Origin of the sequence: Streptomyces ziwulingensis (assembly GCF_039542605.1) — a bacterium.
GTDB lineage: Bacteria > Actinomycetota > Actinomycetes > Streptomycetales > Streptomycetaceae > Streptomyces > Streptomyces ziwulingensis.
Window position 1 is genome coordinate 1 of the sequence record NZ_BAABIG010000054.1, and the last position, 180717, is coordinate 180717.

Consider the following 180717-nt stretch of genomic DNA (forward strand, 5'->3'; position numbering starts at 1 on the left):
CATCCCCACCCACTGCGCACCCTGACCCGGAAACACGAACACCGACTTGCCGTGCACATCCGCCACCCCGGAGACCACCTGAGGGGTGGTGCCGGAGGTGTCTCCGGCCGGTGTCAGGGTCCGGAGTTCGGCCTCGCCGCCGAGGACCACGGCCCGGTGTTCCAGGGCGGCGCGGGAGGTGGCGAGGGTGTGGGCGATGGCGGGGGCCTCGGCGCCGGGGCGGGAGGCGACGAACTCGGCGGTCCGCTCCGCCTGTTCGCGCAGGGCCTGCGCCGTGCGTGCGGAGAGCGGCCAGGGCACGGCGACCGGCGGGGCGGGATCCTCCGCGGCCGGGGTGTCGTCGGCCGGTGCCTGTTCCAGGATGACGTGGGCGTTGGTACCGCTCACCCCGAACGAGGACACCCCCGCACGACGCGGCCGGTCCACCTCCGGCCACACCCGACGCTCCCGCAACACCTCCACCGCACCCGACGACCAGTCCACCTTCGACGACACCGCACCCACATGCAACGACGCCGGCAACACCCCGTACCGCAACGCCTGCACCATCTTGATCACACCCGCCACACCCGCGGCCGCCTGCGCGTGACCGATGTTCGACTTCAACGAACCCAGCCACAACGGACCCACGCCACCCTCACGCCGCCCGTACGTCGCCAGCAACGCCTGCGCCTCGATCGGATCACCCAACGCCGTACCCGTCCCGTGCGCCTCCACCGCGTCCACCTCACCCACCCCCAGCCCCGCGTCCGCCAGCGCCGAACGGATCACCCGCTCCTGCGACGGACCGTTCGGCGCCGTCAACCCGTTCGACGCACCGTCCTGGTTCACCGCCGAACCCCGCACCACCGCCAGCACCTCATGCCCCAGCCGCCGCGCGTCCGACAACCGCTCCAGCACCAGCACACCCACACCCTCGGCCCAGGCGGTGCCGTCCGCGGTGTCGGCGAACGGCTTGCAGCGGCCGTCGGCGGCGAGGGCGCGCTGGCGGGAGAACTCGGTGAACGACGTGGGCCGGGCCATCACGGCGACGCCGCCGGCCAGGGCCATGGAGCACTCGCCGTCCCGCAGCGCCCGCGCCGCCAGGTGCAGCGCGACCAGCGACGACGAGCACGCCGTGTCCACGGTCAGGGACGGACCCTCCAGCCCCAGGGTGTACGACACCCGGCCCGAGGCCACCGAGCCCGCGTTGCCGGTGCCGAGGTAGCCCTCCAGGCCGTCGGGGACCTCGCCGAGGTCGGTGGCGTAGTCGTGGTGCATCAGGCCGGTGTAGACGCCGACCTGCTGCCCCTTCAGGCTGGTCGGGGCGATGCCGGCCCGCTCCAGGGCCTCCCAGGAGGTCTCCAGGAGCAGCCGCTGCTGCGGGTCCGTCGCGAGGGCCTCGCGCGGGGAGATGCCGAAGAAGACGGCGTCGAAGTCGGCGGCTTCGGTGAGGAATCCGCCGTGCCGGGTGTAGGAGGTGCCGGGGACGGTGGGGTCGGGGTCGTAGAGGGCGTCGAGGTCCCAGCCGCGGTCGCGGGGGAAGGGGGTGATGGCGTCGACGCCGTCGTCGACCAGGCGCCACAGGTCGTCCGGGGAGGCGACCCCGCCGGGCAGCCGGCAGGCCATGCCGACGATCGCGACGGGTTCGTCGGCGCGGGCGGCGGCTCGGGGCTCGGTCCGGGGCGGGGTGGCGGGCCGGTCGAAGAGGCGGGCGCGCAGGTGGGTGGCGATCGCCTCGGGGCTGGGATGGTCGAAGGCGAGGGTGGCCGCCAGCCGCAGCCCGGTCGCCTCGGTGAGGCGGGCGCGCAGGGCGACGGCGGTGGCTGAGGTGAAGCCCAGTTCCTTGAACGGGCGGTCGGCGCGTATCTCGTCCGGGGTGAGCGAGGCGAGGCGGGCGGCTTCCCCGAGGACCAGGTCCAGCAGGGCGCGCTGCCGGTCGGTGTCGGTGGCGCCGGCCAGTTCCCGCCGCAGGGCCGCGGCGGTGTCGCCGTCCGGGGCGGCCTGGGTGGCCGGGCCCGCCGTGGTGTCGATGAGGTCCCGCAGGGGCGCCGGGACGGTCCGCGGGGCGGGCGCGTCGAGCCCTTCGGCGTCGAGGCGCAGTACGAGCAGCGAGGCGTGGCCGACGAGTTGCGCGGCGTCGGACATGGCCGCGGTCTCCTGGGCGGTGAGCCGGCCGAGGCCCGCCGGGGCGGGGCGTCCGTCGTCGTCGGCGGGTCCGGTGTGCAGGATCTGGGCGGGCAGGCCGAGGCCGGTGCGGTGCTGGACGAGGGCGTCGAGGAAGAGGGCGACGGCCGCCTCCTCCGCCGTACCCGGGGCGCCGAGCAGGCCGGTCGCGGGGGTGTGCACGACGAACGCCGGGAGGTCGTCCCGGTCGTCGCCGGAGGTCACGGCGTGCAGGTTGATCGCGGCGGACAGGGCGTCGGCCAGTCCGGGGAAGACGGCCCCCGGGGTGTGCACGACGGTGGTGAAGCGGACGCCGGGGGTGGCGAGCCAGGTGTCGAACGCGGCGCGGTCGGCCAGGTCGACGGCGTGCAGGGTGACCTCGGCGCCCAGGGCGGTGAGGTCGGCCGCGAGGACGGCGGCGGACCGGTCGGCGGGGCCGTGGACGCTGGTCAGCAGGACACGCCGGACACCGCGGCCGGCCACCAGGTGGTGGGCGGCCGTGGCGGCGGCGGGCCCGTCGGCGCCGGTGATCAGGACGGCCCGGTGCGGGTCGAAGCGGGCAGGCGGTTCGCTGTGGGCGACGGCGGCCGAGACGCGGGCGGCGCGGGGCCGCAGCGGTACGCCGTGCCGTACGGCGAGTTCGGGTTCGCCGGAGGCGACGGCGTCCAGGAGGGCGGCCGGCGCGTTCTCGTCGGTGTCGAGGTCGACGAGGACGAACCGTCCGGGGTGGGCGGCCTGGGCGCTGCGGACCACACCCCAGAGCGGGGCCTGCACCGGGTCGGGGGCCTGGCCGTCGCCGACGGCGCCGCGGGTGACGACGGCCAGCCGGGTCCCGGCGAGGCGTTCCTCGGCGAGCCAGGCCGTCAGCCGGTCCTGGAGGTCGCGCACCGCGGCCGCGACGTCGGCGCCGAACGGACCGGAGGTGCGCAGTCCGGTGCCGGGGCTGAGGAGTGCGATGTCGGGCAGGTCCCCGGCGGCGGCCAGGGCGGCCGGGTCGGGGTGGACGGTGGCCGCGCCCACCGCGGTGGCCAGGCCGAACGGGTCCGAACCGAGCACGGCGAAGGTGCCGGCGCCGGTACGGGTACCCGGTACGGAGGACAGCGGCAGCCAGTCGACGCGGAAGAGGTGCTCGTAGTGGCTGCCGCCGGCGGCGCGCAGCCGGGCGGGGGTGTCGAGCAGCACGTGCCGGGTGATCTTGCCGGAGGCGGTGCGCGGGATGCGGTCGGTCTCGTACAGCTCCTCGGGCACCTTGAAGTACGACAGGCGGGCGCGGCAGGCGGCGAGCAGCGCCTCGGGGTCGAAGCCCTCCTCGTCGGGGACGAGGAAGGCGACGGGCACCTCGCCGAGCACCTCGTGGGGTTTGCCGACCACGGCGGCGTCGGCGACACCCGGTACGGACCGCAGGACCTCGTCCACCTCGGCGGGGTGGATGTTCTCCCCGCCGCGGATGATGAGTTCCTTGATGCGGCCGGTGATGGTCAGGTAGCCGGTCCCGTCGCGGCGGGCCAGGTCGCCGGTGTGGAACCAGCCGTCGCGCAGCGCCTCCTCGGTGGCCTCGGGCTGGTTGTGATAGCCGAGCATGACGTTGGGTCCGCGGACCCACACCTCGCCCTCCTCCCCGTCGGTGACGTCCCGGCCGGTCTCCGGGTCGACCAGCCGCACGGACAGGCCGGGCACCGGCAGACCGCAGGAGCCCTCCACCCGGGCGCCGGTGGGCCAGTTGACGGTGATGGAGCCGCAGGTCTCGGTGGAGCCGTAGGCGTCGATGAGGGGGGCGCCGAAGGCGTCCTCGAAGGAGCGGCGCAGTGCGGCGGTGGTCATGGCGCCGCCCACCAGACACACCCGCAGGGCGGGGGCGCGGAAGCCGTCCTCGCGGGCGGCGCGGACGAGCTGCTGGTACAGGGTGGGCACGCCGGCCAGGAAGGTCGCGGACTCCTCGCGCACGGCCTCCAGCACGTCCTGCGGGGCGAATCCGTCGAGGATGCGCGCGGTGGCGCCGACGGCGGTGACGGCGTGGACGCAGGCGATGTGGGAGAGGCTGTGGAACAGCGGCAGCGGCCACACCACGCGGTCGTCCGGGCCGAGCCCGGGGACGGGCACGTAGCAGGCGGCGACCGACCACAGGCAGTTGCGCTGGGTGGACAGCACGCCCTTGGGGCGGCCGGTGGTGCCGGAGGTGTAGAGCATCCAGGCGGGGTCGTCCAGGCCGAGGTCGTCGCGGGCGGGGACGGCGGGTTCGGTGCGGGCGAGCTGCTCGAACGACAGGGCCCCGGCCGGCGCGGGTGCGTCGCCGGTCACCACGAGCCGCAGGTCGGGCCGGTCGCGCAGCAGCGGTGCGAAGGCGGCGGCGTGCGCGGCGTCGGTGATGAGCAGCCGGGCTCCGCTGTCGTCGAGCAGGTGGGTCAGTTCGGCCGCGGTGACGTGGGGGTTGAGCGGTACGGAGATGCCGCCGGCGCGCAGGATGCCGAAGTAGCTCTCGATGACGTCGACGCCGTTGCCGAGGAGGATCGCGGCGCGGTCACCGGGCTGGAGGCGCTGGGCGGCGAGGTGTCCGGCGATGTTTCCGGTGCGGGTGTGCAGTTCGGCATAGGTGACGCCGCGGGCCGCGTCGCGGAACGCGGTTTTGTCCGCGCTGTCACGGGCGTGCCCGGCCAGCAGTTCGGGCAGCGGCCGGATCAGCTCGGTGCGCAGCATGCCGTCACTCACTTCCTCACGTCTTGAAAATGGTCGACCGGTCGCCCCGCCGTGGCGCGGGATATTTTTCGGTACGGGGCCCGGATTCGGCCCCACGGCCGTCTCGCGGCCGTCTCACGGCCGTCCCGCGGTCGAATGGGGTCGGTGGTCCGGAAAGCAATAGGGGGCGCGGGCAGCGGAATGGGGATTTCGTTCCAGTGTGCTGCGGGTCCGGTGCGCCGACCCCCCTGACCGGACCCCTAGGGGGGCCCTGTTCCCGCCGCCGGCCCGGAAGGCCGGCGGCGGGGAGGCGGTTTTCCGGCGGCAGGCGTGCGCGAGGGCCCCGGCGGTCGCCGGGGCCCTCGGACAGGCGGTGGTGCGAGGCGGTGGTTCAGCGCGGGGACACGGGCGCGGGGAGCAGCGCGAGCAGGTCGTCGGGGTGGCGCAGTACGGCGTCGGGCCGCTCGGCGAGGAGCGGTCCCTCCTCGCTCTCGCCCCACAGGGCCGCGACGGCGCGGACGCCGGCGCCCCGGGCGCTGGCCAGGTCGGTCACCGCGTCACCGATCATGACGGCCCGTCCGGCCGGGACGCGCAGCAGTTCCAGGGCCCGCAGCACGATGTCCGGGGCCGGTTTGGCGCGGGGCACCTCGTCGGAGCCGAGGACGTGGTCGAAGTGACCGAGCAGGCCGAGCCGGTCGAGGAGGGAACGGGCGCGCGGGCCGGACTTGCCGGTGGCGATCGCCAGCCGGGTGCCGCGCGCGGTGAGCGCGGTGAGCAGTTCGCGTACCCCGGGGAAGACGGTGACCTGGCCGGCGAGCCGGTAGCTCTCGCGGACGAAGGGCTCCTCCAGTTCCAGGGGCAGCCCCATGATGCGCATGATGTCGGGGAAGTAGCGGCCCAGATGACGGCAGTACTCCTCGAAGGGCGGTTCTCCGCCGCCCACGACCTCGGCGTAGGCGGTGAGGAACGCCTGCCGCATCACGCCGAAGCTGTCGACGACGACACCGTCGAGGTCGAAGATGACGGCGTCGGCTGGAGCCAGGACGGCGAGCGCGGAGTCGTCCGTTCCGGTTGGCTGGTGGCTGGACATGGTCTCTCCCTGTGGGTGAGGGCGCCGCGCGCGGACGCGGGTGCCGGCCTCCGGGGCCGCGGCCGGCGCCCGGAGCGCGCCGCGTCAGGCGACGGACGCGGTCTCGGCGGTGTGCGGGCGCGGGACGCGGGCCGAGGCGTAGAGGCGCTCGACGACCGAGACGGTACGCCGGGACCGGGCGGCGGCGACGCCGCGGGCGGCGGGGTCGGCGAGCTGCGCGGGCAGCAGGTCCAACTGCCGCTCGTACTCGGCGCCGATCGGTTCCCCGGGCAGCGGCACCTCGGTGGTCACGCCGTCGCGGGTACGGGTCAGACACACCGGCAGACGATTCGGACTGAAGCCGAAGGTGCAGGTCAGGGTGGCTGTCCCGGCGGCGCCTTCGACGGTGATCCGGGTGGTGTCGACCGGTTCGTGGGAGGCCCAGCCGGCCCGCAGGGCGACCGAGACGCCGGTCTCGGTGACCAGGAAGCCGCGCGCGGTGTCCTCGACGTCCCCGGTGCCGGCCGGCCGGTCGCCGCCGCGCCAGCCGGCGGTTCTGCCGCGGTCGTTGACGAAGTCGGCGGAGACCGTGCCGAGCACGTCCCGGAAGACCGGGTCACCGCCGATGACGGCGGTGGCCGCGTCGAGCAGGTGCCAGCCGAGGTCCACCAGGGCGCCGCCCCCGGCCCGCCTGCGGTCGGTGAACCAGCCCCCGCCGTCGGGCACGCCGCCCGCCCGTACCCAGGACAGGCCGACGTGTCGCAGCGGGCCCAGGGCGGCGGCCGTCTCGGCCAGCGCCCGTACGTCCTGGCGGTGTGCCGCGGCGCTGCCCGCCAGCAGCACGGCGCCGCCCGTCCGTTCGGCGGCCGCGAGCCGGTCCGCCTCGTCGACGTCCAGGCAGACGGGCTTCTCCAGGAACACCGGAATGCCGCGGGCCAGCAGTTGTTCGGCCACCGGGGCGTGCAGGTGGTTGGGCACCGCGACGACGGCGAGGTCCACCGCTTCCGGCCGCAGCGACCCGGCGTCGGTGAGGAGGTCGGCGCCCTCGGGCACCGCGTCCTCGGCCACCGGGCCCGGTTCGACGACGGCGGTGACCCGGTAGGCGGGGTGGCGGGCCAGCCGCGGCAGCCAGATGGTGCGGCCCGCCCAGCCCAGTCCGACGACCGCGACCCGCACCGGCGCCGAGGGCTCCTTCGACCCGACGCTCACCGGGCGGCCAGGGCGTCGGAGAGGATCTCGGCGATGTCGTACATGTTCCGCTCGGTGCCGAGCAGCGTGCGGTGGTGCAGCCAGATCCCGTCCTCGGTCAGCGCCTCGGTGTTCGGGCAGGCCGCGGCCAGCCGGTCCACGGTGGTGTCGGGCGCGCCGGTCTCCCAGAAGCCGTCGGAGCGGTAGATGGCGCGGAACACCACGAAGGCGGGCAGCCCGCGGGCGATGAGGTCGTCCACGAGGGCGTTGCGCCGCTCCTCGCCGAGGCCGGGGACGCGGAACATCGCCATGTAGTGCGGGACGCGGTCGGCGCGCTCCTCGCGGCCCTGCGGCACCACGCCCGGGATCTGCTCCAGCAGGCTCCGCAGCAGGCCGGCCCGTTCCTCGCGCAGGGTGATCTGGCCGTCCAGACGGGCCAGTTGGGCGCGCAGTACGCTCGCGGAGAACTCGTTGAGCCGGAAGTTGGAACCGGACGTCCGGTGGAAGTACCTGCGGTCCGTGGGCGGCCGGCCGCAACTGTGCCGCAGGAACGCCTCCTCGTGGAGGAAGGCGTCCGGGAAGGTGACCGCGCCGCCCTCGCCGGCCGTCATCAGTTTGCCGTTCTGGAAGCTGAACGCGGCGACCGAGCCGAGTTCGCCGACCCGCTGCCCGCGCCACTGGGCGCCGTGCGCGTGGGCCGCGTCCTGCACGACGGGAACGCCGGTCTCCGCGGACAGTTTGGCCAGCGCGTCCATGTCGGCGAAGTGCCCGGCCATGTGGACCGGCATGATCGCCCGGGTGCGCGGGGTGACGGCGGCGGCCGTCGCCTCGATGTCCAGGCAGTACGTGTTCAGGTCGACGTCCACGGGTACGGCGGTGGCGCCGAGCCGCTGGGCGGCCTGGGAGGAGGAGATGAAGGTGAACGCCGGCACGATCACCTCGGTGCCGGGGCCGACACCCAGGACCTGAAGGGCGAGTTCCAGGGCGTGGGTGCCGTTGGTGACGGCCAGGGCGTGTTCGGCACCGTGGTAGGCGGCGAATTCCCGTTCGAAGGAATTCACCTCGTCGCCGCCCATGCGCCACCACTGCCCTTGGTCCAGGGCGCGGATCAGAGCGGCCCGCTCGGTGTCGTCGTACTGGGGCCACGCGGGGAAATCGGGTACGGGGCGTTCGCTGGTGCTCATCGTGGTGAGCCACCTTTCCGACTGGGGTCCGTGGAAAGGCAAGCTAACCCAGAGAAATAAGGGCCGTCACCTCCCCTACCCACCCCCCTGAAAGACCCTTGTCCGCAAACTCCCGGAAGAACTCGGAACAGTGGCCGAATCGGCGCTGATATAACCGGTGCATGAGCGAGCTGCTATTGCTGAACGGCCCGAATCTCGGAATATTGGGCCGCCGTGAGCCGGAGATATACGGGACCGACACCCTCGCCGATGTCGAGGCGGCGGTGGCCGAGGAGGTGGCCGGCCGCGGCTGGAAGGTCGTCTCCGTACAGCGGGAGTCCGAGGGGCAGTTGATCGAGGCGGTGCAGGACGCGTACGACACGGTCGGCGCGATCGTGAACCCGGGGGCGCTGATGATCGCCGGCTGGAGTCTGCGGGACGCGCTCGCGTCCTATCCGCGGCCCTTCGTGGAGGTCCACCTGTCGAACGTGTGGGCGCGCGAGTCGTTCCGCCACGAGTCGGTACTGGCGCCGCTGGCGTCGGGGGTGATCGTGGGCCTGGGCGCCCTCGGCTACCGGCTGGCGGCGCGGGCGCTGCTGGCCTCGGTGCCCGCGGCCCGATGACGACCGCGCGAGCCGCGTCCGGACTGCTCGGCATCGACGTGGGCGGTACGAAGGTGGCCCTGCGCGCCGAGCCGGCCGGGCCGCCGCACCCGCCCGGCGCGCCCCGGACCGCCGGGCCGGCCGAGCGCTCCGCGGACGCCCTGCTGCACTGGCCCGCCGCACGGGGCGCCCGGTCGGACTGGGCGGCCCTGGAGGCGGAGGTGACCGGCCTGCGCGAGCGGTGGGGCGCGGACTTCCGGGCGATCGGCGTGGCGATCCCGGCCGCCGTGGACGGCGAGGGCCGGGTGACCGCGTGGCCGGGCCGGCCCGGCTGGGAGGGGTTCGCGCTCGGGGGCGCGCTGCGCCGCCTGTTCCCCGGCGCGACGGTGCGGTGGGCCGACGACGGGGACCTGGCGGCGCTCGCGGAGGCCCGGTACGCCGGGTGCGACCACGTGGTCTACCTGGGGGTCGGTACGGGCGTCGGCGGGGGTGTCGTGCACGGCGGCGCGCCGTTGCCGGGTCCGGGCCGCGGCTCGTGCGAGGCCGGCCATCTGGTCGTGGACCGGCGGGGACCGCGCTGCGACTGCGGGCGCCGCGGCTGTCTGCAGGCGACGGCGTCCGGCCCGGCCACCCTGCGGCGGGCGGCCCGACTGCGGGGCGCGCCGGCCGACTTCGCCGCGCTGCGCGCCGGACTCGCCGAGTCGGCCGGGTGGGCCGAGGAGGCCGTGGCGGAGACCTGCGCGGCGCTGGCGGCCGGGTTCGTGTCGCTCCACGAGCTGTTCCGTCCCGAACTGGCCGTGCTGGGCGGTGGTTTCGCCGAGGGGCTGCCCGGCTTCACCGATCGGGTCCGGGCCGCCACGGCGGAGCTGGCCCGCCCCGGTTTCCCCGCTCCGCCGCTGCGCCCCGCCGCGCTCGGCGGGCTCTCCTCGCTCCACGGCGCGCTGGCACTGGCCCGTCGACACCTTGAGGGAGACACACGTTGACGACACACCCGACCACCCGGTCACCGCACCCGGGCGGGAACGACAGGAACACCGGGAACGACGGGAACGATGTCCTGGACGAGCACGCCGGGAGCACCGGAAACGACGGGAACGACGAGCACGCCGGACAGCGCGGCGGCGCGGCGCGGGACGGCCGCCCGCCGGTCCCGTCCGGGGCCGCGGTCGACGACGGCGGTCTGCGCCGCGTGGACGTGGCCCTGGGCGAACGCGCCTACCCGGTGCTCATCGGGCCCGGCGCCCGGCACCGGCTCGCCGGGGTGCTCGCCGGCCTCGGCGCCCGCAAGGTGGCGGTGGTGACCGCCCGCCCGCGCGCGTCGCTGCCGTCCACGGGGCTGGAGACGCTGGTCGTGGAGGCGGAGGACGGCGAGGAGGGCAAGTCGCTGGCGCGGGTGGAGGAGTGGTGCCGCAGGTTCGCCGCCTGGGGACTGAGCCGGGCGGACGTCGTGGTCTCCTGCGGTGGCGGCACCACCACGGACGCGGTGGGACTGGCCGCGGCCCTGTACCACCGGGGTGTTCCGGTGGTCCACCTGCCCACCTCCCTGCTCGCCCAGGTCGACGCCAGTGTGGGCGGCAAGACCGCGGTCAACCTGCCCGAGGGCAAGAACCTGGTGGGCACCTACTGGCAGCCCCGGGCCGTGCTGTGCGACACCGACCATCTCGCGACGCTGCCGCCGCGCGAGCGCGTCAACGGCTACGGGGAGATCGCCCGCTGCCACTTCATCGGCGCGGGCGACCTGCGGGGGCTGCCGCCGGCGGAGCAGATCGCGGCGAGCGTGGCCCTGAAGGCGTCGGTGGTCGCCGCCGACGAACGCGACTCGGGACTCCGGCACATCCTCAACTACGGCCACACCCTGGGCCACGCGCTGGAACGCGCCTCGGACTTCCGGCTGCGGCACGGCGAGGCGGTCGCGGTCGGCACGGTCTTCGCCGGACGACTGGCCGGTGCCCTCGGCCGGATCGGCCCGGACCGGGTCGCCGAGCACCACGAGGTGGTCGCCCACTACGGGCTGGCCACCGCCCTGCCGCCGGACGTCTCCTCGACCGCGCTGCTCGCCCTGATGCGGCTGGACAAGAAGGCCACCACCGGCCTCTCCTTCGTCCTGGACGGCGCCCGCGGCGCCGAACTCGTCCGGGACGTCCCCGAGGACATCGTGGCGCACACCCTGGACGCCATGCCCCGGGGCGCCGCGCGCGGCGACTGACGACTGACCGCGGTCAAGGAGACGGCCGGCCAGGGAGTCTCCCTGGGGCCCGAGAAGGGCCGATGACCCTGCGCTCGTCCGCGGCCTCCGGGTTCGCGGGACGAGAAGGCCCCCGCGGGGTCGGCAGTCCCGGGCAGGGAACTTGACGGCCCCGGGCCTGCGCAGGCCGCCCCAGCTCGGCGGACGGGCCGGCCGGGCAGCGGGCTGCGGAGGGGGAACTCCGCGAAAACCGTTTGGCGGAGCAGGGCCGGCCACTGCTACCTTTCCGGAGGCCGTGCGAGGAAGCGAGGAGGTGGTACCCGTGATCACAGTATCGACGTGGGTGCTCTCCTCCGGGGTCACGGTCGGGCGGTAGGTCGTCCGGGAGCGCCGTTCCGGTGCACTCCCGAAAGGCACGACCATGCATGTCACTTCCGAGCGACGCCTCGACGACGGCATCCTCGAACGTCACTTCACCCTCGGTGAGATCCCCGGCATCCTGTGGACGCCCGAAACCGCGTCCGCCTCCGCACCGGTGCCGCTCGTCCTGCTCGGCCATCCCCCGCTCGGGCTGCGCACGATGTACCCCCGGCTGGTGGCCCGGGCCCGGCAGGCCGCGGCGGCGGGCTTCGCCGCGGCCACCATCGAGCTGCCCGGGAGCGGCGAGCGGCCCCGTTGGCCCGCCCTCGACCGGGCCCGCGCCGATCTGCGCCAGGCCATGCTGACCGGCGAGCCGGTCGGCGAAGAGATCATCGACGCCCTCGTCCTCCCGCTGGTCGACAAGGCGGTCCCGGAATGGCAGGCGGCGCTGGACGCCTTCCTGACGCTGCTGCCCGAGATCGGCGGTCCGGTCGCTTACTCGGGGGGAGTGATCTCCCTCGGCATCCGGCTGGCGGTGGTCGAGCCGCGCATCGTGGCCGCCGGTCTGTTCGCGGGGAGTCTGGTGCCTCGCGTCATGTTCGAGGAAGCCCGGCAGGTCACTGTTCCGCTGCACGTCCTCCTGCAGTGGGACGACGAAGGCAACGACCGGCAGGCGGCCCTGGACCTGTTCGACGCCTTCGGCTCCGAGGAGAAGACGCTGAACGCCAATATGGGCGGTCACACCGGCGTCCCGCGGTCGGCGGGGGACGCCGTAGCGGCCTTCTTCGCCCGGCACCTGCTGCCCGGCCGATCGTCGTGACCCGCTGACCCCGACCCCGAATCCGACCCCGACCCCGACCCCGACCCCGGTCAAGGGCTCCGGTCCCCCACTGGTCCCAAGTGGTCCCCAGCAATGATCAAAGGCCGGTTTCGGACACCTCCGAAACCGGCCCTGACCTGCGACTGTCTCCAGTCGGGACGACAGGATGTGAACCTGCGACCCCTTGACCCCCAGGAGTATGGGTGATCCCTTTTGTGACCACAAACGATGGGCGCTGGGCGCCCTGCCCGCTCGGCGACGGCGTCCCGCCCGTGGCAGCGGGCTACCTCAGCGATGAGGTCGGGCTCGGCACGGGAACCACGGTGTTCGGAGTAGTGATGATCGCAGTGGCACTCGACCTGGCGAAGCGGCACAGGAGCAGTGTCCGCGAGCGACCTCTACGACGGACAGCGCATCGACGCACGTCTGGCCGACGACGCCTGGACGCTCCCCGACTTCGATGACAGCGGCGATCCCGCTCGCCCGTGGGAGTCGAAAGCCGACAACGGCGTCGTCGCGACGGCGAGTGCCTACCGAAGCGCCGTCATCGCCTCCGACACCGCGGCGATCCTGGGACGAGCAGCCGACCAGGGAGAGTTCACGGAAATGGCCGCGGGTCTCCGCCGGCTGGGATTCCATGCCCCCGACGGAACCGAGCCGAAGCCACCTTCGGGCCAGGAGACCACACGGTGGTGGCGGACACCGACGAAGCAACGGGCGCACACATCCCGTGGCAGCGAGGATGAAACATCTCCCGTTGGCAAGTCAGGCGGAGTCTGTTTCCTGAGTGAGCCGGCCACCAGCCGCACCAAGGTGGCACGGCCGTCCACCGATGACCGGCTACCAGTTCCCGGCTGCCGGGGAGAGGATACGGTCGGCGTCCCCTCCGGCGGGCGAACCCGTGGCCAGGACGGGAAGTCCGAGGGCACCGCCGAGAACAGCCGGTCACAGTCCCCGCGACGACACGGCCTGCTCGGGCCGGTGAACGCCGCGTGGCCGGTACCCGAGAGCGTCGGAGACGCCTGCGAGGTCGGAGAGTTACCAGATGATCGCCAGCCACATCTCGGTGCCTTGCAGGGTCGGCTGGGTCTCCGGAGCGCTCCTGGTCGTCGGATGGGGGGCCTTGAAGGAGAAGCCCTCGCCGTCGACCCATCGGCCGAGCGCGTCGGTCAGCAGGCGCCCGGCCAGGGTCATGGTCTCGTCGGTGCGGTGACCGGTGGTGCGGGTCAGCCACAACGGGTGGGCGATGTCGAGGATGTTGCAGGCGGTCTGCCGCTCCGGGCGTGTGTAGCGGATGTCGCGCGCGTGCTGGAGAACGGTGTCGACGACTCGTTCGGGACGGGGCACGGGGAGACCGAACTGGGCGAAGGTGCCGCGGCTGGCACGGTAGAAGCCGTTGACCGGGAGGAGCAGACCGTCGGCCGCGCTCTCCTTCCCTCACAGGCCGGTGCGGGGGAAGGTCCAGCGCATACCCCACGCACAGGATGTGGTACTCCGTATGTGGTACTCCGTGTCGTCCGCGAAGGGCCCGTCAGCGGACCCGAGTGGCAGCGGACGGCCGTCGGGTCCCAGCGGGGCGACACCGTTCCTGTCGCGCCAGATGTAGCCGCCTGCCTCCATCTGGGACGCCCAACTGATGTCGGCGCCCTTGACGAAGGCGGCGGCATGGGCCGGCCCGGTGCCGAGGCGGCTGCCGAGGGTGACGGCCGCGGCGGTCGCCGCCGTGCCGGTCAGGAGGGTGCGGCGGGACAGGCTGGAAGCGGGCCGGCCATCGATCCGACTCATGTTCTGCCTCCTCGAAGAACAGGGACGATTCCAGACGGCAGGGCAGGGCAGGACAGGGCGGGGCAGGGCGGCGGCCGTAGGGTTCACCGCGTGTCGCACAGGACGCGGCCGCACGCGAAGCCTGCCGAGCGTGCCCATGGGTTCAGCTTCGATCGGTACTTCGGTACTCAGGAAGGGGACGGGCCGGTACCGGCGACGTCACCGCACCGCGCGAGGCACCGCGCGAGGCTTCTTCGCGGGCATGACCCACGTGCCGTTTCCACTCGGTGTCACCCGAGTCACAGCCGGTACGGTGCTCGCCCTGGGGAGGCGCGTCAACCCTCCCCGCACCACTGAATATTAATTATGCATACATCTTGACGCGCGTGAGGGTCAGGCCGACGATGTGCACGACTCGTCGAGCCCCCAGAAGGGACCGCCCACCATGGACAGTTGCCGGTCAGCGGTGCCGGTGCACGACCCCATGGAAGAGGAACGACGCCGGCGGGCCCGGTCTCGGGACCGGGCCCGCCGGCAGGTGTCCGGCCCGTCAGTACGTCAGCGCGGGGCTACGGCGTCGAGGCAGGGGTCCCCACCCCGTCGGCGTGCTGAAGCACCTCGACGACGTCGGCGTCGAACGGCGCGAGGGTGAAGCCGCTCTCGGCGTGGGTGCGCTCGTGCAGGACGCTGCGTGTAGGGCCGGGTGTGCTGATCGGCTTGCTCTCGCCGTCGAGATTCACGTAGAGCAGATGCGTCGCGTCGAGGGCTCGTGCCAGGACACCCCGCGGCACCGGGAGGTCGGGGCGGATCTCCCGCAGCTCGGTCTCGGTGTCGAGGACGAGGTCGATGAGCGGACGCCGGGCCGGTGTGCCGACGTAGACGGCGCGGCCCTTTCCGTAGTCGTTGACGGTGACCACCGGGTAGTCGCGGTCGAGCCCGGTGCTGCGGGCCGTGACGCGTGCCGTGCCGGGGTGGATCTCGTCGATGCGCGGTGCCTCGACGCGAAGGCGCCTGTCGCCGTAGACGATGTCCAGCTCGTCTCCCTGTGGTTCGCCGGCGGTCAGCTCATGGAGAAGGCGTGGTTCCTGGTAGGCCCCGAGGCGGACGCCGAAGACGTCGGCGAGGAGGCCCGGCCGGATCGTGGTGAAGACCTGGCCGTCCTCGGTGACCAGGGCGGAGTAGGAGGTCATGACGACTGTCCCGCCGTCGGCGACGAAGCGCCGGACGCGTTCCGCGGTGTCCTCGTCCAGGAGGGCGACGCCTGGCAGGACCAGGATCCGGTAGGGCAGGGCACTGCGGCTCACGTCGACCACCCGCTGGTCGAGGTTGCGTTCGAGGACCGCGTCGAAGCACGTCTGGAGCTGGACGTCGTGCTTTTCCGGCAGCGAGGCGCTCGCGAGCTGGCTGGGGAAGGAGAAGGCGAGCGCGATCTCGGCCCGTGACCGGTAGGGGAAACCGCAGTGCTGGATGCGGGCGAACTCAGCCGCGATCTGCCGGTACTCGTCGTACTTCCGGTTGGGTTCGCCGTCCCAGTCCACCATTCCCTGCAGGTACTGCTCCTCCCCGCCGTGCATCGTCTGCCAGGTCCAGCCGCAGACCATCTGATTGCCCATGAGCAGCGAGGCGTAGGCGCTTCTGCGCACCGAGCCGGGCACCGCGGTCATGGTCGTGAACTCGGTGCACCAGAACGGAGTGTCGCTCTCGAAGCGAATGCGGGCGATCCCCATGAGGGCCTCGCTGAGACCGGTGTCGTCCGTGAGCGACAGGCCCGGATAGAAGCCCATGCCGTCCCGGCTCATCCGTCCCGAGTAGGCGATCTCCGCGTAGTCGAAGTAGCGTCCGCGGTCGGCTTCGGTGTAGTACCAGGAGTTTCCGGTGACGAACACGCCCGGGGCGTTGGCCTCGACGCGGCCGATGACGGACAGCAGGAACTCGGTGATCTCGCCGGAGACGAAGCGGCGGAAGTCCAGCACCCGCTCGGGGGCGCCCTGGACGGTCCCGGACACCGGCAGTCCGACCTCGTCGAAGTCGCCGATGCGGCGGGACCAGCGCTGGCTCGCCCAGGCGCGGTTGAGGCTCTCGATGGTCGCGTGGCGCTCGCGCAGCCAGGAGACGAAGCGGCGGCGGACCGTCTCGGAGTACGAGTAGGGGCCGTCGCCCGGCTCGTTGTCGACGCCGAAGGCCACAAGGGCCGGATGGCCGGCGTAGCGGCGGGTCAGGGCGTCGGCGAAACGGAGCGCGTGTGCGCGGTACTCGGGGTCGCCGGCGTCGACCATGTACCGGGTGTTGGGGTACAGCGCGTTCCCGGACGGGTCCGTGATGCCGATGCTCGGATGTTTTCGGTGCAGCCAGATCGGGGCCGGCCGTACGGCGATGTCGAGTATCACTCCGATGCCCGCGTCCCGCATGAGGTCCATGACCTCGTCGAACCAGGCGAACTCGAAGCGGGCGTCGGTGGGTTCGAAGCTGTCCCAGGCCAGGTGACCGAGACGGGCGACGGTGAACCCGGCCTCCTTCATCATGCGGATGTCGCGTTCCCACTGCCGCGGGTCCGAGTCGTGCGGATGATAGTTGGCCCCGACGTACAGTCTCGCGGCGCAGTGTTCGGGGCGTTCGGTCATCGAGACACTCCCGTCGGCCCGTCGCCGGCTCCGGACGCCTGTCGACCGGGGTGATGCGGGGTTTCACTGGTGTGGTTCGAGTGCAATGTCCGCGTTTCCTGTTCGTCTGGTGTCGCGTGCGGTGCCGGCCGGCCGGTGGTGGCCGCCCGCCGGCCACTGGTGCTCAGCGCCGCCGGCCGGGGATCGGGGCCCGGGCCCGGTCCATGGCGGCGACCAGGGCCGGGTGCTTCCCGTCGACGGTCATCGCGCCTGGGCGGCCGGCACGGGTGGCGCCCTGCCCGTTCACGAGGGTGGTCACGGTGCAGGTGATGTCGAGGGCCCCGCCCTCGACGGACACCCCGGTCATCACCGGGGCACCGGCCGGCCCACAGGCCGCGCCCCGCCGTCGTCCGCTCCCGCTCGGACCCGTGCTTCTCTACGGCCGACGCCGTCCATGGTGGTTGCCTCTCGTCGGTGCGATCGGAGACGTATTCCCGTCGGCACGCGGCCTCGCCGCGGCTTCGCGCTGTGGCCTCCGGCACTGTTCCGGGCTACGTGCCCGGCCCTCCCGTGAAGATTTCCGTGAGCGCTCCCGTGAACGCTCACGGAAAGGTCCACGCAGACGCTACGACGGCGTCACCGGTCCGTCAAGGCTTGCGGTGCGAGGCCGATACGGACAGGGAGAGCCTCGGACGGGAACCCGCTGACGCACCGCGCTCAGCGGGCCGGTCCCTCTTCCGGGCGGCGCGCCACCACACCGGGGCGGCGGGAACGATGCCCGCCCGCACCTCGATCAGGCCCGCCGGCACCACCCGATCAGGCCCGCCGAGCCGACCGGGGATGTCGGCACCGACACGTTGTGGTGGGCCGTTCCGGAATCACCGGCCGGCGCCGACCGCGGGACTCGGCCGAGGCCGTGCTGCGGCCGACCCCGCACCCGATCCGATCGAAACCACACTCGCGCGCGGCCCCTGTCCGCCCTGTCCCCGACCGGCACCGCCCGCATCCGGCTCCGTCGGCACGCCCCGCCCCGCCCCGCTCACCCGCGACGACCTCGGTGATCCGCAGGAGCGCCGGGCCGCCCCACGGGGCCGCCGGACACCACGGCATGCGGTGATCCGGTCACGCGGATTCCCGCCACAGCGGCTGTGGGGTGACGGTGCGGACGATCGATTCGCGCGGACCGGCGTCGGATGCCTCCAGCAGTGTGTCCACGATGTCCGCCGCGGTGTTCGCGACGGCGGACCGGTCGATGGACAGGGTGGACAGCGCCGGGGTGGTGACGCTGCCGAGCGAGAGTCCGTCGATCCCCACGACGCGGACGTCGTCCGGGATGGACACGCCCAGGGTGTGGGCGCCATGGACGGCACCCATCGCCATCAGGTCGTTGAAGACGAGCACGGCGTCGAGTCCGGGTGAGGTGTTCCAGAGCCGCTGGAAACCGTCGGCGCCGCCGCGCATCGACTCCTCCGCCACCACGACCGAGCCGAGGGAGCCGGGACCCGCGAGCTTCTCGTAGGCACGTCGGCGCTGAGTCGGCTGGTAGGGGTTGGGGTCGGTGGCGGCGTCGGACTCGATGAGGCCGAAGCGGGAGGCGCCGCGGGCCCTCAGCTCGGTGAGCAGGGTCTCGATGCCATGCTCGAAGTCGAGGTCGACGGAGTGCAGGCCGGGCACGGCGGCCGTGCGCTCGAACATGACCACGGGAACGCCTCGGGCGGCGGCGGCGAGCGACGCCTGGTCGGCGGCGACGAAGTAGCCGAGGATGGCGTCGACCTGGCCGGCCAGAGTGGAGATCAGTTCCTGGTCGGTGCCCTGTTCACGTGAGCACACGACCACTTGCCAGCCGCGGGCGGTGGCGACGTCCAGGACCTCGGCGGCCAGTTCGGTGTAGTAGGGGTTGCGGAAAGAGGCGATCACGAGGCCGATCGCGTGGCTCTTCCGCCGCGAGGCGAGGTTGCTGGCGAACCGGCTCGGGCGGTAGCCGAGTGCCTCCGCCGCCGCCAGTACACGCTGCCGCGTCGTGGGGCTGATCTCCGCCATGCCGTTCATGGCCCGCGTGACCGTCTGCCGGGAGACTCCGGCCTCCCGGGCGACGTCCTCGATGGTGATCCGCTGTTTGGCCACTGCTTCTCCCCGCTGCTGGACGACGTTCATTATGCAGGCGCCCGGTCGGCCGAACGACCTCCTCGGAACCGGCTATTGACGCTGCCGAAGCACGGACGTAACGTCTCCGCCAATCTACCGTGAGCGTTCACGTGATCGCTCACGGGGTGGGGCCCGTACATGAGCTGGGGCGAGTCACACCCACGGATCGAGCCGATTCACCGTCGAATCGAAGGGACTCCCATGAGAGGTCGCACAGTCCGCCGGGGCCGCTTGAGCGTGCTGGCCGCAGCCGCCTTCACCCTGGCAGGAACACTCACCGCGTGCTCGTCGTCGCCGAACGACGTGGGCAGCGACGCCAAGCAGACGATCCGCTTCGTCTGGTGGGGAAACGAGGACCGCGCGAAGGCCACCGAGAAGGCGGTGGCACTGTTCGAGAAGCAGCACCCGAACATCGAGGTCCAGGCCGAGTTCAGCGGCTACCCCTCGTACGTGCAGAAGCTGACCACGCAGATCGCCGGCGGAGCCGCGCCCGACCTGCTGCAGCTCGACCGGCCCACCTTCGGTGAGTACCAGCAGAAACACCAGCTTGCCGACCTGTCGCCGTACCTGGGCAAGTCACTGAAGACCGACAGGATCCCGGCGAGCCTGCTCGCCGGCGGCAAGGCCGACGGCGGCCAGTACGCGATGCCCGCCGGGCTCACCACCGAACTGATCGTCTACGACAAGGAGCTGTTCGCCAAGGCGGGCGTCACCGTGCCGGAGAACGGCTGGGACTGGAAGCAGTTCGCCGCGGACATGGTGAAGGTGCAGAAGAAGACCGGCCGGGCCGGCACGTCCGACTTCGGCTGGTCCGTCGACCTGTTCGAGACGTGGCTGCACCAGCGCGGCAAGGCCCTCTACGCCAGCGACTCCACGCTGGGCTTCACCGAGGACGACCTCGCCGAGTACTGGAACATGCTGGGGTCGCTGCGGGAGAAGAAGGCCATCACCGCACCGCAGATCACCACCAAGTCGGACGGCTCGGTGCAGAACTCGCCCCTGGTCGCCAAGGAGTCGGCGTCCGAGACCTCGTACGACTCCGGTGTGAGCAGCTATGTCACCAGCTACCAGGGCGGCACGCTCGCACTGGCGCCGCTTCCGACCGACAGCGCGACCGCGTCCGGCATGCCCGCGCTGCCGCCGGTCTACTACGGGGTCAGCCGTCGCTCGTCCCACAAGGAAGCCGCGGCTCTCCTGATGGACTTCCTCGTCAACGACCCGAAGGCCGGCGCGGTCCTGGGCACGACCCGCGGCACGCCGCCCAACTCCGACAACAAGGACACGGTCTGCGCCAAGGCCACCGGCCCCGAGAAGCAGACGTGCGACTTCCAGACGGCGATGGCCGGCCGGCTCATGCCGTCGGACTCCTGGTTCTGGCCCAGCGGCAGCGCGGCTCTCAAGTCCGACTTCCAGCGGGTCTTCGACGAGGTGATCTTCGGCGAGACCGGCGTGGCCGAGGGCGCGGCGAAGGTCGTACAGAACGCCGAGCAGAGTCTGAGCCAGTAAGGCACGTCTTCCGCGGCCCGTCGTGGCCGCGGGAGCAGAAAGGATGACGCGATGCCGACCATCGCACAGGCCCGCCCGGCGGGAGAGCGGGCGGAGAAGGCGCGACCCGAGGTGACGAAGGAGCCGCCCCCGCGCCGCTGGAAGCGGACCGGCGCCGCCTATGTGTTCCTGTCTCCCTGGGTCATCGGCGCCTCGCTGCTGACCATCGGCCCCATGCTGGCCTCGCTGTACCTGGCCTTCACCGACTACGACCTCTTCAACTCGCCCAAGTGGGTCGGGCTGCGGAACTTCGAGCGGATGTTCACCCAGGACGACCGCTTCTGGAACTCGGTGGCGGTGACGCTGAAGTTCGCCCTGATCTCCGTCCCGCTCAAGCTCGCCGTGGCGCTCGGCGTCGCGCTCCTGCTCAACAAGGAGCGACGCGGCACCGGTTTCTACCGCTCCGCCTTCTACGCGCCGTCGCTGCTGGGCGCCAGTGTCAGCGTGGCCCTGGTGTGGCGCTCCCTGTTCGGTTCCCACGGCTTCGTCGATCACTTCCTGGGCTTCTTCGGCCTCCACGTCGGCAGCATGGTCGACCAGCCCCGCTACGCCCTGCTCACCGTGATCGCGTTGGCCGTCTGGCAGTTCGGGGCACCGATGGTGATCTTCCTGGCGGGTCTGAAGCAGGTGCCCAAGGATCTGTACGAGGCGGCGGCCCTGGACGGAGCCGGACCGGTCCGGCGCTTCTTCGCCGTCACCCTGCCCATGATCACCCCGGTGGTGCTGTTCAACCTCGTCCTCGAAGTCATCCAGGCGTTCCAGTCGTTCACCGGCGCCTTCGTCATCGGCAGCGGCCGCGGCGGTCCCAGCGACTCCACGCTGCTCTACACCCTGTACCTCTACCAGCGCGGCTTCAACAACTTCGAGATGGGCTACGCCTCGGCCATGGCCTGGGTCCTGCTCCTGACCATCTCGATCATCACCGTCCTGCTCTTCCGCAGCTCGCGGAAGTGGGTCTTCTACACCGGGGAGGGCAACCGATGAGCGCCCAGGCGGCAACGCCCACCCACCTGACCGTGTCCGGCGGCGAGCCGAAGCGAGCGGGTGCCGCGCGCGGCGTGCTGTGGCACGTGGTCGTCATCGCCCTGGTCGTGGTGCTGATGTACCCCGTCGTGTGGCTGGTGTCGAGTTCCTTCAAGCCCGCCGGCGAGATCCTGTCCAACCTCTCGGTGCTGCCCGAGCACGCCACGACTTCCCACTACGGCGACGTCTTCGGCGGGGTCGCCGGCTACAGCATCTGGCAGTACTTCGGTAACTCGCTGGCCGTCTCGCTGCTGTCCGTGATCGGCAACGTGCTGTCCTGCGCCCTGGCCGGTTACGCCTTCGGCAGGCTGCGCTTCCGCGGCCGGGGGCCGCTGTTCGCGTTCATGCTCTCCACGATCATGCTGCCGCACCACGTCGTGCTGATCCCGCAGTACATCATCTTCCAGCAACTCGACATGGTGAACACCCTCTGGCCGCTGGTGCTGCCGAAGTTCTTCGCCACCGAGGCGTTCTTCGTCTTCCTCATGGTGCAGTTCGTGCGCGGCCTGCCCCGGGAGCTGGACGAGAGCGCGACCATCGACGGCTGTGGTCCGTTCCGCACCTTCTGGTACGTGATCCTGCCGTTGCTGCGGCCGGCCGTCATCACCACCGCGATCTTCACGTTCATCTGGACCTGGAACGACTTCTTCAGCCAGTTGATCTACCTCAACGACCCGTCGAAGTTCACCCTGCCGCTGGCGCTGCAGATGTTCGTCGACCAGGGCAGCGACTCCGCGTTCGGACCGATGTTCGCCATGTCGGTGCTGGCCCTCGTCCCGATCGGGCTCTTCTTCGTCGCCTTCCAGCGCTTCCTCGTCGACGGCGTGTCCACCTCGGGGCTGAAAGGATGACCGCGACCGTGCGGACCACCGTCCCCCGGGCCGCCGGCCGCGAGCCGCGCACGGGCCTGATGCGTCACCTGGAGCTGCCCGCCGAGGTCCTGTTCATCGGCGTGCTGGTCACCGTCGCCTCCCTGCCGCTGGTCACCTCGCTGGCCGCGGCCGGAGCCGGTGCCGTCCTGCTGCGGGAGAAGGCCGCGACCGAGCGGACGCCCACCGTGCGGCGCTTCGTCTCGCTGCTCGCCGCGTCCCTCCGGCAGCCGGTCGCCCTGCTCGCTCCCGCGGCCGCCTTCGCGGTGGCGGCCGCGGACCTGCTGGCGCTGGCCGCCGGTGTGCCCGGAGGACGGCCGGTCGGCCTGCTGATCGCCCTGGCCCTGACCCTCGTCGTGCTCGTCGGCCTCCGCGGCGCCGCCCGCTGGCGGCCCGGCGTGCCATGGCGTACCGCCCTGGTGGAGGCCGCCGCTGTCGTGCCGCGCGACTGGGGGGGCAGCCTGATGCTGGCCGGCGGGCTCGTGGTGCTGGCCGTCGTGGCCTTCGAGGTCCCCGCGTTCATCCCGGTCCTGCCCGGTCTGCTCGTCATGGCCGCCGTCGCGGTGGAAGGCAGGAGGACCCGATGACCCGCACCGTCGTGCTGGCCGGCACCTCCGGGTACGGCGCCACGTACCTGCGGGAGATCGCCGGGCTGGAGAAGGAGGGCGTCCTGCGCCTGGCGGGGTTGTGCGACGTGCGGCCTCTGGTCAGCAGCGCGCAGCCGCAGTTCGGGGACCGACTGTTCGACAGCCGCCTCGACCGCCTCCTCGACCTCACCCGCCCGGACGTGGCGATCGTCTCCACTCCCATCCACACCCATCTGCCGCTGGGCAGGGCGGCCCTGGAGGCCGGCTGCCACCTGATGCTGGAGAAGCCGCCCGCGCCCAGTGCCGCCGAATGGCGGGAGCTGGACGCGCTCTCCCGCCAAGCCGGTGTGAGCTGCCAGGTCGGCTTCCAGAGCCTCGGCTCCGGGGCCTTCGCCCGGCTCGCCGAACTGATGGCCGCCGGCACCCTGGGCAGGATCCAGGGCATCGGCTGCTACGGAGCCTGGACGCGCGATGCCGCCTACTATCAGCGCGCGGCCTGGGCCGGCCGACGTGAACTCGACGGCCGGCCCGTGGCGGACGGCGCCCTGACCAACCCGTTCGCCCACGCCACGGCCACCGCCCTGGCCCTGGACGGAAGCACCGGCTGGGACGACATCGCCACCCTGGAGACCGAGCTCTTCCGCGTCCGTGACATCGCCACCGACGACACCTCGTGCCTACGGCTGACCACCCGGCGCGGCACCGTCATCACCGTCGCGGTGACCCTGGCCGCGCGGGTCCCCGCCGAACCGGTCCTCATCGTCCACGGCAGCCGGCTCCGCGCGGAACTGCGCTATACCGAGGACGTCCTGGTGGTGGACGGCCGGCCCACCCGGTACGGCCGTACCTCCCCCCTGCGCAATCTCCTCGACCACCTCGGCGACCCCCCGGTCGCGCTGCAGAGCAGCATCGCCGCGTGCGGTGCCTTCACCCGGGTGCTGGAGACCGTCAACACCTCGCCCTCACCCCGGCTGCTCGACGACCGGTGGCTCGCGCGCGACGGAGAGGGACTGAAGACCCGCACCTATGTGCGCGGCGTCGAGGAGGCCGTGCGTGCCTCGGCCGAACGGCTGGCGACGTTCACCGAACTCGGTGAACCCTGGGCGGCCTGACCCCGCCCCCACCGAACCGGCGCAGTGCTGCACGCCGCCGCTCCCGACACCCCGCGGGCGGTCCACCACCACCCCCGGCACACCCGTACCCGTGCGTGCGCGCGCCCCTGGGTCACCGCCCGGCTCCAGGGCCGGAGCACCCGCGGCCCCACTGACACCTCTCTCCCAGGCGACAACGAAGTTCGAAGGGAAACCCACCATGCCCACCCCCCTCGCCCGACGCAGTGCCCTCGGTCTCCTCGGCGCGGCGGCCGGCGCAGCCGCCCTCCCCCTCTCCGCGCCGGTGGCGTCCGCCGCGACCTCGCCGGCCGCCACCGCCCCCGCGGTGACCCTCGTCGACAACGGCAGCACCGTCACCCTCGCCAACGGCATCATCCAGTTCACCGTCGTCAAGGCGAGCGCCAAGATCACCGACCTGCGGCTGCTCGCCAGCAGCCACGGCAACGGCGACACCAACCTGCTCTCCGGCCGCAGCGGCAACGGCTACACGACGATCAACTACTCCGGGGCGAGCGTCGCCGTCGGCCTGAAGAACGCCACCTTCACCGTCGTCACCGAGACCGCCGACCGGGTCGAGATCTCCCTGCTCGACAACGACCCGGCGCTGCTCGGCTTCTACCTCGACATCCGCCTGGTCCTGGAGCGCGGCCGGTCCGGCCTGTACAACTACTGGATCGTCAAGTATCCCGAGACCATGCCCGACGGCCTCTCGCTCGGGCAGTTGCGGTACGCCTACTCCGCCGACGACCCGGCCTTCCGCTGGTTCGTCGTCGACGACGCCCGCGGGGTCCAGCGCCGCCCGACGGCGGAGGAACTGGCCGCCGGAGTCACCCTCCAGGACTCCGTCTACGCCCTGCCCGACGGCACCATTTACTCCAAGTACCAGAACAAGACCAACCTCGAAGGCGACAGTCACGTCTTCCTGATGTCCAACGGCCGGGTGGGTCTCTCCCTCATCCAGGCCGACAAGGACTGGTTCGGCGGGCCGACCCGGCAGGAGCTGACCACCCACGACTACTACAGCGGCATGATCCTGCTGTGGCACCCGGTGTCGAGCCACTACGGCATCGACGTCCAGCCGCCCAAGGGCTGGGAGAAGGTCTACGGCCCCTCCTACCTGCACGTCGGCGAGGTCGCCGCCGGCGACGAGGAGACCAACGTCGCCGCCCTGTGGCAGGACGCCAAGCAGGAGGCCGCACGGGAGCGGCAGTCCTGGCCGTACCAGTGGCTCACCGACCCGGCCTACGCCGCCACCACCCGCTCCACCGTCAGCGGGAGGCTCGTCGTCTCCGGCCGGGGCGCCGCCGACAACGGCTGGGCCCTGCTCTACCAGCCCGAACCCGACCGCGAGTTCCAGACCGCCACCCTCGACGGCGACGACTGGCAGCACAACGGGAACGGCTACGTCTACTCCGCGAAGATCGGCGCGGACGGCCGCTTCACCCTCCCCGCCGTGCGTCCCGGCACCTACACCCTCGCCGCCTTCTGCGCGGGCGTCCTCGGCGAGTACCGCCGCCCCGGCATCAAGGTGCCGGCCGCCTCGAAGGTCGGCACCGGCACCCATGTCTGGTCCCCGGTCAGCCACGGCACCACGCTCTGGCAGATCGGCACCCCCGACCGCTCCGCCCAGGAGTTCCACATCTCCGGCGGCCCCACCGGCTACAGCGACACCCTGACCTGGCTGGAGTATCCGTACGACTTCCCCGAGGGCGTCGACTTCAAGGTGGGCACCGACGATCCCGCCACCGACTTCAGCTACTTCCACCCGGCCGTCAGGACCCCGGGCACACCCGCCCAACTGGCCTGGCGCGGCACCACGGCCGACCACACCCTGGAGACCTGGAAGATCCGCTTCGACTCCAACGGCTACCGCCGCGGCACCGGCTACCTCGACATCCATCTGGCCGGTTCCACCTTCGGCACCCTCGCCGTCGGCCTCAACGGCACCGGGATCGCCTCCCTGGACCCGGTGCCGGGCGTGAACCGGGACGCCTCCAGCTACCGGCTGGCCGTGCGCGCCATGCACCGCCGGCTGAAGACCATCGCCTTCCCCGCCAACCTCATCCAGCGCGGCGAGAACGTCCTCACCCTCGCCCCCGCCGCCCCGGCGAAGGCACCGACGTCCGACAACTGGATGCAGCCCATGGCCGGTGTGCTGTACGACACCATCCGCCTCCAGGTGCACCGCTGACTTCCGCGGGGGGAGCGGCAGTTCATGACCGACACATCCAAGGAGCAAGGGAATGTACGACTCCATCCGTCCGGGCCAGACCTGGCTGGACACCAACGGCAACCGCATCCACGCCCACGCGGGCTCCCTGCTCCATGAGGACGGCACCTACTACTGGTACGGGGAGAACAAGGAACGCACCAAGCCGGGCAGCGGCATCTGGACGTGGGGGATCCGCTGCTACTCCTCCACCGACCTCTACAACTGGACGGACCTCGGGCTCATCATCCCCCCGGTCCTCGACGACCCGACCTCGCCCCTGCACCCGTCGCAGCTCATCGACCGCCCGCACATCGTCCGCAACCCCCGCACCGGCAAGTACGTCTGCTGGCTCAAGATCATGGGCGCGGGCGAGGAACAGCTCTGCACCGTCCTCACCGCCGACTCGCTGACCGGACCCTACGAGATCGTCCGCACCGGCTTCAGCCCGCTGGGCATGTACGCCGGGGACTTCGACCTCGTGGTCGACCCCGTCGACGGCAAGGGCTACTACTACTTCGAACGCGTCCACAGCGAGTTGATCTGCGCCGACCTCACCGCCGACTTCACCGACGTCACCGGCTACTACTCCACCCACTTCCCCCGCCGTCACCCTCCCCTGGTCCGCGAGGCACCCGCCCACTTCCGGCGCGACGGCAAGCACTACCTGATCACCTCCGGCACGACCTGGTACTACCCCAATCCCTCGGAGGTGGCCGTGGCGGACACCTACCACGGCCCCTTCACCGTGCTCGGCGATCCTCATCCGCCGACCGCGACCCGTACCTCGTTCCGGTCCCAGATCACCTCGGTCTTCCAGCACCCGACGCAACCGGATCTCTACATAGCGCTCGCGGACCGGTGGCTGCCGCGTCTGTCGGAGGAGGAGTCGGACCACCACGACGCGTTCCACGCGCACTACTCCGCCAAGGCCGCCGGCCTGCGCCCCGAGCCCATGCCCCTGCCGGACGCGGACACCTCGATCGCCGACTACGTCTGGCTGCCCATCCGCTTCGACGGGGACACGCCGGTGATCGAGTGGCATGACGAATGGCGGATCGAGGACGTCACCACCCACCGCCCCGCCGAGGCGGACGCCGCCGTCGCGGTCCCTCGCTGAGACGCGCCGCCCATCCGACGACGCGGCGCTCGCCGGCCTGCCCGTCCCCCGGGCGGCCATCCCACCGGCGCCGCACACGGCCCGACGGGCCCGGCCTTCCTCCCCGGCCGGGCCCGTCGTCGTGCGTGGGTGCCTCGCCGCCGCCCCCCGGTCGGCGACGGCGAGCGCAGCGGGTGGTGAGGGGACGGATGACCGCACGGCGAGACCGTCCAGGTCGTTCCCTTCTTGACGACTTCCGCCTGGTAGCCACCGGTACCGCACTCCTGCGTCTGGGTGACGGCCGGAGATGCTTCGGTCTCGGTGCCGAAGGCGTTGCTCTGCACCACCACGGCGGTGCCCGCGACGAGCGCCGACGCGGTGACGCCCGCCGCCGTGAGGGTGACGGTCCTGCGCCGGTTCCGGTGCCGGTTCGAGCCGTGCCGCATCGATCAGGTTCCCTGCAGTCGGGGAGTGGGGGTGGGACGGGGCCCGTCCTGGACGTCTGCGGCACCATCAACGCGACCGGCGCCGTCGCCACCGACACCGCGCCCGTCTACTCCCGGGGCACCACCGACGTCGAAGTGCAGCACGTGAAGATCACCGGTGCGCCGATGTACGGGATGTTCTTCCGCAGCGTCGACAACCTCACCCTGGGGCAGATCGACATGCGCCTCAGCGGCGGCCTGGGCATCCGGATCGACAGCGGCGGCAGCGCCACCCCGGCGACCAACACCCGCATCGACCAGCGTGGACATCGCGGACACCGGCAACAACGCCATCCTGGTGGAAGACTGCCACAACGTCACCATCGGCAAGGAGGGCGGCACCGTGGAAGGCGCGGGCGGCATCCGCATCGCGGCCAGGGAGGAGTTCGCCAACACCAGCGACATCACCCTGGAGAACCTGACCGTGACCGACTCCTCCCTCAACGAGAGCCCGTGCGGGGAGGGCACCGTCATCGAGAACCTCAAGCTGCTGAACACGACGAAGAAGACCTGCTGACCGCGGGAAAGACCTGGAGGTGGTCGGTGGGCCGCGGGCCCGGTCCATGGACCGGGCCCGCGGCGTTTGTCCGGGCATCCGTCCGCCCCACCCCCTCACTGTGATCCTCGACACCGTTGTAGGCATCGATTAATTCATATTTAATGGCTGCGCTTGCCACTTCCAGCCACATCCCCGGCCTGCCCGGGCCCCAGGAAGGAACTCCGATGAGCACAGCCCCCGGCGCGCCGACGGTGTCGCGCGGCGCGCTGCCCCGGGTCGAGCGCATGGGCATCCCCCGGCCCCTGATGTGGGGATACGTCGCGGTCCTGATCTTCATGATCGGCGACGGCGTCGAGTCCAACTATCTCGAGCCCTATCTGCGCGACAACGGCTTCACCTCCTCCGGCGCGGGCCTCGTCATCAGCGTCTACGGTGCCTTCGTCGCGATCGGCTCCTGGCTCTCCGGCGCCCTGTCGAACGTGTGGGGGCCGCGCCGCGTGATGCGGATCGGCGCGGTGCTCTGGATCGTCTTCGAGGTCCTGTTCCTCACGGTGGCCCTCCCCAGCGGGAACCAGGCGCTCGTGTACGTCTTCTACGGGCTGCGCGGCATCGCCTATCCCCTGTTCGCCTACGCGTTCCTGCTGTGGATCCAGCTCACCGCCCGCAAGGAGCTGCGCGGGTCCGCCGCCGGCTGGTTCTGGTTCGCCTACAGCGCGGGTCTGCCCACCATCGGCTCCGCCATCGCCGCCGTCAGCATCCCGCTGCTCGGCGCCTACGCCACCTTCTGGCTCTCGCTGGCGCTGGTCACGGTGGGCGCGGCCATAGGTTCGTTCGCCGTGAAGGAGGCCCGCGGCACCCGGCCGATGGTGGACACCACCGCCCCGGACTTCTCCTTCCGGGCGGAACTGCTGCGCGGCGTCAGCGTGCTCAAGCGCCATCCGCGCATCGGGATCGCGGCGGTGGTCCGCATGATCAACACGACGCCGTACTTCGGGTTCTTCGTGTTCCTGCCGTCGTTCTTCACCGACGACATCGGCATCAGCGAGTCGAAGTATCTGGCACTGGTCACGTTCATGGGTGTCATCGGCATCCTCGCCGACCCGTTCTTCGGCCGGCTCAGCGACCGCTTCGGCTGGCGCGACACCATCGCCTGGGCCGGCGGCGTCGGCTGCGCGCTCGGTGTCGCCCTCGTCTACTGGATCCCCCAGCTCGCGCCGGGCAACTACGCCATCGCCCTGCTGGCCACGGTCGTCTACGGCATCATGCTCGCCGGATACATCCCCCTGTCCGCGCTGCTGCCGTCGCTGGTGCCCGAGGAGGACAAGGGCAACGCCATGGGCATCTACAGTCTCGCCGCCGGTCTCTCCACCTTCGTCGGTCCGCTGACGTACGCGCTGGTCGACCCGCTCGTGGGACACACCGGCGTCGTCATCGTCTACATCGGCATGTACCTGGCCGGCGCCCTGCTCACCTGGCGCTGCCTGGACGTGCCCGAGGACCCGGGTACGCGGCACACCGGCGGTGCCGTACCGGCGGCGCCCTCCGCGTCCAAGGACCTCCTGTCGTCCTGAACGCCGGCACCCCCCCCGCACGCAGTACCCGAGGCAACGAGGAACAGCATGAGCACAGCAACCACCCCCACCACCATGACCGGCGCCTTCCTGCCCGGTGACGGCACCGTGGACCTGCGGGAGACACCACGGCCCCGCGCGGGCCACGGACAGGTCGTCCTGCGCACCCGCGCCTCCGGGATCTGCGGCAGCGACATCCACTACATCTACAACGGCCACATCGGCGAGGGCGGCGCCCGCTACGACAACGTGGTGGCCGGCCACGAACCGGCCGGCGAGGTGGTCGAGGTCGGCCCCGGCTGCGAGCGGCTCAAGCCCGGCGACCGGGTGGCCGTCTACCACATCTCCGGCTGCGGCCAGTGCGACGAGTGCGCGCGCGGTTACTTCATCGGCTGTACGTCCGCCTCCCGCGCCGCCTACGGATGGCAGCGCGACGGCGGCCACGCCCCCTACCTCCTCGCCGACGAGAACACCTGCGTCCCGCTCCCCGAGCCGCTCACCTACGTCGACGGCGCGTTCATCGCCTGCGGCATCGGCACGGTGTACGAGGCGCTCACCAGGATCGCGCTGAGCGGCGCGGACCGTCTGCTGGTGACCGGGCTCGGTCCGGTCGGCGGCGCCGCCGCCCTGGTCGCGCGCGCCCTCGGGGTGACGACCGTGTACGGCGCCGAGGTCGTCCCCGAGCGCATGGAGTGGGCCCGCTCGCTCGGCCTCTTCGACGAGGTCCTCGACTCCGCCGCCGAGCCGCTGGAGCGGATCCGGGAACTGACCGGCTCCACCGGCGTCGAGGCCGCGGTCGACTGCTCCGGACACCCCGCGGCCCGCTCCCTCGCCCTGAAGTCCCTGCGGGTGCGCGGCCGGCTCGCACTCGTCGGCGAGGGCGGACAGATGACCCTGGACGTCTCGGACGACGTCCTGCACAAGCAGGTGCTGATCTCCGGCTCCTGGGTCACCTCCGTCCAGGGCATGACCCGGCTGGCCGAACTGCTCGCCCGGCAGGGACTGCACCCCGAGCGGCTGGTCAGCGACCGCTTCCCGCTCACCGAGGCGGCTCGCGCCTACGAGGCCGCGGCCGGCCGCGCCGCCGGCAAGGTCTGCCTCGTCTTCGAGGACTGAGCACGCCGCGTCCGAGTACTGAGCACGCCGGAACAGGAGTACGTCTGTGAACAGCACACCCGCGCCCGCACACCGCACGGACGGAGGCCGGGTGCGTGCCGTCCGCCGGGCCCGCGCCGGACACGAGGTGGTGGAGGTCGGCAACGGGCTGATCCGGCTGGTGATCGCCCCCGCCCTGGGCGGCCGCGTCCTGTCGGCGGTCCGCGACGGGCGGGAGTTCCTGCACCGGGACCCCGGCCTCCTGGACGACGAGCTGAACGCCCGGGACCCGCACACCGTGGGCCCGCACGACGGACCGATGTCCGCCTGGCACAACTGGGGCGGCGACAAGACCTGGCCGGCCCCGCAGGGCTGGTCGGGGTCCCGGGAGTGGGCGGGGCCCCCGGACCCGGTACTGGACTCGGGGGCGTACGCCTGCACCGTGGAGGCGGCGGGCGACGGCTCACGCGTGGACCTCACCCTCACCAGCGGCGACGACCCCCGTACCGGACTCCGCCTGACCCGCCGGATCGGCCTCGTGGCCGGCCGGTGCGACTTCACGCTGCGGCTGGCCGCGACCAACGTCTCCACGCGGCGCGTGCGCTGGGCGCTGTGGAACGTCACGCAGTTGCCGGGCCACCCTCCCCGGCGGCCCGGCGAAGGGGTGTGGCTGGCCACGGCCGGATCGGGCGCGCCGCAGACCGTGGACCTGGTCGCGGGCACCGGACGGCCCCGCGTCGAACGCCGCGGCGACGTCCTGCACGTACCCGCCCAGGACGTCGTCGGCAAGGTCGGTTTCCCCGACGCGGCCGGCTGGATCGCCCATGTGGGCCCGGCCGGGACCTGGACCTACCGCTTCCCGGTCGACCCCACCGCCCCCTACACCGACGGCGGTTCACGGGCCGAGGTGTGGCTGGAGCACCCGCTGGACGCGCCGCTGGAGCACCTCGGCGGCCTGCGGCCACGTCACCGGGTCGTGGAGTGCGAGGCGCTCGGCCCCTACGAGGAGCTGGCCCCCGGGGAGACGACCCGACTGGACGGGACCGTGTCGCTCGGACCGTACCTCGGGGCGGTGACCGCGGTGGGCGAGCACGCCTGGTGGAGCGCGCCGCTCGCCCACGCGGGAGGGGCGGTGACCGGTACGTGTGTGCCGGCGGGACGGGGCCCCGTCGAGGTGCTGCTTCGGGACGCGGGGGGCCGTGTGCTCCGGTCGCGCGGCCTCGGCACCCGCGAGGCGGGCGTACCGCTGGTCCTGGACCACCGGCTGCCGGACGAGCCGGACGCCGTGCTCCTGGAGGTGCGCCGCGGGCGGCACCTGCTGGGTTCGGTCCCGGTGACCCGGTGACGCGGCGCGGTCAGGCGGCCGTCGTACGGTAGGCGGCCGTCGGCAGCCCGGGAACGCGGACCCGGGCCCGGAAGACGGCGCCGAGCCCGGAGTCGACCCAGCGGATGCCCTCGCCCAGCTCCAGGCGGTCCGGGTGGTCCAGGGGAGTCATGGTGGTCATGGTGCGGCGCTCCGGGCGGGGTCGAGGGCGGGTTCCACGGCCGGTCGGCGGTGGGCCGGCCGTGGACGGGCGGGTCAGCGGATCGTGCTGCCCGGCGCGGTGGCGAGCAGGTGCAGTTCGTCGCGGCGGGGCAAGCCCTCCCAGTCGCCGTCCGAGGCGACCGCGAAGGCTCCGAGGGTGTTGGCGCGGGCGAGCCGTCCGTCCGGGGCCAGACCGTCGAGCAGGCCGGAGAGATACCCGGCGCAGAACGCGTCACCGGCGCCGACCGTGTCCCGTACGGGCACCTGGAGGGCGGGCAGCGCGTGCCGGGTGCCGTCCCGGTCGCGGAAGGCGGCTCCCTCTCCCCCGCGCTTGACCACCACTTCGCGCACCCCGGCGTCCAGCAGCGCGGCGACGGCCCGTTCCTCGCCCCCGGGCCGCTCGGCGAGGGCATGGGCCACCACGGGGAGTTCGTCGTCGGAGGCGATGAGGACGGTGACGTGCGGCAGCAGCGGGAGCAGTGCCGCGCCCGCCTCCTCGGCCGACCAGAGCCGCTGCCGGTGGTTGACGTCCAGCGCGACGGTCCAGCCGCGGGCGTGGGCGTGGGCGGCGGCCTCGCGCACCGCCGCCAGCGGACCGGGGCCGAGGGCGCAGGTGATGCCGGTCAGGTGCAGGATCCGGGCGCCGTCGCCGAGGGCGGGCGCGAGGGCGTCGGGGGTGAGCAGGGAGGCGGCGGAGTGGCGGCGCCAGTAGTGGACGCGCATCAGGTCGGCGACGCGCCGCTCGCGGAGCATGCCGCCGGTGGGGGCGGTGGGGTGCGTGCCGGCCCGTGCGGTGTCCACGCCCTCGCCGCGCAGGGTGCGCAGGACCAGCCGGCCGGGTTCGTCGTCGCCGACCAGGCCCGCCCAGGCGGCCCGGTGGCCGAGCCGGGACAGGCCGACGGCGACGTTGGACTCGGCGCCGGCGATCGTGGTCCGGGCCGGTGCCCCGACAGCCAGGGGGCCGGGCAGTTGGGTGGCGAGCATGGTCTCGCCGAAGGTCAGCACGTCGACGGGCACGGAGCCGGGCGCGGTGCTCACGCCCGCGCCTCGGTGTCGCGGGCGCAGAGCGCGACGAAGCGGCGGGCGCGTGCGCGCAGGGCGTCCAGGTCCCCGCCGTGCGCGGCGTCGCCGACCAGCGGCGAGCCGACGCCGACCGCGACCGCGCCGTGGGCGAGGTACTGCTCGGCGCTGGTGAGGTCCACGCCGCCGACCGGTACGAAGGGCAGGTCGGGGAAGGGGTTGCGGAGCGCCTTGAGATAGGCGGGTCCGCCGATCGAGGCGGGGAAGAGTTTGACGGCGTCGGCTCCCGCGCGGTGGGCGGCGACGGCCTCGGTCGGGGTGAGGGCGCCGGCCAGGACCGGCAGTCCGGCCCGGACCGAGGCGGCGACGGACTCGCTGAGCGCGGGGGTCACGATCCAGCTCGCCCCGGCCTCGCGTACGCGGGCGACGTCGTCCTCGGTCAGCACGGTGCCGGCTCCGACGGCGGTGGTGGGGGCCGCCTCGGCGGTGGCCCGGCGTATGACGCCGAGGGCGTCGGTGGTGTTGAGGGAGACTTCGACCAGCGCGACGCCTTCCTCGGCGAGGGTGAGGACCGTGCGCAGGGCGGCGTCGGGGTCCGTGCCGCGCACGATGGCGGCGAGGCGGGTGCGGCGGAGCACGGTCGCGAAGGCGTCGTTCTTCGCACGGGCCGGGGGGTTCACGTCGGTCATGTCATTCACGTCCAGGGGGTGGGGGCGGGGAGCGGGCCGGCGGACGCGGTCACCATTCGGCGAAGGAGCCGTCGGTGTGGCGCCACAGCGGGTTGCGCCAGTCGGCGACGGTGTTGTCGGCGGCGCGGACCGCCTTCTCGTCCACCTCGACGCCGAGGCCGGGGGCGGCCGTCCGGAGCAGATGGCCGTCGTGGAAGCGCAGGGGCACGGTGTCGACCAGGTAGTCCAGCGGTCCGGCGCCGACGTTGTAGTGGATGCCTATGCTCTGCTCCTGGATGAGGAAGTTCGGGGTGCTGAAGGCGATCTGGAGGCTGGCGGCGAGCGAGACGGGGCCCAGCGGGCAGTGCGGTGCGAGGAGCACGTCGAAGGTCTCGGCCAGCGCGGCGATCCGGCGGACCTCGGAGATGCCGCCCGCGTGGGACAGGTCGGGCTGGACGACGGCCACGCCCGCCGTGAGGGCGGGGAGCACCTCGGCGCGCGAGTAGAGCCGCTCCCCCGTGGCCAGCGGCACCGGCGATCGGGCCACCAGGTCGCCGAGCCGGTGGGTGTACTCGGGGAGCACGGGCTCCTCGACGAAGAGCGGGTTGTACGGGGCGAGGTACGGGAGCACCTTGGCGGCGTTGGCGGCCGTGAACCGGCCGTGGAAGTCGACGGCGAAGTCCCGGTCGGCACCGAGCGCCTCGCGGGCGGCGGCGGCCCGGGAGACGACCTCGTCGATGTCCCGGGTGGTCGCCAGCCGGTTCATCCGCCCGGAGGCGTTCATCTTGACCGCGGTGAAACCGGCCTCCGTCTGCTCCGTCACGGCCTCGGCGATCTGGGTGGGCTCGTCGCCGCCGACCCAGGTGTAGGCCCGGACGCGGTCGCGGACCGGGCCGCCGAGGAGCTGGTGGACGGGTGCGCCGTAGACCTTGCCCGCGATGTCCCACAGGGCCTGGTCGAGTCCGGCGACCGCGCTGGAGAGGACCGGTCCGCCGCGGTAGAAGGAACCCTTGGTCATGGTCTGCCAGTGGTCCTCGATGCGCAGCGGGTCCTGTCCGAGGAGGAGTTCGGACAGCTCGTGCACGGCCGTGCGGACGGTGGCGGCGCGGCCCTCGACCACCGGTTCCCCCCAGCCGACGACACCGTCGTCCGTCTCGATCCGGCACAGCAGCCAGCGGGGCGGCACCGCGAAGGTCTCGACACGGGTGATCTTCATGCTTCTCCTTGGGACGGCCGGTGTCCCGGTGCCGGGCGGGCTGCGCACCGGACGCGGGTGCCCCCGACGGGTGAGGCGGGCGCGGGTCGGGCGGGTTCAGGCGGAGGTCTTGTACGCGCTCCAGCCGCCGTCGACGACCAGTGAGGCGCCGGTGACGAAGGAGGCGTCGTCGCTCAGCAGGAAGGCGGTCGCGCCGGCGATCTCCTCCGGGCGGCCGAGCCGCCCCGCCACGGTCTGTTCCGCGCTGGCCCGCCGGTCCTCCTCTGCGATGCCGTCCCAGGCGCGGGTGAGCACGGGGCCCGGCAGCAGCGCGTTGACGCGGATTTCGGGACCGTACTCGACCGCCAACTGGCGTGCCAGGCCGGTGAGTCCGGCTTTGGCGGAGGCGTAGGCGGGGCGGCCGGGCAGTCCGACCAGGGCGTGCACGGAGGAGATCAGCACGGCGCTGCCGCGGGTGGCGCGCAGGTCGTCCAGGCAGCCGCGGAAGCCGAGGAAGGCGCCGGTGAGGGTGACGCCGAGCTGCTGGTTCCACTGGTCGAGGGTCGTGTCGTGGGCGGGGGCGACGCGCACGGCGTAGGCGTTGGACACCAGAGCGGAGACGGGGCCGTACGCGCCGCGCGCGGTCTCCAGCGCCGAGGCCCAGGACTCTTCGTCACTGACGTCGGTGTGGTGGAAGAGGGCTTCCCCGCCGGTTTCCCGCAGGGCGCGGGCGGTGCGTTCGCCCTCGGTCGTGTCGATGTCCGCGACGACGACGCGGGCCCCCTCGTCCGCGAGGCGCCGCGCGACGGCGGCACCGATCCCGCCGGCGGCTCCCGTGACCAGGGCGACCCGTCCGGCGAAACGGCGTCCCGGGACGGGCGGTTGCGGATCTGTGGACGGCATGAGGCGGCTCCGGGGCGGCTGCGCGGTCGGGAGGCGAAGGGCCGGTGGCGCCGCGAGGAGCACCACCGGAATTATTAAATATGAATTAATGCGGATGTGCCAAGAGGCACCGCCTGAGGCGCCGCTCACAGTCGGACCCCCGGCGGGGATCGTCCGGACGCTCAGCCGGCCGTTCGCCGGGGGGAGCGGGCCGGCGAGGGGTCGTCGGCGGCCGCGCCGAGCCGGTCGAGGTCGCGGGCGGCCTTCGCCAGCAGGTCGAGCATGGCGAGTTCGGCGCGGGCGGCGTCGCCGTCGCGCACGGCGTCGAGGACCGCGCGGTGACTGGGTACGGGATCGTCGACCGAGGCGTGGGAGTGGACCAGGCGATCGCGTTCGCGCAGCCCCGGCGTCAGCAGCAGGTCCATGCGGGCGAGCATCTCGTTGCCGGTGGCCGCGAGCAGTGCCCGATGGAAGGCGGCGTCGGCGTCGGCCGCGTCGGCCGACGCCGACCGCGCCCGCCCCATGGCCGCCAGTGCCGCTTCCAGCGCGTCGAGATCGGCGTCGCTCCGGTGCAGCGCGGCGCGGTGCGCGGCGGCGGGCTCGACGATCGACCGGACGTCGGCCAGATCGCGCATGAGCTGCTCCCCGGCGCCGCCCTCCACGCGCCAGCGGATGACGTCCGCGTCGAGCAGGTTCCAGTACCTGCGCTCCCGGACGAAGGTGCCGCGCTTCTGCCGTGCGTCGATCAGGCCCTTGCCGGCCAGCACCTTGAGGGACTCACGCATGACGGTGAGGCTGACGTCGAGTTCCTCCCCGAGGGCCCGCACGTCCAGGATGTCCCCCTCGGACATGCCGCCGCCGACGATGCGCGCACCGAGCGACTGGACCACTTGCCCATGGACACCCCGGGCACTGTAGGCCGCCATGTCGCCATCTCCTCGCGTCCGGGCGCACCCAGGGGTGCGCGCACCAGGGCGCCACCGGCGCGCAACGGTCGGCACCCATCATAGCGCCCACCATTAAATATGAATACATCTTGACACCCCTCAGGGCCGCCCTGACGATGAACCCACTTCACCGAGCCGCCGACACGGGAGCCGCCCGTCATGTTGCTGTTGCGTGCCCAGAAGCCCTCCCCGCCCCTGGCGGGCCATCTGCCGATGGGCGGTCCCGAGGGGACGCCCGGGGCCGTGTCGGTGAACAGCCGTCATGTGAGCAGGGACGGGAAGCCCTGGATACCCGTCATGGGAGAGTTCCACTTCAGCCGCTACCCGGCCGGCGAATGGCGCGAGGAGTTGCTGAAGATCCGCGCCGGCGGAATCGACGTCGTGGCCACCTACCTCTTCTGGAACCAGCACGAGGAACAGCGGGGCGTCCTGCGCTTCGACGGGGACCTCGATGTGCGGCGCTTCGTGGCACTCTGCGCCGAACTCGGCCTCTTGGTGGCGGTGCGGATCGGTCCGTGGTCCCACGGCGAGTGCCGAGGCGGCGGCTTCCCCGACTGGCTGGAGGAGGCGGGATGCGTCCCCCGGACCGACGATCCCGCCTACCTCGCACTGGTCGGGCCGTACTACGCCCGCATCGCCCGGGAACTGCGCGGGCTCTCCCACGGCGAGGGCGGCCCGATCGTCGCCGTCCAGGTGGAGAACGAACTGTACGACCAGCCCGCCCACCTCGCGACCCTGCGCCGTACGGCGGAGGGCGCCGGCCTGCGGGCACCCCTGTGGACCGCCACCGGCTGGGGCGCCGCCGACATCCCCGAGGACGTCCTGCTGCCGCTGTACGGCGGCTACCCGGAGGCGTTCTGGGAGGACGCGCACGAGGGCTGGGCCCGGGACATGCGCCGTCACTACTTCTTCACCCCGATCCGCGACGACCACGCCATCGGCGCCGACCTCAGGTCCCACGCCCCCACCGGCACCGGCCCCGACGACCGCCGCTACCCGTACGCCACCTGCGAGGTGGGCGGCGGCATGGCCATCGCCTACCACCGCAGGCCGCTGGTGCCCGCCGCCGACCTCACGTCGCTGGCGCTGGCCAAGCTGGGCAGCGGCTCGGTGTGGCAGGGCTACTACCTGTACCACGGCTGTTCCCAGCGCCTGGACCACGCGGTGCCCAACCAGGAGTCCCACGACACCGGTTACCCCAACGACCTCCCGGCGGTCACCTACGACTTCCAGGCGCCGCTCGGCGAGTACGGCCAGGTGCGCCCCTCCTTCCACGGGCTGCGCCTGCAGCACCTGTTCCTGCGCGACTCGGGCGCGGACCTGGCCCGCATGCCGCTCGTGCTGCCGGAGACGGAGCCCGCGGGGCTCGACGACCGCACCACCCTGCGCTGGGCCGTCCGCTCCGACGGTGACCGCGGCTTCCTCTTCGTCAACAACCACCAGCCGCACGAGCCGCTCCCCCGGCACGACCGGGTCCGCTTCCGGGTGCGGCTGGACGACGGCCGTACCGTCACCCTGCCCGAGCAGCCGGTGACCGTGCCGTCCGGAGCCCACTTCGTGTGGCCGATCGGCCACGACCTCGGCCGCGGGATCGTCCTCGACTGGGCCTCGGCCCAGCCCGTCACCCGGCTCGACGTGGACGGCGTCCCGACGACCGTGCTGGCCGCGACCGCCGGTATCCCCGTGACGTTCTCCCTGCCGGCCGCAGTGGGCGTGGAAGGCCCGGCCCAAGTGGACCGCGGGCCGGACCGGACGCTGGTGTCCGTCCCGGCGCCCGGCACGGACGCCGCGCTCACCCTGCGGACACCCGCCGGCCGCGTACGGCTGCTCGTCCTCGACGAGGAGCAGGCGCGGGCCGTCGACAAGGTCCGGATCTGGGGCGAGGACCGTCTGGTCCTCAGCCGTCGGCTCGTCGTCGCCGACGGGGCCGAACTCCACGTGCACACCACGGAACCCCACACCTGCCTCGCCCTGTTGCCGGCACCGCACGGCCTGACGGGGGACGGCGTGGGCGGCCCGCGGCCCGACGGTGTCTTCACCCGGTGGACCCTGCGCACCGACCGCGAGCTGCCGGAGCCGGTGGTGACCTGCTCACGGGCCGAGGCCGCCGTCCCGCCCGCGCGGACGGGCGGTTCCCAGGGCCGCGCCTCGGCACCCCGCGACGAGGACTTCGACGCCGCGGCCGGGTACCGGGTCGCCGTGCCCCCCGAGGCCCTGTCGGGCGAGGGCGAGGTGCTGCTGCGACTGGCCTACACCGGTGACGTGGCCAGGGCGTACGTCGGTGGACGGCTCGTCGCCGACCACTTCTGGTACGGGCCGGACTGGGAGATCGGTCTGCGCCGCCTGGGCGAGGAGGCCGTCGAGCACGGGGTCGAGATCCGGATCCTGCCCCTGGCGCGTGACAGCAAGGTGTACGTCGACGCCTCCGTCCGCGACGGCCTCGCGGCGGCTCATGACACCGCCGTCCTCCACACGGCCCGGCTGGTCCCCGTGCACCGTTTCGCCGTACGCGCGGGAGCAGCCGGCCATGCCTGACCTCGCCCGCAGGGCGCTCCTGCGCGGAGCCGGCGGAGCGGCGGCCGGACTGCTCACGGCGCCGGCCCTGTCCGCGTGCGGCACCTCCTCGGCACCGCCCGTGACCTCCGGACGCGTGGCCGTCAGCCTCTGGACACACGACCCCGGCTACGTCACGACGTACCGGACGGCGGTCGAGGACGCCTCGCTGATGCGGGGCTCCCGCTTCGACTACCGCATGCGGATCACCAGCGCGGCGCCGCCCGACATCGTCACCCGGATGATGACGCAGGCGGTCGCCGACGGGAACACGCCGGACCTCGCGGGCATCGTCCTCGACCAGTACCCCCGGGTGATGGGCTCCGGCATCGCCCGGAACCTGTTCGTGGACCTGTCCGAGACCGTCCGGCCGTTCGGCGACCGCCTCCTCAAACTCGCCCCTTACACGGTCGACGGCGTCCCCTACGGCCTGGACTCCGACAACTCCGTCACCGTCCTCTACTACCGGCACGACCTCTTCGACACGTACGGCATCCCCGAGGACACCGGCACCTGGGAGGAACTGGCCGAGCACGGCGAGCGCCTGCACACCGACCGCGGGATCAGCCTGGGCATGGTCTCCACCGGCGACAACGCCGCCATCGTCAACGGCTTCCTGCAACTCCTGCTCCAGCGGGGCGGCGGCTTCTTCGACGCCTCCGGCGAACTGACCCTGGACTCACCCGAAGCCGTGGAAGTACTGGAGTTCATGGCCCGCGGGGTGCGCTCCGGTGTCCTGCTGGCCCTGCCCGACCCGTACGGCAGCGCGTGTGCCGCCGCGCTCAAGTCGGGCCGGCTCGCGGCCACCGCCATGCCCAACTGGTACAACGCCTACGGCCTCCAGGCCAACGTGCCCGAGCAGACGGGCAGGTGGCGGATGCGGACCCTGCCGCGCTTCGCGGGCGGCGGGCACCTCGCCTCGACCCTCGGCGGCACCGCTTTCACCGTCCTCAAGGACAAGCCGCACACCGACGCCGCGCTCGAACTGCTCCGCCGCGTCTACCTCACCCGCGAGGGCCAGATCCTGCGCTACAGGTCGGGCGGCTTCCTGCCGACGCTGAAGGCGCTGTACGAGGACCCCGAACTGCTCGGCACCGAGGACGAGTACCTCGGTGGCCAGCGGGTCTTCAACGTCTACCGCCGCGCCGCCGCCGACCTGCCCCTCCTCCACCAGGCACCCGGCACGCAGATCCTCTCCGACGTCCTCGGAGGGCCGGTCCTGGACGCCCTGAAGGGCCGCACCTCGCCCGCCGCCGCGCTCAAAGCCGGCCTGACCGCCTACCGGCAGCAGGTGAAACGATGACCGTCCCCGCCACCACCAGGTCCCGGGCACTCCCCCGCGCCGGGCAGGACCGTACCGGGCCGGCCCGCCGCACTTGGTGGTCCCGCAACCAACGGGACCTCGCGCCATACGTGTTCATCTCGCCGTTCTACGTCCTCTACGGCGTCTTCCTGCTCGTCCCGCTCCTCATCGGCCTGTACCTCAGCGGCACCGAGTGGGCCGGACTCGGCACTCCCCGCTGGGTCGGGCTGCGCAACTACCGCGACCTGCTCGGGGACCGCGGCTTCTGGACCTCGGTCGGCAACACCGGCTTCTACGTCGTCTTCACGCTGTGCGTCGTGGTCCCGGCGGCCCTGCTCATCGCCCAGGCGCTGAACACCCGCGGCCTGCGCGGCCGGGACCTGTTCCGGCTGACGTACTTCATGCCCGTGGTCATCTCCCCCATCGTCATCACCCTTGTCTTCGGGCTCTTCTTCGACAACGAGTTCGGGCTGGTCAACGCCGTCGGACAGGCCCTGTTCGGCTTCGGTGGCATCGACTGGCTCACCACACCCGGCTGGGCCCGGATCTCCGTCGCCGTCCTCGTCCTGTGGCGCTGGACCGGCTACCTCACCGTCTTCTTCCTCGCGGGCCTGCAGAACGTCCCCCGGGAGCTGTACGAGGCAGCCGCCCTCGACGGCGCGGGGCCGGTGCGCCGGTTCTGGAACGTCACCCTGCCCGCGCTGCGGCCGGTGACGGCGTTCGTCGCCGTGACCGTCCTGGTCAGCACGGCGCAGATCTTCGACGAGCCGTACCTGCTCACCCAGGGCGGCCCCGGCGAATCCACCCTCTCCGTCGCCATGTTCATCTTCCGGGCCGGATTCCAGCGCCAGCAGCTCGGCTACGCGGCGGCCGCCGGCGTCCTCCTCTTCCTCGCCGTGTTCCTCCTCGGACAGCTCGCGATGCGGGCCCTGGGCGTAGGAAGGAACGACCGATGACCACCGCCTCCCGCTTCTCCCGTGTGCCGCTGTACGCCTTCCTGATCGCACTGCTGCTGGTCTTCGCCCTGCCGCTGCTGTGGGCGCTGTCCTCCTCCTTCAAGAGCCGCGGCGACATCTTCGGCTATCCGCCACGGCCGCTGCCCTCCCCCGCCACCCTGGACAACTACCGCGGCCTGCTCGACGGCCAGCCCTTCTGGAGCTGGCTGCTGATCAGCACCGTGGTGGCGATCCTGTCCACCGCGGCCGCCGTGGGGCTGTGCTCCCTGGCGGGGTTCGCCTTCGCCAAGTACCGCTTCCGCGGCAAGAACGTGCTCTTCAACATCATGTTCAGCTCGCTCGCGGTACCGTTCGCCGTGATCGTCGTGCCCCTGTTCGTCATGGTCGCCAAGGCACACCTGACCACGCCCTACTTCGCCTTGGTCGTGCCGTGGGTGGCTCCGGCGTTCGGCATCTTCATGATGCGGCAGTTCACCGAGCAGTCCGTCCCGGACGCCCTGCTGGACGCCGCGCGGGTCGACGGCTGCACCGAGTTCGGGCTGTTCCGCCGGGTCGTACTGCCGCTGCTGCGGCCGGCACTCGGCGCGCTGGGCGTGTGGTCCTTCCTCAACAGCTACAACAGCCTCATCTGGCCCCTCATCGTCGTCAGCGACCCCGGGGACTACACCCTGCCCCTCGGGATCCAGGCCCTCTTCGGCGCGACCGGCCGCCAGTACGACCTGGTACTCGCCGGGGCCGTCCTCGCGGCCGTACCGAGCCTGCTCGTCTTCTTCCTGCTGCGCAGACAACTCCTCGAAGGGCTCACCGCGGGCGCCGTGAAGAGCTGACGGTCGTCCTCGCCCGCCCCGCCCGTGACGAAAGGCGTGCCCCACCGTGCCCACCGCGCTGCCCAGCCACCTGCCCGGCACCCTCACCATCTCCCTGTGGGACTTCACCTGGTACACCCGCACCGCCCCCGGCGAGCCCTTCGCCGACCTCGACCGTGCCTTCGCCGAGGCGGTCGAACGCGGGTACAACACCGTCCGCGTCTGCGCCATGCCGCTGCTCCTGTTCGGCACCGGCCTCGACACCACCCGGCTGCGCCTCGGCCCGCTCGGCGGCGCCTACGGACAGCGCGTGCGCTGGTACGACGTACGCGGCGAGACCGAGATCGACGCCCGAGCCCATCTGCTCGCCCTGTTCGAGGCGGCCAGGCGGCACGACTGCTTCGTCATCCTGTCGAGCTGGGAGTACCAGCAGTCGCCGTCCTTCGCCGGCGACCGGGCCTGGTTCGACACCATCATGGCCATCGAGCCCGAACGCCGTGCGGAAGCGCTCGCGGACGCGCTGGCCGACCTCGTCGACTTCCTGGCCGGCCACGACGGTCTCGACGACCGGATCGCCTTCACCGAGCTGCACAACGAGGTCCAGGCCGGCCGCCTGGCCGAGGGACTGACCGGCGACGACACCGTCGTCGCCCTGCGCCCCCGTCTGCAACGCGGCCTCGCCCGCTTCCGCGAACGCCACCCCGACAGGCCCGTCACGGTCAACTACGCCGAGGTCCCCGTCAACTCCCTGCACGGCATCCCCCGCGGCGTCGACGTCGCCGTCTTCCACCCCTACGTCCACGGCGTCCTCGACGAACTCCTCGACACCTACGCGCTGCGCGACACCTCCCGTCCCTTCCCCCAGGAGCGGGCGGCGCGGGAACTGCTGCGGCCGGGTGCTCCCCGCCTGGCGGACTGGGCGCCGCCCGAGAAGGACCGGTGGCGTCTGGCGGCCACCGTCGTCGGCCCGCGCGAAATCTACCTCCACGACTGGTGCGACCCCGGTCTCTTCGACACCTGGCTCCACGACCGCCGTGTCCCGCACGTCCCGGCGATGGAGGCGACGCTCGATCTGTGGATCGCGGCGGCCGGCGACTGGGCGGACGAGAGGGGAGTGCCCCTGGTGTTCGGGGAGGGATGGATCGGATACACCCCCCTGCACAGCACCTTCGAAGGCGGCGCGTTCGGCGCGGACTTCTGCCGCCGCGCCGTCACCGCCTCGGCCCGCGCCGGGGCACGCGGCGCCGTCGTCTGCTCCAACGCCGCACCGCAGCACCCGATGTGGGCGGACGTCGCGCTGCAACAGGAGTGCAACGCCCTCCTGAGGTCCGGTGGCGTCCTGCGGCCCGGACCTCTCAGGGGGTGACGAACAGGAAGGACGTGCCGGTCCCGTAGCCGGCGTCCGCGCCTTCCCGCGGTTCGAGCCACACGCTGCCGTCGTCGCGCCGACGCAGGTGCGACAGCGGGCTGTTGAAGGCGAACAGGGCCTTGGACCCCCGCTCCTCCCCCTCGCGGAGGCAGTAGGTGGCGTCGGCGCGGAACCGTGCGCTTCCATCGTTGGCGCCCAGTTCCAGCGCTCCCTCGTGGTAACCCGTGTGGCGCAGGTAAGAGCCACCGGTGTGCCGGAAGGAGTAGCAACCGCTGCCCATCAGGCCCGGGACGACGGTGAAGACCAGTTGCTGTGCGGCGAGCGACGTCCCGTCCAGCGCACTCGTCATCACCGCCCGCCCGTCGCGTACGCCCACGTACTGGCCGGGCAGAGCCGCAGCGCGCAGCGCGTGCGGGCCCAGGATGCCCGACGCGGGCGTCGAGCGGGGGGTGGGGGACGCACCGGCGGGTGTCGTGGCGCGGTCCGTGGACGGCGCCACGGTCTCCGGGGCCGGGGCGGCACTCGGAGGCGGTGCGGACGACGCCGAGGGGGAGACCGAGAGACCGGGCGACGAAGCCGGCGCCGACTGCTGCCGGGCCTCGGGGCGGGCGCCGGTGTCCGACGGCCCGGCGAGTCCGTACCACAGGCCCGCACCGGCCAGCACGAGAGCGCCCGACGCCACCGCCGCGACCGGCCCGTTGGCCAGCCGCCCGGCGGTTCGCCCGGCCCGGCCCGCGCTCCGGACAGCCGTGGCGGCATCCGGCCACGCGCCCGCACCGGCGCCCGCCGCACCGCCCTTCGTTCCCCCCAGGACGCCCATGATCAGGTGAGCGGAGAGGCCCAGTGGCAGTGGTACGAGGGCCAGACCGCCCAGCAGGCCCTCGGCGGGAATGAGGGCACCCCGGACGCTTCCGCAGGAGGGGCAGTCGCGGACGTGCCGGCTCAGCCGCTTGCGCCACCGGGCGCTGGGGCGGCCGTCCCAGGACGCCAGACACCGCGTCAGTTCGGGGCATCGGGGTGAGGCGGCCAGTGCGCGCAGCACGGAGCGGGCCGCCTCCAGGCGTTCCTTTACGCGCGCCACGCGTACGGCCGCCTGATGCGGGTCGAGTCCGCCGGCGGCCGCCCAGTCGCCCCGGCGCAGTTGCCCGGCGGTCTCCATCCACCACAGGGACAGGGTCTCGCGATCGGACTCCTCCAGCCATCGGGTGGCCTCCACCGCCTCCCGGCGCTGTCCGGACAGATCCAGCCGGAGGATCGTGAGGTCGGCGAAGTCGGCCCGCGGATCCGCCTGCGCGACGGTGTCCTCGGGCAGTCCCGGCTGCGGCCGGGCCCGCCGGGCCTGCTCCCAGTCGCGCACCTGCCGCACCGCGATGGCGACCAGCCAGGAGCGGAACCGTTCCGGCTCTCGCAGCGCGGAGAGGTGGTTCACCGCGCGCAGCATGGTCTCCTGCACGATGTCGTCGACGTCGGGGTGGCCGTCCATGGCCCTGCCGATGATGTTGTAGATCAGCGGCAGATAGTCGGTCACCAGCGCATCGAGGGCCTGCCGGTCTCCTTCGGCGGCAGCCGCCACCCTGGCCGCGTCCGAACGCGGCCCAGCTTCGCGCGAGCGCACGCGACACCGTCCTTCCCCATTGCCTCGTGAATGCGGTGACGTGGGCGGCCCTCGGCGCCCGGGCTCGACGGCCACCGTCACGCAGCGACAGTGTGCCACCGTCGGCGACAGCGACAAGCCGGGGAGATCCCCCGGACCGGCGGCCGCGCCGGCGCCCCCGGGCGGCGAGACGGGCGAATACGGCCGGTTCACCCACATCGGCACACCAAACCTCAACGTGACAGCCGTCACACTCATAAGTTCTCGCGTTTTCTGAGACATCGGCCCCCCGCACCGGTCTCCCATTCGTAAGGCACCGATCCAAGGCGCCGCGGCGGCCCCCCGTACGACCCGCCGCGCCGTCCACGAGAGAACAACAGGAGACTCCTGTGCACCCCAAGCACCGTCGCCGCAAAGCCGTCTGGTGGTCCGTCGGAGCGGGCTCGGCCGCCGTGGCCGCGTCCCTCGCGCTGCTCACCGACCTCTCCCCGCTGGGCATGGCCTCCACGGACCAGCCCGCCTCGGGGACGGCGGGGACCGCGCGCCCGATGGAGAGGCTCGACCGCGGCGTGGTCGCCGTGCGCAGCAGCGCCACGGCCGTCCTCGTCTCCTGGCGGCTGCTGGGACTCGACCCCGACGGCATCGGCTTCAACGTGTACCGCTCCGCCGGGAAGGACGGCGCCTACACCAAGCTGAACGCGCAGGTGCTGACCAAGGGCACCAACTTCACCGACTCCACGGCCGACCTGACCGCGGACAACAGCTACCAGGTCCGGCCGGTGGTCGACGGTGCGGAGCGGAGCGCGGGGCAGGACGCCGGCGCTCCCTTCACGCTCACGGCGGACCACGCCCAGGAGCCCGTCGTCCGCGTTCCGCTGCGCGACGGCGCCCAGGTCAAGTTCACCTGGGTCGGCGACCTCGACGGCGACGGCGCGTACGACTACCTCGTCGACCGGCAGACCGCCCCGCGCGCCATCGAGGCGTACCGCAGCGACGGCACCTTCCTGTGGTCCATGCACATGGGTCCCAACGGTGTGAACGTCAACAACATCGAGGGCGGCTCGGCGGGCCTGGACACCGGCAACTGGGACGGGATCACCGTCTACGACTTCGACGGTGACGGCAAGGCGGAGGTCGCCGCCCGCATAGCCAACGGCGTCACCTTCGGCGACGGCACCACCTTCGGCGAGGGCGAGACCGCCGACCACCAGTTCATCGCCATGCTCGACGGCATGACCGGCGCCCCCCGCGCCACGGCCCCGGTCCCCGACGACTACCTGGCGGACGGGCCGATGTACGCCCGCTTCGCCGTCGGTTACCTCGACGGCCACACCCCCACCCTGGTCTCCTTCATGAAGAACCGGGTCGGCCGGGGCGGCTTCAACCTCATGTACACCGCCTGGACCTTCGACGGCTCCACCGTGCAGCGCAAGTGGAAGTGGCTGCGCGGGAACCAGGACGCGCCGGACGGGCACAACACCCGCGTCATCGACGTCGACGGCGACGGCAAGGACGAGGTCGCCGAGATCGGGTTCGTGCTCAACGGCGACGGCACCCTGCGCTACAGCCTGGCCGGCCAGGGCGTCATCCACGGCGACCGCTGGTACATCGCCGACATCGATCCCGACCGGCCGGGCCTGGAGGGCTACGGCGTCCAGCAGGACAACGAGAGCGGACTGCGCGAGTACTACTACGACGCCGCCGACGGCACCATGATCTGGAAGCACCACGGCAAGAACGTGGTCGACGTCGGCCGCGGACTGGTCGGCGACATCGACCCCGACGCCCCCGGCATGGAAGCCTGGTCCTTCTCCGGCCTCCACAACGCCGCCTCCGACGAACTGCTCGTCAAGGACACCTCCAAGGCCCCCTGGCCGGGCATGGGCCTGTGGTGGGACGGCGACACCAGCATGGAACTGCTCAACGACGGCAAGATCGAGAAGTGGAACCCCGACTCCCCGACCGGGACCACCGGGGTGCCCCGCGTCCTGACCGCCTGGAAGTACGGCGCCAAGGGCTTCGGCAACGCCAACACCCCCGCACTGGTCGCCGACCTCTTCGGCGACTGGCGCGAGGAGGCCGTGTACACCAATGCCGACAACAACGAACTGCTCGTCTTCACCACGAACCAGGCCACGGACACCCGCCTCTACACGCTGGCGCACAACCCCGCCTACCGCAACGACATGACGGTCAAGGGCTACCTCCAGTCCCACGAGGTCGACTACTACCTCGGCAGCGGCATGTCCCAGCCGCCCCGCCCCGACATCACGTACGTGGGTGACGCGGCGGAGGAGACCGCGACGCCCGGCGCGAGCCCGACCGCGCGCCACAGCCACCGGGGCCGCCCGCACCACGACCACGACCGCGACCGGCACGGCGACGACACGCACGGGCGCCGCGAGGAGTCCTGACCACAGCACGAATCCGCTGCTCCCGTCCCGCCCGAGCGGACGCGGTGCGCCCAAGCGCACGGCGCCCGCTCGGGCGGCTCGGCGGGCCCACGAGGAACGGCGGACCGCGACCGACGACCCACGCAGTACGAGAGGACCAGGTGGTACGGGGATGAACGAGGCGGACAGGGACGAGTGGAGGCTCGTCGCGGCGGCCCGGCGGGGAGACCGGGACGCGCAGGAGACCCTCGTACGGCGTCTGCTGCCGCTGGTCTACAACGTCGTGGGGCGGGCGCTGACCCGGCGGCCCGACGTCGACCGGGTGGCGCACGAGGCCATGCTGCGGGCGATGCGCGACCTGCCCGCCCCCGGCCTCGCGCACGGAGTGCGGACGGAGGTGGTGCGCGGAGCGCTGCGCCTGGCCGCGGAGCCGCCCGCCGCGCGCGGCGGAGCGGAGGAGTCGCCGGTGGAGTTCGATGAACTCGCCTCTGCGCGCACGTCGTCGTCGAGACAGCACCGGGAGCTGATCCAGGCCGGTCGCTGGCTGGACCGGGACAGCCGGATCGTCTGGTCGCTGTGGTGGCTGAAGACGGCGGATGAGATGCCCTGGGCGGACGTGACGAGCGTGCTGGGCGGGTCGGCCGCCGAGGCCGAGGCCCGGGTCCGCGTCATGCTGGGGCAGTTGGAGACCGGCCGTACGGTCGTGGCCGCCCTCGACGTCTCCCGGTGCGACGAACTGGCCTGGTGCGCGGCGGGCTGGGACGGACGGCCCGGCACGGTGTGGCGCGAACGCTTCGCCGGCCATGTCCGGTGCTGCGCGGACTGCTCGGCCCTCACCCTCGGCCGGGTGGCGCCGGAGGTGCTGGTGGCCGACGACGTCCTCGTCCCGGTGCCGGTGTCCCTCCTCGACTCGGTCCTCGCGGCGGTGCGGCACGAGGGGAGGGCCAGGGCGGTCCGCCGGCACCGTGCGGTGCGCGCCGGCCGGAAGGGAACGGCACTGGTGGCCGTCGCCGTCGCGGTGGTGGTCGCCGGCCTCGGGGTCGCGTACCGGGCCGTGCCCGACGACCGGGCCGGCTCCGCCGGGACCGGGCAGGCGGTCGGCGCCCTGGCCGAGTCCTCGGCACCCTCGTCCTCGTCCTCCGCCTCCGCCTCCGCCTCACCCAGCGTGTCCCCGTCGCCTTCCCGGACCTCGGCGAAGCCCGGACCGAGCGGAACGCCGCGGAAGAAGGCGGCCGAGGAGCCGTCCGAGGCATCCGCCCGCACGGCGCCCGCGACCACCCGGGCCGGTTGCGGCACCTCCCTGGCCCCGCGGTGGGCGGACTGGCCGATGCCCGGGGCGGCCGGGCGTCCGGCGCAGTACACGGACCTCGGCGACGGCACCGTGCGGGACGAGGTCACCTGCCTGGTGTGGCAGCGCACGTCCGCGCCCGGCACGTACACCTTCGCCGGGGCCCGCTCGTACTGCGCGCGGCTGGATCTGAACGGGGGCGGCTGGCACCTGCCCAGCCGGATCGAGCTGATGTCCCTGGTGGACACCGCGCGCACCGGTCCCGCCGTCGACACCGCCGCCTTCCCCGGGACCCCGGCCATGTTCTTCTGGACCTCCTCCCCCTGGGCCGTGCCGAAGTCACCCCCGCGCGCCTGGATCGTCAACTTCTACGAGGGCCTCAGCAGCAACGCGGCCTACCGGTCCGCCTCCTACAAGGCGCGGTGCGTCCGGGGCGGCACCGGGGAGGGCCGTCCCGCCTACCGGGCCGCCGCCGGCCGGATCACCGACCCGGCCACGGGTCTGACCTGGCAGCGCGGGACCGCGTCCGGCACCATGACCCCGGCCGGGGCCGACGGCTACTGCGCGGCCCTCACCGACGGCGGGCGCGCCTGGCGCCTGCCGACGGTGAAGGAACTCGCCACCCTCGTCGACGACGGCCGGGTCACCCCGGCCATCGACCGCACCGCCTTCCCCGACACACCCGGCACCGGCGCGTACTGGTCCTCCGACCCCTTCGCGGGGGACTCCTCCCAGCGGTGGTTCCTGAGCTACAACGACGGCATCACCAGCCACCGTGCCCTCGCCGAGGCTCACGTGCGCTGCGTGAGCTGAGGGGCCGGACCGCCCTGCCGGCCCGCGCGGTTCTCCGCGCCGGGGTTCAGCGCAGCAGGCGCTCGGGCAGGAGCCTCTGTTCCCGGAGCGCGTCGCGGACGAGCCGGGCGAAGGTGGTGGCGCCGTACACCGAGGTGTGTGTGTTGTCGCCGGTGACCTTGGTCAGGTACAGGTCCTTGGACGCCTCGACGCCCAGCTCCTCCACGAGCGTTCTGGTCAGGGCGGTGAGGTCGACGACCGGCACGTCGAGCCGGGCGGCGAGCGAGCGCATCTCGACGGGCAGGTTCGCCGCCATGACGTGCTGCGCGACGGCGTCGAGGGTGCCGTCCCGCTGGAAACGGCGGCGTACGAGGGGCGTCACGAAGACCGGCTCCCCGCCGCGGCCACGGACACGTTCGGCCATGGTGGTGAGGTTGGCCCGGTAGATCTCCGCGGTGGTCGTCTTGTCGTTGTGGGCCAACTGGATGAGCACCAGGTCGCCGCGGCGGACCTCGGACTCCAGGGCGTCGAAGAGAAGCGGGTCGGCGAGGAAGCTGACCGTGCTCTCCCCGGAGTCGGCGTAGTTGGCGACGGCGACGCCCCGTCGCAGCATCTGGGGCAGTTCCTGGCCCCACCCGGCGTAGGGCTCCAGCGTCTGGTCGCAGACGGTGGAGTCACCGGCGAGCAGGATCTGCGGGACGTGGCGGGCCGGGGTGACCCGTACCCCCGCGAGCCGGGGTGCGCTGCCGCCGAACCGGAGGTCCAGGCCGGGGCTGCCGACCTCCCCGGTCGGCTGGCTCTCGACCGCGCGCACGTTCACGGTGAAGCTCCGGCGCAGGAGCTGTCCGGGCGCCGTCGCCGTCTCGGCGAGCAGGGCGCGACGCCCTTCCGCCTCGATGGCGGTACGGCCGGCGTCGGAGCCGCCCAGAGCCGCGGTGACGTGGTAGTTGCCCGGCGGCACGTCGAAGTGGCAGACGACGGGTGCGGTGCCCGAGCATTCCTGGGGCAGTGTGCCGCGCGGGCCGCCGTGTGCCTGGGCCGGGGCGGTCAGCAGCCCGGCCAGAGCGGTGGCGGCGGTCAGCAGGGCGAGACCGGTGACGCCTCTGCGGGCAGGGGTGTGCGAACGCATGACGGAGTCCCTTTCCGAACGGGGCGGCGCGACGAGCGGAGACGGCTCGGCGCCTGGGGAGGAGCGGCGGGGAGGGCCGGCCGCCGGTCGTGCGGTCCCGCGGGCCGGTGCCGGACCGGGGACCGCGCGGAGCCGGTCAGGTACGCACCAGGGCGAGGCCGTCGACGGCCAGCGTGCCGCCGCCGGCCGAGGCCGCTTCGACCGTGACGGTGACCGGTCCTCGCGGCAGTCTGAAGCTCGCGGTCGAGACCGGTGTCCACTCGGACCCGACGTCGAGGAGGTCGTGGACCGTCTCCCGCCCCCGCGAGTCCGTGATCCGGACGCGGGCCGTGTCGAGCCCCGGCGTCGTCGTCGCGGAGAGCGACAGCGTGTAGGTGCCGGCCGGAACCCTGTTCCGCTGGGAGACCCCGCCGGAGAACCCCACCGCGTCGCCGAGCCGCAGGGAATGACGGGTGCCGTTGCGGGCCGGCGTGGGGTTGGACACGAACCGCGTCGAGGGTGACGCCTCGTCGACGGTCGTGGTCCAGCCGGTGACGGTCGACACCGGTATCCGGTCGGCCTCGAAGTCCGGGTTGAGGAGGAAGTTGTTGTCCCTGCCCACGGCCCAGCGGCCGGTGGCGGCGTCGAGCCGCCAGGAGCCGAGCGAGTGGAAGACCGGCTCCTCGCCCTTGAAGGAGAGCGGGACCCACTGGTGGTATCCGGTGCCGTTCCAGGCGAACTCGGACCAGCGGTCGCCCGCGTAGACCACCGTGTCGGCCTTCCTGCCGCGCACGGTGAGGAAGAACCCGGACTGCGACACATGGCTGTAGTCCGCCTCCGTCCCCGCCATGACGGTCTCGGCGCCGTAGGGGCCCTGGGGGTCGTTCCCGACGGACTTGATGACGTGGGTGGCCGAGGAGTTCCAGCCGTGCAGGTCGGAACTGGCGATGTAGTAGTGGCCGTTCGCCTTGAACATCGCGTTGCCCTCGCGGCCGGCCGCGTTGTACGACACCTCGACCGCGGGTTCGGCGCTCAGCGAGTCGGAGGGGTCGAGACGGGCGACGTAGGTGTGGTTGCGGCCGCTCTGGTTGGAGATGACGAGGTAGTCGGTGCCGTCGTCGTCGGTGAACACGGTCTGGTCCCCGGTGCCCTGGTAGCGCACGCCGGGGATCTGCGTCTGGAGATCGGCGTAGGTGAAGTCGCCCGTGGGTGAGTCGCTCTCCAGGAAGAGGACCCCGGCGTTCGTCTTGCCGTCGGTGTCGAAGGTGGTGGACATCTGCGTCATGAGCACGTACTTGTGCGTGACCTCGTTGTACACCACTCCCATGCGGCCGACCCAGCCCGCGTCGTCGAGGGAGGTCATGCGGGAGAAGGCGTCCCCGCTGACGTCCTTGGACGGAGGGATGGCGAGCGGCGTCGACCGGTTGGCGACCTCGTTCTCGAAGTCCCAGTGGACGAGGTCCTTCGAGGAGTAGACCCTGATCGAGGCGAAGGTCGCCTTCGGGTGCTTGCGCGTGGGTGACACCGCGTACAGGTCGGCCTCGCGGTAGTGGACGCCGTACCAGTAGTAGGTGTCGCCGAACCGGAACACACCGCCGCCCTGTGCGGCGATCAGGTTTCCGTCGGTGTCCTTCCAGAACGAGTCGTTGCGCACCGGCTGCGCGCGCGGCGGCCTCTGCTGCCCGTCGTACGCGTCCGCCGAGGCGGACGCCGGGCCGGCGGGGGACACTCCGACGAGTGCCGTCGCCGCCAGCCCCACGACGCATGTTCCGGATATCAGTCTTCGGGTTCTTCGGGTCGAACGCATGGGCTCTGTCCCCTTCGTCAGACGACTCTGTCTGTCCGTCGGTGCTGATGCGGTGTCGCTGCCACTGCCGGGCGGTGCGCCACAGGAACCGGACCTCCGGGTGGGAGGTCCGCCGTGGGAGACAAGGGGGGGTGGAGGGGGGGTGCGGCTGCGGCCTGGCAGGCGGTTCCTGCGGCAGCGGCTCGGCGAAGTGTCTTCATCGTGGGCCGACCCCGACCCACCGTCAAGATGTCTTCCTAATTAATTATCAGTATCGGGGAGGACGTCCGGCAGGAGAGCCGCTCACCGCGCGCCGCAGGACGACCTGACCACCAGGTGCGGCTGCAGGAAGAGCTGGCGGACGGGGACGGCCGCCGGGTCCGCGGCGTCGAGACGGTCCAGGAGGAGCCGGGCGGCCTGCTCGCCCAGGGCGCGCTTGGGCGGAGCCACGGCGGTCAGCGGCACGTCGGCCAGCGAGGCGATCTCGTCGTCGTAGGCGACCAGTGCCATGTCCTCGGGGGTGCGCAGCCCCCGTCCGCGCAGCCGGCGCATCAGCTCGATCGCGTCGTGGTCGGAGAGGACCAGTGCGGCCCGTGTGCCCGTCGACAGGCACTCCTCGATGAACCGGTCGTGGTGCTCGGCCGCCTCGGCGGACCCCATCGTGGGGCGCCCGGTGTCGTGCACCGGCACGTCGGTCCGCAGTCCCAGCCGCTCCACCGCCGCTCCATGTCCTTCGCGCACCAGCGCGGCGGTGGGGCTGGCGTTGGTGAACAGGCCCACCGCGGGGTGTCCGAGCAGAGCGAGGTGCCGCACTGCCGCGAAGGCGCCCTGGCGGTGGTCGGTGGCCGCGAACTCGCAGGCGGCGAAGGGGTCGTGGGGCTGGCGCTCCATGAGTACGTACGGCAGCCCGGTGCCCGCGAGGCGCTCCAGCGTCTGGGCCGGCAGGTCGTGGCCGCCGGGCGAGGCGATGAGCAGCCCGGAGACTCCGGAGGCCCGCAGCTCCTCGACCCGCTCCGACTCGTCCCCGTGGGCGTAGTCGCTGAGGCTGATCACCACCCGGGCCCCCCGCCCGGCCGCCGCGGCCCGCACCCCGGCCACCACGCGGGGGTAGTAGTAGGTGGCCGAGGGGACGAGCAGGCCCAGGGTCCGCTCGACGGCCCCGGGTCCGGGCCCGCCCCCGGACGGTCGTGCGTCCGGAGGCGGGGTTCCGGGGTCGGGCGTGGTCAGGACGGCGCCCCCGCGCACCCGGCTCAGCCGCCCTTCGGCCTCCAGGTCGAGCAGATCGCGGCGGACGGTAGCGCGGGAGACGTTCAGCCGTGCCGCGAGATCGACGACCTTCAGGCCCCCGGACGACTCCAGCTCGCTGAGCAGCCGTTCACGGCGCTGTGCGACGAGCATCTCGGGCATGGCCCCTCCCTGAGCAGATGTTGAGCATCCTAGAGGGACCTGTCCTCCCGCGTGCCGGGGAGGGGCGGGCAGGAGCGGGCGGCCTACCGGATGTGCTCACCGACCAGGGCCAGACACTGGATGGCCGCCAGCCCGAACTGCGCGCTGGCGTTGGCGGACAGGGACGCCTCGTCCACGGGGTTGAGCACCGCGGGCGCCACCACGCGCCGCGGCGTGAAGGAGTGGCCCTCCGGGTAGCCGGCGTGGCCGGTGCGCAGTTCCTGCCAGGCCCGTTTCGCCAGCGCCTCGTCGCCCGACTGCTCGGCGGCGTAGGCACTGGCGCGCGCGTACGCCTGCCTCAGGTTGAGGTTGCCCCAGTCGGAGCCGGTGGCCTCGCGCTGTTCGGCCTTGGTGGAGTTGTAGAGCCGGCAGAAGGCGACCCATCGGGCCTCGACCTCGGGTTCGTCGACGAGGTCGAGGAGTTCGGTCATGACCTCGATCAGGCCGAAGACGGAGCTGAGGGAGCCGACGGAGACGCTCTTCTGCGCGGGGCCGGAGAACCTGCCGTCGGCGAGGTTGTAGGTGATCTTTCCGCCCTGGGCCCAGCCGTTGGGAAGTGCCGCGATCGTCCTGGCGCCGTTGAGCAGTTTGGTGCGGGCGAGGTCCTTGCCGCCCCGCTCCCACTCCGCCAGCCAGGCCATGGCGAGCGCGCCCCAGTCGGTGGTGGTGCTCACCCCCAGCGCCCTGGGGTCCGGTGCGAAGACGCCGCCGCTGCCGTTCACCTTGCGGCCCGGGTCCAGGACGAGGAAGCCGCGGTCGGCGTCGACCAGTTCGCGCAGCAGGTCTCCGGAGCGTTCGTCGCCGGTGAGGAAGTAGTGGAAACGGCGGTAGCCGGCGTTGCTGATCCGGACCTGCTTGGCGCTGTCGCCCCAGTGCATGACGCCGTGCCGGGTGCCCAGGCCCTGGTACTTGCCGAGGTGGTAGACGTCCACCTCGCCGGTGTGCCGGGTCATGGCCTCGGCGAAGCGGAAGGCCTCGGCGTCGCCGGTGCGCAGGTAGTGGTACCAGAGCCACAGGTCCGTGGACAGCTCGGAGTTGTCCCAGGCGAGGCCGCCGATGTCGTAGCACCAGGTGTGCCGGGTCGCGTCGTAGGTGTGCATGATGTCGCCGTAGTCCCAGAGGCGGCGAGGGCCGCGGCTCCGCCGGCGGCCGAGGCCAGGACGGATCGGCGACTGGAGTTGCCCACAGTGGTTCTCCTCTGCCTGGGAGCGTGCGGGGTTCCTGGGAGCGTGCGGAGTGGAAGGCGCTCGGGGTGCGGGAGACGGACCCGGCCGACGGCGCCCCGGAGGACGCGGGGTCCCCTGGGCGTCACGGCGGCTCGGACGGTGAACGGGGTGTGGGGCGAGGGCGGATGCCTCGCTCGCCGCGACGGCCGCGCCCCGGGTCCGGCCGGGTCCGGCGCGGTCACATCTTTACACCAGTCCGTTCACGTGAACCAGACTCTGAACCATTCTGCATCAGATCGAAGCGAACGCGCCGCCGTGATCCGGCCCAGAATCCTCAAGAAGGCACCTATCGGCGGTTGTTCGCACTCCGGGGAGCGTGCAGAATGCGCAAGGCCGTCACTCACCACATCGTTCAACTTGCTTCACAGTCGCTCGCGGTGCTCTCCGCGACCGATCGGCTCGGGCCACGATCGGCGACCGCCCCCCGACCCGCGCGACGGACTCGAACGTCTCGATGGAGGAGAAACCATGTCATCGGCTGCGATGTCGCGGCGCCCGCGGGCAGCCGTGCTGCTCACGCCCGCGCTGCGCGAGGACCTCTTCGGTGGCCCAGGCTGGAAGGAACTCGACGAGGTGGTGGAGATCGTCGTGCACGACGCGGACGCCGACACCCTCCTCGCCCACCCGCGACGCGCTCTCGTGGAGATCCTGATCACCTCCTGGGGCGCGCCCCGGCTGACCGCCGAGGTGCTCGACGCGCTGCCCGCCCTGCACACGGTGGTGCACGCGGCCGGCTCGGTCCGCGCACTGGTCACCGACGCGGTGTGGGAGCGCGGCCTCGTCGTCGTCTCGGCGGCGGACGCGAACAACGAGCCCGTCGCCGAATACGTCTACGCCCAGACCGTGCTCGCCCTGAAGGACGCGCACCGCCGCTCCCGGCACATCGCCGCCACGCGGACGCTGCCCCCGGTGGAGGGGATCCCGGGCATCTACGGGCAGCCCGTCGGGCTGGTGTCGTTCGGCTCGGTCGCCCGCAAGGTGGCCGCCCGGCTGCACCGGCTGGAGACGGACGTGCGCGCGTGGGACCCGTACCAGGACCCGGGCGCGCTGCGCGAGGCGGGGGTGACGGCCGTGGGTGAGCTGGCCGACCTGCTGGCCGGGTGCCGAGTGGTGAGCGTCCACACCCCGCTGATCCCCGGCCGCACGGAGAAACTGATCACGGGTGAGCTGCTGCGGCTCCTTCCCCGGGGCGCGACGCTCGTCAACACCGCCCGGGGCGCGGTGATCGACGAGGAAGCGCTGATCGAGGTGCTGACCGAGCGACCGGACCTCTTCGCGGTACTGGACGTGACCGCCGAGGAACCCCCGGCGCCGGACTCCGCGCTCCACACCCTCCCGAACGTCATCCTCACCGGCCATGTGGCCGGGACGGTGGGAGGCGAACGCCGGGCCATGGGGCGGCTCGTGACCGGCGAACTGCGGCGCCTGGCAGCCGGATCGGCGCCGCTGCACGCGGTGTCCGCGCGGGAGGCGGGTCTTCGCGCGTAGGAACGGCCGCCCCCGGGCCGGCCCGGCCCCGGCCCGCCGCGAACCCTGTCAGAGAACCCTGTCAGAACTGTTGACCGTCCTCTGAAAACGTTTTAACTTCCCTTCACTCCGTTCCGCAGCCGAGGAGGCTTCGTGGCAGCGCTGCTACGCGAGAGCCCCGGAAAATCGACGCCGAATCAGTCTCGTCGTCGTCCGGAAGGCACTCCGTCCGAGCGAAAAGGTTTTCAGAACAGGCGCAGCCGGACGCTTTTCCTGCTGATGGTGCCCGGCATCGCCTACTTCCTGGTGTTCCACTACGGGGCGCTGGTCGGCAACGTCATCGCCTTCAAGGAGTACGTGCCGTTCGACGGCATCTGGCGCAGCCCTTGGGTCGGACTCGGCAACTTCCAGCGCATGTTCCAGGACGGGGCGTTCTGGGACGCCGTCCTGAACACGCTGTGGATCGCGCTGCTGCAGATCCTGTTCTACTTCCCCGTCCCGCTGGCGCTGGCCCTGCTGCTGCACAGCCTCACCTGGTCCTCGGTGCGCCGCTTCGTGCAGTCGGTGGCGTATCTGCCGCACTTCATCTCGTGGGTCATCGTCGTCGCGCTCTTCCAGCAGGTGCTGGGCGACACCGGCATGGTGAACAGTTACCTCGGTGACGCCGGACTGAGCACCGTCGACATCATCGGCAACCCCGACGCCTTCAAGCCTCTGGTGGTGGCCCAGGTCGTCTGGAAGGACGCGGGCTGGGGCACGATCATCTTCCTGGCGGCACTGGCCCAGGTCGACGAGCAGCAGTACGAGGCCGCCGCCATCGACGGGGCCGGCCCCTGGCGCCGCTTCTGGCACGTCACCCTGCCCGCCATCCGGCCGGTGGTCGTCCTGCTGCTCATCATGCGGCTCGGCGAGATCCTCTCGGTGGGGTTCGAGCAGATGCTGCTCCAGCGCGACGCCGTCGGCCCGGAGGCCGCGGAGATCATCGACACCTTCGTCTACTACCAGGGCATCGTCGGCGGCGACTACGGCTTCGCCGCCGCGGCCGGGCTGTTCAAGGGCCTGGTCGGCGCGGTGCTCGTCCACGCGGCCAACAAGGTCGCCCACCGCCTCGGCGAACAGGGGGTCTACAGGTGAGCGCGCAGATCCGGCCGGGCTGGATGGAGAAGCCGAAACCCCTCACGCAGGCGGGCAAGGCGGTGGCCCTCGTCACGGTCGTGGCGCTGGTCTGCGTCCCGTTCCTCGTCATCGTGTCGACCTCCCTGGCCTCGCAGCGCGAGGTGGTCGCGAACGGCGGCTGGGTGCTGTGGCCGACCGAGCCGACCCTGGACGCCTACCGCGACATCCTCGACGGCGGCATCGTCACCCACGCGCTCGCCGTCAGCGCGGGTGTCACGATCGCCGGCACCCTGCTCAGCCTCGCCTGCACCGTCACCCTCGCCTACGCCCTCTCCCGCCCCGCGGTCTTCGGCGCCAGGCCGGTGCTCCTGCTCATCCTGTTCACCTTCCTCTTCCCACCCGGCATGATCCCGAGCTTCCTGCTGGTCAAGGAACTCGGCATGCTGGACAGCTACTCCTCGATCGTGCTGCCGGTGCTCGTGAACGTCTTCAACCTCGTGGTCCTGCGCGGCTTCTTCCAGGGCATCCCCGAGGAGCTGTACGAGGCGGCCCGCCTCGACGGGGCCGGGGACTGGCGGGTGCTGTGGACGATCGTGCTGCCGCTGTCCAAGGCGGCCCTCGCGGTGGTCGGCCTGTTCTACGCGGTGGCCTACTGGAACTCCTGGTTCTACGCCTCGCTCTACCTGGAGAGCGACCACTGGCCGCTCCAGCAGGTGCTGCGCACCTATGTGATCGCCGGCACCGAGCTGACCGACACGACCACCGGCGAGGGCACCGCCAGCGCCCCGCAGACGATCCAGATGGCGGTGCTGGTCATCGCGACCGTACCCATCCTGCTCGTCTACCCCTTACTGCAGAAGTACTTCACCAAGGGCGTCCTCACCGGCGCCATCAAGAGCTGACCCGGCGCACCCGCACGACAGCACGACAGTCCGACCGCCACGAGCACGAGCCGCTCCTCAGAAAGGTCACCGTCATGCCCCGTATGTCCCGACGCACCCTGCTGCGTTCCATGACCGCGGCGGGCACCGCCGTCGCCGTACCCGGTCTGCTGACCGCCTGCTCCACCGGTTCGTCGGGCGGCGGCACCTCCAACGCGGGCAAGAAACTCGCCGCCTGGCCCGCCTACCGGCCGACCACCGCCGCCAAGCCCGACCTCGCCCCGACCGACGAGGGCGTGCAGCCCGGCTACACCTCCTACCCGGCCGACCTGACGCGGTCGGTGGCCCGCACGCCCGGTGACGGCTCGACCGTCCGGGTCATGTCCGTCACCTTCGGCACCCCGCCCAAGGGCCGGGCCGACAACCGGTACTGGCAGGCCGTGGAGAAGGCACTGGGCGTCAAGATCGAGTTCACCGTGGTGCCCACGGACGACTACCAGAAGAAGATGGCCACGGTCATGGCGGGCGACCCCGAGTCGCTCCCCGACATCATCAACATGTTCTCCGGCTTCGTCCTGCCCCGGGAAGCCCAGTTCGTGCAACGGCGCGCCGAGGACCTGACGCCCTTCCTGTCGGGCGACGCCGTCGAGGACTACCCGAATCTCGCCAACATCCCGACCCACGCCTGGCGTGACATGGGCCGCGTGGGAGGCCGCATCCACGGCATACCCCTGGAACGCCCGCTCCCGGGCTCCACGCTCTGGGTCAACGGGGAACTGTTCGCGGACGCCGGCATGGCGGACGGCTGGAGCTCCGACGACTTCGCCGCCGTCGCGGCCCGGGCCACCGAGGGCAAGCGGTACGCCCTGGGCTCGGCGACCGGATCGCTGTTCGGCAACGCCGTGCACGCCGCCGCCCACGGCGCCCCCGTGAACTGGGCCGCGGACAAGAAGGGCGCCTTCCACGCCAACTACACCGACGAGCGGTTCAAGGCCGCCATCGCCTACCAGGCGGCGCTCCGCAAGAAGGGCGTCTACCACCCCGACTCCGCCTCCATGGGCACCCCGGAGCTGCAGACCCTCTTCCTCAACGGCACCGTCGCCTCCATGCAGAACGGCTTCGGCGCCTACCAGACCCTCTTCCCGGACTCCGAGGGGCTGCTCACCCCGGCACCGGCCCACCCGTACAGCGTGGACGGCACCCCCGGCGGGATCGTCGCCGCCCGCCGCTCCTTCGGCCACACCATCCTGAAGAAGGCCAAGAAGGAGCGGATCGAACTGCTGCTGCGCGTCCTGGACCACCTCGCCGCCCCCTTCGGCAGCGAGGAGTGGGAACTGACCCACTACGGCCTGGAGGGCACCCACTTCACCCGCGGCAAGGACGGCTCCCCGCAGCCGACCAAGCTCGGTGAGGTGGAGAACGTCACCAACCTCCCCTTCCGCTACCTGGCCGAAGGACCGCAGGTGCTCTTCGTGCCCGGCAACGCCGAGGCGGTGCGGGCGGTCCACACCTGGCAGCGAAAGGTCGTCCCGGTGGCGGTCCGGGACGCCTCCTACGGGCTCCAGTCGGAGACCTACACCAAGAGCGGCACCACCCTCAAGGCGGGCGTGGAGGACACGGTCACCTCGGTCATCGCCGGCCGGGCCCCGATGTCCGCCTTCGACGACGCCGTGCAGAAGTGGCGCTCCCAGGGGGGCGACAGAATGGCCGAGGAGTACGCCGAGGAACTCGCCGCCAACGCGTGAGCACGGCACGGGACCCTCGCGGACACACGAACGGGGCGACAGGAACGGGAGGACGCATGGCAGCCAGGGAACGGGTCACGATCCGCGAGGTGGCCGAACGGGCCGGTGTCTCGGTGGCCACCGTCTCCCGGGTGCTGAGCGGCAACTACCCGGTGCCGCCCGCCACCCGCACCCGGGTCCTGCGTGCCGCCAAGGCCCTGGACTACGTCGCCAACGCGCACGCCCGCGCCCTGGTCGGCGGCGGCCGGAAAATGGTCGCTGTGGTCCTGCGCCAGGTCACCAGTCCGTTCTACGCCCAGGTCGCCGAGGGCATCGAGGCGGAGGCCGCCGCCCACGGCTGGCTCTGTCTGGTCGGCGCCACCGGCGGCGACCCGCAGCGCGAGATGGAGTTCGTGCAGCTCATGCGGGAAGAGGGCGCCCGGCTCGTGGTCCTGGTCGGCGGGGTGGTCGAGGACGACTCCTACCGGGAGCGCGTGGCGCGCTACGCCCAGGCACTCGACGCCTCGGGCGCACGCCTCGTGCTGTGCGGCCGTCCGTCGCCGGACCCGGACATCCCGGCCCTCGTCGTCGAGTTCGACAACGAGGCCGGAGCCCTCGCCATCACCTCGCACCTGCTCTCGGCCGGCCACCGCCGCATCGCCTTCCTCGGCGGCCTGCCGGGGAACACCTCTCTCGACGCCCGGGTCCGCGGCTACCGCGCGGCACTGGCCGCACACGGCCTGCCCGCCGGGGCGGCCCACGTCGTCGACTGCGGGCTCGGCCGGGCGGCCGGGCACCGGGCGATGACCGAACTGCTGCGCCGCAATCCGGACTTCACCGCGGTCGTCGCCGGGGACGACATGGTCGCCGCAGGTGTCCTGCGCGCCGCCGGGGAGGCCGGACTGCGGGTGCCGCACGACCTCTCCGTCGTCGGCTACAACGACATCCCGCTGGCCGAGGACTTCAATCCGCCGCTGACCACCGTGCGCACCCCGTCCGAGGAACTCGGACGCGCCGCCGTACGACTGGCGCTGCGCGACCCCGACCGCGCCGCCGGTATCCGTCATCTGCTCGGCACCCACATCGTCGTACGCGACAGCGTCGCCCCGCCGCCCGCGCCGGCCCGCGACCTCTGACCGACAAGGACCCCACCGCCGTATGACCGCGACGTACCCGTCCGCCGGCCCCGGTTCCCCGCCCGCCCCCGATCACGGCCTCTCCCCCGTCACCGGTTACACCCGGGCGCACTGGGAGACGGCCGCCGACACCCTGCTCGCCGCCCTGCGGCCGTACGCCACCGCACACCTCGCCCAGTACCACCTGCCGGGCCGCACCGGCCACTCGGGCCGCTGGTCCGACGGGGTGGAGGGCTACGCCCGCAGCTTCCTGCTCGCCGCCTTCCGCATCGCGGGCGCCCGGGGCACCGACCGACCCGGTGACACCACCGTCCAGGACCTGGTCGAGCGCTACAGCACCGGACTCGCCGCCGGCACCGACCCCGCGCATCCGGAGCACTGGCCGCCCATCACCGACCGCTCCCAGCCGATGGTCGAGGCGGCCTCCGTCGCCATCGGCCTGCACGAGACCCGCCCCTGGATCTGGGACCGGCTGCCCGACCGGGTCCGGCAGAACGCCGCCGCCTGGCTCGGCGGCTTCGTCGGCGCCACCGCCAACGACTCCAACTGGCGGCTCTTCCAGGTCGTCACCGAGGAGTTCCTCGCCTCGGTCGGCGCGCCCCACCGCCGCACCGAGATCGACGCCGGGCTGGCCCGCCTCGACGACTGGTACCGCGGGGAGGGCTGGTACACCGACGGCGACGGGAAGAAGTTCGACTACTACAACGCCTGGGCGCTGCACCTCTATCCGGTGCTGTGGGCCCGGATCGCCGGTCCCCGCGCCGATCCGGCCCTGGTGGCCACCCACCGGTCCCGGCTCCGCCGGTTCCTCGACACCCACCAGTACTTCTTCGGCTCCGACGGCGCGCCCCTCCACCAGGGCCGCTCGCTGACCTACCGCTACGGCGCCGCCGCCCCGCTGTGGGCCGGGGTCCTCGCCGACGCCACCCCGCTCCCGCCGGGCCGCACCCGGCGCCTGGCCTCCGGCGCGCTGCGGCACTTCACCGACCGGGGCGTGCCCGACGCGAACGGGTTGCTGACGCTCGGCTGGTACCGGCCCTTCCTGCCCGTCACCCAGCCGTACTCGGGCCCGGCTTCCCCCTACTGGGCGAGCAAGGCCTTCCTCGGTCTGCTCCTGCCCGCCGGCCATCCGGTGTGGACGGCGCGCGAGGAGCCCGGCCCGGTCGACACCGCCGACCGGCAAGTGGCCCTGCCCGGTCCGGGGTGGCTGCTGCACTCGACGGCCGCGGACGGCGTGGTGCGCCTGGTCAACCACGGCAGCGACCGCTTCCCTCCGGCGCCGGCGGCCGCCGAGGACTCCCCGCACTACCACCGCCTCGCCTACTCCAGCGCCACCGCACCCGAGACACCGCCGGACGGCACGCAGGGTCCCGACAACCACATCGCCCTGCTGGACGGCTCGCGGCCCTCCCGCCGGGGCCGTATCCACCCCCTGTTCACGGCGGCGCACGGAGCGGTGTCCTGGCACACGCCGGTGGCCGAGGCGGGAACCCCCGGGCGGCGCATCGTCACCGCCAGCGTGGTCCGCGGGCCCTGGGAGATCCGCCTGCACCGGGTCCGCACGCCCGTCGGCGGGCCGGTACGCGAAGGCGGCTGGGCCCTCGCCGACGACGACACGCCCCCCGCCGGGCGGACGGGCGGTGACTGGTCCCTCGTCACCCGCCGGGACGGTCTCACCAGCGCACTGATCGCCCTGTCCGGCTGGACGGGTCCGTCCGGGCACCGCGGGGACGTCGTCCGCGCCGAGGGGCACAACGCCTACGGCCACCACTCGGCTACCCCCGTCCTCCTGGCACACCACCCGGGCGGCGAGCGCCTGCTGGCCACCCTCGTGATCCTCACCGCCGACCCGGAGCTGTGCACGGACCTCCCCTCACTCCGCGGGGAAGCCGGGGTGCGGACGGGGGACGACGGCGCGGTGGAGATCCGCTTCCCGGACGGCGCCACCGAGCGGGTGCCGGACGACCGGCTCGCGGCTCCGTCCCCGCCCACCGAGGACGGGCCGCCGCCCCCGCTCGGCAGACCGTGACACGGCGCGGTCGGGGAGGCGGTGTCCCTGGTCAACGAGGAGACACGTCCCCTCGTTGACCAGCGCCCGCACGCCGCCGGGCCGGACCCCGACGCGCCCGCTGGACCTCCCGGTCCCCGAACGGTCCCCAGGACATACGTCGAAGGGCCTGCCGGATTTCTCCGGCAGGCCCTTCGACCCGCGACTTCTACAAGTCGGGACGACAGGATTTGAACCTGCGACCCCTTGACCCCCAGTCAAGTGCGCTACCAAGCTGCGCCACGTCCCGATGCGCTCGCCCGCGGTGAAACGCGCGATCACGCGGTCAGTAGCTTACCGCACACCCCGGGGCGAGCCGAAGCCGGTGGGGGCGGGGGACAATCGGGGCATGGACAGCACACCAGCGAACCGGCAGGTGGACGCGCGGGACCGGGACGGCGAGGGGCGGGCGCGCAACGCCCGGCCGCGGGACGGGCTGGGCCGGCCCCTCCCGTACGGCACGGACGGCGTGGAGCGGCAGCCCGAGGGCGTGGTGCGCGCCCCGGCGGCCACGGTCGCCGAGGCGCAGCGGCTGCTGGCGGCGGGCAAGCCGTTCCACGCGCACGAGGTCTTCGAGGACGCCTGGAAGTCGGGGCCCGAGGAGGAGCGGGAGCTGTGGCGCGGCCTGGCCCAGCTCGCCGTCGGTCTGACGCACGCCGCTCGCGGCAACCGCGCCGGCGGGCCCCGGCTGCTGCGCCGCGGCGCCGGTGCCGTCGAGGCGTGGGCCGCCTCCTCGGGGCGGCCCCGGCCGCACGGCCTGGACCTCGCCGGGCTCGCCGGCTGGGCGCGGGCGCTGGCCCGGGACGCCGAACGGGACGGCTCGGCCGTGGACGCGGCGGTGCGCGCACCGCGGCTGCGGGGCTGACGCGGCGGGCGCGAGGGGGGCGCGGCGGCCCACTCGGGCGGACCGCGCCCGCATGCAGGGCCGGGCGGCCGATGTGATCGTGAGCGTGTGACAGTCGCCGAGAAGCCGCAAGGGACCGCCGCCGCCCAGCCGCCGGTGCTGGACCCCCGGCGCCGCAACGTCGTCTTCGTCACGATCGTGCTGGGGATGCTGCTCGCCGCCCTGGACCAGACCATCGTCGGTACCGCGCTGCCGACGATCGTGTCGGATCTCGGCGGTGCCGAGCACATGTCCTGGGTGGTCACCTCGTACCTGCTCGCCGAGACCGTCGCCACCGTGCTGGTCGGCAAGTTCGGCGACCTGTTCGGGCGCAAGATCGTCTTCCAGGTGTCGGCGATCGTGTTCATCGTCGGCTCGTTCCTGTGCGGGCTGGCGACCAACATGACGCTGCTGATCCTGTGGCGGGCGATGCAGGGCATCGGCGCGGGCGGGCTGATGGTCACCGCGATGGCGCTGATCGCCGATGTGATCCCGCTGCGCGAGCGCGGCAAGTACCAGGGCGCCATCGGTGCCGTCTTCGGCGTCTCCACGGTCATCGGGCCGCTCCTCGGCGGACTGTTCACCGACCATCTGACCTGGCGCTGGGCGTTCTACGTCAACGTGCCCATCGCGATCGTCGTGGTGATCGCCGCGGCCCGCACCATCCCGGTGGTGAAGTCGGCGGCCCGGCCGGTCATCGACTACCTGGGCATCGCGCTGGTGGCGATCGGCGCCAGCGCGCTGATCCTCGCGACGAGCTGGGGCGGCAACCAGTACGCCTGGGGTTCGCCCGTGATCATCGGGCTGTTCGCCGGCGGGGTGATCGCGCTCGGCCTGTTCTGCTGGGCGGAGCGCCGGGCGGCCGAACCGATGCTGCCGATGCGGCTCTTCGGCAATCCCGTCTTCACGGTCTGCTCGATCCTCAGCTTCATCGTCGGTTTCGCGATGCTCGGCGCGATGACGTACCTGCCGAGCTACCTGCAGTACGTCGACGGCGACTCGGCGACGGTCTCGGGGGTGCGCACCCTGCCGATGGTGATCGGGCTGCTCGCCTTCTCGATCCTCAGCGGGACGGTGGTCAGCCGGACCGGGAAGTACCGGCTGTTCCCGATCGCCGGCTCGCTGGTGATGGCGCTCGGCCTGTATCTGATGTCCCGTATGGGCCCGTCCACCGGAGCCGCGCTGGAGTCGCTGTACATGTTCGTGCTCGGCGCCGGCATCGGACTGTGCATGCAGGTGCTGATCATCGCCGTGCAGAACACCGTCGAGTACGCGGACCTGGGCACCGCGACCTCGGGCGTCACCTTCTTCCGTACCCTCGGCAGTTCCTTCGGCACCGCCGTCTTCGGCACCATCTACGCCAACTCGCTCACGCCTCATCTCCGTGACGGCGTGGCGGCGGCCGCCGCGACCGGCGCGGCGGACCCGGCCTCGATCGGCCGGGCGGCCACCAGCCCCGAGGGGGTGCACGGGCTGCCGTCCGCCGCGGCGGCCCCGGTCATCGACGCCTACGCGCAGACCATCCAGACGGTCTTCCTGTGGACGGTGCCGGTCGCCGCGCTGGGCTTCCTCGTGGCGCTCTTCCTCAAGCAGGTGCGGCTGCGCGACAGCGCGCGGGCCGGCTCCACCGACCTGGGCGAGGGGTTCGCCTCGCCGACCGACGCCGACTCGCGCCGGGTCCTCGAAGGGACCGTCGGGAAGATCATCGGGTCGACGGAGCTGGACACCGCGCGCCGGATCATCGCGGACAGCGACACCCGGCTGGACGTGGCCGGCGCCTGGGCGGTGATGCAGGTCGAGCTGTTCACCCGGCTGGTGGGGCATGCCGGTCTCGGGCTGATCGCCGCGCGCCGCAGGCTGCCGCCGGAGGTGCTGCTGCCGGTGTTCGACCGGATGGTCCAGGAGGGGTATCTGACCCGGAACGGCTCGCTGCTCTCGCACACCGAGGCGGGGGCCCGGGAGGCCGCGGTGATCGCGGGCGCCTGGACCGCCTGGCTGGAGGAGCGGGTGGCGCGGGACATCGGCCGTCCCTCGGACGCGGACGTGCGCGCGGCGGTCGACGCGATCGCCAAGCGGCTGCTGGTGGAGGATCTGAGCAGCGGGCTGCCGCGGCGGACGCGGCAGCCGGCCGGCGCGACCGCGGGAGGCTGACCGGCCGGTCCGCGGCGCTCGAACCTCAGCGCAGCAGCAGTTGGAGGCCGCCGGCCACCGTCGCCGCGATCACCAGGCGTTCGAAGAGGCGCTGGTTGATGCGGTTCACGGCCCACTTGCCGAGCAGGGCGCCGGGCACCACGAACAGGACGAGGGCGGCGTCGAGCAGCAGCGAGTGCCCGTCGATCAGCCCGAGGCCCACGCTGAACGGCAGCTTGGAGACGTTGACGATCAGGAAGAAGAAGGCGGAGGTGCCGAGGAAGCCCAGCTTCCGGAAACCGGCGGAGAGCAGGTACAGCGACATCACCGGCCCGCCCGCGTTGGCGACCATGGTGGTGAAGCCGCCGAGGACGCCGTACGAGCGGGCCTTGACCCGGCCCGCGCGCGAGGTGGTCCCCTCCTCCGGCTCCTCCGGCCGGGCCCCGGCGGTCCGCCGGCGCCAGAGCGTCACCCCGGCCATCAGCAGCAGGATCGCGCCGATGGAGGTCCGTACGGCGGTGTCGTCGGCCCGGAGCAGGAACAGGGTGCCGACGACCACGCCGGCGCCGACCGCCGGGAAGAGCCGCCAGAGGGTGGGCCAGTGCGCGTGCCGCCGGTAGGTGAGGACGGCCAGTACGTCACCGGCGATCAGCACCGGCAGCAGGATGCCGGTGGAGGCGCGGGCGGGCAGGACCGCCGCGAAGATCGCGAGGCTGACCGTGTTGGCCCCGCTCACGGCGGTCTTGGAGAAGCCGACGAGCAGAGCCGCGGCGGCCAGCGCCGCGAACTCCCAGCCGGTGAGGTGCCAGATCGTCATCATGTCCATTGCGAGGACCGATGCTAATCGCCCCTGCCCACCGGCGGCGTCACCGGGCTTCGGGGACCCGCTGCGCGTACAGCGCCCGCAGTTCGCGCTTGAGCACCTTCATGCTGGGGCCCAGCGGCAGGGTGTCCGCGAACTCCACGCGGCGCGGGTACTTGTGCCGGCCGAGGTGCTCCTTGGACCACTCGGTGATCTGCCCGGCGTCCGAAGCGGCGCCCGGGGCGGGCACCACCACGGCGCACACCTCCTCGCCGTGCAGTTCGTCCGGCAGGCCGATGACGGCGACCTGGGCGACGCCGGGGTGGCGCGCCAAGACCTCCTCGACCTCTCGCGGGTAGACGTTGAAGCCGCCGCGGATGATGACGTCCTTCTTGCGGTCGACGATGCGCAGGAAGCCCTCGTCGTCCTTGGTGCCGAGGTCCCCGGTGCGGAACCAGCCGTCGACCAGCGCCTCGGCGGTGGCCTCGGGGCGGCCCAGGTAGCCGGAGAAGACGTTGTGGCCGCGGATCACGACCTCGCCCAGTTCGCCGGGCGGCAGCAGTTCGACGTGTCCCTCGGCCTCGGCGCGGGCGATCTCGACGTCGACCCCCCACAGCGGATGGCCGATGGTGCCCGGCCGGGCGCCGAACACCGGCTGGTTCACGGCCGCCGCCGGGGAGGTCTCGGACAGCCCGTAGCCCTCGTAGATCCGGGCGCCGAACGCGGCCTCGAACCGTTCCAGCACGGCGACGGGGAGGGAGGCGCCGCCGGAGACGCACACCCGCAGTCCGGGCAGCGCGTCCGCCTGTCCGGCCGCGGCGGCCAGGGCGACGAACATGGTGGGCACCCCGTGGAAGGTGTTGACCTTCTCCCTCACCATCAGCTCGATGGCGCGGGCCGCGTCGAAGCGGGGCAGCAGCACGAGGGTCGCCCCGGCGCGCCAGGTGGAGTTCAGGGAGACGGTCTGGCCGAAGGCGTGGAAGAGCGGCAGCGCGCCGAGCGCGATGTCCTCGGGCCGGATGTCGTTGGCGTCGAAGGCGTTGACGGTCGCGTTCATCACCAGGTTGAAGTGGCTGAGCACGGCGCCCTTGGGGACGCCGGTGGTGCCGCTGGTGTAGAAGACGACGGCCGGGTCGTCGGCGTCGCGGGTGAGGTACGAGGGCAGTGGTTCGGCGTCCGCCGCGAGCCGGGCGAACTCCTCGCCGAGGGTGATCACCCGCACGCCCGCCGCGCGGGCCGCGGCCGTGCCCGTCTCCGCCTGCGCGGGGTGGACCAGCAGCAGGGTGGCGGCGCTGTCGGTGAGGACGTGCTCGACCTCCTCGGCGGAGAGCAGCAGGTGGACCGGGACCACGACACCGCCCGCGGCGGCGATCGCGAAGTACGCCTGCGGGAACTCCGCGGTGTTGGGGGCCATCAGCGCGATCCGGTCCCCCGGCCGCACCCCGAGGCCGGTGAGGGCACCGGCGCGGGCGAGGGCCCGCTGCCACACCTCGGCGAAGGTCAGCCGCAGGTCGCCTTCGACCAGCGCCTCCTTGTGGGGGCGGCGCCGGGCGTTCTCGGCGAGGATCGCGGCGACGGAAAGGGTTGCCATGGGGTGTTGCTCCGTTTCCTTGCGGCTCTGCAGGGTCGGGAAGGGGCCGTACGGGCGGGATCAGCGCCGTTCGACGAGGACCGCACTGCCCTGTCCGACGCCGACGCACATGGTGGCCAGCCCGCGGGCCGCTCCGGTACGGCGCATGCGGTGGAGCAGGGTGGTGAGGATGCGGGCGCCGGAGCAGCCGAGCGGGTGGCCCAGCGCGATGGCGCCGCCGTAGGGGTTGACCAGGCCGGGGTCGATGCCGAGTTGGTCCACGCAGGCGAGCGCCTGGGCGGCGAACGCCTCGTTGAACTCGGCCTCCTCCAGGTCGGCGACGTTCCATCCGGCGCGGGCCAGGGCCTTGCGGGTGGCGGGAACGGGTCCGATGCCCATGACGTCCGGGTGGACGCCGGCCGAGGCGCCGGCGACGTACCGGCCGAGGGACTCCAGGCCCAGGTCGGCCAGGGCCTCCTCGCTGACCAGGAGGAGGCCGGCGGCGCCGTCGTTCATCGGGGAGGCGTTGCCCGCGGTGACCGTGCCGCCCGCGCGGAACACCGGCTTCAGACGGCCCAGCTTCTCCAGCGAGGTGTCCTCGCGGACGCACTCGTCGGCCGAGACGGTGACGCCGTCGGGGCGTTCGACGGGGAGCAGCTCGGCGTCGAAGCGGCCGTTCTCGCGGGCCTCGGCGGCGAGCCGGTGGCTGCGCAGCGCGAACTCGTCCTGGCGTTCGCGGGGCACGCCGTACCGCTCGGCGACCTCCTCGGCGGTCTCGCCCATGGCCAGCACTCCGTGCAGGTCCTTCATCGCCGGGTTGACCAGCCGCCAGCCGAGGCGGGTGTCGGCGGTCTCCATGCGGTGCGGCAGCGCCTCGTCGGGGCGGGGCAGCACGAAGGGCGCGCGGCTCATCGACTCCGAGCCGCCCGCCAGGACGATGTCCGCCTCGCCGGCGGCGATGGTGCGGGCGGCGGTGGTGACGGCCTCCAGACCGGAGGCGCACAGGCGGTTCACGGTGGCGCCGGGGACCGTCTCGGGCAGACCGGCGAGCAGGGCGGCCATGCGGGCGACGTTGCGGTTGTCCTCACCGGCCTGGTTGGCGGCGCCCCAGTGGACGTCGTCGATCCGGGCCGGGTCGAGCGCGGGGGCGTCGGCGACCAGGCCGCGGATCACGGTGGCGGCGAGGTCGTCGGGGCGCACGGTGGACAGGGCGCCGCGCAGCCTGCCGATCGGGGTGCGGCGGGCGGCCGCGAAGTGGACGGGACGCACGGGAGGTCTCCTGATCGTCGTCGCTCGGCCGCCGTCGGTCGGCCGTCGCCGGGCGGATCGCCACGAGCCTTAATTAGCACTGCTAGTTTTGGACTATAGACCGCCGCGCGGCCCGCTGGGAAGATCCCCCGGAGAGCCCTTCACCGACGCAGCCGGAGGAGTCATGGCCGAGGCCCGCGCGCACACCCTGACCGGGACCCGGGGGCGGCTCGCCGTCCACGAGTGGCCCGCGTCACACCCCCGTTACGTGGCACTGCTGGCGCACGGGTACGGCGAGCACGCCGGCCGCTACGAGGAGGTCGCCGGCGTACTGACGGCGCACGGCGCGGCCGTCTACGCCCCCGATCACCTGGGGCACGGCCGCTCGGACGGCGAGCGGGTGCTGATCGAGGACTTCGAGGAGGTCGTCACCGACCTGCGCGCCGCGGCGGACCTCGCCCGGACCGCCCACCCGGGCCCGCCCCTCGTCCTGGTCGGCCACTCCATGGGCGGACTGATCGCCGCCCGGTACGCCCAGCGCCACCCCGGGACCCTCACCGCGCTGGCGCTGTCCGGGCCGGTGATCGGCGACTGGGAGCTGCCTCGCCGGCTGCTCGCCCTCGACGAGATCCCGGACATCCCGATCAGACCGTCCGCGCTCTCCCGGGACCCGGCGGTCGGGGCGTCGTACGCGGCGGACCCGCTGGTGTGGCACGGGCCGATGAAACGGCCGACGCTCCGGGCGTTCGTCCGGACGCTGGAGACGGTGGCCGGGGGCGGCGACGCCGGGCCGGTCCCCCTGCTGTGGCTGCACGGCGACGACGACCGGCTGGTACCGCTGCCCGGCAGCCGCCCCGGCGTCGAGCGGCTCGCCGGCGCGGAACTGACGACGAGGATCTACCCGGGCGCCCGGCACGAGGTGTTCCTGGAGACCAACCGCGACGAGGTACTGGCCGACCTGACCGGGTTCCTGGACGGCGTCCTGGCACGCTGACCGCACGGGAGCAGGTGCGCCGAGACATACGGGTGGGCGGTACGGGTGGGCGGTACGGGTGTTTGCGCTGGTGCGGCCGGGGCACTCGGGCTGCCATGGAGTGGTTGCGCCGCGCGGCCCGTCCGCGACAGGACCCCCGGGACCCCGACCCGCCCTTCCCGGTGGGGACGGCCCCGGCCCGGTGTGACATCCCCGCCGCACGCGTCCGTGGCCGGCACCCGGTGACCGGCCCGTGTCCGGGAGGGAACCCGCGGGCCGCGGCGCCACGCACCGCTCCGTGTCAACGAGTCGACGCCACAAGGAGTAAGACCTCATGACTGTCGTGAAGAGCACGATCCCCGAATCGGCCCGCCAGGTCACCGGGGACGCGCTGCAGAGCACGCTCGTGGATCTTCTCGGGCTCTCCCTGATCGGGAAGCAGGTGCACTGGAACATCGTCGGGCCGCGGTTCCGCTCGATCCACCTGCAGCTCGACGAAGTCGTCACCAGCGCACGGGACTTCGCGGACACCGTCGCCGAGCGCTCCTCCGCGCTGGGGATTCCCGCGGACGGCCGCCCGGAGACCGTCGCGTCGCAGTTCACGTTGCCCGGCCCGAAGGACGGCTGGGTGCGCGACACCGACGCCGTCAAGCTGATGGTCGAGGCGCTGGAGACCGCGATCACCCGGCTGCGCGAGCGGATCAAGGCGACCGACGAGCCGGACCCGGTCACCCAGGACCTGCTGATCAGCATCACCGCCGAACTCGAGAAGCAGCGCTGGATGTTCGACGCCGAGAACTGGCCGCGCGAGGACTGATCCGGCTCCGGGCGGACCGGGAGGAGCACCCGATGACCGCCGGCCGTGACGCGCGCGTCGTACGGGAACTCGTGGGCACGCACGGTCGTACGTACGCCGAGGAAGCGGGCATCGAGCTGACGGACGCCCCGCAGCCGCTGTACCGGCTGCTGGTGCTGGCCCATCTGCTCAGTGCCCGCATCCGCGGCTCCGTCGCGGTGGCCACCGCCCGCGCCCTGCACGAGGCGGGGCTGCGCGATCCGCGGCGGATGGCCGGCGCCACCTGGCAGGCGCGGGTGGACGCGCTCGGCCGGGGCGGCTACCGGCGCTACGACGAGCGCACCGCCACCCAGCTCGGCGTGGCGGCCGAGACGCTGAACGCGCGCTGGGGCGGTGACCTGCGCCGGTTGCGCGCGGAGGCGGACGGCGCGGTGCCCGGCTTGCGCGGGCTGCTCCAGGAGTTCCCCGGCGTGGGCCCCACCGGGGCCGACATCTTCCTGCGCGAGGTCCAGCGGGTGTGGCCGGAGGCCGCCCCTTACCTGGACCGCAAGGCGCTCCAGGGTGCGGCCCGGCTGGGCCTGCCGGAGGACCCCGACCGGCTGCTGGCCGCGGCCGGCGGAACCGACCCGGCCGTGCTCGCCGCCGCTCTGGTCCGTGCCTCGCTGGACAAGAAGGTCGCCGAGGACGCCCTGCGACGGGCCGGCTGACCACACCCGGCAACGGGCGGCACCGCCCTGCCGCGCACCGCGCGCGGGCTCACCCGAACGCCCCCGTGCGCTGGTGCCGCCCCGGGGGCGGTGATGCGCTGGGCGGACGCATCACGTCCCCAGGAGGCATCGCGACGACCTGCTGGGGAAACCGTCCGGCGGCTCCGCGCTCGCCGGTTTCCAGCAGGGCGGCTCCCGGCTGCTGGAGCAGGTCGCCGGCTACGACCGGGCCGCGCTGGACGACTCCATGGACTGGCTGAAGTCGCTGCCGGTGGCGTGCGACGAGTTCACCGCGACCGACTCCGCGAAGAAGAAGCGCACCGTGCAGGTGATCGAGGAGTCGGTGCCCGAGGTCGGCGACGCGCGCCAGGGACTGCGCCTGACGGTCGACGGCACCGCCGCCGGGGACCCCGCGACCCTCACCCTCGACCTCGCCGCCGTACGGGTCGGGGACAGCGCGCTCACCGTCACCGGCGGCGGACTCGACGGCGGTGCGCGGGACTCGGTCCGGCAGGGGGCGAGCGACGGCACCGAGCGGCTTCAGGACGTACTGGCCGGCCGCACACCCGCGCCCACGCCCGAGACCCTCGACTGAAGCGGCCGCCCGGCCGGACCCGGCGTGGCACAGCTCACAATTGTGCTGTCATGGAGCGGCACATGGGCAGCGAGGGCGACGGAAAGTATGATCAAGCGATGTCTGACATGACCGAAACCACGCCGGGCTGGCTGACGACCGACGAACTCGAATCGGCGCGCGCCCGCATGCCCATCCTGTACGTCGAGGCCGTACCCGTGCGCGTGGACGACAGCGGCGAAGTCATCAGCGTCGGTCTGCTCCTGCGCATCGGACCCGACGGCACGGTCAGCCGGAACCTCGTCTCGGGCCGGGTGCTGCACCACGAGCGGGTCCGCGACGCCCTCCTGCGCCACCTGGAGAAGGACCTCGGCCCGGTGGCGCTGCCCCGCGTGCCGGCCGCGCTCCAGCCGTTCACGGTGGCCGAGTACTTCCCCACGCACGGGGTCACGCCGTACCACGACCCGCGGCAGCACGCGGTCTCCCTCGCCTACGTGGTGCCGGTGACCGGCGACTGCCGGCCCCGGCAGGACGCGCTCGACCTGGTCTGGTTCAGCCCCGAGGAGGCGCTGTCCCCGGAGCTGGCGAGCGAGATGCCCGGCGGCCACGGGGTGCTGCTGAAGCAGGCGCTGGCACATGTGGGCCGCGTGCTCTGACCGCGCGACCGCACCCCGGCCGGCCCGGCCCGAGCGCTCAGCGGCCGGCCGGCCCGGCGCCCTCCGGTTCGCCGTGCCCCTGCCAGGGCCGGGCGAGTCCGGCGAGGACGCAGGCCGCCGCCACCGCGGCGACCAGCATGATCAGCGCCATGGGCAGTGAGCTGTCCTCCCCGAACAGCCCGACGAGCGGCGAGGCGACGGCACCGAAGAGGAACTGCAGTCCGCCGAGGAGCGCGGAGGCGGCGCCCGGGGCGTGCCGGGCCAGCGACTGGGCGAGGCTCATCGTGGCGGGGAAGACCAGGCCCATGCCGAAGCAGGTGACGAACAGCGTCGCCCAGGTGCCGGCCAGCGTCTCCCCCACCGCGACGACGAGCAGTACCTGCGCCAGCGCGCCGAGCAGCACCACGCCGACGCCCGCGGACAGCAGGGTGTTCAGCCGCAGCCGCCCGGTCAGCCGGGAGAAGACCGCGCCTGCGAGCAGGATGCCGATCGCGTTGCCGGCGAAGATCAGCGAGTAGAGCGTCGAGGAGACGCCGTGGATCTCCTCGAAGACGAAGCTGGAGCCGCTGATGTAGGTGAACAGCGCGGCGGAGACACAGGCGAGTACGAGCACGTACCCCATGAAGGTCCGCCGGCCGAGCAGGGCGCCCATCGCCCGGAAGGTGCCGGCCAGGCCGTCGGCGTGGCGCCGCTCGGGCGGGAGGGTCTCGGGGACGGTCCGGACCACCGCGAGCAGCAGCAGGACGCCGATCACGGCGAGGACGGCGAAGACCGCGCGCCAGGTGGAGACCGACAGTACGGCGCCGCCCAGCACCGGCGCGGCGACCGGCGCCACGCCCATGATCTGGGAGAGCACCGCGAAGTGACGCGGCAGGTCGGCGCCTTGGAAGCGGTCGGTGAGCACGGCGCGGGCGAGGACCATGCCGGCCGCGGCGGCCACGCCCTGGAGGAAGCGGGCGACGGTCAGCAGGGTGATGTCGGGGGCCACCGCGCAGGCCACGGAGAAGAGGACGAAGCCGACGGTGCCGCCCAGCAGCAGTCCACGGCGTCCCGTCCGGTCGCTCAGCGGGCCGATCAGGAGCTGGCCGACCACGAGTCCGGCGAGGAAGGCGGTCATCGTGAGCTGCACGGCCGCGCTGCTCGTGCCGAGCGCCTCACCCATGGCGGGGAAGCCGGGCACGTACATGTCGATGGCGAGCGGGGCGACGGCGGTCAGGGACGCCAGCACGGTGACCAGGACGGCGGGGCGTACGGCGGACGGGTCGGCCTTGCCGGACGCGTCGTGACCGGCGGGGCTGCCGGAGCCGGCGGGGCTGCCGGGACTACTGGAGCCGTCGGGGCTGCCGGGTGCGGCGTTCTGATGGGAGGGGGACGGGGACGGGGATATCATGGCGGTAACGGTAACCAATGGTTCACTGGTTAACAAAGTTGCGTGAGAGGCGGTCCGATGTTCCCCTCCCCGGCCGAGACCCGGGCCCGGTGGGCGGCGCGGCTCCCGGATCTCGACACCTCCCCGATGGAGGTGGTGGCCGCGCTCAAGAACGCCGTCGGTCTGCTCAACCACGCCGTCGACCCCCGCTACGCGGGGGCCTGCCTCACCCCCGCCGAGGTCGACGCCCTCGTCCCGCTGCGGCACGCCACCTCGCCGGTCATCGCCCGCCGGCTGGCCGAGCGCCTTGGCCTCTCCCCCGCCGGGGTCAGCAAGACCCTGGCCAAGCTGGAGCGGCGCGGTCTCATCGCGCGGACGCCGAACCCGGCCGACCGGCGCTCGGTCCTGGTCGAGATCACCGACGCGGGAGCGCGGGCCGTGGACGACCTCTTCCCGCGCCAGCTCGCCGCCGAGGTGGAACTGCTGGCCGGGCTCGGCGAAGACCGGGAGTGGGTGCTGAAGGCGCTGCGGCGGCTGGTGGAGGTCATGGAGAGCGTCCCCGGCGGTGCCCCCGGCCGGTGAGTTCCGCTACGTTCCGGGCCGCTCCCCGTCCCCGTCCCCGTCGCTGAGCTGCGGGTCGAGGTCGTCGCGGAGCAGGCCCCGGGAGCCCGTCTGGCCGGTGCGGTAGGCGGAGCGGGCCACCAGGTGGGAGGCGACCGGGCTGGTGAGGAACTGGAAGAAGGCGATCAGCGCGAGGGTGCCCAGGTCGATGCCGTCGCGCAGCCGCAGCGCGACCCCGACGAGGACCAGGAGCATCCCGAGGGTCTGCGGTTTGGTGGCGGCGTGGCTGCGGGAGAGCACGTCGGGGAAGCGGAGCATCCCGATCACGCCGAGCAGGCTCTGCAGGCAGCCCAGGAGGAGCAGGGCCGCCCCGATCAGGTCGGCCGCCTCGGACCAGAGGCTCACCGGTGGTCCTCCTTGCCGTCGGGCCGCCGCGCGGGCCGGTCGCGCACCGCGATGAACCGGGCGATGCCCACCGAGCCGGTGAAGCCGAGGAAGGCGAGGACCAGCATCACGGGGAAGTAGAAGGAGTCGCCGTCGTGGGCGGCCTTGACGCCGATGCCGGCGATGATCAGCGCCGCCGCCACGTCCAGGGCGACCGCGCGGTCCAGCATCGAGGGCCCGTACCAGATGCGGTGGAGCAGCAGGGCGCCCGCGACGAGGATCATCACGACCGCGGCGACCAGCATGGCCTCTTCTACGGTGTGCAGGACGGTCACGGCGAGAGGTCCCCTTCCGGTACGGGCCGGGCGGCGTGGGCGATGTCCTCGGCGGTGCCGAAGGCGCGGGCGACGAGTTCCTCCATGCGCCACACCGACCGCCGGGCGCTCTCGATCTCGCCGGGGTCGTCGGCGTCGAGGACGTGCAGGAACAGGGTGGCCGTCGACCGGCGCACCTCGATGACCGAGCCGCCGGGGACGTTGGAGACGGCGACGGCGGTCGCGGCGAGCATGAGGTCGCTGCGCACCCGCAGCGGAACCGCGACGACCGCCGCGTGGTAGGGGCCCTTGGTGAAGATCTGCCGGGTGACCTCGACGCTGGCGGAGAACATGTCGTAGAGCAGGTGGGTGGCGAGGCGCAGGATGCCCCACGGGCGCAGCCGCAGGCCGAGGTCGACGGCGGGCAGCGGGAAGGCGAGGCAGAGGCAGACCGCGACGATGACGCCGTTGACGAGGTTGCCCCAGGACGGGGTGCCCCACAGCAGCATCCAGATCACGGCGAGCCAGGCGATGAGCGGCAGGTCGAGGATGCGCCGGCCGCGGCCCACGCGGAAGGACCAGCTATAGGGGGAGCGGTCCCGCAGGAGGTTGCTCATCGGCCGAGGACCGCCTCGATGTAGGGGGTGCGGGCGAGGAGTTCGGTGGCGGCGGCCTCGGTGAAGGTGGTGAGCGGGCCGCCGAGCACGGTGTAGAGCAGGCCGAGGGCGACGGCGGCGCCGGTCGCGACCAGCATCGGCCAGGGCAGCCGCTTGGTGGTGGTGATGGACTGGCCGAGGAACCCGGCGGGGACCACGGCGCCCGCCGGCACCGGCAGGCCGCTCCCGGAGCCCGCCGCCCGCACGCTCCCCGCCGCGCCCTCGTCGGCGCCCTCGTCCGTACCCGCCCCCGCGTCGTCACCGCCACCGCCCTCCCCCTCGCGCTCCCGCTCCCCCTCGCCCTCGTCGTCCTCCGGTTCGTCCTCGGCGGATTCCAGCACCACGTCCTCCCCGTCGTACCCGGGCGGGGCGTCCCGCCAGAACGCGAGGTTCCAGACCTTCGCCATCACGTACAGGGTGAGCAGGCTGGTGGTGGCGGACCCGGCGACCAGCAGCCAGGCCCAGCCGCCGCCGTTGTCGACGCCCGCCCGCATCAGGCCGAGTTTGCCGATGAACCCGGAGAGCGGCGGGATGCCCGCGAGGTTCATCGCGGGGACGAAGAACAGCACGGCGAGCAGCGGCGCGGACCTCGCCAGGCCGCCGAGGCGGGTGAGTTCGGTGGTGCCGCCGCGCCGCTCGATGAGCCCGGCGACGAGGAACAGGGTGGTCTGCACGGTGATGTGGTGGGCCACGTAGACGATCGCCCCGCTGATCGAGCCGCGCCCGGCCAGCGCGATCCCGAAGACCATGTAGCCGATGTGGCTGATGAGGGTGAAGGAGAGCAACCGTTTCAGGTCGGTCTGCGCGACCGCGCCGAGGACGCCGATGACCATGGAGGCGAGCGCGGCGAGCATCAGCAGGTCGCCGAGGCGGTGGCCGGGGAAGAGCAGGGTCTGGGTGCGCAGCATCGAGTACACGCCGACCTTGGTGAGCAGACCGGCGAAGACCGCGGTGACCGGCGCGGGCGCGGTCGGGTAGGAGTCGGGCAGCCAGGCCGCGAGCGGGAAGACGGCCGCCTTGATCGCGAAGACGGTCAGCAGCATGGCCTCCAGCAGGGTGCGTACCCCGAGCGGGATCTCCTGCAGGCGCCCCGCGAGCTGGGCGAAGTTGACGGTCCCCGCGACCGCGTAGGCCATGGCGATCGCGACGAGGAACAGCACCGAGGAGAAGAGCGAGATGATCACGTACGTCGATCCGGCCCGGATCCGGGTCGCGGTGCCGCCGATGGTGAGCAGGACGAAACTCGCGACCAGCATGATCTCGAAGCCGACGTAGAGGTTGACGAGGTCTCCGGCGAGGAAGGTGCAGGAGACTCCGGCCACCAGGATCAGGTAGGCGGGGTGGAAGACGCCGACCGGGGTCTGGTCGTCGCGGTCGGCCATGCCCTGGCCCACCGAGTACAGGTTGACGAGCAGGGTGATGGCGCTGGACACGGTGAGCATCAGGCCCGCGAGGCGGTCGGCGACGAGGGTGATGCCGAGCGGCGGGGCGAAGTCGCCGAGGTTGACGCTGAGCGGGCCGTGGCGGTCGGCGGAGACCATGAGGATCACGGAGAGCACGAGGACCGCGCCGAGCACGGCGAGGCTGATGAACCGCTGGAACCGCTGGAGCCGTGGTCCGACGGCCAGTTTCAGGCCCGTCACGCACAGGGGCAGCAGTACGGGGAGGGGGACGAGCGCGTTCACCTGTTTCCTTCCGTGCCGGCGCCCTCGGGGTCGTCGGGCTGGTCGGGACCGTCCTGGCCGGGGCCGTCCTCGCCGGGCGGCGGGTGGCAGGAGTCCTCGCCGGGGTGCGAGTCGGGCTCGCGGCCGCTCTCCTCGGGGTCGTTGGAGGGCCCGGCGGAGCGGGCCGGGGCCGGTGCGGGCCGTCCCGTCGCGTCGGTGGAGCCCCGTTCCCGGCCGGCGCGGTAGTCCTCGGGGTCGGCGCCGAGGATGTCGTTCCAGAGGTTTCCCGAGACGTCGTTGGCGCGGGCCTGGTAGGCGCGTTCCGCACGGACCTTGCGGCGCAGCCGTTTGCGGGCGGCCCGGTAGCGGGCGTCCAGTTCGGGGTCGGTGCCGGGTTCGGCGCGGGCCTCGCGGTAGCGGTCGCGCAGTTCGCCGCGCCGGTGGAGGAACTCGGCGCGCAGGGCGACCAGCCGGTCCTCGGTGTCGTCGCTGATCTCGTCGGACCCGGTGACCTGGTGGCTGCGGTAGGCCATGGAGAGCAGGAACGCGGTGGTGGCCAGCGTGATGACGATCGCGGTGAGCGCGATGGCCTGGGGCAGCGGGTCGGTGACGCGGTTGCGGATGACGTGCGGGTAGAGCAGCGGCGCCTCGCCCGCGCTGCCGGTGGCGGCGAGGACCAGCAGGTTGACGCCGTTGCCGAGGACGACCGCGCCGAGCAGGATGCGGGTCAGGGAGCGGGTGAGCAGCAGGGTGGCGCCGACCGCGCTGAGGACGGCGGCGGTCACCAGGAGGGCGAGGCTCACGGTCATGCGGGGCCCGCCTTTCGGCGCGGGGCGCGCTGGGCGGTGGCCCGTTCGATCTGGCGGTCGATGCGGGCGCCGAGGGCCCGCACGATGTCCAGGACCACGCCGAGGACCAGGAGGTGGACACCGCCGTCGAAGAGGACGGCGCTGGAGAGGTGGGCGTCGCCCCACACGGGGAGGTGGCCGTGCCAGGTCCAGCCGTGCAGCACGGTGCCCTCGGCGAGGCCGCCCAGCGCGACCCCGGTGGACAGGAACAGGCCGAGGCCGGTGAAGAGGCCCGGCTTGAAGCGCACGGCGTCGGCGAGTTCGTGCCGGCCGCCCGCGAGGTAGCGGGCGATGAAGGCCACGCCGGCGGTCATCCCGGCGACGAAGCCGCCGCCCGGCAGGTTCTCCGCGCACATCAGCAGGTAGACGGAGAGGACCAGGATGGGGTGGAAGATGAGCCGGGCGACCACTTCGAGGACGAGGGAGCGGCGCTCGGGCGCGAGGGTGGAACTGGCGGCGAGCCAGGTCCGCTCCGGGGCACCCTCGTCGCCGCTGGGCAGGCCCGCCAGTTCGTACGACGACGCCCGCCAGGCGGTGCGCAGCACGGCGTGCGGATGGTCGCCGGGCAGCGGGCGTACGGGCTGCTCGGCGCTGTCGGTGCGGCGGTGCAGGTAGATGAGGCTGGTGACGCCGATCGCGGCGGCGGCGAGCACGGCGGACTCCCCCATCGTGTCCCAGGCCCGCAGGTCGACGAGGATCGTCGCGACGACGTCCTTCAGGCCGTGGTGGGCGGTCTCCTCGACCATCGCCGCCCCGGCGCTCCCGGCCCGGCGGTGCCCGGCCATGATCCAGACGACGACGGCGACGGCGGCGCCGCCCGCGAGCGCCACCGGCATCCGCAGCACCCGCCGCCACCGGCTGTAGCTCTCCTCGAAGCGGACCGGCATCCGGCGCAGTACGAGCACGAAGACGATCATCGAGACGGTCTCCACGCAGAACTGGGTCAGCGCCAGGTCGGGCGCGCCCTGCACGACGAAGAGCAGCCCGGTGCCGTACCCGGTGAGGCCGGCGAGCACGACGGCCTTCATCCGGCGCCGCACCCCTAGGCAGAGCAGGGCGACGGCGCAGGTCAGCACGGCGACCCCGGCCTGGGCGGGGTGGTCCCACAGGCGCGGGGCGGGTACTCCGGCCCAGGGTTCGTCGGCGACGAGTACCGCGATCTGACCGGCGAGGACCACGCACAGGGTCGTCACGAGGTACACCGACAGCGAGCCGCGCTGCACGAAGCCGGTGCACTGCAGGGCGGTGCGTTCCAGGCCGAGCAGGAACCGGCCGAAGACGCGGTCGGCGGGGCGCCACGCGAAAAGCTGCCCGGCGCGCACGACGGGACCCGCGGCGAGGAAGAGCAGCACACCGCCCGCCCAGGCCGCGCAGGACAGGCCGAGGGCGAGCCCCGCACCGTGCCACCACGCCAGGTGGTACGGGTGGGCGGGCGCCGGGAACTGCCCGGCGTAGGTGCCGAGCAGGCCCTGGAGCCAGGAGACGCCGGGGCCGAGGACGAGACCGGCCAGCGCGAGCACGGCGGGCGGCGCGAGGAAGGCCGGGGAGACGGCGTGCGCGTCCGTGTCCGCGACCCCCGGTTTGCGGGCGAACGCGCCCCACAGGTACCGCAGGGTGTAGGCGGTGGTCAGCGCCGAGCCGACGACGGTCATGGCGAGCGCCCAGCGGTCGGCGGGGGTGCCCTCCAGCAGTGACTGGAACGCCGCCTCCTTGGCGGCGAACCCGAGCAGCGGCGGTACGGCGGCCATGGAGAGCCCGGCGACGACGGCGACCGCGCACACGGCGGGCAGTTGCCGCCCGAGGCCGGACAGGCGGCGCAGGTCACGGGTGCCGGTGGCGTGGTCGATGACTCCGGTGACCAGGAAGAGCGGGGCCTTGAACAGGGCGTGCCCGAGGATCATGGCGGTGGCGGCGAGACCGGTGTCGTGGCGTCCGGCCCCGGTGAGCACGGTGAGGAAGCCGAGCTGGCTGATGGTGCCGTGGGCGAGGACGAGTTTCAGGTCGTTCAGGCGCAGCGCCCGCCAGCCGCCCAGCAGCATGGTGACGGAGCCGAGGACGAGCAGGAGCGGGCGCCAGGGCGTGACCTCGGCGAAGGCGGGGGCGAACCGGGCGATGAGGTAGACGCCGGCCTTGACCATCGCGGCGGCGTGCAGATAGGCGCTGACCGGCGTGGGGGCGGCCATGGCGTTGGGCAGCCAGAGACTGAACGGCCAGATCGCGGACTTGGAGAGGGCGCCGACGAGGATCAGGGTGATCGCCGCGGAGAGCGCCGCCGACGCGGGCGGCGGGTCGGCGAGGATCGCCGAGATCCGGTAGGTGCCCGCCTCGTGGCCGAGGAGCAGGAAGCCGACGAGCATGGTCAGTCCACCGAGCGTGGTGACCGTGAGGGCCTGCAGCGCGCTGCGCCGGTTCCGCTTGTGGTCGCTGGTCTGCCCGATCAGCAGGTAGGAGAAGACGGTCGTCAGCTCCCAGAAGATGTAGAGCAGGACGAGGTCGTCGGCGAGGACCAGACCGAGCATCGCCCCGGCGAAGGCGAGCAGGTTCCCGGCGAACCTGCCCAGGTGCCGCGATCCGTCGTCGAAGTAGGAGGCGCAGTAGACGAGGACCAGGGTGCCCACGCCCGCGGCGAGCAGCACCATCAGCTCGGCGAGGGCGTCCAGGCGCAGCGCCCAGTGCACGCGGTAGGCGGGCAGCCAGGCCCAGTCGAAGGTGTCGGCGCCGCCCGCGGCCGTGGTGCTCCACCGGGTGGCCGCCCAGCCGGCCGCCGCCGCGGGGGGCAGGGCCAGCACGAGGAAGGCACGGGTGCCCCACCACTTCACGAGGGGCGCGGCGCACAGCGCGAGCACGAAGTGGCAGAGGATCAGCGCGGTCATGCGGGTCCGGGGAGGGGCCGCGCGGACGCGGGGACGGCAGGAGGACAGGACACCCGACAGTGATATATCGGGCATCTCGCCGGGTCGCCCCGGCGCGCCGCAGCCGCCCGATACTCCTCGCCGCCGGCTCGCCGGTGGCTTGCCACCGGCTTGCCACCGGCCTTCTACTGGCCCGCCACCGGCTCGCTACTGGCTCTTGCTACTGGCTTGCCGGCAGGCCGGCCTCGGGGGGCCGGCCGTCCCTGTTCCCCCGGTCCCTGGCCGGGAGCACCCAGCTCGGGGTCCAGGTCGCCGGGGCGTCGAGGCGGTCCGGGAGGGCGGCGAGGTGGACGCGGAGGGCGGTCAGCGCCGGGTGGGGGTTGTCGCGGTGCCAGAGCAGCGAGTGCGGATAGACGGGTTCCGGGTCGGTCACCGGGATGCGGCGCAGACCGTGGCCGGCGGGCCAGACGAGGCGGGTGTGCTCGCCCATGAAGGTGGCCAGGGCGGGGGTGCCGGCGACGGTGTCGAGGAGCGCGTCGGAGCCGAAGTTGGGCCCGGTCGCCTCGATGGTGAGGCCGAACTCGGCGACGAGGTCGTCGTAGTAGGCGGCCCACTCGCTGCCGGGGACGATGCCGGGCATCCAGATCCGGTGCCCGGCGAGCCGGGCGAGGGGCACCGACCGGGCGTCCGCCAGCGCGTGGGCGGGACCGGTGAGGAGCTGGAGCGGTTCGTCGAGCACCCGGACGGAGTCGATGTCCTCGGGAAGGGGCCGGCCGGGCACGCCGACGGCGCGGAACGACGCGTCGATCTCCCCGGACCGGACGGCGGCGACGGCCCTCTCCATGTCGAGCAGCCACACCACGTCCAGCTCGGTGCCGGGGTGCGCGTGGTGGAACGCGCGCATCAGGCCGGACGCCGCGCCGCGCGAGGCGAGCACGTCGACACGGAGCGGTCGGCGGCCGACCCGCACGGACGCGACCGCGCGGTCGGCGACCCGCAGCAGCTCGCGCGCGTGCGGCAGGAACGCCTGCCCGTCGATGGTGAGTTCGGCGCCGCGCGCGGTACGGGTGAACAGCCGCACGCCGACGCCGCGTTCCAGTACGGCGATACGCTTGGAGACGGCCTGCTGGGTGACGGCCAGCTCGGCGGCGGCCTCCTGGAACTGTCCCGCGTCGGCCACGGCGACGAAGGTCCGGACGGTGTCGAGGTCCATGCCGACACCTTAGGGTCCGTGCGATCAATCCGGCTGCGGCTGCGGCTGCGGCTGCGGGGCCGCCACGGCAGTGGCGGCCCCGGGGTCCTCAGGGCTTACCGAATCCTCGGGGTTCGCCGGGCCCTCCGGGAGCTTCGCGGGGCGGTCACCGGCGGTCGCCAGTTCCTCCAGGGCCTGGCGCCACCGGGCGGGAAGGCTCTCGGTGCCGGGGAGGGCTTCGTCGAGGCGGAAGCACACACTCGCCTCGCCCGCGTAGACGAGCATGGCGACCGCGAGGGGCGCGCCCGGCGGGCAGCACATCAGGGGATCGATCCGGTCCACCACCGCGTCGCCGTAGCGCAGTCGCTTGCGCATCACCAGGCAGGAGGCGACCAGCGTGAGCCGGCCCGGGGCGGTACTCAGTTCCACGAGGCGCTTCAGGAGCCAGGCGGGGAGACGGGTGAGGGCCGCGCGCAGGACGGCCCGGTGCCCGGGCAGCTTCAGGGCCGAGGTGGCCGCGGGAGTGCCGGCGAGCCGCTGGGCGAGGGGAAGGGGGCCGCCCGGGAGGTCGACGCGGGTCAGGAAGAAACGGTTGCCGGGGGCGGTCGCCTCGTCGGCCGTGCGCAGGTCGACGGGGACCATGACGGGGAGCGGGGCGTCGGCGGCGCGGGTCCAGGCGGTGGCCGCCCACCCGGCGATCGCGTGGCCGAGGGCGGCGAGGTAGACGTCGTTGATGCTGGCCTCTCCGGAACCGGCACGGGCCGCCGCCTTGAGCCACGCCGCGGGGGCCCGGACCCGCAGCGTGCGGCGGCAGTCCGACAGCGGCTGTCCGGGGGAGGTCCACAGATGGTGCTTCCTGGCATGCCGCAGCAGGACCTTGGTGCTCCGCAGCACCTGCCGCAGCGGGGGCCGGGGCGCGGCGGGCAGTGCTCGCGGCGCCGCCGTCGGCCGCTGAGCCGGCGCCCCCGGCCCGAAGAGTGCCCCCAGGACCGTGACGATGGTGCCGCCGTCCTGCACGCTGTGGTGGGCCAGGTAGACCAGCGCGAACCCGTCGGGGACATGCCCGTGCAGCAGGACCACCCGCCAGGCCGGCGCCTGTTCGGGCCAGGACTCACCCAGGAGGCCGCGCACCGCGGTCTCGACGGCTTCGGGGCCGCTCCCCACCCGGAGTACGCCGACGTGACGCGTCACGTCGGGGACGGCCCGCACCCACCGCGCCCTGCGGCCCCGGCCCCGCAGGAGGTGCACCAGGCAGGGAAGGCGGGTCATGCGGGCGGCGACGTGCTCCCGCAGGTCGGTCAGTGCGGGTACCGCCCCGGTCAGGTGCAGCACCGCCCCGATGGTCGAGGCCGCGTCCGGGTGATCGGCTCGCCGCTCGACATCACGCAGGAAGAGATCGGCCGCGCTGGGAGCGAGGAACGTTCGCATGTCCGTCATCTCTGTCGGGGAAGGAGGTCGGCCACCGGACACAACCCGGCCGAGTGTGCGAGTGAACGATTGGGTCCATCAGCACAACGACCCCGAACAGCCCTGGTCACGGCGGTGCAGCGGTCTCGTGGAGCTGGGCCCGGGCCGGCCGTGGTTCAGCCGGCGATGGAGTCCAGTTGCTCCGGCGCCGGGCGCAGTGACCACAGGTCGCCTCCGGGAGGTTCCTCCAGTGAGCGCAGGGCGGCGCGGGCCCGGGGGTCTCCCGCGTCGGCGGCCGCGTGGACGACGTCGGTGGCGGCGTACCGGTGGAATTCGAGTTCCGGATGCGGCCAGGCGGTGGTGCCGGTGGCGGCGGGCAGGAGATGGTCGACGGCTCCGAACAGGCTCTGTCCCTCCGGGCCGCGGTACGCCCACAGGTTCACGCCGACGTGCCGGCCGATCGCGGCGAGCCGGGTGTGCGCGACCAGGGTGAAGGTCGAGTAGTGCCAGCTACGGGTCCTGGCCAGTTCCTGGGGCTGGCTCCCGTCACCGGCGATCTGGGGCGTGAGGCGCCTGGTCGCGGCCCGCCGGACGGTGTCCCGCGCCAGGGTCTTGTCGCCGGTGACGTAGGCGAGGGCGGCGAGCTGCATGTCGTAGAAGGTGCCGTGGTTGTTGGTGGCGGCGTCCTCCTGCCGGCCGAAGTCGCCGTCGCGCAGCCAGGTGAGGAAGTCCTTGTTCCACCGCGTCATGCCGGTGTCGTCGGCCGCCGTCCAGCCGGGGGCGCCGGTGTTCAGGAGGGCGACCGCGTCGAGGACGCTGGTGTACGACTGCGAGAAGTCGATGATGCCGATCGCCCGGCCGTCGTACTTGCAGGGGATGAACTGCGCGTGGTCGAGGTGGGGGTTCATGCGGGTGGCGGGGTCCAGGAACCAGGTGCGCAGGATCTGGCCGGCCTTGCGGGCGTACCGGCCGTCCTCGGTGTAGTACCAGGCGAGGGCGAGGTCGTAGACGGAGTCGACCACCTTCTCCAGGTCCTGGCGGTCGGTGCCGGTGTCGACCTCGGGGTTGCGCCGGCCGTCGCGCTGCACGTACGGGCAGCCCCACTCGTTGCCCGGGCCCGGCGTCTGGGAGGGCCACCAGTAGGGGGCCTGGCTGAGGTAGTCGTGGACGTCGCCGCCGGGCGCGGGGCGGGGTTTGTCGATGACCGTCCAGGGGCCCTGGCCCAGCCACGCGTCGGCGCGGGCCGTCAGCGCCCGAGCCGCGCGGCGCAGCCGGGTGTCGCCGCGGTCCAGAAGGTGTTTCGTCTGTTGCAGGCGGACGCCGTCGAGGACGGCTGTCCGGGGGACGCGGTGTGCGGCGCTCGCCTCGGGCGCCGAGACGGCCGGGGTGGCGCCCGCGGCGAGTGCCACCAGGACGGCAGGCAGCACAGCCAGCCGATGCCTCGCTCTCATCGCCGGTCTCCTTTCGTGTGGGTGCCCAGATCGCGTTTCGTGTGGGTGCCCAGGTCGCGCTGGGCCTCGTAGAGATTGCGCGGGCGCACCACGCCGGTCGTGCCGTACAGCTCCAGCCGGCTGCGGAGGTCGCCGGTGAAGTCGGGGACGTCGGTCTGGTCGAACTCGCGGACCTCGTTGATGCCGACCGTGGCGGAGTTGGGGGCCAGGCCGTCGATCTTCATGAGGCCGGCGCGGCCGTTGGTGACGCGGATGTTCCAGTGGGTGAAGCGGGCGCCGAAGAGCGGACCGGCGCTGGCGTCGCCGCCGTGCCGGCCGTCGTTGTCGACGGTGATGTCGGTGCGCACATTGGCGAACGGCATGCCCCGGTGGCTGTCGAAGGTGCCCATGCGCATGTCCCCGCGGGACCAGACGTTGTGGGAGGACAGGCCCTCGACGTTGATGCCGTGCAACTGGGTGCCGGCCGGGGCCGGGGTGGTGCGGTCCTCGATGGTGAAGTCCTCGACCAGGTTGTCGTGCGAGCCCTCGCGGCAGAAGTACGGGTGGTGGGAGCCGCGCCCCTCGACGCGGGTGCGGCGCAGTGTGCAGGCGGAGGCGGCGACCAGGCCGAAGCCGTTGTCGGCGTGCCGGACCGTCACGTCGTCCACCCAGCAGTCGTACGCGCACTGCAGCACCACGCCGTTGTGGCCCAGGTCCAGGAGATGGGGTTGCTGCGGGGTCTGCACCGCCTCCAGGGTCAGCCCCTCCACGCCCGCGCCGGTCAGCTCCGGTACGTGGGTGGTCAGCCGCGGGTCCCACTCGGGGCGTACGTCGAGGGGGAGCGGGCGCTCCAGAGTGACCTCGTGGCCGTGGACGCGGGTGACGCGGACGGGCCACTCGTAGGGGACGTAGGACAGCAGCTTGGTCTTGTCGGTCCAAACATACTCCCCGGCGCCGGGCCCGTCACCGGCCATGTGTGCCAGCAGGGTGTGCGCGGCGTCGTCGGCGAGGCGCAGCAGGACCAGGGCGCCGGGACGCAGCCGGGCCGGGTCCGTGACCGTCACCGTCCGGTCGCCCCGGCGGGCGGGGGCCACCTCGGTGAGCGTGCGCCACTCGTCGCGGCGGTTGCCGGTCCAGCCCTCGAACGGCCACGCCCCGGTCCTGATCGCCCCGGTCAGGGAGTTCCAGCGGGCCTCCGGGGCCAGCCAGATCAGGCCACCGGCCCAGGACCAGGACGACTTGTCACCGCCGTAGCGGGAGCCGTACGGGCCGATCAGCTCGGTGAGGTTCTTCGTGGCGTACAGCGTCGTGCGGCCGCTGCCGGCGCCGCGCAGCACGACGTGGGAGTGGCCGAGCCGGATCAGGCCGTCGATGCGGAACGTGCCGGGCGGGACGGTGACCGTGCCGCCGCCGGCCTTCCCGGCGGCGGCGATGGCCCGGTTGATCGCGGGAGCGCAGTCCGTCCGCCCGTCCGCCACGGCTCCGAAGTCGCGTACGTCCGCGATGACCGGATGCCGGGGCGGGCGGGCCGCCCCGGCACCGAAGCCCGCCCGGCCGATGTAGGGGATCTGGGCATGCCGGTACGGGTCACGGGTGAACTCCCGCCACAACACCGGCACTTGACCGGGCGCACCCGTGGTGGCGGCAGCGGTCCCGCTTCCCGAGACGACGCCCGTGACGGCGCCCGCGGCCGCGACCGCGGCGCCGCCCAGCAGACCGCGCCTGGTGATACCGGTGGTGTTCCCGCTCTCGTCACCCGTCATATCGGGTTCCTCCCGCTCTCTCATGGGCCGGACCGGACCGGATCGCATGGGTGTCCTCGTCCATGGGTGTCCTCGTCCATCCATGGGTGTCTTCGTCCTCGTCTGCGGCGGGTCAGCGGCTCGACAGGTCGATCGCCCGGTCGACGTCCCCCGGTCGCAGGAGGCGCAGGATGCCTTCCAGCAGGTAGTAGTCGGCGTAGGGGAGCGAGATCTCGACCCCGTCCTCGGCCGGCCGGTTGCGGGTGCAGCGCGCGACGACGGCGTCGGCACGAGAGGACTTGCGGGTCAGGCAGGTCCGGGACAGCGCCGTGAGCAACCGCACGGCGACCTCGCGGTAGGCGCGCTCCCCCGTCACGGCGGCCAGGTCCAGCAACCCGCATGCCATGACCGCGCCGGCCGAGGCGTCCTTGATGTCGTGCGGCTGCTGCGGCGCCCGGTAGTCCCATACGGGTACGTGGTCGGCGCCCAGTGCGCCGATCGCGAAGTCGGCGAGCTTGCGCGCGGTCGCCAGGAACTCCGGGTCGCCGGTGCGGCGGTGCAGGGTGGTGAACCCGTAGATCCCCCAGGACTGCCCACGGGCCCAGCACGAACGGGGGCTGTAGCCCTGCACGGTGCCGGGCCCGATCGGGGTGCCGGTGTCCGGGTCGAAGTCGAAGACGTGGGGGGTGGAGCCGTCCGGCCGGGGGAAGTGCCGCTGTGTGGTCCGGGCGTGTTCGACGGCGATGTCCAGGTACCGGGCGTCCCCCGTCTGACTGCTCGCGAAGGCCAGCAGGTCCAGGTTCATCATCGTGTCGATGATGACGCGGCCCGCGTTGTTCGCCTCGTCCAGCCGGCCCCACGCCCGCAGGAAACGCCCGCGCGGGTTGTACCGCCGGATCAGCGAGTCGGCCGCCCGCAGAGCACCGGACCGCCAGACTTCGTCACCGGTCAGCCGCCAGGCGGTGACCCATGAGGGAGTGAACAGGAAGCCCAGGTCGTGGGTGGTGGTGTCGTACTGGCGGGGAGCCAGACGGCGTGCCCAGTCGAGGGCCAGGGTCCGCAACCCGCTGTCCTCGCTGTGCAGGTACGCCATCCACAGCGTCCCCGGCCAGAATCCGCCGACCCAGTCCCCGTTCGGCGAGTAGACCCATTTCTCGAACTTCGTGCCGACGGGGAACCCCGTCACCTGCGGAGCGACGGCCCGCACCTTCTCGACCGCGTAGTCCGCCGCCGCCCGCAGCGTCCTGCGCACCTCGGCCGACGGCAGCAGGTCGGCGGCTCGCGCCTGTGGCGCGAGTGACGCTCGGGTGACGGCGGTGGCAGCGGTGGCGGTGGCCGTGACCGCCGTGGTGAGGACCGTGCGCCGGGACATGACCATGCGTGTGACACCCCTCAACTCGCATCGAGACGTTGTCATGAGCGTGGCACAAGGGGTCACGGACGTACACCCATGTGCATATTGTTCATGTACGTGACCGAGTGAGCCTCGACCATGACCCGATCGACTTCCGATCGGTCTCCGTCGGCCTCCGTCAGCCTCCGTCGGTCCCTGACCGGTCCCCGATCGGTCCCCGAACGGCTCCAGGAACGGCGAAGGGCCGGTTTCGGATCTCTCCGAAACCGGCCCTCACCTGCGACTGTCTCCAGTCGGGACGACAGGATTTGAACCTGCGACCCCTTGACCCCCAGTCAAGTGCGCTACCAAGCTGCGCCACGTCCCGATGCCCGCCTGACCTGGGGTTTCCCCCAGCAGGACGTGCAGGAAAACCATACCTCACCCAGGGCGGTGGTCGCGCCCGGCTTTCCGGGCGGGGCCGCGGCGCGGGTGCTCAGGCGGTGGGCGGCAGCCCCAGCCGGGGGTACGTCTCCAGCAGGCGGGGCGAGGCGGCCTGGCGCCAGGAGTCGGCGAGGATGTCCCGCAGTTCGCCCTCGCCGTCCAGGGCTGCCAGGCGAGCCCGTACCCACGCGAACTGGGCCTCGTGATCGGCGATCCAGAACTTCTCGGGCTCGGCGAGCACCAGCTCGTCGCGCTCCTCCTTCGGGCAGCGCACGGCGAGGGAGGTCTCGTCCTCGGGCAGCGTGGCGAACATCTTGCCCGCGACCCGGAACGTGGGCATGCTCCACGAGATCTTCTCGGTGGTGTCCGGCAGGGACAGGGCGATCTGGCGTACGTCTTCGGCGACCGGCATGCCAGGCACCGTATCCGCAGCCACTGACACCGGCGCCGGTACTGGCAGTGGCACCGGCACGAGCACCAGTACCGGTGCCGGTGCTCAACCCCCGGCTCGGCCCGGCCGCTTGAGGTGGTCCGGGGCGCCGGGACCGGGTGGGCCGTATGTCAGGTACGGCTCACCGCGGCGCCGCCGCCTCCAGCGCGTCCAGCACCGGGCGGATCAGCGGATGCCCCGCCGCGCCCCGGCGTACCGCGGCGAAGACCCGGCGGGTGGGGGCGACGCCGTCGACCGGGCGGACCACCACGCCGGTGAGATCCGTGCCGCGCAGGGCGGTACGAGGGACGAGGGCCACCCCCGCCCCGGCCGCGGCGAGCGCGACCACCGCGCGGAAGTCGTCGGAGAAGTGCTCCGGGCGGGGCTGGAACCCGGCGCTCTCGCAGGCCAGCACCACCACGTCGTGGCAGGGGTTGCCCGGGTAGGGGCCGATCCACGGGTCCTTGGCCAGCTCCGCGAGCGGTACCTCGTCGGCGCCGGCGAGGCGGTGGGTGACCGGGACGACCGCGTCGAAGGGTTCGGCGTACAGCGCGAGGTGGGTCAGGCGCGGGTCGTCGGCGGCCGGCGCCCCGCGGTACTCGACGGCCACCGCCACGTCGACCTGCCGGTCCAGCACCATCGGCACGCTGGCGTCGCCCTCGGCGTCCTGGACGCGGATGCGGATGCCCGGCGCCGTACCGCCCAGCCGTGCCAGGGCGGGCGCGACGACCAGCGCGATGCCGGTGGCGAAGGCCGCGACGGTGACCGTGCCGGCCCGGCCGGCGTCGTAGGCGGCCAGCTCCGCCTCGGCCCGTTCCAGTCGGGCGAGGACGGCGTGGGTGTGGCCGAGCAGGATCTCGCCGGCGGGGGTCAGCCGTACGCCCTTGGCGCCGCGCTCGACCAGGCGGTGCCCGGTCTCCTGCTCCAGGGCCGTGAGCTGCTGGGAGACGGCGGACGGGGTGAGGTGGAGCGCGGCGGCGGCCGCGGTCACCGTGCGGTGGTCGGCGACCGCCCGGAGGATGTGCAGCCGCCGCGCTTCGATCACGTGGACGATTCTCCCAGGTGGTGGCAGGTGGTGGCAGATGGTGGCGCGTGGTGGCAGGTGCTTGGCGGTGGTCAGGCGTCGAGTTCCGCGCGCGCCGCGACGAAGGCGTTCACCGCGCGGTCGACGTCGTCGGTGGAGTGCGCGGCGGAGAGCTGGACGCGGATCCGGGCCCGGCCCTGCGGCACCACCGGGTAGGAGAAGCCGATCACGTACACGCCGCGTTCCAGCAGCAGCTCGGCCAGGCGCCCGGCCCGCGCCGCGTCGCCGATCATCACCGGCGCGATGGCGTGGTCGCCGGGCAGGACGTCGAACCCCTCCGCGGCCATCCGCCGGCGGAAGAGCGCGGTGTTCTCGGCGAGCCGGACGCGCAGGTCGTCGGCGGACTCCAGCAGGTCGAGGACCTTGAGCGAGGCGGCGGCGATGACCGGGGCGAGGGTGTTGGAGAACAGGTAGGGGCGGGAGCGCTGGCGCAGCAGGGCGACGATCTCGGCGCGCGCGGCGACGTAACCGCCGGAGGCGCCGCCGAGGGCCTTGCCGAGGGTGCCGGTGAGGATGTCGACGCGGTCCATCACCCCGTGCAGCTCGGGGGTACCGCGTCCGCCGGGGCCGACGAAACCGACGGCGTGGGAGTCGTCGACCATGACCATGGCGTCGTAGCGGTCGGCGAGGTCGCAGATCTCCGCGAGCGGTGCGACGTAGCCGTCCATGGAGAAGACGCCGTCGGTGACGATCAGGCGGCGGCGCGCGTCGGAGGCGTCCTTGAGCCGCTGCTCCAGGTCGGCGAGGTCGCGGTTGGCGTAGCGCAGGCGGCGGGCCTTGGACAGGCGGATGCCGTCGATGATGGAGGCGTGGTTGAGAGCGTCGGAGATGACCGCGTCCTCGGGGCCCAGCAACGTCTCGAACACGCCGCCGTTGGCGTCGAAGCAGGAGGAGTAGAGGATCGTGTCCTCCTGGCCGAGGAAGGCCGACAGCCGCGCCTCCAGTTCCTTGTGCACCTCCTGGGTGCCGCAGATGAAGCGGACGGAGGCCATGCCGTAGCCCCAGCGGTCCAGTGCCTCGTGGGCGGCGGCGAGGACCTCGGGGTGGTCGGCGAGGCCGAGGTAGTTGTTGGCGCAGAAGTTGAGCACCTCGCCGGGGCGGCCGCCGGCGGTCACGTTCACGGTCGCCGACTGGGGGCTGCCGAGCACGCGCTCGGGCTTGTGCAGTCCGGCGGCGCGGATCTCGTCGAGGGTGGCACGCAGGTCGTCGCGGACGGAGTCGAACACGGGAGTACTCCTGGGGAGGCGGGGACGGGGTGGGCGGGCTTGCACTGTCGCCGGGGGCTTGCGGTGTCGCCGGGGGCTTGCGGTGTCGCCGGGGGCTTGCACGGTCGTCGGCCCTCAGGGCCGGCCCGGGCCTTACGCGGTCCAGTCCAGGACGACCTTGCCGCCGCGGCCGCTCGCCGCGTCGGCGAACGCCGCCTCGAAGTCGCGGTGCCCGTAGCGGCCGGTGATGACGGGGGCCAGGTCGAGACCGCCCTCCAGCAGCACCGACATCGCGTACCAGGTCTCGAACATCTCCCGGCCGTAGATGCCCTTGATGGTGATCATGGAGGTGACGATCCGGGACCAGTCGACGGCGAACTCCTCGGCGGGCAGGCCCAGCATGGCGATCCGGCCGCCGTGGGTCATGTTGGCGAGCATGTCGCGCATCGCCTCGGGCCGGCCGGACATCTCCAGGCCGATGTCGAAACCCTCGCGCAGGCCCAGTTCCCGCTGCCCGTCGGCGATGGTCGCGGCGGAGACGTTCAGCGCGAGGCTCACGCCGATCTCGCGGGCCAGCACAAGCCGCTCCTCGCTCACGTCGGTGACGACGACGTTGCGGGCCCCGGCGTGCCGGGCGACGGCGGCGGCCATCAGGCCGATCGGTCCGGCGCCGGTGACCAGGACGTCCTCGCCGACCAGCGGGAACGACAGGGCGGTGTGCACGGCGTTGCCGAACGGGTCGAAGATCGCGGCGACGTCGAGGTCGACGGGGACCCGGTGCACCCACACGTTGGCCGCGGGCAGGGCCACGTACTCGGCGAACGCCCCGTCGCGGCCGACGCCGAGGCCGACCGTGGCCCGGCACAGATGCCGGCGCCCGGCCAGGCAGTTGCGGCACTTGCCGCACACCAGGTGGCCCTCGCCGCTCACCAGGTCGCCGGCGGCGACCTCGGTGACGTCGCGGCCGGTCGCGACCACCTCGCCGGCGAACTCGTGCCCGAGGACCAGTGGGGCGCTCACCGCCCCCCGCGCCCAGCCGTCCCAGGCCCGGATGTGCAGATCGGTGCCGCAGATGCCGGTGCGCAGCACCTTGATGAGGACGTCACCGGGTCCGACGGCGGGCTCGGGTACGTCCGCGAGCCACAGACCGGGCTCCGCCTTCTCCTTGACCAGCGCTTTCACCGCTACGGCTCCTGACGGGGTACGGCCCCGGCACCCGGGTACGCCGAAGCGGCCCGCGTCCGGGGCGAGAGGGGGATCACACAGCAATCTGCCCTACGCCGTCACGCGAAGTCCATCGAGGTTTTCTTAACCCGCGCCGCAGCTTTCCTTCACACCGGTCCGAAGGGCGCACCGGTCCGGAGGAACGCACCGGTTCGCATTGGAAGGAGCACACCGGTTCGAGGGAGTGCACCGGTCCGAAGGAGCGCGTCGGTCTCGGGGCACGTGCCGGGCCGGGGGCCTCACAGCGGCAGGCCGTCGTCCGCCGCGCGTTCGATACGGCCGACGAGTTCCGCCGCCGTCGACTTGATCGTCTCCAGCCCGGCCTTCCCCCAGGGTCTGGGCTGTACGTCGGCCGCGCCCACCGTCCCGAGGACGGTGCCCGTGCTGTCGATCAGCGGGGCGCCGAGATAGGAGCGGATGCCGAACTCGTCGACCACCGGGTTGCCCGCGAAGCGGGGGTAGTCGCGGACGTCCTCCAGGACCAGCGCTCTGCGCCGGGCGGCCACATGGGGGCAGAAGCCGTGGTCGCGGGGGTGCACGCGCCCGAACTCGGGACCGGTGCCGTCGGCCCGCACCACCGGGGGGAACAGCGGGATGTGCAGTCCGGCGAAGAACTGCCCGTTCGTCACGAGGAAGTTGACCATGGCGTACGGGGCCCCGGTGACCTCGGCGAGACGGCCGGCGAAGACGTCGAGCGCGGGTTCCACGCGCTCCCCGAGGCCGAGCCGGCGCAGCCGCCGCACCCGGGCGGGGGCCTCGGTGTCCTCGGGCGTGAGCAGCAGCCGTCCGGCGGGGCGCGGCGGGTCGTAACCCGGCGGCGCGGCGTGGTGCGGCGGTGGGGCATGGCTCAGCGGCGAGGCGGCGCTCAGCGGCGGGGGGTCGCTCAGCGGCGGGTCGTGGCTCACGGGCGGGCTCCGGCAGTGTGGGCGTACGTCATGGGCGGCTCCCCAGGGGTGTCGGCGTCGGTCACATGTGGGCGCCGTACCCCGTGGGGGCGGCCGGCGTGTGGGCGATCAGATGGCGTACGAGGGTCAGCAGGGTCTGTACGCCGGAGCTGGAGATCCGGGCGTCGCAGCGCACCACGGGAATCCCCTCGGCCAGGTCCATGGCGGCACGCACCTCCTCGGTGTCGTAGCGGTGGGCGCCGTCGAACTCGTTGACGGCGACGATGAAGGCCAGTCCGCGCTGTTCGAAGAAGTCGATGGCGGCGAAGGACTCCTCCAGGCGTCGGGTGTCGGCGAGGACGACGGCGCCGAGCGCGCCCTCACAGAGTTCGTCCCACATGAACCAGAACCGTTCCTGGCCCGGCGTGCCGAACAGGTAGAGCACGTGTTCGGGGTCGAGGGTGATACGGCCGAAGTCCATGGCCACGGTGGTTTCGAGTTTGTTCTCGATTCCGTCGAGGTTGTCGGTCGCGGCGCTGACGGTGGTGAGCAGTTCCTCCGTGCTCAGCGGCGCGATCTCGCTGACCGCGCCGACGAGGGTCGTCTTGCCCACCCCGAAACCGCCCGCCACCAGGATTTTCAGCGCGGTGGGGAACGGTTCGGCGTCGGCCGCGTCGTAGTCAGAGCTGTCGTCGTAGTCCATCGAGCACTGCCTCCAGAAGGGCCCGGTCCGTGGGGTTGTGGTGGAACGCGGCGGGTGGCCCGGTGGTCAGCGCGCCGCAGTCGACGAGGTCCGACAGCAGCACCTTGGTGACCGCGACCGGGAGCCTCAGATGGGCGGCCACCTCGGCGACCGGGAGAGGAGCACGGCACAGGTCGATCACCTGCGCGTGCTCCGGACCGAGGTAGCCGAGGGGGGCGCCCCCGGTGGCCAGCACCTGCGACATCAGGTCGAGGGCGACGGTGGGCCGGGTCCGGCCGTTGCTGACGGTGAAGGGGCGTACCAGCCGTCCGGCCGCTTCGTCGAGCCAGGGCCCGTCGCCGGCCGTCGTCACGCTCAAGACCTCAACGCCGAGGATTCGACGGCGTGGCGGGGTGCGGTCACCAGGTACGGGCGCACGCTCTTGACCAGCATCGCCATCTCGTAGCCGAGGACCGCCGCGTCGGCCTCGCGGCCGGCGAGCACGGCGAGGCAGGTGCCGGAGCCGGCGGTGGTGACGAACAGCAGGGTCGAGTCGAGTTCGACGACGACCTGGCGTACGTCCCCGCCGTCGCCGAAGCGGATGCCGGCGCTGCGGCCGAGGGAGTACAGGCCGGAGGCGAGCGCGGCCATGTGGTCGGCGCTGTCGGCGTCGAGGCCGTGGACGGACTTCACCAGTCCGTCGCAGGACAGCAGCACCGCGCTGCTCGTGTGCGGCACGCGCTGCACGAGGCCGCTCATCAGCCAGTCGAGATCGGATACATGGCCGGTGGGGGCATCGCTCACCATGGTGGATCGACTCCTTGGGGTACGAAGGTCTGCGGGAGCGCGGGGGGCAGTGGGGGTGGGTGCGCCGGGGTGGGTGGGTGCGGAGGGGTGGGTGGGCAGGGGTGGGTGGGGCTCGGGTCTGGTCATCCCGCCGGTGCGCTCCCGTCGGGCCGGGTGGTGTGGTCGGTGCGGGCCGCGGGCGCGGGCCTCGCCTCGGTCGTACGGGACACGGTGCCCGGGGCGGCCGGGGCGTGCCCCGCCGGTCCCGGCTCGGCCTCCGGCTCCAGGCGCTGCCGGGCCTCCGCGAGACCGATGCCGCGCTGGAAGGCCGCCATGAGGCCGGGGTCGTGACCGGCGAGCTGACCGGTGTCCTGGCGGGGGACGGGCCCTTCGCGCAGTTGGGGCATGAGGTGCTCCTGGGCGCGGCGGCGCGGCAGTTGGGGCTTTCCCATGGTGCCGCGCACGGCGGCGTGCCGCGGTACGGGCGGGGTGCTCGCGTGCTCGGCGAGCAGCCGTCGCTCGTCGGCCCGGACACCGGGCACGGCCTCGGCCGGGTTGGCCCGCCCGGGACGGGCACCGCGCACGGGCAGCGGCGCGGGGCCGGTGCCGGGCGCTGGGGGGTGGGGCGGCGCGGTGGTCGGTACGGTCGCGGGGACCGCCGTACTGGGCGGGGTGGTCGCCGCGGTGGGCCGGGTGCCCTCTGCGGGACCGGGGGTGGGTACGGGTGTGGGTGCGGGTGTGGAGGTGGGTGCGGAGGTGGGCGTGGGGAGGGGCGCGGGCAGCCGCGCCGGTACGCCGGTCCCCGCGCCCCCGGTGGAGTTCGCCGGCACCGTGGGCGTGCCGGGGGCGCCCGGCCGAGCCGCGGGCAGGTCCGGTGCCGTGTCGGGGGGCGCTGCCATGACCTCCGGCGCCGCTCCCAGCAGGGCCTGCGGCACGACGAGGACGGCCTGCACCCCGCCGTAGATGTTGGTCTGCAGACGGACGCCGATGCCGTGCCGTTTGGCGAGCTGGGAGACGACGAACAGCCCGATGCGGCCGTCCGCGAGCAGCCGGCCCACGTTGACCTGGTCGGGGTCGGCGAGCAGGGCGTTCATGCGGTGCTGCTCACGGACGGGCATGCCGAGGCCGCGGTCCTCGACCTCGACGGCGAGCCCGGAGGTGACGAGGTTGGCGCGGAGCAGTACCTGTGTCTGCGGGGCGGAGAACACCGTCGCGTTCTCGACGAGTTCGGCGAGCAGGTGGATGACGTCGGCGACGGCGTGGCCGCGCAGGGTGCCGTCGACGGGCGGCACCAGCCGCACCCGGGAGTACTGCTCGACCTCGGCGATGGCAGAGCGCAGCACCTCGGTCATGGAGACCGGGTTGCTCCACTGGCGCCGGGAGACGGCGCCGCCGAGGACGGCGAGGTTCTCGGCGTGCCGGCGGATGCGGGTGGCGAGGTGGTCGACGTGGAAGAGCCCCTTGAGCAGGTCGGGGTCCTCCATCTCGTTCTCCAGCTCGTCGAGGAGGGTGATCTCCCGGTGCACCAGCGACTGCAGGCGCCGGGCGAGGTTGACGAAGACCTCCAGCTTCTGTTCGCTGCCCGCCTGGCTGGAGAGCTGTGCCGCCTGCACGACGGCGGCGACCGCCCCGTCGTGGGCGCGGGCCAGGTCACCGGCGAGGAGGTCGAAGTCGTCGGCGTCGGCCGGCGGTCCGGCGTGCCGTGTGCGCGGGGAGACGCCCTCGCCGCGGCGCAGGGTGTCGACCAGGGCGCGCAGTTCGGCTTCCTGGCGCGCGGTGCTGCGGCGCAGCGCGCCGACGCGGTCGCGCACGGTGCGGGCGGCCCGCTCGGCGGCGATGGCGGCGACGACCACGGCGGCCAGGGTCACGAATGCCGCGCCGGCCACGACGGCCCAGAGCAGCGGGCCGGGCCGGGAGGCGCTGGACCGGACGGTGAACAGGACGACGGCCGAGGCGCCGAGGGCGACCGCCATCGGCGGCAGCACGGCCAGGCGCAGCAACTGGGAGCGTATGTGCGTCTCGGGCAGGGCGTGCTCGGTGCGGTTGGCCGGCCGCCCGTGCCGCCCGCCCTCACGGCGGTCTGCGCGGGCGGCCGGGGGGCGGAGGTGAGACATCGGTGTCCTCGTACTGGTCCGTGGGGCTGGGTGCTCGCGCGTGGTGCGCCACGCGGGCAGGCGCCATCGCGGTGTCGGCGGTGACCGGCGGTCCGTCCGCGTCACCCGACCGACACTGACAGTAGTCGGCTGCGCCCCGCCTGAGAGGAGCAGTTGGCAAAGTCCCCCGTACGACGTCCCGCTCTGGTATGAGCCTTCGTACGACAGCCCGATAAGCCGATGGGGCAACCGTGGGCGTCAGGCAGGCTTTGACCGTCGGACGGGACGGCCGGGTCGGACGGCCGGGGTGGGGCGACCGGCCCGTGCCGCCAGGGCGGCCAAGGCTGCCAGGGCGGCCGGGGCGGGCGAGCGTGCGACCGTCAGGCGCCCTCGGCGTCCGGCACGGGAATCGGGCGGGCGGCGGCTTCCTTGATCACCATGTCGAGGAGGCCGGGGAAGCGATGGTCCAGTTCCTCTTTGCGCAGGGCGTTGATGCGGCGGGTGCCGACGTCGTGCTGCCGGAGCACGCCGCACTCGCGCAGGACGCGGAAGTGCCGGGTGAGGGCCGACCGGGCCACTTCCTGGTAGAAGCCGCTGCAGGCCAGGCCGGGGCTGGCGGCCAGGGTGGTGACGATGCCCAGTCGGACCGGGTCGGCCAGCGCGCCCATGATCTTGAACAGGTCGAAGTCGGCTTCGTCGGGGTGCGTGAGCGGGGAGGACGTACGGCTGGCCATGGAGGGAGGATACCGCTCGGCCATACTCATGTTCACGATGATGCGTACATGAGTTAGGCTGACAGGACGGGGGCCGCTTGTCCATGTTTCGGTATTTTTGGAAGGTCTGTAAACCTGTGCCTGCTTCACCGCTTTCTTCCGGGTCCTCACTCTTCGAGCCGGTCTCCCTCGGGGACCTCGAACTCGCCAACCGGGTGGTCATGGCTCCGCTGACCCGTTCGCGGTCCGGGTCTTCCGGCGTGCCCGGGGACCTGGTGGTCGAGCACTACCGGCAGCGGGCGAGCGTCGGACTGATCATCGCCGAGGGCACCTACCCCAGCCACGCCTCGCGGGCGTTCGTCGGGCAGCCGGGGATCGTCACCGAGGAGCAGGTGGCCGGCTGGCGGCGGGTCGCCGAGGCGGTGCACGCTCGCGGCGGCCGCATCGTGATGCAGATCATGAACGGCGGTCGCGCCACTCACCCCGACATCAACGGCGGCCGCCGCGTCGTCGCCCCCAGTGCGATCGCGATCGACGCCGAGACGCACACGGAGAAGGGCAAGCAGCCCTACCCGGTGCCGCACGCGCTGACCGTCGAGGAGGCCCGCGAGGCCCTCGACGAGTTCGTCGGCGCCGCTCGCCGGGCGATCGAGGCGGGGGTGGACGGTGTGGAGATCCACGGGGCCAACGGTTACCTCCTGCACGAGTTCCTCTCCCCGGCGTCCAACCGGCGCACCGACGAGTACGGCGGCTCGCCCGAGAACCGGGCCCGCTTCGTCGTCGAGGTGGTCACCGCGGTGGCGAACGCCGTGGGCGCCGGCCGGGTCGGGCTTCGGCTGTCGCCGGAGCACAACATCCAGGACGCCTTCGAGACCGACCGGGACGACGTCCTGGCCACCTACGGCACCCTGCTCGACCGGCTGCGCCCCCTGGGCCTGGCGTACCTCTCCGTACTGCACAAGGAGCCGGCCGGCGACCTGGTCCAGGAACTGCGCCGGCGCTTCGGCGGCAAGCTGATCGCCAACAGCGGCTTCTCCTCGCCGACCACGCGCGAGGAGGCGACACGGCTGATCGAGGCCGCTCACGCCGACGCCGTGGCCGTGGGCCGCGCGGTCATCGCCAACCCGGACCTGGTCGAGCGCTGGCAGGGCGAGCACCCCGAGAACGAGCCGCGGCCCGCGCTGTTCTACACGCCGGGCGCCGAGGGTTACACCGACTACCCGGCTCTGCGCGCGAGTTGACCCTCCCCCTCGCGGCACAGCCGGGGCCCCGCGTGGAAGGCCCCCGAGGCCGACGGCTCGTTCCGCGTGGTGGAGAACATCGGCCTCCATGTCCCGGCCCCCATGTCTCCTCGTCGGGCGCCGACCCGGTCCGGTGCCACCGCCGAAGGCTTCGCCTCAGGTCTCACGGTCCACGGCCCCGCCGCCTTTCCGGACGATGCCCTGGAGCACCACCTGCGGCACTTCGCCGTCGAGTTCCCGCTGTCCGGTGGTGCGGGACCGGTGGTGGCCGTCGGGAGTGGCCTGAGTGCGCGCGGCGAGGAGGAGGTCCTCGTAGGTGTGGTGGCGGCGGTCGGCGATGCGGTGGTGCAGGAGATCGGCCGCGCGTACGTGCTCGCCCGCGTCGACGAGGGCGCGGGCCAGGGTGTCCTGGATGATCTCGCGCTCCACCCGCACCCCGCCGATCCGCTCCGCCTTCTCGCCCAAGGCGCTGAGCAGGTCCACCGCCGCCCGGGGGCGGCCCCCGGTGATCTCCGCCAGCGCCTGGACCACGGGGGCCAGGACATCGCGGAAGTCGGGCCGTGCGTCGGCGGCGGCCCGGCGGGCCAGGGTGTGCAGGTCGTCGGTCGCGGCCTCCACGGCCAAGGCCAGGGCGAGGTTGAAGGTGTGGAAGACCTCCGCCGTCCCGCCCGGTGCGGCCAGCAACTCCCGTACCTGGTCCGGGTCGCTCAGGCCGGCCGGCGCCTGCCCGGCCAGCAGCAGGCGCCAGTTCGTCGCGGACCGCATGCCGACATCCGTGACCGCCAGTGCCGCGTCCGCCCGCCGGCGGGCCTCCGCGAAGTCGCCGCCGGCGATGGACTGCAGCGCGGCATGCCAGTTCAGGTGCCGTACCTGCACCGCCTCCGGATCCGCCCGGAGCCACCCGTCCAGGAACTCGACGGAAGCGCGGCCGGCTCCGAGTTCGTGTTCGGCGTGCGCGAGGGCATGCGCGGCCACGCCCGAGCGGGGGTACCGGGCCAATGCCCGCCCGGCCAGGTCACGCGCCTCCCTGGCCCGCCCCTGCTCCGCCCTGGTCGAGGCCAGCCAGCTCAGCCACGGCCAGTTGTCCGGACCGGCCGACGCCGCCTGCTGCTCCACCAGGGCATCGCCGTGCGCGCGGTAGGCGGCGTCCCCGCAGGAGGAGAACACGCCCAGCATGAGCCCGGCCAGCTCGTCGGCGGGCCACCGGGCGAAGTGCCCCACGAGGTGATCGGCCGCCAGCCGGTACTGCCGGTGGGTGTGGAGGAACACGCCGTACACCAGACTCGTCTGCCGTTCCCCGGCGGCCCGCGCGTCCCGGTGCGCGATCACCAACTGCTCCTTCAGCACGGTATCGCTCAGGCGGTCACCGGTCGCCAGCGTCAGCAGTCCCCGCGCCACCCCGCAGTCCGGAGCCGAGGCCACCCACCTCCGCAGCAGGGGCAGCGTCCGTCCGCTCAGGGACAGCATCGCCTCCACCGCCCGCTCGGCCACCGGCGTATCCGCCGCCGCTCCGCTCACCGGCGCCGGGCCGGACACTCGCCGCTCACCGTGCCCCCTCACACGCTGGAGCGGAACAGGGCGGTGCAGACGATGCCGCTGTTGCCGCAGCGGTTGCGCGGCAGGCTCAACGGCAGACCGGCCGCGTTGCCGGTCCCCAGTCCGCTCCCGGCCACCGTGGCGCCCGCGGCCCCGGCGCTGCCCTGCGTGACGCAGGTGTTGCCGAACACCGCGTTCCCGACCCCGATGACGCTCGCGTGAGCGGCACCGGCCGGAAGCAGGGCCGCCCCGGCCGCCGCGCCCAGTACCGCGACCCGCATACCGGTACGTCCCGCACCACTGCCCGTACCGCGTGTCTCCGTGCCCATGACGTCTCCTTCATCCGGGACCACTCCCGGCGCCCGTACAGTCCGCCCCCGGCCGGACCGGCCCGGACGGCATACCGACCAACGAGCGAACCCGGCTCTCGATACGCGGACAGCACCCGGGCGCCCCTCCGAGACGGGCCGCCGAGGTCGATCGCGGCGAGAGGCCCGGCAGCCCGGCGATGTTCAGCACGGCTTCCGGACGCGACCGCTGCCCGTGCCGGGACGGTTGCGGTCACCCCTGCTTGGTGAAGACCGCCCGCGCGAGGTCGTCCGGGGCGGCGCTCGCCTCGGCGATCAGCTCGCCGGTGGCCGACCAGATGCCCGAACGGCCGGAGGTGCCGTCGAAGCCGCCACCGGTCGGACCCGCGAAGGCCGCCGTCGCGGCCCACACGCCGTGGTCGGCGGCGACCCGGCGGGCCCGCTCGCCGTGCACCTCGGCCTCGTGGTCGGCGTGGACGACGCCCGCGACGTAGCCGTCGATGCCCAGCGCGACCGTCCTCGCGGCATGCTCGGGGATACCGGTGTCGCGGCACACGGCGAGCCCCAGCCGCCACCCGTCGACTTCGAGCACGGCGGGCTCGCCCGGTACGAAGCGGGAGGACTCGCTGCTGTGCAGGCAGACCTTCCCGTAGACCGCGCGAGCGCCGTCCGCGTCCACGGCCAGGATGCCGATGTGCGGGCCCGGGACAGGCGCGCCGACCAGGGCGAGTGTCCCGTTCTCGGCACACGCGGCGACGATGGGCGCCAGTCGTTCGTCGTCCGGGGCCACCGGCGTCGCGTCCAGTTCGTATCCCGTCAGCGACATCTCGGGAAACACCACCAGCCGCGCGTCCGCCGCCCGGACAGCCTCAGCGTGGGCCACCGCGTTGGCCGCCACGTCGCCGGCCACGCACCTCGGCTGCGCCACCGCGATGCTCAACCGCTGCTCCACCCCGGACTCCCCTCGCCAGATCACACGATCACCCCCTCCTGCGCCCGCACCGCCGAAGTATCTCGCAGCGAGGCGGGGGGTCCTTCGCCGACCGCGACGGTCCTCTTCCCCTGCCGGTCCCCCTCTCCCCCCGCCCCTCCTCACGACCCGGCTTGCCGGCGATGGTCGTGCAGCACGTCTATCCGGCGCCGTGGCCGGTGCCGTCCCGGTCCGGACCGGGGGTGCCGGTGCCCCGTCCCAGGCCCCGGCGGATGGCGATCTCCACCGGTGAGTACGCGCCGTCGGCCCGTTCCAGTTCGTACGGCGTGGCCGGCATCAGCGGCGGCTGGGCCATGAGGCGCGGCCGGACCCCATGGTGCGGTTGCGCCGCGTGCACCAGGAACGGATGGCACAGGAAGACGTCGCCCGGGGACCCGGTGGCGAGGGCGAGCGGCCGGTGGTCGGAGGCTGCCACCAGATCGGGGGCGAGGGTCAGACCGCTCGCCCCGTCCTCCCCGTACTTCTCCAGCACCTCCGGCACGTCGAGGTGCGAGCCGACCCGGATCCGGGTCGGGGCGTCCTCCTCACCGACCTCGCTGAACAGGAACAGCATCAGCAGCGCCCGGCCCCGGGAACGCAGGTTCGTGAAGTACCAGCTCTCACCCTCCGGCAGATAGCTGCCCTCGATGTGCCAGCCCGCGTCGTCCGGCTCCTCCTCGTGCGGGAAGCGCAGCGGGAACGTACCCAGCGAGTAGCGCGGCTGCCAGCGTCCCGCGCCGACGAGCAGGTCGTACGCATGATGCAGGCAAGGGGAGTTGGGGGCGGCGGCGAACGGTCCCTGCGCCATGCCGCCCACCCAGTGCACGGGCTGCGTCCACGTCGACGGGTCGTCCGGGGCGCAGCCCGTCTCCCGCCACAGCAGCCGCGCGCAGTCCGCGGCCACGCGCGGGGCGACGGCACCCTCCACCTTCACGAAGCCGTCGCGGAGAAACCGGGATATCAGGGTCGTGTCATCCATGCCCCCATCGTGCGGCGACACCGCCCCCGGCCACCCGACATTCCCCGCACCGCCTTTGTCGGGAGGCGGCGACGCTTCAGCCGACACCGTGCGGTGCGCATGCCGGACGGGTCGTACCGGAGGGGGATCGTGGACCACCTGTCCCGACCCGTTCCGCAAACCGTTCCGCACGGGAAGGCCCGCGGCACCGGACAGGGGCCTTCCCGCACGCGCGAGCCTGCCGCCCGCCGCGACTGCCCGGCGGCGTGGCCGCCCCGGCAACCGGAGTGAACGCCATGTGCGGCCGGCGTCGGCGTCGACGTCGGCCCTTGCCGCGTCGGTCAGGCTTTTCACCCTGTCGCACCGGTCCGGCGTCGCGGCCACCCCCTTCGTGCCTGCGTACGGTCGGGCGCAGGACGGAACACGACAGAAGGAGACATTCCGCGATGAGCACCCTCACCCTGTACGGCGCCACCGGCACCATCGGCTCCCGCGTCCTGGACGAGGCGCTGCGCCGCGGCCACTCGGTCACCGCGGTGGTCCGCGACCCGGCGAAGCTGACCGTCGAGCACCCGGCCCTGACCGTGGTGGACGGCGACGTACTGGACGTGGCCTCGGTGGCCGCGCACGCCCGGGACGCGGACGTGGTGGTCAGCGCGGTCGGCGGCGGTGACGGCCCCGGTCATCAGGCGTTGATCGAGCCGTCCTTCCAGTCGCTGGTGGCCGGTCTGCGCACGCTGGGCCCGGAGGCGCCGCGCCTGATCACGGTGGGCGGAGCCGGGTCGCTGCGCACCCCGGACGGGAAGAGGGTGTGGGACGCCCAGGGCCTGCCGGACGTCGCCCTCCAGATCATGCACGCGCACGGTGACGCGCTGGCCTTCCTGCGTACCGTCACCGACGTGCGGTGGACCAACCTGTCGCCGGCGGGCACCATCGCCCCGGGTGAGCGCACCGGCGCGTACCGCGTGGGCCTGGACGACCTGCTGGTCGACGCGGACGGCGAGAGCCGGATCTCCACCGAGGACTATGCGGTGGCCCTGGTGGACGAGATCGAGGAACCGAAGCACGTCGGTGAGCGTTTCACCGTGGCGTACTGACGGCGCCGCCCCGCGAGCGGTCGCGGACCGGTCCCCGGGAGCCGCGACCGCCGCGTGCCGCGTGCCGCGTTCAGCCGGCCAGCTCGCCGAGGAGTGCCCAGGTACGGCGCCGGTCGGCCTCTCCGGCGATCTCCGTCCCGGAGAACACCACCTCCGTGGCGCCGGCGTCCCGGTACCGGCGTACTTCGTCGGCGACCGTCCGCTCGTCGCCGATGACCGCGACGTCGACGGCCCGCCGGCCGCCCGACAGCCCGATGGCCCGTGCGTAGGAGGGGAACTGCTCGTAGAAGGAGAGCTGTTCGGCGGCCTGCTCCCGCACGGCGTCGACATCGTCGGTGACCACGCCGTACACGAGGGCGACGACGCGGGGCGCGGGACGGCCGGCGGCTCGCGCCGCCGCCGTCACCGCCGGAACGATGTGCTCGCTCAGTGCGCGCGGCCCGGCCAGATAGGGCAGGATGCCGTCCGCCAACTCACCGCTGGCACGCAGCGCCTGGGGACCCATCGCGGCGACGAGCAACGGCACACCGCCCTCGGCGCCGGGTACCCGTGCGGAGAGCGGAGTCTTCGCGGTGAGCAGTTCGCCGTGGAAGTCGGCGGTGCCGGTCTCGGTGAGTTGCCGTAGCGCGGTGAGGAATTCACGGAGGCGGGCGATGGGGCGTTCGTAGGGGATGCCGAAGCCGGTCTCGGTCAGGAGCGCGGTGCCGAGCGCCAGTCCGAGGTGGTAGCGGCCGTGCGTGGCTGCCTGGGCGGTCTGGGCCTGGCTGGAGACCACCAGCGGGTGGCGTCCGAACACGGGGATCGCCGATGTCCCCACATGCAGGCCGGGCACTTCCCGCCCGACGACTGCCGCGAGTTGGGGTGAGTCCGCGCCAAAGGTCTGTCCGAACCAGGCCGACCGCAGCCCGGCGGCCGCGGCTTCGCGTGCGAGACTCACGGAAGCGTCGACCTGGTTGGTGGCGCCGGCCGCGTTGAGGGCTACACCTGTAGTCATGTCTACGAGAACGACCGGCATTCGGGTACTCATTCCGGTTCTTCGATGACGGCCGCGTGTCAGTCGCGTGTACGAGGCGACGTCGCGGAAGAGCACCGCGTCGTCCGGGGAGGTGGCCGGCGTCCGGCGAACACGGCTCCACGGCTGTCACGCACCAGCTCGTTGAGGTCGTTCAAGCAGTAGGTGACGGTACAGGCGACCGACGAACCGGAAGGCCGAGCGGTCGCGCGCGGCGGGCACGCGGCGCTGGTCCAGTTGTTCACGTCCGGCACGACCGGGGCGCCCAGTAGCTCGCCGGTTCCGATCAAGGCGCTGGCTTCGTTCCATGCCGAGCGGCCCTGTACCTCCCCCTCCCCCGGCGCCCGGCCTCCCGCCGGTGCCGGTCGGTGCGGTCCGGCCCCGCCGAGCAGCGGGCACACCTGCCGGCTCAGGCGGCGGCGGTCCGCAGGTGCTCGTGGGCCCACGTCTCGAAGCTGGTCAGGTCGATGCCCAGCGCCCGGGCGAACCGAGGCCGGGCCGGCTGACCGACCACCTCCATGAACTCGTGCGTGGCACCCATGTCGCCCATGCCGGCGGCGCGGGCCTGCTCCTCGGTCATGTCCGGAGCCGTCAGCGGGACGCCCAGGGCGCGGGAGAGGATCCCGGCGATCTCGGTCATCGTCAGGTAGTCACTGCTGAGTTCCAGTTCCACCCGGTGGAACTCGGCGGGGGCGGACAGCGCGGCCGCCGCGGCTCGGCCCACGTCCTCGGCGGCCACCAGCGCCAGGTGCGTGCTCGGTTTGACGACGGTGACGAGGCCCCCTTCGACGCCGCGCGGGAAGTAGAACCGCATGGACGGCTCGAAGTTCTCCATGAAGAACGACGGCTTGAGCAACGTCCAGCGGGGGAAGTCCAGTTCACGCAGCCGGTCCTGGATCGCGGCCTTCGTGCCGAGCGGGGCCTCCATCACCCGCCACCGTCCTTCGGCCCAGCCCGGGGCCTCGACGTGCTGTCCCACGCCGCTGGTGGAGGACTGGACGAACTGCTCCACGCCCGCGGCCCGCGCCGCCGTCATGAGGTTGTCCGCCTGGCGGACCTCACCGGCGAAGTCGAATCCCCGCTCGGTGTACGCCGGCATCTGCACGGAGAAGACGGCCCGCACGCCGTCCACGGCCGCCTCCAGGGTGGCCGGTTCGGTGAGATCGCCCACGCACAGGCGGGCGCCGAGTTCCTCGACGGCCCGGGCGCGCGGCGTGCTCGGATCGCGTACCAGGGCCCGCACCGGTGTTCCCCGCGCGAGCAAGGCGCGGGCGGCGGCGCCACCCTGACGGCCAGTGGCACCGGCGACGAGGACCGGTGGTGCGGCAGTGGTCATGTGCACATCTCCTCGGAAGATCACGCGCACCATAAACGGCGGGGCCCGCCGTTTATGGTTGGCTACCATACGGCGGGGCCCGCCACTTATCAACATCGGGGAGACCATGACCGGCCGACGCTCGGACGCCCGCCGCAACCACACGCACATCCTCGCCGTGGCCGAGGCCGAGGTGGCCGCTCGCGGAGCCCAGGCGTCCCTGGAGCGGATCGCCCGTGTCGCGGGCGTCGGATCAGCCACCGTGCGGCGCCACTTCCCCACCCGCAAAGCCCTGCTCGAAGCCGTCTTCCGACAGCGCGTCCACGCCCTGTGCGAGCAGGCCCGCACGCTGGGCGGCGAGCCCGACAGCCGCTCCGCGCTGGTGCGCTGGCTACGCGAACTGCTCGCTTACTCCCTGGCCGCGCGCGGTCTGGCGGACGTGCTCTCCTACCAGCCCCTCCAGGACGAGGCCACCCAGGACTCGTGCGCGACGGCCATCGGCGAGGCCGGCGCCCCGCTGCTGCGCAGGGCCATCGACGACCGGGCCGTCCGCTCGGACCTCAGCATCGAGGACCTGCTCGTACTGATCGTCGGGATCGCCCTGGCCACCGAGAACCACACCGACCCGAAGACGCAGGCGGACCGCGCCTTCCGGCTCGCCGTCGCGGGCCTCGGGACCGACGGCACCTGAGCGGGTCACCACGCTTGCCCGGTCCTTCGTCCGCTCGGCTTCCCCGAACCTGCGGGCCTCGACGGCCTCGGGGAACATCGGTACAGCGGTTGGCGCTGAGAACGATCATGATCAAGGTGAAATTGTCCTGACCCGGTTCTTGTTACGTGCGGCGGGCCCGCGCTGGGCATGGGCCACCGGGAGGCCCTGGCCGCCGTCGATCCGATGCTCTGAGGGGGAATGCCTGCCGGCTCCGGCTCCGGCTCCGGCTCCGGCTCCGGCTCCACGATGCCCGACGACCGGCGTCCACCGTCGGTCGCCTCGGCCCACTGCCTGAACACCATTTCAGACTGCGTCGAGCCGGGCCAACTGCCACTCGGTTCCGGTCAGTTACTTACGGAGCAGCTCAGCTCGTACTTCCAGCTCAAGCCGTTGCCGGACCGTCCACGTCCGACCAGTACGAGTATCCCGCGGAGACTTCACACCAGCCTTGCTGACCAGCGGGAACCAGGATGGCGGATCTTCACTGAGGCCCGCCGCCCACCGCTGACCTTCGGTCAGCCGCTGGTGTCAACCGCCGCATGCGGACGTGCGGGCTGAGTTACAGGCCCTGAGTTGGGCTACCCGAGCGATCCGTTCCCCTCGGGCGGCGAGATGGACGCGGATCGACAGTCGGGCTCAGGACAAAGGGGGCAGGATCTTGGACTCCGGAGGCTTGGTGACCTTCGGACCGACTCCGTACTCCTCCCAAGTCGTCGTGAAGGAGTGTTTCCCGTCACGGCCCACGGTCCGCAGAGGCACCGGCTCACCTGTGGTGGCGAGGTACACGGTGCTCTCCACGCCGCCCCGCTCAGCCTTCAGGCCAAGACGGGCCGCCCGTTCACCCGGGTCTCGGCGTCGTTCGTGACTGTGAAGTGCTGCTGCGTCAGCTTGCCGGCGACGCCTGGCGAGCCGAGCGCGACCGGCAGGTACAGCCCAGGCTCCACTGGGGCGCCCGTGCGGTCAGCCAGCATCGCACCGCGCTGCTGTGGGGTGATCCAGGTCCGCTCGCCGAGGCTGGTGAAGCGCCAGGCGAACCCCTGTTCGTCGGTGAGCAGGCCCATGCAATCGTCGCCGCCGTGCAGCGCATGGATGTCGCTGACCTGGTGGCCGCCGGACACCTGGACGGTGTGCACCGATGCCGCATCCAGTGCCTTGTCCAGCGGGTGAAGATGCGGGCCACCGACTGCCCTTCGGTTCCGTTGGGCTCGCCGATCGCGCCGTCGCCGTTCGATGAGCAGCCAACTGCCATCGCAAGGGCGGCCAGGCCGGACCACTGAGCCTCCGCCAACGTGAAGTCGCAGGCCAAAAAACTGGTGTGACCGATTCTCGGCATGCTCACTCTGGTCGTGGGCAGGTGTCCGCAGAGGAGATCGTTCGTCAGGAGCCGTTCTCGTGGGAGGAGGCGCCGACAGCGGGAAATGCGGTTCGTTCTGCGGTACCTGTGCTACTACGGTGGCGCGATGGTGCACGTGCAGGAGATGAACGAGGCCGACATCGAGGCCGTTTCGACGATCCGAGTCCGAGGATGGCAGGCGGCGTACGCCGGCATTGTTCCCCAGACGTATCTGGATGCCATGACGGTGGAAGGTGATGCCGGTCAACGGCGGCAGTGGTTTTCTCAACCCGAACGAAAGCCTCAAGACCTTGTGGCGCTCGGTGACCCTGGGCCGGTGGGGTGGATCTGCTTCGGGCCGTATCGAGGTGAGATACCCGGTCCGGAACGGGTCGGTGAGGTCTACGCCCTGTACATCTCGCCGGATCTGATCGGCCAGGGTATCGGCCGGACTCTCCTGGCTGAGGCTCACGCTCAGATGAAGGGTCAGGGCTTCGAGACATCAGCTTTGTGGGTGTTGTGTGACAACCGACGAGCCCGGCGCTTCTACGAGCGGGCCGGCTACCAGGCCGACGGTGCGGCTCAGGACGATGTCTACGACGGGATCACGCTCACTGAGCTCCGCTACCAGCGCGTGCTTTGACAGGGGCCGATCTGTCGGTTCCCGCTCACCGCGACCGGGCGGCCTTCCACCATCCGGTCCATGCTGGATCCCGAGCTGCTGGAACGGATCACCGCGCGTCGCGCGGAACCGGACGAACTCGAAGAAACGCCGGCCAAACAGTTGACGGAAGTGCGGGCCGAGCGGGACGAACTCGCCGTCGCCGAACGTGTCCTCGAGCGGATGACCGGGCAGCTCGCTGAGGAACGCGCCTCGGCCGCGCCCATGCCCGGGCAGGTGGCCGGACGAGCAGTGATGCTGATCCCGCACCGCGAACCGGGCGTGGCGGAGGACTCGCTCCCGTGGGACTACCAGCGCATCATCGCCGCTGTGCGGCAGGCATCTGGACCGGTCATGGCCCGCGAGGTCGGGGAGGTGGTGGGCGTGGACGTCAGCGTGCGGTCCAAGCTGGAACCGCTACGCAGCAAGCTGGTCAGGCTTGTGGATCGCGGCTGGCTCCGCACATTGCCCGACGGCCGGTTCATCACCCGTCTGTGACCAGAGCCCGGCTCACCAGGGCGCGTCTTCGACCGATGAAGTGACGGACGGCGCGGGCCTCGGCTTCAACTGCGCGTATGCCGCTGGTCGTAGCGGGAGCGGGAGGCGTCCACTGTGTCGAGGTGAGTGCCCACCCACCTCAGCAGGGTCTGCAGAGGGTCCTGGAGGGTGCGCCCCAGAGGGGAGATGCGGTACTCGACCGCCACGGGCTCGGTGGACAGGATCACTCGTTCGATCACGCCGTTGCGTTCCAGCCGCCGCAGACATGCCGTCAGGGATTTCGGGGTGACCGCGGGCAGGTGCTGGCGAAGCTCGTTGAAACGCCGGGGGCGATCGCACAAGGCGTCCAGCACCAGTAGCGACCACTTGTCGAAGAGCTGGTCGAGCAGTTGTCGACCGTTGTCACCGAGCTCTATGTGGGTCACGCCGGTCTCCTCGGGGATACCTGATTTCGTTGCAGTATACCGGAACTACTAGATATACATCAGATATCTAGTAGTTCGATCCGCGAGGAAGGCTCCCTATGGCCGACACCTACTCGACCCTGCATGTCTCTGTCACCGACGGTGTGGCGTATGCGATCGTCGACAACCCTCCCGTCAACCTGCTCGATGCCGCCCTCATGACGGACCTGGACCGGTTCACGGGTGCCATGTCCGCCGCCGCCGACGTCCGAGTGATCGTTTTCGACAGCGCGGACCCGGACTTCTTCATCGCGCACGGAGACATGCGCATAGCCGAGGACCCTCAGTCGTTCGCGGCGCTTGATGTCGCCTCGGAGCAGGACCCCTCATTGAATCCGATGATGCGGCTGCACGAACGCATCCGGACCCTGCCGCAGATCACCATCGCCAAGCTGCGCGGGCTGGCACGCGGAGGCGGTGCGGAACTGCTGTCCGCGATGGACATGCGGTTCGCGGCTCGTGAGCATGCCGGCTTGGCTCAGCCGGAAGACACGATGGGCATCATCCCGGGCGCGGGAGGCACCGTCTATCTGCCCGGCCTCGTCGGCCGGGCACGCGCGCTGGAGATCATTCTCAGCGGCCAACTGGTCGATGCGCCGACCGCGGAACGGATGGGCTGGGTGAACCGGGCCGTGCCGGCTGCCGAGCTGGACCACGTCGTCGACACCCTGGCCGCCCGCATCGCCACCCTGGCGCCCGGCGTCGCCCGCGCCACGGTCGAGGCGGTGGACGCCGCAGCGGTGTCCACCGCCGATGGCCTGGCCACGGCGAACGAACTGTTCGGCCAGCTCTTCAGCACTCCCGACGCGAGCCGCCGCGGAGAGGCGGCACTGGCCGCCGGCGCGCAGACCCGGGACGGAGAGCGCCGCTTCGAGGCCCTGATCGACGGCCTCGCCTGAAGCAGCTCAGACCGTCGCCACCGTGCTTCAAGGCGTCGAAGTCGACCGTGCACCGCCGCTTCGCCGCCTGGTCGCGAGCTGGGGTCTCGGGCCGACCGCATCAGAGGGTTCTCCAGCTCCTGGACGAACAGGACCTGGTCGACCTGTCCCGTGTGGTCCTCGAATCAGCGCACGTAAGGGCTAGAAAGGGGCGAACTTGCAGGTCCGAGCCCCGTGGGCCGGGGCAAGCCAAGTTCCAAGACGCACGTCCTGTCCGACGCGAACGGACTGCCCCTACGCGTCGGACTCTCCGCGGCCCACACCCATGACAGCCGCGCCCTGAAGCCCCGGCGTCTGCACGCCGATAAGGCGTACGGCGTCCCCCACCTGCGGCGATGGCTATGGGGTAAACGCATTGGCGTCCGTATCGATCGCAAGGGCATCGACTCCGGCGAACGACTCGGCCGTCGTAGGTGGGGCATCGAACGCACCATGTCCTGGCTGACCGGCCACCGACGCGGCGAAACACGTCCAGTTGAGGGCTGTGGCGAGGGGGCGGCGGGCGGGGGGGCTACGGTAACCGTCGTCATTCCCCGATCGGGGCATTGCCAGCCGCAGGTCCTCCCGGCGTCATCTGCGGCACCGCTGCCGGGGAGGCCACCCGCGCCCCTGAGGAAAGAGGTCCATGATGCCCACGCCCGGCTTCCCGCCGCACACGCTCGACCCCGAAGGAACGCCGATATGGATCACTGATCTGGCCTCCGACGCCCCCAACCACATCCTGCACGTCGTGCGCGGCATCGAACCGGCGGAGGCGCTGGAAAGGCTCGGCGCCAAGACGAGGTTGATGCAGCCCTGCGAACTGCCCGACGCCAGGCCGGACGAGTGGACGTCACTGCCGTGCGCGGCTCTCGGTATGGACCCGGGATCGTCCGCGGCGCTGTTGGCGGGACGCGTCGGCGAGTGGACCTTCGTCTACGACGACTCCGGGTTCACCTTCGACGACGCGGCGAAGGCACTGTCCGCCGATGGACGGATGGCGGCCACGAGCGTGTTCAGCGTCAACGGGGACGCCAGCCTCACCTATGCCGTCGACGGCAAGCAGGTCGCATGGGTCGACGTCGACGGTCTCGCCCTGGAGGAGGATCTTCCCCGTATGCCCGCCGAACTGCGTGCGGCATTCGAAGCCGCCGGCACCGTGGAGGAGGAAGTCCTCGAGCCGGGCGAGGCCGACAGCGCCATCACCATGCGTGCCGTCTGTGCTCTGGCCGGCCTCCCGCTCACCCTGAGCGCCCTGCGTCAGGTTCCGCTGGTGGTCCTGCCGTTCGGCTGACGGTGCTGCCCGTGACGTCGGTCGGGCGAGCGGCACCGTCCGACCGCCGGGGGTGCCTTCGGGGTCTGCTCGTGGCGGCGTGGCGCCGTGTCGTCGAACGCCAACGGGCGGGCGCCGCAGGGGAGATGCGCTGTCTCCCGCCCTCCGCTTCGTTCGGTACGGTGCGCCCATGACGTCTGCGATACGGGACCGGTTCCGTCCCTTCCGCGAAGAAGCCGAGGCCCGAGGCGTGCCGGCCGACGATGTGGAGCGGTGGCTGGCCACAGCCCGTCCCTGTGCCACCCTGGCACTGTCCGACGACGACACCGGACCGGTCGTGGGACGGTTCGGCGGCGCCCTGCTGCTTCCGGCCGACACCCCGGACCCCGGACACCCCTTCGTGGCCTCGGTCGACCTCGCCGCACTGCCGGCCGGCGCGACGGACCTCCCCTTGCCGCCCGATGGCCGGTTGCTGTTCTTCGCCCTGCCCGAGACCGGGGAGTGCACTTCCATGGGCACCGTGATCCACGTGCCAGCCGACGCGGCCGTCATGCGACGGGATCGGCACGCCTGGAACCCGACGAACATCGCCGAGTGCGACAGGATGTTCGCGAGCTATCCGGAGGGGCCGCTCCGGGCGCGGACCGATGTGTCGCTCCCCCACCACCAGTTCGTCGTTCCCCCCGGTGAGGAGGAAGCCGTATACCTTCCCGGGCATCCCTACTGCTCCGAACTCGTCGAGATCTGGGCGGACACCAGGAACCTCATCGCGCCCTCGGCGCAGATGCAGATCGGAGGATACGCGGACGAGGAGATCGTGGAGTTCGACCCGGTCGACGTCGCGGCGTCCGTCGCGGCGCAGGCGGTGGGCGCCGGCCGCTGGGACGGTCCCGTCTCGGCCGACGTGGCCGACTGGGTGCTCCTCGCCGACTGGTACGCCGGCAGGGACGTGGAGAAGCGGGAAGGCGCGACCGTCCACTGGGTGATCCAGCGCGAGGACCTCGCGGCCCGACGCTTCGAGCGCGTGTTCACCACCGTCTTCTGGAACCCCTGAGCAGGCCATGACGGGGGCGAGCCGGAGCCGCAGGCTACCGGTCTTCGACCACGAGGGCGTACATGCGGCGCACGGGACCGCCTAGGAAGTCGTCTGCCCGCGGCGAGCTGGACGGGCGAGCCAGGTTCCGAGGGGCGGGAAGCGGCCGACGCCGGCCAGGTCCCCGTCCGGCCGAGGGGGAGCCGGCCGGCCGGTCCGCACCGCCGGACCGGCCGACCGCCCCCGGGGGCGGCTGCGCGGGCTCCGACGGTCAGGCCGTCACGGTCTCCTCGGCGAGGAACTTCTCCACGTACTCCCGTGCGCGTTGATCGAAGGCCGCGTAGTGCGCCTCTCGCTCGGCGCCCGCGACCGCGTCGCCGACCAGCAGTCTGCCGTCGGCGTCGGAGAGCAGGCCGATGGTGGAGTGCGACAAGCCGCAGTAGTGCGCGATGCCCTCGCTCAGGCTGGTGAGGACGGTCCTCATCCCCTCCGTGACGGGATCGTCGGCGGTGGCGCCGGCCAGCCCCAGCCACAGGATGCGCTTGCCGGCCAGTCGGGGCGTGCTGCGGCCGTAGGCGAACCCGTAGTTCCACACACGGTCGATCCAGCCCTTGAGGATGGCGGGCACGTTCTGCCAGTACACCGGGAAGACGGCGACGACCACATCGGCGTCGAGGAGGCGCCGCATGTGGGCGTGCGTTTCGTCCGAGTACTTCCTGTCCCGGTCGCCCCACTCCGGCTGGTCGGCCACGTTCATACGGGGGTCGAACCCCTCGGCGTGGAGGTCGAGCAGGTCGACGCGGTAGCCGGCGTTTTCGAGCCGGGCGGCGGCGCGGCGGGCCGTGTGCGCGGTGAGGGAATCGGGGCGGTGGTGTGCGATGACGACGAGGGCTGTTCTGGCGTGACTGTCCTGCTGCGGCACGGTGACTCCCGGCTGGTCTCGGTCGGTTGCGATGAGTCCAGTACAGCCGCGACGGTTTAGATGATCCATGGGAGATACGCTGCGAAACATAGGAGATCGTCTACGGTGTCTTCCGTGGATCCTTTGAGTTCGCTGCTGAGCGGCATCCGGGCCGAGGGGTCGGTCTTCAGCCATGCGCTACTGACCGTGCCCGGGACCATCCGCTTCGCCGACGACGCGCCGCTCACCATGATCGGTGTGCTGCGGGGCGGCGGCACCCTGCTGCTGCCCGACGGAACCGAGCAGGTGGTCGGTGCCGGCGTCACCGCCCTCGTGCGCGGCCCCGAACCGTTCCACCTCGCGGACCACCCCGCCACCGTGCACAGTCCCCATGCCACTCATGAGATCGCCTGCTCCACCCCGAACGACGAGTGCTCCGCCCAGGAAGTCGGCGGCATCCAGTGGGGCGCCGACGCGAAGGAGGCGACCGCGCTGATCGTGGGCGCTTACCGCGCCTCGGGCCACCGCCACGAGCGGCTGCTGCGAGCCCTGCCACCCGTGCTGGTGGTCGAGGGGGACGCCGAGGTGTGTGCCTGGCTGGAGACAGCCGCCGCCTACGCCGCCCGTCAGTCGGCCGGTTCACAGGCGCTGATGGACCGGCTCCTCGACTGGGCCCTGGTGTGCACGCTGCGCGCCTGGTTCGACAGGGCGGGTGCTGACGCGCCCTGCTGGTACCGGGGCCTCGCCGACCCGGTCCTCGGCCCCGCCCTGCAGTCCTTCCACGACCAGCCCGCCGGGGCGTGGACGGTGGCCTCCCTGGCCGCCCGGTCCGGTGTCTCCCGGGCGCTGTTCGCCAAGCGCTTCACCCAGTTGATGGGCCGTCCGCCCCTCGCCTACCTCACCGAGTGCCGCTTGGACGAGGCAGCGGCGCTGCTCGCCGACACCGACCTCGGCATCGCCCAGATCGCCAGGTCCGTCGGCTATGCCGACGCTTTCGGTTTCAGCGCCGCGTTCAAACGCCACAAGGGCCTGAGCCCCAGCGTGTTCCGCGCCACGACGGCTGCGGCGGCTCCGGGCGCTCCCCGGCCGAGGTAGCCGGGCACCGTACGGGCTGGGTGAGGCGAGAAGTACTCGCCGGAGGAGGCACTGCTGTGGTCGTTCGATTCGCGGGCGGTCCGCTCGCCGGTCGCGCTCTGGAGACCACCGACGCACCCTGGGCCTGGGCCTGCTCTCGACGAGCGGTCGGCAGGCCGACACCGCCTCCGTCTGCTGCCGGCCAGGCGACCGGCTGCACGCTGGGGGCTGCCCGAAGCACCGGTTCCCGTTCTCCACCTCGAACCACGGGTAGCGGTGCGCCCGCCCAGAAACCGTTGTCCGAACCGCGGTCAGCCCCGGCGACGCAGCCGCCGAAGAGAAGACCTCGCCCGGACATGGGTGACCGCAACGATCGGCGTCGCAGCGGAGGTCCACTACAGCCTGGAGCTGCTGAGGGAGAACCCGGAGCTTCCTCACTTCCGGCTTGTCACCTGGTCGACTCCCTCACCACGTTCCCGAAACTTTCGACGTCACCCTCGGTGGTGTCGAAGGAACACATGAGGCGGACCTCCCGCGTCTCCTCGTCGTTGACGTAAAACGAGTACCGATCGCGTAGTTGAGCCAGAGATTGCGCCGGGAACCGGGCAAAAACCGCGTTCGCGTCGACCGGTCTGGACACCGTTACCCCCTCGACCTGTGAGAGCACGACACTCAAGCGCCTGGCCATCTCATTGGCGCGGGTGGCATTGCGCTTCCAGAGATCTCCTTCGAGCAGTGCCTCGAACTGGACCGACAAGAAGCGCATTTTGGAGGCCAGGTGTGTGGACCGTTTGCGCAGGTAGGGGACGCCGGCGACCGCTGAGGGGTTGAGAACCACCACGCATTCGCCAAAAAGCAGGCCGTTCTTTGTTCCGCCGAAGGACAGGATGTCCACCCCGGCTTTCGTGGTGCAGGCAGCTAGATCAGTTCCCAGGGACACCGCGGCGTTGGCCAGCCTCGCGCCGTCCATGTGCACGGCCAGTCCCTGGGCGTGGGCACGGGAGGTGAGGGCGTGGAGTTCCGTCAGGGTGTAGCAGGTGCCCAGTTCGGTGGACTGGGCGAAGGAGACTGCCTGGGGTTGCGCACTGTGTACGTCCCCGGCCGCCTGGACGGCGTCGTCGATCATGCAGGGAGTGAGTTTCCCGTCCTCCGAGGAAAAGGTGAGCAGTTTCACGCCCGCCATGTGTTCCGGCGCACCACCCTCGTCCCCATGTAGATGGGCTTGCTGGGAGCACACCACCGCACCCCAACGGTGGGTGACGGCTTCCAGCGCGATGATGTTGGCGCCCGTCCCGTTGAAAACGGGGAAGACCTGGGCGTCCGGCCCGAAATGGCGGCGGAACGTCTCCTCCAGGTGCTGGGTGTAGGCGTCCTCCCCATACGCCTTCTGGTGGCCACCGCTGACCAGGCTCAGCGCGGCGAGTACTTCCGGGTGAGCTCCCGCGTGGTTGTCACTCGTCAGTTCCCGCGAAGCGGGGTCGTGGCGCAGTACGGCGTCCGTGCGGACCGACGGCTCCGGCCCGGTGCGTCCCACACCTGCGGTCGACGGAAGGTCGGCGGGCACGGCACCCCTTCAAGTGCCCGCGACATAGGTCCAGTACGGGTCGATGAGAGCGCCCAACTGCCGGGCGGTGTGCAGGAGCCGGTCGGGCTCCTCCCCTTGCGCCAGCCCGTGGTGGAGCACCTCGAGCGTGCCTTCAGCCACCTCGGGTGGCGGCTTGTCTCCCCAGGACTCCATGTAGGTGATCACCGGTTGCGGCACGTCGGGCAGGTGTTGGGTGGAGGCGATGATGCGGGAGAACAGCGTGCACCAGGTGGAGAGGTCCGTGTGGAGGTAGAGGGCGGCCTCGGCCGGCCCTGCGTGCATGCCCATCCACGTGAGGTCCCGCACCACCCGGAACATGCCTTCGTCGGCGGGCACCGGTGGTATGTCGCCGTCGGTGATACCGACCGAGGGGGCGGCCTCGCGCAAGAGGCCGCGCGCGGTGGCGATCGTGTGCAGGATGAAGGAGAAGAGAGCGGCCGGCTTCTCATGACGGTGTCGCGCCACGAGAAGTGCGTAGGTGGAAAGCTCAGCCTCCTGGCACTGGAATTCCGCGAGCAGTAGCCGCTTGAAGTGATCGGTGCCAACGTCCCCTGTACGCGCGAGACTGATCAGCGCGTTCCCGCGTACGAACCGGTCGACGTCCGGCTTCATGGCTTCTATCAGCTGTTCGGGTTTCATGCGCGTTCCTCGGTTCGAAAAGGAGGTGCCCGGCCCGCACGCCGGCGGCCACCTCCATTTTTCCCGGAGCCCACCATGTTAATCTGCTGCTTTCGAGACAGTGACCGACATGCCCGTCTTGCGTGAGGTTCGCATCGCGTCGACTTCTACTTGTTTCCAGCCGCCTTTTCGTCAGGTGTGCGAAAGGACAGCCTGCAGAGACTCCTGAGGCTCTTGAAGACTGCGAATGAGCCAGTGTTTCAGCGCCTGCCACTTTTCGAAAGTGGCCGGTATGTGACACGTCTCCATTCGCGCACTCCCCGGCCCAGTTCCGCGTCGCGGTCCACGGGATTTACAATCTGCGCGATTTAGTCGTGCCGGACCTCGAATCTTCACGGCCGTGCGGCGCAGCCGGACGGTACTTTTCGAAGTTCTCGCAGGTCACGAGGGCAGGATCAGGAAGTTCGCGCCCTTAGGGGCTCGATTCATTTTTTGGGAGTAGCATCGCAATGAGGCACGGCGAGCGAAACCGACGGTGTGGTACCGGACCCGCCCTCTGTCAGCGCGCGCTCACGAAATTTGCTTTTCAAGGCGAATGGAGAAGTGGACCTTCCGTCGTGCATTCCCACAGAGAAGGGTCTCCGCCGTGCATGTCACCGAGTTCGTCGAGTCTGTCGGGGTGAACATTCCTCGGCATGTCAGCGCGAACGAATTCCTGTCCCTGGCCCGGGAAGGCATGATCGAGAAGAAACACTTGAGAACGTACGCGCTCTCGGACTTTCACTCTCAGGAAGCCCAGTGCGCCGCCTACGGGCTGCTGATATCGCGGTACCCGCAGGAGGTGCCCGTGGGATTCTTCTCGTTCGCCGTACAGCGGGTGGCCGTGGCGCGTCGACGTTTGGTGGCCCAGCTCGCCCCGGCACTCGACCTGTCTCTCGACGACCTGCGTAAAACGCCCCCACCGGAGCCGGTGCGCCGCTTCACGGAGTTCGTCTCCTGGGCGGCGCTCCACGCGGGGCCGGGTGAAGCGGCGTTGCTGGTGCGCACCGACGTCGCCCTTTGGTCTCACAGTTGCTCGGTCCTCGTCGATTTCCTGAGCGAGGCGCAGTACGCGCCCGAGGCAGCAGTGGAGTACTTCGGTGCCCATCAGGAGAGCCCGGGCGAGATCGCGGACGGCGCACTGGAGGTCATCGAGTCCGGGCGATCCCTGGGCGAACCGGCCGAGTGGATCGCCCGGAGCGCTCGGAGGGCGGAACCGGTACGGCGTTCCTGGTGGCGGGCGGTGGCCACAGGGGGCTGACGGCGGCGACACGGCGATCGGACGGGGTGCGTCAGACATGGAGGTGAGCATGGGCCGCGCAGTCGCTCAACTGGCTTTCGACGACGAGGACTACGTGCTCTTCCGCGTCCGTCTTCTCCAGCAGCTCCGCACGCTGGCAGACCTCACCGATCGCCCGGGCTTCGGGGCCCGGCCGCCGACACTCGGGGCAGAACTGGAGATGACCCTCGTCGGGGACCACTGTCGTCCGGTCCCGCTGAACGCCGCCGTGCGGGACGCGCTGCGCGACGACCGGCTCACCCTGGAAGTGACCCGGCACAACCTGGAAGTGAACTTGACCCCGGTTGCGTTGGCCGGGCGCCCGTTCACCGCACTGGCTGAGGAAGCGACGCAGATGCTGGCACGGGTCACCGCCCTGGCCCGCGTGAACCACGGGGCCCAGGCGGTGAGCATCGGGACGCTTCCCACCCTGACACCTGCGGACCTGACAGATGACGCGCTCACCCCCTCGCCGCGCTACCACGCGTTGGAGCGCGCAAGGGTGCGGCGCTCTCCCGCGTCCTTCCCCCTGCGCATGCGAGGCCAAGAGTTCTTGCGAGCACAGTCCGTGGCAGTGCAGGGAGCAGTCTGTTCCTGGCAGGTGCACCTCACCGTGCCCCCCGATCGCTTCAACCGCACCTTCAACGCCGCCCAGTTCGCCACCGGCCCCGCCCTGGCAGCCGCGGGCAACTCGCCCCTGCCATTGGGGCGCCACGGCTGGCAGGAGTCCCGTATCGCCTGGTACGAGCAGGGCTTCGGGGACCGCCGTCCCGGCCGGGGCCGGGGAGCGCCCCGGCCCCGGGTCGGCTTCGGCCGCGACTGGCTGCGCGGGAGCCGGTCAGCCGGCTTCGAGGAAGCCGTACGCCGCTACGACGTCCTGCTGCCCGACATCACCCCGGGCGGTGACAACCGCGAGAATACGAGCGGATGTCCGCCACTGGAGGAACTGCGGCTGCACCTGAGCACTGTGTGGTCCTGGAACAGGCCGGTGTACGACCCGGTGGGCCATCTGCGGATCGAATTCCGGGCGCTTGCCGCGGGGCCGACGCCGCTGGACATGGCGGCGAATGCGGCGTTCCTCATCGGCCTCACCCTCTCGTTGACGTCCGAGGGGCACGACGTGGGAGCAACTCTGCCCTTCGCGTACGCCAGGTCGAACTTCTACCGGGCCGCACGCGACGGTCTCAGCTCCTCCCTGTGGTGGCCCTCCTCGACGTCCGGCGCGCCGCGAGAACACAGGGCAGCAGACCTGGTCCGGCAGTTGCTGCCGAAGGCACGGTCCGGCCTCGTGAGCGCCGGAGTGAACGCCGCGGAGGCAGATGGCTTGCTGGACCTGCTGCGCCACCGGGTCACCACCGGCCGCACCGGCGCACAGTGGCAGGAACGGGCTCTTGAGGCGCTGGACGGGCTTGGCACGCCCACCCGCCTCGACCGGCCGGACCGGCGTACATCTGCACTGTGCGAGTTGACCGACCGCTACGCGCAACTCGCCGAACGCCAGGCGCCCGTCCACACCTGGCCCCTGCCACCCCACTCCTCATGGAGCCCTCGATGAGCCCCAACCCGTCCCCGCCCGCCGCCGACCTCCAAGCCGACTTCCCCTTCGACTACGCCGCCCACCTCGCCGGAGGCCGGCGGATGGGACGTCTGCCGGAACGCGCCGAAGGGCCACGCATCGCTGTTGTCGGTGCCGGCGGCAGCGGTCTGGCCGCCGCCTACGAACTACTGCGCGCGGGCGGCCGGCCCGTGGTGTACGAGGCCGAGCACAGTACGGACGGGCCGGGCGGGCGGCGGCTGGGAGGCCGGATGTACAGCCGCCGCCTGGAGGAGAACGACAGTGCGGTGGTGGAACTGGGCTGCATGCGTTTCCCCGATTCAGCCACTCTGCTGCACCACTACGGGGGAACGTTCGGCGTACGGTTCGCCCCGTTCCGGGAGAACTATGCGGCCGCTACTCCCCTGACCGTGCTGGACATCGACGGCCGGCAGTACCCCGCCCGGGAGATCGACGATCTCTACGACCTGAACGACGACTTCCGTGAGGCGCACACACGTTGGCGTGCAGCACTGACCCGCATCGGCCTGTTCCAGCTCCAGAGAGACCTCGCCGCACGGGAAACAGCCGCCGTGCGCCAGCGCTGGCGCGAGGTGGTGACCCGGTTCGAATTATGGACATTCTACCGCTTTTTGCGTGATCCCGAAGGTGCGGGCCTCACCCACGATCAGGCACGGGTGCTGGGCACCGCAGGAGTGGGGCCCGCCGCATGGGACGCCTTCTTCGACCTCAGCATGGTGGAGATCCTGCGCCTGCTCCTGTGCACCGAGGGAGGTGACCAGCTCTTCGCGTGTGACGGCATCAGCCGTCTCGCGGAAGGATTCTGGACCCATCGCACCACCGATCCCCGGGGGCGCAGGTGCAGTCTCGAAGCGGTGAACGAGGGCGTCCTGCGACCCGCTGTCGTCGCGCTGGATGTCGAACCGCAGGCGTCGAGGGGAATCGTGGTGCACAGCGAGGACGGCCGCAGCGAACGCTTCGCCGCGGCCGTCTTCACCCCTCAGTTGCGTCTGCTGGAGACGGGCGTGCGACTGCGCTCCACCGAGGCCACCACTCCGGTGCTCGGACCGCGGCTGTGGCGCGCCGTGCGCCGGCTTCACTACCACCAATCCGCGAAGACCGCGCTCGTGGTCCACCGCCCGTTCTGGGAGGAGTCCTCCATGGACGGGGTCACCCTGACCGATCGTCTGCCCCGTGCGTCGTACACCATCGACTACGGTCCCCCTCGCGGCCCCGGCGGCCGCCAGGGCGTGCTGGACCTCAGCTTCACCTGGGCACAGGACGCAATGAAGATCGGCCCCTCCTCCCTGGAGGAACGGACCGCCTTGTTCGTCGGCGAACTCGCCGCGATCCACCCTGACATGGCAGCCGAACTTCAGGACCAGGTCCGCATGGGCCAGGCAGTCACCGTCTCATGGGAGAACCAGAAGAACTTTCGAGGACTGTGCCGCTTCTCCCGGCCAGGCGACCACGCCTACCAGCGTGATCTGTTCGCGCACTTCATGAAGGACTTCGCGGGGGAACCGGCCGTGCCGGGCGAGCCACCCAACGCGCTCTTCCTCGCCGGGGACGACACTTCCTGGTCCCCCGGCTGGCTCAACCACGCCCTGGCCTCGGGCCTGAACGCCGCCTGGGGGGTATTACGCCAGTTGGGCTCCCACCGCGACCCTGACAATCCGGGCCCCGGGGACCTCTGGCACGAACCCGACTACTCCCCCCTCAGCGCCCCTTGATAGCCGACCGAGGCGTGCGTCCCGCCCGCAAGCTCTCGCCCGCCCGGCTTCGGGGAAAGGCTTTCAGCAAACTCACCGCGCCACGACGATGACAGAGGTATGCCCATGCCCAAGCCCCCTGGCCGAGATCTGCTGCTGCGTCCCGACCGTGTGTGGGACGCGATCGAGAAGGGGCCCGTGGACGGGTTGTCCGTGCTGGTGCGCGAGGGCCGCATAGCAGCCGTCGGACACGACCTCGCCCCTTCCTCGCAAGCGGACGTGCTGGAGATGCCTGGCTGCACCCTCATGCCCGGTTTCATCGACTGCCACGTCCACCTGCTGGACGAAGCCGCGGACCTGAAGCCGTCCGCCTATCAAACCCTCACAGCGATCCCCGCCCTGACGTCTCTCCTGGCCAACGGGTTCACGACCGTCCGCGATCTGGGCAGCGCCCATCTCCCCCTCAACGTCTCCCTGCGGCAAGCCGTGGAGGAGGGCCTCATCGAAGGTCCTCGCATACTCGCCGCCCCCAACATCCTCTCCCCCCGCGGCGGCCACGGAGACAAGCAACCCTCCATGGCCCAGCGGTACGGGCGACCCGTCGGCACCCTCGCCGACGGGCCCGACGAACTGCGCCGCGCGGTACGCGAGCAATCGCGGGCCGGAGCCGACTGGATCAAGTTCGCGGGCGGCGGAGGCTTCTCCTCCGCCGTCGACGGCCCCGCCAGTACCGCCTACTCCCGTATCGAGATGCACACCATCGTCGCCACCGCCGACGATCTCGGGCTGCCCTGCGCGGCGCACGTCTTCACCGACCGCGCGGTCCTCCGCGCCGTCGCCGCGGGCGTACGCAGTGTGGAACACGCCTGCCTGGCGACCGAGACGGCATACCGATCCATGGAAGACGCCGGCACCTACCTGGTGCCCACCCAGTACGTACAGACATATTTCCTCAACCGGCTCGAGGACGACGACTGCTGGGACAGCGATACGACCGTCCTCCGCCAGAGTTACGCAGAGCACGCCGACACGCTGCGCGAGGGGCTGCTGCGGCCCGCCCGCAGTACCGTGAAAGTCGCCTTCGGCACTGACGCGGGCATGTTCCCCCACACGGACAACTGGCGCGAATTCCCCACCATGATCGCCAACGGTTTCACACACTTGCGTGCTCTGCGCGCGGCAACCAGTGTCGCGGCAGAACTGCTGAACCGTCCTGATCTCGGCGTCATCGCCCCCAACGCGACGGCCGACCTGGTCGCAGTGAAGGGCGACCCTTTCCGCGACATCACCGCCACCGGACGGCCCCGCTACGTGCTCCAGCAGGGATGCCCCGTCAGGGGCCTGCCGAAGTGAGCCGGCGTAGGCGGAGCGGGGACCACGCCCGGTCTCTGTCCACCGGCGGTCGTGGACAGAGCGGAAACGGATCCTCCCGGCTCATCCACCACAGCCTCGCCGAAGTCAGACGCCTGATCACCCGCCTCACCGACCGCCGCCCCACCCCGGTCGACCACATCCTGCACTGGTCGACACGGCGACGACGACGGCAATATCAAGCTCGGCTCAGTCACTACAAGCGCCGTGGACACAGCCCCTGAAAACTGCCCAGCACTCAGAACAAGCACCGTCGCGGTACTGAGTCAGATGAAACCGACAACCGAGAATCAAACGCTCCCTCAGTCGAAGGAGATCCGCCACTGCGCCGAGTTCACATCATTGCCCGGGTCCCACACCGCCACCTGGCGGCGGCTGTCGCTGACGAACATGGTGGCGTAGAAGTAGCCCGAGTAATGGTTGTTCCACAGCGAGACGGTGTCGTTGTTGGAGAACACCTTGTAGCCCTTGGCCTTGCTGTCGCCCGTCACGTTCAGATCGCATCCCGAGATCAGCTCGGTGTTGCTGTTGATGGAGAGCTGCTCGCTGTACGGGCCGCGCAGCTCGCGGATCCGGACGTAATGGTCGTTGCTGACGGCGTTGACCTGGCCGTATGCGTTCAGGGTGCCGTTGGCGTTGAGGGTGCTGTTGACCGTGAGGTCGCCGCTGACCTGGGCGGAGCCCTCGGAGTACAGACCGCTCTTGGCGGTCAGGGAGCCGTTCACGGTGAGACTGTTCTGCGTGTAGGTGTTGCCCTGGACCGTCAGGCTGCTGCCGACGTCGGCCGAGCCGTTCACGGCGAGGGAGTTGTTCACGACGAGGGAGTTCCCCACCGCCGCGTTGCCGCTGATCTCCAGTCCGGACTCGCCCGATATCTCTCCCTCGACCGTCAGCGCGTCCAGCGTCGGGTTCTTCACCGTGAGGGTGAGAACGGCGTACTGATGGATCGTCTCGAAGCCGCTGCCGACGTCCTCGGGGGACATGGACGCCTCCAGCGTGAAGGTGGTGTCCATGGCGAGGCAGTCGTCGGGGAGGGTGAAGAACGTGTCGGAGCCCTCGTAGACGATCGCGCCGTCCCCGTTGAACACGCGGTAGTGGGAGCCGTTGCTCTCCCACGAGAGATACGGGTTGTCGTCGCTGGAGAACCTGGTCTTCGGGGCGGTGGCGCTGTCGTCGTCGCGGGCCAGGAAGGCGTTCAGATAGAAGACGGGCTCCGTGACGGAGAGCGGTACGGTCCGGCGGCGCGACGCGAAGTCGTCGGGGTCCGACGAGGTGTCGGAGTGCTCGGTGAGGTGGAGGTCGAGGGCGCCGGTGCTGTCGACCAGTTCACCGCTGACCCCGAGATGCAGCGTGCCGTCGAACGGTTCGCTGTCGTCGCCCTGGTAGTGGAAGATCGCCCGGTAGTACAGGGCGTCACCGGCCAGCCCCAGATGCTGGGCGGACACCTGGACCAGGGATCCCGCGCTCCAGTTGCCGTCCGAGGAGAAGACCGGCTTCGGGTCGTCGGTGAAGTACGCGCCCCCGCTCTTGGCGTCGCCCGGCACGGCTATCTGGATCCAGTCGCAGTACGTGTCCTCCGCTCCCGCGGTGACGGTGATCGTGATTCGGCCCTGGGAGTTGGTCCCCGCGGTACCCGCCTGAAGGGGTGCCGGACTGGTGGCGACACGGTAGGTGAGCAGTGGCTGATCGGACATGCGGTACCTCCTGATACTTCGTATGTACTTACGTCACGGGACCGGGAACGGTGGAACGGGTGGTGCGGTGGCGCCCATGTGCTGCTGTGTGCGCCCTTACTCGTCGGGGTCGGGGAACAGCCGGAGCAGTCCTTCCTCGAGTGTGGGCGGACGGTACGGGAACTGGGCGTCCGCCGGTGCCGCGGTCAGGTCGTACGGCGTCCAGGGGCCGCCCGGCGGCGGGGCCGGGCGCAGCCAGGACCAGGTGCCGTGTCGGGTGCTGGGCCGCGGGAAGGCGACGGCGCCGTCCTCGCCGCTGCCGCCCAGGACCGGCCCGAAGCGGAACAGGGCCTGGAGCCGGCGCAGCGCGCCGTCGACATGCTGCTGCGCGACGGCGACGGAGGCCGTGGGGGTGATGCCGGTGACGGCGTGGATGCTCGCGCGCGGGTCGACCAGCAGCAGCAGCCGGGTGGGCGCGCGGTCGCCGAACGTCAGGTGGAGGTAGTTGGCCGATGAGGGCGGTTCAGGGGTGCCGGGCGGTCCGATCCGGACGATGAGGTCCTGGCCGTCGTCGGGGGCCGTGACACTGTCGAAGCGCTCGAAGTCGTAGCCTCCACCGGGCGCGGCCCGGTAGAAGCCGATCAGACCGTCGTCGCGGGCGGCCTGGTCGCCGAGGCGGACGGCGAACGGGTCGGCGGTGAAGGTGGGTGCGGGCGGGGCGAGGCTGGCCTGCCAGCCGGTGGCGCGCAGCGGCGGGCCGTCCAGGGTCAGCCGCAGCCGGGCCTGGACCAGCGCCAGCGGCCGTCCGACGAGCGCGGACAGTGTCTGGTCGGTACGGCGGCCCAGCGGGTCGGTGGTCCACAGTGTGGAGTCGACGACATCGAGGAAAGCGCTGAGGTTGGCCTCTCCGCTCAGCCGCCGCGAACGCAGCAGAGCGGCGATCACCGGGGCGAGCGCCTCCACCTCGCCGAGGGTGGTGAGGGTGCCGTCGGGCGGGGGTTCCCACTGGCCCCCGCGGGCGCCGGTGCCGTCGGTGAGGGTGCGGTAGCCGCCCAGGAACCGGCCCTCGGGGTCGTACAGCAGCAGACTGCCGTCGAGATGGTTGGGCAGCAGCCAGCCGGTGACGGGGCTGGGGTCAGCGGCGGTCTCCACCCCCCGGGTGCCGGTGGCGGCGTCGAGGAGGTCGAAGTCGAGCCGGGCGGGCTGAAGCGGGCGCGGGGGCAGTTGGGCGACGGCGGCGACGGTCGGGGTGAGGGAGGACTCGGTGGTCAGGGCGGTGTCGATGATCAGCGGGAAGTTGCGGTAGTCGTGCAGTCCGCCCTGCTTGAGGTCGGGGCTGACCACATCGAGGACGCGGCCGAACTTGTCGTAGAGGAAGAGGTCCGCCAGATGGATCTGGCCCTGCCGGGTCGGGTGGAACTGCGCGCTCTCGCCGCCGGGAAGATACGGGACGCTGGTGACCCGGCCTCGGTACCGGGCCGGCAGTCCGTCCTCGGTCGCGGCGTCGGGGAAGCCGGCGAGGCCCGCGATCTCGGAGAAGTGCCGGTCCTGGGCGGTGGGGCGGCGGAAGGCGCGGGTGTCCCGGGCCGCGATCCGGTCGTTGAAGCCGGTCAGTTCCTGGGCGAGGATCCCCCAGTCGCCGATCGCGCCCAGCCAGGCGTCGAGCCGGTCGCGCTGGACGTCGGAGCCGTGCCGGGTGATGAACTCCTTCAGCCGGGCGGCGAACAGGGTGCGCGGATGCGGGCCGAGAGCGGAGATACCCATCACGGCGATCCGCTTCGGGGCGGGTGCCGAGCCGGGGACATAGCGGTAGTCGGTGCCGTCGAACGCCCAGCAGCTCTTCCCGCCGACGGTGTGCGGGATATGGCTGTAGTCGGTCCGCCACTCCATGAACAGCGGCTCCCAGGGCTGGCCCCAGGGGTCCACACCCAGCGCGGGCAGGGTGCCGGTGTAGTCGTCGGGGCGGTGCGCGGCGAGGGCGGCGCCGACATCGGCCGGGGACACCCCGCCGCTGCTCCCGGCGAGGGCGGCGGCGTTGCCAGGGTCCAGCAGGAAGTACTCCGCGAGCAGCCCGGCCACCTCAGATGGAAGCCCGGCGAGGCCCGGAAACGTCGGCATCGGCCCCTGACCGGGGGCCGCGGTGAGGGTTCGGTCCCGGACCGTGAGGGCGCTGACCAGCGTGGCCGGGCCGCCGTCGGCGAGCGGCCGGGTGGGAACGGGCCGGTCGGTGACGACGGCGTCGGACGGGGGCCTGATCCCCGACACGCTCACCACGGGGTTGACGGCGTGCCAGTACGCCGGCCGGGGCACCGCCTTGAGCGTGGCGCCCTCGGGCAGTCCCCTGGCCGCGGCGAAGGCGCTGATCCCGGCGGCCAGCGCGGCCTGGGCGTGGGGGTGCCGGGCTGTGGTGTCCGGCTGGGGCACCCGTGCCGCCAGGGTCCGCGCCTGACCGGTCCTCTCCCGCATGGTGTGCGCGAGGGAGCCCGTGCGGGTGGGGTCCAGTTCGGCCTGGAGGTCCTCCTGGTCCGGCGCTCCCACGGGCGGCGGGTCCAGGATGCCGAGGACACCCTGCTTCAGCCAGAGGGAGTTCAGCCGCCACTGGAGGTCGTACACCTCACCGAGGAGGTCGTCCAGCCGGTTCTGGTCGTCGTTGAGGGTGGACAGCCAGGCGGGCGGGACGAACGGCGGTGGAGGCGGGCCGTCCGGCGTCTGATCGGCCGGTGGTGGGGTTACCGTCCACCGGTATCCCCCCGACGAGGCGCCGAACGACGCTGCGTGGATCGCGCGCCGGACCCGTTCGTCGCCGCCCTTCTCGTCGGCGACGGCCAGTAGATCGTGCAGGAACGCCCGCAGCAGTTGGATGTCCTCGGCGGCGGGGCGGGCGCCGGTGGCCTTCAGGGCGTGACCGGCGAGCGCGGTGAACGCGTCCTCGGTCGTACTGCCGAGGGAGACATGCAGCGCCCCGCTGTCCTTCACGGTGTGTAGTGGGTCGGGGGAAGGCGGGTGGGACGCCGCCGGGTCCCACGCGACGGTCAGCGCCAGGCCCTGGTAGAGGCTGCGGGCGGCCGGGTTGAGGTCGCCGTCCAGTACGGGGTTGCCGGTGAGCCGGGGGTCCTGCCAGCCGAGCCGGGTGAGGAGGCCGGCGTACGAGGTGTCCGGCGGGAGTGTGGCGAGGACATCGGCGCCCGGATCGGAGTACCAGCCGACGACCTGGTACCCGAGGGTGTCCGCCCCGGGGATGTCGGAGAGATCGTCGAGAAAGGAGAACACATTGGTGTTGTGCGGGGTGTAGGTGGTGAAGTACGGGTCGCCCGCGCTCATCGCGGTGAGGAACAGCGGGTCCCGCCCGGCCCGTTCCGACCACGGGGTGTCATCGGTGTGCGGGAAGGCCAGCCCGATCGAGACCTGGACCGACTTGGATGTCCGGGCGCTGCGGTAGGGGTCGGTGCTGGCCCGCCAGGCGTCCAGGGTTTCGGCGCCGACCAGATAGGAGCTGGACTCTTCGAGGACATGCCCCCGCTGGGCGGCGTACGAGGTGTGCGGGCAGTCGCTCTCGATCACCCAGGCCCTGACCCGACGCCGGGCGCCGCCGCTGAACCGGGTGACCAGCCAGCGGTTGGGCAGCAGCGGGTAGGCGACCTCGCCGGTGGCCGGGTCCTCCACACCGTGGCGCAGTCCGCGCGGCAGCGTCCAGTGCAGATGCACCCCGGTGTGCCGGAACAGGGGGCCGTCGCTCTGGCGGTCCCCTTCGTCCGGCTCGGGGCTGAGGTAGTCGCGCAGGGCCAGGTAGTTCTGCCGCCAGGTACGGAATCCGTCCCGGCGCAGCACCGCCTGAGTCACCACGAGCGCGTCGAGACCGATCGGTACGACGAGGGCGGGGCGGGTACTCATACGGGGGCTCCTCCGGTCGCCGGGAACCGGTCCCCGTCCGGACCGTCGAAACGGATTGCCTCGGGCACCTTGACCAGTTGCAGGGCGAGATCGGCCGGGCCGACCGTGCCCACGGAGGTGCCGTGCGCGCGGTCCAGGGCACCGTTCAGCGCGGTGACCAGCGAACCGACGTCCAGGACGCGGACGTCCGGGTCGGCGGACGGCCGCAGATGGCGCAGGACGTCGAAGGTGACGTCCGTGCCGAACTGCTCGCCCAGCGGCAGCCGGGGTCCGGCGTCCGGCAGCAGACTGCGCAGCGGGATCAGTCCGTCGTCCTCGACCCCGAAGCGGAACCCTTCCTGGGGTTCGGCGAGTTCCACGGTCGCGGGCACCCCGTTGAACAGGCACAGCAGCACGGACGACGAGAGACGCTCCATCCGCAGCACCGGCAGCGGCGCGCCCGTCGTGTCCACTGCCCGGACGGCGAGATGGGGCCAGCCGGAGACGAGGGCGGAGCGGAGCAGCAGTCCGGAGACGGTGCCGAGGGGGCCGCCGGGGTCACCGGGACCGCTGGGGGCACCGGGATTTCGGGGACCGCCGGGATCGCCGGGAGCCTTGGGATCGCCGGGCCCGGCGTCACGCAGCGTGTCCCGGTGCCGGGCCGCCGCCCCCGCCACCTCCGCCCGCACCACCGCGGCCACGATCTCGTCCTGGAGGGTGTCCCGGCTCGACTGGGCGCCGATCCCCAGCGCCCCGCCGATCAGCGCGTCCCGCCAGTTCGGGTCGGTGTGGAAGAAGCGCAGCGACTCCGGCGGCAGCATCCGCGCGTCCGGCACCAGCCGGGTGAACGGCACCGGTATGAGCAGCAGCAGCCGGGCCAGCCAGTCCACGACCGGCGTGCGGCGTTCCCTGAGTCCGGGGTCCTCGTCCAGCGCCCGCGTGACGGCCGTACGGGCCGCGTCGGAGCGCAGGAAGACGTCCAGTTCCGCGCTCGGATCGCCCGGCGCGGGCTCGGGCGCGGGCGGTGACCAGGGGTCACGGGGCCGGGCGGGCGTCGCCCCCAGGGTGCTGAGCAGTGGCCCGTCGAGCAGCGTCCCGAACGCGGCCCGTGCGGACCGGGGCGGGCCGGACGAGTCCCCGCCCCCGGAGGGCAGATGGCTGCTGGTCTCCTGGTGGTAGAGGGTGTCGACCAGGTCGTGCGTGGCCCGTTTGAAGGTGATCAGATGCTGGACGTACGCTGCGTCGGCCAGCGCCAGCGACCGGCCCGTCTCGAACGCGGTGGCCAGCGACACGTCGAAACTGCCCCAGGCGGGGTCGTAGGCGAGCAGGGCGTCCGCGGTGGTGGCGGTCGCCACCCGGTCCACGGCCGCGGCCAGTACGGGGGTGAGCGGCCCCCGGTACCAGCCGAAGGTCTGCTCGCCCGACCGGGTGCGGTACGGCAGCGGCACATAGCCGTCGCCGATCCGCCGGGCCACCTGCCGCCGGGCGGCCGGGGTGCCGTCGCTGTCCCGGTACGGGGAGGGCAGCCGCAGCCACATCTCCTCGCGGGTCTCCGGACGTGAGCCATCCGGAGTGCGGGCGAGCCCTTCGGCCAACGCCCGGAAGTGCGCGTCGCCGTCCGGGTGCGCCCAGAACGACCAGCTGCACAGCGACAGCAGCGCCACCGACGTACGGCCCTGGAAGTCCGGAGTGCCGGATCCGAGGAGCCGCTCGTGGCCCACCAGGGAGACCAGATGGACGATGTTCTTGGTGCGGTCTTCCGGGGGCGAACCGGGCGGCGCGGCGGCCGGGAAGCGGTGCGCGACGAGCACCGCGAACAGCCCGTCCTCCTGGATGCCCAGGAGGGGCCGGTCCCCGGTGTTGGCACCCCGACAGTGCGCGAGATACGGCAGATCCGCCAGCCGGGGCGTCACCTCGGGGAACACGGCGGCCGGAATCCGGATGACCTCGCACGGATCGTCCTGCCCGATGTCGGACTCCAGCGGCAGCGCGGGCTTGAGCACCTCCGGGTCGTCGGCGAGAAAGGCGCCCACGGTCGTCGACTCGGCCCGGGTCGGGGCGGTCGTCCCGCCGATCATCTGGTCGTCGGTGAGCACCAGCAGCGCCAGCCAGGGAGTGCCCCGGTCCGTGCCGCGCAGCTCACGCTCCCACGGCAGCATCGGATCACCGAGCACCAGATGCGGCAGCACCTCGGTGAACCGTCCCTCGGAGGAGTCCGGCGGCTGTCGGGCCACCACGGCGGTCGTGTCCAGGGCGACCTGCGGTGCGCGCACGGTGAACCGCTGCACGGCCCGGAACGTACCGCCGACCACATGGGCGTCCGCCGAGGGGTCGGTGCGCAGGGTGTGCGTGGCCTCGATCCGGTAGTCGCCGGCGGGCAGGGCGGGCAGATAATGGTCGTGCAGTTCGATGTCCCCGATCGGGATGGTGTCCCGGGCGGGGTGCTGCGGGCTCGCGCTCACGTCCGGCTCCGTTGCTTGGGTACGGGTACGGGTACGGGTGCTTGGGCGTGGGAGAAGGGGGCGGGCACCGGCCGTTGGGCCGGGGTTCGGCGCCCGTGACTTTCCGCCGGGGTCCTGCGGCGGTGGGCCCGTCGTCCCTCACCCGGGGTTCTGCACCAGCGGCGCCCGGCGGTACAGGTGCGCGGCCCCCGCCGCCAGCGCGGTCAGTCCGTCGCCCGGGTCCTTGAGCAGACCGGCGTCGGCCAGTGCCGCGCACACCTGATCGCGTCCGGTGCGGGCCGGACCTCGGTCGGTCTGCCCGATCCGCGCCACGCACGAGTCGTCGGCCACCGAGACGTAATCGCGGTCGGCGACGGGGGACGAGGACAGCGGGGCGAGGCCCGGCGGGATCTCATCCGCGCTGTAGTCGCTGAGCGGGAAGACCCCGCGTGAGCGGGCCAGTTCGGGCCGGGGCGCCTGGACGTCGTAGCCGACCGGGCGGCCGGTCAGCACCTCGGCGCCGGGCGCCTGCGGGGTGTGGCTGAAGGGGGAGGGTGGGGCGCCCCACAGGGACGCGGGGAGATTGTGGGTGCGGGCGGTGGCGGTCCAGCCGTCCATCGGCGCGGGCGCGTCCTCGACGTACAGCCGGAGCCGGTGCTCGCCGATGAGGCCGGTGCGGTTCATGGGGCGGATGTCGACGCCAGGGGTGTCCTCGGCGGCGAGGGAGGACAACGGGGCGTCGCCGAGCCGCAGATGACTGGCCGGCACTGCGGACTGGGTGAAGAACCGCAGGTCACGGGCGCGCGCGTACCACACCTTGCCGCTGTTTCCGGGGTCGTGGCCGGTGTCCTCGGCGGTCTTGTCGATGCCGTTGACCGGGCCGATGGTGATGACGTCGGCCGGTTTCGGCAGCATACTCGCGAAGCCGTCCCAGCCGAGCGCCTCGGCATCCGCCCCGGACGGACCGGGACCGAAGCTGATGGTCTTGGAGAAGCCCACGAAGTGCGCGGTGACCGAGCCACCGGTCGGCGGCCCCCACAACTCCAGATCGGCGCCCGCGGACGCGCTGAGTGTCTTGTGGATGATCCCGATGTCAAGGGTGTACGAAGCGCCGATGCTCACCGAGATCCGGGCGGTGAAGAAGAACGGCCGCCAGGACAGCAGTACATCCGCCTGGGCCGTGAACCAGGCCCGGAAGTCCCCCGCGTGGAAGACGATGCTCAGCCGCCCCCCGGCCATCGCGCACGACGGCGTCACCGCGAGATACGCCTGCGCGGTGATCGTCAGATTGCTGCTCACCGCCCATCTGATGCCGAGCCGCGGCACGTCCGGGTAGGCGGCGGGCCGCCGGAACGACGGGTGATAGCCACCGAGGGTGACCACGAACTGCCCCGCGTTGGGGTTCGACCCGAACCACATGGCGGCGGCGAACCCACCGGTGAGATGACAGTCGGAAGTCAGCACGTACGACACCGGCGCCAGCTCCGCAGCCAGCTCGAAACTTCCCGCGAGGGGCCGGATCACCGCCTCCAGCCCCAGTTCCGCGTACACATACGTACGGGTCGCGGACTCGGCCGGCATCGGCAACTGAAGCGTCGCGACGCCCAGCACGGCCAGCGCGAGTTCGTCACCGAACTCGGCGGCCAGAAGCACCTTGGAGTTGACCACCTCGGCGACGCTGAACTCGATCCCCAGGGCCAGCCAGTACGCCCCCTGGTGCGGCGCGATCCACTTCCGCGCCGGACCGCCGAGTACGGCGGGCGTCCGCCCCTCCAGTACCTCCAGCATCCCGGACGGCTTCAGATTGGCGTCCGGGCCCTGCTTGTTCAGTGCGAGCAGCGGGAACCCGGACACCTCGCGCGGGGTGGGCAGCGTCAGCTCCCGGTTGAACCCAAACCCCGCCATCAGCCCCGTGATCAGAATCGGCGGCGCGGCCACGATCGGCGCCTCGACCTGAGCGAACACGAACAACGACGGCTGCCCGTCCGTGAGCTGCGCGTACGAGCCGACCGCCGCGAGCGAGAAGTCCGGCACGGCGACGGTGGCGGTCCCGTCGTACTGGAACGCCACGCCCTCGTCCAACTGGTCGTCGGGAAGGCGCAGCAGCGCGCCCTCGATCTCGATCGGCGGCGCGGCATAGCCGATACCGACACCGTCGAGCCGGAACGCGGGCGCGAACTTCTCCAGCGACGACCCGACGGCCAGGCCGTCGAGCGACATGACGAGAGGCCCGACCTGAATCCCGGCGTCGAGGCCGAAGAGCAGCGTGTTGTGCTGGTAGATCACCCCGATGCGGTTGATCTGGACGACACCGATGGTCTTCTGAACGGTGATCCAGACGCCGGCGGAGGAACGGGACGGGGAGCTGCCGGTGGGGGCGTTGGCCTGCGCCGGGGCGCTGGGGGCGCTGGGGGCGCTGCCGTTCGCGGGCAGACCGAGGGCGACGGGTGTGCGCTCCTTCCCGATCCGCAGATCGGCGAGCGCGGCGGGACCTGCCTTCAGTCCGCCCGCCGGTAACTCCACGACCCGCGCCTTGTCGAGCAGCGAATTGACACTGCCGATGGCGGCGGCGTCGATCACCCCGGAGGAGTACAGAACCTGGAGATTGTCGACGGCGAGACTGCCGCCGAGCTCGGCGAGAAACCCTCCGACCAGCGGAAGTTCCGCGAGATCGATCCCGGCGGACAGATCGATGCCTACACAGAACTGCGCGGGGCCGCTCTGCGGCTCGACCCGGACGAACTTCGCGTCCTTCAGCTCGATGTGCAGACTCTCGGGGATGTCGGCGGCGAGATCGGCGGAGAAGTGGGCGACCCAGTCGCGCAAGGTGACTTCGGTGTCCGCGTCCTCGGGGGAATGGTAGGTGGCTATGAGGAGGCCGGTGCCGGTCTTCTCCTCGTCGAGGGTGATGTCGAAGGTGAAGTCGTCGACGGCCAGTCTTCCGCCGTAGCGGGTCGCGGTGTCGTCCCGGGTGACGGTCAGACCGAGTGAGGCGGTGACCCCGTCGGCGATCGTCATCTGCCCCTGACAGAGGAAGTCCACGACCTTGGTGCCGGTGGTGTACGAGAGCCAGAGGCTGGTGAGTTCCAGGGACCGCAGCGGCTGGGGGACATCGGGAAGGCGCAGGGCGCCGATGACGTCACTGATGCCGATCTCCCCGGCGGCGATTCCGCCGCTGAAGGTCCAGCCGCCGGTGGCTGTGCCGTTCTGGGCGGCGGAGACCTTGATGTCTATGCGGTGGCCGAGGGAGATGGTGCCCGAGGCCATGGCCACGAATTTCGAGGCCGGGTCGTAGTACAGGGACAGGGACAGAGCCGTCAGGGTGAACGGACCGATGTCCCAGCCGTCCTTGACCGTCATGGTGACGAAGTACCCGTCGCCGAGCAGGGCGTCGACGCGCAGTTCACTGATGGTCAGCGACTCGGGTATCTCGTCCACGGGTATGCCGAACGAGCCCAGTAGCGAGCGAACGTTGATCGGCTTCCCGTCGTGCGGTGTGCCCTCGACGGTCAGGTCGGGCAGCCATAACGCGATGTCCAGCGCGAGTCCCTTGATGTCGAGCGCGGCGACGACCGCCATGGACGTGACGTCGTAGGCGGCCGGTTCGGCTCCGTCCTTGCGGGACAGCCGGTAGTCGAATCCGGCGACGTCGCGGGCTGCGAAGTCGAAGGTGCGCAGCCCCTCCCGCGCGTTCTGCCATAGGGACGCGTCGCTGAGGAGTTCGCCCAGCTTGTCCAGTTCGCCGGTGAACGCCCCGGGCTTCCGCGGGCGTACTTCGGCGGTGAGGCGTCCGTCCTCGCCTTCGGTCACGGTGGCCACCACGTCGACGACATCGAGGGCGCCGCTCAGGATCAGGCTGACGGTGCCGTCCGCCGTCACGGTCACGGTCACGCCGGTCACCGCGAGGGTGACATGACCGCCGACCGGCCAGGCGGTGGACGAGCAGATGAGGGCGAGCGTCAGTCTGGTGTGCCCGCCGTCGATCTCCGCCAGGCCCGAGCCCGCCGCTCCCTGACAGATGCCGTTCGGGAACGTGGCCAGCAAGTCCGTCAGCGGGGTGGGGAGCGCGGTGTCCGTGGTGCGCAGGGCCGGTGGCTCGCCCAGACCGGTGAGATGTGCCTTGAGAGCGTCGAGATCCATGGAACTCCCCCTGTCGGGTCGCGGTACCGGTGCTGTCCGGCTAAGGGCTGTCCCGCATTTCCTGGTGGATCAGCGTGCGGCGTCAGATGCGGTGCATCGCAAGGCGGAGGGTCGTCCGCATACTGGATGTATGCGGACGATCCGACAACGCGGCGAGGTGCCGTAGCTGTCGTCGCGCGCCCGCCAGGAATCGCGGGACAGCCCTTAGCGGCAAAGGGCGCCATCTCCCATGATCTCCTCGGCTTCTGGTTGGGTCACCTCACGTCCCTTGCATTTCAGGGTGACATCCTCCCTGCGGACTCTCTTTGACAGGCCGTCCCATTCGTTGACCGCCCAGTCGAACGACAGCTCGGTGGTCTTGTTCGCCGGATCGATCACGGTGGACTGGGGCCATGGAAGGGGCCAGGTGGTCATGAAACTCGTGCAGAAACCTCCGAATCTGGCCATCTCCGCGGTCATTCGGACGACCCTGTGGAATGCACTTTGGGCTTCGTCCCAGGGTGGGGGTCGGTTGGTTTTCCCCTGGAGCGGCAGGCCGGTCAGATAAGTGTGGAGTGACAGCAGATCCGTCCGCAGCGTGTCGCCGCTCAATGTGCGAGTCGCAGCGTCTGCCGTGTAGCCGATCTGAATACGTACGTTCGGACCGGCGTCGGCGAGCCCCTGAGGGCACATCCCCTCCGTCTTGTCGACGGCGAGGTAGCGTTCGGCGTTGTTGTGCAGAACCGACCATCCCTGGAGGTACAGACTCTGCTTCAGGAAATAGAGGCGGACCTGCCCGGCTTTCAGCGTGACATCGACACGGAAGAAGCGCGCATCACCCGAGCTGCCCGGGGTGTGTGTTGCGTACCTTTGGCGGAGGAACTTAATCATCTTGCGATAGCGAGCCCCATACGGCTCGTCCAAGTTGTAGGCATGAAGGTCCGCAGGCGCAATCATTCCGCAATCCCCCCACCGGATTGTGCACCGCCCTGGCCCGCCACAGGCTCTCCGCTGATCGACGGAACGCGCAAGCCCCCGACGGGCCGGGGGAGAAGTTTCCGGACATGTGACGGAAGGTGCGGGTCGCGCCGGATGGCACCCCCTGGGCCAGGACGGGCGAAGATCTACTCAGAGCCAGCCGGGCACCACGAGGATCCGCCAGGTCGTCAGCGGAGCGATCACCGCCGTGCTCGACCCCCAGGTCGTCAACCGCCGGGACACCGCGTCCCGTTGTTTCTCGGGCGCGTGCGTCACAGGGACGCCGTCCTGGGACCGTACTGACGACTGAGACCAACAGCAGACGAAGACTCCCGCACAAGGCGAAGGTTGACCACACCCGTGCCGTCGTCGCGGCCTGGGGCTTCCGCGACGGCCGGCTCACCCGCCGGTGGACGTTCGACTCCAACGCCTCGGGAAACTCCCGGGCGGCCGGCCAGGGCAACCACCAACTGTCCATCGCCGACATCGATGCCGACGGCCGCCAAGAGGTCATCTACGGCTCCGCGACCCTCAACGACGACGGCACCCTGATGTACGCCACCGGCTACGGACACGGTGACGCTCTGCACGTCGGGGCGCGAAGAAGTTGTCCGGCGCCACTCCAGCAACAACGCCCTGCGCATCTACGCCACCCCGGCCCCGACCACCACCAAGCTCCACACCCTGGCCCACAACGCCCAGTACCGAGTCGCCCTGGCCTGGCAGAACACCGCCTACAACCAGCCACCCCACCCCAGCTACTTCTTGGGCGCCGACATGACCAGGCCGCCCCAGCCCAACGTCTACGTGCGCTGACCCGCCCGATCACCTCATGCGAAAGGGGAGCGTCTTCGCGGGCAGGCCGCCCCGCGGCCGAGGACCGGCGCACGCTCAGCCGGTTCCGTGCTCGGGTTCCAGGGGTCGTTGCGGCACCGCCTGGTTTCAGTACCGCAACGGTGCTTGTTCTGAGTGCTGGGCAATACCCTCAGCACCCGGGGGACGACGCCACGGATGCGCGATCGGCTGGGACACCGCCCGCCACCACGGCTCCACCGGAACCTTCCCCGCCGGTTCGAACGGCTCGCCCGGCCGCGGGGACGCCACCGCCTGGCCGGCCTCCTCCGCCGCGTCCTTCATCCACTCCCCCGGCTCCGCCCACGCGTGCGGAGCCAGGTTGAAGGTGCCCCAGTGGATCGGCAGCAGCACCCCGCCCGGAGCGCCTCCCTGCAGGTCGAGGTGGGCGCGGACGCCTTCCTCGGGAGTCATGTGGATGTCCGGCCAGAACTCCGAATACGCCCCGACCTGGATCATCGTGGCGTCGAACGGGCCGTGGGCGGCGCCGATCTCCTTGAAGCCCTCGAAGTAGCCGGTGTCGCCGCTGTGGTAGACGCGGTGGGCGTCGCCGGCGACGGCCCAGGAGGCCCAGAGGGTGTGCTGGGTGTTGCGCAGGCCGCGGCCGCAGAAGTGGCGGGCCGGGGTCGCGGTGAGGGTGATGCCGCCGACCTTCGTCGACTCGTGCCAGTCCAGTTCGCGCAGTTGCGCCGCGGGGACCCCCCAGTGCTCCAGGTGGGCGCCGACGCCGAGCGGGACGGCGAAGAGGGTGTCCGTGCCGGCCAGTGCCTTGATCGTGGGCAGGTCGAGGTGGTCGTAGTGGTCGTGGGAGATGACGACCACGTCGACCGGGCCGAGGGCGGCCAGCGGCAGCGGCGCGGGGTGCAGCCGCTTCGGGCCGGCGAAGGGGAACGGGGAGCACCGCTCGCCCCATACGGGATCGAACAGCACCCGGTGCCCGTCGATCTCCACCAGCACGCTGGAGTGTCCCATCCAGGTCACCCGCAGTCCGGTGGCCGGCGGGCGGGCGAGGTCGGCCAGGGTGGTGGCGTGGACCGGGATCGCCCCTTGAGGGGACCGGCGGGAGCGGGACTCGCGGTCGAAGTAGAGCTTGGCCAAGGCCGTCGTCGATCCGGCGGGCCGGGTCCGGGCGGTACCTCCCGGGTTCTGGAACACGCCGTCCGCGAAATGCGGCGATCTGCGGATGCGCGCCATGCGCTCGCCACTCGGATCCACACCGAAGGCCGCGGGGCGCCGGGCGAGGAGCCCGGGACTCGGGGAACGGTCAGCGGCCACGGGTACCTCCAGGTGGAGTAGGTCTGGCTTCCATTATGGTCGCCCGGTGTGACAGTCCCGGCCGGCAACTGCCGTACGGGGCTTCAGGCCACCGTCGCGATCCGGGTCCTGATGTCGGCCGCCGACAGGGTCCCCTTGGCGATCACATGGTCGCCGGAGGACTGGCCGCGCAGCCGGCGCCCGATCCACGGCACCAGGTACTCACGCGCCCACTGGACGTCGTCCCGCCGGATGTCGAGTGCGCCGCGGGGCGGCAGCGGCGGCCATGCCTGGTCCGGGTCGGCCGGCACCGGCAGGCCGAGAACCTGCCCGGCGCGGAGCGCCACCCGCGTGTGCCCCTCGGGCGAGAGGTGCAGCCGGTCGGCGTCCCAGGCCCGGCGGTCCTGGAAGCCGCGCAGCGACCACAGGTCCAGCACCGGGCAGCCGTACCGGTCGGCGACGGCCCGCACATGTCCGTTGTACGTGGCGATCTTGCCGCGCAGGTGCTTGAGGACGGGTACCCCGCGGGTGTCGAAGCCGGTGGTCACCAGCACGGTGCCGGCCACGGCGCTGAGCGCGCGGACGGCCCGCTCGAACCGCTCGGCCAGTTCGTCGGGGTCGGTGCCGGGCCGGATGATGTCGTTGCCGCCCGCGCAGAAGGAGACCAGGTCCGGCGCGAGTCCGACCGCCTGGGGCACCTGGTCCGCCACGATGCGGTCGAGCAGTCTGCCGCGCACCGCGAGGTTGGTGTAGGTGAAGTCGCCCTCGGGCCGCCGGTCGGCGAGCAGGACGGCGAAGCGGTCGGCCCAGCCGACCCATGACCCGTCGGGGCCGCGGTCGCCGACGCCCTCGGTGAAGCTGTCCCCCACCGCCACGTACGACCCGATCACTCTTCCGCTGTCATTCTTCGAATCGTCTGCCACGTCGGCCCATGATTCACCTTTGAATGTGACCTACGCGACCGTAGGGCGGGGTTGACCGGCGGTGAGAAAGGCCACTCGCAAAGTGTTCGCCAATTGCGGAATAAGTGACCCACTGAAAACCGGACATGACCGAAGGCCGGACCCGGGGATCGGGGTCCGGCCTTCGGCGGTGCGGGGGGGTGGCTCAGACGGAGACGCCGTGCGCGCGCAGGTAGGCGAGCGGGTCGATGTCGGAGCCGTAGTCCGGGGTGGTACGGATCTCGAAGTGCAGGTGCGGGCCGGTCACGTTGCCGGTGGCGCCGGAGAGGCCGATCTGCTGCCCCGCGGTCACGGTCTCGCCGCCGGCGACGGAGAGCGAGGACAGGTGGCCGTACTGGGCGTAGTGGCCGTCGCTGAGCTGGATGACGACCTGATTGCCGTACGCGCCGCCCCAGCCGGCGGAGACGACGGTGCCCGCGCCCACGGCCTTCAGGGAGGTGCCGGTCGGGACCACGAAGTCGGTGCCGGTGTGGTAGCCGCTGGACCACATGCTGCCCGACTGGTGGTAGGGGGTGCCGACGGTGCCGTTCGCGACGGGCAGCACGAAGCCGGAGGAGGTCGCCGTGGTGTTACCGGCGGTACCGGCCGACTGGGCCGTGGCGCCCTCGGCGTCGGAGGACTCCGCCGACGACTGCGACGGCTGCGTGGTCTTCGACCCGGCCGTGCCCGACCCGGCCGCCGGCGACTCGCTCGACTTCGACTCCGCGGTCGTGGCCGTCGCGGCCTTGCCGCCCACCGAGAGCTTCAGGCCCGGGTGGATCAGCGAGGGGTCCGAGCCGACGGCCGCGCGGTTGTCCGCGTAGAGCTTCTGCCAGCCGCCGCTGACGTTCTGCTCGTCGGCGATCTTCGCCAGGTAGTCGCCGCCGCGCACGGTGTAGGTGCGCTTCCCGGCGTCGTCGCCGGAGTCCTTCGCGACGGTCCTGGCGGCCGTCGGCAGGGACTGCGCGGCGTGCTCGGTGACGGACTGCGCGGGGGCGGCGTGGGCGCCGGCGGCCCCCAGGAGCGGAAGTGCGAGCGCGGCGCCGCCGGTTCCGGCGATGGCTATGGTGCGGGTCAGGCGCTGGGTCTTGGTACGGCGGTGCTTACCCTTCGCGGGCATGGTGAATTCCTCTCCGGCGCCTACGAGGTGAGCTGTCGGGTGCGGGCTGGAGATGCCCGGCCGCCGCCATGGACGTATGGACGCGGCTTTACCCCTAGCCGTCCCGGGAACCGGAACAGGCAGTTGTACCTGTGGGTCCCCCGCTCCTGCCGATACGGGTGGTGGGTGGGTGCGGAGTCCGGTCGGCGGCAGGATTAGGCGTCCGTCCGGATCGGTGGTGAACGTAAGGGACCGGGACGGGCGGGGACAAGCGCGGGATTCCCGGGGACCGGGTTTCGCTTGATCCTTTCCGGGAACGCCTCGTCACGCTCCGTGGAAATCAGGAACGCGGCGCACGGCAAACTCCCACGAAAAGCACCTGCATTACGTGAGCATGCCCAGCAACGCACCGTCACGGTTATGACGCTGCTCACGCGCTGCCACGCCAGCATCGTTTATTACAGGTGGAGTTGGGGTTTTGTGTTGTATTAGGGATAAAGGGAGCCAGTGGGACATCGGGGGCTTAAGCCTCAGGAGAACTCATTGCCCCAGGCAAGGGATGCCGTATCGTCGGGTGTGCCCGCCGTCGAGCAGCGCCGGCGGACGCAGTGGGAGGAGTCCTCGTGACGCAGCAGGTCCCGTCGACCGAGCCCGAGCTGGCCGGCGTGCGCAACTTCCGTGACGTGGGCGGACTCCCGACCGCCGACGGCCGGCGGGTGCGGTTCGGTGTGCTGTTCCGCAGCGGTCACCTCGCCCATGCCACCGCCGAGGACGCGGCGTTCCTCGCGACGCTGGGCATCCACACGATCTTCGACTTCCGCAACGCCGCCGACCAGCGGCTCGAAGGCCCTGACGTCACCCTGCCGGGCACCCGCAACGTGAACCTGCCGCTCTCCGACCCCGCCGACGGCGCCGAGTTCTGGAGGATGGTCCGCGACGGCGACCTCGACCAGTTGCGCGGGATACTCGCCGACGGCAAGGGCGCGGACCGCATGATCGCCTCGTACCGGTCGATCATCACCGACCGTACGGCGGAGCACTCCCGGGTGGTGCACGCGCTCGCCGAGGACAGCGTCCCCGCCCTCATGCACTGCTCGGCGGGCAAGGACCGCGCGGGCCTGTCGGTGGCCGTGACCCTGCTCGCCGTCGGCGTCGAGCGCGAGGCCCTCCTCGACGACTACCTGAAGTCCAACGCCACGCACCGCCGCTACCAGGTGCGCCGCAGCGGCACCGCCAGGTCGGCCTACTCCCCCGAGGTCATGGAGCTGCTGAGCCCCCTGTTCGACGCGCGCGCCGAGTATCTGGCAGCGGCCCTCGACACCGCCGAGGAGACCTGGGGCTCCCTCGACGCCTACCTGGAGCGGGGACTGCGGCTGACGCCCGCGACCCGGGAGCGGCTGCGCGAGCGCCTGCTCGACTGAGCCGGGCGACGGCTCCCGGAAGCCGGGGGAGCTACTTGGCGCCGACCTCGAAGAGCAGATAGATGAAGGCCGCGAAGACGTGCCCCACCGCGATGTAGATGATCAGGCGCACCCACAGGGCGCGGGGGAACTTCTCCTCCATGTCGGTCATGGCATCTCTCCGGTGGTGGGGCCCAGGCACAGGGTGGCCGTGGGACTCTGCAGCAGGGTGTGGACGAACAGGACCTCGACGCCGTCGTGGTCCTGGGCGGCGAGGCGGTGCGGGGTGAGCGAGTCGAAGTGCGCGCTGTCGCCGGGGCCGAGCAGATGCGCGGTGTCGCCGAGGCGCAGCCGCAGCCGCCCGCTCAGTACGTACAGCCACTCCTCGCCGGGGTGCACGCGCACGATGTCGCCCTGGGAGCCGTACGGCACCTGGACGCGCAGCGCCTGCATGGCGCGGCCGGCGGCGCCGGCCTGCCGGTAGGTCCAGCCGCCCGCCGCGGTCGGTTCCATGTCGGCGGCCACCACCACGGCGTCCCGGTCGGCGGCCGTCTCGCCGAGCAGCTCCGAGACGGTCGTACCGTAGACGCGGGCCAGCGCGAGCAGCATCGGCAGGGACGGCTGGCGCTGTCCGGTCTCCAGCCGGGAGAGGTGGGCCGGTGACAGTCCCGCGGCGCGGGCGGCCACCTCCAGGGTGAGGGAGGCGCGGCGGCGCAGCGCGCGGAGCTGGGGAGCCACGGCGGGCAGGTCCGCCGCGGGCTCGGCTTCCGAGGAACTCATGCTCCCCATTCAGCCGCAGTCTTGCCTCTGCGGCAAATTTATTGCCTTAGAGGCAAATCTCATAGTGGTCACGCGCGGCCCGTGCTAGCGGTTGGCCAGCGCCTGCTTCACCAGTGTCCTGCCGAAGTCCCACATCAGGCCGCCGCCGTTGTGCGCGTCGTCCATCACCTCGGTGAAGGCGTCCACGAACCGGTCCACCTCCCGCTCGCCGATGATCAGCGGCGGGATCAGTTTGATCACCTCCAGGTGGTCGCCGGAGACCTGGGTGAGGATGCGGTGCCGTTGCAGCAGCGGCACGACCACCATCTGGGCGAAGAGCCCCTTGCGGGCGGCCTGGAGCATGGCCCACCGGCCGCGCAGCTTGAGCGACCTCGGCCGGCCGAACTCGATGCCGATCATCAGCCCCCGGCCCCGGACATCGGCGAGCAGTTCGTACTTGTCGATCAGCGCCGCCAGCCGGGACCGCAGCCGTTCGCCCGTCGCCGCGGCGCCCGCCACCAGCCCCTCGTTCTCCAGCACGGAGAGCACCGCGAGGCCGGCCGCCATGGCCTGGGCGTTGGCGCCGAAGCTCGCCGAGTGGACCAGCACGCGGTCCATCGACGAGTACACCTTCCGGAAGATCCACTCCTTGCCGAGGGTGGCGCCGACCGGGACGTATCCGCCGGAGAGCGCCTTGGCCACGCAGACCAGGTCCGGTTCGACGCCCGCCTCGTGCTGGTAGGCGTAGAAGGTGCCGGTGCGGCCGAGGCCCGTCTGCACCTCGTCGGCGATCAGCAGCGCCTTGTGCCGGCGCAGCAGTTCCCGCGCGGCGCGCAGATAGCCGGGCGGGGACTCGTGGACGCCCTTGCCCTGGATCGGCTCCACGATCAGGGCGGCCACGTCGCCCTTGCGCAGCTCCCGTTCCAGGGCGTCGAGGTCCCCGAGCGGCACGGCGGTGTCGGGGAGCAGCGGGGCGAACCCGTCGCGGAAGCCGGACTCGCCGTTGACCGACAGGGCGCCGGTGGTCAGGCCGTGGAAGGAGTGCTCGCAGTGCAGGATGCGGGGCCGGCCGGTGGCGAAGCGGGCGAACTTCAGCGCGGTCTCGACCGCCTCCGTCCCGCTGTTGCCGAAGAAGACCCGGTCCAGGTGCGGGCTGTGGGTCAGGAGCTTCTCGGCCAGCAGTCCGGGCAGCGGCTGGCAGTCGAAGCGGGTGAGGTCGGCGAGGGAGGCGTCGAGGACGTCGTGCAGCGCCTTGCGGACGACCGGGTGGTGGCGGCCGACGCCCATCACCCCGAACCCGGCGAGCATGTCCAGGTAGTCGTTGCCGTCCGCGTCCCAGAAGTAGGCGCCCTCGGCGCGCTCGTAGACCTTGTCGAAGCCGATGGTGCGCAGCATGCGCGGGAGCTGGTGGTTGAGGTGCCTGGTGTGCAGCTCGTACCGCTCGTCCCCGCGCTCGGCCAGTAGCGCGCCGAGGTCGAACTCCTTGGTCATTCAGTTCTCTCCTTGCCCTGACGTGGCGGCCCGGCCGTGCGGCCGCTGCTTCCTGACGGCGAGGCTCGCGGCGATCCGGCCGGCGACGCCGACCGGGGTGAGGCCGAGGCCGGCGAGCACCTCGGCCCGCTCGGCGTACGCGAGGAACTGCTCCGGGATGCCGGACCGCCGTACCGGTACGTCGGTCCCGGCGTCGCCGGCCGCGAGTGCCATCCCCGAACCTACGCCCGCCGCACGGCTGTTGTCCTCCACGACGGCGACGGGGCGGTGGGCGGCGGCTGGTGCGGGAGCAGGGCCGGGTCGTCCCCCGAGGCGCCGTCCGCTCCGTCTGTCAGGCGATCCTCATCGCCTCTCGGACCGGCCGGACCGAGTCTCGGAGGACACCGGGGGGGCGCCGGTCATGCCGTCACTCCCGGTTTCCGGAGACCGTCTCGCGCAGGGCGCGCAGGGACTCCTTCAGCGACCCCATCGTGGCGAGCACGGCGGTCGGCTCGTAGCCGCAGTGCGCCATGCAGTTGTCGCAGCGCGGGTCCTTGCCGCGGCCGTACTTGTCCCAGTCGGTCTCCTCGACCAGCTCCCGGTAGGTGGGCACGTACCCGTCGCTCATCAGGTAGCAGGGCCGCTGCCAGCCGAAGAGCGAGTAGTTCGGGATCGCCCACGCCGTGCACTGGAAGTCGACCTTGCCCTCCAGGAAGTCCAGGAAGAGCGGCGAGTGGTTGAGCCGCCAGCGCAGCCGGTTGCCGCCCGCGAACGCCTTCTTGAACAGCTCGCGGGTCTGGGTGACGCCCAGGAAGTGGTCCTGGTCGGGTGCCTTCTCGTAGGCGTAGGCGGGCGAGATCATCATCTCGTCCACCTTCAGCTCGTCGTTGAGGAAGTCGAGCACCTCGATGATGGTCTGCGGGGTGTCGGTGTTGAAGAAGGTCGAGTTGGTGGTGACCCGGAAGCCGCGCCGCTTGGCCTCCTTGATGGCCGCCACGGCCTCGTCGAAGACGCCCTCCTTCGCCACCGACTCGTCGTGCCGCTCACGCAGCCCGTCGATGTGGACCGCGAAGGCGAAGTAGGGGGAGGGCGTGAACTTGTCCATCTTCTTGCGCATCAGCATGGCGTTGGTGCAGAGGAAGACGTACTTCTTCTTCGCCACCAACTGCCGCACGATCTCGTCGATCTGAGGGTGCATCAGCGGTTCGCCGCCGGCGATGGAGACCATCGGGGCACCGGACTCCAGCACCGCCCCGACGGCCTGGGCTACCGGCATGCGCTGTTTGAGCACGCCGGCCGGGTGCTGGATCTTGCCGCAGCCCTCGCACTTCAGATTGCAGGCGAAGAGCGGTTCCAGCTCGACGATGAGCGGGAATTTGTCCCGCCGCCGGAGCTTCTGTTCGGCCAGGTATGTAGCGACCTTGATGGACTGGCGCAGCGGCATGGCCATCTGGCTCACCTCCGAGGGAGTAACAGAGAACGGTGCCATTCATAGAAAGCGGGAAGTACGGAACGAAGGACGCGGAAAGCCGATATTCCACCGCGCACCGTGCCGATCCGGACGAGTTCGTGTTCTGGAGCGTCCACGACCACCCGGACAGCCGCAACCGGGCGGGCGCGGTCCCGGACGGCGCTCAGCAGCGTGGCCGCGGACTCCATGTCGACCGCGATCGCGCCGGTGGCCCGCAGCGCGGCCCGTTCGGTGCCGCGCACCACGTGGTCGGAGCCGGTCAGCGGACCGGTGTGGACGGTGCGTCCGGGCACCGCCCGGACCAGCGCCTCTACCAGCAGTTCGGTGCTGTCGCAGGGGACCGTGGCGCGCGGGTCCCGGGTCTCCTCGGCGACCACGAGGTCGCCGGGGTGCATGCCGGGGGCCAGTCCCGCGCAGAAGCCCGTGGCCAGCACGGCGGCGTCCGCGAGGGCCGGGTCGGCCAGCATCCGGGTGACCGCGCGTTCGGCCGCCCGGGGCCCCATGCCGGTGCGCACGACGGTGACCGGCCCGTCGGCGCCGGAGCGGTCGCCGCAGCGCAGGGCGAGGTGCTCGATGCCGAGCGCGCAGGCGATCAGCAGCGGCGCCGCGGCGGGGGGCGGGGTCATCAGTTCGCCCGCGCCCCGGTGAGCCGCGCGCCGTCGGCCGGATGGCGGACGAAGGCCGGTTCGCCGTGCAGGTACCGGCCGAGCGCGGTGAGCGGGAAGACCTGCCGGTAGAGGTGGTAGTTGATGGAGAAGTCCCAGGGGAAGCCGGTGCCGGTGAAGTACGGCTCGTCCCAGGAGCCGTCGGCGCGCTGGGTGGCGGCCAGCCAGGCGATGCCGCCCTCGACGGCCCTCGACTCCCGCTCCCCCGCCGCCAGCAGGGCCATCAGTGCCCAGGCGGTCTGTGAGGCGGTCGAATGGCCCCGGCCCGCCCACTCCTCGACGTGCCGGTAGGAGCGCAGGTCCTCGCCCCAGCCGCCGTCGTCGTTCTGGACGGACTCCAGCCAGGTGACCGCGCGGCGGATCGCCGGGTGCGAGCCGGGCAGACCGGCCGCGACCAGCGCGGGGACGACCGACCCGGTGCCGTAGACGTAGTTGACGCCCCAGCGGCCGAACCAGCCCCCGTCCGCCTCCTGTTCGGCCAGCAGCCAGTCGATGCCGCGCCGGGTGCGCGGGTCGTGGGTGAGGCCCTCGACGGCGAGCATCTCCACGACGTGCGCGGTGACGTCGGCCGACGGCGGGTCGATGACCTCGCCGAAGTCGCAGAACGGCAGCCGGTTGGGGAAGGGGCTGGTGTTGTCGACGTCGAAGGCGCCCCAGGCGCCGTTCCTGGACTGCATGCCGAGGTTCCAGCGCACCCCGCGGCCGATGGCCTTCTCCACCCGCTCCGGGTCGTGGTGCCGGACCCGGCGCAGCGCGAGGACCACCTCGGCGGTGTCGTCGATGTCGGGGTAGTTGTCGTTGTGGAACTCGAACGCCCAGCCGCCGGGCGGGAGTCCGGGCCGCTTCACCGACCAGTCGCCGGGCCGCACGACCTGCTCGCCCAGCATCCAGTCGGCGGCCTTCACGAGCTGGGGGTGGTCGGCGGGCACCCCGGCGTCGGCCAGCGCGATGACCGCCAGGCAGGTGTCCCACACCGGGGACTGGCACGCCTCGATCATGCGGGCGCCGTCCTCACGCCACACCGCGAAGCGGTCCAGCGACTCCAGGCCCGCCCGCATCACGGGGTGCTGGAGGTCGTAGCCGAGCAGGTAGAGGGCGATGACCGAGTACACGGCCGGCGGCTGGATGCCGCCCCAGCAGCCGTCGTTCTCCTGTCGCTCGATGATCCAGCGGGCCGCGGCGTTCATCGCGGCGCGGCGCACTCTTCGCGGCGCGATCTTGCGGAAGGCGTGCAGGGCCTTGTCGAGGCGCTGGAAGGCGCCGTCCCAGCTCGCCACCGGGGCGAACGGGCGGGCCGGGTGGGGCGTGGCCGGGTCGGTGTGCAGTTCGTCGAGGCCGAACGGCGCGGGCCGCACCGGCCGCTTCGCCGAGACGATGGTCAGCGGCACGATGGTCTGCCGGGCCCAGCAGCCGAAGTCGTAGATGTTCAGCGGCATCCAGGAGGGGAACCAGATCAGCTCCGGCGGCAGTTCGGGCAGGTCCTCCCACCTCCACCAGCCGAACAGGGCGAGCCAGATGCGGGTGAAGACCCGGGCGGCCGCGATGCCGCCGCGGTCGCGGACCCAGGCGGCCGCCCGGGCCATGTGCGGGGCGTCGGGGGCGTCGCCGGCCAGCCGCAGGGCCACGTACGCCTCGATGGTGGCGGAGAGGTCGCCGGGCCCGCCGTGGAAGGAGGCCCAGGTGCCGTCCGCGCGCTGCTCGCCGCGGACGAAGAGGGCGGCGGCCCGCGCGGTCTCCGCGTCGAGGATGCCGAGGAACTGGCGGAGCATGAGGTCCTCGGCGTCCATGGTGACGTTGGTCTCCAGGTCGCCCTTCCACCAGCCCTCGGCGTCCTGCCGGGAGAGCAGGAAGTCGGTGGCGCGCCGGGTGGCGCGGGCGGCGGCCTCCTGCACCCCGGCCGCCACGGGAACGGTGCTTGCGGTGTCGCTGGCCGCGGCTGCGCGGGGCGGCATGGTGGCCCCGGTGCTTCCGTCGGTCGTCGCTGTCATGGCTTCCCCTTCGTGCAGTGTGCGTGTGCGTCTGCTGTGGGTCCGCCGTCGGCCGGTGCGCGTGGTGACACCGGCCGGCGACTACGCGAGGGCTATTCGACCGATACTGATCATCTCTTCCGTACGACGACGAAGTCGGCGAGCGCCGCGAACCGGTCCCGGACCTCGCCGGGCAGGTCGATGGCGTCGAGGGCTTCGATGGCGATGGTGTGCTGGCGGCGTGCCTCCTCGGTGGTCCACTCCCGCCCGCCCGCCTGCTCGATGAGGGCGGCGCGGGCCGCGAACTCCTCCTCGGAGAAGGTGGCGAAGTCGCTGCTCCCGGCGTCGGCGGCGAGGATCTCGCCGAGCCGCTCGGAGGCGGCGCCGCCGGCCGCGAGCGCGGCGACGACCGGGAGGGACTTCTTGCGCTGGCGCAGGTCGCTCCAGGTCTGCTTGCCGGTGGAGTCCGGGTCGCCCCAGATGCCGAGGAGGTCGTCGACGGCCTGGAAGGCCAGGCCGAGGTGGTAGCCGTACTTCTCCAGCGTGTCCGCGGTGCGCTCGTCGGCGCCGCCGAGGACCGCGCCGATGGAGCTGGCGCAGGCGAGCAGGGCGCCGGTCTTGTTGCCCTCCATCTCCAGGCACTCCTCGACGCTGACCCGGTCGCGGTGCTCGTAGGAGATGTCCTGGGCCTGACCGTCGATCAGCGCCCGGCTCGCGCTGGTCAGGCGGCGGGTGGCCCGGCCCGCCTCGACCGTCCCCAGCTCCAGGAGCACCTCGTTGGCCAGGGCGAAGAGGGCGTCGCCGACCAGGATGGCCTGGGCGGGGCCGTGCACCTTCCAGACGGTGTCGCGGTGGCGGCGCTGTTCGTCGCCGTCCATCAGGTCGTCGTGGAGCAGCGAGAAGTTGTGCACCAGTTCGACGGCGACGGCGCCGGGGACGCCGGTCCGCGGGGCGGCGCCGGTGACCTCGGCGGAGAGCACCGCGAGGGCGGGCCGTACGGCCTTGCCGCCGTCGCCCGCGGCCGGGTTGCCCTGGGCGTCGATCCACCCGAAGTGGTAGGCGGCGACGGTGTCCATGGGAGGCGCCAGACGGCCGACGGCCGCCCGCAGCACCGGCGTGGCCAGGGTCCGGCCGCGCTCAAGGAGCGCGGTCACGTCCACCGTGGTCCGTCGATCGGCCGTCGGGGCCGGGGGCACAGTGGGCACAGTCTCTCCTCCAGTTGCGGTACCGGGGGTGCGGTCGGTCCCGCGCTGCTCGGTCCTCACGCCGCCTCCTCGAAGAAGGCGGGCAGGACGTCACGGGACCGGCCCAGGGCGCCGAGCGCGGCGCCGGCCGCGCCGACCCCGCTACGGACCGCACTCTCCATGGTCGCGGGCCACCCTGTGGCGGTCCACGCTCCGGCCAGGTACAGGCCGGATGCCTTGGTGCGGGCGCCGGGCCTGAGCCGTCCGACGCCGGGGGCGGGGGCGAACGTCGCGGTGCGCTCCCTGGTCACGAAGAAGTCCTTCACCCCGGCGCCCCGGGTGAGCGGCAGCAGCCGCTCCAGCTCGGGCAGGTACCGCTCGCGCAGTACGGCCACCGGCTCGTCGATCTCGTCCCGCGCGGCCGACTGGGAGAGCGCCAGGTACTGTCCCGCGCGCAGACCGGAGGCCTCGGTGCGGTCGAACACCCACTGCACGGGGGTGCCGAGCGCCGCGAGGAAGGGCGTGTCGAGGACCTTGCGGTCGTAGACCACATGGACGTTGAGGATCGGCGCGTCGTCGATCTCCAGCAGCCGCTCGGGGGCGTCGAGCGCGCCCGCGGGCAGCAGGCCGTACGTCTCGCGCTGCGGTACGGCGAGAACGACGGCGTCCGCGTCGAGCCGCTCGCCGGGAACCTGAACGCTCCAGGTCCCGTCGTCGGTGCGGGAGACGGCGGTGACGCGGGTGCGGACCTCGGTGCGGACGCCCGCGGCGTCGAGTGCCTCGCGGGCCAGCCGGTCGTGCAGTTCGCCCAGCGGGACGCGGGCCCACCCGATGTCGGCGGCGCCCGCCTCGGAGAGCAGACCGGTCTTGAACACCATCGCGGCGAGCCCCAGGGAGGAGTCGCCCGCGACCGCGTTGAGGGTGGCGACCCCGACCAGGTCCCACAGCGCCTCGACGGCGCGCGGCGACTGGCCGTGCGCGGCCAGCCAGGTGCCGAAGTCCTGGGCGTCCAGGGCCGGGTCGGCGAGGTCGAGTCCCTTGAGGGCGAGCGCGGCCCGGACCGCCCCGGCCCGGTCGGCGAGCGGGAGGTGCGGATAGGTGGCGAGGCTGCGCCCCAGGTGCAGGGGGACGGGCAGCGGGTCGCGCCGCAGCCTGCCCAGGCGTCGGCCGGCCGGCTTGGCCACGTCGACGACGGGCACGTCGAGACGTTCCTGCAGCGGCGCGAGCGCCGCCGCCCGGATGCGGTCCAGGAACCAGCGGTAGGCGGTGCAGCAGCGCAGGTAGACGTGCTGGCCGTTGTCGACGGTCAGGTCGCCGCGGCGGAAGGAGAAGGCGAGCCCGCCCAGGCGGGGGCGGCCTTCGAGCAGGGTGACGCGCATCCCGGCGTCGGCGAGGGTGAGCGCGGCGGTGATGCCGGCGAGCCCGCCGCCGACCACGACGGCGTGCCGCCGGGCGGCCGAGGGCAGGTCGGGGCCCTGGGTCATCGCGCGTCCTTCCCTCGACGGCCGGTGTGCCGGGCGAGCGGAGTCCGGCCGACCGTCGCAGTCTGGGACGCGGTCCGCCGCCGCGGGGTTGCCCGCTGTTCTTCCCGGGTGCCGTCACCGGGGAGCGCGTCGCCCATCAGGCGCGCCTCCTGACGGCCCGGCGGGTCATGTGCCGGGCGTCCAGGCCGGACAGGCCGCGCACGGCGACGTACGCCTTCTCGCGTCCGGGCAGCGAGACCCGGCCGCGCAGCACGGCCTCGGGGTCGCGTTCGATGCGGTCCAGGAGGCGGCGGTAGATGCCGGCCATGGCGGCGACGCAGGCCCCGCTGCGCCGGTCGAGCAGCGGGAGCAGCCGGTAGCCCTCGGCGAAAAGGGCGCGGGCCCGTCGCACCTCGAAGTGGACGAGACCCGCGAAGTCGGAGTCCGCCGGCGGTCTCGGCCCGTCGAACCCGGCCGAGCAGCCGAATTTCGCCAGGTCGTCGGCGGGCAGGTAGGTCCGCCCGTCCTCGGCGTCCTCGCGGACGTCCCGGAGGATGTTGGTGAGCTGCAGCGCGAGGCCCAGGGTGTCGGCGTACTCGGCGGCGCGTTCGGCGCCGCGTGCTCCCGGTTCGGTGCCGAAGACGCCGAGCGAGAGGCGTCCGATGGCACCGGCCACGCAGCGGCAGTAGACCTTGAGGTCGTCCCAGGTCTCGTAGGTCTCGCCGCGCAGGTCCATCTGGACGCCGTCGATCAGCTCGTCGAGTCCGCCGAGCGGGATCGGGAACGTTTCGGCGGCGTGCGCGAGGGCCACCGCGACCGGGTCGGTGTCGTCCTCCTCGACCGCGTCCCGGTGGATGCGGCCGAGCAGCGTCCGGGTCTCTTCGAGCCGGGCCACCTTGACGTCGGCGGCGAGCGGGCCGTCGCCGATGTCGTCGACGCGGCGCGAGAACGCGTACAGCGCCGACATCGCCCGCCGCTTGGCCGTGGGCAGCAGCCGGATGCCGTACGCGAAGTTGCGCGCCTGCTGTCCGGTGACGGCCTCGCAGTAGCTGTAGGCGGCGAGTACCGGCGCGGACACGGGTGCTTGCGACTCCACCGTCCGGTTCACCCCTCTCCTCGCAGGGTCAGGCCCGCCTCGCGCAGCAACCGGAGCTTGCCGGGCTTGGGCGGGCCGGGAAGTACGTCGAAGTCGGCGGCGGCGATCGCCCGTACGGCCGCCCTCCCTCCTGCCACGAACCCGGCGAGCAGCAGCTTCAGCCTGCCGTGGACGCTACCCACCAGGGGGGCGCCTTCATTCAGCAGATCGCGGGCGCGCCGCGCTTCGTAGGCGATCAGCGCGCGCACCGACGCGCCGGCGGTCTTCGCCGCGAGATCCGCTTCCCGGACGTGGAAGCGGGCCAGGTCCTCGGCGGGCAGGTAGACGCGGCCCTGGGCCAGGTCCTCGGCGACGTCCTGGAGGTGCTCGACGATCTGCAGGGCCGTGCAGATCGCGTCGGAGCGGCGGACCCGCTCGGGCGTCGAGGTGCCGGTGACGGCGAGGACCAGGCGGCCGACCGGGTTGGCGGACAGTTCGCAGTAGGCGAGGAGGTCGTCGTAGGTCTCGTACCGGGTGACGAGCTGGTCCTGGCGGTTGGCGGCGATCAGGGCGAGGAACGGCCCGGGGGTGAGCGCGCGGCGCCGCACGGTCGGCTGCAGGCGCCGCAGCAGCGGGTGGTGCGGGGTGGAGTCGAAGACCCGGCGCAGGTCGGTCTCGAAGGCGTCGAGCAGGGCGAGGCGGTCCTCGGCCCGCTCCGGCGCGACGCCGAGGAGGCGGGCGTCCGCTCCGCCGGGGGCCAGGTCGCCGTCGCCGATGTCGTCCACCAGACGGGCGAAGCCGTAGACGGCCATGAGGTCGGTGCGCCAGTCGCGGGGCAGGAAGAAGGGGGCGACGGGGAAGTTCTCGTCCGCGGCCTTGGCCAGTGTGCCGTGCTCGGGGTGGACGGCGTCGGCCGTGCCGGTGACCGTCACCGCCGACCGCCCGGGGCGGCGACGGCGCAGCCCTCGCGGCGGTCGGGAGTCCTTGTAGCCATTGCCGTCACATCTCCCGTTCTACACTGCCGACCCAATACCCACTATTTCGGACACGCCGCCCGGCTGCCCGCCCGGCGGCGCCGACTGAGGGTGTCGGGCATTATCGCCCCATCTGCCGCGTGTGCCGCGTTTCGGGACCGGTACAGCTTACGTTGTACAGCTCATCGAACCGCGCGCGGGGCGTACACACATCACAACAACACACCGATTGGCTTCAAGATTCCTACGCCCGGCCGGAGTTGACGTTTCCTTTGCGTACGCGAGACCCCGCCGGAACGGTTCCGGCGGGGTCCGGCGCACGGTGGCCGGCGCGCGCGGGTCCGTACGGGGCGCCCGCCCGGGTCACTTTCCGGCGAACTTCTCGTACTCCTTGATGACCTCGTCGGTGGGGCCGTCCATGCGCAGTTCGCCGCGTTCCAGCCAGAGCACACGGTCACAGGTGTCGCGGATGGACTTGTTGTTGTGGCTGACCAGGAAGACCGTGCCGGCCTCCTTGCGCAGTTCGCGGATGCGGGCCTCGGAGCGCTTCTGGAACTTGCGGTCGCCGGTGGCCAGCGCCTCGTCGATCATGAGGACGTCGTGGTCCTTGGCGGCGGCGATGGAGAACCGCAGCCGGGCGGCCATGCCGGAGGAGTACGTACGCATCGGCAGGGTGATGAAGTCGCCCTTCTCGTTGATGCCGGAGAAGTCGACGATCTCCTGGTAGCGCTCCTTGACCTGCTCGCGGGTCATGCCCATGGCGAGTCCGCCGAGGATGACGTTCCGCTCGCCGGTGAGGTCGTTCATCAGGGCCGCGTTGACGCCCAGCAGCGAGGGCTGGCCGTCGGTGTAGACGTGCCCCCGCTCGGCGGGGAGCAGCCCGGCGATGGCCCGCAGCAGGGTGGACTTGCCGGAGCCGTTGGAGCCGATCAGGCCGATGGCCTCGCCCCGGTGGGCGACGAAGGAGACGCCCCGCACGGCGTGCACCTTGCGCACCCCGCGCGCCGCGTCCTCGGAGCCGCGCCTGATCATCCGGCTCAGGGCCGCCGCGGCGCTGCCCTTGCCGGTCTTCGCCCCGTTGACCCGGTAGACGATGTGCAGGTCGTCGGCGATGACGGTGGGGATGTGCCCGCCCTCGTGCGGCTCAGCCACGGCCGTACCTCTCCTCGGCCTTCCAGAAGTACACGAAGCCGACCGCCCCGGCCAGCACCGCCCAGCCCAGCGCGAAGGCCCAGACGTGCGGCGGCAGGTAGGCGGAGCCGTACCCGTCGATCAGCGCGAAGCGGATCAGGTCCATGTAGATCGAGGCGGGGTTCCACTGCAGGACGTCGGAGAGCCAGCCGGGCACGTCCTTGTCGGCGAGCATCACGGGGATGCTGAACATCACGCCGGACGCGTACATCCAGGTGCGCATCACGAACGGCATGAGCTGTGCCAGGTCGGGCGTCTTGCTGCCGAGCCGGGCGAAGATCAGCGCGAGGCCGGTGTTGAAGACGAACTGCAGCACCAGCGCCGGCGGCACCAGCAGCCAGGACAGGCCCGGGTAACTGCCGAACGCCACCATGATCACGACCAGCACGATCATCGAGTAGAGGAGCTGCTGGAGCTGCTGGAGGGCGAAGGAGACCGGCAGCGAGGCGCGCGGGAAGTGCAGCGCGCGCACCAGGCCGAGGTTGCCGGAGATGGCCCGCACCCCGGCCAGCACCGAACTCTGCGTGAAGGTGAACACGAAGACGCCGGTGACCAGGAAGGGCACGTAGATGTCGTGCGGGATGCCGCGGCGGGCCCCGAGCAGCAGACCGAAGATGAAGAAGTAGACGGCCGCGTTCAGCAGTGGCGTGGCCACCTGCCAGAGCTGGCCCAGTTTGGCCTGGCTGTACTGGGCGGTCAGCTTCGCCCGGGAGAAGGCGATGATGAAGTGGCGCCGGTCCCAGAGCTGCCGGACGTACTCGGCGAGGGAGGGCCGGGCCCCGCTCACCGTCAGCCCGTACTTGGCGGCGAGCCGCGCCGCCGTGAGGCCCTCGTCGGGTGACACGGGCCTGGCCGTCGCGACCGTGCCGTCGTGTGTGGTCTCACTCACTTGTGGAAACTTTCGTCTTCGGGATGCGCAGCCTGTACCGGCCTGGCACGAGCAGGCGGTCCGGGTCTGGCCGCCCGGACGCTCTGGGGTACGAGCTTGTCAGATCACCGGGGGCCGGCCCAGCCGGGTCAGCCGCCACACCGTACGCCACTTCATGGGCCGGCGGGGTCCGCACGGGGTGGCCCAGCCTTCCCGGAAGCCGCCGAACCACGCCTTCAGCGCGGGGCGGGAGGGCCGGCGGGCGAGCGTGAGCAGCAGCCAGATGCCGAGGTAGACCGGGACGAGGGGGGCGGGCAGGTTGCGGCGGGCCAGCCAGACCCGGTTGCGGGCGACCATGCGGTGGTAGACCGCGTGCCGCGAGGGCGCGGTCGTCGGGTGGTACAGCACCATGTCGGACCGGTAGTCGATCATCCAGCCCGCGTCGAGAGCCCGCCACGCCAGATCGGTTTCCTCGTGGGCGTAGAAGAATTCGTCCGGCAGGCCGCCGACCTCCCCGAGCACCCGGGTGCGTACGGCGTTGGCGCCGCCGAGGAAGGTGGTGACCCGGGAGGAGCGCATCGGGTCGGCGGCGCGCAGCCGCGGCACGTGGCGGCGCTGGGTGACGCCGGTCTCCGGGTCGGCGATGCGGAAGCTGATGATGCCGAGCCCCGGGTCGGCGGCGAAGGCCGCCCGGCACAGCTCGGCGGTGTCGGCCCGCGCGAGCAGGCCGTCGTCGTCGAGGAAGAGCAGGATGTCGACGTCCCGGCCGCCGGGTCCGAACGCCTCGATGCCGACGTTGCGGCCGCCGGGGATGCCGAGGTTCTCGGGCAGTTCCACGGTCCGTACGACCGACGCGAACTCGGTGATCTCGGGGACGGGCGAGCCGTTGCCGACGACCACGATCTGGACCGGCTCGCCGTCCTGCTTGCCGATCGAGCCGATCAGGGCCCGCAGTTCCTCGGGGCGGTTGCCCATGGTGATGATGACGGCCCCGACCTTCACCGGGCGGCTCACTTCAGCCTGCTGGAGGCCAGGACGGACACCAGGTGCAGGAGGGTCTGGAGGAGGGCGATGCCGGCCAGCACGGCGGTGCCCAGGCGGGTGAGGAACAGGTCGTCCCGGACCGCGTCCACGATCGCGAGGACCAGGATCAGCAGGGTCGCCTCCATACCGAGGATCAGCCGGTGGAACTTGAGCATCGCGGCGGCCCGGCGGGCCAGCGCCAGGCCGGAGGAGCGCATCTCGGCGGCGGACTCCTTGACCGGTTCCTTCCCGGCCTGGTGGCGGGCGACCTGGACCAGGTCGGTCTCGGCCTTGATCAGGATCGCGCCGAGCGCGGCCAGGGTGCCGAGGAAGGCCCACAGCCAGTCGATCCGGCCGGGGCCCCACAGGTCGGCGGCGCGCAGGCCGAGGCCGACCAGGACGGCCGCGTCGGTGAGGTAGGCGCCGACCCGGTCGAGGTAGACGCCGCCGAGGGAGTACTGCTTCTTCCAGCGGGCGACCTCGCCGTCGACGCAGTCCAGCAGCAGGTAGAGCTGGACCGCGACGACGCCGAGCACGGCGCCCCAGATCCCCGGCACCAGCAGGGCCGGGGCGGCGAGCACGCCGCAGACGGTCATCAGGTACGTGAGCTGGTTCGGCGTGACCCTGGTGCCGACCAGGTAGCGGTCGACCCGCAGGGACACCTCGCGCATGTAGAGGCGCCCCATCCAGTGCTCACCGCTGCGCCGGTCCTTCACCCCGGCGGGGTGGACGACCGGACGGAGTTCAGCTACCGATGGCCTTGACATAGTCGGTGTAGACGTCCTTGATCTGGTGGGTTTTCAGGTCGAGATGCTCGAGGATCGTGTAGCGGCCGGGCCGGGTCTCGGGAGCGAACTCCACGACGCGGACGAACTCCTCGGGGGTGAAGCCGATCTCCTCCGGCAGCACCGGCAGTCCGTGCCGGCGCAGGACCCCGGCCATGTGGACGGACTCCTCGTGGGCGCCGCGCAGGTACATCGCGAAGGCCGCGCCCAGGCCGCACTGCTCGCCGTGGGCGGCGGCGCGCCTGGGGAAGAGCAGGTCGAAGGCGTGGTTGATCTCGTGGCACGCCCCGGAGGACGGCCGCGAGTCGCCGGAGACGGACATGGCGATGCCGCTGAGCACCAGTGCCTCGCTCAGCACCTGGAGGAAGTCGTTGTCGCCGATGCCGCCGGGGTGGCGCAGCACGGCCTCGCCGGCCTGGCGGGCCATGGCGGCGGCCAGTCCGTCGATCCGCTCGCCCTTGACCCGGTTGGCCAGCTCCCAGTCCCGGATGGCCGAGATGTTGGAGACGGCGTCGCCGATACCGGCCCGTACGTAGCGCACGGGGGCCTCGCGGATGACGTCGAGGTCGATGACGACGGCGATCGGGTTGGGCACCCCGTAGGAGCCGCGGCCGGCGTCGTTGTCGAGGGTGGCGACCGGCGAGCACAGGCCGTCGTGCGCGAGGTTGGTCGGCACGGCGACCAGGGGCAGCCCGACGCGGGCCGCGGCGAACTTGGCGCAGTCGATGATCTTCCCGCCGCCGAGTCCGACCACGGCGTCGAAGTGGCCGGCCTTTATGTCGCCCGCCAGGCGGACCGCGTCGTCCAGGGTGCCGCCGCCGACCTCGTACCAGGTGGCGCCGGGCAGCGAGGGGGCGATGCGCTCGCGCAGCTTGGCGCCGGAGCCGCCGCTGACGGCGACGGCGAGCCGGCCGGAGTGCGAGATGCGCTCGTCGGCGAGGACGCAGCCGAGGTCGTCGAGGGCACCCGGACGGATGTCGACGACGAGCGGCGAGGGGATCAGCCGGGTCAGTACTGGCATGCGATCTCCCGTCCACGGGCGAGATCGTCGTGGTTGTCGATCTCGACCCAACTGACGTCGCCGATCGGCGCCGCGTCGATCCGGAAGCCGCCGTTGATCAGTTCCTGGTAGCCGTGCTCGTAGAACTGCTGCGGGTCGCTCTCCCAGACCGTCCTCAGCGCCTGCGCCAGTTCCTCGGCGGCGCCGCCCTCGATGAGGGTGACGCCGATGTACTCGCCGGTGGCCTCGGCCGGGTCCATCAGCTTGGTGATCCGCCGGACGCCCAGGCCGGGGTCGACGACGACCTTCATCTCCTCGTCCGCGAGGGACTTCACCGTGTCGACGGCCAGGATGATCCGCCGGACGCCGTCGCGGGCGGCGAGCAGCGTCTTCTCGACCGAGACCGGGTGGACGGTGTCGCCGTTGGCGAGGATCACGCCGTCCTTGAGGGCGTCCCGCCCGCACCACAGGGAGTAGGCGTTGTTCCACTCCTCGGCCTTGTCGTTGTCGATGAGGGTGAGCTTGAGGCCGTACTTCTCCTCCAGCGCGGCCTTGCGCGCGTGGACGGCCTCCTTGCGGTAGCCGACGATGACCGCGGCCTCGGTCAGCCCGATCTCGGCGAAGTTGCCGAGGGTCAGGTCGAGCACCGTGGGCTCGCCCTCTATGCCCGCGGGTCCCACCGGCACCAGCGCCTTGGGCAGGCTGTCGGTGTGGGGACGCAGACGCCGTCCGGCGCCGGCCGCGAGCACGAGGCCGATCATGCGGTTTCTCCTTCATCGTGTACGGCGGGTGAGCCGGCCCGGTGGGCGGACACCCAGTAGCGGATGCTCTCGAAGAGCACCAGCAGGGCCGCGGCCACGGCGAGGGCCGTGAGCGCGACGGTGAACTGTGCGCCGGTGAGCAGCGCGGCCAGCACGGCGACCACCAGCGTGCGGCCCTCGTGCCCCCCGACCGCGCGGACCAGCCAGGCGGGCGGCGCTCCGGCGGCGCCGCGGATGCGGTAGACCGTGTCGTAGTGATGGTAGGCGACCGCCGCCACCAGACCGAAAGCCGCGGGAAGGGCTCCGTTCACCTCCGCCCGGGCCGCCAGGATCAGCACGGTGAGGTACTCGGCGGCGCGGAAGAACGGGGGGACCAGCCAGTCGAGGGCGCCCTTGAGGGGGTGCGCGACGGCCTCGCCGGCCAGCAGGACGTAGGCGGCGGCCAGCAGGACGACCCACCAGCCCGGGCCCCACACCAGGGCCGCGGCGACCACCAGGGCGGCGCCGGCGGCGGCGCTGACGAACGCCGGTGCGCGCCGCCCGGAGCCGGCCGCGGCGACCCGGGCCACCGCTTCGGCGAGCGGGCCGCTGTCGGCGAGGTCCGCCAGCGCCCGCGCCGCCCGGTCGGTCCGGCGGGCCCGGCGGGACAGGGACCGCAGCACCCGGCCGGCCGTGGTGTAGGCCGCGGCGAGGGCGCAGCCGATGAGCAGGACGCAGAAGGTGATCCGGGGGGTGGTGACGGCCGTGAGGACGGCGATCATCGCCCAGCGCTCACCGATCGGCAGCACGATCATGCGGCGGACCCAGACGGTCCAGCCGACGCTGTCGAGCCGGTCGGAGAGGGCGGCGGCGGGGCTGGTGTTGCCGGTGGCGTCGGTGCCTGCGACGTGCGCCTCGTTGAAGGCGAAGTCCACGACGTGCCGGCAGGTCTGGAGGACCATCGCGCCGAGGGCCAGGGCCCAGACGTCGTCGCCGCCGCGGGCGGCGCCGAGGGCGAGTCCGGCGTAGTAGGCGTACTCCTTGGCGCGGTCGAAGGTGGCGTCGAGCCAGGCGCCGAGGGTGGAGTACTGCAGGGAGTAGCGGGCGAGCTGGCCGTCGGTGCAGTCCAGCACGAAGGAGACGAGGAGCAGGACGCCGGCGGCGACGAAGCCGGCCCGGGTGCCGGTGGCCGCGCAGCCGGCCGCTATCAGGGCGGTGAGCAGCGAGGCGGTGGTGACCTGGTTGGGGGTCAGGCCGCGGCGGGCGCACCAGCGGGCGAGGTAGCGGGAGTAGGGGCTGACGCAGAAGGTGGTGAAGAAGCCGTCGCGGGCCTTCACGGCCGACTTGAGGCGTACGGCCTCGTCGTCGACGGCGGCCACCGACTGCCGGGCCTCGTGGCGGGCCTGCGAGTCGGCGGGGACCTCGGCGACCAGGCTGCCCAGCTCGGGGCGGTGCACGGCGGCGCCGTCGTCGTCGAGGGCGGTGACGAGCCGGTCGGGGAGGCTGTCGACCAGGGTGGTGGCGGTGCCGGTGGGGTTCCGGCGGGCCATCGCGCGGGTCAGCGCCCGGCGGCCCTCCGGCTGGGCGGTCACGGCGCCCGGGACCGCGGCGAGCGGGAAGCGGGGGTCGGTGAGGCCGAGGCGCAGGGCGTGCGGGTGGCCGACGAAGCGGGCGTCGACCACGGCGACCCGTTCCCGGCCCGGCACCTGGGCGAGCTGCGTCTCGGCGTCGGCCGCGTCCGCCGCGAGGCGCACGTCGAAGCCCAGCTTCCGCAGTTCGTCCTCGATCGACGAACCGGGGACCGGCTGACCGGTCAGAATGGCGGTCGACAACCGAACTCACTCCCTGGGTACCGGCGCCGTGCGCCGGGCCTGTGCGTCATGGGGGCGCCCGTGTCCGAGGCCCCCGGGCGGCATGTCGGCAGAGGTTATCGGATGACCGGAACACTGTGTTCACCGGCCGTTTCACGGCCGGTCGACACGGCGTGCACTCGCCTTTGCCGCGATCATCATCGGGGATGCGGGGCCCGGCGAACAAACCGCGTGCGCAAGACGGGCATCGCAGACACCGCGTGCGCGATGCTGTCAGGACGGTGGCCGCGCCGTCGGCGCACGCCCCTCCACCACCCTGACCTGCACCCTGTTTGCGCAGGTCAGGGGAGATGACAACGGTGTTCAGTGCCGCGTTGCCGGGTACCCCCCGCCCGTAGTTCACTGTGCTCCGCAACCGACCACGGGAAGGCGGCTCTCATGGGGGCTGGGCACGATCACGGGCACGCGCACGGCCCGCCGGCCGGGGCCACGGCGACCTCCGCGTACCGGGGCAGGCTGCGGGTGGCGCTGGGGATCACGCTCAGCGTCATGGTCGTGGAGATCGTCGGCGGTGTGCTGGCGGACTCGCTGGCGCTGGTCGCCGACGCGGCGCACATGGCGACGGACGCCGTGGGGCTGGGCATGGCCCTGCTGGCGGTCCACTTCGCCGGCCGGCCGGCCAGCGACCGGCGCACCTTCGGCTACGCCCGGGCCGAGATCCTCGCCGCCCTGGCCAACTGTCTGCTGCTGCTGGGCGTGGGCGGGTACGTCCTCTACGAGGCGGTCGAGCGGTTCCTCACGCCGGCCGGGACCGAGGGGGGCCTGACGGTCGTCTTCGGCCTGATCGGTCTGGTGGCGAACTCGGTGTCGCTGTCGCTGCTGATGCGGGGGCGGCGGGAGAGCCTGAACGTGCGCGGCGCGTTCCTGGAGGTGGCCGCGGACGCGCTGGGTTCGCTCGCGGTGATCCTGGCGGCCGTGGTGATCGTGACCACCGGCTGGCAGGCCGCCGACCCGATCGCCTCGCTGGTCATCGGCCTGATGATCGTGCCGCGGACGGTCCGGCTGCTGCGCGAGACGCTGGACGTCCTGCTGGAGGCGGCGCCCAAGGGCGTCGACATCGCCGAGGTACGCGCCCACATACTGGCGCTGGACGGCGTGGAGGACGTCCACGACCTGCACGCCTGGACCATCACCTCCGGGCTGCCGGTGCTCTCCGCGCACGTGGTGGTCGGCTCCGAGACGCTGAGCGCGATCGGGCACGAGAAGATACTGCACGAGTTGCAGGGGTGCCTGGGCGACCACTTCGACGTGGAGCACTGCACGTTCCAGTTGGAGCCGGGCGGGCACGCGCAGCACGAGGCGCGGCTCTGCCACTGAGGGGGCGCGCGCGTGGGGCGCGGGTGTGCGACGACGCGCCGGTGAACGCGGCCGTCCGCCCCTGTGCACGCGTCCTGACCCCGGACGGCCGGTCCCGGACGGTTCCCGGTCCGCGTCACCGGGCACGATCCCGCTTCGGGCCCCCGCTCGGCGGCCGGTCCCGCCCGGGACATGCGGGCGGGCCCGGGAAGTGCCGGGAGTGCCGGATCCGTGCGGCACACTGGGGCGCGAGGACCGATGCGAAGGATAGGTATGCCGATCACTCCTGCCACCGCGACGCACACGCCGTCGAACGGCGCCGCAGACGCCATCTTGCTGGAACTGGTCGACGAGCGCGGCGCGACGATCGGCACGGCGGAGAAGCTGGCCGCGCACCAGCCTCCCGGGATGCTGCACCGTGCCTTCTCCGTCTTCCTCTTCGACGAGCGCGGCCGGCTGCTGCTCCAGCAACGGGCGCTGGGCAAGTACCACTCCCCCGGTGTGTGGTCCAACACCTGCTGCGGCCACCCCTATCCCGGTGAGTCGCCCTTCGCGGCGGCGGCCCGGCGGACCCACGAGGAGCTGGGCGTCTCGCCGTCGCTGCTCGCGGCGGCGGGCACGGTGCGCTACAACCACCCGGACCCGGCCTCGGGCCTGGTGGAGCAGGAGTACAACCACCTCTTCGTGGGTTTGGTGCAGGCGGCGCCGCGGCCCGACGCCGAGGAGGTCGCCGAGACGGCCTTCGTCTCCTCCGGCGAACTGGCCGAGCGGCACGCGCGGGACACCTTCTCGGCGTGGTTCATGACGGTCCTCGACGCCGCGCGTCCCGCCGTGCGCGAACTGACGGGCCCCTCGGCGGGCTGGTGAGCCCGCGGCGCTGAAGGGGCCCCGGCGCCCTCAGGGCAGGGCGTGGCTGAGCGGCAGGGCGGCCCAGATGACCTTGCCGCCGTTGGCGGTGCGCGCGACGTCGCAGGCGCCGCCGGCCTCCCGGGTGATCTCCCGTACCAGCAGCAGCCCCCGGCCGCCGGTCTGCCCGTGGTCGGTCACCAGGGCGGTCGGCCGGTAGGGGTGGTTGTCCTCGACGGAGACCCGGAGCCAGTCGGCGCCGACGGCGACCTCGACGGCGAACGTCGGGGACAGCACCGCCGCGTGCCGGACGGCGTTCGTGACCAGCTCCGAGACGATCAGGAGCATGCCGTCGGCGACGTCCCGCGAGACGGGTACGCCCTGGCGGAGCAGGAGGTCCCGCACGGCGCGCCGCGCCTGCGGGACGGATGCCTCGACGCAGGGGGCGGTGAACCGCCAGACGCCTTCGTACGGCAGCGGGTCCGGGTCCGCGGGCTCCTCGTCGGGAAGGGGCTGGTGCCCCTGGGGGCGTGGGCCCGGCCCGCACCCTTGGTCGTCCATCGTCCGGTCGCCGCCCTTGCGCTCGATAGTCACCACACCGATGAGTGTTGGTAACGCGTCGCTCCGCCTCACGGTTCTGCACACAAGTCAGCGCATATCGAGCATCTCCTGACCGTCTGCGTATGCCGTGGTCGGGTGCGGGACTGTTCCTGGCCCGCTTGTGCCGTCTCGGCGGACTCTTCGGGTTGTACGGCTGCGGCGGTCCCGCGGCCGTCACTCGCGGAGCTCGTCGAAGGTCCCGCGCCACCCGGCGCCGACCGGCCGGTAACATCCGGCGCATGGAGCCCGAGCTGCAGCACCGCGTCACCGGCGCGGTGGCCACCGTCGTCGTCCGGCACCCGGCCAAGCGCAACGCCATGACCGCCGCGATGTGGCGGGAGCTGCCGCCGCTGCTCGACGCCCTGGCCGCCGATCCGGCGGTGCGCGCGCTGGTGCTCACCGGTGCGGGCGGGACCTTCTGCGCCGGGGCCGACATCTCCACGCTGCGCCGCTCGCCCGAGGAGGCGCAGCGGCTGGCCCAGGACGCGGAGGAGGCGCTCGCCGCCTTCCCCAAGCCGACGCTGGCCGCGGTCCGCGGCCACTGCGTGGGCGGCGGGGTGCAGCTCGCGGCCGCCTGCGACCTGCGGTTCGCCGAGGAGGGGGCGCTGTTCGGGGTGACGCCGGCGAAGCTGGGGATCGTCTATCCGGCGTCCACCACCCGGCGCCTCGTGGCACTGGTGGGGCCGGCCACCACGAAGTACCTGCTGTTCTCCGGTGAGCTGATCGGCACCGAGCGGGCGCTGCGCACCGGGCTGGTCGACGAGGTGCTGCCGGTGGGCGGCCTGGCGGCGCGGGTCGAGGAGTTCACCCGCGTGCTGGCCGCGCGCTCGGGGCTGACACAGGCCGCGGCCAAGGAGTTCGCGGACGGGCGCACCGACCGGGACGGGTTCTGGACGGCCCAGGCCCGCGGCAGCGGCGACACCGCGGAGGGCGTCGCCGCGTTCCTGGAGCGCCGGGAGCCGCGCTTCACCTGGAGCGCGGAGCGGACCTTTCCCGCCCTCGGCCGCACGGGTCCGTCCGGACCGTCGCACACATACTGACCGGTTGGTAACGTGCGGGCCATGACAACTGCCGCGATCGACCGGCGCCCGGGGCGGCGCTGCCACAACGCGCTCAACTCGCTGCACTCCACGCACTACTTCTCGCCCGACCTGGGCAGGGAGCTGGGCGCGCTCGGGATCACCGATCCCCGGGCGGTCAACTTCGCGGCCCGGGCCGCCGCCCTGGGGCGGGTGGGGGCCGGCACCGTGACGGCCACGTTCTACAACTACCGGTACGCGCTCGTCGCCCGGCATGTGCCGGCCGTCTGGGAGACGGCTTCGCCCGAGGAGGTCCTGGCGGCACGCGTGCGTGCCGTCGACGCCACCCTGCGCCGCCTGCTCGGCGAAGACGTTCTGGCCGCCGCGGAGATGGCGGAGGCCGCCGGGCTGGCGCTGCGCGCCGCCGAGGGCTGCACGCGCGGCGCCCGGCCGCTCTACTCGGCCCACGCCGATCTGCCCGTCCCCGAGGCACCGCACCTGGCGTACTGGCACGCCGCGACCCTGCTGCGCGAGCACCGCGGCGACGGGCACCTGGCCGTGCTGGCGGCGGCGGACCTGGACGGCCTGGAGGCGGTGGTCACGCACACCGCCACCGGCCGCGGCATGGCACCCCGCTGGGTGCTGACCACCCGTGGCTGGACCGAGGAGGACTGGGACGCGGCGGTCGGCCGGCTGCGCGGGCGCGGGCTCCTCGACGACGCGGGGGAGCTGACCGAGCGGGGCGGGGCGCTGCGCGCGGAGATCGAGCACGAGACGGACCGGCTGGACGCGGGGCCCTACGAGCACCTCGGCCCGGCGGGCGTGGAACGCCTGACCGAGCTGGGGGCGGCGTTCGCCCGAGCGGTCGTCGGCGCGGGGGCCTTCCCGGCCGATCTGATCGGCAAGGGCTGACCGGCGGGAACGACGGATCGGCGGATCGGCGGGGAACGGCAGGGCTGCCGGAGATCGATGGGTGGTCCTACGGAGGCCGATGGGGCCGATGGGGTTGATCGCAAGGGGAAGACCGGCCGCCGGGGGCATATCGCGCCGGACACGAGGTACACGGTTGTCACCCGGCCGGACCGGCCGGGCAGGACAGAAGGAGGCTCTCGTGTTCCGTGCCATCGCAGACGTGCTGCGTCAGATCGGCGGTGCCCTCGCCACGGTGGTCACCCTGCCCTTCCGGGCCGTGGCCCGGCTCTTCGGCGGGGCGTCCAGCTCGACCCGCGGCCGGGCCTGAGCCCGTCCGGCCCGGCCCGCCCGGGTACGGCCCCGACCGCCCTGATCCCCGACTGTCGGTGCGACCTGCCACAATTGCCGCGCAACCTCAGTGAGAAGGCGGTACGGGATCGTGACGACACCCGGGTCCCTCGAAGCAGGGTCCATCGAAGGCAGGATCGCCGAGGAACTCGGCGTGCGGGAGCGGCAGGTGAGGGCCGCGGTCGAACTGCTCGACGGCGGTTCGACGGTGCCCTTCATCGCCCGCTACCGCAAGGAAGCGACCGAGCTGCTCGACGACGCGCAACTGCGCGCGCTCGAGGAGCGGCTCCGCTACCTGCGGGAGCTGGAGGACCGGCGGGCGGCGATCCTCGACTCGGTGCGTGAGCAGGGCAAGCTCACCGCGGAACTGGAGGCGAGCATCCGCGGCGCCGAGACCAAGGCGCGGCTGGAGGACGTCTACCTGCCGTACAAGCCCAAGCGGCGTACGAAGGCGCAGATCGCGCGCGAAGCGGGTCTCGCGCCGCTGGCGGAGGGGCTGCTCGGCGATCCGGCCGTGGAGCCCCTCGCCGCCGCCTCGGCGTTCGTCGACGCCGGCAAGGGCGTCGCCGATCCGCAGGCCGCGCTGGACGGCGCGCGGGCGATCCTCACCGAGAAGTTCTCGGAGGACGCCGACCTGATCGGTGAACTGCGCGAGCGGATGTGGAGCCGCGGCCGGCTCGCCGCCAAGGTCAAGGACGGCAGGCAAGAGGCCGGCGCCAAGTTCGCCGACTACTTCGACTTCACCGAACCGTTCACCGCGCTCCCCTCGCACCGCGTCCTGGCGATGCTCCGCGGCGAGAAGGAGGACGTCCTCGACCTCGTCCTGGAACCCGAGGAGCCCACCGAGGGCCGGTCCTCGTACGAGGCCGTCGTGGCGAGCCGGTTCGGGATCGCAGACCGCGGCAGGCCCGGCGACAAGTGGCTGGTGGACACGGTCCGCTGGGCCTGGCGCACCCGCCTCCTGGTCCACCTCGGCATCGACCTCAGGCTGCGGCTGCGCACGGCCGCCGAGGACGAGGCGGTGAACGTGTTCGCCGCCAACCTGCGCGACCTGCTCCTCGCCGCCCCGGCGGGCACCCGCGCGACGCTGGGCCTGGACCCGGGCTTCCGTACGGGGGTGAAGGTCGCCGTGGTCGACGCCACCGGCAAGGTCGTGGCGACCGACGTGATCCATCCGCACGTCCCCGCCAACAGGTGGGACGAGGCGATCGCGAAGCTGGCGAGGCTGGCCCGGGAGCACGCGGTCGAGCTGGTCGCCATCGGCAACGGCACCGCCTCCCGCGAGACCGACAAGCTGGCCGGCGAGCTGATCGCCAAGCACCCCGAGCTGAACCTGACCAAGGTGATGGTGTCCGAGGCGGGCGCCTCGGTGTACTCGGCCTCCGCCTTCGCCTCGCAGGAACTGCCCGACATGGACGTGTCGTTGCGCGGCGCGGTCTCCATCGCGCGCCGCCTCCAGGACCCGCTGGCCGAGCTGGTGAAGATCGACCCGAAGTCGATCGGGGTCGGCCAGTACCAGCACGACCTGTCCGAGATGAAACTGTCGCGCTCGCTGGACGCGGTGGTCGAGGACTGTGTGAACGGCGTCGGCGTGGACGTCAACACCGCCTCCGCGCCGCTGCTCGCGCGCGTCTCCGGCATCACCTCGGGCCTCGCCGAGAACATCGTGGCGCACCGCGACTCGCACGGACCGTTCGGGTCCCGCGGCGAGCTGAAGAAGGTCCCCCGGCTCGGTCCGAAGGCGTACGAGCAGTGCGCGGGCTTCCTGCGGATCCGGGGCGGCGACCCGCTGGACGCGTCCAGCGTGCACCCCGAGGCGTACCCGGTGGTGCGCCGGATGGTGAAGACCGCCGGGCAGGAGGTGGCCTCCCTGATCGGGAACACCGCGGTGCTGCGGTCGCTGCGGCCGGCGGAGTACGTGGACGAGACGTTCGGCCTGCCGACGGTCACCGACATCCTCAGGGAATTGGAGAAGCCGGGCCGCGACCCGCGTCCCGCCTTCAAAACCGCCACCTTCAAGGAGGGCGTGGAGAAGATCTCCGACCTGGCCTCCGGGATGGTGCTGGAGGGCGTCGTGACGAACGTGGCCGCCTTCGGGGCGTTCATCGACATCGGGGTGCACCAGGACGGGCTCGCGCACGTCTCCGCGTTGTCGAAGACGTTCGTGAAGGACCCGCGGGACGTCGTCAAGCCCGGGGACATCGTCAAGGTGAAGGTGCTGGACGTCGACATCCCGCGCAAGCGGATCTCGCTGACGCTGCGGCTGGACGACGAGGCGGCCGAGCAGGGCGGCAAGCCGGGCGGCGCGGGTGAGCGTCGCCAGGGCGGCGGTGGCGGCGAGCGCCGGCAGCGCGGCGGGCGTCCGCCCCAGCAGCGGCAGGGCGGACAGGGCGGTCAGGGGGGCGGTGCGCGACAGGCGACGCCGCCCGCCGGCGGCGCGATGGCCGACGCCCTGCGCCGGGCCGGGCTGCTCGACGCCAAGAAGGGCAAGCGCTGAGCGAACAGGGCGAGCGCTGAGCGGGCGGTACGGATCTCAGCGTTCCGTCACCTTTCCCGCCGCCACCTCCAGGCGGCGGGTCACCCGCACCGCGTCCAGCATCCGCCGGTCGTGGGTGACCAGCAGGAGCGTGCCCTCGTAGGTGTCGAGGGCCGCTTCCAGTTGTTCGATGGCCGGCAGGTCCAGGTGGTTGGTGGGCTCGTCCAGGACCAGGAGGTTGACGCCTCTGCCCTGGAGCAGGGCCAGCGCCGCCCTGGTGCGTTCGCCCGGTGAGAGGGTGGCCGCCGGGCGCAGCACGTGTTCCGCCTTCAGGCCGAACTTGGCCAGGAGGGTGCGGACCTCGCCCGGTTCGGTGTCCGGCGTCGCCGCCTGGAAGGCGTCGAGCAGCGGCTCGGGGCCGTGGAACGACCGGCGGGCCTGGTCGACCTCGCCGACCAGGACGCCCGAGCCGAGCGAGGCGTGGCCCGCGTCGAGCGGGACCCGGCCGAGCAGGGCGCCCAGCAGGGTGGACTTGCCGGCGCCGTTGGCGCCGGTCACCGCCACCCGGTCGGCCCAGTCGATCTGGAGGGAGACCGGGCCGAGGGTGAAGCCGGCGCGCCGCACCTCGGCGTCGCGCAGGGTGGCGACGACCGAGCCGGAGCGCGGGGCCGCCCCGATCTCCATGTGCAGCTCCCACTCCTTGCGGGGCTCCTCCACGACGTCCAGGCGCTCGATCATGCGCTGGGTCTGGCGGGCCTTCGCGGCCTGCTTCTCGCTGGCCTCGCTGCGGAACTTGCGGCCGATCTTGTCGTTGTCGTTGCTCGCCTTGCGCCGGGCGTTCTTGACCCCCTTGTCCATCCAGGAACGCTGCGTCTGCGCCCGGTCCTGGAGGGCGGAGCGCTTGTCGGCGTACTCCTCGTAGTCGTCGCGGGCGTGCCGGCGGGACACCTCGCGCTCCTCCAGGTAGGCGTCGTAACCGCCGCCGTAGAGGTTGACCCGGTGCTGGGCGAGGTCGAGTTCGAGGACCTTGGTGACGGTGCGGGTGAGGAACTCGCGGTCGTGGCTGACGACGACCGTGCCGGCGCGCAGGCCGCTCACGAACCGCTCCAGGCGTTGCAGGCCGTCCAGGTCGAGGTCGTTGGTGGGCTCGTCGAGCAGGAAGACGTCGTAGCGGGAGAGGAGCAGGGAGGCGAGGCCGGCCCGGGCGGCCTGGCCGCCGGACAGGGAGGTCATGGGCTGGTCGAGGCCGACGGCGAGACCGAGGCCGGCGGCGACCTCCTCGGCGCGCTCGTCGAGGTCGGCGCCGCCGAGGGCGAGCCAGCGCTCCAGGCTCGTGGCGTAGGCGTCGTCGGCGCCGGGCGCGCCGTCGACCAGGGCCTGGGTGGCGTCGTCCATGGTGTGCTGGGCCTCGGCGACGCCGGTGCGCCGGGCCAGGAAGGCGCGGACCGATTCGCCGGGGCGGCGCTCGGGCTCCTGCGGGAGGTGGCCGACGGTGGCGCCGGGCGGGGAGAGGCGCAGTTCGCCCTGTTCGGGGGCGGTGAGTCCGGCGAGCATCCGCAGCAGCGTGGACTTGCCGGCGCCGTTGGCCCCGACCAGTCCGATCACGTCCCCGGGGGCGACGACGAGGTCGAGTCCGGTGAACAGGGAGCGGTCGCCGTGGCCGGCGGCGAGGTTCTTGGCGACGAGGTTGGCAGTCATCAGGGCCTCGATTTTAGCGGCCCGGCGGACACCGGCTGCCGCGGCGGGTCGCCGGTACGGGAGCCGGTGGCCGCGTACTCGGCCGGCGTGTGCGGGTGAGTGTCCCGGGGCCGGACCGAGGGGCGCACGGCAGGTCATGTTCCGCTAGCGTCCGCCTGTGGAAACCGAACCGGAGGGCGAAGTCGTCGTGATCGGCGGCGGCGTGATCGGGCTGACGACGGCGGTCGTCCTGGCGGAGCGCGGCAGCCGGGTGCGGGTGTGGACCCGGGAGCCCGCCGAGCGGACCACCTCGGCGGTCGCGGGCGCGCTCTGGTGGCCGTACCGGATCGCGCCGCCGGCGGCGGCACGCGCGTGGGCGCTGCGCTCGCTGGACGTGTACGAGGAACTGGCGGCGCGCCCCGGGCGGACCGGTGTGCGGATGGCCGAGGGGGTGCTGGGCGAGACCGGGCGGGACGAGGTCGCCGGATGGGCGGCGGGCCGGCTGCCGGGGCTGCGGGCGTCGACCCCCGAGGAGTACGGCGGGTCCGGGCTGTGGGCACGGTTGCCGCTCATCGACATGTCGATTCATCTGCCGTGGCTGCGCGAGCGGTTGCTGGCGGCGGGCGGGACCGTGGAGCGGCGCGCGGTGGCCGGTCTGGCGGAGCCGGTGGCGCCGGTCGTGGTCAACTGCACCGGGCTGGACGCCCGCACGCTGGTGCCGGACCCGTCCGTACGGCCGGTGCGGGGCCAGTTGGTCGTCGTGGCGAACCCCGGCATCCGCACCTGGACGGTCTGCGCCGACCCGGAGTCCGGGGAGACGGCGTACGTCTTCCCGCACGCGGACCGCCTCGTCCTGGGCGGCACGGCGGAGGAGGACGCGTGGTCGCCGGAGCCGGACCCGGCGGTGGCGGCGGCGATCGTACGGCGGTGCGCGGTGCTGCGGCCGGAGATCGCCGGGGCGCGGGTCCTGGCGCACCGGGTCGGTCTGCGGCCCGTGCGGGACGCGGTGCGGCTGGAGCGGGAGCCGCTGCCGGACGGGCGGCTGCTGGTGCACAACTACGGCCACGGCGGGGCGGGCGTCACGGTGGCGTGGGGGTGCGCGGAGGAGGCCGCGGGGCTGGTCCTCGGCTGAGGCGCTGAGGCGGGGCCCCGACGGCGCCGCCGGGGCCAGAGGGGGCGCCTTCGCCGGGCCCCGCCAGGCGGCACGGCGACGTCGCGCCTCGCGGGACAGGGGGCCGGGCGACGAACGGGCGTGCCGGGCGAGCCCGGTGTCAGGTGTGCCTGCCGATCGGATCGCCCTCGATCTCCGTGCCGGGGCCCGGTCCCACCCGGATCTCGAACTCGCCGTCGTACCGGCGGTGCCCCTCGACCACGGCCAGTTCGAGCGCCTCGACGCCGATCTCGCCCCGGACGATGAGCGGGTCCCGGCGCAGATCGCGCAGGAGGGCCACGCACATGAAGATCATCACGATGACGAACGGGGCCGCCGCGAGGATCGTGAGGTTCTGCAGACCGGTCAGCGCGTCGCCCTGGCCGCTGCCGACCAGGAGCATGATGGCGGCCACCGCGCCGGTGAGCACGCCCCAGAAGATGACGACCGGACGGCTCGGTTCCAGCGCGCCCCGCTGCGACAGGGTGCCCATCACGATCGAGGCCGCGTCGGCGCCCGAGACGAAGAAGATGCCGACGAGGATCATCACCAGCAGGCTGGTGACGGTGGCGACGGGGAACTGCTGGAGCACGGCGAAGAGCCGGCCCTCGGAGGTCGTCTCCTCCCCCAGCCTGCCCTGCTCCGCCAGCTTCATCGCCGAGCCGCCGAAGATGGCGAACCAGACGAGGCTGACCGTGCTGGGCACCAGGATGACGCCGCCGACGAACTGCCGGACGGTACGGCCCCGGCTGATGCGGGCGATGAACATGCCGACGAACGGCGTCCAGGAGATCCACCACGCCCAGTAGAAGACGGTCCAGCTCGCCAGCCAGTCGGCCACGCCCTCACCGCCGGCCGCCTCGGTCCGGGCGGCGAGCCGGGGCAGCTCACCGAGGTAGGAGAAGATCGAGGTGGGCAGCAGGTCCAGGACGATGACGGTCGGGCCGGCGACGAACACGAACAGGGCGAGCACCAGCGCCAGCACCATGTTGATGTTGGACAGCCACTGGATGCCCTTCTCCACCCCCGAGACGGCCGAGGCCACGAACGCGACCGTGAGCACGCCGATGATCGTGACGAGCAGCGCGGTGCTCACCTTGTCCAGCCAGTCCAGCTCCTGGAAGCCGGAGCCGATCTGCAGCGCGCCGAGGCCGAGGGAGGCCGCGGAACCGAAGACGGTCGCGACGATGGCGAGGATGTCGATGACCCGGCCCACCCCGCCGTTGGCGTTCTTCTCGCCGATGAGCGGGGTGAACACGGCACTGATGGTCTGGCGGCGGCGCCTGCGGAAGGTGCTGTAGGCGATGGCGAGGCCGACCACCGCGTAGATCGCCCACGGATGGAGCGTCCAGTGGAAGAGGGTGGTGGCCATGGCCGTCTCCATGCGTTCGCCGGAGTCGGCCGGGTCGGTGCCGGGCGGGGGCGTCGAGTAGTGCGAGAGCGGCTCGCTGACGCCGTAGAACATCAGGCCGATGCCCATGCCCGCGCTGAACATCATCGCGACCCAGGAGACCGTGCGGAACTCGGGTTTCTCGCCCTCGGCGCCGAGGTGGATCCGGCCGTAGCGGCTGATCGCGAGCCAGAGGGCGAAGACGACGAAGCCGGAGGCGGCCAGTACGAACGCCCAGCCGCCGTTGTGCATCAGGCCGCCGAGCAGGGTGCTGGAGGCGTCCTCCAGGGAGTCGGTGGCGACGGCGCCCCAGACGACGAAGGCGAGGCTCAGTACCGCCGTGACGCCGAAGACGACGCGATCGGTGCGCGGACGCCCCTCGGGTCCCGGCAGGCCCGCCTCCGATCCCGGCAGCGAGCCCTTCGGATGAAGATCTTTCCCGCTGGGTGGGTCATGCGTCACGGGCGGCACCTTTCGCCGGGCGGATAGGGCGCGGAATGTCCCCTATGTACGCTGCTACCACACCCGGGGCCGCCCCTCGCCCGTTCAGCACTCCGTGTCGGGTTCACCCACCGTGATGTGGTAAGCGGCGCGCGCGTCGAACAGCAACGGCACCAGTGCGCGCGACGGCTGACGCAGCGGTACGAGAACTCCGCCGGCGTCCCGTCGGGCGCGCACGCCGTGCAGGGCGAGTTCGTCCCGCACGTCCCGGTACTGGCCGGGGGTGAGGCGGTAGCCGCAGGGCGGGTCGGCGAGCACCTGCGACGGCTGTGGCGGGTCGTTGTCGGCGCCGCCGAGGTACACCGGGCCGGTGTCGGTCCGTCCCGCCTCGCGGGCCGCGCCGGTGGCCGCCTCGACGCGTCCACGCCGCTCGTCGGAGTAGCCGAACAGTCCCTTGAGCGCGGCCAGTTGCGAGTCCACCCGGCGCCGGTTGTTGAGCGCCCCGTCCTGCCGCTCGGCCGCGGTGAGGGGGTCGAGGCGGCTCTCGACGAGCAGGCCCACCGCGTGCTTGACGCCGGACATGTTCCGCAGGATGCGCTCCTGCCCGTCCCCGGCGGTCTGCCGGATCGGGTCGCCGGTCTCCGGGTCGGTCCAGATGCCGTACGTGCCGGTGGAGTGGCCGGCGCGCCCGGCGGCGGGGCGGACATGGGCGCCGGAGAGGGTCTCGGCCTCGTCGTGGACGGCCGCGTCGGTGTTGAGGTTGCGGGGCCACAGGTCGTACAGGTCCTTGTCGTAGTACGGGGGCGTGGCGCCGTACTCGTGCAGGTCGTGGACGAGGTCGGGGCGGTGGTCGCGGACGACGGCGGCCAGGGCCCGGGCCTCCGCCGTCGCCAGGGCGAGGTGGTCGCGGTTGACGTCGACGCCGTCGCCGTTGCCGCGGGTGCCGGCCGCCCGGCCGTCGGGGTTGGCGGTGGGCACGACCAGGACGGTGGTGCGCTCCAGCAGGCGCCGGGTGCGCCGGTCGGTGGGGTGGGCGAGGTCGCGGACGGTGGTCAGGCAGGCCTCGCGGCCGGCGGGTTCGTCGCCGTGCTGGCCACAGACGAGGAGGATCTTGTGGGCGGCGGCGGGGTTGCCGAGGGTGACCAGCCGGAGCGGGCGGCCCCGCGCCGTGCTGCCGACGCGGTCGACGGTGACGTGGGCGGCGGCCCGGTCGACGGCGGCCAGCAGGGACCGCTCCTCGGCCTGGGTGGTCCAGCGGGCGCCGTGCGCGGACTCGAAGCCGGTGCGCGGCGGGTGGCGGGGTGCGCCCGCGGCGCCGGCCGTGGCGCCGGCCGCGGTGGGAGCGAGCGAGGTGGCCAGGGCGGCGGCCGTGACCGCCGTGGCGAGCGTTCTCCGGACCGTGCACCGCATGCGTCGTGGCATGCGCGGGACCGTACCCCGGACGGCTCCCGCGCAGAAGGGGCCGTTCGAAGCATCTGGTGCGGCGGCCCCGACCGCACGGCGGCGGGGGGACGCTCCCCCCGCCGGGCGGCGGGCCCGGTCCGCCAGGGCGTGTTTCGAAAGTCCCGTCTGCCCTCCGGGCGGACGACGCTACTTTCGAGACACGCCCTGGTTCGCCGGCCCCGGCAGATCCTGGGCGGCGTTCTCGCCGACGCGGCGGCGGACGCCGTACCAGCCGGCCACCAGCATCACCACGATCAGCGGGACGAGCAGCAGGGTCTTGCGGCCGACGTCGGGGTCGTTCCACATCATGCCGAGGCAGGCCAGCAGGAACACGATCGTGGCGATCTCCGTGACCGGGCTGCCGGGGAGACGGAACCGCGGCCGGGTGACCCGGCCCTCCTTCGCCCGCCGGACGAAGACCAGGTGGCAGACCATGATGATCACCCAGGTGCTGATGATGCCGAGCGAGGCGACGTTCAGCACGATCTCGAACGCCTGCGACGGCACCAGGAAGTTCAGGCCGACGCCGAGCACGCACACCCCGCAGGTCAGCAGGATGCCGCCGTAGGGGACCTGGGTGCGGCTCATCACGCCGGTGAACCTGGGCGCGGAGCCCGCCACCGCCATGGAGCGCAGGATGCGGCCGGTGGAGTACAGCCCGGAGTTGAGCGAGGACATGGCGGCGGTGAGGACCACCAGGTTCATCACGTCGCCCGCGGCCGGGACACCGATCTTCGACAGGACGGTGACGAAGGGGCTCTGGTCGCCCGAGTAGAGCGAACCGGGCAGCAGCAGGGCCAGCAGGACGACCGAGCCGACGTAGAACAGGGCGACCCGCCACATGATCGAGTTCACCGCGCGCGGGACGACCTTCTGCGGCTCGGCGGTCTCGCCTGCGGCGACGCCGACCAGTTCCAGCGCGGCGTACGCGAAGATCACGCCCTGCATCACGAGGACGACCGGCATCACCCCGTGCGGCAGCAGCCCGCCGTGCTCGGTGATCATGCCGACGCCGGGGGTGTAGCCGCCCACCTCGTGCTGGGTGACCAGCAGGAAGATGCCGATCAGCATGAAGCCGACCAGGGTGGCGACCTTGACGATGGCGAACCAGAACTCCATCTCGCCGAAGATCTTCACCGAGATCAGGTTCACGGCCAGCACCACGGCCAGGGCGATCAGCGCGAGCACCCACTGCGGGATGCTGGTGAACAGCGACCAGTAGTGCGTGTACAGCGCGATCGCCGTGATGTCGGCGATGCCGGTCGTGGACCAGTTCAGGAAGTACATCCAGCCGGCGACGTACGCGCCCTTCTCGCCGAGGAACTCGCGCGCGTACGACACGAAGGAACCGGACGAGGGCCGGTAGAGCACCAGCTCGCCGAGGGCCCGGACGACGAAGAAGGCGAAGACGCCGCAGACCAGGTAGGCCACGGCGAGCGCCGGGCCGGCGTCGCGCAGCCGGCCGCCGGCGCCGAGGAAGAGACCGGTGCCGATCGCGCCGCCGATGGCGATCATGTTGATGTGGCGGGCCTTGAGGTCCTTGCTGTAACCGGCGTCGCCCGCGTCCGCGGGGGGCGCGGCCGCCCGGGGGTGGCCGGCGGCCTGTGCCGTGTCCACGGCGTCCTTGCTCACGGGTGGATCCACTCTCTGGTGCGTCCGGGTGTTTACACCCGAATCGTCCGTACAGTGACATGGCCCGTGCCACGCTCGCGGCACAGACCAAGTCGGCACCTTCCCACGACCCGCCGTGCCCATGCGGTGGCTCACCTCACAGAGGGTGACTTCTCACATGATCCACCGCCCGTCTCCACGCAGTGCAGATGTGGTGTCACAGCACTGGTGAGACAGCGATACTGCTCCACATGACGACGCCCGAGACCGAGAAGCCGGCGCTCACCATCGACGAGCTGGCCGCGCGGGCCGGCGTCACGGTGCGCACGGTCCGCTTCTACGGGACCAAGGGGCTGCTGCCCCCGCCGCTGATCGGTCCGCGGCGGGTGGGGCGGTACGGCCGGGAGCATCTGGCGCGGCTGGCGCTGATCGAGGAGCTCCAGCGCCAGGGCATGACGCTGGCCGCGATCGAGCGGTATCTGCGGCAACTGCCGCCGGACCTGACCGCCCACGACCTCGCGCTGCACCGCGCGGTGGTGGCCTCCTGGGCGCCGGAGACGGTGGAGAGCGTCACCCGCGAGCAACTGGACCGGCGGGCGGGCCGGCCGCTGAGCGACGAGGACATGGCCCGTCTGGTGGCGATGGACATCGTCACGCCGGACGGGGGCCGGGACGGGGGCGGAGAGGGGGAGGGAAGCGGGGGTGTCTATCGGGTCGACGCCGGACTGCTGCGGATCGGCGTGGAGCTGCTCGCCACCCCGCTGTCGCCCGAGACGGTCCTCGCCGCCCGTACCGCGCTGCTCGCCCACTCCCGCGCCGCCGCGCGCGACCTGTCGCGGCTGCTGCGCGACGCGGTCACCGAGCGCGACGCGCGGGACGTGCGGTCGCTGTCCGCCCACATGCACCCGATCGTGGTGCAGGCGCTGCTGACGACCTTCCAGCGGTCGCTCCGCCAGGAACTGCGGGAGTGGCTCGACGAGGCGGAGTGACCCCGCCTCGTCGAGCCGGTCGCCGGGCCGCTCCGCTGGGGCGTGCCGGACAGTGGACGCCCGCTCAGCGGCCGTCCGTGAAGACCTCACCCCGTTCCGCCTTCTCCACCAGCAGCGCGGGCGGCGTGAAGCGGTCGCCGTAGCGTTCGGCCAGTTCACGCGCGCGGGCCACGAAGCCGGGCAGGCCCCCCTCGTAACCGTTGACGTACTGGAGCACGCCGCCGGTCCAGCCGGGGAAGCCGATGCCGAAGATCGAGCCGATGTTGGCGTCGGCCACCGAGGTCAGCACGCCCTCCTCCAGGAGCCGGACGGTGTCCAGCGCCTCCGCGAAGAGCATCCGCTCCCGCATGTCCCGGAACGGGATCCGGTACCCGGGCTCGGTGAAGTGCTCCCGCAGTCCGGGCCACAGGCCGGTCCGCCGGCCGTCCTCGCCGTACTCGTAGAAGCCGGCGCCGCCGCTGCGGCCGGGGCGCCCGAACTCGTCGACCATGCGGTCGATGACGGCCTCGGCGGGGTGTGCGGCCCAGGTGCCGCCCGCCTCCTCGACGGCCCGCTTCGTCTCCTGGCGGATCTTGCGGGGCAGGGTGAGGGTCAGCTCGTCCATCAGCGAGAGCACCTTGGCCGGGTAGCCGGCCTGGGCCGCCGCCTGCTCCACGGAGGCCGGCTCGACGCCCTCGCCGACCATGGCGACGCCCTCGTCGATGAAACGGCCGATGACGCGGGAGGTGAAGAAGCCGCGGCTGTCGTTGACGACGATCGGCGTCTTCTTGATCTGCCGGACCAGGTCGAAGGCGCGGGCCAGCGCCTCGTCACCGGTCCGCTCCCCCTTGATGATCTCCACCAGCGGCATCTTGTCGACGGGCGAGAAGAAGTGCAGCCCGATGAAGTCGCCCTGGCGTTCGACGCCTTCGGCGAGGGCGGTGATGGGGAGGGTGGAGGTGTTGGAGCAGAGCAGCGCGTCGGGCTCGACGACGTGCTCGATCTCCTGGAAGACCTTGTGCTTGAGGGAGGTGTCCTCGAAGACGGCCTCGATCACCGCGTCGCAGCCCGCGAGGTCGGCGGCCTCGGCGGTGGGCGTGATGCGGGCGAGGAGCGCGTCGGCCTTCTCCTGGGTGGTGCGGCCGCGGGAGACGGCCTTGGCGCACAGCTTCTCGGAGTAGCCCTTGCCCTTGAGCGCGGAGTCGAGGGAGACGTCCTTGAGGACGACGTCGATGCCCGCGCGTGCGCACGAGTAGGCGATCCCGGCGCCCATCATCCCGGCGCCGAGGACGGCGACCCTGCGGACCGGGCGGGGCTCGGTCCCCTGCGGGCGGTTGGCGCCGGAGTTGACGGCCTGGAGGTCGAAGAAGAACGCCTGGATCATGTTCTTCGAGGTCTGTCCGGCGGCCAGCTCCACGAAGTAGCGGGCCTCGATGACCTGGGCGGTCTCGAAGTCGACCTGGGCGCCCTCGACGGCGGCGGCCATGATGCTGCGCGGCGCGGGGTAGGGCGCGCCGCCGGTCTGCTTGCGCAGGTTGGCCGGGAAGGCGGGCAGGTTGGCGGCGAACCTGGGGTTGCTGGGGGTGCCGCCCGGGATGCGGTAGCCGGGGACGTCCCAGGGCTGGGCGGACTCGGGGTGGGCGTCGATGAAGGCGCGGGCCTTGGCGAGCAGGTCGTCCGGGGTGTCGGCGACCTCGTGGACCAGGCCGTTGTCGGCCGCGCGGCGCGGGGCGTACTGGGTGCCCTGGAGCAGCACCTTCAGCAGCGCGTCGGTGATGCCGAGCAGGCGGACGGTGCGGACGACGCCGCCGCCCCCGGGGAGCAGACCGAGGGTGACCTCGGGCAGGCCGATCTTGGAGCCGGGGGCGTCGAGGGCGACGCGGTGGTGGCAGGCGAGGGCGATCTCGTAGCCGCCGCCGAGCGCCGCGCCGTTGATCGCGGCGACGACGGGCTTCCCGAGGGTCTCGATGCGGCGCAGGTCCCGTTTGATGGCCAGACCGCCGTCGAACAGGTCCTGGGCGGTCTCGGGGGTGACGCGGATCAGGTCGCGCAGGTCGCCGCCGGCGAAGAAGGTCTTCTTGGCGGAGGTGATGATGACGCCGCGGAGGGTGTCCTTCTCGGCCTCCAGGCGGTCGGTGACCTTGGCGAGGGAGGCGCGGAACGCGGCGTTCATGGTGTTCGCGGACTGGTCCGGGTCGTCCAGGACGAGGGTGACCACGCCGGTGCGGTCCTGCTCCCAGCGGATGGTGGTGGACTCGGTGCTCATGACGGTG

The 180717-nt window shown here is 72.3% G+C and carries 147 protein-coding genes, 2 tRNA genes, 4 pseudogenes and 1 riboswitch; of the genes and pseudogenes, 61 read left to right on the forward strand and 92 right to left on the reverse strand.

What is annotated here, in order from left to right; genetic code table 11:
• The 4 genes from ABEB00_RS24590 to ABEB00_RS24605 form a co-directional block, all read right to left on the reverse strand.
• A partial coding sequence (locus ABEB00_RS24590) for a beta-ketoacyl synthase N-terminal-like domain-containing protein (protein WP_345622332.1) occupies positions 1-4839 on the reverse strand: 4839 nt, incomplete at its 3' end.
• A gap of 370 nt (positions 4840-5209) precedes the next feature.
• A complete protein-coding gene (locus tag ABEB00_RS24595) occupies positions 5210-5908 on the reverse strand; it encodes an HAD-IA family hydrolase (protein WP_345622333.1) in 699 nt (232 codons plus the stop codon).
• 84 nt (positions 5909-5992) lie between these two features.
• Positions 5993-7063 carry a Gfo/Idh/MocA family protein gene (locus ABEB00_RS24600; RefSeq protein ID WP_345622334.1) on the reverse strand — a complete coding sequence of 357 codons (1071 nt, stop codon included), beginning with the start codon at positions 7061-7063 and terminating at the stop codon, positions 5993-5995.
• Between the two features lie 29 nt (positions 7064-7092).
• On the reverse strand, positions 7093-8259 hold the full coding sequence (locus ABEB00_RS24605) for a DegT/DnrJ/EryC1/StrS family aminotransferase (protein ID WP_345622335.1): 1167 nt from the start codon (positions 8257-8259) through the stop codon (positions 7093-7095).
• 161 nt (positions 8260-8420) lie between these two features.
• Here ABEB00_RS24605 and ABEB00_RS24610 point away from each other — a divergent pair, with 161 nt between their 5' ends.
• The 4 genes from ABEB00_RS24610 (at position 8421) to ABEB00_RS24625 (ending at position 12205) form a co-directional block, all read left to right on the forward strand.
• Positions 8421-8861: a type II 3-dehydroquinate dehydratase gene (locus ABEB00_RS24610; RefSeq protein WP_345622336.1), complete on the forward strand. Its 441-nt coding sequence runs from the start codon at positions 8421-8423 to the stop codon at positions 8859-8861.
• Complete coding sequence (locus tag ABEB00_RS24615; protein ID WP_345622337.1) at positions 8858-9823, forward strand: ROK family protein; 966 nt, start codon at positions 8858-8860, stop codon at positions 9821-9823. Before ABEB00_RS24610 ends, ABEB00_RS24615 begins: the two co-directional genes overlap by 4 nt.
• A gap of 197 nt (positions 9824-10020) precedes the next feature.
• Entirely contained in the window at positions 10021-11046 is a 1026-nt protein-coding gene (locus ABEB00_RS24620; RefSeq protein WP_345622494.1) for a 3-dehydroquinate synthase family protein, read from the forward strand.
• Positions 11047-11446: 400 nt separating this feature from the next.
• The gene (locus ABEB00_RS24625; RefSeq protein ID WP_345622338.1) at positions 11447-12205 is read left to right on the forward strand and encodes an alpha/beta hydrolase; all 759 of its coding nucleotides are present in this window, start codon (positions 11447-11449) and stop codon (positions 12203-12205) included.
• A 1038-nt stretch (positions 12206-13243) separates the two neighbouring features.
• Here ABEB00_RS24625 and ABEB00_RS24630 read toward each other — a convergent pair.
• From ABEB00_RS24630 to ABEB00_RS24650, 5 genes are all read right to left on the reverse strand, one after another.
• Positions 13244-13552, reverse strand: a complete 309-nt coding sequence (locus ABEB00_RS24630; protein ID WP_345622339.1) for a hypothetical protein — start codon at positions 13550-13552, stop codon at positions 13244-13246.
• Between the two features lie 90 nt (positions 13553-13642).
• Positions 13643-13990 carry a twin-arginine translocation signal domain-containing protein gene (locus tag ABEB00_RS24635; protein ID WP_345622340.1) on the reverse strand — a complete coding sequence of 116 codons (348 nt, stop codon included), beginning with the start codon at positions 13988-13990 and terminating at the stop codon, positions 13643-13645.
• Between the two features lie 548 nt (positions 13991-14538).
• Entirely contained in the window at positions 14539-16590 is a 2052-nt protein-coding gene (locus ABEB00_RS24640) for a beta-galactosidase (protein ID WP_345622341.1), read from the reverse strand.
• Between the two features lie 163 nt (positions 16591-16753).
• Positions 16754-16936 carry a hypothetical protein gene (locus ABEB00_RS24645; RefSeq protein ID WP_345622342.1) on the reverse strand — a complete coding sequence of 61 codons (183 nt, stop codon included), beginning with the start codon at positions 16934-16936 and terminating at the stop codon, positions 16754-16756.
• Positions 16937-17691: 755 nt separating this feature from the next.
• Positions 17692-18693 carry a LacI family DNA-binding transcriptional regulator gene (locus ABEB00_RS24650; protein ID WP_345622343.1) on the reverse strand — a complete coding sequence of 334 codons (1002 nt, stop codon included), beginning with the start codon at positions 18691-18693 and terminating at the stop codon, positions 17692-17694.
• A 222-nt stretch (positions 18694-18915) separates the two neighbouring features.
• Between ABEB00_RS24650 and ABEB00_RS24655 the strand changes: the two genes are divergently transcribed.
• From ABEB00_RS24655 to ABEB00_RS24705, 11 genes are all read left to right on the forward strand, one after another.
• On the forward strand, positions 18916-20220 hold the full coding sequence (locus tag ABEB00_RS24655) for an ABC transporter substrate-binding protein (RefSeq protein WP_345622344.1): 1305 nt from the start codon (positions 18916-18918) through the stop codon (positions 20218-20220).
• 51 nt (positions 20221-20271) lie between these two features.
• Complete coding sequence (locus ABEB00_RS24660; RefSeq protein ID WP_345622345.1) at positions 20272-21243, forward strand: carbohydrate ABC transporter permease; 972 nt, start codon at positions 20272-20274, stop codon at positions 21241-21243.
• On the forward strand, positions 21240-22133 hold the full coding sequence (locus ABEB00_RS24665) for a carbohydrate ABC transporter permease (RefSeq protein WP_345622347.1): 894 nt from the start codon (positions 21240-21242) through the stop codon (positions 22131-22133). Before ABEB00_RS24660 ends, ABEB00_RS24665 begins: the two co-directional genes overlap by 4 nt.
• Before the next feature lie 8 nt (positions 22134-22141).
• Positions 22142-22738, forward strand: a complete 597-nt coding sequence (locus ABEB00_RS24670; protein WP_345622348.1) for a hypothetical protein — start codon at positions 22142-22144, stop codon at positions 22736-22738.
• Positions 22735-23850: a Gfo/Idh/MocA family protein gene (locus ABEB00_RS24675; protein ID WP_345622349.1), complete on the forward strand. Its 1116-nt coding sequence runs from the start codon at positions 22735-22737 to the stop codon at positions 23848-23850. The genes ABEB00_RS24670 and ABEB00_RS24675 overlap by 4 nt, the downstream gene beginning before the upstream one ends.
• 199 nt (positions 23851-24049) lie before the next feature.
• Positions 24050-26041, forward strand: coding sequence for a polysaccharide lyase family protein (locus ABEB00_RS24680; protein ID WP_345622350.1), 1992 nt, complete (start codon positions 24050-24052; stop codon positions 26039-26041).
• 52 nt (positions 26042-26093) lie between these two features.
• Positions 26094-27179 carry a family 43 glycosylhydrolase gene (locus ABEB00_RS24685; RefSeq protein WP_345622351.1) on the forward strand — a complete coding sequence of 362 codons (1086 nt, stop codon included), beginning with the start codon at positions 26094-26096 and terminating at the stop codon, positions 27177-27179.
• 726 nt (positions 27180-27905) lie between these two features.
• A complete protein-coding gene (locus ABEB00_RS24690) occupies positions 27906-28160 on the forward strand; it encodes a hypothetical protein (RefSeq protein ID WP_345622352.1) in 255 nt (84 codons plus the stop codon).
• 206 nt (positions 28161-28366) lie between these two features.
• A complete protein-coding gene (locus ABEB00_RS24695) occupies positions 28367-29713 on the forward strand; it encodes an MFS transporter (RefSeq protein ID WP_345622354.1) in 1347 nt (448 codons plus the stop codon).
• A gap of 48 nt (positions 29714-29761) precedes the next feature.
• Positions 29762-30829, forward strand: coding sequence for a zinc-dependent alcohol dehydrogenase family protein (locus ABEB00_RS24700; protein WP_345622355.1), 1068 nt, complete (start codon positions 29762-29764; stop codon positions 30827-30829).
• Between the two features lie 46 nt (positions 30830-30875).
• Complete coding sequence (locus ABEB00_RS24705) at positions 30876-32153, forward strand: DUF4380 domain-containing protein (RefSeq protein WP_345622357.1); 1278 nt, start codon at positions 30876-30878, stop codon at positions 32151-32153.
• 10 nt (positions 32154-32163) lie between these two features.
• Here ABEB00_RS24705 and ABEB00_RS24710 read toward each other — a convergent pair whose 3' ends face one another.
• From ABEB00_RS24710 to ABEB00_RS24735, 6 genes are all read right to left on the reverse strand, one after another.
• A complete protein-coding gene (locus ABEB00_RS24710) occupies positions 32164-32313 on the reverse strand; it encodes a hypothetical protein (RefSeq protein ID WP_345622358.1) in 150 nt (49 codons plus the stop codon).
• 74 nt (positions 32314-32387) lie between these two features.
• Entirely contained in the window at positions 32388-33371 is a 984-nt protein-coding gene (locus ABEB00_RS24715; RefSeq protein WP_345622359.1) for a sugar kinase, read from the reverse strand.
• Positions 33368-34042 carry a bifunctional 4-hydroxy-2-oxoglutarate aldolase/2-dehydro-3-deoxy-phosphogluconate aldolase gene (locus ABEB00_RS24720; RefSeq protein ID WP_345622360.1) on the reverse strand — a complete coding sequence of 225 codons (675 nt, stop codon included), beginning with the start codon at positions 34040-34042 and terminating at the stop codon, positions 33368-33370. Before ABEB00_RS24720 ends, ABEB00_RS24715 begins: the two co-directional genes overlap by 4 nt.
• Before the next feature lie 49 nt (positions 34043-34091).
• Positions 34092-35237 (reverse strand): galactonate dehydratase, encoded by a 1146-nt coding sequence (dgoD, locus tag ABEB00_RS24725; protein ID WP_345622361.1) that lies wholly within the window; start codon positions 35235-35237, stop codon positions 34092-34094.
• 96 nt (positions 35238-35333) lie between these two features.
• Complete coding sequence (locus ABEB00_RS24730) at positions 35334-36119, reverse strand: SDR family NAD(P)-dependent oxidoreductase (protein WP_345622362.1); 786 nt, start codon at positions 36117-36119, stop codon at positions 35334-35336.
• Between the two features lie 161 nt (positions 36120-36280).
• Positions 36281-37024, reverse strand: a complete 744-nt coding sequence (locus ABEB00_RS24735; protein ID WP_345622364.1) for a FadR/GntR family transcriptional regulator — start codon at positions 37022-37024, stop codon at positions 36281-36283.
• A 180-nt stretch (positions 37025-37204) separates the two neighbouring features.
• On the opposite strand from ABEB00_RS24735, the gene ABEB00_RS24740 reads away from it, so the two are divergent.
• From ABEB00_RS24740 to ABEB00_RS24760, 5 genes are read left to right on the forward strand one after another with little or no spacing between them, the layout of a single operon-like run.
• Complete coding sequence (locus ABEB00_RS24740) at positions 37205-39580, forward strand: beta-galactosidase (protein ID WP_345622365.1); 2376 nt, start codon at positions 37205-37207, stop codon at positions 39578-39580.
• Positions 39573-40901, forward strand: coding sequence for an ABC transporter substrate-binding protein (locus ABEB00_RS24745; protein WP_345622367.1), 1329 nt, complete (start codon positions 39573-39575; stop codon positions 40899-40901). Before ABEB00_RS24740 ends, ABEB00_RS24745 begins: the two co-directional genes overlap by 8 nt.
• Positions 40898-41857, forward strand: a complete 960-nt coding sequence (locus ABEB00_RS24750; protein ID WP_345622368.1) for a carbohydrate ABC transporter permease — start codon at positions 40898-40900, stop codon at positions 41855-41857. The genes ABEB00_RS24745 and ABEB00_RS24750 overlap by 4 nt, the downstream gene beginning before the upstream one ends.
• Positions 41854-42684 (forward strand): carbohydrate ABC transporter permease, encoded by an 831-nt coding sequence (locus ABEB00_RS24755; protein ID WP_345622369.1) that lies wholly within the window; start codon positions 41854-41856, stop codon positions 42682-42684. Before ABEB00_RS24750 ends, ABEB00_RS24755 begins: the two co-directional genes overlap by 4 nt.
• A 46-nt stretch (positions 42685-42730) precedes the next feature.
• The gene (locus tag ABEB00_RS24760; RefSeq protein WP_345622370.1) at positions 42731-44029 is read left to right on the forward strand and encodes a cellulase-like family protein; all 1299 of its coding nucleotides are present in this window, start codon (positions 42731-42733) and stop codon (positions 44027-44029) included.
• Here ABEB00_RS24760 and ABEB00_RS24765 read toward each other — a convergent pair.
• Complete coding sequence (locus tag ABEB00_RS24765; protein ID WP_345622371.1) at positions 44019-45647, reverse strand: sigma-70 family RNA polymerase sigma factor; 1629 nt, start codon at positions 45645-45647, stop codon at positions 44019-44021. The genes ABEB00_RS24760 and ABEB00_RS24765 overlap by 11 nt on opposite strands.
• Positions 45648-46015: 368 nt before the next feature.
• Between ABEB00_RS24765 and ABEB00_RS24770 the strand changes: the two genes are divergently transcribed.
• Together ABEB00_RS24770 and ABEB00_RS24775 are read left to right on the forward strand one after the other, a co-directional pair.
• Complete coding sequence (locus ABEB00_RS24770; RefSeq protein ID WP_345622372.1) at positions 46016-48040, forward strand: rhamnogalacturonan lyase family protein; 2025 nt, start codon at positions 46016-46018, stop codon at positions 48038-48040.
• A 151-nt stretch (positions 48041-48191) separates the two neighbouring features.
• Positions 48192-50120, forward strand: coding sequence for an Lcl domain-containing protein (locus tag ABEB00_RS24775; protein ID WP_345622373.1), 1929 nt, complete (start codon positions 48192-48194; stop codon positions 50118-50120).
• Positions 50121-50166: 46 nt separating this feature from the next.
• Here the strand turns inward: ABEB00_RS24775 and ABEB00_RS24780 are convergent, their stop codons facing one another.
• From ABEB00_RS24780 to ABEB00_RS24795, 4 genes are all read right to left on the reverse strand, one after another.
• Positions 50167-51228 carry a rhamnogalacturonan acetylesterase gene (locus ABEB00_RS24780; protein WP_345622374.1) on the reverse strand — a complete coding sequence of 354 codons (1062 nt, stop codon included), beginning with the start codon at positions 51226-51228 and terminating at the stop codon, positions 50167-50169.
• A gap of 136 nt (positions 51229-51364) precedes the next feature.
• The gene (locus tag ABEB00_RS24785) at positions 51365-52966 is read right to left on the reverse strand and encodes a family 43 glycosylhydrolase (RefSeq protein WP_345622375.1); all 1602 of its coding nucleotides are present in this window, start codon (positions 52964-52966) and stop codon (positions 51365-51367) included.
• A 330-nt stretch (positions 52967-53296) separates the two neighbouring features.
• Positions 53297-54400 carry a substrate-binding domain-containing protein gene (locus tag ABEB00_RS24790; protein ID WP_345622376.1) on the reverse strand — a complete coding sequence of 368 codons (1104 nt, stop codon included), beginning with the start codon at positions 54398-54400 and terminating at the stop codon, positions 53297-53299.
• Between the two features lie 83 nt (positions 54401-54483).
• The gene (locus tag ABEB00_RS24795) at positions 54484-55605 is read right to left on the reverse strand and encodes an exo-rhamnogalacturonan lyase family protein (protein WP_345622496.1); all 1122 of its coding nucleotides are present in this window, start codon (positions 55603-55605) and stop codon (positions 54484-54486) included.
• Positions 55606-56133: 528 nt separating this feature from the next.
• Here ABEB00_RS24795 and ABEB00_RS24800 point away from each other — a divergent pair.
• The 6 genes from ABEB00_RS24800 to ABEB00_RS24825 all read left to right on the forward strand — a co-directional run bounded on the left by ABEB00_RS24800 (position 56134) and on the right by ABEB00_RS24825 (position 64018).
• On the forward strand, positions 56134-57153 hold the full coding sequence (locus ABEB00_RS24800) for a hydroxyacid dehydrogenase (RefSeq protein WP_345622377.1): 1020 nt from the start codon (positions 56134-56136) through the stop codon (positions 57151-57153).
• A 258-nt stretch (positions 57154-57411) separates the two neighbouring features.
• The gene (locus ABEB00_RS24805; protein ID WP_345622378.1) at positions 57412-58266 is read left to right on the forward strand and encodes an ABC transporter permease; all 855 of its coding nucleotides are present in this window, start codon (positions 57412-57414) and stop codon (positions 58264-58266) included.
• Positions 58263-59150, forward strand: coding sequence for a carbohydrate ABC transporter permease (locus tag ABEB00_RS24810; protein ID WP_345622380.1), 888 nt, complete (start codon positions 58263-58265; stop codon positions 59148-59150). The genes ABEB00_RS24805 and ABEB00_RS24810 overlap by 4 nt, the downstream gene beginning before the upstream one ends.
• 74 nt (positions 59151-59224) lie before the next feature.
• A complete protein-coding gene (locus ABEB00_RS24815) occupies positions 59225-60874 on the forward strand; it encodes an extracellular solute-binding protein (RefSeq protein WP_345622382.1) in 1650 nt (549 codons plus the stop codon).
• A gap of 56 nt (positions 60875-60930) precedes the next feature.
• Positions 60931-61989, forward strand: a complete 1059-nt coding sequence (locus tag ABEB00_RS24820) for a LacI family DNA-binding transcriptional regulator (protein WP_345622384.1) — start codon at positions 60931-60933, stop codon at positions 61987-61989.
• Between the two features lie 22 nt (positions 61990-62011).
• Positions 62012-64018, forward strand: a complete 2007-nt coding sequence (locus ABEB00_RS24825) for a DUF2264 domain-containing protein (RefSeq protein ID WP_345622385.1) — start codon at positions 62012-62014, stop codon at positions 64016-64018.
• A 194-nt stretch (positions 64019-64212) separates the two neighbouring features.
• Here ABEB00_RS24825 and ABEB00_RS24830 read toward each other — a convergent pair.
• Positions 64213-64286 (reverse strand) — tRNA-Pro (locus tag ABEB00_RS24830).
• Between the two features lie 99 nt (positions 64287-64385).
• Here ABEB00_RS24830 and ABEB00_RS24835 point away from each other — a divergent pair.
• Together ABEB00_RS24835 and ABEB00_RS24840 are read left to right on the forward strand one after the other, a co-directional pair.
• Positions 64386-64901: a DUF309 domain-containing protein gene (locus tag ABEB00_RS24835; protein WP_345622386.1), complete on the forward strand. Its 516-nt coding sequence runs from the start codon at positions 64386-64388 to the stop codon at positions 64899-64901.
• An 87-nt stretch (positions 64902-64988) separates the two neighbouring features.
• On the forward strand, positions 64989-67070 hold the full coding sequence (locus ABEB00_RS24840) for an MDR family MFS transporter (protein WP_345622387.1): 2082 nt from the start codon (positions 64989-64991) through the stop codon (positions 67068-67070).
• Positions 67071-67095: 25 nt separating this feature from the next.
• Here the strand turns inward: ABEB00_RS24840 and ABEB00_RS24845 are convergent, their stop codons facing one another.
• Genes ABEB00_RS24845 through ABEB00_RS24855 form a run of 3 tightly spaced genes read right to left on the reverse strand, consistent with a single transcriptional unit; the run spans position 67096 to position 70690 of the window.
• Complete coding sequence (locus tag ABEB00_RS24845; protein WP_345622388.1) at positions 67096-67875, reverse strand: sulfite exporter TauE/SafE family protein; 780 nt, start codon at positions 67873-67875, stop codon at positions 67096-67098.
• 40 nt (positions 67876-67915) lie between these two features.
• The gene (locus ABEB00_RS24850) at positions 67916-69442 is read right to left on the reverse strand and encodes a long-chain-fatty-acid--CoA ligase (RefSeq protein WP_345622389.1); all 1527 of its coding nucleotides are present in this window, start codon (positions 69440-69442) and stop codon (positions 67916-67918) included.
• Positions 69443-69502: 60 nt separating this feature from the next.
• Positions 69503-70690 (reverse strand): thiolase family protein, encoded by a 1188-nt coding sequence (locus tag ABEB00_RS24855; protein WP_345622390.1) that lies wholly within the window; start codon positions 70688-70690, stop codon positions 69503-69505.
• Positions 70691-70853: 163 nt separating this feature from the next.
• On the opposite strand from ABEB00_RS24855, the gene ABEB00_RS24860 reads away from it, so the two are divergent.
• The 5 genes and pseudogenes from ABEB00_RS24860 to ABEB00_RS24880 all read left to right on the forward strand — a co-directional run bounded on the left by ABEB00_RS24860 (position 70854) and on the right by ABEB00_RS24880 (position 74375).
• Positions 70854-71663, forward strand: a complete 810-nt coding sequence (locus tag ABEB00_RS24860; protein ID WP_345622391.1) for an alpha/beta hydrolase — start codon at positions 70854-70856, stop codon at positions 71661-71663.
• Positions 71664-71976: 313 nt separating this feature from the next.
• Entirely contained in the window at positions 71977-72459 is a 483-nt protein-coding gene (locus ABEB00_RS24865) for a Dps family protein (RefSeq protein ID WP_345622392.1), read from the forward strand.
• A 32-nt stretch (positions 72460-72491) separates the two neighbouring features.
• Positions 72492-73145 carry an HhH-GDP family DNA glycosylase gene (locus tag ABEB00_RS24870; RefSeq protein ID WP_345622393.1) on the forward strand — a complete coding sequence of 218 codons (654 nt, stop codon included), beginning with the start codon at positions 72492-72494 and terminating at the stop codon, positions 73143-73145.
• Positions 73146-73278: 133 nt separating this feature from the next.
• A pseudogene (locus ABEB00_RS24875) lies at positions 73279-73740 on the forward strand (hypothetical protein); the annotation flags it as partial.
• Between the two features lie 107 nt (positions 73741-73847).
• On the forward strand, positions 73848-74375 hold the full coding sequence (locus tag ABEB00_RS24880) for an NUDIX hydrolase family protein (RefSeq protein ID WP_345622497.1): 528 nt from the start codon (positions 73848-73850) through the stop codon (positions 74373-74375).
• Positions 74376-74412: 37 nt separating this feature from the next.
• On the opposite strand, the gene ABEB00_RS24885 is transcribed toward ABEB00_RS24880, so the two are convergent.
• On the reverse strand, positions 74413-75765 hold the full coding sequence (locus ABEB00_RS24885) for a multidrug effflux MFS transporter (RefSeq protein WP_345622394.1): 1353 nt from the start codon (positions 75763-75765) through the stop codon (positions 74413-74415).
• 57 nt (positions 75766-75822) lie between these two features.
• Here ABEB00_RS24885 and ABEB00_RS24890 point away from each other — a divergent pair, with 57 nt between their 5' ends.
• Positions 75823-76326 carry a MarR family winged helix-turn-helix transcriptional regulator gene (locus tag ABEB00_RS24890; protein ID WP_345622395.1) on the forward strand — a complete coding sequence of 168 codons (504 nt, stop codon included), beginning with the start codon at positions 75823-75825 and terminating at the stop codon, positions 76324-76326.
• Between the two features lie 6 nt (positions 76327-76332).
• Here ABEB00_RS24890 and mnhG read toward each other — a convergent pair whose 3' ends face one another.
• From mnhG to ABEB00_RS25000, 22 genes are all read right to left on the reverse strand, one after another.
• On the reverse strand, positions 76333-76710 hold the full coding sequence (gene mnhG / locus ABEB00_RS24895) for a monovalent cation/H(+) antiporter subunit G (protein WP_345622396.1): 378 nt from the start codon (positions 76708-76710) through the stop codon (positions 76333-76335).
• Positions 76707-77024 (reverse strand): MrpF/PhaF family protein, encoded by a 318-nt coding sequence (locus ABEB00_RS24900; RefSeq protein ID WP_345622397.1) that lies wholly within the window; start codon positions 77022-77024, stop codon positions 76707-76709. Before ABEB00_RS24900 ends, mnhG begins: the two co-directional genes overlap by 4 nt.
• Complete coding sequence (locus ABEB00_RS24905; RefSeq protein ID WP_345622398.1) at positions 77021-77620, reverse strand: Na+/H+ antiporter subunit E; 600 nt, start codon at positions 77618-77620, stop codon at positions 77021-77023. Before ABEB00_RS24905 ends, ABEB00_RS24900 begins: the two co-directional genes overlap by 4 nt.
• Positions 77617-79344 (reverse strand): Na+/H+ antiporter subunit D, encoded by a 1728-nt coding sequence (locus ABEB00_RS24910; RefSeq protein ID WP_345622400.1) that lies wholly within the window; start codon positions 79342-79344, stop codon positions 77617-77619. The genes ABEB00_RS24905 and ABEB00_RS24910 overlap by 4 nt, the downstream gene beginning before the upstream one ends.
• Positions 79341-80132: a Na(+)/H(+) antiporter subunit C gene (locus ABEB00_RS24915; RefSeq protein WP_345622401.1), complete on the reverse strand. Its 792-nt coding sequence runs from the start codon at positions 80130-80132 to the stop codon at positions 79341-79343. Before ABEB00_RS24915 ends, ABEB00_RS24910 begins: the two co-directional genes overlap by 4 nt.
• Positions 80129-83044: a Na+/H+ antiporter subunit A gene (locus ABEB00_RS24920; protein WP_345622403.1), complete on the reverse strand. Its 2916-nt coding sequence runs from the start codon at positions 83042-83044 to the stop codon at positions 80129-80131. Before ABEB00_RS24920 ends, ABEB00_RS24915 begins: the two co-directional genes overlap by 4 nt.
• 199 nt (positions 83045-83243) lie before the next feature.
• Entirely contained in the window at positions 83244-84236 is a 993-nt protein-coding gene (locus ABEB00_RS24925) for a LysR family transcriptional regulator (RefSeq protein ID WP_345622404.1), read from the reverse strand.
• Between the two features lie 24 nt (positions 84237-84260).
• The gene (locus ABEB00_RS24930; RefSeq protein ID WP_345622405.1) at positions 84261-85643 is read right to left on the reverse strand and encodes a hypothetical protein; all 1383 of its coding nucleotides are present in this window, start codon (positions 85641-85643) and stop codon (positions 84261-84263) included.
• Between the two features lie 155 nt (positions 85644-85798).
• Positions 85799-87073: an alginate lyase family protein gene (locus tag ABEB00_RS24935; protein ID WP_345622407.1), complete on the reverse strand. Its 1275-nt coding sequence runs from the start codon at positions 87071-87073 to the stop codon at positions 85799-85801.
• Positions 87070-88815 (reverse strand): glycosyl hydrolase family 28-related protein, encoded by a 1746-nt coding sequence (locus ABEB00_RS24940; protein ID WP_345622409.1) that lies wholly within the window; start codon positions 88813-88815, stop codon positions 87070-87072. The genes ABEB00_RS24935 and ABEB00_RS24940 overlap by 4 nt, the downstream gene beginning before the upstream one ends.
• A 112-nt stretch (positions 88816-88927) precedes the next feature.
• Positions 88928-90172 carry a glycoside hydrolase family 88 protein gene (locus ABEB00_RS24945; RefSeq protein WP_345622410.1) on the reverse strand — a complete coding sequence of 415 codons (1245 nt, stop codon included), beginning with the start codon at positions 90170-90172 and terminating at the stop codon, positions 88928-88930.
• A gap of 269 nt (positions 90173-90441) precedes the next feature.
• Positions 90442-90515, reverse strand: a tRNA-Pro gene (locus tag ABEB00_RS24950).
• Positions 90516-90623: 108 nt separating this feature from the next.
• Positions 90624-90983 (reverse strand): MmcQ/YjbR family DNA-binding protein, encoded by a 360-nt coding sequence (locus tag ABEB00_RS24955; protein ID WP_345622411.1) that lies wholly within the window; start codon positions 90981-90983, stop codon positions 90624-90626.
• A gap of 160 nt (positions 90984-91143) precedes the next feature.
• The gene (locus ABEB00_RS24960; RefSeq protein WP_345622413.1) at positions 91144-92046 is read right to left on the reverse strand and encodes a LysR family transcriptional regulator; all 903 of its coding nucleotides are present in this window, start codon (positions 92044-92046) and stop codon (positions 91144-91146) included.
• 71 nt (positions 92047-92117) lie between these two features.
• Entirely contained in the window at positions 92118-93311 is a 1194-nt protein-coding gene (locus ABEB00_RS24965; protein ID WP_345622414.1) for a glycine C-acetyltransferase, read from the reverse strand.
• Positions 93312-93443: 132 nt separating this feature from the next.
• A complete protein-coding gene (gene tdh, locus ABEB00_RS24970) occupies positions 93444-94472 on the reverse strand; it encodes an L-threonine 3-dehydrogenase (protein WP_345622415.1) in 1029 nt (342 codons plus the stop codon).
• A 281-nt stretch (positions 94473-94753) separates the two neighbouring features.
• Positions 94754-95365, reverse strand: coding sequence for a GAF domain-containing protein (locus ABEB00_RS24975; RefSeq protein ID WP_345622499.1), 612 nt, complete (start codon positions 95363-95365; stop codon positions 94754-94756).
• A gap of 115 nt (positions 95366-95480) precedes the next feature.
• The gene (locus tag ABEB00_RS24980) at positions 95481-96101 is read right to left on the reverse strand and encodes a GTP-binding protein (RefSeq protein ID WP_345622417.1); all 621 of its coding nucleotides are present in this window, start codon (positions 96099-96101) and stop codon (positions 95481-95483) included.
• The gene (locus ABEB00_RS24985; RefSeq protein ID WP_345622419.1) at positions 96079-96453 is read right to left on the reverse strand and encodes a DUF742 domain-containing protein; all 375 of its coding nucleotides are present in this window, start codon (positions 96451-96453) and stop codon (positions 96079-96081) included. Before ABEB00_RS24985 ends, ABEB00_RS24980 begins: the two co-directional genes overlap by 23 nt.
• 2 nt (positions 96454-96455) lie before the next feature.
• The gene (locus tag ABEB00_RS24990; RefSeq protein WP_345622421.1) at positions 96456-96887 is read right to left on the reverse strand and encodes a roadblock/LC7 domain-containing protein; all 432 of its coding nucleotides are present in this window, start codon (positions 96885-96887) and stop codon (positions 96456-96458) included.
• A 122-nt stretch (positions 96888-97009) separates the two neighbouring features.
• Complete coding sequence (locus tag ABEB00_RS24995; RefSeq protein ID WP_345622422.1) at positions 97010-98980, reverse strand: ATP-binding protein; 1971 nt, start codon at positions 98978-98980, stop codon at positions 97010-97012.
• A 359-nt stretch (positions 98981-99339) separates the two neighbouring features.
• On the reverse strand, positions 99340-99693 hold the full coding sequence (locus tag ABEB00_RS25000; RefSeq protein ID WP_345622423.1) for an ArsR/SmtB family transcription factor: 354 nt from the start codon (positions 99691-99693) through the stop codon (positions 99340-99342).
• Positions 99694-99809: 116 nt separating this feature from the next.
• On the opposite strand from ABEB00_RS25000, the gene ABEB00_RS25005 reads away from it, so the two are divergent.
• Positions 99810-100913, forward strand: coding sequence for an alkene reductase (locus tag ABEB00_RS25005; protein ID WP_345622425.1), 1104 nt, complete (start codon positions 99810-99812; stop codon positions 100911-100913).
• A 156-nt stretch (positions 100914-101069) separates the two neighbouring features.
• On the opposite strand, the gene ABEB00_RS25010 is transcribed toward ABEB00_RS25005, so the two are convergent.
• The 4 genes from ABEB00_RS25010 to ABEB00_RS25025 all read right to left on the reverse strand — a co-directional run bounded on the left by ABEB00_RS25010 (position 101070) and on the right by ABEB00_RS25025 (position 104706).
• Positions 101070-102404, reverse strand: coding sequence for a tetratricopeptide repeat protein (locus ABEB00_RS25010; RefSeq protein ID WP_345622426.1), 1335 nt, complete (start codon positions 102402-102404; stop codon positions 101070-101072).
• A 65-nt stretch (positions 102405-102469) separates the two neighbouring features.
• On the reverse strand, positions 102470-102778 hold the full coding sequence (locus ABEB00_RS25015; protein ID WP_345622427.1) for a chaplin family protein: 309 nt from the start codon (positions 102776-102778) through the stop codon (positions 102470-102472).
• A 232-nt stretch (positions 102779-103010) separates the two neighbouring features.
• A complete protein-coding gene (locus tag ABEB00_RS25020) occupies positions 103011-103733 on the reverse strand; it encodes a carbon-nitrogen hydrolase family protein (protein ID WP_345622428.1) in 723 nt (240 codons plus the stop codon).
• A gap of 154 nt (positions 103734-103887) precedes the next feature.
• Positions 103888-104706 carry a phytanoyl-CoA dioxygenase family protein gene (locus ABEB00_RS25025; RefSeq protein WP_345622430.1) on the reverse strand — a complete coding sequence of 273 codons (819 nt, stop codon included), beginning with the start codon at positions 104704-104706 and terminating at the stop codon, positions 103888-103890.
• Positions 104707-105131: 425 nt separating this feature from the next.
• Here ABEB00_RS25025 and ABEB00_RS25030 point away from each other — a divergent pair, with 425 nt between their 5' ends.
• Positions 105132-105782, forward strand: coding sequence for an NAD(P)-dependent oxidoreductase (locus tag ABEB00_RS25030; RefSeq protein WP_345622431.1), 651 nt, complete (start codon positions 105132-105134; stop codon positions 105780-105782).
• Between the two features lie 70 nt (positions 105783-105852).
• On the opposite strand, the gene ABEB00_RS25035 is transcribed toward ABEB00_RS25030, so the two are convergent.
• Positions 105853-106776, reverse strand: coding sequence for a TIGR03564 family F420-dependent LLM class oxidoreductase (locus ABEB00_RS25035; protein WP_345622432.1), 924 nt, complete (start codon positions 106774-106776; stop codon positions 105853-105855).
• 427 nt (positions 106777-107203) lie between these two features.
• Positions 107204-108130, reverse strand: a complete 927-nt coding sequence (locus ABEB00_RS25040; protein ID WP_345622433.1) for an NmrA family NAD(P)-binding protein — start codon at positions 108128-108130, stop codon at positions 107204-107206.
• Positions 108131-108236: 106 nt separating this feature from the next.
• On the opposite strand from ABEB00_RS25040, the gene ABEB00_RS25045 reads away from it, so the two are divergent.
• Positions 108237-108800 carry a TetR/AcrR family transcriptional regulator gene (locus ABEB00_RS25045; RefSeq protein ID WP_345622434.1) on the forward strand — a complete coding sequence of 188 codons (564 nt, stop codon included), beginning with the start codon at positions 108237-108239 and terminating at the stop codon, positions 108798-108800.
• Between the two features lie 836 nt (positions 108801-109636).
• Here ABEB00_RS25045 and ABEB00_RS25050 read toward each other — a convergent pair.
• Positions 109637-109954, reverse strand: a complete 318-nt coding sequence (locus ABEB00_RS25050) for a hypothetical protein (protein WP_345622435.1) — start codon at positions 109952-109954, stop codon at positions 109637-109639.
• Positions 109955-110281: 327 nt separating this feature from the next.
• On the opposite strand from ABEB00_RS25050, the gene ABEB00_RS25055 reads away from it, so the two are divergent.
• Complete coding sequence (locus ABEB00_RS25055; RefSeq protein WP_345622436.1) at positions 110282-110797, forward strand: GNAT family N-acetyltransferase; 516 nt, start codon at positions 110282-110284, stop codon at positions 110795-110797.
• A gap of 60 nt (positions 110798-110857) precedes the next feature.
• A complete protein-coding gene (locus tag ABEB00_RS25060; RefSeq protein ID WP_345622437.1) occupies positions 110858-111313 on the forward strand; it encodes a hypothetical protein in 456 nt (151 codons plus the stop codon).
• A gap of 65 nt (positions 111314-111378) precedes the next feature.
• Here the strand turns inward: ABEB00_RS25060 and ABEB00_RS25065 are convergent, their stop codons facing one another.
• Entirely contained in the window at positions 111379-111738 is a 360-nt protein-coding gene (locus tag ABEB00_RS25065) for a winged helix-turn-helix transcriptional regulator (protein ID WP_345622438.1), read from the reverse strand.
• 98 nt (positions 111739-111836) lie between these two features.
• Between ABEB00_RS25065 and ABEB00_RS25070 the strand changes: the two genes are divergently transcribed.
• From ABEB00_RS25070 to ABEB00_RS25085, 4 genes and pseudogenes are all read left to right on the forward strand, one after another.
• Positions 111837-112676, forward strand: a complete 840-nt coding sequence (locus tag ABEB00_RS25070; RefSeq protein WP_345622439.1) for an enoyl-CoA hydratase/isomerase family protein — start codon at positions 111837-111839, stop codon at positions 112674-112676.
• A gap of 8 nt (positions 112677-112684) precedes the next feature.
• A pseudogene (locus ABEB00_RS25075) lies at positions 112685-113174 on the forward strand (transposase); the annotation flags it as partial.
• A 166-nt stretch (positions 113175-113340) separates the two neighbouring features.
• Positions 113341-113988 carry a DUF6461 domain-containing protein gene (locus ABEB00_RS25080; RefSeq protein WP_345622440.1) on the forward strand — a complete coding sequence of 216 codons (648 nt, stop codon included), beginning with the start codon at positions 113341-113343 and terminating at the stop codon, positions 113986-113988.
• A 169-nt stretch (positions 113989-114157) separates the two neighbouring features.
• Complete coding sequence (locus ABEB00_RS25085) at positions 114158-115021, forward strand: DUF1963 domain-containing protein (RefSeq protein ID WP_345622441.1); 864 nt, start codon at positions 114158-114160, stop codon at positions 115019-115021.
• 250 nt (positions 115022-115271) lie between these two features.
• Here the strand turns inward: ABEB00_RS25085 and ABEB00_RS25090 are convergent, their stop codons facing one another.
• Positions 115272-115922, reverse strand: coding sequence for an NAD(P)H oxidoreductase (locus ABEB00_RS25090; RefSeq protein ID WP_345622443.1), 651 nt, complete (start codon positions 115920-115922; stop codon positions 115272-115274).
• A 114-nt stretch (positions 115923-116036) separates the two neighbouring features.
• Here ABEB00_RS25090 and ABEB00_RS25095 point away from each other — a divergent pair, with 114 nt between their 5' ends.
• Positions 116037-116996, forward strand: coding sequence for an AraC family transcriptional regulator (locus tag ABEB00_RS25095; RefSeq protein WP_425586564.1), 960 nt, complete (start codon positions 116037-116039; stop codon positions 116994-116996).
• A 427-nt stretch (positions 116997-117423) separates the two neighbouring features.
• Here the strand turns inward: ABEB00_RS25095 and ABEB00_RS25100 are convergent, their stop codons facing one another.
• Both ABEB00_RS25100 and ABEB00_RS25105 read right to left on the reverse strand, forming a co-directional pair.
• Positions 117424-118509 carry a threonine aldolase family protein gene (locus tag ABEB00_RS25100; protein ID WP_425586566.1) on the reverse strand — a complete coding sequence of 362 codons (1086 nt, stop codon included), beginning with the start codon at positions 118507-118509 and terminating at the stop codon, positions 117424-117426.
• Positions 118510-118548: 39 nt separating this feature from the next.
• Positions 118549-119199 (reverse strand): hypothetical protein, encoded by a 651-nt coding sequence (locus ABEB00_RS25105; RefSeq protein ID WP_345622446.1) that lies wholly within the window; start codon positions 119197-119199, stop codon positions 118549-118551.
• 625 nt (positions 119200-119824) lie between these two features.
• Between ABEB00_RS25105 and ABEB00_RS25110 the strand changes: the two genes are divergently transcribed.
• The 4 genes from ABEB00_RS25110 to ABEB00_RS25125 all read left to right on the forward strand — a co-directional run bounded on the left by ABEB00_RS25110 (position 119825) and on the right by ABEB00_RS25125 (position 125116).
• Positions 119825-120478, forward strand: coding sequence for a hypothetical protein (locus ABEB00_RS25110; protein WP_345622448.1), 654 nt, complete (start codon positions 119825-119827; stop codon positions 120476-120478).
• 37 nt (positions 120479-120515) lie between these two features.
• Positions 120516-122051 carry a glutamate-cysteine ligase family protein gene (locus ABEB00_RS25115; protein ID WP_345622449.1) on the forward strand — a complete coding sequence of 512 codons (1536 nt, stop codon included), beginning with the start codon at positions 120516-120518 and terminating at the stop codon, positions 122049-122051.
• On the forward strand, positions 122048-123784 hold the full coding sequence (locus ABEB00_RS25120; RefSeq protein ID WP_345622450.1) for a flavin monoamine oxidase family protein: 1737 nt from the start codon (positions 122048-122050) through the stop codon (positions 123782-123784). The genes ABEB00_RS25115 and ABEB00_RS25120 overlap by 4 nt, the downstream gene beginning before the upstream one ends.
• A gap of 105 nt (positions 123785-123889) precedes the next feature.
• Positions 123890-125116: a metal-dependent hydrolase family protein gene (locus tag ABEB00_RS25125; protein WP_345622451.1), complete on the forward strand. Its 1227-nt coding sequence runs from the start codon at positions 123890-123892 to the stop codon at positions 125114-125116.
• Positions 125117-125436: 320 nt separating this feature from the next.
• Here the strand turns inward: ABEB00_RS25125 and ABEB00_RS25130 are convergent, their stop codons facing one another.
• The 6 genes from ABEB00_RS25130 to ABEB00_RS25155 form a co-directional block, all read right to left on the reverse strand.
• Entirely contained in the window at positions 125437-126828 is a 1392-nt protein-coding gene (locus ABEB00_RS25130; RefSeq protein WP_345622453.1) for a polymer-forming cytoskeletal protein, read from the reverse strand.
• 96 nt (positions 126829-126924) lie between these two features.
• Positions 126925-130698 (reverse strand): hypothetical protein, encoded by a 3774-nt coding sequence (locus ABEB00_RS25135; protein ID WP_345622454.1) that lies wholly within the window; start codon positions 130696-130698, stop codon positions 126925-126927.
• Complete coding sequence (locus tag ABEB00_RS25140) at positions 130695-133139, reverse strand: hypothetical protein (RefSeq protein WP_345622455.1); 2445 nt, start codon at positions 133137-133139, stop codon at positions 130695-130697. Before ABEB00_RS25140 ends, ABEB00_RS25135 begins: the two co-directional genes overlap by 4 nt.
• 138 nt (positions 133140-133277) lie before the next feature.
• Entirely contained in the window at positions 133278-137258 is a 3981-nt protein-coding gene (locus ABEB00_RS25145) for a DUF6603 domain-containing protein (RefSeq protein ID WP_345622456.1), read from the reverse strand.
• A gap of 204 nt (positions 137259-137462) precedes the next feature.
• On the reverse strand, positions 137463-138194 hold the full coding sequence (locus ABEB00_RS25150; RefSeq protein ID WP_345622457.1) for a hypothetical protein: 732 nt from the start codon (positions 138192-138194) through the stop codon (positions 137463-137465).
• Between the two features lie 171 nt (positions 138195-138365).
• Positions 138366-138491, reverse strand: coding sequence for a hypothetical protein (locus ABEB00_RS25155; protein WP_345622458.1), 126 nt, complete (start codon positions 138489-138491; stop codon positions 138366-138368).
• A 23-nt stretch (positions 138492-138514) separates the two neighbouring features.
• Between ABEB00_RS25155 and ABEB00_RS25160 the strand changes: the two are divergent.
• Both ABEB00_RS25160 and ABEB00_RS25165 read left to right on the forward strand, forming a co-directional pair.
• Positions 138515-138746, forward strand: a pseudogene (locus ABEB00_RS25160) (rhamnogalacturonan lyase family protein); the annotation flags it as partial.
• 45 nt (positions 138747-138791) lie between these two features.
• Entirely contained in the window at positions 138792-139031 is a 240-nt protein-coding gene (locus tag ABEB00_RS25165) for a rhamnogalacturonan lyase family protein (RefSeq protein ID WP_345622459.1), read from the forward strand.
• 126 nt (positions 139032-139157) lie between these two features.
• On the opposite strand, the gene ABEB00_RS25170 is transcribed toward ABEB00_RS25165, so the two are convergent.
• From ABEB00_RS25170 to ABEB00_RS25180, 3 genes are all read right to left on the reverse strand, one after another.
• Positions 139158-140342: an MBL fold metallo-hydrolase gene (locus ABEB00_RS25170; protein WP_345622460.1), complete on the reverse strand. Its 1185-nt coding sequence runs from the start codon at positions 140340-140342 to the stop codon at positions 139158-139160.
• An 83-nt stretch (positions 140343-140425) separates the two neighbouring features.
• Positions 140426-141211, reverse strand: a complete 786-nt coding sequence (locus tag ABEB00_RS25175; RefSeq protein ID WP_345622461.1) for an SGNH/GDSL hydrolase family protein — start codon at positions 141209-141211, stop codon at positions 140426-140428.
• Positions 141212-141428: 217 nt separating this feature from the next.
• On the reverse strand, positions 141429-142382 hold the full coding sequence (locus tag ABEB00_RS25180) for a peptidoglycan DD-metalloendopeptidase family protein (RefSeq protein WP_345622462.1): 954 nt from the start codon (positions 142380-142382) through the stop codon (positions 141429-141431).
• Positions 142383-142384: 2 nt separating this feature from the next.
• Positions 142385-142560, reverse strand: a riboswitch (cyclic di-AMP (ydaO/yuaA leader).
• 424 nt (positions 142561-142984) lie between these two features.
• On the opposite strand from ABEB00_RS25180, the gene ABEB00_RS25185 reads away from it, so the two are divergent.
• The gene (locus ABEB00_RS25185; RefSeq protein WP_345622463.1) at positions 142985-143782 is read left to right on the forward strand and encodes a tyrosine-protein phosphatase; all 798 of its coding nucleotides are present in this window, start codon (positions 142985-142987) and stop codon (positions 143780-143782) included.
• 31 nt (positions 143783-143813) lie between these two features.
• On the opposite strand, the gene ABEB00_RS25190 is transcribed toward ABEB00_RS25185, so the two are convergent.
• The 19 genes and pseudogenes from ABEB00_RS25190 to ABEB00_RS25275 all read right to left on the reverse strand — a co-directional run bounded on the left by ABEB00_RS25190 (position 143814) and on the right by ABEB00_RS25275 (position 162228).
• Positions 143814-143933, reverse strand: coding sequence for a DUF6126 family protein (locus ABEB00_RS25190; protein WP_345622465.1), 120 nt, complete (start codon positions 143931-143933; stop codon positions 143814-143816).
• Positions 143930-144541: a helix-turn-helix domain-containing protein gene (locus ABEB00_RS25195; RefSeq protein WP_345622467.1), complete on the reverse strand. Its 612-nt coding sequence runs from the start codon at positions 144539-144541 to the stop codon at positions 143930-143932. Before ABEB00_RS25195 ends, ABEB00_RS25190 begins: the two co-directional genes overlap by 4 nt.
• An 84-nt stretch (positions 144542-144625) precedes the next feature.
• Entirely contained in the window at positions 144626-146011 is a 1386-nt protein-coding gene (locus tag ABEB00_RS25200) for an aspartate aminotransferase family protein (RefSeq protein WP_345622468.1), read from the reverse strand.
• Positions 146012-146299: pseudogene (locus ABEB00_RS25205) on the reverse strand (1-deoxy-D-xylulose-5-phosphate synthase); the annotation flags it as partial.
• A 118-nt stretch (positions 146300-146417) separates the two neighbouring features.
• A complete protein-coding gene (gene hpnH, locus ABEB00_RS25210) occupies positions 146418-147440 on the reverse strand; it encodes an adenosyl-hopene transferase HpnH (RefSeq protein WP_345622500.1) in 1023 nt (340 codons plus the stop codon).
• A 5-nt stretch (positions 147441-147445) separates the two neighbouring features.
• Positions 147446-148087, reverse strand: coding sequence for a phosphorylase family protein (locus ABEB00_RS25215; RefSeq protein ID WP_345622469.1), 642 nt, complete (start codon positions 148085-148087; stop codon positions 147446-147448).
• Positions 148087-150114, reverse strand: a complete 2028-nt coding sequence (gene shc / locus ABEB00_RS25220; protein WP_345622470.1) for a squalene--hopene cyclase — start codon at positions 150112-150114, stop codon at positions 148087-148089. The genes ABEB00_RS25215 and shc overlap by 1 nt, the downstream gene beginning before the upstream one ends.
• 110 nt (positions 150115-150224) lie before the next feature.
• Entirely contained in the window at positions 150225-151289 is a 1065-nt protein-coding gene (locus ABEB00_RS25225; protein WP_345622501.1) for a polyprenyl synthetase family protein, read from the reverse strand.
• Positions 151290-151354: 65 nt separating this feature from the next.
• The gene (hpnE, locus tag ABEB00_RS25230) at positions 151355-152761 is read right to left on the reverse strand and encodes a hydroxysqualene dehydroxylase HpnE (protein WP_345622471.1); all 1407 of its coding nucleotides are present in this window, start codon (positions 152759-152761) and stop codon (positions 151355-151357) included.
• Entirely contained in the window at positions 152758-152898 is a 141-nt protein-coding gene (locus tag ABEB00_RS36120; RefSeq protein WP_425586565.1) for a DUF6380 family protein, read from the reverse strand. The genes hpnE and ABEB00_RS36120 overlap by 4 nt, the downstream gene beginning before the upstream one ends.
• Positions 152898-153848, reverse strand: a complete 951-nt coding sequence (gene hpnD, locus ABEB00_RS25235) for a presqualene diphosphate synthase HpnD (RefSeq protein WP_345622472.1) — start codon at positions 153846-153848, stop codon at positions 152898-152900. The genes ABEB00_RS36120 and hpnD overlap by 1 nt, the downstream gene beginning before the upstream one ends.
• Positions 153845-154747 carry a squalene synthase HpnC gene (gene hpnC / locus ABEB00_RS25240; protein ID WP_345622473.1) on the reverse strand — a complete coding sequence of 301 codons (903 nt, stop codon included), beginning with the start codon at positions 154745-154747 and terminating at the stop codon, positions 153845-153847. Before hpnC ends, hpnD begins: the two co-directional genes overlap by 4 nt.
• A 405-nt stretch (positions 154748-155152) precedes the next feature.
• Positions 155153-155941 carry an ABC transporter ATP-binding protein gene (locus ABEB00_RS25245; protein ID WP_345622474.1) on the reverse strand — a complete coding sequence of 263 codons (789 nt, stop codon included), beginning with the start codon at positions 155939-155941 and terminating at the stop codon, positions 155153-155155.
• Positions 155934-156869 (reverse strand): ABC transporter permease, encoded by a 936-nt coding sequence (locus ABEB00_RS25250; protein ID WP_345622476.1) that lies wholly within the window; start codon positions 156867-156869, stop codon positions 155934-155936. The genes ABEB00_RS25245 and ABEB00_RS25250 overlap by 8 nt, the downstream gene beginning before the upstream one ends.
• A gap of 99 nt (positions 156870-156968) precedes the next feature.
• The gene (locus ABEB00_RS25255; RefSeq protein ID WP_345622502.1) at positions 156969-157850 is read right to left on the reverse strand and encodes a glycosyltransferase family 2 protein; all 882 of its coding nucleotides are present in this window, start codon (positions 157848-157850) and stop codon (positions 156969-156971) included.
• Positions 157851-157858: 8 nt separating this feature from the next.
• Positions 157859-158638: a CDP-alcohol phosphatidyltransferase family protein gene (locus ABEB00_RS25260; RefSeq protein WP_345622477.1), complete on the reverse strand. Its 780-nt coding sequence runs from the start codon at positions 158636-158638 to the stop codon at positions 157859-157861.
• Positions 158616-159677, reverse strand: coding sequence for an iron-containing alcohol dehydrogenase family protein (locus ABEB00_RS25265; RefSeq protein ID WP_345622479.1), 1062 nt, complete (start codon positions 159675-159677; stop codon positions 158616-158618). The genes ABEB00_RS25260 and ABEB00_RS25265 overlap by 23 nt, the downstream gene beginning before the upstream one ends.
• Complete coding sequence (locus ABEB00_RS25270) at positions 159665-160417, reverse strand: phosphocholine cytidylyltransferase family protein (RefSeq protein WP_345622480.1); 753 nt, start codon at positions 160415-160417, stop codon at positions 159665-159667. Before ABEB00_RS25270 ends, ABEB00_RS25265 begins: the two co-directional genes overlap by 13 nt.
• Entirely contained in the window at positions 160414-162228 is a 1815-nt protein-coding gene (locus ABEB00_RS25275) for a DUF5941 domain-containing protein (protein ID WP_345622481.1), read from the reverse strand. The genes ABEB00_RS25270 and ABEB00_RS25275 overlap by 4 nt, the downstream gene beginning before the upstream one ends.
• Positions 162229-162645: 417 nt before the next feature.
• On the opposite strand from ABEB00_RS25275, the gene ABEB00_RS25280 reads away from it, so the two are divergent.
• Together ABEB00_RS25280 and idi are read left to right on the forward strand one after the other, a co-directional pair.
• On the forward strand, positions 162646-163584 hold the full coding sequence (locus ABEB00_RS25280; RefSeq protein WP_345622482.1) for a cation diffusion facilitator family transporter: 939 nt from the start codon (positions 162646-162648) through the stop codon (positions 163582-163584).
• A gap of 252 nt (positions 163585-163836) precedes the next feature.
• Positions 163837-164430, forward strand: coding sequence for an isopentenyl-diphosphate Delta-isomerase (gene idi, locus ABEB00_RS25285; RefSeq protein ID WP_345622483.1), 594 nt, complete (start codon positions 163837-163839; stop codon positions 164428-164430).
• A 30-nt stretch (positions 164431-164460) separates the two neighbouring features.
• On the opposite strand, the gene ABEB00_RS25290 is transcribed toward idi, so the two are convergent.
• Positions 164461-164970, reverse strand: coding sequence for an ATP-binding protein (locus ABEB00_RS25290; protein WP_345622503.1), 510 nt, complete (start codon positions 164968-164970; stop codon positions 164461-164463).
• Positions 164971-165248: 278 nt separating this feature from the next.
• On the opposite strand from ABEB00_RS25290, the gene ABEB00_RS25295 reads away from it, so the two are divergent.
• The 4 genes from ABEB00_RS25295 (at position 165249) to ABEB00_RS25310 (ending at position 169785) form a co-directional block, all read left to right on the forward strand.
• Positions 165249-166049, forward strand: a complete 801-nt coding sequence (locus ABEB00_RS25295) for an enoyl-CoA hydratase/isomerase family protein (protein WP_345622484.1) — start codon at positions 165249-165251, stop codon at positions 166047-166049.
• Positions 166050-166070: 21 nt separating this feature from the next.
• On the forward strand, positions 166071-166940 hold the full coding sequence (locus ABEB00_RS25300; RefSeq protein WP_345622485.1) for an SCO6745 family protein: 870 nt from the start codon (positions 166071-166073) through the stop codon (positions 166938-166940).
• A 199-nt stretch (positions 166941-167139) separates the two neighbouring features.
• Positions 167140-167268, forward strand: coding sequence for an LPFR motif small protein (locus tag ABEB00_RS25305; protein ID WP_345622486.1), 129 nt, complete (start codon positions 167140-167142; stop codon positions 167266-167268).
• A 111-nt stretch (positions 167269-167379) separates the two neighbouring features.
• Positions 167380-169785: a Tex family protein gene (locus ABEB00_RS25310; protein ID WP_345622487.1), complete on the forward strand. Its 2406-nt coding sequence runs from the start codon at positions 167380-167382 to the stop codon at positions 169783-169785.
• A 36-nt stretch (positions 169786-169821) separates the two neighbouring features.
• Here ABEB00_RS25310 and ABEB00_RS25315 read toward each other — a convergent pair whose 3' ends face one another.
• Positions 169822-171462, reverse strand: coding sequence for an ABC-F family ATP-binding cassette domain-containing protein (locus ABEB00_RS25315; protein ID WP_345622488.1), 1641 nt, complete (start codon positions 171460-171462; stop codon positions 169822-169824).
• Between the two features lie 157 nt (positions 171463-171619).
• On the opposite strand from ABEB00_RS25315, the gene ABEB00_RS25320 reads away from it, so the two are divergent.
• Positions 171620-172573: an FAD-dependent oxidoreductase gene (locus tag ABEB00_RS25320; RefSeq protein ID WP_345622489.1), complete on the forward strand. Its 954-nt coding sequence runs from the start codon at positions 171620-171622 to the stop codon at positions 172571-172573.
• Positions 172574-172712: 139 nt separating this feature from the next.
• Here ABEB00_RS25320 and ABEB00_RS25325 read toward each other — a convergent pair whose 3' ends face one another.
• From ABEB00_RS25325 to ABEB00_RS25335, 3 genes are all read right to left on the reverse strand, one after another.
• A complete protein-coding gene (locus ABEB00_RS25325; protein WP_345622490.1) occupies positions 172713-174443 on the reverse strand; it encodes a BCCT family transporter in 1731 nt (576 codons plus the stop codon).
• An 84-nt stretch (positions 174444-174527) separates the two neighbouring features.
• Entirely contained in the window at positions 174528-175844 is a 1317-nt protein-coding gene (locus ABEB00_RS25330; RefSeq protein ID WP_345622491.1) for a M14 family zinc carboxypeptidase, read from the reverse strand.
• A gap of 168 nt (positions 175845-176012) precedes the next feature.
• Complete coding sequence (locus tag ABEB00_RS25335) at positions 176013-177497, reverse strand: amino acid permease (RefSeq protein ID WP_345622492.1); 1485 nt, start codon at positions 177495-177497, stop codon at positions 176013-176015.
• Between the two features lie 230 nt (positions 177498-177727).
• On the opposite strand from ABEB00_RS25335, the gene ABEB00_RS25340 reads away from it, so the two are divergent.
• Positions 177728-178465 (forward strand): MerR family transcriptional regulator, encoded by a 738-nt coding sequence (locus tag ABEB00_RS25340; RefSeq protein ID WP_345622493.1) that lies wholly within the window; start codon positions 177728-177730, stop codon positions 178463-178465.
• A 64-nt stretch (positions 178466-178529) separates the two neighbouring features.
• Here ABEB00_RS25340 and ABEB00_RS25345 read toward each other — a convergent pair whose 3' ends face one another.
• On the reverse strand, positions 178530-180710 hold the full coding sequence (locus ABEB00_RS25345; RefSeq protein ID WP_345622504.1) for a 3-hydroxyacyl-CoA dehydrogenase NAD-binding domain-containing protein: 2181 nt from the start codon (positions 180708-180710) through the stop codon (positions 178530-178532).
• Positions 180711-180717: the final 7 nt, after the last annotated feature.

What these genes read in the sequence shown, in the direction of transcription:
- ABEB00_RS24595 (WP_345622333.1), bottom strand. Translation starts at nt 5,908, where the DNA reads ATGTCCAGCCACCAGCCAACCGGAACGGACGACTCCGCGCTCGCCGTC.
- ABEB00_RS24605 (WP_345622335.1), bottom strand. Translation starts at nt 8,259, where the DNA reads ATGAGCACCAGCGAACGCCCCGTACCCGATTTCCCCGCGTGGCCCCAG.
- ABEB00_RS24610 (WP_345622336.1), top strand. Translation starts at nt 8,421, where the DNA reads ATGAGCGAGCTGCTATTGCTGAACGGCCCGAATCTCGGAATATTGGGC.
- ABEB00_RS24615 (WP_345622337.1), top strand. Translation starts at nt 8,858, where the DNA reads ATGACGACCGCGCGAGCCGCGTCCGGACTGCTCGGCATCGACGTGGGC.
- ABEB00_RS24625 (WP_345622338.1), top strand. Translation starts at nt 11,447, where the DNA reads ATGCATGTCACTTCCGAGCGACGCCTCGACGACGGCATCCTCGAACGT.
- ABEB00_RS24635 (WP_345622340.1), bottom strand. Translation starts at nt 13,990, where the DNA reads ATGAGTCGGATCGATGGCCGGCCCGCTTCCAGCCTGTCCCGCCGCACC.
- ABEB00_RS24640 (WP_345622341.1), bottom strand. Translation starts at nt 16,590, where the DNA reads ATGACCGAACGCCCCGAACACTGCGCCGCGAGACTGTACGTCGGGGCC.
- ABEB00_RS24645 (WP_345622342.1), bottom strand. Translation starts at nt 16,936, where the DNA reads ATGACCGGGGTGTCCGTCGAGGGCGGGGCCCTCGACATCACCTGCACC.
- ABEB00_RS24655 (WP_345622344.1), top strand. Translation starts at nt 18,916, where the DNA reads ATGAGAGGTCGCACAGTCCGCCGGGGCCGCTTGAGCGTGCTGGCCGCA.
- ABEB00_RS24660 (WP_345622345.1), top strand. Translation starts at nt 20,272, where the DNA reads ATGCCGACCATCGCACAGGCCCGCCCGGCGGGAGAGCGGGCGGAGAAG.
- ABEB00_RS24665 (WP_345622347.1), top strand. Translation starts at nt 21,240, where the DNA reads ATGAGCGCCCAGGCGGCAACGCCCACCCACCTGACCGTGTCCGGCGGC.
- ABEB00_RS24675 (WP_345622349.1), top strand. Translation starts at nt 22,735, where the DNA reads ATGACCCGCACCGTCGTGCTGGCCGGCACCTCCGGGTACGGCGCCACG.
- ABEB00_RS24680 (WP_345622350.1), top strand. Translation starts at nt 24,050, where the DNA reads ATGCCCACCCCCCTCGCCCGACGCAGTGCCCTCGGTCTCCTCGGCGCG.
- ABEB00_RS24685 (WP_345622351.1), top strand. Translation starts at nt 26,094, where the DNA reads ATGTACGACTCCATCCGTCCGGGCCAGACCTGGCTGGACACCAACGGC.
- ABEB00_RS24695 (WP_345622354.1), top strand. Translation starts at nt 28,367, where the DNA reads ATGAGCACAGCCCCCGGCGCGCCGACGGTGTCGCGCGGCGCGCTGCCC.
- ABEB00_RS24700 (WP_345622355.1), top strand. Translation starts at nt 29,762, where the DNA reads ATGAGCACAGCAACCACCCCCACCACCATGACCGGCGCCTTCCTGCCC.
- ABEB00_RS24710 (WP_345622358.1), bottom strand. Translation starts at nt 32,313, where the DNA reads ATGACCACCATGACTCCCCTGGACCACCCGGACCGCCTGGAGCTGGGC.
- ABEB00_RS24720 (WP_345622360.1), bottom strand. Translation starts at nt 34,042, where the DNA reads ATGACCGACGTGAACCCCCCGGCCCGTGCGAAGAACGACGCCTTCGCG.
- dgoD (WP_345622361.1), bottom strand. Translation starts at nt 35,237, where the DNA reads ATGAAGATCACCCGTGTCGAGACCTTCGCGGTGCCGCCCCGCTGGCTG.
- ABEB00_RS24730 (WP_345622362.1), bottom strand. Translation starts at nt 36,119, where the DNA reads ATGCCGTCCACAGATCCGCAACCGCCCGTCCCGGGACGCCGTTTCGCC.
- ABEB00_RS24735 (WP_345622364.1), bottom strand. Translation starts at nt 37,024, where the DNA reads ATGGCGGCCTACAGTGCCCGGGGTGTCCATGGGCAAGTGGTCCAGTCG.
- ABEB00_RS24740 (WP_345622365.1), top strand. Translation starts at nt 37,205, where the DNA reads ATGTTGCTGTTGCGTGCCCAGAAGCCCTCCCCGCCCCTGGCGGGCCAT.
- ABEB00_RS24745 (WP_345622367.1), top strand. Translation starts at nt 39,573, where the DNA reads ATGCCTGACCTCGCCCGCAGGGCGCTCCTGCGCGGAGCCGGCGGAGCG.
- ABEB00_RS24750 (WP_345622368.1), top strand. Translation starts at nt 40,898, where the DNA reads ATGACCGTCCCCGCCACCACCAGGTCCCGGGCACTCCCCCGCGCCGGG.
- ABEB00_RS24755 (WP_345622369.1), top strand. Translation starts at nt 41,854, where the DNA reads ATGACCACCGCCTCCCGCTTCTCCCGTGTGCCGCTGTACGCCTTCCTG.
- ABEB00_RS24775 (WP_345622373.1), top strand. Translation starts at nt 48,192, where the DNA reads ATGAACGAGGCGGACAGGGACGAGTGGAGGCTCGTCGCGGCGGCCCGG.
- ABEB00_RS24780 (WP_345622374.1), bottom strand. Translation starts at nt 51,228, where the DNA reads ATGCGTTCGCACACCCCTGCCCGCAGAGGCGTCACCGGTCTCGCCCTG.
- ABEB00_RS24790 (WP_345622376.1), bottom strand. Translation starts at nt 54,400, where the DNA reads ATGCCCGAGATGCTCGTCGCACAGCGCCGTGAACGGCTGCTCAGCGAG.
- ABEB00_RS24800 (WP_345622377.1), top strand. Translation starts at nt 56,134, where the DNA reads ATGTCATCGGCTGCGATGTCGCGGCGCCCGCGGGCAGCCGTGCTGCTC.
- ABEB00_RS24805 (WP_345622378.1), top strand. Translation starts at nt 57,412, where the DNA reads ATGGTGCCCGGCATCGCCTACTTCCTGGTGTTCCACTACGGGGCGCTG.
- ABEB00_RS24815 (WP_345622382.1), top strand. Translation starts at nt 59,225, where the DNA reads ATGCCCCGTATGTCCCGACGCACCCTGCTGCGTTCCATGACCGCGGCG.
- ABEB00_RS24820 (WP_345622384.1), top strand. Translation starts at nt 60,931, where the DNA reads ATGGCAGCCAGGGAACGGGTCACGATCCGCGAGGTGGCCGAACGGGCC.
- ABEB00_RS24825 (WP_345622385.1), top strand. Translation starts at nt 62,012, where the DNA reads ATGACCGCGACGTACCCGTCCGCCGGCCCCGGTTCCCCGCCCGCCCCC.
- ABEB00_RS24835 (WP_345622386.1), top strand. Translation starts at nt 64,386, where the DNA reads ATGGACAGCACACCAGCGAACCGGCAGGTGGACGCGCGGGACCGGGAC.
- ABEB00_RS24845 (WP_345622388.1), bottom strand. Translation starts at nt 67,875, where the DNA reads ATGGACATGATGACGATCTGGCACCTCACCGGCTGGGAGTTCGCGGCG.
- ABEB00_RS24850 (WP_345622389.1), bottom strand. Translation starts at nt 69,442, where the DNA reads ATGGCAACCCTTTCCGTCGCCGCGATCCTCGCCGAGAACGCCCGGCGC.
- ABEB00_RS24860 (WP_345622391.1), top strand. Translation starts at nt 70,854, where the DNA reads ATGGCCGAGGCCCGCGCGCACACCCTGACCGGGACCCGGGGGCGGCTC.
- ABEB00_RS24865 (WP_345622392.1), top strand. Translation starts at nt 71,977, where the DNA reads ATGACTGTCGTGAAGAGCACGATCCCCGAATCGGCCCGCCAGGTCACC.
- ABEB00_RS24870 (WP_345622393.1), top strand. Translation starts at nt 72,492, where the DNA reads ATGACCGCCGGCCGTGACGCGCGCGTCGTACGGGAACTCGTGGGCACG.
- ABEB00_RS24880 (WP_345622497.1), top strand. Translation starts at nt 73,848, where the DNA reads ATGACCGAAACCACGCCGGGCTGGCTGACGACCGACGAACTCGAATCG.
- ABEB00_RS24885 (WP_345622394.1), bottom strand. Translation starts at nt 75,765, where the DNA reads ATGATATCCCCGTCCCCGTCCCCCTCCCATCAGAACGCCGCACCCGGC.
- ABEB00_RS24890 (WP_345622395.1), top strand. Translation starts at nt 75,823, where the DNA reads ATGTTCCCCTCCCCGGCCGAGACCCGGGCCCGGTGGGCGGCGCGGCTC.
- ABEB00_RS24905 (WP_345622398.1), bottom strand. Translation starts at nt 77,620, where the DNA reads ATGAGCAACCTCCTGCGGGACCGCTCCCCCTATAGCTGGTCCTTCCGC.
- ABEB00_RS24915 (WP_345622401.1), bottom strand. Translation starts at nt 80,132, where the DNA reads ATGACCGTGAGCCTCGCCCTCCTGGTGACCGCCGCCGTCCTCAGCGCG.
- ABEB00_RS24920 (WP_345622403.1), bottom strand. Translation starts at nt 83,044, where the DNA reads ATGACCGCGCTGATCCTCTGCCACTTCGTGCTCGCGCTGTGCGCCGCG.
- ABEB00_RS24925 (WP_345622404.1), bottom strand. Translation starts at nt 84,236, where the DNA reads ATGGACCTCGACACCGTCCGGACCTTCGTCGCCGTGGCCGACGCGGGA.
- ABEB00_RS24930 (WP_345622405.1), bottom strand. Translation starts at nt 85,643, where the DNA reads ATGCGAACGTTCCTCGCTCCCAGCGCGGCCGATCTCTTCCTGCGTGAT.
- ABEB00_RS24935 (WP_345622407.1), bottom strand. Translation starts at nt 87,073, where the DNA reads ATGAGAGCGAGGCATCGGCTGGCTGTGCTGCCTGCCGTCCTGGTGGCA.
- ABEB00_RS24940 (WP_345622409.1), bottom strand. Translation starts at nt 88,815, where the DNA reads ATGACGGGTGACGAGAGCGGGAACACCACCGGTATCACCAGGCGCGGT.
- ABEB00_RS24945 (WP_345622410.1), bottom strand. Translation starts at nt 90,172, where the DNA reads ATGGTCATGTCCCGGCGCACGGTCCTCACCACGGCGGTCACGGCCACC.
- ABEB00_RS24955 (WP_345622411.1), bottom strand. Translation starts at nt 90,983, where the DNA reads ATGCCGGTCGCCGAAGACGTACGCCAGATCGCCCTGTCCCTGCCGGAC.
- ABEB00_RS24980 (WP_345622417.1), bottom strand. Translation starts at nt 96,101, where the DNA reads ATGGACTACGACGACAGCTCTGACTACGACGCGGCCGACGCCGAACCG.
- ABEB00_RS24990 (WP_345622421.1), bottom strand. Translation starts at nt 96,887, where the DNA reads ATGGTGAGCGATGCCCCCACCGGCCATGTATCCGATCTCGACTGGCTG.
- ABEB00_RS24995 (WP_345622422.1), bottom strand. Translation starts at nt 98,980, where the DNA reads ATGTCTCACCTCCGCCCCCCGGCCGCCCGCGCAGACCGCCGTGAGGGC.
- ABEB00_RS25000 (WP_345622423.1), bottom strand. Translation starts at nt 99,693, where the DNA reads ATGGCCAGCCGTACGTCCTCCCCGCTCACGCACCCCGACGAAGCCGAC.
- ABEB00_RS25015 (WP_345622427.1), bottom strand. Translation starts at nt 102,778, where the DNA reads ATGGGCACGGAGACACGCGGTACGGGCAGTGGTGCGGGACGTACCGGT.
- ABEB00_RS25025 (WP_345622430.1), bottom strand. Translation starts at nt 104,706, where the DNA reads ATGGATGACACGACCCTGATATCCCGGTTTCTCCGCGACGGCTTCGTG.
- ABEB00_RS25030 (WP_345622431.1), top strand. Translation starts at nt 105,132, where the DNA reads ATGAGCACCCTCACCCTGTACGGCGCCACCGGCACCATCGGCTCCCGC.
- ABEB00_RS25035 (WP_345622432.1), bottom strand. Translation starts at nt 106,776, where the DNA reads ATGACTACAGGTGTAGCCCTCAACGCGGCCGGCGCCACCAACCAGGTC.
- ABEB00_RS25040 (WP_345622433.1), bottom strand. Translation starts at nt 108,130, where the DNA reads ATGACCACTGCCGCACCACCGGTCCTCGTCGCCGGTGCCACTGGCCGT.
- ABEB00_RS25045 (WP_345622434.1), top strand. Translation starts at nt 108,237, where the DNA reads ATGACCGGCCGACGCTCGGACGCCCGCCGCAACCACACGCACATCCTC.
- ABEB00_RS25055 (WP_345622436.1), top strand. Translation starts at nt 110,282, where the DNA reads ATGGTGCACGTGCAGGAGATGAACGAGGCCGACATCGAGGCCGTTTCG.
- ABEB00_RS25060 (WP_345622437.1), top strand. Translation starts at nt 110,858, where the DNA reads ATGCTGGATCCCGAGCTGCTGGAACGGATCACCGCGCGTCGCGCGGAA.
- ABEB00_RS25070 (WP_345622439.1), top strand. Translation starts at nt 111,837, where the DNA reads ATGGCCGACACCTACTCGACCCTGCATGTCTCTGTCACCGACGGTGTG.
- ABEB00_RS25080 (WP_345622440.1), top strand. Translation starts at nt 113,341, where the DNA reads ATGATGCCCACGCCCGGCTTCCCGCCGCACACGCTCGACCCCGAAGGA.
- ABEB00_RS25085 (WP_345622441.1), top strand. Translation starts at nt 114,158, where the DNA reads ATGACGTCTGCGATACGGGACCGGTTCCGTCCCTTCCGCGAAGAAGCC.
- ABEB00_RS25105 (WP_345622446.1), bottom strand. Translation starts at nt 119,199, where the DNA reads ATGAAACCCGAACAGCTGATAGAAGCCATGAAGCCGGACGTCGACCGG.
- ABEB00_RS25115 (WP_345622449.1), top strand. Translation starts at nt 120,516, where the DNA reads ATGGAGGTGAGCATGGGCCGCGCAGTCGCTCAACTGGCTTTCGACGAC.
- ABEB00_RS25120 (WP_345622450.1), top strand. Translation starts at nt 122,048, where the DNA reads ATGAGCCCCAACCCGTCCCCGCCCGCCGCCGACCTCCAAGCCGACTTC.
- ABEB00_RS25125 (WP_345622451.1), top strand. Translation starts at nt 123,890, where the DNA reads ATGCCCAAGCCCCCTGGCCGAGATCTGCTGCTGCGTCCCGACCGTGTG.
- ABEB00_RS25130 (WP_345622453.1), bottom strand. Translation starts at nt 126,828, where the DNA reads ATGTCCGATCAGCCACTGCTCACCTACCGTGTCGCCACCAGTCCGGCA.
- ABEB00_RS25135 (WP_345622454.1), bottom strand. Translation starts at nt 130,698, where the DNA reads ATGAGTACCCGCCCCGCCCTCGTCGTACCGATCGGTCTCGACGCGCTC.
- ABEB00_RS25145 (WP_345622456.1), bottom strand. Translation starts at nt 137,258, where the DNA reads ATGGATCTCGACGCTCTCAAGGCACATCTCACCGGTCTGGGCGAGCCA.
- ABEB00_RS25150 (WP_345622457.1), bottom strand. Translation starts at nt 138,194, where the DNA reads ATGATTGCGCCTGCGGACCTTCATGCCTACAACTTGGACGAGCCGTAT.
- ABEB00_RS25180 (WP_345622462.1), bottom strand. Translation starts at nt 142,382, where the DNA reads ATGCCCGCGAAGGGTAAGCACCGCCGTACCAAGACCCAGCGCCTGACC.
- ABEB00_RS25190 (WP_345622465.1), bottom strand. Translation starts at nt 143,933, where the DNA reads ATGACCGACATGGAGGAGAAGTTCCCCCGCGCCCTGTGGGTGCGCCTG.
- ABEB00_RS25195 (WP_345622467.1), bottom strand. Translation starts at nt 144,541, where the DNA reads ATGAGTTCCTCGGAAGCCGAGCCCGCGGCGGACCTGCCCGCCGTGGCT.
- ABEB00_RS25200 (WP_345622468.1), bottom strand. Translation starts at nt 146,011, where the DNA reads ATGACCAAGGAGTTCGACCTCGGCGCGCTACTGGCCGAGCGCGGGGAC.
- hpnH (WP_345622500.1), bottom strand. Translation starts at nt 147,440, where the DNA reads ATGGCCATGCCGCTGCGCCAGTCCATCAAGGTCGCTACATACCTGGCC.
- ABEB00_RS25215 (WP_345622469.1), bottom strand. Translation starts at nt 148,087, where the DNA reads ATGACCCCGCCCCCCGCCGCGGCGCCGCTGCTGATCGCCTGCGCGCTC.
- shc (WP_345622470.1), bottom strand. Translation starts at nt 150,114, where the DNA reads ATGACAGCGACGACCGACGGAAGCACCGGGGCCACCATGCCGCCCCGC.
- hpnE (WP_345622471.1), bottom strand. Translation starts at nt 152,761, where the DNA reads ATGACCCAGGGCCCCGACCTGCCCTCGGCCGCCCGGCGGCACGCCGTC.
- ABEB00_RS36120 (WP_425586565.1), bottom strand. Translation starts at nt 152,898, where the DNA reads ATGGGCGACGCGCTCCCCGGTGACGGCACCCGGGAAGAACAGCGGGCA.
- ABEB00_RS25260 (WP_345622477.1), bottom strand. Translation starts at nt 158,638, where the DNA reads ATGTCAAGGCCATCGGTAGCTGAACTCCGTCCGGTCGTCCACCCCGCC.
- ABEB00_RS25265 (WP_345622479.1), bottom strand. Translation starts at nt 159,677, where the DNA reads ATGCCAGTACTGACCCGGCTGATCCCCTCGCCGCTCGTCGTCGACATC.
- ABEB00_RS25270 (WP_345622480.1), bottom strand. Translation starts at nt 160,417, where the DNA reads ATGATCGGCCTCGTGCTCGCGGCCGGCGCCGGACGGCGTCTGCGTCCC.
- ABEB00_RS25280 (WP_345622482.1), top strand. Translation starts at nt 162,646, where the DNA reads ATGGGGGCTGGGCACGATCACGGGCACGCGCACGGCCCGCCGGCCGGG.
- idi (WP_345622483.1), top strand. Translation starts at nt 163,837, where the DNA reads ATGCCGATCACTCCTGCCACCGCGACGCACACGCCGTCGAACGGCGCC.
- ABEB00_RS25290 (WP_345622503.1), bottom strand. Translation starts at nt 164,970, where the DNA reads ATGGACGACCAAGGGTGCGGGCCGGGCCCACGCCCCCAGGGGCACCAG.
- ABEB00_RS25295 (WP_345622484.1), top strand. Translation starts at nt 165,249, where the DNA reads ATGGAGCCCGAGCTGCAGCACCGCGTCACCGGCGCGGTGGCCACCGTC.
- ABEB00_RS25300 (WP_345622485.1), top strand. Translation starts at nt 166,071, where the DNA reads ATGACAACTGCCGCGATCGACCGGCGCCCGGGGCGGCGCTGCCACAAC.
- ABEB00_RS25315 (WP_345622488.1), bottom strand. Translation starts at nt 171,462, where the DNA reads ATGACTGCCAACCTCGTCGCCAAGAACCTCGCCGCCGGCCACGGCGAC.
- ABEB00_RS25330 (WP_345622491.1), bottom strand. Translation starts at nt 175,844, where the DNA reads ATGCCACGACGCATGCGGTGCACGGTCCGGAGAACGCTCGCCACGGCG.
- ABEB00_RS25340 (WP_345622493.1), top strand. Translation starts at nt 177,728, where the DNA reads ATGACGACGCCCGAGACCGAGAAGCCGGCGCTCACCATCGACGAGCTG.
- ABEB00_RS25345 (WP_345622504.1), bottom strand. Translation starts at nt 180,710, where the DNA reads ATGAGCACCGAGTCCACCACCATCCGCTGGGAGCAGGACCGCACCGGC.